Origin of the sequence: Brachyspira hampsonii (assembly GCF_002214805.1) — a bacterium.
Lineage (GTDB): Bacteria > Spirochaetota > Brachyspiria > Brachyspirales > Brachyspiraceae > Brachyspira > Brachyspira hampsonii.
Genome location: NZ_CP019914.1, coordinates 692,056 through 922,741, shown reverse-complemented (window position 1 = coordinate 922,741; position 230,686 = coordinate 692,056). Strand labels below are relative to the sequence as shown.

Genomic DNA, 230,686 nt, shown 5'->3' with positions numbered 1-230,686 from the left:
ATCGTATATATCGATAGACATTTTTGAATTTACTGATATTTTATATTTTTTATTTTCTATATTTATTATTCTCTCACCGTTTTTATCCAATGAAAAATCCGGAATTAATAAACCGCTTAACTCATCTCTATCTATTTTCATTCTGTCAGCTATAACATCAAGTGCAGAATTAGCAGCATTTCTTACACTCTCAATTTTTGATTTTACAGCCATTTCATCTATTAAACTTAATGCATATTTTCCGTCATTTAAAGCTAAAATATAAATATAATATGAACGGGGATAAAATTCTTTGCCTTGAATACTTTTAGCATAATCTTTTATAATATTTCCTTTTCCGTATATACCTACTATTATTCTTGAAGCAATTTTACTCCTATCATTTTCAAATATTTTATAGGCAGCATTTCTGAAACTTTCTATGTCTATTAAGTCTATAATATTGTCTATGATTTTTAATCTCATTACATTGTCTTTAACTTTCAAATAATTTCCGTAAATGAATTTAATGATTTTGATATCAATTTTTTTAGTTTTGTCTCTTGTGAAAATATTGTATTCATCTTTAATAAATTTTAAATTTTTATCAAAATATTCTTCATAATTGTTGTTAACATAATCCTGAACTTCTTCTATAGTATTAAATTTTACTTCATTTTTGGCTTCTATTTTTTCTCTGCATTCTATAAGATTTTTAAGTTCATTATAGTATTCTTTTTCTAATTTTGTTCTAAAAGCTATAATCTTTCTATTTTTAGAAGTTATAATAGTTTTATATATATCTTTTATATCAATATCTTTCATTTTATCAAAATCTTCATAATATAAATTTATTTTTAGATTAATCGGCAGTTTATTTATATCAATATCATTGTTAAATACATCATAAGCCTCTTTTATATTATCAAGATTCCATTTATCAGGATATTTATTGAAATTACATGCATTAAAAAACATAAATGAAATTTTTTTTAATTTAGAAGTATCCCAAGCATTCAAATCTTTATTAAAGTAATGAGCATCTTTGAACATAGCTGTCATATCATGAACATTTGAAGTATCCCAATTTTCTATGCCGTCAAAGTTCTTTCTTTTGCTTTCTCTGAATAAAGCACTCATATCCTTTATTAAAGATGTATCAATATTGTATAAATTTATATTCTCATCATCAGTTAATTTTTTTAATTCTTCTTTATTTTTAGGTTTATATATAATTAAATTTTCCATAAGTAATTTTTTTATGCAAAGATATTGCCTCAGAATCTGTAAGATGAGCAACATAATCTTTTACTAATTCTTCATCGCTGTTATAAGGAATATCTGCTTTTTTGAATAAAGTATCTTCTTCTATTATATCTTTATGCTTTAATAAATATTCAAATATTGTTGATATTATTCTATTTACTCTTTCCACATCTTCAAGTATTGATTTGCTTTCATATACAGTTTTGAACATAAAAGCTCTTAAATCATTAATAGCCTTTAAAACTTTTTCATCAATATCAATTTCCATTTTTTCCATACTAGCTTCTATAACACCCATAATCATAGTGTCAGCTCTCTCACCATAAGTAGTGCCAAGAATTTTAACTATATCTTTAGGTAAATCTTCATATTTAAGAAGTCCGTATCTTATAGCATCATCAACATCATGATTGGCATAAGCTATAGTGTCAGATATCCTGACTATCATACCTTCATTAGTTGAAGGACCTGATGAGTCTGTGAGTAATTTTCCGTTTTTTCCTTTAGTATGCTTTATAATGCCGTCTCGTACTTCAAAACTTAAATTAAGCCCTTTTCCTTTTTCTAAATGTTCTACTACTCTTAAAGAATGCGAAGAATGATGAAAACCTTTAAAATATTTTGATATAGCCTTTTCTCCTGCATGTCCGAATGGTGAATGCCCGAGATCATGTCCGAATGCAATAGCCTCTGTTAAATCTTCATTGAGTCTTAAAGCTCTTGCTATGCTTCTTGCTATCTGCATAACTTCAAGAGTATGAGTGAGTCTGGTTCTGAAATCTCCAACTGAAAGCATTATTACCTGTGCTTTATCTTTAAGGCGTCTGAAATATTCGCTATGTACTATTCTGTCTCTGTCTTGCATATAAATAGTTCTTATATCGTCTTTTTCTCTAGGGTATACTGTTCCTTTGCTGTCAGCTGAAAAAGATGCAGCAGGAGATAAAAAACTTCTTTCTCTGGTTTCTATATCAAGTCTTATAGTTCTCAAAATATTTTCCTTATAATAAAATAATAGTTTTAATACTCGAATAATTATGTTAATAATAAAGCAATTAACAAAAAAATACAATTATTATTTATTTAAAGAAATAATAATTCCTATTTTGATAAAATATATAAATAAGCTTAAGTAAATATTGAACAAAATAAAATATTTTTATTTTATTCAACTGTAACACTTTTTGCCAAATTTCTAGGTTTGTCAACATTGCAGCCTCTTATCACAGATGTATAATAAGCTAATAGCTGTAATGCTACAATGGAAACTATAGGCATAAACATATCCTCAACTTTAGGAAGATATACTATTTTTTTGTAAGTATCTTTATCTATATCAATACCTTCTTTAGCAAAAAGCAAAACATTAGCACCTCTTGATATTACTTCTTTTGTATTGCTTATCATTTTACTAAGAATTTTTTCCTGTATTGCCAATGCTATCACAGGAGTATTATCAGTTATAAGTGATATAGCACCATGTTTGAGTTCTCCTCCTGCATAAGCCTCGCAATGAATATAGCTAATCTCTTTCATTTTTAAAGCCCCTTCCATTACCTGATAATAATCTAAATCTCTGCCTATAAAGAATATGCTGTTAGCCTCTTTATAATCATAGCATAATGATTTTATTTCATCATTCATAGTAAGAACTTTATTCACAGAATCAATAGTGTTAAGTAAATTTTTTATAAGAGTTTTTATATAATTATTATCTTTAATTTTTCTTGCTGATATTATTTTAAAAGTTATCAAATACATTATAGCCATCTGTACGGAATATGCTTTTGTAGAAGCCACAGATATTTCAGGTCCTGCATAAGTATATATAACATAATCAGCATTTCTAGCTATAGAGGAACTATGAACATTTACTATAGCTAAAGTTTTGTATCCTTTTTCTTTAACTAAATTTAAAGCGGCTAAAGTATCAGCAGTTTCTCCTGATTGCGATATAAATATTGATAGAGTTTTTTCTGTAAGTATAGGATTTTTATATCTGAACTCAGAAGCTATTTCGCATTCTACAGGTATTCTGCAATTATCTTCTATGAGTCTTTTTCCTATCATAGCAGCATGCATAGCCGTTCCGCATCCTATTATATAGACCCTGTCAAAGAATGTCCAAAAACTTTCATCTTCAATCCCGTCTCTCTTAAAATCGGGAATACCATGCACTATTCTAGGTTCTATAGTGTCAAGAAGAGCTTTAGGCTGTTCATTAATTTCTTTAAGCATAAAATGTTCATATCCGCATTTTTCAGCTTGTTCTACAGTCCAATTAGCTTCAAGCACTTTATAATCTTTTTCTTTTAAGTTTTCATCATATATTGTTATTTTATTTTTTTCTAAAATAGCTATATCACCATCATCTATCAAAATATATTTATTAGTATATTTTAATATTGCCGGTATATCTGAAGCTAAAAAATTTTCATTTTCACCTAAAGCCGCTATTAAGGGAGCAGATTTTCTAACGGCATATAATTTATTAATATCATCTTTAAAAATGATAGCAAATGCATAAGAGCCTTCTATAATATCCAAAGCCTTTTTTATAGCATTTAAAGGATCTCCTTCATATAATGAATCTATTAAATTGGCAGCAGCTTCTGTATCCGTTTCTGATAAAAATTTATATCCTTTTTTTATCAAGTCATTTTTTATATCTTTATAATTTTCTATAATTCCATTATGCACTAATGTTAGCATTTCTGTGAAATGAGGATGTGCATTAATATCTGAAGGAGCTCCATGCGTAGCCCATCTTGTATGACCTATACCTATATTTGACTCTATATTTTTTTTGGTTTTTAAAATGTTTTTTAAATTTTCAAGTTTTCCTTCGGATTTGAATGTGATAATATTATTTTTAGAATCAACTATAGATATACCTGCAGAATCATATCCTCTATATTCTAAAGAAGTGAGTCCATGCATTAGTATATCTGATGCTTTGTTATTGTATCCTATATATCCTACTATTCCGCACATAATTAAAAAAGTCCTTAAATCAAAATTTTATCAAAAAATGTAATTTTTAAAAAATGAGTTTTTTTGATAATCGAACATGATAAATAAAAAAAATAAAAAGTCAATACTGCTTAAAGTAATACTGTATATAAACAAATACTTTACAAAAAGCCTCATTTATTATAGAATTATGTTAATTAATTTTTCTATTATTACGAAATTATAAGTAATAAATTTCAATTAAGCAGGGCATTATCATGAAAACTATTAATTTAATATTGGGTAACCATAATCATCAGCCGGTAGGAAATTTTGACTTTGTATTTGAGAATACATATAAAAATGCTTATAAGCCTTTTTTAGATATATTAGAAAAATATAAAGATATAAAATTTAATTTTCATTATACAGGCTGTTTATTAGAATGGATTGAAAAGAATCATCCGGAGCATATTAAAGCTTTGAAAAAACTTGCAGAAGAAAAAAGAATAGAAATTCAAAGCGGCGGTTTTTATGAACCTATAATGCCTTCAATACCTGATAAAGATAAAGATATACAAATAAAAAAATTAAATAAGTATATAGAAGATAATTTTAGTATTACTCCCAAAGGTGCTTGGATTGCTGAGAGAGTTTGGGAGCCTACATTAGTTAAAAATTTAGCTATGAATGGAATAAAATATATAATGCTTGATGATTCTCAGTTTTTAACTACAGGCATAGATACTAAAAATATGTTTGGCTACTTTATAACTGATAATGAAAATTATAAATTAAATATATTTCCAATATCACAGGAACTTCGTTATTTAATACCATTCAGAGATGTTGAAAATTCTATTGAGTATTTAAAATCAATAGCTACAGAAGAAGGAGACAGAGTTGTAGTTCTTCATGATGATGGGGAAAAATACGGAGATTGGCCGGGTACTCAGAAATGGGTATATGAAGATAAATGGCTTGAAAAGTTTTTCGATGCTCTTACAAGAGAAAAAGATACAATAATCACTACTACATACAGTGAATATATGGAGCGTCATGCACCTACATCAAGGATTTATATACCTACAGGCTCTTATGAAGAGATGCTTACTTGGGTGCTTCCTGCAAAAGTACAAGATGAGTTTCATTTAAAACAGGAAGAATTAAAAAAATCTGAAGGTAATGAGATTATAAGCAGATTCATGAGGGGCGGTTTCTGGAGAAATTATTTCAGTAAGTATTCTGAAAGCAACAGAATGAATAAAAGAATGATATTAACTTCAAATATGATAGGAGAAATTACAGAATCTAATTATAAAGAAAAAGAGGAGGCTTTAAGTTATTTATTAAAAGGTCAATGTAATTGTCCTTATTGGCATGGTACATTCGGAGGACTTTATTTAAATAATTTAAGACATGCTACTTATGCTAATTTAATTAAGGCAACTTCTATATCTTTAGAAAAAGTTTATGGAAGAAAATATTTTTTGAATCATAGTTTAGATTTTGATATGGACGGCAGAGAGGAGATTATGATTTCATGTGAAAATGCTGGATTGGTTTTCCATACTTTAAGCGGATCTTTAATAGAATGGGATTTGAAAAAAGGAAATCCTATCAATTTAATAGACTGTCTTAAAAGAAGGGAAGAGGCTTATCATATAGCTGCTTTGAGAAATTCTAATAATAATCAAAATAATAATGAGCATGTATCTATACATGAAATAGCAAAAAAAGTTGATGAGAAAATTGCTAAGTATTTGGTATTTGATAAAAATGAAAAAGTATTCGGAGTTGATCATTTCTTAAATAAAATGCCTTCTGCTGAAGAATTCCAATTATTAAAATATGAAGAAAATGCAGATTTTTATAATCTTCATTATGATGTTTTGGAAAATCTTATTAATAAAGACTATGCTACAGTATCTTTTGAAAAGACTTCAAAAGTGAATGGTAAAGATGTACATTTAATAAAAAGATATATAATAAATAATGACGGAAAATTTTCTGTTGAATCTATTATAGAAAATAAATCTAATGAACATATAGAATTTGTATATGCTTTGGAAAATAATATAACCTTGCTTGCAGGACATGAAGCAGACAGATATTATATAGGAGGCGATGAAAAAATTTCTGATAATTTATCAGACTGCGGAGAATATAAAGGCACAGTTTTTGGTATGGCTGATGAATCATATATAAAAATAAAGGTATTAATGGAAGCAGTAGAAGAAACAGTATTTTTATATATGCCTAATTTTACTATATCAGATGCAGTTGATAAACTTGAAATGAATTATCAAAATTCTACTATAGTATGCTGCAGGAATATATCCTTAAAAGCCGGAGAAAAAGTTAAATATAAAATAAAATTAGATGTTCAGTATATTTAATTTTAAAGGTAGTATATATGAAGCTCTTTTGTATTATATCTGATAAAAGCCATGTCGGTAAGACTTATATTTCTTCTCATATAGTGTCATCGTTAAAGATGCTTAATAAAACTATATGCTATTATAAACCTTTTGTGATGGAAATACGGGATAATAAATTATTTGATCCTGAATATATAAAAAATACAACATATCTAAAAGCTTCAGAAATATTTGTATCGTATGCTACTAATGGAAATATTTCTCCTCTTCACAGTATTAATACAAAAATAGATGAAAGAGATATTACGGATCTTATAGATGAAAATAATAATATTTACGATTATATGGTATTTGAATCATTGCCTTTATATTTACCTATAAAAGAAAATTATAATTTTATGGATTTGATACTTGATATAGAAAAAGAAAATGAAATTCATATAATACCTATTATAGAATATGATTACAATGTTATACATTCATCTTTAGAGCAGGTGGAATTATTTTATACTAGGGGATTTAAAATACCTTTTATTATTATCAATGTTAGAAAAGATGTATTTGTGTCAGCTAATGTTATAAAATATATAGCAAGTCAAATAGAGCCTATAAAAGTACATATAACTGAATTTGATAATGAAGCAGGAATATCAAAAATTAACAATATTAAATACCCTGATATGATTAAAGATTTATTTTAATATATTTTATATTCTTAAAGAGCTTTTTCTAGCTACTACCTCAGGAGTATAACTTATTATAGGAGATTTTTCTGTAAAAGATTTTCCATTTCCAAATAAAATATATTCTATAGAATATAAAATCTTTTCATATAATTTCTGATCCATAGAGCTTAATCCTAGAAATTCTGATATTTCTAAATTATCAAATCCTATTATGCCTATATCTTTTCCCATTTCATATCCGTATTCATTTATAGCCTTTATTCCTCCTATAGCCATTTGATCGCAAAAATAAAAAATAGAATCTATTGTTTTGTCATGCAAAATTTTCTTTGTTATATTGTACGATTCTTCCATAGAAAAATTATATGTAGTAAATAGTTTGCATTCTATGTTTAGATTATCGCATGCTGTTTTTACGCCTTCGTATCTTTCCACTATATCTCCGTTTAATTCATAATGCCCAACAAAAGCAGGTTTTTTCCAATCATTTTCATATAAATGTTCTATAGCTAGCTTTCCTCCTAAATAATCATTGACATCTATATTTAATCCGTATTCCTGCTGCGGCATATTTATAAATACTGTGGGTATTAAAAAGTCATTTGTAATTTCTTCAGTTTCAGTTGATAAACTTATTATACCTCTGATATCGCTCCATTTTTTTTTGTTTTTATTAATCAATATATTCAAAGGTATATTTTGACTATTTTCATATAGCCTTATTGAAATATTATATTTTAAAGTTATTTTCTGAAGATATTTAATTATATCAGAAACTATCATTAGATTATGGTCGCTTAATATGAATAGTATATCTCTGTAATCAGATTTTACTATTGTTCTTAAATCCTCAGGATAGTATTGTGCCAAAACAGACATTATTGCTCTGAAAGTATCACTATGCAGTTTTTCCGGACAATAAAAAAATCTTTTTACAGTCGTTTCTGCAATATTCAGAATTTTAGCAATATGCTCGACTTTATCTTTCTGTACCATTAAATTAATCCTGTATTATTTTTTATATTATGTTTTCTTGAAATATATAATATCATAATAATGATATTAAAAATATAATAAATATTGAGAAAAATAGCAATTAATATTTAATAATATAGTATTTTATAGAAAAAATAGATAATTTCAACTAAAAAATGATTTTTTATTTATAAAAAAATGATTTTTTAGTATCATTTTATTGACATTGTATCTTATTGGTGTATAATAGTTATATGTTGATATTATTTATTTGATTGGTATTCAATTTTATAAATAAGAAAGAAGGAGACGGAAATGATTAAATTTGTTTTGGTTGGTGCAGGAAGTGCACAATTCGGATGTGATATGCTTGGAGATATTTTCTCTACTAAATCTTTAGAAGGTTCTCATGTTACATTATTGGATATTAATCCTACTGCTTTAAAAAAAGTATATGATTATGTTAAAGAGTTTATAGAATTAAATAAATTAAATTTTACAGTTGATGCTGCTACAGATAGGAAAGAGGCTTTTAAGAATGCTGATTTTATTATAAGTTCCATAGAGGTGGGAGATAGATTTCAATTATGGGATGAAGATTGGAAAATACCTATGCAGTATGGCATTCATCAGGTTTATGGAGAAAATGGAGGACCTGGAGGAGTATTTCACTCTTTAAGAATTATTCCTCCTATTTTGGATATAGTAAAAGATGCTATGGATATATGTCCTAATGCTTATATATTTAATTTTTCAAATCCTATGACTGCTATATGTACAGCTGTGAAAAGAGTTTATCCTAATGCTAAATTTATAGGTATGTGCCATGAAATAGGCTGGCTTCATAAATGGCTTCCAAAAATTTTAAGAATGAATTATGAGTCATTAGATATAAAAGCAGGAGGACTTAATCATTTCAGCTGCTTATTAGAAATTAAAGATAAAAAAACAGGAAAAGATTTATATCCTGATGTATTAAAAAATGCTCATGGCTATTTTGAGCATGAAGTAGGGTATAGTGATTTATTAAAATACGCTAAAGAAAATAATGCATTTTCAAAAACAGAAAGTTTTGATCACTCTATAGAAGAGAAATTGAAAGGTGAGTTTATATGGGCTGATAGGAGACTTTTGAAAGTAATATTAGAAAAATATAAATTATTACCTATAACAGTAGACAGCCATTTTGGAGAGTATATAGCTTGGGCTTGGGATGTGGTTGATCATAGAGGAATATTAGATTTTTATGAATTATATAGAACTGTACTTTCTAAAACAGAGCCTAAAATAGAATTAAGAGTAAAAGAAAGAGCTTCAAGCATAATAAACGGCATAGTTACAAATGAAAGTTATGTAGAAGAAGCTGTGAATATTTTGAATGACGGATTAATAGAAGATTTGCCTAATTGGATAGCGGTTGAAGTACCTGCTGAAATAAGCAAAGACGGAGTTAAAGGCGTAAAATTAAATAATGTTCCTAAAGGTTATTTATCACTTTTAAGAAATTATGTAAGCGTATACGATTTAACTGCTGAGGCTGCTATACATCATAAAAAAGAGTATGCCATACAGGCTATACTTGCTAACCCTGTTGTTAATGTATGTAAAAATATTGAAGAGATGGTTGATAGAATGATAGATTCTCAGAAGCCATATTTAGATTATTTAAAATAATTTATTTTTTATTTCGTTTGCGTTTGAAAAGGATGATGCAAAATATTTTAGAGATTTATAAAAACTCTAGATTATGATATAAAAATTTGCATAGGGGGATATAAAATGTTTGCGAATATTGATTTAAGGGCTAGTTTCCAAAAGTTTGGGGCGGCTATGTTTGTACCGGTATTACTTTTTTCTTTTTCCGGTTTGGTTGTAGGATTAACCATTATTTTTAAGGATCAGTCTATAGTAGGAAATCTAGCTAATCCTGATGGTGTATTCTACAAATTAATATTTATAATAGAAGAAGGTGCATGGACTATATTCAGAAATATGCCTTTATTTTTCTGTTTGGGTATTCCAATAGGTCTTTCAAAAATGGCACCTGAAAGAGCAATATTAGCAACTTTGATATGTTACTTATCATATAATTATTTTATAGCTGCTATACTTAATTTTTGGGGTCCTCAGTTTGGAGTTGATTTCACTCAGGAAGCAGGCGGCGTAAGCGGTTTAACTTTGATAGCAGGTATTAAAACTTTAGATACAAGCATCATAGGTGCAATATTTATAGGAGTAGTTATTACTATTATTCATAATAGATTTTATGAAACAAAACTTCCTGATTATTTGGGAGTATTTCAAGGAACATCTTTTGTACATATTATAGGTTTCTTTGTTGTATTAGTTTTGGCATTCTTAACTTGCTTGATATGGCCTAAAATACAGTCTTTAATAGCTTCAATGCAGAATTTCTTGGCAAATGCAGGTGGTGCCGGAGTATTTATATATACTTTCTTAGAAAGAATATTAATACCTACAGGACTTCACCATTTCATTTACGGACCTTTCATTTACGGACCTGCAGTTGTACCTGAAGGTATAGAACCATATTGGATAAGCCATGTTTCTGAGTTTTCAAATATGCTGGAGCCTCTTAAACAGTTATTCCCAGAAGGCGGATTTGCTTTGCATGGAAACTCTAAAGTATTCGGTGCTCCAGGACTTGCTTTAGCTATTTATTTCTGTGCTGATAAAGAGAATCGTGAGAAGATGGCTGCTTTGCTTATACCTGTAACATTAACATCAATACTTGTTGGTATTACTGAGCCTTTAGAGTTTACATTCTTGTTTATATCTCCTTTCTTATTCTTGGTGCATTCTATTTTGGCTGCCAGTTTAGCTACAGTATTGTATGTAGTTGGCGGAGTAGTAGGAAACTATGGGGCAGGATTAATAGGTTTTATAACACAAAACTGGATATTTGCTATGAAGAATCATTCATCTATGGTTGTAGCACATATTGTTATAGGACTTATATTCACAGCTATATGGTTCTTTGTATTTAGATTTTTAATATTGAAATTTAATATTCCTACTCCGGGAAGAGGCGAAAGTAAGACTAAGCTATATACTAAAAAAGATTATAAAGAAAGAGAAGCCAAAAAATCAAGTTTTGAAGAGCAGGCTGCAATTTATTTAGAGGCTTTAGGAGGAAGAGGAAATATAGAGCATGTTACTAATTGTGCTACTAGATTGAGAGTAACTGTTAAAGATGTTAATCTTGTAAAAGATGCTGATGATTTCAAGGTTGCCGGTGCTCATGGTCTTGTTAAAAAAGGAAATGCTATACAGATAATAGTAGGTTTATCAGTTCCTCAAGTAAAAGCTAAATTTGAAGAACTTTTAAAAACTAGCGAATAATAATATTAATTTTAATAAATTTTTTAAGGAGTAATAAAATGAAAAAACATTCAGTTGTTATAGCCGGAGGCGGAAGTACTTTTACGCCAGAAATTATTTTAATGCTTTTAAGTGAAGAAGGAAGATTTCCTTTATCAGAATTGAAATTATATGATAATGATGCAGAAAGACAGGCTATAGTTGGAAATGCTTGTGCTATCATTATGAAAGAGAGAGCTCCTCATGTTAAATTTTCTTTCACAACAGATCCTAAAGAGGCTTTCACTGGAGTAGATTTTGTTATGGCTCATATAAGAGTTGGTAAATATGAAATGCGTTCTTTAGATGAAAAAATCCCTCTTAAATACGGATGCGTAGGACAGGAAACTTGCGGAGCCGGCGGTATGGCTTATGGTATGCGTTCTATAGGAGGAGTTTTAGAGCTTATAGATTATATGGAAAAATATTCTCCTAATGCTTGGATGCTTAACTATTCAAACCCTGCTGCTATAGTTGCTGAAGCCTGCAGAAGATTAAAACCTAATTCTAAAGTTTTGAATATCTGCGATATGCCTGTTGGTATAGAAGATTTTATGGCTGTTATATGCGGCTTGAAATCAAGAAAAGAAATGCAGGTAAGATATTTCGGATTAAACCATTTCGGTTGGTGGACTAGTATAATAGAAAAAAGTACAGGAAGAGATTTAATGCCTATATTAAGAGAACATATCTCTAAACATGGATATTTGCATCCTAGTGTTGAAGGACATATGGATGCTGATTGGCATTCTACTTATGAGAAAGCAAGAGATGTTTTTGCAGTTTCTCCGAACTTTATGCCTAATACTTATTTCAAATACTATTTATTCCCTGATTATGTTGTAAGCCATTCTGATATTAATTATACTAGAACTGATATGGTTAGAGACGGCAGAGAAAAAAGAGTATTCGGAGAATGCAAAAGAATAACAGAAGCCGGTACTGCTAAAGATTCCACTTTTGAAGTAGGAGGACATGCTACTTATATAGTAGATCTAGCTTGTGCTATAAGCAATAATACAGGAGAAAGAATGTTATTAATAGTTCCTAATAATGGTTCTATAATAAACTTTGATCCTACAGCTATGGTTGAAATACCTTGTATAGTAGGATGCAATGGTCCTGAACCTTTGGTAATGGGCGAAATTCCTAGATTCAATAAAGGATTAATGGAGCAGCAGGTGGCAGTAGAAAAATTAGTTGTTGATGCTTGGATAGAAGGTTCATATTTGAAAATGTGGCAGGCTATCACTATGTCAAGAACTGTTCCTAGTGTTGAAGTTGCTAAGAAAATATTAGATGAGTTAATAGAAGCTAATAAAAAATATTGGCCTGAATTAAAATAATTATTTTTTAATAATTATTTTATATATAATAGGGAAGGGGAATTATTACTCCTTTCCTATTTTTTTATATATATCATTACTAAAAAAAATTTATTACATATTCAAGATATAATTGTTTTATTAAAAAATTAATTACAGGAATTATAAATGAATATAATAAATATTTTTGATAAAAGCATCATAGAGTTCGCTCATAGTTTACATAATAATTATAATATACTAGATTTGTTTTTTTCATCAATAACATATTTAGGAGAATCAATCCCTTTGATGATATTTACAATCATATTAATATTTGTAAAAAGAACTAGAGTTTGCGGTATTAATATGGCTGTAAGTTTATTTATATCTGTACTTATAGGAGCTATTATATTAAAGCCATTAATAGCAAGGGAAAGACCTTTTACAGAGCCAATTTATCAAGAATATTGGATTGCAGTTGGAAAGCATATTGAAACCTCTTTTTCTTGTCCTTCTTCTCATACTACTGCATCATTTGCTGTGCTTTTTCCTATTTTTCTTTATTTTAATAAAAAATATAGTTTTATAGCAGTATTAATTGCTGTATTAATAGGTTTTTCAAGGGTTTATTTAGTAGTTCATTATCCTAGTGATGTAGTATTTGGGGCATTCATTGGAATAACTGTATCTTGTTTAACATATTTTATTTTTAATAAATTAAATATCGAATACAGATTAAATCAAATTGCAATTATAAATAAATTTGATAATACACAAATATAATAAAAAGCCCAAACTTATTCAGTAAGGGCTTTTTTTCATTATTATCAATATGCCTATTTAAAAATTAAAAAAGTATAAATAATCATCAGAAAGATCTTCCTCTTCTTCTATTTCAGAAACCAGTATAAATTCTACAGTAACATTTTTTTCTTTGGCTGTAGATAAATTCAAATCTAAATCAGATCTTCCTATTACTTTAGCAGGTGCATCTGTAATAACTACTATTAATCTTTTTTGATTTATATACTCAAATGTTTCTAATGCCTCCTGCAAAGCTTCATACATAGGTTCAGCCTTATCTCCGCCTCCTGCTGCATAGAAATAATTAACTTCTCTATTTATAAAATTAAGATTATCACTAAAATCTATTTTTTTTGTAAGATAAGTATCTTTCACATCTCTGTAAAGCAAAAAACCCACTCTTGAATATTTATGATTATCAAATAATTCTGTAACCATACCTCTTATATCTCTTTTTATAGCTTTCAAATAAGGATGCATACTCTCTGTTGTATCTAGTACTACAACTAAGTCCATACTTCCTTTATCCTTATATCTTTCAATAATGCTTTTAAATTTATCACTTAATTCCTCTGCATCTTTTACATAATTATTAGGAGTATTGAATGATTTGCTTGCATTATTTAAGTTATTCATAGCTTCCAAGTTATAATTATATTTTTCATCTGCTGCAGGCTTTTTATCAATTGCAGGCTCTTCATTAATTACAGGACTTTCATTAACTACAGGCTTTTCAACTATATTAGCAGAAGATAAAATTTTTATTTGATTGCTTTCTTTCTTAATAGGAACATCTTTTTTTACTATTATAGTATTAGTAGAAGTTTCTATAATTTTATCTGAAGGTCTTATTTTTACAGGTCCCTCATTTCCTCCGCTAGGCATTGGAGGAGGTATTACTTCTTCTTGTACATTTGTAGTTTCTATAACATAATCTATAGGAAAAGTAAAACTTTGACCTTGAGTATTAAATACATTGAAAGATAAATATCTGTCTTCAGGAAGCTGTTTAAAATATGCTTTTATATAAAGTTTTTTACCTAAAGATCTGTTAAATGTATCCTCTAATATAATGCCGCTTTTATCATAATTAGCAGTATTTCCGTAAGAAGTATCTATCAATTTGTATGCTGTATTTGTTCTTCCTTCTCTTACATAAAATGCATATTCTCCGTTATCGCCTCCGGAGTAGTATAAATAAAATGCATAGAGATCGCCTTCTTTTTCTACATTTCTAAGTGTTATAGTAGGAGTTGAAATATCAGCATTATTTGCCTTTAATATTATTTCATTATTTATTAAGGTATTATTATTGATATCATAAGCCTCTAAAATAAGACTAATATTATCTCTTAAAGTAAATAAAGAATTATTATTTCTATTATCTAAATAGATATTTTGAGGAATAAATATTTTAAATACTTCTCCAAGTTTATAATGATAATCGCTTTCTTTTATTCTAACTATAGAATTAGAATTGCCGCTGTTATCAATATAAAGATAGGAATTAAATCCGTCTTGTCTTTTTAATTGTATTCTATATCCATATACATTCGGCTTTTTCTTTAAATAAAGCTGATAGCCATTTATAAATTTAACTATTTCTATATCGTTAGTACTGATTTCTAAAGAATAAGTATTTACAGCTATCTGACTATATAAATTTTCTAAAGTAGAAATGAATACTACCGATAAAATAACAAATAAATATTTATATCTTATGTTTTTCATGTTGATACCCTCTTACAAGTTATTATCGGTTAAGGATATCATAAATCTGCATTGTTATGTTAATTGATAAAAATTTTTTAATAATGAGTTTACATAATTATTGAAATGTATATTATAAAGTAAGTGATAATTAAATTGTTCTTTATAAAAAATTAAAGGCCGATAATAAATATTATTTATTACCAGCCTTAATAATATATTAATTATATTATTTTTCTAATCTTGCTCTTAAAGTTTTACCCATCTCTTCATAACCTTTTTTACCAAGCATAGCAAACATATTTTTCTTGTATGCTTCAACTCCAGGCTGATCGAATGGATTAACACCAAGCATATAACCTGATATACCGCATGCTTTTTCAAAGAAGTATAAAAGCTCTCCAATAGTGAAAGGAGTAATTTTATCTAAATCTACTATAATATTTGGTACTCCTCCATCAACATGGGCCAACACTGTAGCTTCTAATGCTGATTTATTTATTTCATGTAAAGATTTTCCATCTAAATAATTAAGCCCGTCCAAATCAGAATCCTCTTTTTTGATTTTTAAATCGATGTCTTCTTTATCAACTCTTATAACAGTTTCAAATAATCCTCTTTTACCGTCCTGTATAAACTGACCTAAAGAATGTAAATCAGTAGAGAAATCAACAGAAGCAGGGAATATACCTTTTTTATCTTTACCTTCGCTTTCTCCATATAATTGTTTCCACCATTCTGATACATAATGCATTCTAGGTATATAATTAACCATTATTTCTGTACTGTATCCTTTAGCATAAAGTGCATTTCTAAGCATAGCATATAACATAGAAGGGTTTTTCTTATAATCCATTTCTTTAGTTAATTTAGCCATAGCATCAAAGCCTTTCACAAACTCTTCTATATTTATTCCAGCAGCAGCTATAGGGATTAGTCCTACTGGAGTAAGTACAGAATATCTTCCGCCTACATCATCAGGTATAACAAAAGTTCTGTATTTATTTTCATTGGATAATGTTTTTAAAGCCCCTTTTGCTTTATCTGTAGTAGCTATTATTCTTTTAGCGGCTCCTTCTTTACCGTATCTTTTTTCAGCATATTCTTTAAGCATTCTGAAAGCTATAGCAGGTTCTGTTGTAGTACCGCTTTTGGATATTACATTAATATAAAAATCTTTTCCTTCTAAGTAATCAAGTAAATGTTTGAAATATTCTCCGTTCATGTTATGACCGGCATATACAATCTGAGTATTTCCTTTTTTAGCCTGAGAGAAAGGATTTAAAAATGATTCAATTACTGCTTTTCCGCCTAAATAAGATCCGCCTATACCTACTGATACTAATACTTCAGCATTTTCTCTTATTTCTTTGGATAATTCATCAATTTCTTTAACCATTTTCAAAGCTTCTGTTGGTAAATTAACCCAGCCTAAAAAGTCATTGCCGGCACCTTTTTTGTTTTCAAGAAGTTCATTTGCATATTTAGCATGTTCAGAAAGATATTCTAATTCATGCTCTTGTAAAAATCCTAATACATTTTTATAATTTATAGATAGCATTTAATAACTCCATCATTTTATTTTAGTGTGTAAATTATACTATAATAATACCGAAAAATAAAGAAAAATAATTGATAATTTATTAAATAAAAATATTATAAAATAGGATAGAAATAGATGATTTTGTCTGGGCTTGAAATAGAAAAGAATCTTGGCAGAGATATAATAATAGAACCATTTAATAGAAAACAATTAAATTCTAATAGTTATAATGTGAAACTTCATAATAAACTCTTAGTATACAAAGATAAAATTCTTGATATGAAAAAAGCTAATGATGTAGAGGAAATAATAATACCAAAAAACGGTTATGAATTAAAACCTAATGAATTATATTTAGGAAGAACTTTAGAGTATACAAGCACCAAAAATTTTGTTCCTATGATAGAGGGAAGATCATCTATAGGAAGGCTTGGAATATTTATTCATATCACAGCAGGATTCGGAGATGTCGGCTTTTCTGGTTATTGGACTTTAGAGATATTCTGTATAAAGCCTATAATAATATATCCTGAAGTTGAAATAGCTCAGCTTTATTATCACACCATAGACGGAGAATATGAAGAGTATACGAGCAGTAAATATCAGAATAATACTGATGTTCAGCCTAGTATGCTTTATAAAGATTTCAAATAAAATATTTTCAATAAATAAACTATGTTTAAAAATTCATTTTAACTCCCCACCCTTTAAAGTTTAACACTTTATACTGCAATAAAAACTTTCTTTGTATTTATTACTTCTTTAGTAAAAGCATGCCCGCCCAAGCGTTTATTAAATTTGAAGATTTATTTAACGCACGGTTAACTAAATTTTATATGTAATTGAAGTTGAATTGATGATTTTGTTTATATTTATAATTATATTCTGCGTGCGTTGTTATAGTTAAAAATTTAAATAAAACTAGGGTGGGTGTTATAATAAGAGAATAAAGCTTATATAATAATACTATTTAAAATATAAATATAAAGCAAAATAACCTATAGGGTGGGGAGTGTAATAAGGTTTTAAAATTTAAATTACATACCCCCGCCCTTTATACTTTTTACTTTATTTGACTTTTTAATTCTATTTATATTTGATACTTATATAGAAAAAGCATGCCCGCCCAAGTTTTTTCAATTTGAGGACTTTAACAGCACGCGGTAAATAGATTTTAAACTTATAGTCTGAATTTTGATTATTGATTAGATTTATTTTTTATAGCTAGTTTAACGCGTTGGCTGAAAACTTAATTATATAAATTAGATAATGAAATACTATAAATATTTATTAATTTATACCTTGAAACAAATATACTATATTAAATAACTATAATAATATTGATTTATATGAATACCAAAAGCAAATTCGATATACCATTTTCAGAAATTCCTATCATAGAATGTACAGAATGCGGTCTTACTCTTATAATATCGCCTTCTTCTAAATCCACGATTTCTTCTTCTACTATATATCTTACTTTACCGCTTAATACTATTACCATCTCTTCGGAAGGATGTTCATGATATGGTATTAATTGATTAGATTTTTGTGCAATGGCATAAACAGTATACCCCTTATCAGATAAAGTCTCTATCAATCTTTCATCATCTTTCACACAGTCAAATTCTCTTTCAGTTGTTGATTTGTAATAGTATTGTTCAGTCATTGTACACCTCATTATTATATTATAATTTCGGCTTGCAACCTCTTAAAATTGAATTTATAAAAAAATCAACATGATATTTTTATATCATGTTTTTCCATTTATTAATTAAATTCAAAGCATCAATAGGGGTAATATTATTAATATTTAAATCTTTTATTTCTTTTTCTATTTCGCTTTCTTTTGTTTTTTCTTCTATTATACTATTGGTATTGTCATAAAATGGAAGTATATCTTTTGACTTTTGAGTATTTAATTCTATATTTTCAACCTGTATACTTGCTTCTGTTTCAAGTTTTTTTAGTATTTCACTAGCTCTTTTTATAACTTTATTAGGAGCTCCTGCTATTTTTGCTGCATATATTCCGTAGCTTGACTCTGCTGCTCCTTCTGTAACTTTTTTCATAAATATTATTTCATCTTTGTATTCTTCAACTAATACTTTATAGTTTTTAACACCTTCCAAATCTTCAAGCATAGTAAGTTCATGGTAATGCGTAGCAAATAATGTTTTAGCTTTTTTATTTTCTTCATGAACTAAATATTCCACTATAGCCCAAGCAATAGAAAGTCCGTCATAAGTAGAAGTTCCTCTTCCTATTTCATCCATTATAACAAGGCTTTTATCAGTACAATGATTAAGTATGTATGCTGTTTCATTCATCTCTACTAAGAATGTACTTTCTCCTCTAGCTATATTGTCGCTTGCACCAACACGAGTAAATATGCGGTCAACTATAGATATTTTAGCACTTGATGCAGGCACAAATGATCCAATCTGAGCAAGCAGTACTATTAAAGCCGTTTGTCTTAAATATGTACTTTTACCGCTCATATTAGGTCCTGTAATTATAAGCATATGTTCCTTTTTGCTGTCTAAATATGTGTCGTTTGGAATGAAACTTTCTGTTTTTAGATTAACTTCTACAACAGGGTGTCTTCCTTCTTTTATATCTATTATTCCGTCATCTGTTATTATTGGCTTAACATAATTATCCTCTTTAGCAAGGCATGCAAGAGAAGAATAAACATCTATTATAGAAATTACTTTAGCCATTTTTAATATTGAGTTTAAATATTCATTAGTTTTATTTCTTACATCAATAAATATATCATATTCTAATGCATAACTTTTTTCGTTGGCTTCATTAATAATAGTTTCATACTCCATTAATTTGCTTGTGGTGTATCTTTCGCTTCCTATTAATGTTTGTCTTTTTATAAAATCGCTTGGCACTGATGATGCATTTGCTTTGGTTACTTCTATATAATAGCCTATAACATTATTATAGCGTATTTTTAAATTGTTTATTCCTGTATCTAATTTATAATTATGTTCAAGTTCTGCTATCCAAGAGCGTCCTTCTCTTCTAGCTTCATTATATTTTTTTAATGTTTCATTATAATCATCTTTTATAATATCGCCTTCATTTATAACTATTTTAGGTTCTTCCAGTATGGCACGCTCTATTAAATCAGTAATTATTTTTATATCGTTAACCTCTTCAAAGTTAACATCCTCAAAATTATTCATAGCAAGTTCTGTAATTACTTCTATAGATGACATTAAAAATCTTTTTAATGATACAAGCTCTTTAGGGTTAATCCTTGAAAGTGCTAGTTTTGATGCAAGTCTTTCTATATCTCCAATATCCTGAAGCAAATCTCTTATTTTATACATAAACTTTTGATTTTTATAAAAAAACTCTACATTATCAAGTCGCTTATTTATATCATTAATATTTAATAATGGCTCTACTATTATTCTTTTTAAATATCTTGCTCCCATAGAAGTTTTTGTTCTGTCTATAGTATCAAATAATGTCATTTTATTATTATCATTTCTTATTGTTTCTAATATTTCCAAACTTGCTATTGTAGCATAATCCAAAGTCATTGAATCTCTTCTATTATATAGTGTAATATTAGATATATGTTCAAGTGAAGTTTTTGAAAGCTCCTGAATATAAAATATAGTTGAACCTAAAAGCGATATTAAAAGAGGCTTTTCTTCTATGCCGAAACTTTTTAATGATACTGTTTTGAAATGATTAGTTAAAGTTTTATATGCATAAGAATATTCTGCAGTATAATTTGGAGTTGTGCTATAAAATATATTTGAAAACTTATTTTTTATCTCTTTTATAATTATACTTTCTGAAACGGATTCTATAGTCATAATTTCTTTTGGAGAAAATCTTATAATCTCTTCTGTAAGTTCATCAATAATTTCTTTTAAGGCTTCATTATGATTTTCTAAATTAGAGTTTATTTCTGTTGTATAAAGTTCTCCTGTAGAAATATCGCATATAGATAAAGCAGCATTTTTCTCACTTTTTGACACTATTATAGAAGCTAAATAATTATTGCTTTTTGATTCTAAATATTTATTTTCTGAAATAGTGCCCGGTGTTATAACCTGAGTAACTTCTCTTTTTACAATACCTTTTGCTGTTTTGGGATCTTCCATTTGATCGCATATAGCAATCTTCATTCCAGATTTAACTAATTTTGATAAATAATTGTCTATTGCATGATAAGGAACTCCAGCCATAGGAACATTAGCTCTTTTGGTAAGAGTAAGACCTAATATATCAGATACTACTTTTGCATCATCAAAAAATACCTCGTAAAAATCTCCCATTCTAAAAAGAAGTATACTGTCATTGTATTTATCTTTAATTTCTTTATACTGCCTCATCATAGGGGTAAGCTTTTGATTTTCTTCTTTATTATCGCTTCCAAAAAATGTTTCCTGCATTATATTTATCCGTTTATAATTTTTTTGATTAGTATAATATATTTTTATTCTTTAATCAAATTTGAATTTTACATACTTTATATAATTATATTATTTGACAAAGAATAAAAATTCATTATAATAATTTTATGGAATTGAGACCAAATAATAAAAATTTTAATGTGCTTAATGATTATTTTATGCGTTATATGTTTGCCAAAGAAGGACATGAGCATATATTGAAAAATCTTATTAATTCTGTGAGAATAGACTCTAATCAAGAGCCTTTTGAATATATAGAAGTGCTTAATACATTTAATTTAAAAGAAAATGTTTTTGATAAAGAATCAATAGCAGATGTTAAAGCTAAAACTAAATCAGGCGAAACTATAATTATAGAAATACAAAGAATAGGCAACCATTCATTTATATATAGAAGTTTGTACTATTGGGCTAAAAATTATTTCACAAATTTAAAATCTAAGGATATATATTCAGATTTGACACCTGTAATAAGTATTAATATTTTGGATTTTAATTTGATAAAAGATATAGATAAGCCTCATAGCTGCTATTTTATTAAAGAGTTGGAAACCAATCATATATTAACTAATCATTTGGAAATTCACTTTCTTGAATTGAAAAAATTTAATAGTGATAATAAATTGTATAAAGATTTATCAGATTGGTTTGAGTTTTTAAATTCTAAGGATAAATTGGAGGATACTATGGAAATATTAGTAAAGAAAAATCCTATAATGAAAGAAGTATATGATGAATATAATAAATTTGTTAATAGCAATGATTTATATAATGGGTACAGTAATTATGAGAGAGATTATTTTAATGTTTTAATGCTTAATGAAGAGCGTATAAAGGGTATAGAACAGGGTATAGAACAAGAAAAATATTCTCTAGCTAGAAATATGAAAAATAAAAATATGGATATAAATCTTATAAGCGAATTAACAGGGCTTAGTATAGAAAAAATAGAAAAACTATAATATAAAAAATTTATATTTTGAGTTATGTATAAAAACCATAATTTTTCTATTTGTAGGTACTCTCACTCTAATAATGTTTTAAAGCATCTATTTATAAATATGAATATGCTTTTATATAATGTGCTAATAAAAGAGAAATTATAAATGAGAGTAATATTATTATAGAAATTATAATAAACATTTGTATTTTAAATGTAAAGAAAATGGCTATTACAATAGAAGATATTATTAAAGATAAAATAAAAGATATTATATAGCTAGCATTTACAAATACAAATCTGCTCCAAGGATTCATAAACTTTGATGACATTATATTGAAAATTGATAGTATTGTAGATGACAATAAAGAGTTTGATATACTTAATAAAATAACAATGTATTTAGATCCATAAAATAAATATAATGCTATAAAAACTGATGCATACACAAATGATATTAATAATATATTTGAAATGCATTTCATGTTAAAGAAATGTTTATATTCATTTACAAAAAGTTTTTCTAATATAAAATATACTATATTAGCTAGCATTATAGAAATAACATTCATAATAGGAAGAATAGTATATTTATAATTAAATACTACTGCTTTATTAAAAACATTTTTTGTAATTAAAATATATAAAATTAATGAAGCAGCAAAACCAATAAAAGAAAATAGTGTTTTATTTTTTATTTCTTTCTTGTAATTTTTGAAAATATTAGCATTAACTGTACGGGAATTGATAAACATAAATACTGAAAAGAAGCTCAATAAATATACTGCATTAAATGTTATTAAATTAAAATGATTTATATTTAGTAATGCTGTTAAATTTATTAAAGCTGATATTAAAGAGATTATTAAATTAACTCTTCCTTCGTATTTATATATCGGAGATGCATATTTGTTCATAGTATTATTATATACTTTTTAAAATTAAAAATTTTCAGCATATATAATTTTAAGCTGCATAAAAATCAATTATCTGAAAAATCCAGATAAATTTTCAATAAATCCTGATATTGCATAGAATATAAAAGATGGTATAGCAACTATAATGATAAGTAGAAGCATAAAAATAGGGTATAATATATCATTAAATATTTTACTAAAAATTAATTTTATATTATATATAAATGCTCCGGGATACGCTTTTTTTCCATTATTATTTTTTATATTTTTATCTGCATTATTTTCTATCAAAAGAGATATAACTTTTTTTTCCATATCAATATCTCTATGCCCATTATTTTTTTTATATGAAATCTTATGAAGTGCAGTATCTCCGTCATTATTTTGTAAATTAATATTTACTGCGTTTTTTATAAGCATTTCAATAATATCATATTCTTCTATTCCTATATTATCCCTAGAAAGTATATAGTGAAGTATACCATTTCCATCATTATCTTGTATATTAATATTTGCTCCAAGATTTATCAGTGTTTCAATTTTATATTTACTATCTGGAACTCCTATAATTTCACTTGTGCCGAATTTAGGTTTACGATGTGAATCGTAGGACTTACTTACATCAAGTATAAGGCTTTTTCCAGCATTATTTTTCTCGTTAATATCCATTCCATTATCTAATAAAACTTTTACAAAATTAGAGAAATTATTAGTACTTAAATTAGGTATATAGTCATACCACTCATAGCTACTATTCGTTATGGAGTAGGTTATATATTCTTTATTGTTTTCCATATTTTCAATTACATATTTAAACTCATCAATATTTTCAGAATATACTGATTGTGCTAATGCTGATTCTTTATTTGTTGCCGCTAATTTCTTAAAATCATCACTTACTTGAGCATAAGAAATGTACGAACTAATAATAAATATTATAATGCCTAATACTTTCACCATAAACCTCTTTTTAATATTAGTTTTTTGATTATACAGTATATTAGTATATTTTGTCAATATTGTTTGACAAAGTATAAATATTTCATTATAATAACTTTATGGAATTGAGACCAAATAATAAAAATTTTAATGTGCTTAATGATTATTTTATGCGTTATATGTTTGCCAAGGAAGGACATGAGCATATATTAAAAAATCTTATTAATTCTGTGAGAATAGACTCTAATCAAGAGCCTTTTGAATATATAGAAGTCTTGAATACTTTTAACTTAAAAGAAAATGTTTTTGATAAAGAATCAATAGCAGATGTTAAAGCTAAAACTAAATCAGGCGAAACTATAATTATAGAAATACAAAGAATAGGCAACCATTCATTTATATACAGAAGTTTATACTATTGGGCTAAAAATTATTTTACAAATTTAAAATCTAAGGATATATATTCTGATTTAACACCTGTAATAAGTATTAATATTTTAGATTTTAATTTGATAAAAGATATAGATAAACCTCATAGCTGTTATTTTATTAAAGAGTTAGAAACCAATCATATATTAACTAATCATTTGGAAATTCATTTTCTTGAATTGAAAAAGTTCATTAATAATAGTAATTTATATGAAGGCTTATCAGATTGGTTTGAGTTTTTAAATTCTAAGGATAAATTGGAGGATACTATGGAAATATTAGTAAAGAAAAATCCTATAATGAAAGAAGTATATGATGAATATAATAAATTTGTTAATAGCAATGATTTATATAATGGCTACAGTAATTATGAAAGAGATTATTTTAATGTTCTAATGCTTAATGAAGAGCGTATAAAGGGTATAGAGGAAGGAATGAAAAAGGGTATAGAACAGGGTATAGAACAAGAAAAATATTCTCTAGCTAGAAATATGAAAAATAAAAATATGGATTTAAATCTTATAAGCGAATTAACAGGGCTTAGTATAGAAAAAATAGAAAAATTATGATACAAAAAATTAATATAACCTAATATTATTTTTTATAATAAAACTTTTTAAAATTCTATATTAGTTTTTTGATTATATTTTATATCTGCATATTATCTTAATATATCTTTAATTGATTTTAATAATATAATACTACTTTAGTATAAATTAGTATTTCCTTTACTTTTGTATTTAGTTATGATACTATATGTCAAAAATAGCTATTAAGGAGTAATCTGATGAAAAAAATAATTATAACAGCTTTAATATTAATTAGTATAATAAATATAATAAGCTGTAATTCTAAAAAAACTGATAATACAGAAGTAACCACAAATACCAATGCAGTTAATACCAATAATGCAGAAACCAATACTAAATTAACTTCTGTAATTGATACCAATACACTAGAAACCAATACAAAAGAGTATGAAGGATATGCCACTAATATTTATTATAGTGCTTCATCATCTGAAAAATATGCACAAGCTATTGCAGATTTTAATCTTATAAAAGATAAAGCCTCTTTAGATGAATGGCAGTCTAAATATACAGATGAAACACCTATAATGTTCGCTATTAATTATTATCCTACAGAAGAAAAAGCTATTGAAATTATTAATTATGGTGCTGATGTTAATGAAAGAACAGCAGATTTTGTAAAAATGACTCCTTTAATGTCTGCATCTAGGAGGGGATATTTAAAACTTTTAAAAGAGCTTATAAAAAACAATGCTGATGTTAATGCTAAAGATTATGACGGACTTGATGCTTTATTACATGCTGTTGACTGTGCTACTGATGATAATGAAGTTAGTATTTTAATATTTAAAGAATTAATTAATGCTGGTGCTAAAGTTAATAATATTTATATAGGAGATGAAGGAGAAGACTTTTCTATATTAGATATTTTGATGAATTCAAATAATATTATGGACAGTAAACTTAATTTTGAGATATTTAAATTGCTTACAGAAAATGGAGCTGATATAAAAAGAGTCAATAAAAACGGAACACCAGTAATTGCAAATGTTATTAGAAAAACGTACCGTATTGATATTGTAAAATATTTAGTTTCAAATGGTATTGATCCTAAAATGAAATATACTGAGAATGGCATTTCATATTCTTTATTATCTGATACCGTTTATGATAAAAATACAGAAATAGCTAAATATTTGATAGAACAAGGAGCAGATGCTAATGTACCAGCATATTCTAAAGAAAGAAGTTTAATGATTGAAGCTATAGATAATGATATATCAGTAGAAAATATAGAATTAGTAAAACTCCTTATAGAAAACGGGGCTGATACTTATGCAGTTAATGAAGAAGGTAAAACAGTCTTTGATATAGCTAGAGAAAAAGGTTATGATGATATATTAGCTTTAGAAAAATAGTAAAAATAAAAAAATATAGCAGCTGATAACTGACGAAGGAAGTTATCAGCTCTTTATAAGCGAGATTTTTTAATATGTAAATAAGAAAAAAGGCTATGATGATATATTAGCTTTAGAGAAATAATATAAATAAAAAATTGAGCAATTGTCAGCTGTTTTTTATTAACAACACATTTTTAATTGATTTGTTATATACGATATAGTGGTAATTAATGTTTTCTTTACTTTTATATTTACTTATGATATTATAGTAAATAATAATCATTTATGGAGTATTTTATGAAAAAAATAATTATAATGGCTTTTATATTAATCAGCATAATAAATATAATAAGCTGCGGATCTGGTAAAAGCGAAAAAACAAATAATTCAGAAGTAAGTAATAATGAAAAAATCTATCAGGGATATGCTTCTAATGATATGTGGGATATATATAAAACTACAATGTTAGAAGATGAAGAAAAATTATTTAATGAAATTGATTCTATAAAAGATAAAAAATCTTTCGATGAATGGCAGTCAAAAAATCCGAGTAAATCTTCTTTAGTATTTGCTATTGATAAATTTCCTACAGAAGAAAAGGCTATTGAATTAATATCTTATGGTGCTGATGTAAATATGAAAGATGATAATAGGACTCCTTTAAAATTAGCTTCAGAAAAAGGATATTTGAAACTTGTAAAAGAACTTATCAAACAAGGTGCTGATGTTAATTTTAGAGAAGAATATCAAGCAAATATAGACGCTTTATATTCTGCTGTAGAGTCTGAAAAAAATTATCATTTGGAAGTAGTAAAGGAATTATTAAATGCAGGAGCAGACACTGATATTATTTATGGTACTAAAGAAGAAAATGAAGATAATATATTATATCCTGCTATAAAAAGATGCGATTTAGAAAAGGTTAAACTTCTTACTGAACATGGAGCAGATATAAATTATTCAAATTTTGAGTACGGTCCTGTAATTGCTTATGCTATTTCTCAAGAATGTATTGATATAGTAAAATATTTAGTTTCTCAAGGTGCTGACCCTGCTATGAGATATACCAATGGTTATTCATATTCAGGTAAAAGTTATTCATTACTTAATGCTGCAGTAGGAAATAAAACTACAGAAATAGCAGAATATTTAATAGAACAAGGTGCTGATATTAATACTCAAACTGATAGTGTTTCTGGTTTACCTTTAATATTTATTGCTCTTAGAGCTGAAAATATTGAACTTCTTAAACTTTTGATAGAGAAAGGTGCAGATACTTCTGTTGTTGATAAAGACGGAAAAACAATTTTTGATTTAGCTAAAGAACAAGGCTATGATGAGATTGCAGCTTTAGAAAAATAATATAAGCGAGCCTACTGAATTATATAGCAATAAATAATAAAGTGAGAAAAAGCCGACTCGATAAGTCATTATCGAGGGTCTCATAGGCTTTTTCGAGCATAGCAGCAATAAATAAAAAATCGAGCAGCTGATAACTTTAGTTGTCAGCTATATTGAAATTAGTATTTTATTTACTTTTATATTTAGTTGTGATATTATAATAAAAAATAATGATTAAGGAGTGTTTTATGAAAAAAATAATTATAATGGCTTTAATATTAATCAGTATAATAAGCTGTAATTCTAAAAAAACTGATAATACAGAAGTAACTACAGATACTAATGCCGTTAATACCAATAATACAGAAATATCTAATAATGATGAATATGTTGAATATAATAATACTGGAGAAATTAATACTGATACTGAAGTGCCAGAATGGGATTTGGAGGCTTTTAATGAGCTTAAAAATGTAAAAGATGCACAATCTTTAAAAAGCTGGGAAGAGAAACATGAAGAAAGAAGTTTAATAATGGCATTACAATACGGTGATAAAAAAATGGTTACAGAATTACTTTCTTACGGTGCTAATGTTGATCAGACTTATGTTGATAATGATAGTCCATTAAAAATAGCTTCTGCAAAGGGAGATTTAGAACTTGTAAAAGAGTTTATAAAAAGAGGGGCAAATGTTAATTTTAGAGGAGAAGGAAAGTTTGATGCTTTATTTTCAGCAGTAATGTCTACAAATGAAAATAGTTTAAAAATAATGAAAGAATTATTAGAAGCAGGTGCTGAAGTAGATGTTGGGTATGGCTATGAAGAAATTACTCCTATATTATTTGAAGCAATTGGATATGTTGGAGAATCAAGATGTGATTTAGATAAATTTAAAATGCTTGCTGAATATGGAGCTGATATAAATTATGTTGATAATTATGGATATCCTTTAATTAATTATGCTGTTCAGTCAGGCTGTTTGGATATAGTAAAATATTTAGTTTCAAAAGGCATTGACCCTGCTATGAAATATGAACTTAAAGAATACTATCCAAATGTAAATATTTCATTATTGGCTGGAACTCTTTATAATAGTGATACAGAAATGGCAAAGTATTTAATAGAGCAAGGTGCCGATGTAAATACTCCTATACCTTCAGAAGATGGTTATCCTTTACTGCTTCAGGCTATTGACAATGGAAAAACAGAGCTTGTTAAACTTTTAATAGAGAATGGAGCAGACACTACAGTTGTAAACAAAGAGAAAAAGACTGTATTCGATATAGCTAGAGAAAAAGGCTATGATGATATATTAGAGTTAGAAAATAAATAAAAAGCGAGCCGACCGAATTACATAAAATAAATAATAAAGTGAGAAAAAGCCGCCTCGATAAGTCATTATCGAGGGTCTCATAGGCTTTTTCGAGCATAGCAACAATAAAAGGCTTTAGAAAAATAATAAAAATTAAAAAATCGAGCAGCTGATAACTGACGAAGGAAGTTATTAGCTCTTTATAAGCGAGATTTTTTAATATATAAATAAGAAAAAGCCACCTAGATAAGTCATTATCGATGGGCTTATAGGCTTTTTCGAGCATAGCAACAATAAATAAAAAATAGAGCAGCTGATAACTGACGAAGGAAGTTATTAGCTCTTTATAAGCGAGATTTTTTAATATATAAATAAGAAAAAGCCGCCTAGATAAGTCATTATCAAGGGTCTTATAGGCTTTTTCGAGAATAACAACAATAAATAAAAAATAAATAGCTGATGATTTACTAAATTAATTATCAGCTATTTTTAATAAAATTTATTTCTATAGTTTCGGCGATACATATATATTATTTTGCTTCAATTTAAAAGCAAATACAATTACTACTATAGCCAATATTATAAATATAAATGCTATAATTAATGTATATATACTAGGCTTAGTTACTATAGTGCTGCTTATTCTATCATAAAGTATTTCAGTTTTTGAATTTACAGCAATATCATTGTCTGAATTTTCCAAATATGAATTTGTAAGAATTACTTCTTTTCCTTCATAAATAAAACTATAAATCACATTTGCAAATTTTTGTTTTTTTATAATGCCGTATTCATAATGCTCAATACTCTCTACATTGGCATTTACTTTAATTATATTGTCATCATTAAATCTAAAATTAATATATATTATAATAAATGATGCAAATAAAAATATCAGTCCTATGAAAAATAGTATAGCTTTATATTTTATAATTTTTAATTTATTATTCATATATTAATGATAATATATTTTCTAATATTGTAAAGTAATTACTAGCATTCATTAACTTTATTTAATATATTTTATATTGCATCTAAGTTATACAATCTAAATTAAATTTTATCAGAATACATATTCAGCTATTATCATTTTTTTAATAATAGTATATTCAATAATGTTAATTTTTTATAGAATTTTTTTTGTTTTTAATATATATTTATAGCAATATTTTTCATGTTATTTCATTATAAATAACAAATAATTTAAGAGGGATAATTTAATGTCAGAAAATCAAAATAATTCTGAAAATACACAAAATGAAAAAAGTACTAGTGTAGAAAAAGAAAACAGAAAAGAGAAATTAAACACTTTAAGAAATATGGGAATCAACCCATTTCCAAACAGCTATGATGTAACTTACAAATCAAAGGAAATAGCAGAAAAATTTGATGAATTAGAAAAGAATCAGACAGAAGTTGCTATAGCAGGCAGAATTATGCTATACAGAGTTATGGGCAAATCTTCATTTTTAACTATAAAAGATTCTGAAGGCAGTATTCAGGCTTATATACAAAGAGATAAGGTAGGAGATGAATTTTATAATACAGTATTTAAAAAATTAATAGATATAGGTGATATTGTAGGTGTAAAAGGAACAGTATTTAGAACAAAAACAGGAGAAATTACAATATATGCAAATGAATTAAAATTATTAACAAAATCTTTAAATCCTTTGCCTGAAAAATTCCATGGACTTACAGATACAGAACTTCGCTACAGACAAAGATATGTTGATTTGATAATGAATGATAATGTTAAAGAAGCATTTATTAAAAGATCTAAAATGATTTCAGCTGTAAGAGAAGTAATGTTGGAAAATGGTTTTTTAGAAGTAGAAACTCCTATGATGCATCCTTTAATTGGAGGAGCTAAGGCCAAACCTTTTGTTACGCATCATAATACTTTGGATATGACTCTTTATCTTAGAATAGCACCTGAACTTTATTTGAAAAGATTGGTTGTAGGAGGTTTTGACAGAGTATTTGAACTTAATAGAAATTTCCGCAATGAGGGCATATCTACAAGGCATAATCCTGAGTTTACTATGATGGAAGCGTACATGGCTTATGCTAACTTCTATAAGGTTATGGAATTAGTAGAGGATGTTTTTTCTAAAGTATGCTATAAATTAAACGGAAAATACACTTCAGAGTATAAAGATTATGAGATTAATTTTAAGCCTCCATTTGCAAGAATACCTATGGTAGATTTGGTTAAAGAACATTCCGGGCTTGATTTTAATGCTATACAGTCAGATGATGAGGCATTAGAAAAAGCTAAATCAGTTGGAGTAGAAATAGACACTTCAAAAACTAAGCCTACTAAATGGGAAGTAATGGTTGCAGTGTTTGAAGAAAAAGTTGAAGAAAAATTAATACAGCCTACATTCGTTATTAATTATCCTAAAGCAGTTTCTCCTCTTTCAAAATCATATCCTGATAATCCTGATATTACAGAAAGATATGAACTATTTATAGGAGGAATGGAGCTGTCTAATGGTTTCAGCGAACTTAATGATCCAATAGACCAAAAAGAAAGATTTGAAGAACAGTTAAAAGCAAAAGCACGCGGCGAAGACGAAACTATGGATATGGATTTGGATTATATTAATGCTTTGGAATACGGACTTCCTCCTACAGGCGGACTTGGAATAGGTATTGACAGAATGGCTATATTATTCTTGAATGCTGCTAGTATTAGAGATACAATTCTTTTCCCTCAAATGAGAAAATCAGATTAATTGTTTATTTTATATTATTCTTTTATTAATAGAATTGTAATTTTGATTATAATGCTGATGTATAATTGTTTATATGTCAGCATTTTTTTAATATATAGGTTTGCTTCTAAATATATAATTACTTATCAAAAAATAATATTTACTATTTACAAAAATGTCTATTAAGATATAATCTTCTTTAATATTATTATTTTTATTTGGGATATTTATGAAAAAAATTAATATACTTACTTGTTTAATATCTATAGTAATAACATTTACTGCATTATTTTCTGTGAATTATTTAAGCAAAAATGATTCTGAAACTTCTTTAAGTAATATTAATATAATGAATAGTATTTATAAAGAATCAAGAGATTATATATTAGATGATTATTATATATTTGATTATTCTCAAAAAGAGCAGAAATTAAGAGAAATATTTAAATCAAGTCCTATAGCATCAAGGCTGAAATACAGAGCTAGTTTAATATCTCATTTGGGAGAAGAAGAAATTGTTATAAATGGCATTGATATAAAAAATGATAATGAGGTTTTTGGTATTTTGAATAATCATACATTAGAAAATTTTAATGCTGATAACTCAATCATTATAAGTAAGTCAATATCTTCTGTATTAGATGTTAATACCAATGATACTGTAATATTAAAACTTATTACAAAAACAGGACATTATAATGCTGAAGAATATACTATAATAGAGGTGTCAGATAGTCTAAATTATAATTATGCTTTAATAGATATTAATAATTTAAATAAGTTTGTGGGGTTGGAGAATGCTGCTACTGAAATGTATGTTAAGCAAAATATAAGTGATGATAAATTGATTGATTATGATAATGATATAATGCAAATTTACGGTAATGATTTCAAAGCCTATACTAAAAAAGATATTTTAGGAGATTATTATAAATCTAATGAAAATTATTATAAATTATATATAATATTAGTATATTTATTTGTTTTGCTTTCAGTATTTATATTTATTAATTCATATACTATTTACAGCTATAGAGAATTGCTTAAATCAAAATTATTATTTAGTGCTTTAGGATTTGTAATATCTTTTATAATATATATTGTAATATTATTTTATAAAGGTGAATTTATATTTGATTATATATATCCTTTAATGCTTATTATAAATATATTATCAGTTGTTTTATCTAATGTAAAATATCAGGTTTGGGAGAAAGTATTTTTACAAGGTGAAGAGTATAATAAAAACAAAAATATATTAATTATATTCGGCTTGGTATGTACTTATTCTATAGTATTTTTAATATTGTATTCATCATTTTTTGTATTTGCAAATCAGAATAATCAAAATACAAATAAAGAATCATCTGAAAGAATTGTCAGAATAGTAAAGAATAACACTTCAGAAAATACATTTTTATTTAATGGTTCAATAGATTTTTTTTCTAATAATGTTAATAATAGTATAACTAATTTATTATTTAAAGAAATTAGTTCTTATGATGAGTATTCTGATATAGAAACGGTATTAACTTTTCCTGTAGGAGTTGTTATAAGAACAGGAAGCATATATTCAAGGGTTTATGCTTATGATAAAAATATATTAGAAAATGGAATGAATGTATCAAATGTTATCATAGAAGGCGAGATGTTTGAAAGTCCTAAAAGAGAAGTTATAATAGGTAAGGATTTAGCTAATTACTTGAATTTAAAAATAGGCGATGCTTTATCATTGATAGCAAAGGCATCAAGGGGATGGCTTGAAACAGGATATTTTTATGTAAGCGGTATATATGATTTGAAAGATAAAAATTATGATATTATAGGCGATATGACTGCTATGAATAGTTTTATATATCTTAAAGAAGGTGATAAATCTCCATATAATGAAAGCATAATTGTTTTTTCTAAAAATGATGATATATATTCTCTTTTAAATGCTAGTGATACTATAAATAAAAATGATTTTAAAGTCGTTTCATCTGATAAAGCATATTATATGGAAAATTCTAATTCAATTAGAAATGCTGCTATTTTGCTTATAATAGTATTAGCTTTTTCACTTGCTTTATTATCTTCATCTATTTTATCTATTTTTTATATGAGATTATCAAAGTTTAATAAAAGTTTATTGTTAAATGGTTTTTATGCTTTATCTTTTATTATTTCTGTAATATTATCTATTGTAATAATATTTATTTTTATGATATTTAGTATTAAATTTGTATTATTTAGTTTATGTATAGTATTATTGTCATTTGTACTATCTCTTTTAATATCTAATTATAATTATATATAGAGGTTAAGGATTGTAAATGAATTTTTTAAAGAAAATATCTAAAAGGAATAAAATAATATTTTTAATAGTTATATTATTTATTTTTATATTGCATTTATATATGTACAAAACAGCACATTCTATGAGGGTTAGATATATTGCTTTGGAATTTGAGGATTTGCCTAAAAGTTTTGATAATATAAAATTGGCTTTGGCTTCAGATATGCATGCTGGTCTTTATATACCGGAAAGTCATGTAAGAAAAATGACTGATTTAATAATGAATGAAAAACCGGATATGATATTATTTGGAGGAGATTATATTTACAGTGCTCCTCATAAGTTTAGCCATTATGACAAAAAAAATACAGAGAAATTTTATAACGGCATAAAAGGTTTAGAAGCTAAATATGGAAAATATGCTGTTTTAGGCAATCATGATAATTGGGAAAGTACAGAAGATGTTTCTAATGCTTTATATTCTAATGGATTTAAAGTAATGGATAATAATATTTTATTTATAACAAATGAAATGGGAGAATATATATCTATAGGCGGAGTAGGTGATTTCTTAACAGATGATGTTAGATTTGATATTGCAGTTAGTAATGTCAAAGCGGAGGATTTTCATATACTTTTATCGCATGAACCTAATATACCTTTGAAAAGAGCAAAAGACGGAGGATATAGTGAGTTTATAGATTTCTTTTTCTCAGGACATACTCATGGACTTCAGATAAGTTTTCTTCCTATGTGGGTATGGGAAGGATTAAATAAAAATAGAGAATATCCTATTTTTCCAGCTGTTTACGGACTTATGAATTATGGTAATATGAAAGTTTATGTTACTTCAGGAATAGGTGCTGTGCTTATGCCGTTTAGGTTATTTGCATATCCTGAAGTAGTTATAATAACTTTAAAAAGTAAGTGATAAATAAAAAATAGACTTTAAATAAGAATTTAAAGTCTATGTTATTTTTAATAATCAAATTTCATTAAAATATTTTTGTGTAGAAATGACAATAAGGCATGGATCCTTTTTTAGCATAGTAGTCCTGATGATAATCTTCTGCCTCATAAAAGTTTTTAAATGGTCTTATAGTCGTAGCAACATCATATTTTTTTTCTCTTAACATAGCAACATATTTTTCTGCAATTTCTTTTTCTTCATCATTTTGATAGAAGATTGCCGATAAATACTGAGATCCTATATCAGGTCCTTGTCCATTCTTTTGAGTAAAATCATGAGTTTCAAAGAAAAGTTTTACTAATTCTTCATAAGTAGTTTTTTCAGGATCATAAGCTACTCTGACTGTTTCTAAATGACCTGTAAGACCTGTACATACTTCCTGATAAGTTGGATTTACTTTATGACCTCCAGCATATCCGCTTACAACAGAAAGAACACCTTTTGATTTTTCAAACCAATATTCTGTTCCCCAGAAACATCCTGAAGAAAAATATGCATATTTTACATTTTCAGGCATAGCTGTATTATTGTTCATATTTTTACCTTTATCATTGATATTTTGACTGTTAAGTTTTTCAGAGCATGAAATAATTGATAATAAAGATAAGATTGTTATTATTGTTTTTTTTATCATAAGTATTTAACTCCGCGATTTTTATTTTATTCTTTATTATCTCAATTCAAAACACTATTTATTTTCAGAATTCTCATTTGTAAATTTATTTACGAAATTTAAAGAAACAGAATTAATACAGTATCTAGTTTCTTTTTCTGTAAAACCTTCCCCATAAAATACATGCCCCATATGTCCTCCGCATTTAGCACATACAACCTCCATTCTGTCCCCATCAGGTATTAATTTTATATTTTCTGATATGGCATCATCAAAACTAGGCCAGCCTGTTCCTGAATTAAATTTCGCTTCCGAATGAAATAATGGTGTATTACAGATTTTACATGTATATATTCCGTCTTCTTTCACATTTAAAAGCTCGCCGGTAAAAGGCATTTCAGTACCTTTATTTATTAATACATGATATTCTTTAGCTGAAAGAGCTTTGGTTTCATTACAGACACTATATGCTTCTTTACTATCTGCTGTTTCATCGCATGAAACAGAGATTATCAATATTGAAATTAGTATTAATATATATCTTAACATAATTATTATTATATAATTTTTTTTCAAAAAATCAATAGCTTTTATTATCTATGTATATTGATAGGAAAAGAATATGCGGTTCTATCTCTTAAATCAAATATATTTCCGGTTGTATCTATTAATTTATAATCAAACATATGTGTAAATTTCTTATATTTTATTTTAGCCGGTAATTGTACACTTTCTATATTACCAGAATATGCATCTATTCTATATAAAATCATAGTATCAATTTGATTATTAGACATTTTTTCCTGTATTATAGCAGGAGTATCTAAATATACTTTATTATCTTCTTTTAGATAGAAGAATCCGCCTATATAATGATTGATAAATGAAAGAAATTGAATTTTCCAAATTATTTTTTTATTACTGTATAAAGAAATCGATTGGTCATTATCTAATAAAAGTAAATCTTTATTAGCGGCATCAAAAATTTTAGATACTTTTATTTCAGAATATCCTATTAATTCTTTAGTTTGAGTTAAAGTATTAAAATTCAAATAGTTTATAATTCTATTTTCTGTTATAGAAGGATATGTAAATATAAGTCTTTGTTCATTAAAGCATCCGCTTCTAATAAATATATTTTCTTTTAATGTATACATAGTTTTTTTTGTCTGCACATCATATACAAATACTTTCATTATATTTACTTCTCTTGCTCTAAGAAATATATATCTAGGATTTCCTGTAAAAAAAGCCTCGTATACATATAGATTATTTATTTCTAGCAATACTTTGTTTGTTCCTATTTCTATTATTTTAAATACATTATTTTGCGAATCATTGCCGGTAACAGAAATAGTCATAATTTTAGTTCCATCTAATGACATATCTATTATAGAGTAGGATCTTGCATTTTTATGAAATGTTCTGCATATATCTAATTTGAAATCATATAAAAAACTATTACCGCTTCCTTTATAATATGGGGTAAATATGCCTTTATTAGTTTTTTGATTTATATATATGTAGTAATCATCTTTTTCAATTTCATTATATAAAACATTTTGTTTCGATATCATCAATTGAGCTCCTAGTCTTTTATTTTTACTATCATCATGGGTTCTATTTCTTTATCTGATTTATTTTCTAATATTGCATAATAATCATAGATTTCTACAACTTTAGCTGATGTTATAAAAGTCTCTTCATTTTTGTAGAATCTGTATTTATAAAGCATCTCGCTTGTATACCAAACATCTCCTTTTTCATTACTTCTTACAGATATATATCCTTTTTCAGTATCGTTTGCAGATGCTATTTTCGGTATATTGCTGATATTAGTTGCAGAATTGTTTTGATAACTTGGCAGCTGCAGAACTTTATCTCTTTTATATATATTAAATTCGTCTCCAATTTTAATATTATTATTCTTACCAAGATTTATATATAATTTATTATCTTCTATTCTAGTTACTATACCTGATAAAGGAGGATTTCCTAAATATTCTGTTATACTATCAGCTATTTTACTTAATGCTGCTGCCGATGCTGCTCCCAATGCTGTTTCTGTAAAAAGTGCATCTTCTGCAGAATATACAGGGCTGCTATTAGGTAATGTATAAGTTCCTTTATCTTTAAATGTTTTTACTATTTTTAATGATTTTATATCTATGAGATTAACTTTAAACTCGACATTGGCAGTATCTTTACCGCCCTTTTTTAAGTTAAAATTTAATATTTCACCTGTAATAATATAATCAGAATTAAATGTTTCTTTTATAAAATCAGATGCCAGCTGCAAATTAGTCTGCATACTTTTATATGATGCTACAATATCATAAGAACTGAAATATGATATTAATAAATCATAATCTGTAACATTGAGCATTTTTTTGTTTATAAGAGAATCTTCTAATACTCTTGGAATACCGTCATCTACTTTATACTCTTCTATCCAAGTTTCATCAGCACTTTCAAATGGCAGTATTGTTATAGTTATAGAGTATGCATTAACACTAAAGAATAGTATTATCATTAATAGTATGAGTTTATTTTTAAAAAAAAGCATATAATTAGTAATCTTTGTTTATCTCTTCTTCTTTTTTTGAATGTCTGCATGCCATTAATGCATTTATAGATATTAATGACAGTAATAATCCAAAAATAAAAATAATTTTTCTAAAAAAATTCATTATAAAATCCATTATTTTCATATATAGTATATATATTATATCAAAACTTTAACAATTTCAATAGTTAACATAAACATTTTTATATAGCTTATTTCAAGAAAATATATTTGACAACTTAATTAACATAATATATTATATATAAATGAATAATAAAAATGAAAAAAATATAACTAATAGAGCTTTAAAAACGATTAGTCAGGCTAATCAAAAATCTATTATGCTTATTATCTTTTCTATTATATTTTCATTATTATTTATTGCTGGGGTATTTTATTATTTTTTTATAAGCAAGTTGGATATAGCTAAAAAGAATGATTCTCCTTTATACTTTTCCGTTTTATTTATAGATGATAATAATGATATTTATGGTGCTTATGTAGGCATAATATCCAGCTTGAATAATAGAATAGGTTTGATAGGATTGCCTAAAAATATAGCATTATGGGAGAATAATAATTCTTCTCCTGAAGTTATTGAACAGTTATATAAAAACGGCGGAGAAAATGCTGTTTTCAGAGCAATAGAAAATTCAGTAGATAAGAAAATAACTTATAGAATAGCTATTGATAATAATCAAATATCTGATATTATAGATTTAATGGGCGGAGTAAAAATGTATGTTGAAGAGCCTATTAATTATAAAGATGAGGAGAAAGGATACGAACTATCATTTGATATAGGCGAATGGCTTTTTACAGGAAAAAAAATAATATCATATCTGCATTACTTGAATATGAAAGGATATGAGGATATAGAAACTTTATACAGATTGGAAGATGTTATAGTTAATTCTATGATATCATTGATACAAAGTCCTCAGCTTAGAAATATTATTCATTCTAAAGATATGAGGAAAGCTATATTTGGCAGTATGAAAAGTAATTTAAGACCTCCTGATATGAAGGCTATTATGAATATACTTGCAAACAGTAATGAAAGAACATTGGTTATAGAAAATATTGATGCAAGAGTTGATGATAATGGTATTTTAACTCCTATATTTGATGGAAGTGCTTTTATTAAGCAGATGGATGATTTAACATTATATGTTGAGCTTAAGACGCAGAAAAGCGAATTGAATAATGAGGATGTAAGTTTAACGGTTTTAAATGCTACAACGGTTGTAGGACTTGCTGACAGAATAAATATTAGAATGCGTTACAGAGGTTTTTCTGCCGGAGAATACGGTAATTTTGGTACTAATCTCAATGAAAGTGTTGTTCTCATAAGAGACGGTCAAATTGAGAAAGCATTTATGGTTGCTAATGAAGGCAGGGTAACAAGAGTATATGCTAAAACAGATAGAAGAGTTTTAAATAATGCAGTATTAATTTTGGGGAATGATTACTATGAAATTACACAATGATAAAAATAATGATAATAAAGAATTAAATGATAATGCAAATGAACTTTTAGAAACAAAGCTAAAAAAAAGAAAGAAAAAGTTTATAGATAAAGATAGGGCTAAAGAATTAACATTAAAAGCAGCTAAGGCTTTATATGATAAGAAACTTGAGGATATTGTTATATTAGATTTAGAAGATTTAACAACTCTTTCAGACTTTTTTATATTAGCTACGGCTTCTTCTTCGCCGCAGATGAAAGCAGGTTCCGATGCTGTTTATAAGGATTTAAAAGAAGATGGTGTTCTTCCTTATGCTGAAAATGATAATGATCCGGAAGGCGTTTGGTATTTAAGCGATTATGGTTTTTTAGTTATTCATATATTTACTGAGGAAGGAAGAGAATATTATAATCTGGATAAATTATGGCATGAAGCTAAAAAAATAGATATGCCTGAAGTATAATTTATATTTTTATTATTTTGGAGTATTTTTATGAAGAGAATAACTATTATTTTATCAATTATTTTTATATTTGCTAAGATGTCATTTGCAGCAAGCGGATGGCAATTTGGAGTTATGGTTCCTATAGGAATGAGTTTGGGTTTTTATAATGTTAGTTTTGCCAATATTGCTACTGAAGAATATAAAAATAATTATAAAAAAGACAGCGGTACAGTTGGTTTTGATGCGGGAGTAAACATTTACGGAGGATATGCAGTATCAGACGGAGATATAGGAATCAGTTTGTTATTAGATTTGGGATATGCACATGATTCTTTCGGATTGTCTGGTTCATATAAAGAGGGCGGCATAGATTATAAGAAAAAAGAATATTATACTTTTGAGAATTTATCTATAGGAATACTTCCTAAATTTCATTATCAAAATTTTGCTTTTGGATTGGGAATAGGAGTGAAATTACCTCTATATTTGACACATTCAATGGAGCTTACTTCAGGAAATACTACAACAAAAACAGAAGGTAATTATGATATGAATAATATAAAAAATGTAATGAAAAATTCAGTTATTACTTATGTTAAACTTACATTTGATTATTCTATATATGTACATGACAATGTTGCTTTTTTACTTGGTGCTTATGTTGGAACAGATTTTGGTATAGATTTGCGGGGGGCAGAATTAGTTATGGTTGACAGCAGGAATTTGTCTTCTTTTGATTTAGGCATTCAATTGGGGTTAAAATTTGGAGAGAATCTATTTAATTAAATAATATTTTAGCTATATTTTATATTTGCAAAAAAATATTAACTATGTTATAATTTTCAGACTAAAAACTTATGTGCCTGTAGCTCAATTGGATAGAGCATCAGATTGCGGTTCTGAAGGTTGGAAGTTCAAATCTTCTCAGGCACGTTGCTGTACTAGGAAAGATGTCCGAGTTGGTCGAAGGAGCACGATTGGAAGTCGTGTGTGCTTAACAGCACCGTGGGTTCGAATCCCACTCTTTCCGTATATATGTTTTAATTTTTTATACATCTCTTATAACGGGACTCTACGGCAGTTGATGATGAATCCGCCAGGTTCGGAAGGAAGCAACGGTAAGTCAACCCAACTGGGTGCTAGTTCTCCTGTTATAAGGGGCTTTTTTTATATATCTAAATTTTTTCATTTTTTATCTGCAAATAACTTGACAAAAACAATGTATTTTTATACAATGTATTATTATATTGTTTTTTAGGAGAATTTTTTAATATGGCTACTAAAAAGAAAGAAAATGCTGAAGTAAAAAAAGACGGTAAAAGCGAGGCTATAGAAGCCATTACCGATCAGATAAATAAAAAATATGGTCCGGGTTCTTTTATGAGGCTTGGAAGCAATAAAACTGTTAATGTTGATGTTATATCTACTGGGGCATTAACTCTTGATCATGCTTTGGGAGTGGGGGGAGTTCCTCGCGGAAGAATTATAGAGATTTACGGACATGAGGCATCAGGTAAAACTACACTCACTTTACATATCATAGCCGAAGCCCAAAAAGCTGGGGGATATGCAGCTTTTATAGATGCTGAACATGCTCTTGACCCTGTATATGCTAGTGCTTTAGGAGTAGATATTGATAATTTATATATTTCTCAGCCAAACAGCGGAGAAGAAGCACTTGAGATATTAGAAAAGGTTGTTTCTTCTACTGCTTTTGATATAGTAGTTGTTGACTCTGTGGCAGCACTTGTTTCTAAGGCAGAGCTTGCTGGGGATATAGGGGATGCTCATATTGCTTTACAGGCTAGACTTATGAGCCATGCTTTAAGAAAATTAACAGCTATAATAAGCAATACAAATACTGCAGTAATATTTATTAACCAATTAAGACAAAATATTGCAACTACAGGCTATGGAGCAGGACCTACTGAAACTACTACAGGCGGTAAGGCTTTGAAATTCTATTCATCTGTAAGGCTTGATATTAGAAGAACTGAATGGATTAAAAAAGGCGATGAAACTATAGGTCATAAAGTAAAAATAAAAGTTGTAAAAAACAAATTATCATCTCCATTTAAAGTGGTTAATTTAGAGATAATATTCGGTAAAGGTATATCATCTGAAGGGCTTTTAATAGATTTAGCTATGGAGGCAAAAATCATCACTAGAAGCGGTGCTTGGTTCTATTATAATGGAGAGCAGATTGCTCAGGGTAAAGAGAAGGTAAGAGAACTTTTAGCATCAGACCCTAAAATGCGTATGGAGCTTGAGATACAAATCAGAGAAACATTGAATATGGGAGGAGCTGATAAAGTAAGAGAGAAACTTGCTGAGTATTTAGAAGAGCAGAAAAACGGCGGAAGCAAAGAGGCATTAAAAGAAAATAGTGATGATGAGGAAAGTTCTGAAAGTTCTTCTTCAAAAAAGAAATCCAAAAAACAAGATGAGGATGATTCTAATCTTTTGATGAGTGCTGAAGAGGCTTATTCTGATGATGAAACTTACAGCGATAATGATTTTGAGGATACTATTGTAACGCCTGTAAAAAATTGATTTATTATTTTCATTATATATTTCTATAAAGGGGCTTTTTACAAAATTAGCTCCTTTTTTATTTTTCTTACTTATTAATATTATATAGTATATACATATTTTTATAAAATGTTATAATATTAAAACTATAATTATAATATTGAATGTTTTTAAATGAAGCTAATAAAATTTTTATTTATTTTTACAATTATATATACATTAATAACAATTAAGCCCTTAAATGCTCAAACTAATCTTCAGGATGGGCTTTATATAGGTGCTGATTTAAATGGAAGATTTAGTCCGTATTTAGACGGCGGCGGAAAAATTATGCTGTTTTACAGATTCATTTCTGATGTTTTTCCGGGATATATTTGGGAAGGAATAAAAACTGATGTCGGTATTAGTGATCATATTAGTGCTGAAATGAACAGACTTACATTATATGTTAATAGCTCCATATCTGAATATTTTAATATAGATGTGAAAGTATCTATGCTCAACTATTATCTTTCTTATGCCAAAAGAGGTTTTGTAAATTTTAATAGTCCAAAAGATGATTTTGGAACTAATGCAATAGTAAATGCTCCTAAAACTTCTAATTTATCATTTGAGGCTGAAGCTACACCTACATTTAGAGTAAGTTTTTTTAAATCATTATTTGAAGGTAGAGGATTAACTCTTCAGGCAGGAGTTACTTTTAAATATGCTTATAATAAGTATGGAAAATATTATTTAGACTATGATTTATTATTAATTAGAGATCAAAATGATATATCATATAAACTTGATTCTATGCTTCTTTTTGATTTGATGCCGCTTACTGTCGGAATTAATTATATGCTTGCTTATATGAATAATACCAAGCAATTATGGCATTCAATAGGTGCTTATGCCCATTTTCAGTATGAATTCATAAATAGAATATATACAGAAGTAAATTTAAGAATAGGACAGTATTTAGGACATCCGGAATTTCCGGCAACTCTATATTTTGATATGAATGCCATGATTACATATAGAATAATATGAAATTATTTTCTTGATTTGCAAATTTCTGTAAACATGTCAAATATATTCTGCATTTTTACTATTCTTGAGCTCATTAACTCAGGATGCCATTGCAATCCTAAAATAAAAGAATCTTTTTTCTTATATTCTATAGCTTCTATTATTCCATCTTTGGCAGCAGCAGTTACTTTAAAATCTTTAGCTAATTTATCAACTGCCTGATGATGAAAACTATTTACTTCAGATGCATCATCTAAGATATCATAAATTATACTGTCTTTTACTATTTGAATTTTATGTGTTGCAGTATGATATTCTGCAGTTTGATTATGAAGTATATTAGTATTTCTTTGACTTGGTATATCTTGTATTAATGTTCCTCCGAAATAAACATTTATAACCTGTATTCCTCTGCATATTCCTAGTATTGGTTTATTCATTTCAACTGCATATTTCATTAATGTAAAATCAAATTCATCTCTTTCAGCTAATATAGCACCTATTTTTTCTATAGGCTCTTCATTGAATCTAAATGGGTGAATATCAACTCCTCCCGTCATTATTATTCCATCAACATTTTCTACCATTTTTTTTATAATATCTTTCTCTTCTGTGATTGGCATTAGAAATGGTACTCCTTTGGATCTTATAACAGAATCAACATAAGAACGATTAATAAATGCTTTTGGTATAGAACTATTTTCGTATAAAATATTTCCAGACAAACCTATAACAGACATAAATATATCCTTTATTTAAGTAAAAAATTTGCATATATTTTACAAGTAAAATAACTTTTTTACAAGATATTAGGTGGCGGGTGGGCGGGCTGAATAAATCTTTATTAAATATTAGTATTAACATAATATAGTTGACATAATTAATAAATAATATTATTGTTTTATTGGAGAAATAAAAATGAAAAATGATAAATTAAGCAAAGAAGAAATTAAAATAAGTAAATTTGTTAGTTTGGTATTAAGGCATAAACCTGAAAATATAGGACTCACATTATCAAAAGATGGTTGGGCTAATGTTTATGGGTTAATTGAAAAAATAAAATTAACAGGAAGAAATATAAATAAAGAAATACTTGAAAGAGTAGTATTATACAATGATAAAAAAAGATTTAGTTTTAATGAGGATCATACTTTAATAAGGGCAAGTCAGGGACATAGTATAAATGTAGATTTAGAATTTGAAGAAAGAGAACCGCCAGAAATATTGTTTCATGGGACTTCTGTTGATAATATAGAGAGTATAAAACTTGAAGGCATAAAGAAAATGGGCAGGCTTTATGTGCATTTATCTATTATTGAAGAAACTGCCAAAAAAGTTGGGGAGCGTCATGGAAAGCCTGCAATAATAAAAATTAATTCTAAGCAAATGTATAATGATGGTATTAAATTTTATTTGTCTGAAAATAAAGTGTGGTTATGCGATTATGTTGATCCTAAATATATTTTTGATATAATTAAATAATAATTTTAAAATACTATAAATCTAAATATACAAATAGTAAGCGTATAGCAAATTTACCAAAGGCGGATATACATTTTTAGCGAACAATGTTTATCGGCAATAATCAAAAAATAATAAATTTTATATACATACCCCACCCATTATATTTTATAGCCTAATTTATATAATACGATTTTTATTATTTTTTAATCTTAATTAGAAATTATAGCTCCCTCCCAAGTTTTTATTAAGCTGCAAAAATTTTATACGCACGATTTATTTTTATTAGTTTATGTACTAAATAAGAAAAATAACATATTTATATTTTTTAATTTATTTACCGTGCGTAATTTATATTAATATAATACAGTTGACATAATTATATATTTAGTTATCATATTAAAATATAATAAATACAATAATTAAAAGAATATTAAAGAGAATGAATTATGAAGAGATATGTTTTTATAATAGTATTATTAGTAAATATATTTTTATTATCCTGTTCTAGTAGTAAATTATCTAGTGATGGTATAGTTGTATCAGTTGGAGGAATGCCTAGCAGTTTAGACCCAGCATTTGCTAAGGGGATAAATACAGCAGTTTACATAACACATACTTTTGAAACATTAACTCAAAGAGATGAAGACGGTACAATAATTCCGGCACTCGCTGAAAGCTGGGAGGCTATGAGTAATAATACAGTTTATATATTTCATTTAAGAAAAAATGCTAAATGGTCAGACGGAAAAGATTTAACAGCTAATGATTTTGTATATACTTTAAGAAGATTAATAGACCCTGAAGTAGCTTCTCCATTTTCTTTAGGTTTTGATATAATAAAAAACGCTCAAAGTATAATGAAAGGAGAAAAGAGTTTAGAAGAACTTGGAGTTTATGCTTTAGATGATTATACATTAAAAATTGAGCTTGACATACCGCTTCCATATTTTGAAGAGGCTATGGCTAGTGATATTGCTTCGCCTGTGAGAAGTGATATTATAGAAACTTACGGTGAGGATTGGGCTTTGACCAAAGAGCATTACATTGGAAACGGACCTTATATAATGACAGAATATGATGAGGCAGTAAAAATAGTAATGGAGAAAAATCCTTATTATTGGGATAGAGATAATGTAAAGGCTGAAAAAATAACTTTTGAGTTTTTAGAAGATGTGAATACTGCAGTTGCTGCAATTTACGGAGACAGTATATTATTTTATCCGGAGGCTCCGGAAAATGAGAGGGCTTCTTTAATAGAGCAGGGTATAGGAAGAGAAGTTGACATAACATCTATAGCATACTATATGGTTAATTTGAAAAGAAGTCCTTTTAGTAATCCTTTGGTGAGAAAGGCATTAGCACTTGGAATAGACAGAAATTATATAGTAAATAATGTTTTAGGCGGAGGAAGAGTTGCTGCTGATGGATTTGTTCCTATAAATGTAAAAATTGGCACTAATAATTTTAGAGAACATGCACCAGAATATATTTCATTAGAAGAAGGTGAATATGAGAAAAATATTGAAGAAGCTAAAAAACTTCTAGCCGATGCCGGATATACTGATATAAAAAAATTCCCTATAATAGAATTAATTACAACTACTAATCCTTCATCACTTTTTGTTGCAGAAGCTATTCAGAACATGTATAAAAATAATTTGGGTATAGATTTAAAATTAAGGTATGAAGAACCTACAACATATTTGCAGTCAATAAAAGACGGAAGTTTCCAGATGATTAAGGCAGGAACTAGTGTTGCTTATAATCAGGCAGCTGGTTATTTAAGACTTTTTCAGCTTGACGGACTTGGTAATGATGGCGGATACACTAATGCTGTTTATGATTATTTAGTTGATATTGCCATGACAAATGCAAATGAAGATATAAGAATAAAAGCTGCTTATGATGCAGAGCGTATACTTATACAAGAGGATATGGCTATAATACCTATATATTATGACAAGGCTACTATCATGCAGAGCAAAAAACTTCATGGTGTGAAATATGATATTTTTTCTATATATGATTTTAGGAATGCTTATATAGAGTAATTAAAATAGGATTTTAATTTATGAAAAAATTTTTTGTAGGTTTATTTATTGGAATTGCATTGACTATTTTTAGTTATAATATTATGCCGAAACTTTATTCAGAGTTCAGCAGTAAGGATTCAAGTGCTTTAAATAGTATAGCGTATGAATTAAGGAATATAAGAAATATTTTAAATGATATAAAAATGGAATTAAGAAAATAGACATTTATATTTTTGCCTTAAATTAAAAGTTTAATTTTTTATATGTCATATCTTATGTCATAACTACAGTATAAAATCAAACAATAGACTTGTTTCAAAACTACTTGACAAACAATTTTACAAGTTTATGATTTTATGCTAAATTAAATAATATTAATTACAATTTAATCACATGTTTTATATGTTGTATAAATTATATATTTAAGCTACAAAAATGCAGTTCTTTTGGTTCTTTTATACCAATAAAAGAACTGGGGTTTGGGGCAAAGCCCCAACTATAATTTAAAAATATTAAATAAAAATTTATAAATATTAATAAATTTAGTTTTGAAACAAGTCTAATAAAAAAAGATCTATACTATAGTTAGTTTATCGCTGTTTAATATTTTTTATTTTGGTATTGACTTATCATAAAACTTTGTTAAACTAAATATATAGAGCTAGTACGAATGGCAGAAAAATTGCCGCCCACGCCTGCCGCTTGCTTGACTTTCAAGTACTGCGATGGAGGAACGGGGCGTCCTCCCTACTAGCTCTTATTTTTTTAATTCATCATTATCTCTTTCGTATTTTTTTCTTGTTGTATTTCTTATTACAAAAAAGTGAACTATTTCATAATTATCTTTTTCATTTGATAGTTCAACAGTTACTAAGTCATTATGCTTGTCATCTATTCTTGTTATAAGATTATAATAATCTGGTCTTTTTGATTTTCCTTTTAATACTGCCTCTGTATTATAAAGAGAGTTGCCTAAAATTCTTATTGCTTGTTCTTTAGTTATATCTGGATGTTGTTGCTTGTTTCTATCAATTATATTCTTTTTTAATAAAATAGGCTTATCTTCTAAACCTTGTTTTTTTAAAAAAGATTTTGTAAAGTTAGGCAATGTATTATCTTTATTCCAGTCTATTTTTTCAAGCTGTTCAATTTTATCCTGTATTTCTTTTTCTTCTTTTTGTTTATCTTCTTCGCTTGAATCTTCATTATTAGTTTATTAACGAATATTTTTAATTAATTTTCCTGACTGTCTTCTTGTTCTTTTTCTCTCTTGATTTCTTCTTTTAATTTTTTTATTAACTTCAAGTCTATAACAACATGATCTTCAGGATTTAGCGGTTTTATTAAACCAGCATCTATATTTTTTTGTCTAATTTTATTTATATCTATATTAGGATAAGGATCATCATCAAGCCAATGTTCCCAATATTTTTCATCTGTACTTTTAGCCATTATCTTTGACCTCTTTTATTTTTATAGTTAAATGTTTATAATTATTTTCAGCTTCTTCTTTTATATCTTCTATAATATATTTCCCATGTACTAAATGCTCTTCATCATCTCTCAAATTACTATAAGGTTTCAAATTAATATCCCTATGTTCATTATCGATTATCAAAGTTGCCGTAATATTAGTTTGATTTCTTGATTTATTTTTATAAAATTCTGCTACACTTTCTGTATCTGTAAAACCTCTGGCTGATAAATCAATTTTATCACCGATTTTTCTATTTAAATATTTATCTCCGTTTACAGATCGATATAATACAGTATTATAACTAGGAGCATTATACATTAAAATATCCAATTTTTCCAGATCATCTTCTGTTAATTTTGTATTATTTTCTGTATAATAATAAAAATTCTGCTCTAAAGGTGAAAGGTTTTTTAATTTTTCTTCATCTACTTTTCCGTCAGTTAAAATGTATTCTCCAGCTTCAGCATCATAATCATAAATTCTTTTACCTATTTCTTTTAATTCTTTTGGTAAATTATCAATTTTTTTATTTATTTGTTCTTTAAAATCATTAATTATTTTTTGAACTTTATATGACTTTTCTTCGCTCTTTTTACTTTCTCTACTTCCTTTCGTAAACTTACCGTCTTTATCTCTCGGGTGCTCTTCTTCCTTAAAATCAGGCGACTGCCCGCTATGAGCGTCAGAATCTGCTTTTATACTGCTGTCATTTTTTGTATAATCAAACATTTCCTCATCATCTTCAGTTCCTTCCATTCCTTCTATTTCTTGAGGCGGAGAGTCTAATTCCATTTCATTCTTAAAAATTTCGCTTTCGTTTAGCTCTTCTTGTATGTCTGCTATATTTGCTCCTAATTGCTGAGCTTTAAGCAAATTATCAAGTTTTTTAGCATTATTATCTTGAGTAATACTTTCAGGCTCTGGAAATAAGTTGCCGTATTGATATGTGAAATTATCCGCCCAACTTCTAAATATTTCACTGTCTGTTTTGTCCTGATATTCGCTGTATTTATAACGCATATCATCTATAAAAGCACTATCCCAAGCCTTGAGCATAACATAATAGTCTGTCAAATTATACAAAGGAGTAAGTTTATTTTCTCTAAAACTTTCGATTATTGATATTTCAGTTTCTTTGTCTTTGTCTCCCTCACTAAATCCGTTTGAAAGACTTTTGTCAAATAAAATTGAGGCAGGCGTATCATTCAAGGCTTTTGTTATATCATCTTCAAGTTTATTAATGCTTTCTATAAGTCCGCTTAAATTATTAATTGGAAAATCTTCAATAGTACTGTCTGCTGAAATAGAAATAACTTCTCCGCTTCTTTTCTGCTCCAAAATCTTTTTAGACATTTCTATCGCATCCACTGATACCCCATTAAACTTTAATAATATAGGCTTATCTTCTAAACCTTGTTTTTTTAAAAAAGATTTTGTAAAGTTAGGCAATGTATTATCTTTAGTCTAATCAATATTTTTTAGTTTATCAATTTTTTCATATTTTTTATTATCCTTAAAAAATATATTTTATTATATTTATAAAATAAATAATAAATTTACAAAAATTATTTACTAAAAGTTTATTTTATTGTATAATAGTTGCAACAAATTTTAACAAGGAGTAATATTCATGAAGGTTGAAGATTTAAAACATGAGAAGCTTAAAGCTTGGATTAAAGAAGTAGCAGATATGTGTCAGCCAAAAGATATATATGTATGTGATGGAACTAAAGAAGAATATGATAATTGTATGAATGGCTTAGTAGAATTAGGTTTAGCAAAACCTTTAACTAAAAGACCTCACAGCCATTCTTTTAGAAGCGATCCTTCAGATGTAGCACGTGTTGAAGATAGAACTTTTATTAGTTATCCAGATAAAGAAGATGCAGGTCCCACTAATCACTGGATGGCTCCAGATGAATTAAAAGGCACTATGAAAGAATTATACAAAGGCTGTATGAAAAACAGAACTATGTATGTAATTCCTTTCTCTATGGGTCCTGTAGGTTCTCCTATTGCTAAAATAGGTGTAGAAATTACTGACAGCCCTTATGTTGTTTGTAACATGCATATAATGACTAGAGTAGGTACTAAAGTATTAGAAGTATTAGGTTCAAACGGTGAGTTTATACCTTGCTTACACTCTGTAGGTGCTCCTCTTGCTGACGGTCAAAAAGATACTAAATGGCCTTGTGCTCCAATAGAAAAAAAATATATTTCTCACTTCCCAGATGAAAACTTAATTTGGTCTTATGGATCTGGTTACGGCGGAAACGCTTTGCTTGGTAAAAAATGTTTCGCTCTTCGTATCGCTTCTGCTATGGCTAGAAGAGAAGGCTGGATGGCAGAACACATGCTTATCTTACGCTTAACTAATCCGGAAGGCAAAAGATTCCATATTGCTGCTGCATTCCCAAGTGCTTGCGGTAAAACTAACCTTGCAATGTTACAGCCTACAATCCCTGGTTGGAAATGTGAAACTATAGGTGATGATATTGCTTGGATGAAAATAAATCAAGATGACGGAAGACTTTATGCTATTAACCCAGAAGCTGGTTTCTTTGGAGTAGCTCCTGGTACTTCTTATGATTCTAACCCTATGGCTATGGAATCTATCAAAGAAAATACAATATTTACTAACTGTGTAGAAACAGATGACGGCGATGTATGGTGGGAAGGTATGGGAGAAGCACCTAAACATGGTATAGATTGGAAAGGTAATGATTGGACTCCAGAAAGCGGAGAAAAAGGTGCTCATCCTAATGCCAGATTTACTGCTCCTGCTAGACAATGTCCTGTAATTTGTCCGGATTGGGAAGATCCTAAAGGTGTACCTATAGATATATTCATCTTCGGTGGAAGAAGAGCTTCTGTTATGCCTTTAGTACATGAATCTTATAACTGGGATCATGGTGTATTTATGGGTTCTACTGCTGCTAGTGAAACTACTGCTGCTAATATCGGTGCAGTTGGTGCTTTAAGATTTGACCCATTTGCTATGCTTCCATTTGCAGGATATAACATGGGAGATTACATGAATCACTGGCTTGAAATGGGAGATAAATTAGGAAGTAAAGCTCCTAGAATCTTTTATGTAAACTGGTTCAGAAAAAATGCTGACGGTAAATGGTTATGGCCTGGATTCGGTGATAACTCAAGAGTATTAAAATGGATGTGTGAAAGAGTTGAAGGTAAAATTGATGCTGTTGACACTCCTATAGGTAAAATGCCTAAAGAAGGCGATTTAGACCTTAAAGGTTTGGATATACCAGAAGCTGATTTCAAAGAACTTATGAGAGTTGATGTTGAAGCTTGGAAAGATCAGGCTAATCAAATTGAAGCTCATTATGCTAAATTCGGTTCAAGACTTCCAGCTAGACTTAAAAAACAATTAGAAGAATTAAGAGCTAGATTAAGCAAATAATTTTAGTTAATAGTTTTTCTAAAAAATATAAGCCGATAGTTTAATTTAATATTAAGCTATTGGCTTTTTTATTAATTAACAAATTATCAATAATTATTAAGATTATAGTTATATTATTAAAGTATGTACAAAAGTCTTTATACGAGATTTAGACTTTTATACATACTTTTTTATTTATTATATATCTTTATTTAAGATAAGTTTTAAGGAAGTTATCCATATCCTCTTTAGGAACCATACTTCCTCCTGTAGACCAGCAAATATGATAAGCATTTTCTATATTTTTACCTATTTTTTCATCTATATACTTTTTGCTTTCTTCACATTTAAGTAATTCTACAGGTCCTTGAAAAGATGCACAAGCAGAAGGCTCAATTTGAATATTTTCAGATTCATTTAAACATCTCAAATAATCATATAATCTGTAGTCAGCTATAGTAAACTCTCCGCTTAATATAGGCTCCATAATTCTGCTTACTAGTCCTGATGCCCTAGCTACGGCAAGTCCGTCCGCATGAGTAATACCATTTATACCTATATCTTTTACGCTTATGTTTTCATGCATAGAAGTTTCTAAACTTAATAACATACAAGGAGCTAAAGTAGGTTCTATAAAGAATATATAAACATTATCTTTGTATATTCTTTTTAATCCGTAAGCAACACCTCCCGGAGCTCCTCCCACTCCGCAAGGTATATATACTATTAAAGGATTTTTTTCATTTATATCCATACCTTTTTCTTCAAGCTGCTTTTTTAATCTTCTAGCTGCTACTGTATAGCCTAAAAATAAATCTATAGATTTTTCATCATCTATAAAATAACTTTTCGGATCAGCATCGGAATTTTTTCTTCCTTCTTCTACAGCTTTACCGTAATCATCTGCATATTCAATTACAGTTACACCTTTGGATCTTAGCATATCTTTTTTCCATTGCTTTGCATCAGCAGACATATGCACTATTACTTCAAAACCTAAAGCAGCACTTGTTATTCCTATACTAAGTCCTAAATTTCCTGTGGAGCCTACTTGAATTTTATATTGTGAAAAAAACTTTTTAAACTTCTCATCTGCTAATATAGAATAATCATCATTAATATTTAGCATTCCTGCATCTATTGCCAAATCTTCAGCATGTTTTAATACCTCATAAACACCGCCTCTAGCTTTAATAGAACCTGCCACAGGAAGATGACTGTCTAATTTTAAATATAATTTTCCGGGTATTTTTGTATTATATTTTTCTTCTAATTTGCTTTGCATTTTAAATATAGGCTCTAAAGGAGATTCTATTATTCCATTAGATTTTACAGTTTCAGGAAAAGCCTTCATTATAAAAGGAGCAAATCTTTTTAAACGTTCTTCTGCATCATCCAATTGCTTATCGGATATTGGTAAATTCTTTTCATACTCAGAAAAACTAATTTCTTTTTTATTAATCCATGCAATTTCTTCTAATTTTGATAATTTACTTACTATAATATCATTTGTAAAGTCTTTCATGTTTTAACCTCTTAAAAATATTAGTTTTAATATAAATACACATATTAATGCTGTTAATGCTTGTAGTATGCTTATTAGAGGAAATACTTTATACGCTACTTCCGGCTTCATTTCTGATGTAGAAGTAACAACCCAGAAGAAGTCATCATTTCCATGAAATACCATAAATCCTCCAGCGGCACATGCAAGCATAGCTATTACTAATCCCATAGGTGAATTGAATCCTAATACATCTACCAAAGGAAGAAGCATAGAAGCAGCTGTTATCATTCCAACTGTACCTGAACCTATAGCAGTTCTAAATATAGCACCTATTATAAAAGGAACTATTATTCCCACAGATATACCAGAAAACATACTTGTAACTATATCCTGAAGATTAGATAATTTCAATACTGTAGCAAAAGCTCCTCCTGCTCCTACTATTAAAACTATTTGTCCTGCTGTTTTTAAAGCCTCTCCGAATATACCGTCAAATGTCCATACTTCTTTATCATTTTTATTTACAGATCTATAAGTAAAGAATGATATTATTAATCCTATGAATAGTGCAATTATAGTTTGTCCTAGTACATCCAAAGTATTATATAATACTCCTTTTCCTAAAGGTGCTGATTCTAAAACTGCAACTGTTCTAAGAAGCATTAAAATTATAGGTACTATTATAGGAGAAAAACTCATAATAGGTGAAGGAAGTTTCTTTTTATCTGCATTTTCAGATATACTGTTATCTATATTATTTGGTAAATAATAATATTTTTTACCGAAATATCTTCCTGCTAATACTCCTATTATAGTTACAGGTATAGATACTAACATACCAAGCAATATAACTAAACCTAAATTAGCTTTTAATATACCGGCAACAGCCAACGGTCCCGGTGTAGGCGGTACAAGCATATGAGTTGCATGAAGTCCCATAGCCAAAGCTACTGCCATTGTAGTCATACTGCCTCCTGTATCTTTACTGATTCTTTTTGCTAATGGAGATAGTAATACAAAAGCTGAATCACAAAATACAGGTATTGATACAAAATATCCTGTTACTGCCAAACCTATATCAGCGTTCTTCTTTCCTGTTATCTTTAATATAGTTTCTGCCATTGTCTCAGCGGCACCGCTTTTTTCTAATAAAGCTCCCATAACGGTTCCTATTGCAATTACTATTCCTATGCCGGATATAGTTCCTCCCAAACCGCTTGAATAGGCATCAATTATTGATAACATAGAATGACCTGATATTATGCCGAAAAAAAATGCACTTATTGACAAAGCAAAAAATGGATGCAATTTCACAAATATGGTCAGTGTTATCAAAACTAAAATTGATAATGCTATAGCAAATATAACAAACATTGAACCCATAAAGTACCTCCTAGTATTTATATAATTTTTAATGCTAAGACAATCACATTAATAATAAAAAATATAATATTATCCTATAAATAAAGTGAGTAATTATCATAGTTAAATACTATTATTGTTGTTGCTTAGCACTATAATTTTAGGATAGTAAATTTTTTCTAGAAAGTCAATAAAAAATTTAATAAAATTTAATTATTTTTTTAAAATTTAATATTATTTAACAAATATTTATATAATATTTTATTAGTATTGAAAAACAATAGAAAAAATATATAATAATACTAAATATTATTATAATTTTATAAAACAAATAGATATGTGTAAAGAAGTAGATATGTGTAAAGAAATAGATATTGGTATAAAAATAAAAGATATAAGAACAAAAAAAGGTATTTTACTAAAAGATTTAGCAAAAAAATGCGGAATATCATCATCTATGCTTAGTCAGATAGAAAAGGGAAATGCCAATCCTTCTTTAAATACTATAAAATCAATAGCTAAGGAATTAGGAGTACCTATATTTCAATTTTTTATAGAAGAAGATGAAAAAATAAGCAAGATAAATATTTTAAAAGAAAAAGACAGAAAAGTAATGGCAACTAGAGAAGTTACTTATGAATTACTATCACCTGAAGGCAGCAGCAATATAGAATTCATAAGAATGATATTAAATGAAAAGGGATTAGAATCTTCTATTGAGCCTATGCCGCATAAAGGAGAAGAGGTAGCCTTTTTATTAAGCGGAAAAGCAGAAATTACAATATCTGATCAATCAGCTATTATGTATCCGGGGGATTCTATATATATACCGGCATTAGCACCGCACAAATGGAAAAATTTGTATGATGAAGAGAGTGTTATAATTTTTGCCGTAACACCTCCAGAATTTTAATATTATAGTATTTATTGCATTATCGTTAAGTATTATACATTTTATATGAGTATTATTTATTTATTTACTATATTGATTATATTAATAAACTTATATATTTTATTTTTTATATTAATATAATAATGAAATAATACTCATTTCCTATACCAAATCAGTATTTTATAGTAACTGTATTAGTTGATTTTTTATTTATTTGGATAGATAATCTATAAAAAATAAATAGCAATAAAAAAGATTATGAATAATTTAAAGTTAAAAATATCATCACGAAAAAATATTATAATACCGGCATTAATTTCTATTATGCCTTTTACTATGTATTTTTTATTTTTCAAAGGCATGGATATTGATAATTATAAAATAACTCAAATAACATCTTATTTTTTTGTTTTTAAGATTTTTTATTTATTTTGTTTTAGCTTATTATTTAATTTGAATAATAAAAAAAATACGGTTATAACTTTTTTAATATTTTTATTTGTAGGCATTCTTAGTGTTTTTATACCTTCATCAGAGTTTACATTTAAAGATATTATAGATATAGATAAAAAATTTATTTTCTTTGTTCATACGATTTTAAATAAAAACTTATTTTTAGATATTATATTTTTTATAATGTTTGCTTTATCATTTAATGAATATAAAAGTTATAAAGATATTAATCAGGTATTTACTTTCAGTGCTAATATTATGATATTAACTTCTATTATACCGGCAATTATTTCTGTGATGTTTATAATGTTTTTTGCAGCAGTAATTAACTTATTGAAAGGTATTATTATGAATATATTTGATAATACTCTTATTGTATTTAATGTTTTTATATTATCTGTATTTTATATATTTGCTTTTACTCCTTTTATAATTTATTTTCTTTATAAAAAAGATGTAAAAAATATATCAATATACTTTTCAAGAATAATAATGTATATAAGTTTATATAACATGTTTAAGCATTTATTTTCTATAATAGTGCCAATAATACCATACAGCAGTCCTTATGATATTAGAAGCAATTTTATAATCTATAATGTAGCTCTTGCTATAGGGGCAGTTAATTTATTTTTTGTGCGTATTGATTATAAAGCAAGTATATTTACAAAGATAGTTTATATTATATTCCCTTTAATAGCATTTATTTTTAATATGATAATTTTTAGTTCTCTTATATACAGAATAAAAGAATATGGAATTAGTCCAAATAAATTAACTTTGATTTTTACAAATATAATAATACTTATTCATTTTATTTTAATAATTTTTGATAATATAAAATCATTAAAAAAATTAGGCTCTATGAAAAATATAAAAGACATTATATTAACAAACAATAGAAGCTGTTATGTATATGTTTATGGAATTATAGCTTTTATAGTATGTTTTATAATGCCTTTGTTTTATAATATTTTTTAATTTTTATTTAATTCTCTCATTATCATTTTTGCTGTAGTTTCTGTAGTGAAAGCAACAACATCTTTGCAGGATTTTTTTCTTTCTTCTGAGTTTTGCTCCATTCCTTTTGTTATCACTCGGCAGCAAGTTGATTTGAATTCTTTTTTGAAACTATCATGAAATTCATTACTTAATCTAAGACAATTATCTACTTTCTGATTAGGTTCTCTTCTTCCGAATAAAAAACCCAAACACATAGAGCTGGCAGCAACAGCACCGCATAAGCATCCGCTTCCTCCAACTCCTCTCAAAAATGATGAACTCATAGCTATAGCATCATCACTTAAATTAAATTCAAAATGCTTATTTAAAGCATATATTATAGCTTCTGAACATCCGAAACCTTTACCATACATATTTTTTGCATCATTAATGCATTCTTCGATATTGATATTTGTTTTCATAAATAACTTCCTTAAAAAATATTTGTAATTGTATTAAATTTATAAGAAATTATAATTATTTTTTCTTTTTATAATATTTGCTTACTATATTAATCATTTTTTTATCCTGAATAGCCTCAGCATATTCTAAAACATTGTAGCTTTCTTTTATACTTCTGCCATAGTCATTATCAGGTTTCATTTTTATATTTAAATCAACACCATTTTTAAATAAATATTCAGCAACTTCATAATTATGTTGGTCTATAGCATGAAATATCGCAGTATAGTTTATATCATTAGGATAATAGTTCACATCAGCCCCATTTTCAACCAATGCCTTAACTATTTCTAAATTACCCGCACCTGCAGCAATTGCTATAGGTGGATAATAATCTAAAAATTTTGTATCTAAATCGGCACCATTATCTTTTAAGAGTTTTACCACTTTAGGAGTAGATGCGGCAAGTATACTAGCAGGAGCAACTCCGCCATCATTTGTAGCATTTACATCTGCACCATTTTCTATTAAAAGTTTTGAAGCTTCATAAGGATTTTCTCCTGTAACAGCCCAAAGTAATGGAGTATCCCCGTTATCATCAGCTTTTCCATTAACATCTATTCCATTATCTATTAAATATTGCATTATATTAATATTACCTTTTTCAGAAGCATAAATAAGTGCAGATGCTCCCCATGATGATTTTTCATTTATATCTGCATTATTTTCTACTAATAAATTAAACATTTCTTCATTGCCGTTTTCACATGCAAGTATAATCATATTTTTGCCGTCTTTATTTTTTATATTTATATCAGAGTCATGTTCTATTAATAATTTTGCCATCTCTATATTATCAGTTCTTACAGCTTCCATTAAAGCATTAAATCCATCGTCTGCTCTTAAATTAACTAAAGCCCCATTATCAATCAAAGCTTTTGCTATATCATAATGCCCATATGATGAAGCTATCATTAAAGGGGTAGAATTAGTATAGTGTGTAACATTACCTATAATAAGATCACCTTTTGAAGCAGCATTTATACCGCCCTCATTTATCAATTCAATCATTTCAGCTACGTCTGTTTTATTTTTATTTCTTTCTAATAGTTTTAATAATTCATCGCTTGGCATTATTATTTCATTTGTCATTGATGTGTTTTTTAATTTTTCATTATTACTTTCATTAAATGTACTATCTCTCATTTCTTCTTTTATTTCTTCAGTATATTCATCAGCTTCTTTGTCAGGCTCTATTAATGTATTATCTGTTTCTATATTATTCATGATGCTTTCTTTTACTTTATCATTATTGCTTTCATTATTTGCTGCATATGAAGTTATTACTATAATTAGAGTTGCCATCAGAATGAGAATGATTTTATTTTTCATAATACTATCCTTAATATTAATTGTTTAAATGATATCATATAATATATTTTTAGTAAATATTTTAATAAGTATTAAATTATATTAATTATTAGAGATTAAAATATTTTTTGTTAAATAAAAAAGGCCATTATATTTTTATAACAGCCTTTTATTATTAAAAATTATTTATCTAAATTTTTAATTAGAATCTTTTTTTACCATGTTTTTTTTCTTTTTTTGTATGTTCTTCTTCAACATAGTCAGCAGGTTTTTCAAGCAATGCTTTTCTGCTTAAAGAATATTTGCCGCCCTTAACATCCAATATTTTTACTTTCACTTCATCGCCTATTTTTAGAACTTCTTCTACATTCATAACATGTTTATAAGCAAGTTCAGATATATGACAAAGTCCTTCTACTCCCGGAAGTATTTCAATAAAAGCACCGAAATCTTTTATATCTTTAACTATTCCGTCATAAACTTCGCCAACTTCAGGATCTTTAACATAAGCGTTTATAAGTTTTATAGTTTTATCTAGAGTAGGAGTATCAGGAGCAAATATGTTAACTACACCGCTGTCCTGTATCTCTACATCGCTTCCTGTTTCTTCTATTATAGCTTTTATATTTTTTCCTCCCGGTCCTATTAATACTCTTATTTTTTCAGGATTAACATTCATAGTTTTGTATTTAGGAGCAAAATCAGAAATTTCTCCGGCACTAGTTATAGTAGCATCTATTTTGTCAAGTATAAAGTATCTTGCTTTTTTAGCCTGTTCTAATGCTTCTTTTAATATCTGAGTTGAAATACCTGTAAGTTTAATATCTAATTGGAAAGCAGTTATACCCTTACGAGTTCCTGCAACTTTGAAGTCCATATCACCCAAATGATCTTCTACACCTTGTATATCTGTGAGTATTTTATAGCCGTCTTTGTAAGTAGCAAGTCCCATAGCAATACCTGCAACGCTGGCATTAAGAGGAACACCTGCAGAAAGTAATGACATAGTAGAAGCACATATTGTAGCCATAGAAGAAGAACCGTTACTTTCTAATATTTCAGCAACCACTCTTACTGTGTATGGGAATTTATCTTTAGAAGGAAGTACAGCATTGAAAGATCTTTCAGCCAAATTTCCATGTCCTATTTCTCTTCTTCCCGGAGCACCATACCTTCCAACTTCTCCCACAGAAAATGGAGGGAAATTATAATGAAGCATGAAAGTTTTATTTTCTTTGCCGTATATATCGTCCATTAACTGAGCATCTTTCTCACTTCCCAAAGTAACTATAGATAAACATTGAGTTTGTCCTCTAGTGAAAAGAGCAGAACCATGCACTCTAGGTATTAAATTAATCATAGTACTTATTGGTCTTATTTCATCTAAAGCCCTTCCGTCAGGACGCATAGATTTTTCTACTATAGCCTCTCTTACTATTTCCTCTTCTATAGAATGACAAATACCTTTAACTTGAGATATTAATTTTTCATCTTCAGTTGTAGTTTTGATATATTCTTCTATTTCGTCAAAAGCATTATCCATACTTTCATTTCTTTTAGTTTTATCAGGGTTATAGTTGGCAGCTTCTATTTTTGCTCTTCCGTATTCAGTAACTGTTTTTACCAAATCAGCATCAAATTCAAATAATTCCTGTTCTATTTTTTGTGTTCCGCAAAGAGAAGCCATTTCATTTTGCATATCAATATATTTCTGCATTTCTTTATGTGCTAATTCTATAGCTCCGATAAATACTTCTTCAGAAACTTCTTTTGCTTCTCCTTCAATCATTAAAATAGCATCTTTACTTCCAGCTACAATAATATCCAAATCGCTTGTATGAAGCTCGCTATTTTTAGGATTGATAATATATTCTCCATTTTTATACCCTATTCTTACAGCGGCAACCGGACCCCCGAATGGTATCCAAGAAATGGTAAGTGCTGCAGATGAAGCTATTAAAGCTAAAGCATCTGTAGGCATATCGGTATCTACAGAAAGCACTGTAGGTATTATTTGAACTTCATTTCTAAAACCGTCAGGAAAAAGAGGTCTTAAAGGTCTGTCTATGATGCGGGATATAAGTATCTCTTTATCTCTAGGCTTTGCTTCTCTTTTGAAGAAACCGCCCGGAATTTTACCGCCTGCATAATATTTTTCATTATAATTTACTGTTAAAGGGAAAAAGTCAGATTCTAAATTAGGTTCTTTAGCTGCTACAACAGTTGCTAATATGGTTGTGTTTCCAAGCCTCAAGGTTACAGAACCATGTGCCTGTTTAGCTAAAAGTCCGGTTTCTAAAATTAACTCCTCTCCACAAAATACACTTTTGACTGTTACCATATTCTACTCCTTATATTAAGTACAAAACACCGAGAGGGTATTAAAATAAGTAAATTTGATTGAGCAAATTTATTTTCTTAATTTTAATCTTTGTATAAGATTTTTATAAGCTTCTATATCAGTTTTTCTTAAATAGTTAAGAAGTTTCCTTCTTTTAGCAACCATTTTAAGAAGTCCCATTCTTGAATGATTATCTTTAGTATGAGTTTGGAAATGACCTTTTAAATAAGTTATACGATTAGTTAAAAGTGCTACTTGTACTTCTGTAGAGCCTGTATCATGTTCATTCTTACCAAATTCTTTTATTATTTTTGCTTTTTCGTCTGCTGTGATAGACATTGTTTTGTTCTCCTTTTGAAATATTTTCTTATCTTTTTTCATCATTTTCTAATAATTTTTTAACTTCATCTATAGAGTTTACTTTGATATTATCTCTAATATATTTTAGTAATACTACAGTTATTTTTTTACCGTAGATCATTTTAGAGAAATCTAGTATATGGCTTTCTACTCTTAATTCTTTATTGATATTACTAATACCTATAAAAGTAAGAGCTTTATATATGGTATCAGAATTACCTATTCTTACAGTAGAACTGTATACACCCATTTTAGGTATAAAAATATTTTTAGGTATTTCTAAATTAGCAGTAGGATATCCTATTTTTCTTCCTAAAGCATTTCCATGAACCACTAATCCGCTCATAGAATATTCTCTTCCAAGCATTTTATTTACACTAACTACATCGCCGTTTGAAAGGGCTTCCCGTATATTGGAGCTTGATATTTTATTTTTTTTATAATTAAGAAAATTAATAAAACTTACTCCTATACCGCATTCCTTAGAATATTTCTTTAAAAATTCTTTGTCTCCCATTCTATCTTTACCAAATGCAAAATCATCTCCTACAGCGATATGCTTCATACGATAATACTCTATGAGTTTGTCAAAGAACTCTTTAGCTTCCATTGTATAAAATTCTGGTAAAAAGTCAATAACAATTATGTAATTAATCCCCATAGCTTTTATTAAAGCATTATTATCTTCTGTATTATATATTGATACATTTTTCTTTTTGATAACTATTGCTATTGATATTAAATTATTTTTATTGGCGTATTCGACCGTGTATTTTATTAGTTTTTGATGCCCTCTATGCACACTGTCAAATTTTCCTATTGTTATTATACTATCTTTTTTTATAGGGAGTTTGCAAAAATCATTGATAATTCGATTCATTTTAGTGTTCTTTATCCGTTTCTAAATTATTAACTGCTTTTTTATCGTTATTAAGAATTTTTTTCAAAGCTAATGAGACTACTATTGTCATTAATGATGCTATAAATATATATAAATTCATAGTCCAATAATTTAAATTTCTTATTATTACTTCTAATAAATTATATTGTTCTATAGATATAGCAAATATTATTTTTATTATGCCATATAATATAAGAGCATTAAGTATATTATGATACACATACTGTCTGGAATTTAAAGATAGTCCCAACATATAAAAAGCAAATAGCATAATCCATAAATTAATGAATAATAAAGCTATAGCATAAATCGGCATTTCTGTTAAAGTAATTATTTTTTGAAATGCCACTATTAACGGAAATACTTCAAATCCGAAAATTATATCTGCCGTAAAACTTGATATATAATTTTCTACGGAGTTTCTGTTAAATATACTTGATGTCTTTTCTACTACTGAAGTTCCGCTAATTTCTTTTACTTCATGTAAAGATATTTCTTTATCAGTAATATATATGTAATCTCCAATATATAATTTACCCATAAATGCAGGATCTACTAATATTACATTTTTATAGGTATTATCCAAAAGTTTATATCCTACTTTTATTAAATAATTATCAATTTTGGTAAAATATCTTCCTGTATCATCTATAAATAATGAGGTTTTATCATTAAGTTCATTTCTAAGATAGTCTATATTTTTATTAAATGCTACTGTATAAGCGGGGTATAATGTCATAAAAAAAGCAAGTATACCTATTACTATAATAGTAGGCAAACTTCCTGAAAATTTATTTAAAGCTCCTATTATTATTACAGAAGAAATTCCTGATACTATAAAGATAGCAAGGAAATAATGTTCCATCAAATTTTTTATTAAATCAATGTTCATATTTTGATAAATATTATTGGTATCCATAACTTTAAATAAATATATACCAAAATACATTGCAAAAAACACTATAAAGAAAAGTGCAAGAGAAACAAAATTTCTAATAATCTTCATAACTATATATTATATCTATAGAGAGAAAAATTCAAGTATAAAAATAAAATTAAGCTGATTTAATATCATTTAATATTCCGAAATTATAAAAAGCATTATTTATATTGTTAAAAGATTCCAAATAGTTTGATAATTCCATAATATTATAATCATTTTTAACAACACCATACATATTCGCTAAAACTAAATCTCCTTTTTTATGCGATAGTTTTCTTTTTAGCTCTATAAAATATTCCCATATCTCTTTTTCTATAAATAGACAATCGGACAAATCTAATATAATGCTGTTTATATCTTTTTTAATAAACTCTGAAAATAAATCTTTTATTTGAGGAAGATGCTCATCGTATATATTATTATATAAAGATATAATAATAACAGAATCATCTTTTAAATAATAGCTGCTTTCAAATGAAATATCTATCATACGATTACTTTAACAAATTTTTAATTTTTAGTCAATGAATTTTTTTAATTTTATTTTAATCATTTAGTTTTTTTAATTTATCTCTTGTGCTTCTATATATTATTATAGGTCTGTCTCCCGGTATTAATTTTTCTTCTTTCATACCTAAATAAGATTCTCTTTTGGATTGCGTTTTTACCACATTTTTATCTTGTTTTAATACGATATCTGAATATTTTTTGCCTATAAAGTTTATTATATTTTTTATGAAAGGAATATTCATTATTTTCTGATAGAATCTCATATATATAACGGTATTTTCATCATCAACAGGGGCAAATACTCCGAATATACGCATCTTTTCAAATATATAATTCTGCCAAGTATTTGGAAAATAAAAATATAAAAAATATTTAAAATCTTCTTTTCTCATTTCTGATGAACTTAATGCTTTCTGACCATTATCAATAACATTATTTACATAGAATTTTAATATATTGTTATTTTCATCCAGCTCTGTTAATGGTCCATTAACAATAGTTTTATTTCCTCTTCCTATAGTGTTATGATGTACAAAAGCTATATGCACTACATCAAGCTGATTTTCTATGCATCTTGTATAATGATTATTCCATTCATCTTTAATAGTAGAATATGAGAATTTCTTGTCTTTCAAATCATCTGGAAACATTATTTTATCATTAATTTTATCTTTATCTCCATACCAAAACCAAATAAATCCGTATAAATCTCTTACTTCATATCCTTCAACAAAAAAATTTTTATTAACTTCAGTATTTTTTCCGTTGGCTGGAATCATTACTGTTTTTCCGTTTTTATCAAACTGAAATCCATGAAAAGGGCAGGCTATATTATCTTTGCATACTTTTCCATGAGATAATGAAGCCCCTCTATGACAGCATTTATCATCTATGCAGCATATATTGTTATTAGAATCTCTCCAAAATACCAGATTTTTATTTAATCTTTTAGCAAAAAGAGGTTTATTTTTCTTTACTTCTTTTGAATCTAATACGGCATACCACATATTATATATCATAGCTGTATCCTCAAATTTTTTATATGTTGTTACATATTATATATTGTTATTTTAATAAATAAACACTTTATAGGAGGATTTACAAAAATGATAGCAAAAAAGTTTAATAATTTATAAAATATTTAAACTAAGATTAATTAAATGATTAATAATTTCAAGGTTTCCTACAGATTCAAAGCCGGCATCATACAGCATTAATGATATTTTCCAATATATCTTCATTTCATTCAGTGTCAATTAGATATCGTACAAATAAATCATTAAGTCTGTTAATTTCTTCCATAGTTTTTATTATACTGAAAATTTTCAAGTTTGTCAAAACAGTTTTTCTTTTCTCATTATATAGAATTCATTAATATGCTTTTTAAACATAAAGAAATTATTAATGATAGAATTATAATAAACTGAAATATTTAATTAAATATAAAAAATATATAGAGAAATTATAAATTAATAAAAATTTTTTATTATACTTTTTAATATACTTGTTAATAATATTTTTTAATATATAATATTACTGTAAAAAATAATTTTTTTGTAAAAAACAATTTATATTTTAAGGAAATAATTATGGCTTTATCTATAGGGATAGTAGGACTTCCAAATGTAGGAAAATCAACACTTTTTAATGCTTTAACTAATGCCCACGCAGAGGCGGCTAATTATCCGTTTTGTACTATAGATAAAAATGAGGCCACTGCTATAATAAAAGATGAAAGAGTTGATAAATTAGCAGCACTTTTCAAATCAAAAAAGAAAGTTTATAACACAACAACCTTTGTTGATATTGCCGGACTTGTTAAAGGGGCTTCAAAAGGGGAGGGATTAGGAAACAAATTTCTTTCTCATATTAGAGAAGTTAATGCAGTGCTTCATGTTGTTCGTGTCTTTGAAGACGGCAATATTACTCATATAGGAGATGTTGATCCTTTAAGAGATTTAGATATTATATTAACAGAGCTTATGCTTGCTGATATTGAAACTGTTAATGCCAGAATGGAAAAACAAAAAAAGATAGCAAAAGGTGCCAAAGTAAAAGCAGCTGAAGAGGAAGTGGCATTGCTTGAAAAAATACTTCCAGAATTGAATAATTTTAAGCCTGTATTTAGTCTTGATTTGACAGATACTGAAAAAGAAATATTAAAGCCTTTATTTTTACTTACAGCAAAAAGTATGATGATAGGTGCTAATTTGTCAGAAAATGAACTTGCTAACCCAGAGAAAAATCCTAATTATGTAACATTACAAAAATATGCAAATGAAAGAAATATTGAGTTAATACCTTTCAGTGCTAAGATAGAGGCCGATTTACAAGATTTGGATGAAGAGGAGAGATTAAGCTATTTAGAAGATTTGGGTGTTAAAGAATCAGGTGTTGCAAGACTTACAAAGGCTGGACACAGATTATTAAAACTTTTAACATTCCTAACTTCAGGAGAAGATGAAACAAGGGCTTGGACAGTTAGAGAAGGTGCTTATGCTCCGGAGGCTGCCGGTGTTATACACAGCGACTTTGAGAGAGGATTTATCAGTGCTGAAGTCATAAACTGTGATAAACTTTTAGAGCTTGGAAGTTTTGTTAAAGCCAAAGAGGCTGGTGCTATAAGATTGGAAGGAAAGCAGTATCTTATGCAGGAAGGCGATGTTGTAACTTTTAGATTTAATGTTTAATTTTAAAAATTAAAATAAATAAAAAACATATAAAAAATAAAAACAACGATTAGAATAATGAACTTGAATTTTGAAATTAAATATATAAAACTTTTTGTATTGTCAGCCTGTATAGGTGCAGTAGTAGGATTTATAATTTCTATATATAGAATCATATTATATAAATTAAGTGTCAATGTATTTTATGTTTCAAATTTTATATTTGAAAGATGGTATTATCCTATTCTTCTTTTTGTATTTCTTATAAGTATGGGCTGTCTTATAGGTTATATATTAACTCAGTACCCGCAAATAAGAGGTGCAGGAGTTCCTCAAATAAAATATTATATATCTTTGCATGAACCTAAAAATATATTTTTTGAAATTTTATTCAAACTTTTCGGCAGTATGATATCTTTTGCAAGCGGTATTTCATTAGGAAGAGCAGGTCCTTCTATGCATGTAGGTATGCTTGTAGGGCTTTTCTTTCATAAATACTTTTCTAAATTGGCAAAGTATAGAAGATATTTGCTTGTTTCAGGTGCTTGTGCAGGAATGACTGCTACTTTCAGTGCACCTTTTACTGGTATTGCTTTTTCTTTTGAAGAGCTTGGAGAGCAGAAAAACCATATAGTATTTGTATGCATAGTTTTTTCATCTATAGCTTCAATACTAGTTGTGGAGCATATAGTAGGGCAGGGATTTATACTTAATTTTAATTTGCCTAAAATACTTGAGGTAAGACATTATATATCTTTACTTCCTTTCGGTATAATGTGCGGTGTACTTGCTTCTATATTAAATTATCTTATGAATTTCTTTTCTAAAATGTATCAGAAAATTAATAATGATATAATTCGTCCAGTGCCTGCTTTTTTACTTGCCGGTTTAATGATAATGTTTTTTCCTTATGTTTTAGGAAGCGGCGATTTGCTCATAGGAAGTATTGTTAAAGATAAATTTTCTGTTTCTATGCTTTTTGTACTTATATTTGTTAAACTTTTTTATACTTCTGTATGTGCCACATCAGGAGCTGTCGGCGGAGTATTTTTTCCAACATTTATATTAGGAGCTTCAATAGGTTCTTTATATGATATATTCCTTATTAAATATTTTCCAGATTATGCTGTATACGGAGATTTATTTATACTTCTTGGCATAACATCACTTATGTCGGGTGTTACAAGAACGCCTATAATGGTATGTATATTGATACTAGAGATATCAAATTCCATTTCAAACTTTTCAGCTCTGGTTATAGTCGCCATTATATCGTACATGGTTGCTAAGGTATTGGGAGTAACTTCTATATACGATCATAATGATTGATATTTTATTTGTAATAAATATACGAGGCTATTTATCTATTTAGCATACTTGTTTTAAAAGTACTTTACAAGATTAATTTTAGAATTATGAAATATAATGTTATTGTATATCTTGTTTTTTCAGTATAGAAATATGCAGTCTTTCGCTTGCATAGCGAGACAGACAGCATCACAAAAGAAGCGGGTGGTAAGAAGTAGGCAGTATACTTCCAACTATAATTAAAAAATATTAAATTAAAAAAGTATAAATAATAACGAATTGATTTTTGAAACAAGTATTATATATTTAATTGTTTTATAAATTTATTTGCTAATTTATAAACTTGTTTTATTTCTTTTATTTCTAAATTCCAGCTGTTTAATTCTTCTTCAATTAATTTTGGATATTTCTTGCTTATATCTCTTAAAGCATTACCTACAGATTTTCTAACATATTCGCTATTATCCTGTTTTAGATTTGATAATCTTTTAATCGCCTCACTAGGATTTTCTTTGAAGTATGGTTTGCTCGTCCATATTCTTAAACCTTCAGTTACAGAGCGTCTTGTATTAGGATTAGTATCATTCAGCCATTCATCAATAATTGCTATAGATTTTTCATATCCCAATATTTTACAGTGTTCATCAAAAGACTTTGCCAATATTTCCTGAACTCTCCAATTATTATCTTTAGAAACTATATCCTTCATAAAATTAAGAATTTCTTTGTTTTCGGATAAATAACCAAATAAAAATACTGAGTACATTCTTACTTGATACGAATCTGATTTATAAGCCGAGTATGCTAATTCTTTAATATAAGAATTATTATTAGATTTTAAATCAGATAATGCCTTTTTTTCTATTTCTTTAAATCCGTTTGTTATTGATGAAAATTCTATTTCCAAATTTTTAATGTATTTTTTCAGCTATATTCTCCTGTAATATGACAATTATGATTTGAAGTTTAGATTGAAAAATATATATTTAATTAAATATATATATTTTGTTTTATTTATATTATCCGGCTATATCTCCGTATTCTATATTCCTTTCTCCGTCAATATATATTATCAATGAATGATGTTTAAAATAATCAGGTTCAAAAAGTATATGTAATGTAGTATCAGGTCTTGTTTCATCTTCATCAAAATCTATTAGTATTGTATCTATATATATAGCATTAAAAAAATCTTCTTCTTTTATAGGTATTGTTATTAATTCTCCGGATTGATTTTTATATGTGTTTTCATCTATTTGTTCATTAGTTATTACCCATTCTTGTGCTAATTCCAAACATTGTTTATCTATAAGAAAATCTGTAACATTTTTTTTATGTTCATCAATCCATTTCAATATTTCATTTATTTTATCTATATATTTTATAAGCATTTCGGATTTATTTGCTTCTTCTCCGAAATCTATTAATAATGATATTTTTTCATCATTCCATAAATCGCAGTCAGATTCATAAGAAAAGTAATCATTTTCATAAAAATCTTTTATAATCTTATTCTTCATAAATATCCTCTTGTGTTTATAAATCTTTATTTTTAAATATATTAATATATTGTTAATTTTCAAGTATTTATATTCTTTTTTTAGCAGCTTCTATTATTATATTGCATACATTTTCATCGCTGAAACAACCGCTGTCTATTGTAAGATTATAATTCACCATATCTCCCCATTCCATACCAGTGTAGTATTTGTAATAATTAGATCTGTATTTATCCGTATTTATTAATTGAGTTTCTGCCTCCTCCATTTTTACTCCGTATATTCCATATTCTTTTTTGATTCTTTCTATTCTGCTCTTATTATGTGCATGTACAAATACATTAAAGCATTTATGTTTTGTGTTTTTAAGTATAAAATTAGCACATCTTCCTATTATTACACAATTTCCTTTATTTGCTATATCTTTTACAACTTCGCTCTGTATTTCAAACATTTTATCCAAAGTGGAGTATTTTATATGTCCTGAGAAGGGGCTTGAGAAATGTTCTTTATGAAATGCACTAAAAAAAAGGTTATCATTAGTGAATTTTTCTTCCATATTTTCTAGATATTGTTTGTTCATGCCGGTTCTTTTTGCCACTATTTCTATGAATTCTTTATCATAGAAATTGATATTTAATTTATTCGCTATTAATTTTCCTATATTTCTTCCTCCGCTTCCGTACTGTCTGCTTATAGTTATAATAATATTATTCATAATAATTCCATTTTTAAATTAATGTTTTTTATTATAATACAAAAAAAAATTAAATCCATATTAATGTATAGTAATTTTTCCATATTTTGGAAAAATGGTTTGATTTTTTTTGATTAATTGATATAATGTCTTTGGGAATATAATATTAAAAAATAATTATTCTTTTTAAGATAAATATATAATTTGGAGGAAATAAATATGGCTGCTAAAACATTAGAAGAAGTTTTATATCAAATATTTCAAGGTGAATCAAATGCTGCAAATAGATATAGTTTATTTGGCAAAGCATCTAGCAATAAAGCTATTCAGAAAGTATTCTCAACAACATCATTGGCAGAAAAAATTCATGCCGAAAAAATGAGAAAGTTGGCTTTGAGAAGCGGATTAGATATGAGTAAATTTGTACCTCAACTCAATCCGGTTGAACCTGCAGGAGATAAAGAAAATTTAGAAGCAGGTATAAAAGGAGAGGTTTATGAATCTACTATACTTTATCCTCAATTGGCACAGGTTGCCATAGAGCAGAAAAATAAATTGGCTAGCGATACAGTAAATTCATTGGGTAAAGTTGAAACAGAGCATGCTAAACTTTTCCAAGACATTATAGATAATTTCTTGAATAAAGATGCAGATGTTACTTTTTATCTTTGTCCTAGCTGCGGTAATATTTATAGGGATAAAGCCCCTGAAACTTGTGAAACTTGCGGCGGTTCCGGAAAAATGTTTCAAAAATATTAATAACAGCATTTTTTTTGTTATTTTTATAATTAATATATTATTGACTTTATAATAAATTTATGTTAAATAATATAATATTGTAAAAAATAATTTAAAATTAAAGAGGTGAAGTATGAATCCAGTAATAATAATCACCTCTGTTGTAGTTGCGTTTGTTTTCGGGTATATAACCCGTTTTGTTATAGCTAAAATAAAGCTTAATTCTACGGAGATAATAACACATAAATTGCTCCAAAGTGCAAGAGAGCAAGCAGAAAATGAGAGAAAGACTATACTTTCTGAAGCTAATTCTGAAATACAGAAAGAACGTAATAGGTTAGAAAGCGAAAATAGAGACAGAAAAGCTGAAATTCAGAAATTAGAAAATAGAGTGCTACAACGAGAGGCTAACATTGATAAAAAGTCCCAATATTTGGAAAATAAAGAACATAATATTGAGAATAAAATGAAAAAAATAAAAGAACAGGAGGATAAATTAAGTTTCGTAATACAAGAAGCAGAAAGAGAACTTGAGAGAATATCAGGGCTTACTAAAGAAGAAGCTAAGGCTGATTTGATTAAAAATATAGAGGAAGATGCTAAAAAATCTGCTACTAAAATAGTTGATAATATAGAAAAAAATGCCATAGAAACAGGAGAAAAAAAGGCTAGAGAAATTATAGTGCAAACTATACAAAGGCTTTCCAGTGAAGTGGCTCAGGAAAGTTCTGTAACATCAGTGTCTTTACCTAGTGAGGAAATGAAAGGCAGAATCATAGGAAGAGAAGGAAGAAATATCAGAATGCTTGAGACGCTTACAGGTGTTGATATTATCATAGATGATACTCCGGAAGCTGTTGTAATATCATGCTTTGATCCTGTAAGAAAACATATAGCTAAAGTTTCATTAGAAAAACTTATATTGGATGGAAGAATACACCCTGCCAGAATAGAAGAAGTTGTTGAGAGGACTAAGAGAGAGGTTGAGGATTCTATAATGGAAGCTGGTGAAAATGCTATTGTAGATTTGAATCTTACTACTATGCATCATGAATTAATCAGACATATGGGCCGTCTTCAATATAGAACTAGTTATGGACAAAATATGCTTGCCCATAGTAAAGAGGTTGCTAATATTGCCGCTATGATAGCTGCTGAAATAGGGGCTAATGTTGATTTAGCTAAGAGAAGTGCATTTTTGCATGATATAGGAAAGGCTATAGAAACAGAAGGCGAAGGTTCTCATGCTATGAGCGGTGCTGATTTGGCTAAAAGATGCGGAGAAAAAGAAGAGGTTGTAAACGCTATAAGAGCCCATCATAATGATGTTGATACTCAGACAGTTGAAGCTGTAATAGTAAAGGCTGCTGATGCTATTAGTGCGGCAAGACCTGGTGCAAGACGAGAATCTTTTGAAAGCTATATTAAGCGTTTGGATAATTTAGAGAAGATTGCTGATAGTATAGAGGGGGTTGAAAAATCTTTTGCTATACAGGCAGGACGCGAGCTTAGAGTTATGGCTAAAAGTGATATGGTAGATGATGTTCATGCTAAACAGATAGCAAGAGATATTGCTAAAAGAATAGAAGATGAATTAAAATACCCGGGTATAATTAGAGTTACTGTTATTAGAGAAACTAGAGCAGTTGAAGTTGCAAGGTAAATAAAATGTCTGTGAAAAATATATTATGTCTTGGCGATATTATAGGCGTTACAGGACGTTATGCTATTAGAAGGCATTTAGAAGAGATAAAATTAGAAAATAATATAGATTTTATAATAGCAAATGGTGAAAATGCTGCCAATGGAATAGGCATTACTAGAGATACAGCAGCAGAACTTTTTAATTCCGGTATAGATGTACTTACTTCTGGTAATCATATTTGGAATAATAGAGATGTTTTTGCTTTAATAGGAAATGAGCATCGTCTGCTTCGTCCGTATAATTATCCTAGTGATGCTCCTGGACTTGGCTATTATATATATGATATGTTGGATTGTAAGATTGGCGTGATTAATCTTATGGGAAGGACTTTTATGGATCCTTTAGATTGTCCTTTTAAAAAGGCTAATCTTGCAATTAAACATATAAAAGAAAAAACTAATATTATATTTATAGATTTCCATGCAGAAGCTACAGCGGAAAAAATAGCTTTTTCCTATTATCTTGAAGGACAAGTTTCATGTATATTTGGAACGCATACTCATGTTCAAACTGCAGATGAAAAAATATTATCATCATACACTGCTTATATATCAGATTTGGGTATGTGTGGAAGTTATAATTCTGTTATAGGAATGAAAAAAGAGCCTGCTATTGCTAGATTTGTTACCAAAATGCCTCATAGATTTGAAGTTGAAACTACTAGTCCTATGATTAATGGTATTATAGTTCAGGTTGATAGTTCTACAGGAAAGGCTATTTCTATTAAAAGAGTTAATTTAGTTTATCATAATGATATTGTAGAAAGACAGGAAAAATAAATCAGAGAGAATTTTATGGAAGAAAATGAGAATAATCCTAAAATTTTTTTCAGACATTTTTTTATTTTTTATATAAAAGTTGCCGTCATTCATACTTTAACCTATATAGTTTTCGGCATTTTATTTTCTAATATGTTTGATTACAGCAGTATATATAGCAATGATATAGTTGTCAATTTTATGAGAGGTTTTGAATCTCCTCTTACAGTTATAGGTCCATTTTTGCAGCCTATAAGAGCAATATTCATAGCTATTGCATTATTTCCGCTTAGAAAACTTATAGCCTCCAAATTTGGCTGGTTTATAGTATGGCTTATATTTGTATGTATAGGTATTATTGCAGCCCCTTCATCAGCACCAAGTTCTATAGAAGGTTTAATATATACTCAGCTTCCTATTGAATTTCATCTGCACAATTTACCGGAACTTCTTATTCAAACTTTTTCTTTTTCTATAATACTTTGGGTTGTAGAAATGCTTCCTCATACTGAAAAAGAATTTTCAAGCAGAGTATTTTTTCTTAAATTATTATTTGCAATATTGTATACTATGATAGGTATATTTTTAACTTCTATATGCGGAATAATTATAATGAATTTCTTAGAATTGGATTATAATAATGCTAAATTAGATAGAGGTACTGTTTCATATTTGACTACCATATCTATATTAACGATTATTATATCATATTCATTTGCTGATAAAGTTTATAAAAATAAATTATGGCTTTTTCTTACTATTCCATTAATATTATTATTATATATACTTTTCCCTTATGGTTATAACTATTTATTTAATACAGTATATAATAATAATATGTCTTTGATACCTTACAGTTTATCTGCTGTTTTAATGTCTATTATTTATTATCTTATTTTTGTAATCATTTATGGAAAATTAAAAAATATTGGCAAAAAAACTGATTCTGAAGATAAAAATAATTCTGTATCTGATGATAAAGAGGATATTAAGTTAATAGAAATTAATCCTGATAATAATCAAAACGAAAATAAAGATGATGTAAAATATATAGAACTTAATTCAGATAATGAAAAATAATATATTCTATATAAGAAACTGTTTATAAGACATAAAATAAAAAATGTCCGCTAATTCAGCAACAATAATATTAAAATGTAGTATTTTTTGTGTGAAATGTATGATAAATATATCGAAAAGTTATTTTTTCTTTAATTTATATTAAATTTATATTATATACTGTATTTTTGACATTTACTTAAATATTATTTGGTGTATTATGAATTTATAAAAATTAAATATTTATTGATTTTTGAGTTGATTTATGAAAAAAATACTTTTTTGTTTATTATTTATATTTATAAATAGTTTATTTTTATTTTCTAAAGAAACTATAGAAAGAGATTTATCATATAATCCGAATTTTAGTTCTTCAAAATTTAAAGATTGGCTTTTAGTTGCTACTTTCAGCGGGGATAATGTACCAACATTACGATTTGTAGATAAAACTGAAAATATGTATTGGGAGTCTTCTGATACTAGCATAAAAGAATATTCATATAAGGGTAAAAATTCAAAGGCAGGTATATTTTTCATATCATCTATGACATACTATCAGTACAGGGGATATAATCCTCTATATACAGAGAAAAGAAACAGAGAGAATGCTAATGCTATGAAACGTTTTTATTTTTATAGATTTACAGGAAAGGGCGGCGGAATAATATCTTTGGATAATACATTGGTAGCTGTAGATATATATACAAAATATGTGTATATATATGGTGTTCCTGTAGAAGAAGATAAAGTGTTCGGAGTTGATGTGCCTACAAAATGGGGACCTTCAGATACAGTAAAATATAAAGGTTCTATTATGCCTTTTTATAAGTATGATCCTGTTGGACATGTAATGGATGACGGCACAATTGTTTTATATGATTTTTATCTCGATTCATTTTTAGATAAAGAAAACAGATATCAGCCTCTTTACAATAGTAAATATATCTATAAATAATTTTTATATACGAAAAGTTTTATTAACAAAGAAGCTATTACTTAATAAAGTGATAGCTTATTTTGTTTCTGAAATAGATTTTAAATATACTTTTGATATATGCCAATCGTTAGAATTAATGAATTTTAATTTATATTTCAATTTATCTGTAAATTCTCCGATTTTATTTTTTTGACACATTTGAAAGCCGTCGCCTTTAAAATATTCACCTCTAATCCATTGCTGTTCTTTTTTTGTGTATAAACAGTAAAAAGCATCTTCTCCAAATGGAGGTCTTATTTTTATATTGAATTTAGAATTTTCAGGAGGAATTACATAGTTTTTTCTAGCTTCTATTTTATTTTTATATTTATTTTTTATGAAATTATTAAAGTCATTAGGGAACATTAATATTACATTTCCATCATTTTGAAATGCAAAAATATATAAATAACCTTCAGCATTTGATCTGAAATTTAGAGTGAAAGATTCGCCTTCTATTATTTCCCCTTGATTATTTATTACATTTGTTTTATTTTCTAATGTGATTCTTTCTATCCTAAAATTTAAATATATACCGTTTATTGGAGATTCCATAGATTTAAATAATAGGTTGGATAAATGAAATTCTAAATAAGTGCATATTTCCTGCAGAATTGATACACTTTCAGACTGATTTTTTAATTTATATTCTTTAAGCGTATCACCTGTTGCCATATCTATAACTTTGAAATTATATCTAATCTCATAAAGTTCTTCATCACTTTTTTCTTCTCCGTCTTTATCTATATTTTCTGTTTTCTCTCCTATTCCGTATTCTATTAAATCGCCTAAATCTTTTATCTCATTTGTAAGTACAATATCATTACTAAGCATGGTATTTGTAATATTATAATTGCTTAACATCGTATTGATATCGTTTGAATTAATAGTTATATTATTATTATTATTATTATTATTATTTGTATTTGTTGCTTTTAATACTTTTTCACTATCCATTATTATAACTGCCTGTACTTTTAGATTTGATGCAACTGTTAATCCATCTTCTAAACTAAGTTTATTTGTAGAAAATAGTTTTTTCTTTTCTCTGTCTACAGAAATAGAAGTTTTTTGTTTGAGATAAGCAAATCTATTTATTGTTCTTACAAACTCTTTTCTCATAGGTTCATTGGCTCTTAAACTATGGTCCAAATCTACAGTGGCTATAAGTAAAGTTTCTTTTGAATAAAGATTTAATGTTATTATGGTGATAATTAAAATGTATTTTAATGCCGTTTTCAAAAATTGCTCCTAATATTCAAGAGTGGGTTTTATTCCATTTTCTCTTTCATATACTTTTTCAAGCATGTCCATTATTCTGGATAGATCATCAGAACTATAGTATTCTATAATTATTTTACCTTCTTTTCCATTTTTATCTATGACATTAACTTTAGTAGAGAATATTTTTTCTAAATCATTTTCTAATTTTTTTATATTAGGGTCTTTCTTATTTTCTTTTTTTATTTCACTTTTATTTTCTGTACTTTCTTCATTATTAGAGTTATTTGAAATATTATTTTTTCTTTCTTTTACTATTCTTTCGCATTCCCTTACAGAGTATCCTTTTTCTACTATTTCCTTAGCAAATTCTTCTCTTTCATTTTCATCATTTAATGATAATATAGCTCTTGCATGTCCCTCTGTTATTTTAGATTCTAATATTAAGTTTTGTATATTTTCGCTTAAATCTAATATACGCATTGAATTTGATATTGTACTTCTGCTTTTTCCTACTCTTAAAGCTAATTCTTCCTGTTTGATATTCAAATCATATATTAATTTTTTATAGCTTCTTGCAACTTCTATGGCATTTAAATCGGATCTTTGTATATTTTCAACTAATGTAAGCTCAAGCATTTTGGAGTCGGCTATATTTTGAAGAACTAATGCTGGAACTTTGTTTCTATTTAAAAATTTGAAAGCTCTGAATCTTCTTTCTCCGGATATTATCTGATATTTTCCGTCTTTTTCTCTTAAAGTAATAGGATTTATGAGTCCATTTTCTTTTATGGATTCGGCAAGCCCCTGTATTTCTTCTTCATTAAATACTTTTCTAGGCTGATCCGGATTAACATCTATAAGTGATACATCTATTTCTAATACTCCGTTTTTTTCTGCTTCTTCAGCTGCTGTTCTTATTTCAGTGTCAGTAGATTTTATTAATGCACTTAAACCCTGACCGCCAAGTCCGCCTTTTCTGCTCATATAAACCCTCTTAATTTTATTTAATTAACATAATTATATTATTAATTTACAACTTTTTCAAATTTAAAAAAATCTTCAGGACCGCTATCTATTCCTTCAAGTTTATTATATTGATTATAAAAAGCAACTATATGAAAACCGCATTTATTTACATAAAAATTTATATTGCGTTTCTCAAAATATGGAGTATAACATGTCCAAGTTTTTGTTTTAGGATATTTATTTTCTATAGCCTTCCAAGATAAATATCCTATTTTTTTATTCTGATGCTCTGGATAAAGAAAAAAGAAATGAAGTTCATTATTATTAGTTTCATTATTTATTTCTACTATTGCTCCGCCAACTTTTTCATTATCAAGAACTAAATGATAAGAATATACACTATTCATATTTAAAGATTCATCAATATCTTTTTCTTCAGGAATTTTATCTGTAATATTTTCTCCAAAATATTTTTTAGCTCCAAATATGAATGATTCTTGTAATTTATTTTTAAATATAAAAATATCTTCTTTTTTCACATCTTTTAAAATAATGTTGTTCATACCATAAATATCCTCATATAAAAATTATCATTATTTAGATTTCTCAATAAACTCTTTGGCAAATTCCTTATAGCTTCTAGCCCCAACACAATCTTTATCATAATCTCCTATAGCTTTACCGTAAGAAGGAGCCTCGCTTAATCTTACATTTCTAGGTATCATAGTTTTATAAGTTTTTTCTTTAAAGAAATTGACAACCTCTTTAACTACATCTGAAGCTAATTTAGTTCTGGCATCATACATAGTAAGAAGAACTCCCTCTATTTTTAATTCTTTATTAAGATTTTCTTTTACAAGTGCTATTGTATTATTAAGTTCAGCAACACCGTCTAAAGCATAAAACTCACATTGTATAGGTATAAGAACAGAATCAGCGGCAGTTAATGCATTAAGAGTTAATATGCCCAAAGTTGGGGGACAGTCTATAATAATATATTCATAGTCATTTTTTATAGTTTCTACAGCCTTTTTTAATTTATATTCCCTAGCTATTTCATTTACAAGTTCTATTTGAGCACCTACCAAATCTGAGTCGGCTGGTATTAGAAATAAATTTTCCTGATATGTAGGCATTATTACTTCTTTTGCTTCAGCCTGTCCTATTAATATGTCATATACACTTTTTTGCATCTTATCTCTTGTAACGCCTACCCCTAAACAAGCATTTGCCTGAGGGTCTATATCTATAAGAAGTGTTTTATGACCCATTTTTGCTATACTTGCACTTAGATTGACTGCTGTAGTTGTCTTTCCAACTCCGCCTTTTTGATTGACTATAGCTATAACTTTAGACATAAATATATCCTTAAACTAAAAACTATCATGAAATTATACTATTATATCAAAATCGGGCATTTTATCAAGTTTTTTATTATATAGTTTTATATTCAAAAATGTATAAAATATATAAATTAACTAATTTGAGTATTGTCTAATGAAATATATGTAATTTTATATTTGTATATAGTGATTATTATTATGCAATAGTTTAACTTTAGTAATTAGGACTTTGACAAAAATAACAAAAAAGTTACAGTTTTAATATTATATATTAAAATATTTAAATTTATATATATTTGATTTTATGTTAAAAATTATAATTATATTAGATTATATATTTTTTTTTTTTTGATGTATTGACAAAGTATTATATAATATATATCATAATGGGGTATATTGTATTATTATTACAATATAAATAGGAGGTTTATATGATTAATAAAAAAGAATTGTAAAATTTATATTGTTAATGGTACTTCTTTCATTAACATCTTTATTCTTGACATCATGCTCATCATTATTTAACTCAGCATCAAAATTCAGACCTTATGATTTAAGAGGTACTTGGAGAAATAATGATAATTACAGACAAAGATTTACTATTTCTTATGATGGTATATTAACTTTTTATAATGACGATGGTTCATCCAGCAGTCATTATATTGAAAATTGGAGTAGGGAGAAATATAATGAAAGAAGTTATTATGAGTTAGTTATACCTAATCTTCCGATTTTAGGAAATATTACATTTCATTTTATAAGTGATACTGAATGTGAAATAAGTTATGGAAGTGTATCTGGGATAACTTATTATTTTGAAAAAGTAAGCTAAACAAAATATTTGAGAATAAAAAAACAAGCTGATATATTTGAAATTATCAGCTTGTTTTTTATTATTCTAATGTTTTATTTTATTCTCTTATGCTTAAAACTAGCTCTATGGCTCACATAATATTTTATTATTGCTAATAAAAATTGTTAGTTAAATATCACCTGCCATTCTAACGAATAGCAGGTACTAACAATTTTTATATTTTATTTTATTCTCTTATGCTTGAAACTAGCTCTATGGCTCACATAATCATATACAATCTGATAGCTGCCGAAAATTTTATATTTATATATTGTTAAACCTTCTAAACCTACAGGTCCTCTTGCATGCGTTTTGTTTGTAGATATTCCAACTTCCGCACCGAAACCGTATCTAAATCCGTCAGAAAATCTTGTAGAAGCATTACAGTACACATTAGCAGAATCAACATAAGTCATAAATTTTTCTATATTGTCTTTATTTTCAGATATGATTGAGTCTGTATGATGAGAGCCGTATTTGTTTATATGATTGTATGCTTCTTCTGTGTCTTTTACTATTTTTAATGATACTTCTTTGTCGCCGTATTCTAAATGCCATTCTTTCACTTCACCTATATCTTGAGTATTTAATATTTTTTTCACTTCTTCATCTGAGTTCATCTTTATTTCATTTTCTTTAAACAGCTTATAAAGTTTTGGCAAATATTCTGAAGCAATATTTTTATTTATGAGTATAGTTTCAACAGCATTGCATGCACTTGGATACTGTGCTTTTGAGTCTAAACATATTTTTAATGCCTTTTCCTGATTGGCAGATTCATCTATATATAAATGACATATACCGTCAGCATGACCTAATACAGGAATATTGGTATTTGACTTTATATACTGTACTAAACTGTTTCCGCCTCTTGGTATTATAAGGTCAATATATTTGTCCATTGATAATAATTCTTTTATGTCTTCCCTTGTGAATACTAAATTAACAGAATTCTTTGGAAATTCTTTTATATTGTTTAGAGTTTCTTCTATTATATTAAATATTGCTTTATTGGTATTTTCTCCCTCGCTTCCTCCTTTAAGTATAACGGCATTTGAAGACTTGATGCATAAAGAAGATATTTGTGATATAACATCAGGACGAGCCTCAAATATTACAGCAATTAAACCAATAGGGCAGGATATTTTTTTTAATAATAAATTGTCATCAAGCTCTGTTTCTAATAATACTTTATTAATAGGGTCTTCAAGTTTAACAACATCTCTTATACCAGATACAACATCTATTAATTTATTTTCATCTAGTTTCAATCTGTTAAACATTGATTTAGAAATTTTATTTTCATCAAGAAGTTTTTGAGCGTATTCCAAATCTTTTTTATTAGCTTCGAATATTTTGTCTTTATTTTCTTCTATTTTTTTTGCTATTTCAAGCAATGCTTTATTTTTTATATCAGTATCAAGCGATTGTAATTGATATGTTGCTTCCTTAGCATTTTTTACTAAATCTATTAATTGCATATTATTCTCCTTAATATGTTTATAATTTAATTATTGATTAAGTATTATTGATACCCAATCATTTTTTCTTTTTCTTAAAACTATATTTAGTTTATTTTCTCTTATGGCATTAATCATATAGGATTCTTTTTCTAGTAAAATTCCTGATAATATTAATGTAGAACTAGGTTTTAATAATTCTTTTAAATCCGGCAGAATATTTATTAAAATATCAGTTTCAATATTAGCTATTACTAAATCGAATTTTAAATTCAAATTGATTAAATCTCTTGCATTTCCAAGTATTACATTATCAAGTTTTATACTGTTGTAATCAGCATTATCAAGAGTACAATGAACAGCATCATTATCAATATCTATAGAGGTAATATTTTTTGCTCCTAATTTATAAGCGAATAATGATAATATACCGCTTCCGCATCCAATATCAGCAATACTCTTTGAAGCTATATCGTTATTATTTGCATATTCATAAATCATTTCAAGAGCAAGCGATGTGGTTTCATGAGTTCCTGAACCGAATGCATACTGCTTTGCTATATAAAGCGGATTTTCACATTCTCCATTATAAAAATCTTTTAAATTCGGTACTATAGTAACATCTCCTACATTGAAAGGTTTAAGAAAGTCCATATATGAAGTTAAATATTCTTCAGATTTTAATTTTTCTATATTATAAGTGTATTCTGCTATGCCTTTAATATTTTCTTCTATTATATTTAAATTATTTTTTAATATATCCTCATTTTCATTGTATATATTAACTATAGAAATATTTTCTTCTTTTATAGGGAACTCTGTATTAAACCCCAATATATTTAATTTACCGCTTTCTATAACAGCTTCAATTATATCTTCAAATCCTCTTTCTGTTTTTATAGATAATGAATATATTAACATAATGACTCCAATAATGATTTTCTATATATTACAATATATTAATAATATTGTTAATAGATTCGATCTTATTTTTCATATCTTTTTTATATTTTATTACAAAAGTGTTATCATTAACTCTACCCCTTACCGCCTCAAAATCTTTTTCCATAACAGTTTTGTCATCAATACCGGAACTTACCATTTTTGCTGTATCATACTCTTTTTCAACATCTTTATAAAATATATTATACGCTTCTTCTAATAATATTTTATGCTCATTTAATAATTTTTTTATAGTTTCTTTGTTAATACTTTCTATATTATATCTTGATTTAACTATATTCATTACCCAAGATTTTTCATCTTCAGAATATATATTGTATAATTTTTCAAACTCTTCAATTAATGTTTTAATGTCATTTATTTTGTTATTTTCTAAATTTTTTATTATATTATCAACTCTATCCTTAGCACATATAAGTCCTCCGATATCAGACCACTTCTCAAATACATTATTTTTATCATATTCTAAATTTGATACTATCTCATCTATATTTTTAGAGTCTTTTATATATGAAAGTATTTTGTTATGCAAGTATAAATCTATTGCTATGGAGTATCTTTTTGAATATTTATCTAAAGAAGATATTTTTATAATCATGTTCTTATATGTTAAAAAATCTCCATTATTATTTTTTTCTTTTTTTATTTTTTCTAATATAGCTTCAGACTTAATCATTTTAGATACAGTATACGGACTAAATACATCAAATATTATTAAATCTTTTTTATCTCCTTTTCTTCTATCTCTGTCTCTCCATTTATTTTCATCTCTTGAAAGCCCAACACCGAATAAATTTAAAGCAGGTATAAGTCTTGTCTGATGATATCCATGTTCAGTTATATATGAAAAAGGAAAATCTGAAGTATCAACATTATCATAATGTGCCCCTATAACAGTTGAGAAAGCCCCTATATGAGAAGGCCATAAAATATAAGAGTTGCTTCCTGTTTTGCATCCTCTTTCCATAAAACCATGATGATAAGGTCCTAATTTGTACATATGATTGCTTTGATTAGTACCGCTTCCTGCATTAAAAAATGAAAAATGACTTGCTATTAAAAGAGTAGCCTTATGATGAGTAACTGTATAAGGACCTGCAAATATAGAAAACATTTCTCCATGCTCCCCCTCGCAGTTAGCAAATAAAAGAGAATCCTCGCATGAGAATTGTCTTGCGAGTCTTACTCCTTCACCTATAAAAGCCTTTTTTATTACCGTACTGTCTGTTATGTTTGCACCTTTAAGAAGGATAGAATCTTTTAATATAACAGATGTTCCTATATATGAAGGACATTCTTTTGTGCTGATTACCGTTGTATTGCTGATTTCATCTGCATTTTCTACAGTGGTATAGGGATCTATTAAAGAATTTCTTATAAGTCTTGCATTTATTATTTTAGCATGTTTTTTTATTTTCCCGAATCTTCTTGTTTTTTGTTTGGCATATTCATCTATCATACTATTAATTTTTTCACGCATTAATTTTTCATGTCTGTATATTGCAACTAAATATGCTATATGAGAATTAAGTCTATTAAATATTTTTACGCTTCTTCCGTCTCCTTCCATAATAGGTGAGGTTTCAACTCCGTTGCCAAAACTGCTTTTTCCTTCCATATATATAGAACCTGCATTTTCTATTATGACGCCATTTTCTATTTTATAATTTTCTATAAATCTTCCTACATTATTAATATAAACATTTCCATTTATATATACATTTATTAAAGCAGCTCTGTTTATGGAAGCTAATACTTTAAGTTTTTTATGATATCTAACATTTCCATTAAGAGAGTTAATTTTTACTCTGCCATAAAACTGAACATCCTTTATTCTGCTTAAATCTACATTTTTGATGAGTATTTTATCCCAAGACTGAGAAGAACAGCCCTGAGATTTAAGAAAGTTTATTTCTTCATTTGTGAGATTTCTAAAATCTTTGTCCTGTTTTTTGAAAATATACATAATTAAAAGTTTTCCTTTTTTCCATTATTTATTAGTCATTATGTTAACTTTATGATTTTTTGTAAAATTTTTGTAAAAATCAAAATTCGTTAAAAAATGAAAAATATTACAGATTATATATTAAAAATAAATAATTTGCTATTATGTATATTATTTATTGAAAAAAATTTTATTTGGATGTTGACTTTTTTGAATATAGCTATATGATGAAATAAATTCAATTTTTTATATGGTAGGGATATTTTTTATCATATTCCTACCAACTAAAAATCTTTTTTAATTAGGTTAACTTTATTATTTTTATTAAATCAATTGTTTTCTTAAATAGAGGTGCAAGTACCTTTTATATACTCACACCTTAAAATTCAATTTTTTATATGGCAGGCATGTTTTTTCTTGCCTTATTTATAACATATTATTAATATGCTAATTTTACATATACATCAACATCTTTAGGGTTATATCCTTCTTTAGATACTGTTATTGTAACTTTATAATAATCTGTTTTAGTAGCTTCGAAATTTTCTAAAGTTGTATCTTTAGCCAAAGTTAATTTTGTTCCGTCATATTTAAAAGAAGCAACTTTTCCTTCTAATTGAGTATTAACTTGGTTACTATTATCATCGCTATTAACTTCTCTTTTTACAGCTTTTATATCATATTTAACATCATCAACTTTTGGATCTAATGTTAGAGTTAAAGTAACAGATTTAGTTTCATCAGTAGTTTTTTTAGTTGCTATTGATGCTATAGTAGCAGCTTTTTTAAGTTCTGTACCTGCTGAAGCTGTTATTTTTCCTAAATCTTTCTTTTGAGGGTCAGCAGATGTAGGTGTGGAAGCAGTTGTTGTTCCTGTGTTTGAATCTTTTACAGGATCTGTTGTTTTGTTGTTACAGCTTACTGCAAATATTGCAGAAAATGCAACTACTAAAAATAGTGTTAAAATTTTTTTGTTCATATACGAACTCCTTTATAAAAAATATTATAAACATTATTGCTAATGTCTATTTCAAAATGGATTTAGAAACATTTGATTTTTTATTAGATTTTTATAATGTGATTGATTGTTTTTTGTAAAGTATTTTCTTTACTGTATTAGTAATCTAACTTTACAAACATATTGTTTTATTTTTTTATCAATGTTTCTAACTTAACTATACTAAAATGCTAGACGGCTTTATCTTTTATGTCAATACTTAGAAAATATTTTTTTTGTAAAAATATTATTTTTTATTCGTTTTTTTTTATTTTTTTTTGAATATGAATTATTTGTGCTTATTACATTAAAAATATAATTATTGATTATATGTTTTTAGAAATAAAAATTAAAAAATCACTGTTTTTAATTTGTAAATTGAATTATTACATAAAATGTTCAAGTGTAATATTTATTTGTAAAAGTATAAAAAACATTATCTTTTGTTAAATAATGTTTACTTTCTTTTTTACATAATTTTTTTGAAAAAAACTAAAAATCTTAAAAAAATTTTATTTATTGTATTGATTTTATTATTATATAAGTATATTGTTATATTATAATATACTTATATAAATATGAGGCAATATGAAAAAGAATATAAAAAAATATACTGAAACTTCTGATGAGGAATATTTAAATACTGATGATGATTGCGAGATAAGTACAAAAGATTCAAATATATCATCATTAATACCAAAACTTCCGAATGATGAAGAGTTTTCGCTTTTGGCAGGATTTTTTTCTGTATTTTCTGATTCTACAAGATTAAAGATAATATCAGCATTAAGCGAGAAAGAATTATGCGTACATGAATTATCATCTTTACTCGACATGAAGCAGCCTTCTATATCGCAGCATTTAAAGATGCTTTGGCAGGCTAGGGTGGTAAAGAAAAGAAAGGTAGGACTTCATGTTTTTTACAGGCTTGATGATGAACATATAGAAAAAATTTATACTTGGGGGTATGAACATGTTAAAGAATAAAGAAAGACTTTTATTTTTATCAGAAATTTTTTTAGGACTTGTAGTATTAGTATTACTATACAGCCTGCATAAAAATATACATGGTACTATAGAATATATTATTTTCTTTATACCGTATCTTATTTTGGGCAGAGAAGTTTTTAAAAATGCTGCTTTAGATTTCATTAAAGGTAAGTTCATGCGTGAAAGTTTCCTTATGAGCATTGCTACAGTAGGAGCCATAATACTTCATGAACTTCCTGAGGCTTTAGCTGTACTTATATTTTATAGAGTAGGCGAATATTTTGAGGATATGGCTGTTGATAAATCAAAAAGAACAATAGCGGCATTAATGGCTATAAGACCTGATAGTGCTAACATTATAAGAGAAAATGGAAATGTGCAAAAGGCTGATATATCAGAAGTTCATGTCGGAGATAATATAATAATAAATCCTTTTGAAAAAGTACCTCTTGACTCTGTTATATATGAGGGTGAAAGCTGGATTGATACTAAGGCATTAACAGGAGAGAGTATGCCTAGAAGTGTTAAAGTTAATGATGAAATTCTAGCCGGCACTATAAACGGAGATAACACTATCAAAGCAAAAGTTATAAGAGCCTACGGAGAATCATCTATTGCTAAAATTTTGAAGCTTGTTCAGGATTCTCAAAATAGAAAAGCAAATATTGAGCAGTTTATAAGCAAGTTTGCAGGTGTTTATACCCCTATAGTGGTATTTGGGGCAATTTTTCTTACAGTTATACCTACATTAATATACGGTAGAGAGGTTTTTTCTAATTGGTTTCAAAGATCTTTAACTTTGCTTGTAGTTTCATGTCCTTGTGCTTTTATGGTTGGTATTCCTCTAACATATTTTGCCTCTATAGGAAGGGCTTCTAAATTTGGAATAATGGTTAAAGGCGGGGTATTTTTAGATTTACTTGCTAAGGCTGATAAAGTGATTTTTGATAAAACAGGCACTCTCACTAAAGGTGAATTTTCAATAAGAGAAATATACAATACGGGTGTATACGATAATGAAACTCTTCTCAAATATGCTGCTTATGCTGAAACAGGTTCTTCTCATCCTATAGCGGTGTCAATAGTAGAGCATTATAAAAATCATCATAACGGTATTATAAATGAAAGTTTAATTTCAAATCATAAAGATATAAGCGGAAAAGGTGCTTTAGCTGTGGTTGATAGTAAAAATATATTGATAGGAGGAGTTGATTTATTAAAACAGAATAATATTGAAATATCAGAAATAAAAGAAAATATTAATGTTCATATTGCGGTAGACTATGAACATGCCGGCGGATTTTTTATCGATGACAGCATAAAAGATGATACTAAAGAAGCTATTGATTTATTAAATTCAATGAATATAAAAACTGCATTGATAAGCGGCGATAATGTTAATAGAGTAGAAGCATTTGCAAAAGAGATGAATATACAATCATTCAAAGGAGGATGTTTGCCTGAGGATAAAGTGAATGTATTAGAAGAAATGATGAAAGATTCTAAGGCTTCAATATTTGTAGGCGATGGTATAAATGATGCTCCTTCTCTTGCTCGTGCTGATATAGGTATTGCTATGGGAGGTCTTGGTTCTGATGCTGCTATAGAGAATGCTGATGTTGTTATTATGGACGATAAGCCTTCTAAAGTTGCTTCTGTTATAAAACTTGCAAAAAAGAATTATATTGTAGTTTGGGAGAATATACTTTTAGCATTAGTAATAAAATTTGCAGCTATTATATTAGGAGCTTTAGGACTTGCTAGTATGTGGCTTGCTATTTTTGCTGATACAGGCGTAACTGTAATAGTGGTATTAAATGCTTTAAGACTTCTTTATCCTTTAGGAGAAAAAGATGATACCTTGAATATAGATACTAAATCCTGCAATATAAAAGTTACTGATTGTGATTGCGGATGTGAGCATTAATTTATAGTATTGATAGAAGTATAATAGAGATGTTTATTTTATATATGCATCTCTATTTTTTATTTTTTATTGTTTTTTTTATCATTAATCTATGCATAATATACATCAATATTAAAATTATCATCAAGTATATAGGAAGCAATGATATTGATATATGATTGGCAATATATCCGAATAATGGAGGCATGGCAAGAGTACCTATATAGGCACTAGCCATTTGCACTCCTATTATAGCATGAGAATTTTCTGCCCCAAAATTATATGGAGTTGAATGTATTATAGAAGGATATATCGGAGCACATCCTAAACCTATGATTATAAATCCTATTAAAGATACAATATTTACTGCAGGTATAATCATTAATACTATTCCTATAAAAATTAATAATTCACCTAAAATTATCATTTGATTATCATTTAATTTCATTGTTATAAATCCGGATATTGCTCTTCCAACAGTTATTCCTATATAAAATAAACTTCCGAAAGAAGCTGCAGTTTTTATATCAATATTTTTATATAGATTTAAATAACTGCTTGCCCATAGTCCCGTAGTAGACTCAATAGCACAATAGCAAAAAAAGCATATCATAATTTCTTTAGCACCGGATATTTTTATAATTTCTATTAAGTTTAAAGTTTTTGTATTTATTTTTTCTTTATTTTGTTCATCATTTTTCTTCCATAAGGAAAGACTAAAAAATAAAATAGCGGTTAGAACAATCTGTATTATTGATATGTATCTGTATCCTGCATTCCAATTATTATTAATGAGTGCATATCCCATTATATAAGGTCCTATTGTGGCACCTATCCCCCACATACAATGAAGCCAGCTCATATGTTTGCTTTTGTAATGAAGAGCTACATAATTATTTAAAGAAGCATCTACACTTCCTGCACCTAATCCATAAGGTATAGCCCAAATGCAAAGAAATAAATACGAATGAGTAATAGAAAATCCAAAAAGTGCTACAGCGGTCATTGCAACACTAAATGCAGTTATTTTTCCTGTACCAAATTTTTTAGTAAGCCTATCACTTTGCAAACTAGAAATAATAGTTCCTGCCGAGATAATCATAGAAATTATACCGGCATAAGAAATAGGTACTTTCAATTCTTTATACATAGTAGGCCAAGCTGATCCAAGAATAGAATCTGGAAGTCCTAAACTAATAAAAGATAAATATATAATAGTAAGAAGAAGATTAAACATATTAAATCTCCATAAATTGATTTTTATATTATAATACAAATAATTTTTTTTAATACTTATTATATAAATAATTTTATAATTCTATTATGTTTATATACTTTTTTTGTGTATGTATAATTTTTATTTGACATTAAGCAGAAATTATTATATCATAGTTTTAATCTTAAATTAGGAGAATAAAATGGTGGTAATCGCATCGCATCGCATCGCATCGCATCGCATCGCATCGCATCGCATCGCATCGCATCGCACCTAGCATTATATAGAATAAATAATTTAATATATTCTAATTCATTAACAAAAATATTTTTAAATAAAAAATTTATAATCATGGAGTTATTATGTTATTTAGCTCTATGATTTTTTTGTGGCTTTTTCTGCCTGTAGTTTTTATACTTTATTATGTAATCGATAAAAGATTTAGAAATGTGCTGCTTCTTATAGCGAGCATTATATTTTATGCTTGGGGTGGAGTTAGTTACACTCTTATAATGTTTTCTTCTATAATAATTAATTATTTTTTTGCATTGTTAATTGATAAGGCAATCGAAGAAAATGACAAATCTAAAAAGAAAATATATTTATCCTTATGTGTAATAGTTAATTTATCAATATTAGGTTATTTTAAATATACTGATTTTGCGATATCAATAATTAATTCTATATCAGGTAAAGAAGTAATTTCATTAAAAAACATAGTTCTTCCAATAGGTATATCATTTTACACTTTTCAGGCTTTGTCTTATGTTATAGATGTTTACAGAGAACATAATAAAGCACAGAAAAATATTATTAATTTAGCTTTGTATATATCTTTTTTTCCTCAGCTAATAGCAGGTCCTATAGTAAAATATCATGATATATATACTCAAATAACAAATAGAACGGAGAGTTTAGAAAATATCAGCTACGGAATAAAAAGGTTCATTTACGGACTATCAAAAAAAGTAATACTAGCCAATATGTTTGCTTTATCCTGCGATGAGATATTAAAACAATCTGTAAGTGATTTGGGTACTATTTTAGTATGGCTTTCTGCTGTTCTTTATACGCTTCAAATTTATTATGATTTTTCAGGTTATTCAGATATGGCTATTGGTTTGGGTCATATGTTCGGCTTTAAGTTTTTAGAGAATTTTAATTATCCCTACATATCAAAGTCAGTTCAGGAGTTTTGGAGGAGATGGCATATATCTTTATCAACTTGGTTTAAGGAGTATTTATATATACCATTAGGCGGAAACCGTAAAGGCAAATATTTTACTTATTTAAATCTATTTATTGTTTTTTTTGCTACAGGTTTATGGCATGGAGCTAGTTTTAATTTTATTCTTTGGGGCTTATGGCATGGTTTATTTTTAGTTATAGAGCGTATATTTTTAGGCAAGTTATTAGAGAAAAATAAATTAAAATTCATCAATCATATATATGTAATATTAGCATTCGTACTTGGTTGGGTATTGTTCAGAGCTAACGATTTAAGTCATGCATTAGATTTATATAAATTAATGTTTAGTTATAAAGAGAGTATTTTCACTGTTAGATATTTCTTTTATCCTCAAACCCAAGTATGTTTTATATTTGGTATACTATTTTGCGGTCTATTTCAGAGTTTGTTTCCAAAGATTAAAGAGGCTGTATTTTCAAGCAGAGTTTACATATTAGAAAGTATTATTCAGTTCATACTTCTGTTTATCTGCATTATGTATTTAGTTAATGGTACTTACAATCCATTTATTTATTTCAGATTTTAAGAGGATTATTTATGAAATTAAAAAAAGTATTAATTATTATTTATATATCTTTATTAATTTTATTTGTTATAAGTTTAATAGTTCTTAGTATTTTAGGCAGCAAAGAGAGGGTTGGGTACTTATCTGATATCTTATTAAATATAGAAGAAACATTAAATAATAATTCTATAAATGCTAATAATATTAAAAACATAGAAGAGTATATACTTACAAATAATTCAATGACTAATTATGTTTATAATTTTAGAATAAGTTATTATGATAAAGTATTTAGAAACAGTGATATATATGGAGTTTATTTAAATACAAACAGCTTACCTAATTATATAAAAGATATTAAATTTGTAAATAAAGGAAGTCCGTTTGGCACACTAATATCATCTGACAAAATAGAAGTAAATATAGATAATATTAAATATTCTTTAAAATTAAAGTTTTCTAATTTATTTTTATATTTAATATTATTTTATATATTTGTTATTTTAGTATATATTTTTAGAAAGTCATTATTTAATATTTTACATTATATTGTTTTTATTTCCAAAAAATATAGGAAATTGTTGTTAATATATTTCATAATATACATATTTATTTTATTTTCTTTATTTATATTAGGTAAAGTTAGCAGAGTAGGTTATTTATCTGATATTTCTATCAATACTGATGATACTTTGAGATTAAACAATATAAATATAGAAACTACTAAAAAATTATTTTCTTCAAATGATAAATCAGATTATTCTTCATTAACCAATTATATTTTTACAAATAATTCAATTACTAATTATCTTTATAATTTCAGAATAAGTTATTATGATAAAGTATTTAGAAATAGTGATATATATGGTGTTTATTTAAATACAAACAACTTACCTAATTATATAAAAGATATAAAATTTGTAAATAAAGGAAGTCCTTTTGGTACTCTAATATCATCTGATAAAATAGAAGGAAATATTAATAATATAAAATACAGTTTAAAACTTAAACTTACTTTTTTAATAACTATATTGTTATTTTTTATATTTGCTTTACTTATTAGACCTATTATATTAGAATTTGTAAGTCTTATTAAAATTAGAATTAACTTAAAAAACATATATGTATATATACTTATAATATTTTTATGTTTTTTGATAATGCCTAATATAATATATATTTTATTTGGAAGTTATTTTGACAATACCAATTATGAGAATAGATTAAAAGCTAATAAACCTATTTTATCCATAAATAATTTATCAAAATATCCAAATGAATATGAAAAATATTTTAATGATTATTTACCTTTTAGAAATGAATTGATACAATTAAAGAATATTATAGATTTTTTAATTTTTAATAATATTTTATCACAAAGTGCTATACTTGGAAAAAATAAATGGGTTTTTTTTAAAGAAATTAGGTATGTTATACAAAATTATATTGGAATATATAGATTTTCTGATGAAGAATTAGAAAATGCCGAAAATAATTTACTTCATTTTAGAAATGAATTAAGAAAAAAAAATATAGATTTTGTGTTTATGATATGTCCTGATAAAACATTGATTTATACTGATTATATGCCATACTATGTTAAGAGAAAGACCATGATTAATGCTGCAGAACAATTTGTAAATTATATTAGAAAAAATACAGATATAAAAATAGTTTATCCTAAAGAAGAATTATTGAAATATAAAGATACATATTTATTGTATTATAAATACGATTATCATTGGAATTATTTAGGGGCTTATATAGGATATAGTGAATTTATGAAAACTGTTGGTATTAATGTACCTGAAATATATAATCGTAATATTATATTAACTAATATGCTTCCTTTTTATAAAGATTTGACAGGTTTCATAAATTTATATAGTTTTTTAAAAAAAGATATAGAAAAAATATATACGATATCAGGTTATAATAATTATAATATAATTGAAGGTACAAATGTTTTTAGCCAATATGTATTAGTAAAACCAAAGTTAAATACTAATGTTATTAATAGAAAATTGTTTGTTATACGTGATTCTTTTTCTCAAGCAATGTTCGAATATCTTTCTTCTAGTTTTTCACAAGCAAGTTATAGACATATTGACAGGTATAAAAATTCTGAAATAATAAAAGAATATCCTGATATAGTATTATTCGAAACAGTTGATAGTTTCTTAAAAGAAAGGTTATTTAAAGTTATACCAAATTATAAAATAGAAGAAATTAATAAAGATTTAGAAACTAATTCTGCTACATCCAATAATTAAATTGACAAAACTTTTATATTTAGTATTATATAGCATAGATTTTATTATGGGGTTATAAATATTGAAAATAAAAGATATAGGCTTTGATGAATACTTTGAAAAGTTAGCATTAGAGAGCTTGAATATTAATTCTTTGGAAGAAATTAATAATGAAGAGCTTGTACCTGCAAGGGTAATAAGAATTAATAAAAGATACTACACGCTTTTTTCTGATGACGGAGAGTTTTTAGCAAGAATTAAAGGAAAGATTAGATATAATTCTGAAATACAAAGTGAGCTTCCTGTTGTAGGCGATTGGGTATTAATGAAAAAGTCGGATAATAATGCCTTTATTGATACAATACTTACTAGAAAAAATATTTTATATAGAAAAGCTAATATTAAAAAAAATGATATTCAGGCTATAGTAAGCAATATTGATTATGCCTTTATTATAGTAGGTATTGATAATGAAATGCCGATGTCTGCTATAGCAAGATATTTGTCGGTAGTTCATACTTCTGGTATAAAACCAATAATAGCCATAAGTAAAATTGATTTATATGAAGATGAAGAATACAAAGAATTATTATCAACTATAAAAGACACTTATCCTAATGAAACAGCATTCGCCTATAGTTCAAAAACAGGTAAGAATGCAGATACATTTTTGAAATATATTAAAAAAGATACTTCATCAGTTTTCATAGGAGCATCAGGAGCTGGAAAATCTACTATTATTAATTATCTTTTGAAAGATGAAAAGATGAAAACTCAAGAGGTAAGAGAGTACGATTTTAAGGGAATGCATACAACTACACATAGAGAACTTTTAGTATTGGATAGCGGAGGAGTAGTAATAGATACACCGGGATTAAGGAATTTAGGTTTATGGGAAGATGATAAAGGTATAAAGAAGACTTTTGAAGATTTAGAGGAGTATGCCAAAAGATGTAAGTTCAAAGACTGTACGCATCAGCATGAACCGGACTGCTATATATTAGAACTTCTTGAAAACGATGAGATACCCTATGAGAGATATGATGCTTATATAACCCTTCTTAATGAAAATAGAGAATTACAAAAAAGTTCTATAGAGATAAAGAAAGACAGAAAAGCGGCTTTAAAAAAAATAACAAAACATGGAAATAGGAATAAAAAACTTAATAAGTAGTGTTTGACTAATGCTATAAACGAGCAGCTGATAACTGACAATGGAAGTTATCAGCTATTTTTTAGCGAGTTTATAGCTAGCAATAATAAAAAATGGCATTAAAGAAAATTACTAGACATAAAAATAAATATGACAAAACTAATAAAAGGTAAGTTATCGGCTATTTTTTAGCGAGTTTATGACTATCAATAATAAAAATCTATTAAATAAAAAATTTATAAATTCATATATTATATTTTGTTAATTTACAATATCATAATAAACAATTAGAATTTATAATAAAAGACCTGTTTTATATAAATTTAGTTTACATAAAATAAAAATAATATAAAAAAATGTAAAGTTTAAACAAATTTTATTTACAAAAAATTGACAAAAATCATTATATTTATTATACTATTTTTATAAGTTTAAGTATCATAAAAAAGTGGGAGATTTTTATGGATAATTTGAATTCTAAAATACTAATATTTTCATTTGTTTTATTTTTGATATTTTGTTTAAATGCATTTTCAAAAAGCAACATAGCCATTATTGATGCGGCAGGAAGAGGCGATATAAATGAGGTAAAATCACTTATAAATAATGGTGCTAATATTAATCAGCAGGATAGAGTAGGCGAAAATGCTTTAATAGAAGCAGCAGAAGGCGGGTATATAGAAGTTGTAAAATTGCTTATAGAAAATAAAGTAAATTTGAATCTCAAAAGCAAATGGGGCAGAACTGCATTAATGAGAGCTTCTTCTAAAGGCTACACTGATATAGTAAAACTTCTTGTAAATGCGGGTGCCGACATAAATATTAAAGATAATAGAGGAAGAACTGCATTAACTTATGCAAATCAAAGAGGACATCAAGATATAGTAAAAATTTTAAAAGCATCAGGTGCAAAATAAAATTAAGGAGATATAATTATGAAAAAAATTACAGTTTTAATTTTTATTATTAGTATGAATATTTTTGCTCAAAGGAATATGACACCTTTAATGGAGGCTTTGGAGAAGAAAGATACTAAAAGAGCTATAGAATTAATAAATTCAGGAGTTGATCTTAATACAAGAGATAGACAAGGAGAAACACCGCTGATAGAAGCATCAGAGGAGGGACTTCCTGAAGTTGTAAAATTATTGATAAGTAAGAAAGTTAATTTGAATGATGTTAATAATAATAAGAGAACAGCTTTAATGAGAGCATCAAGCAGAGGACATGTCCAAATAGTTTCTATGCTTATAGAAGCAGGAGCTAATATTAATATGAAAGATAAATACGGAAAAACAGCATTAGGTTATGCTACTCAAAGAGGACATCAGAATATAGTAAAAATATTAAAAGCAGCAGGTGCGAAATAAAATTAAGCTATAATGAAAATTATATTTTTATTGATAATTATTAATACAGTCTCATTAGTACATGTATATATTTTAAAAAATATTAATAGCAATATAACTTATAATTCAGGTGCTAATATATACTAAATACAGAGTTATATAAATTCTGAATGATATGCTAAAATAGTTGTTATGTTTTTAATGCTGTTCTTATATATTAATATCGAATATAAATATGTAGAAACTGATTTAGATTATGTCTTTGAATTATATCATAAATATATTGTTCTTAATATTAAGAAATTAATTTGTCATATATGAATTATTAAATTGTTTTATAAAATTTATTTAATTTTTTAAAAAATATTTTTGTAAAAATAAAAAATGACGATTTTATAATATGAGATTTTCATGTAAATTTTTTAATATAGGAGTTTTTTATGAAATTAAATAAAAAAATATTTTTATTTTTTACTATTCTATCATTATTAATTTGTAACAATGCATTTTCTAAAAGTAATGTAGATTTAGTAAATGCTGCAGAAAATGGTGATATCAAAAAGGTTAGAGAACTGCTTAGAGACGGTGCCAATATCAATGAACAGGACTCTAAAGGGGATAATGCCTTAATGAAAGCATCAGAAAACGGACATATTAATGTTGTAAGACTTTTAATTGATGCTGGTGCCAAAGTTAATTTAAAAGATAGAAAAGATAAAACAGCTTTGACTTATGCTTCAGAAGAAAAGCATAAAAACATAGTTAGTCTTTTAAAAGCAGCAGGCGGTAAATAATTAAAAAGTTTTTAAATAAAATGTAAAAAAATGTTAATTTTATTTGAAATTACTATATATAACATTGATAATAAATTTCAATTATAATATAATATTTCTTAAATTTAAATTTTTATAAAGGGAAAAGAAAATTATGAAAAAAATATTATCTTTATTTATAGTAATGACAGCATTATTTGCTCTATCATGCGGCGGTAATAATTCTAATACTGCTAAGGAAGATACAACTGTTGCTATAGAAGCTCCGGCATCAGATATTGTAGTTGTTACAGTTGAAGATTTATTAGGAAAAGAGTATTCTCTTACTAATATGTATGAAGGTAAAGAAGTTACTATAGCTTTTTCTGATACTAATATGTTAGGCGGAAAATCAGCTGTTAATAGCTATGTTACTGAGTTTTCATTAGACGGTAATAAAATAAAATTAAATGCTTTAGGTTCTACTAAAATGATGGGACCTGAAGAAGATATGGCAGTGGAAACAGAATATTTACAAATATTAAACGGAGCTGATACAATCTCTTTAGATGGAGATGTATTGACTATTACTACAGCCTCAGGTACTAATTTAATCTATACTTTCAAAGGTAATGTAGAAACAGCAAGCGAAAATGCCAATTAATTAACACTATCTATATTTTTAAGCAAGATAAATATTTTTATATTATCTTGCTTTTTTATTTTAAATTTTTTAATAAACTATTGACTTTTATATTCAGTAGTATAATATAAAAGTATATTTTTGTTTTTTAGAAAAATATTTGGAGTGATCATGAAATTGAATAAATATATTTTTATACCGCTATTATTTTGTTTGACTATAGTCATATCATGTTCAGAAAGTATGCCTTTAAAAGAATATAAGGATGCCACTACATTGAGAGATAAAGCTATAAGATATGATTTGCAAAACTATTCTAAAGAACAATTTGATATAGCTGAAGCAAGTTATTCGGAAGCTATTATACTTATAGATGAAAATAAAGATTTGGCAAAGGTAAAAGATCTTCTTACTACTGCATCAAATTCATATCAGACAGTATTAAATGAAGGACTTCCTCAATATGCTGAAGTTTTAAAAAATGAAATAGATTTAGAAAGAGTATATTCTAAAGAAGTAAAAGCATATAGAGTAGATAAAGATAATTATGAGTTTGCTGAACTCAATTATATAAATGCATTATCAGCTTTAAGTACAAATAATTATGAAGAAGCAGTTAATTGTTTTTTAAATGCTAAGAAATATCATCATAAAGCATATTTCACAACTAAAATAAGATACGATGAAAGTACAAGAGGAATAAAAGAGGCAGAAGATAAAATTAAGCAGGTTGATGAATTAGATGTATCATATTCTAAATAATCATTTTTACTATAACTTATAAAATTAATGGAGAAAAATATGAAAAAGGGATTATTTTTATTTATCTTATTAACATTTTCTTGTTTCTTATATGCTCAGGAAACAAATACTTTGGTTTTACCGCCTGAACTGCCTGCAGATTTGCCTGCTAGTATAAAGGAAAGTGATGATTATAAATTGGCACAAAGATATAGAGAAATGGCTATAGATGCCCATAGTGTAGGAGATTATAATCAAAGTATAGAATATTCAAGACAAAGCAAAGAATATTCTGATAAAATTATATTAAGATACGGCGTTTATGAATATGTTTTGAATAGCCAGAGAGATGCAGAAAGAAAACTTACCTTATTTAAAGGAGTTGGAGGCGATACTAATGAATTAACAACTTCTTTATATGAAGAATCCGTTACTGATCTTAATTCTGCACATAGTATGCTTGAAGCATCTACTAACAGCACTGATTATACTAATACTATGCTTGAATATAATAAGTCAGCTGAAAAATCTGAATTAGGATACAATGTTCTTGCTATAGATTTGAGAAGAGAATATTTAATGAGTGAATCAGTATTAACTAATGGTGATAATAATGATACACAAATCACAAATTTGAGAGATGAATCTAAAAATGCATTAAGCAGCGGAGACTATACTAATTCTTTGACAAAATCAAGAGAAGCTATGAATATGCTTGATATGTTGGAAGCTCCATTAGCTTATGCAAAAGCTCAGGATTCTATGGATAAAGCTAAACAAGACGGCTATAATAATAGTAAGCCTAATTTATATACAGAAGCTTTAAAATCATTATCTTCAGCAGGCGAAACTTTGATAGCTAACAATTATACTGACTCGCTAATGCATTCTAAAAATGTTATAAGTTTAGTTAATTCAATGGAAAGTTCTTCCGGAGATATATCTTCTTCTGAAGGAGTACAAATGGTAGTATCAGATGGCTCCTCATTCCCTCAATATTATATAGTTCAATCAAGAAGAGCTAATACAGATTCATTATGGCGTATCGCTTCTTATGACTTCATCTATGGTAATGGTAATTTATGGAAAAAAATATACGATGCTAATAAAGATACTATAAAAGATCCTAATGTTATAAGAGCAGGTCAAAGATTAATTATACCTAGTATTAAAGGAGAAACAAGACAGGGAACTTATGATACTAATCAAACTTATGGTAATATAACTACTTTCTCTACTAATAATCAGGTTTCATCTACAAATAATCAAACTAACCAAATGGAAGGTAATGTAATTATAGAAGATGAAGCTGCTATGGAAGAACAATCAGAACAGACAGAAGAAACTGTTATAGATGAGCAAACTGATACTGCAGAAATGACAGAAGACACAGCAGTTACTGATGAGAATGCAGAAATGGCTGATGATGTAACAGCTGCAGATGAGAATACTGAAGCGGAAGAAATAAATCAATAATAGAAATAAATTTATAGAAAATAATTACGAATATTATTGAAGTTATTATAATATATAAGAGGTACATATTTTGGGTAAAAAATTAAAAATCATTACTATTTCATTGTTGGGGCTGATTATATTCGGAACTGTTCTTATAGCACAAAAGCCGAAAACTTCAAAAGAGCATCTTTTTATAGAAACAAATTTTGGTACTATAGAAATAGCTTTCTTTCCTGAAAAAGCACCAAAACATGTAGAAGCTATAAAAAAACTTGCCAATGAAGGCTTTTATGACGGAACACTTTTTCATAGAGTTATACCGGGTTTTATTATACAAGGAGGAGACCCTCTAAGCAAGCAGCCTAACAGAGCTTTGCATGGTACAGGCGGTCCTAATTTCGTAATACCTGCAGAGTTTAATGATGTTTCCCATAAAAGAGGTATATGCTCTATGGCTAGGGGAACAAGCATTAATAGTGCCGGTTCGCAATTCTTTATCTGTGTAGCTGACAGTCCTTTTTTAGACGGACAATATACAGTATGGGGTGAAGTTGTTAGCGGTATGGATGTTGCTGATAAAATAGTGGCATTAAAAAGAGATGCTAATGATAATCCTTTAGAACCTGCTAAAATGAATAGAGTTTATGTAAAAACAGTTAATTAATAAAGGAAAATGGGAAATTAAAATGAAAGAGCATTTATTTATTGAAACCGATTATGGTACTATAGAAATAGAATTCTATCCTGAAATAGCACCAAAACATGTGGAGGCTATAAAAAAACTTGCCAATGAAGGCTTTTATGATGGAATAAGATTTCATAGAGTAATACCTAACTTTATGATACAAGGCGGAGATCCTGTAAGTAAAGATGCAGCAAAAAGATATTTGCATGGTACAGGCGGTCCGGGATTTAATATTCCTGCTGAGTTTAGCAATAAACCTCATAAAAGAGGAATATGTTCTATGGCTAGAAGTCAGGATCCTGACAGTGCCGGTTCTCAGTTTTTCATTTGTGTAGCTGATTCTCCTCATTTGGACGGACAATATACAGTTTGGGGAAATGTTGTTGATGGTATGGATGCTGTTGATAAAATAGTGGCATTAAAAAGAGATCATAATGACAACCCTATGGAAAATTCTACTATGAATAAAGTTTATATTAAAGAAGTAGAATAATTTTATAAGTAGTAAATAATAAAGACGAAGCTCAGTATATGAGTTTCGTCTTTTTTATATTTAAAAGTTTTAATTTATCATTGCTTTACTGATTTTTTCTGTACAAAGTAAACAGCAAATGCCATAATCAAATAAATAGCCGAAGTTATTAAAGCAGTTATAAGATTATCCCAAGTGGAGCCTACAGCAAGTACAGTATTGAGTATAGGAACTATTAAAAGACCTGTTACAGACATCAAAGAAAAACCTAAAGAGAATTCTGTTAATGCGGGGCTTTTGTATTCAGGATCGCATATTTTTAAAAGAGTCATTCCTGTTATGAGAACTCCTGTTAAAGTGCCCCATGAAATTATAGCTCTTTCAAATGCATAATCATCTTTAAATAGCATATTATGAAATATAAATACTATTAAATAAGTAAATATAAAACCTGCTATGCACATAACTATTATAGGTGCTATATAATGTATTATAGCTTTTATAGGCAGACTTGTTATAGCAGATACTATGGCAAAGTCGCTCAATGTACCTATTATCTTTGCTTTAACCTTTGCATCTACCATCCAAGATAATTTTAATTTTTTTATGATCATATTTAAAGCAAACATTATAATCATAGAATAAGTCCATACAGGAAGAACATCTAATCCCGGTATTTTTAATTTTTTTATAAAATTTAAAACTATAAAAGCTAATCCACATACAGCAAATATTACAGCCAAATGAAAAGTTATAGTTTCTATTGAGCTGCTTAAAAAAGTTTCTCTTCCTAAACTAGCCTGCCTGCTTATATCATTATTGTATCCTAGCTCCATATTTTTATCTATTTTGTTTATATTTTGACTATCTTCATTAGCATCAATAATTTTTTTTATAACATTGGTCTTATTTCTTCTCACTGCAATATTAATGAATATGATTCCAAATATCATTCCTCCGACAAGCCCTATTGTAGCAGTAGTTAAAGCAACTCCTTGTGCTATCTCCCATTGAGGTATTCCAAAACCTTCTAAAAGTTTTCCTGTAGCTGCAGCAAGTCCATGACCTCCGGCAAATCCGGCTGAAAGTTCATAGCCAAAAGTTCTGTACATTCCTATTTCCGGATTTATTTTCGTAAATAATATATTAACAGCATATCCTATAGCAGATTGAAACATACTTGCACATTGAAATATACCGAATGCTATTAAAACTTTTGTAGGATAAAGTGATTTTATGCTTTTTGTTTCGTTTAGAAACATACCCAATGGAATTGCGGCAAATATAGGTATTGATAATATTCCTGGAAGCAATGAATAAGTGCTTATCCATTCTGATGATATAGAATAGTTTGAGAACTTGCCTAATATTTCAGGAGATATTAAAAGCCCTATAAAGCCTCCTATTACAGAAGCTGGCAAATATAATTTTTGAAACAGCTTTATTTTAGCCCTTAAAAAAACTCCTATAAGCAGCAGCACCGATAATAGAGATAATGACTGAAGTAATTCAGTTAATAGTTTAGATGTCATATTTGTTTCCTTAAAAATGAATGTTTTTATTTTTTTAATTATTTAATTTTTTATTTTTATCTATTTTTTTATTGCTTTTATTAGTTTGAGAATCTTCTCTTTCTTCTATTTTAATAACATCCCCATAGAATTTAGGAGGTCTGTTTAATAAAATATCAATAAACATTAAAACCCTTGCCCCTAATTCTCTTGGAAATTGTCTTATTCTATAAAGTTTTCTCACATTATTTGCATTATAGGCTATGGCATTAATATTTTTTTGTCTTGCTATTAGTATTGCTCTTTCATTATGAAAAGGCTGAGATACTATTGTAAAATTAGTAAGTTCAAAAACTTTGTTTGCTCTTATAATAGAATCTCTAGTTCTAAATCCTGCGAAATCCAAAAATATATGATTTTTATTAACTCCCAATTTTATTAAATCAAGACGCATTTGTCTGGGTTCATTATATGATTTATATCTGTTATCTCCGCTTACAAGTATATATTTCACTTTTCCGCTTTTATATAATTCATAAGCTGCTTCCATTCTGAATTTGAAATACATATTTATTTTACCATTGTTCATATACTTGCTTGTGCCCAATACTAACGCAACATCATTATATGGTATTTTTTCTATTGATGAATATATATATCTTTTTGAATATAATGAAACAGATGAATATAATATTATTGAGCATATTAAAGATAAAATAATAATTTCAGGAATAAAACTTAAAATAGAAATGAAAATGAATAGTATATAATTTATAAATTTATATATATAGCTTTTCTTTTCTATTCTATTTTCTATTATTCTTTTATTATTTTTAATATATAATATTTTATTTTTGTATCTATCTTTTAATATCTTTACTATCTTCATAAAACCTGCAATATGATTGTTTTGATAGTATACTTAAAATAATTTATATTGTCAATTCTTATTAACATAAAACTTGATAAAAAAAATTTACTTTAAGTATTGCAATATTACTCAAAAATATTATAATATAAAGCAAATATCAGAAGGAGAATAAAGATGAATGCATCATCTATTAATAGCATGAATGCTGTTTTTTATGATATGAAAAAAAATCCAGCATCTGCATCTAATTTTTATAAACAAAATAAATCTTCAAAAACTATTTTTTTCTTAAACATTCTCCTCTCTATTCTTGTCAATATCCTGTAATATTACAATCTTTTTATTATAAAATACATTATTTAATATAATACATTTAAAAATAAAATTTCTATAAGTAGAAATACTAATAAGAAAAGTAAAATGCTATAAAACATAAGGAGTTATTTAATGAAGTTAAACGGTTCTGATATAATAATGGAAGTTCTAATAGAAGAAGGTGTAGATACAGTATTCGGATATCCGGGCGGTGCTGCTTTATTTATATACGATGCTATTTATAAATATAGAGATAAAATAAAACATATAATGCCTGTAGATGAGGCAGGAGCATGTCATGCTGCTGACGGTTATGCCAGAGCAAGCGGAAAAACCGGAGTTGTAATTGCAACTAGCGGACCGGGGGCAACTAATTTGGTAACACCTTTAGCCACCGCTTATATGGACAGTGTTCCTTTAATTGCAATAACTGCTAATGTTCCGGAAAGTTTAATAGGTAAAGATTCATTTCAGGAAGTTTTTATTGCCGGAATAACAATGCCTATAACTAAACATAATTTTGTTGTAAGGGATATTAATGAACTTGCAAACACCATAAGAAAAGCATTTGTAATAGCTAATACTGGAAGAAAAGGGCCTGTTTTAATAGATATACCAAAAAATTTCACATTTGCAGAAACAGAATTTACTAAAAGAGAAAAATTTATTCCAAAACATATAGAAATAAGTTCAGAAGATGAGAAGACTATAGATTTAGTTGCAAAATTAATAAATGAATCTAAAAGACCTATTATATATTTCGGAGGCGGTGCTAAGGATTCAAGCGATAAATTAAGAGCGTTTATGATTAATTCTAATATACCTTCAGTGCATACATTAATGGGAGCCGGAGTATTAGGATATAATGAAAAATTAAATATAGGTCTTTTGGGAATGCATGGATCTGCCACAGCTAATAAAGTTATGAATGAAGCTGATTTAATACTTGCTGTAGGTACAAGATTCAGCGATAGAGTTGCTTTAAATACTTCTAAATTCGGAGGGGTTGCTAAAAAGGTTCATATAGATATTGATAGAAGCGAAATTAATAAAAATGTTCATGTTGATTATAGTATAATAGGCGATTTAAATGATGTACTAGATAGATTTAATAAGTTAGTAAAAAGAGTAGATGATGATGAGTGGGTAAAATATTTATCAGACTTGAAAGCTAAAGAAATGAAAGAAGATTCTGACAGAAATACTGATAAAGATGGAATTTATCCAAATAAAGTTATGGATATAATAGGGGATAAAACTAAAGATGAAGCTGTTTATGTTACAGATGTAGGTCAGCATCAAATGTGGGCTGTTCAGTATATAAGACATACCAAGCCTAGAAGTTTCATAACAAGCGGCGGATTAGGTACTATGGGATTCGGATACGGTGCCGCTTTAGGATGTCAGGTTGCTAAACCAGATAGAAGAGTAATACATATAACAGGAGACGGTTCTTTTTATATGAATTTAAATGAAGTGGCTACTGCCGTTGAATATGATCTTCCTGTTATAAGTATCATACTTAATAATAGTACATTGGGTATGGTAAGACAATGGCAGACTATATTTTATGGTAAGAGATATTCAAGTACTGATATAAATAAAAAAATGGATTATGTAAAAGTGGCCGAAGGTTTTGGAGCTAAAGGTTTTCGATGTGAAACTATAAAAGAATTTGAGGCGGCTTTTGAAGAGGCATTAAAATGTAAATGTCCTGTATGGATAGAATGTGTTATAGATAAAGATTTAAGAGTTTTGCCTATGATACCAGCCGGCGGAACTATAGATGACATAATAGTAGATTAATAAATAGCAGGAGTAAAAAAATGGATAAGAAAGAAAGAAGAGTTTTAGTTTTATTTGTAGATAATATTACTGGTGTATTAAATAGAATAACTTTATTATTCAGTCAAAAAGGGTTTAATATAGAAACTATTACATGTTCTGCAACTTGTGTTCCTAGTATTTCAAGAATGACTATAGTTACAGAGGGAGATGATTCTCATATAAATCAAGTTATAAAACAAACTTCAAAACTTATAGAAGTTCATTCTGTACATTTGATAGATAGTTCCAACAACATAATAAGAGATTTTCTTTTGGTAAAAATAGAAATTAATGATAGTAATAGACGCAAAGCCTGCGATATAACCAATTCTTATAACGGACTTATACTTTATATTGGAAATAAAAGCATTACAGTAGAAATAACAGCTTCAGCTTCAGTAATAGATGCATATTTAGAAGCATTAAAAGATTTTAATATATTAGAGCTTTCAAGAACAGGGGTAACATCTATACAGCTTGGCGATGATGTTCCAGATATGAATATAATCAATAATTTTGAATTTTAATAAAAAATAATAAATTAAAGGAGAAATTAAAATGATAAAAAAATATTATGATGCTGATTGTAATCTAGGAGTACTAGACGGTAAAACTATAGCTATAATGGGATACGGCAGTCAGGGACATGCACATGCTCAGAACTTAAAAGACAGCGGTATGAATGTTATAGTAGGACTTAGAAAAGACAGTGCTAACTGCAAAAAAGCTGAAGAAGCAGGTTTCAAAGTAATGGAAGTAGAAGAAGCTGCTAAGCTTGCAGATATAGTTATGATGCTTGTACCAGATGAAGTAGCTGCTGATATATATAACAGTCAGGTAGCTCCTCATATGAAAGAAGGAAATGTATTAATGTTTGCACATGGATTTAATATTCATTTCCATTTTGTAATGCCTGCTGATAATATAGATGTTATTATGGTTGCACCAAAAGGACCGGGACATACTGTAAGAAGTCAGTATTTAGAAGGAAGAGGAGTTCCTAGCTTGATAGCGGTTTATCAGGATAAAAGCGGAAGAGCAAAAGATTATGCTTTAGCTTATGCTTCAGGAATAGGTGCGGGCCGTGCTGGTATATTAGAAACTACATTCAGAGAAGAAACAGAAACTGATTTATTCGGAGAACAAGCTGTATTATGCGGCGGTGTTACAGAATTAATGAAAGCTGGTTTTGACACTTTAGTAGAAGCAGGATATGAACCGGAAATGGCTTATTTTGAATGTATACATGAAATGAAATTAATTGTTGATTTAATATATTCAGGCGGTTTTGCTATGATGAGATATTCTATTTCAAATACTGCTGAATATGGTGATTACAGAACAGGCAGAAGAATGATAACTGAAGAAACTAGAAAAGAAATGAAAAAAGTATTAAGAGAAATACAAGACGGTACTTTTGCAAGCGAGTTTATTCAAGAGTTTAGTGCAGGACGCAAAGCTAAATTTAATGCTACTAAAAGATTAGAAAGAGAGCATAAATTAGAAAAAGTCGGTGCAGAATTAAGAAAGTTGATGAGTTGGATTAAAAAATAATATATAGATATTATAATAAATATTTTTTATAATCCAAAGCATCTTTAGTTATAAATGATGTTTTATTATAAGGGTTTTAACAATGAGAAAGATTAAGATTTTTGATACTACTTTAAGAGACGGAGAGCAGTCTCCTGGTTGTACTATGAATTTGGCTGAAAAATTAGAAATGGCAGCCGAATTAGATAAATTAGGCGTTGATGTCATAGAAGCTGGTTTTGCTATATGTTCTGACGATGACTTTAATGCTATAAGAGAAGTAAGTAAAGTTGTAGAAAATGCTAAACTAGCTAGTTTGGCAAGATGCAATAAAAAAGATATAGATAGGGCTTATGAATCACTTGCTGAGGCAAAACATCCGATGCTTCATACATTTATAGCTACTAGCGATATACATTTAAAGCATAAATTAGAGATGACCAGAGAGCAGGTATTGGAAACTATAAAAGAATCTGTTTCTTATGCTAAAACTAAATTTGAGTTTATAGAATTTTCTGCTGAAGATGCTTCAAGAAGTGATAGAGAATTTTTAGCTCAGGCTTATTCTGCTGCTATAGAAAACGGTGCTACTACAATCAATGTTCCTGATACTGTAGGATATACCACTCCTTTAGAAATGGCAGATTTAATAAAGTATTTAAAAGAGAATGTTAAGGGTATAGATAATGTTGATATATCTGTGCATTGTCATGATGATTTAGGACTTGGTACAGCTAATTCTTTATCTGCAGTTTTAGCTGGAGCTACTCAGGTAGAATGCACTATTAATGGTATAGGCGAAAGAGCCGGCAATGCTAGTTTAGAAGAAATTGTAATGGGTATTAAAACTAGAAAAGATTTTTATAATGCTTATACAGATGTTAATACAAAACGCATTTATAAAATTTCAAAATTATTATCTACTATTTCTGGTATGGTAGTTGCTCCTAATAAGGCTATAGTGGGTGCCAATGCTTTTGCTCATGAGGCTGGTATTCATCAGCATGGGGTATTAAAAGAACGTTCTACTTATGAGATTATGAATGTTGAAGATATAGGAATACCTCAGAATAAAATGGTATTAGGAAAACATTCCGGAAAGCATGCTTTCAAAGACAGAATTGAATCTTTAGGTTATGATATTGATGATAAGTCTTTAGAGGAAGCATTTATAAAATTCAAAAATCTAGCTGATAAAAAGAAAATAGTTACTGACTCAGATATAGAAGCATTATTAATAGGTAATAATGATTCAGAAAATCCTATTTATACATTAAACGGATTTGTTGTTAATGACGGTAATTCAATATCTTCTTTGGCTACAGTTTCAATTATGGATAGTAAGAATAATATTGTTGAGGGGATAGGAAAGGGAAACGGACCTATTGATGCGGCTTTCGGGGCTATAGACTCTATTACTTCTAATAAGGCTAAATTGGTTAATTATAGTATTAATGCTATTACAGAGGGTGAAGATGCTTTGGGAGAGGTTATTGTAAGGTTAGCTTCTAATGATAAAACTGTAATAGGAAGAGCGGTAAGTACAGATATTATTGAAGCTAGTTTGAGAGCTTATGTTAATGGATTAAATAAATTATAATAATTTTTATAGGGCTTATACGATTAAGAAATTGTAAAAGCCCTTTTTTAATTTAAGGATACGAATATGACTATTACTCAGAAAATTTTAGCTGCACATGCCGGTGTTGATAAAGTTGAGGCAGGCGAGCTTATTATGGTTAAAACTGATTTGGTTTTAGGTAATGATATAACAAGCCCTGTTGCTATAAATGAATTTGAAAAATACGGTTTTGATAAGGTTTTTGATAAAGAAAAGATCGCTTTGGTTATGGATCACTTTGCTCCGAACAAAGATATTAAAGCTGCAGAGCAATGCAAACAATGCAGAGATTTTGCTAATAAATACGATATTTCAAACTATTATGATGTAGGCGATATGGGAGTTGAGCATGCACTTTTGCCGGAAAAAGGATTAGTTGCTCCCGGTGAAGTTATAATAGGTGCTGATTCTCATACTTGTACTTATGGAGCTTTTGGGGCTTTTTCTACAGGTGTTGGAAGCACTGATATGGCTGCTGCTATGGCTACAGGTCAGGTTTGGTTTAAGGTGCCTTCTGCTATTAAATTTAATCTTAAAGGTAAATTAAAGCCGAATGTATCTGGTAAAGATGTTATACTTCATATTATAGGTATGATAGGTGTTGATGGGGCTTTATATAAATCTATGGAGTTTAGATGTGAGGGTGTTTCTTCTCTTACTATGGACGACAGGGCTTGTATTGCTAATATGGCTATTGAGGCAGGTGCTAAAAACGGAATATTTGAAGTAGATAATCAAACTATAGAATATTTAAAAGATATAGTAAAAAGAGATTATACTATTTTCAAAGCTGATGATGATGCGGTATATGAAAAAGAATATGATATTGATTTATCTTCAATAGAGCCTACAGTAGCATGTCCTCATTTACCAGAAAATACAAAAGATGCTAAAGAATTAAAAGATATAAAAGTTGATCAAGTAGTTATTGGTTCTTGTACTAATGGAAGATTATCTGATATGGCAACTGCTGCCAACATTTTAAAAGGAAAGAAAATAGCTAAAAATGTTAGATGCATAATTATACCAGCTACTCAGAAAGTTTATAAAGAATGCATCAAATTAGGCTATATGGATATATTTATTGATGCGGGCTGTGCGGTATCTACTCCTACATGCGGACCTTGTTTGGGAGGATATATGGGAATACTTGCCCATGATGAGGTTGCTGTTACTACAACTAATAGAAACTTTGTAGGAAGAATGGGAGATAAAACTTCTAAAGTATATTTAGCTAGTCCTGCCACTGCTGCATACAGTGCTTTGACTGGATATATAACAGAGCCTAAATAATGATTATAACAAATGATTATAATAAAATAGGAGAGATTAAATAAATGAAAGCTAGAGGTTTCGTTCATAAATATGGGAATAATGTTGATACTGATGTTATTATTCCAGCAAGATATTTAAATACTGCAAATCATAAAGAGTTAGCAGCTCATTGTATGGAAGATATTGATAAAGATTTTGTAAGCAAGGTAAAGAAAGGCGATATAATGGTAGGAGGAGAGAATTTCGGATGCGGTTCTTCAAGAGAGCATGCTCCTATTGCCATTAAAGAATCTGGTATATCCTGCGTTATAGCTTCTTCTTTTGCCAGAATATTTTACAGAAACTCTATTAATATAGGTCTTGCAATACTTGAATGCGAAGAGGCAAGCAAAAAAATAGACAATGGCGATGAAGTTGAAGTTGATTTTGACAGCGGCGTTATAACAAATATTACTAAAAATGAAAGCTATAAAGCAGAGCCTTTCCCAGAGTTTATTAAAAATATAATTAATTCTAATGGGCTTTTGAACTCTATAAAGAATAAGGGGTAATTATTTATGGAAAAAAATATTGTTGTTATTAAAGGAGACGGAGTAGGTCCTGAAATAGTTGACAAGGCTATTGATGTATTAAATAAAATAGCTGAAAAATATTCTCATAAGTTTAATTTAGAATATGTTGATATGGGGGGCTGTTCTATTGATAAATACGGAGTTCCTCTTACTGATGAAAATTTGGAAAAATGTATTAAGTCTGATTCTGTGCTTTTAGGTTCTGTAGGAGGTCCTAAATGGGATAAAGCAGCTCCGGAAAACAGACCAGAAAGAGGCTTATTAAAACTACGTAAAGAAATGAAGCTTTATGCCAATATAAGACCTATAAAAATATTAAAATCTTTAGAATATGCTTCTCCTCTTAAAGAAAGTATATGTAAAGATGTGGTTGATTTTGTTATTGTAAGAGAGCTTACTGGAGGTGTGTATTTTGGCGAGCATAAATTTGAAGTAGTTAATGGTGTAAGACAGGCGACTGATCTTATGGTTTATAAGGAAGATGAGATATTAAGAATAGGAAAAGTAGCTTTTGATTTGGCTAGAAATCTTAAAAAACCTTTAACTTCTGTAGATAAAGCTAATGTTCTTCATACTTCCAAATTATGGCGTGAAATTATGAATACTCTCTCTAAAGAATACAGTGATGTTCCGTATAATGATATGTATGTTGATAATGCGGCTATGCAGATAACTGCTAATCCTTCTCAGTTTGGCGTTATAGTTACAGAAAATATGTTTGGGGATATACTTTCTGATGAGGCTAGTGTCATAAGCGGTTCTATAGGTATGGCACCTTCTGCCAGTCTTTCTGATGGAGCTATTGGTATGTATGAGCCTATACATGGTTCTGCTCCTGATATTGCAGGTAAGGATTTGGCTAATCCTATAGGTACTATACTTTCTCTTGCTATGATGTTTAAGTATTCTTTTAAAATGGAAAAGGAAGCTGAAGATATAGAAAAGGCTGTTTACAGAGCTATAGATGATGGTTATAGAACATTAGATATAATGCCTAAACATAACATGATGACTTATTTATATAAACAGGTAAAATGTTCTGAAATGGGTGATATAATAGTATCTAATATATAATTTTGTAATTGTTATTAACAAGGGGTAAATACCTCTTGTTAATCACTTCATAATATTGTTCAATTTATACTTGACAATTCATTTATAATGTACATAATAGATATTATATATTAAATAAATAGAGGGTTTTTAGAAGTGGAATATAATGATAAAGAGATCATTTTGGAATTGCAGGAAGATAATAAACTGCTTTCTTCTAAAATAGATATCTACAAAGAAGAGATAAATGAATTGAAACAGAAATTAGAGTATGCAAAGAAATTTTTTACTTTATACGAAAATATAATGGAACAGTCCAGAAATGAAACTAAAGAATTAAATAATAAAGTAAAAGAATTAGAAGCTGAAATTAAAAGATTAAAAAATGCTTAATGTTATTTATCCTGAACAAAATGATAATAATAAAATATATATAGCTGTACTTCCTAAAGGCGACTATATTGAAGCTAAAGATGTAACTATCGAATATAGAAGAAAAAGAGAAGATGACTTTTTTCAATATCTTAATCTTGATATAAATAAATCCATTTTCATGCATCAGATTCATCAGGTAAATATAGTAAAAATAGATGAAAATAATATTAATATGTATGGCGGAAGAGAAAAAGTTGTGGAAGATACTGATGCTTTGATAACAAATCTTAAAAATGTCCCTCTAGTTATACAAACTGCAGATTGTGCTCCTGTTATTATATATTGTAATGCAACCAAATCAATGGCGGCAATTCATTCCAGCTGGAAAGGAACAAGAGATAAAATAGTGCCTAAAACAATTGAGTTAATGATAAAAGAGTATAATGCCGAACCCTCAAAAATGTATGTTTATATTGCTCCTTATATAGCTTTAAAGAATTATGAAGTCGGAGAAGAAGTTGCGGTTCTTTTTAAAAATAAGACTATAATTAATAATAGATGGCATTTTGATAATGGACTTGAGATAAGGGAGCAGATGATTAATTTAGGTGTTTTAAAAGATAATATAGAAATTTCTTCACTTAATACTTATGATAAAGGATTTTACTCATATAGAAGGGATGGTGTTCAGATTGGAAGAATGCTTACTCTTGGTGTTATACTTTGACATTACGCACGGTTAAACAATTTAACAAAAAAATAAAAACTATTTTTCTTTGAATTCTATTATTTATGATAATATTAATCGTGCGGTAAGTTTATCATTTAATATAATAAAAACTTGGGTGGGAGTGCTTTTTCTTTTTAAACTAATAAAGATAAATATAATTATAAAATATAGAATAAAATTATAAATCTAATGGGCGGGGTATGTAAATTGGTTTAAAATTTATCTTTACGCTGCATTTTTAATATTTAATACTTTATAAATAATCATGTAATTGTTATGTAAAGTAATTACTTTGACAATTATATTTTTAGTATTATAATAATTCAAAAAATTATAATAAAAGGTTATTGTATATGTATGAAATGAAAACTGTTGTAGGTACAAGTCAAATTGATAAAGACGGACTTCTCAAAGCTTCATCTATATTTGATATGATGCAGGATTGTTCTTTTTTTCAATTAGATTCTGATATAGAACTTACTAAATATTTCAATGAAAATAATATAAGTATGTTTTTGGTTTCAAGGCAAGTTGATATATATAAACTTCCTAAATACAGCGATAAAGTAACTGTACGAACTTATGTATATGAATGTAATGAGGCTTATGGGTATAGGAACACTTTTATATATGATGAGAATGATAATGAACTTGCTGTTTGCTATGCTATTGGAGGATTTGTAGATTTATCAAGCGGGGCTTTAATTAGAGTACCTTCATCATTTATAGAAAATTATAAATTTGATAAAAAACAAGAAATGAATTATCTTCCTAGAAAGATAAAAGTTGATAATTCTTTATTAAAAGAAATTGACAGATTTAAAGTTAAAAAATATTGTATAGATGATAATAATCATGTCAATAATGCAAGATATATAGATATGGCAATAGATTATGTTGATGATTATTATAAAAGAATAAGAATAGAATACAGAGTACCGGCTGCATTGGGGCATATTATAGTTGTAAAGAAAGCTGTAATTGATGATAAAGTTTTATTAAAGTTTGATAGTGAAGATAATAAAACTTATGCTATATTAGAGTTTTCTTATAGCTTGTAATTAATGCTTATATATATTTTAATAAAGAAAAAACATATAAAAAGGAAATAAAAACTATGAAAATTGCTATAGGATGTGATCATTCAGCTATTGAACTTAAAAAAGAGATTATTAAATATTTAGAGGAATTAGGACATGATGTAAAGGACTTCGGAACTTATACTTCGGAAAGTGTAGATTATCCTATATATGGAAAAAAAGTTGCTGAAGAAGTTGCAAGTGGAAGATATGAGGGAGGAGTTTTGATATGTGGCACAGGTATAGGTATATCATTAGCAGCAAATAAAGTTAAAGGTATAAGGGCAGCTGTTTGCAGTGAACCTTATTCTGCAAAATTATCTAAACAGCATAACAATTCTAATATAATAGCATTTGGTGCTAGAGTTGTAGGAGTTGATTTAGCTAAGATGATAGTTAAAGAATGGCTTGATGCTGAGTTTGAGGGAGGAAGACATGCTAGGAGAGTTGAGTTACTTACAAAAATAGAGAACGGAGAGGAAATTTAATTTTTTATTAAGTAACATAATATTAAGGGCTTTAAGTTAACTAAAAAACTAAAGCCCTTTATTATTTTTATTTATTATATTCTTCTATTAAATTATTAAAGAAACCTCTTTCTAAATCAATAGCTTTTATTCTGCTAGTATGATTAAATTTACTAGCATCTCTCTTATAATTATAATAATGCTCTTCTTCTTTTTTGTTATTGTCTGATCTATTATACTTTTCCATAGAAAATTTATCTAAATAAAAATCATTATTTTCTATTATAAATGTATAATAATATACTCCATCATCTATTGATTCTATTGTAATATAATTTCCTGATGAGGCAATATCATAAATTTGTGAGTAGTCATCATTTTGTATTGGATAAAAGCCTGTTACAAACTCTGCTTTATTTTCATCGTTTTTATCTCTTTTCCATATAGTTACATAATTAAAATATTTATCGTTTACTTCAAAATCATATACATATTTTTCCATTAATATAAGATTTTCTACATATTCTTCATTTAATATATGGCTTTGTATTAAAATATATTTTTCATTATTGTTTGTAAATTCAGTTTGTGAGGCAGGAGAATAAATATAGCTAGTATCTGCAAATTTAAAAGTTTGAGATATTTTATTTAATATTCTTATCATTAAATCTTCATTATTATTTCCAGTGATAACAGTATTAATTAAATTTGTAGGATTTAAAACAGGAAAATTTTCCATCAATACAAAAGATATATGAGGACCATCAGTATGAATACTTTCTAATTCTTCTGTATCTTGAAAGCAGTGAATAGTAATATCCGCATTTTTCTCTTTTAAATAATCCATAATATCATACTTTTCATAATAGGCACTATACATTAAAGGAGTTCCCACATAACCATCGCGCATTCTGTTTATTGAGTTAATATCAGAACCAAGTTTTAAAAATAATATTACTAAATCCAAATTATCAGCTAAAATGGACTGAAATAATAAATCGCTTTGTAATTGATAATCTATATCAGAAAAATAATAACCTGAAGATTCTAACTTTTTAATCAATTTTGATATTAAATTATAATTATTATTTTTTAAGTCAATTTTATTATATACTGTTTTATAATCAAAATTAACTCCTGATTCTAATAAATAATCTATTACCTCATCAGTATAATTATAATCTAATATTCTAGTATCATCTAAACTAATGCCATGTTCAACAAGCCATTTCACTAAATCATTATAAGCATAATTTTTATAGTCAAGTTTCTGCATTAGCATTAATATACTGTTTCCATCTTCATCTTCGCTATTTATCCCTTCCAAAAGTAAATCTTTAATATTCTGCATTCTTTGTTTTTCTTCTTCTCTTCTTTCTTTTTTGGAATTATCAGATATTCCATAATTTGCCAATTCTGTGTCAATGGTTTTGTATAATATCTCATCAATTTCTTCTTCTGTATATGGTTTAATAGGATATATATTTTTAAATTCTATTTTTTTCTTTCTTGTTTCAGTTGTTTGCTGATTTATAATTTGATTTGTATTTTGATTAGTATTATTATTTATTGTTATGTTTGTATTGTTATTAACTGTTGTATTTGTTTGTGTGTTATTAGATTTGTTACTACAGCTTATTAAAATGCTTAAAGCTGTCATTAAAATAATTTTTTTCATAAAAATTCCTTAATTTATTTTTTATATTAAAAGTATTTTAGGTATTATACTAATATTTTTTTAATTGTCAATTTTTATAAATCAGATTATAAAACTATGATAAAAATATTTACAAAATTTATTTATTAATTATTTTCTCTAAATCTTCTTTTATACTCAAAGCCATTTCATCATCAAAACTTGAAAATGAATTCTTTGTGTATAATATTTTTTTGTTGATGTCAATAACTATTATCCAAGGAAGCCATTTAACATTATACTCATCAGAAATATTTTTGTATTTATCCACATCTACTTCAGTGAAAATCAAATTATCATCTATAAACTTTTTAAGCTCATCATGAACAAATACTTTTTCTTTAAGCTCATAACAATTAGCACACCAAACAGCAGAGAAATCTATTAGTATTGGTTTGTTATTTTTTTTTGAAAGCTCTAATGCTTCACTGTATGATATAGTATTTGAAACTTCGCTTTTTTGTTTTATAAATCCGTAAGTGCATCCTAATGCTATTGATATAATGACTACAGAAAAAAATATTTTTAATTCTAAAGCACTTAACATAGCAGATTTATTTTTTATTATATAAACTAATACTGCAAATACTAATATTGTAACAGATGATAATATATAACTTATTTTATTAAAGCCCAAAACACCAAAAAGTATATTAGCATAATAGAAACTTATTATCATCATTAGGAAAGTGAAAATATATTTTACATATACCATCCAAGTTCCAGCTTTAGGCATTTTGGTGAGTATTGAAGCGAATGTACCAAGAACAAATAATACAGAAGCGAAACCCAAAGCATAAACTGCCATATAAAGAGTAGCAAATACAGGATTAAGAAAACCAATTTCTAAAATAACAGCTATTATAGGAGCAGCACAAGGTGTAGCAACTATTCCAGCAAGAAGCCCCATTATATATTTATGAAATAATGACTGATTTTTTTTGCTGTATGCATTTGTTTTTGCTGACTGTAAAAAGCTAGGAGCTTTAATCTCGTAAAAACCAGCCATTGAAAAAGTAAAATACAAAAATAGTAATACTAAAATAGTCAGTACAATAGGATTATATCCAATGCTTCCAAATAGAATAGTTTTATGAAAAGCAAATCCAGCAACAGAAACCACAGCACCCAAAAGAGTATATGTTGTTATTACTCCTAATGCAAATAAGAGCGAAGCTAATACACTTGATTTTTTATTGTTTTTATCATCAGTTGTTGTTCCTAAAATAGACACTGTTATTGAGAGTAATGGATAAGTACAAGGCAAAAGTACAGATGCAAGCCCTGCTGCAAATATTAAAATTAATGTTATAAATATATTATTGCTTCCTTTTATGTAATTTTCTATAGAGCTTGCATTTTCTGGCTTTTCATCTGCTATATTATTGTTTTGTATATCAATTTCTTCTCCATATATAATTTTACTTTGAGGCTGCAAACATACATTGTCTTTTGCTGAGCATAATTGATAAGTAGATTTTATAAAGTTAATTTTATTTATATCAATACCTTCTAAAATAAACTCTTGTTCACCTTTTATTATAATGTCATCATGATATTTTTCACCTTTTGGGTATATTGTATTAATTTGTTTATTGTCTGCAAAAAATAATATTTTATTTGCTATGCTCGATTCTAAATATGCATAATAATTGTTTGGTATATTTGCCTTTACTTTTAATTTATTATTATTATTTGTAATTATTGTAAAAGATATTTCTGCATTTTTATTCAAGCTGTCAAATGCATTCAAATTCATGAGATTATTATTTTGAGCTAAAGAAGTATATGCAGTAATAAAAATTAGAATTATAATATATTTTAAGAATTTTAACTGATTTATATTCATTATTGTTTTCCCATTTTTTATCATATATTTTGTTTGTATATTATAACATTTATATTATTATTTTGTTAAAAAAATTGTAATTTTTTAATAACTGTCTTTATATATAGAGATTATAAAAAATTAATAAATATTATTGTCCCATTTTTTATTTTCATTATTATATATTTGATACAATTATAATATTACATAATAAGAGTTCTGTAGGATAGAACAATAATTTATACAATATATCAAATATTATAATTTTAAAATTAGAAAATTACATCATATCTAGTTATTATTTACTTTATGCTTAATATAATGTCTGAAATACAAAGTAAGAGTTATTGCTATAATCATTATTATTGCTGCATACATAGACAAATCTTTATACTGCACTCCAAATGAAATCAATATTCCTCCATATTTAGCCCCTATAGCATTTCCCAAATTAAAAGAACTTTGATTAAATGTAGAAGCCAAATTCGGTGCCCCTTTAGCCTGCTCTACAACTAAAGACTGCAGCATAGGGCATATTGCAAATCCTCCTATACTCCAAGCTATCAAATCTATTATCATAGGTATAAGTTTTGTATTTACATATAACATTATAATTTGAATAATTATCATTAAAATCATTATTGATATTAAAGATTTCATTAGACTCTTATCTCCAAGTTTTCCTCCTAAAAATGTTCCTATAGTAAGACCAGCACCTATATAAAATAGTATCTTTATAACAGTTTCTTTATTAACCATAGTAACTTTTTGAAGTATAGGATCTATATAAGTAAATATTGTAAATAAACTAGCTGATGTTAATACTGATAGTAATAGAGGTATAAAAACTCTTCTATGTCTTAATATCTTAAATTCACTGATAACATCTCCGCTAGGCATAGGTAATTTTGAAGGAATTGATATAATTAATGCTAATATTGCAAGTACACCTATTGCACTAACAAGATAAAAAGTAGCCCTCCAGCCAAACTGCTCTCCTATATGAGTACCTATAGGAACCCCCAAAATATTTGCTAAACTTACTCCCATAAATACTATTGCGATAGCCTGAGATCTTTTATTTTCTCCAGCCATATCAGAAGCAACAACAGAGGCTATTCCAAAGAAAGTACCATGACACAATGCAGCAAGTACTCTGGCCGCCATTAAAAAATTATAACTTGGTGATAAAGCACATAAAATATTTCCAACTATAAACATAATCATCAAAAAAATTAAAGTAATTTTTCTTGACATCTTCATTGTTAGTATAGCAAGCAGAGGAGCACCAACAACAACTCCCATAGCATACATTGAAACTAAAGTTCCTGCTTTGGGTATGCTTATATTTAAATCTCTGGCAACTTCAGAGAGAAGCCCCATTATAACATATTCACTTGTACCAATACCAAATGCAGAAAAAGTTAACATAAATATAGCAAAAGGCATTTTTAATAATCTCCTATTTACTTATTAATTAGCTGTAAATTTTATGTTTATTTTTTTATCTGTCAATTGCTGTTTTGTAATTTTAAATATTTTTTAAAAAATTTATTAATAGCCTTTTTTAAAATTAATTTTATTTATGATTGTTGAGAATAAATCTGCTGCTCTGTATATTTTGTATGGAGAACCACCGAGTATATCTCAGAGTGGAATGTAAAAGAAGTGGGATTTGGCACGGCTCTGTGCTTCGCAGCAAAGTTCGAACTATAATTAAAAAATATTGTTATTTTTGATTTATTTTAAATCCCCGCCCTTTAGGCTTTTTAAATTTATATGTTATTTTTGTATTATATTTCTTTTTTGTTTACAATTGAAATTACAGCACCCACCCTAAATTTTATTAAAATTTAGGGTGTATTAACCGCACGCAGAACAGTATTATAAATATAAATGAACTAGTAATAAGAATTTAAATTATGTAATAAATTTTGCTTACCGTGCGTTGAATTATTTTTTAGTATGTATATAGCATCGAAAATATATTAATTTATTATGCATTGATTTTTGATTTACTTTTTCTAAAGTTAATTCTTGATTATAAGAATAATAAAACTTTTTTGTGTTATTTATTTGCATTAATTTATGAAGAATGCATTTTTTAAACTAAAAAATTTGTTGTATCTATAGTACTTAAACACAAAATTTGCTTTATTTAAAGTTTGACAAAAGTTAATTTTTATTAGATAATATAATGTCAATAAAAATTTGTCAAAAAATTAATTAAAGGTATTGTTTATGTTTTCTTATGTTGTTAGAAGATTATTAGTATCACTTTTAACCCTTTTTGTTATAGTAACTATAACATTCTTTTTGATGCACACAGTACCGGGGGGACCTTTTGTAGGAGAAAAGCCTCTTAGTAAGGTTGCTCTTGAAAACTTAAATAGAAAATACGGACTAGATAAACCATTAATAGTACAGTATGGTAATTATCTAAATAATGCTTTAAAAGGTGATTTAGGTACTTCTCTTACTAAAATAGGGCAGTCAGTTTCCGGAACTATTATAAGAGCATTCCCTGTATCATTTAGACTTGGAATATTCAGCATGTTTATTTCTACTACTATAGGGGTTTTGTTTGGCATAGTTGCGGCATTGAGGCATGGTAAATTTGTAGATAGGGCAGTAATGGTTGCTGCTACTTTAGGCATAGCAGTACCTAGCTTTGTAGTAGCTACAGTTTCTATTATTATATTTTCTGTAAAATTAAGAGTGCTTCCAGCTTATGGTTTTGATTCTTTTTCTCAGTATATAATGCCGGGATTTGCTTTATCTTTTAGTTCTCTTAGTTTTATGGCTAGGCTTATGAGAAGCTCTATGCTTGATGTCATACATCAGGATTATATAAAAACAGCAAGGGCTAAGGGTATATCAAGAAGCATAATAATATTTAAGCATGCCTTAAGAAATGCTATTATACCAATAGTTACTTATATAGGACCTCTTGCAGCAGGAATACTTACAGGTTCATTTGTAGTAGAGAAGATATTTAATATACCGGGACTTGGAAGATATTTTGTTGAAAGCATAACTCAAAGAGATTATCCTACAATATTGGGGGTAACAATATTTTACGGAGCTTTTTTAATAGCTATGAATTTCTTGGTTGACTTATCTTATGGTATTATAGACCCTAGAATAAAAATACAGGAATAATTTTTATAAAAGGCGGATATTAAATGGAAAATAGTTTAGATAATTTAGATAAATCATTATTTGTAAAAGCAACGGAGGAAGAAAAATCCTCAGCTGAAGTAAAAAGAGAGAGCGTAACATATTGGCAGGATGCATATAGAAGATTTAAGAAAAATAGAGTTGCTTTGGTTTCTATTATAGTTATTGCCATTATAGCAGTTCTTTCTATTATTATACCTATAGTTTCAGAATACGGATATGCCCAGATAAACAGAGGAGTAGAAAATAGCCTTCCTACTTTTGAACACCCATTCGGTACTGATACTTTAGGAAGAGATTTGCTTGTAAGATGTATGATAGGAGCTAGAATTTCACTTTTAATAGGTATTGTATCGGCTACTTTAGTTGTAATAATAGGTATAGTTTACGGTTCAATTTCAGGTTATTTCGGCGGGCTTACTGACAATATTATGATGCGTATAGTTGATATAATAAGTGCCGTTCCTACGCTTTTGGTAGTTGTATTATTATCAGTTGTACTTAAAGCCCCTATGGATAAATTATTTTTACAAAATGAATCATTAAGGGGAATAGGGCTTTTAGGACCCGGACTTTTTAGTATATTTATAGTTATATCTCTGCTTTATTGGACTAATATGGCAAGAATGACAAGGGGACAGATTTTGGCATTAAAAGGTCAGGAGTTTGTAACTGCTGCCAGAGCCTTGGGTACTCCTCATAGCAGAATAATTTTTAAGCATTTAATACCTAATGCTATGGGGGCTATAATAGTTTCTGCTATGGTTCAAATACCTAATGCTATATTCGTTGAGGCTTTTTTAAGTTTCTTAGGTTTAGGAGTTAGTGCTCCTATGGTTTCGCTTGGTTCTCTTACTTCTAATGCTGTAAGCGGTGTTTATTCTTATCCTTATCAGCTTCTTTTTCCTGCTGCTTTGATAAGTATTATAATACTTTGCTTTAATTTGGTAGGAGACGGATTGAGAGATGCATTAGACCCTAGAATGAAAAACAGATAAGGAAGTTTATAAAGGCGGTATACAAAATGGAGAATAATCATTTACTAGAAATTAAAAATTTAAGCGTATCTTTCTTTACACCGCTTGGTGAGGTTAAGGCTGTTAATAATATTTCTTATAATTTGGATAAATCTAAAGTTTTGGGAATAGTAGGAGAGTCCGGAAGCGGTAAAAGTGTATCAGCTTATTCTATTATGGGACTTATTGATGAACCGGGTAAAATTATGAATGGGGAGATACTTTTTGAAGGTACTGATTTAATAAAACTTTCAGAACATGAAAAGAAAAAAATCAGAGGCGACTCAATCTCTATGATTTTCCAAGACCCAATGACTTGTCTTAATCCTGTATATACTATAGGCAATCAATTAATGGAAGCATTGACTACACATCAGAAAATAAGCAAGACTGATGCAATAGAAAAAATAGTTGAACTTCTTACATTAGTTGGTATTAATGAGCCTAGAAGAAGAATAAAACAATATCCTCATGAGCTTTCAGGAGGTATGCGTCAGCGTATAATGATAGCGATGGCACTTGCAGGAAGTCCTAAAATACTTATAGCCGATGAGCCTACTACTGCACTTGATGTTACAATACAGGCTCAGATACTAGAGCTTATAAAAGATATACAGAAAAAAATACAAATGGCTGTTATACTTATTACGCATGACTTTGGTATTGTAGCTGATATGGCAGATGATATTATAGTAATGTACGGCGGCGGCATAGTAGAGAGAGGAACTGTTTTTGATATATTTGAGCGTCCTAAACACCCTTATACATTGGGACTTTTGAAATCGCTTCCTCGTATTGACATAAAGCAGGATAGGCTTATTCCTATAGAAGGAACTCCTATTGACCTTTTAAATATGAAAGCAGGCTGTCCTTTTAGTACCAGATGCGAAGAATGCATGAAAGTATGTATTGATAATAAGCCTCCTATAACAGAGTTTGAGAAAGGACATTTTTCAGCCTGTTGGCTTCATCAAATGCCTAAATAATTTTTAATTATAGTAAATAAGTAATATAAGAGAGTTTTTATGAAACCTTTAATAGAAATACAAGATTTGAAACAACATTTTAAGATAAAAGGCGGATTCTTTGGAAGAAGTATACAAACGGTAAAGGCCGTTGACGGAGTATCTTTTACCATAAATAAAGGAGAAACTTTCGGGCTTGTTGGAGAGTCTGGAAGCGGAAAAACTACTTTGGGAAGAACTTTACTTCATCTATATAAACCTACAAGCGGAAAAATATTTTTTAATGGTGAAGAAGTTAATAATGAAAACTACCGCAATTATGCTAAAAAGATGCAGATAATCTTCCAAGATCCTTATGCTTCCCTTAATCCTCGTATGACTGTTGAAGATATAATAGGGGAGGCTCTCGATGTACATAAACTTTATTCTACTAAAGATGAAAGAAGAGAAAAAGTTATTAATCTTCTTAAACTTGTAGGGCTTAATGCCGAGCAGGCACAGAGATATCCTCATGAGTTTTCAGGCGGACAGAGACAGCGTATAGGAATAGCCAGAGCTTTAGCAGTTAATCCGGAGTTTATAGTTTGCGATGAGCCTGTATCAGCTTTAGATGTATCAATTCAGGCACAGATTATAAATATGCTTTATGACATGCAGCAGGATATGGGGCTTACTTATCTTTTTATAGCTCATGATTTGGCGGTTGTTCGTCAGATATCAAAAAGAATAGGTGTTATGTATTTGGGCAATATTGTAGAGCTTACAGACAGCGAATCATTATATACAAAATCACTTCACCCTTACACACAGTCATTGATTTCGGCAATACCAATATCTGAACCTTCAGTTGCAAAGACGAAAAAACGTATAATACTTTCTGGTGAAATACCTTCTCCAATCAATCCTCCTTCAGGATGCAAATTTAGAACAAGATGTCCTAAAGCTGATGCTGTTTGTGCTGAAAAAGTGCCTGAGTTTAGGGAAATAGAAAGCGGTCATTACTGTGCTTGTCATTTAGTATAACTAGGATTATAGATGAAGTTTAGTAAAGTTATCATAATTCCCTTATTGCTTATTTTATTTGCAATTATAACTAATATACTGATTTCTTTTTATATGATTCCAAATAGATATATAGGGATAGATCAAACTCAGCATTTTTATGATATGAAAAAATGGTATGATTCTGGTAAATTACCAACTACTGGAGCAAGATTTATAGCAAGTGAAGTTGTTGATGAAGAGTTTACAACCCCAAGGGTTCCTGGCGGAGCTTATTATATTTTTTATACTTTATTTTATAAATTATCAGGAGAAAATTTTTTAGGAACTAAAATAATTAATTATATATTTAATTTAATTATTATTTTTATCTTTTTATTTTGGTTCTATAAAAAATTTGGTCTTTTTATACTTGGTTTTATTACACCGTTAATTTTATGTAATGGTTATTTTGTTATTGCCGTTACGGATTTTTGGAATCCTAATCTTGCTTTAATATTTAGTTTTTTATTATTTATATTTTTATTTGAATATATTGATAATACAGAAGAAGAATGTAAAAGAAAAAATATAGTAAAACTTTCTGCTGTCCTAATTTTTCCAGTACTTGCTGTCATGGCACAAGGGCATTTTTTTACATTTTATTCAATGATACCTTCTGTTATAGTTTATTTAATAGTAAAATATAAACGAACATTAAAATATATAATTTATTGGATTTTAGGAGTATTTATTTCTTTTTTAGAATATTTGCCGTATTTGATTTCTGAGTTTAATAATGATTTTTTAAATTTAAAAATGGCTTTAAATTTAAGTTCTAAATTTGGCCGTTTTTCATTTCCACAAATATATGCTTTATTGCTGTTTCCTACTAATGAGATATCTAATTTTTTTGGAACTACGATACATGCTATAATATTTTTTTGGGAAAACAATAATTTTAGAGTTTTAGGTATATTATTTTTGTTTATTACAATTTTATTTTCAATATTCTGTTTTATAAGGGCTATTTATTTATTATTTATTAAAAGAAATATGAATACTCATAAAAATGAATTTGTAATTATAGAAATGTTTAAATTGTATTTGATTTTTATTTTTGTTACTATTTTTTTCAGCTTAATATTAAAATCTAAAACCGCATTATTTCATTATCAGTATAGTATATATTCCATATCTTTTATACCAATAATTTTATTGTTTACACAGTGGAAATCAAAATTAGAAAATAATAATAAGCTGCTGTATGCATTTTTTTTGCTTATTTTTTTGAATATAATTGCTGTATCTACGGAACTTTATTCATATATAAAAATTTTTCATGTTCCAAGAAACATAAAAAATATAGAGTTAGTTATAGATGATATTTATAAGTATTCAAATGGAAATGAAATAAATTTGATAGAATCTGCTGTGGATAATAATATATATAGAGATATGGCTGTAACATTCTTTCCAGAAAAAATATTGAAACAAAATGATAATTCTACTAATATTTATTTTTTATTAGATAAATTATCAATGGTTTCTAAACCTAAAGCATATATTTCTAATTATATAAATTATATAAATAATAATTCAATTCTATTAAATAATTATATGCATAAAAATGTATTGTATTTATATAAATATAATGGAACAGAACCTTTAAGGAAGCCTTAATAGTATTGGATTTATAATTTGGAGTTTTTATGAAATCTGTTTTTAATATCAAAAATTTACCTTTTTTCGTATTATTAATAATAGCAATAATATTTTCTTTTTATATTCAATTTTATACTTTTCCTAAGAGACTAATTCATAATGATCAGGTAATAGCATATTATGATATGTTAAAACATTATGAGAGCGGAAATATTCCTGTTACAGGTCCTAGATTCATAGGTACTACAGCAATAGCAGGTTATGATAATACGGCAAGACTACCCGGCGGTGCATTTTATACTATAATGGTATTTTTTTATAAATTAGGAAATTTAAATTTAGATACGGCAAGAGCCATAAATATGGCTTTTTCTATATTTATACTACTCATATTTATATTTTGGGTTTATAAAAGATTTGGATTTTTGGTTTCAGTTGCTGCTTATATTTTTATATTTCTTAATGGGTATACTTTAAAAGCCACTACTGATTTTTGGAATCCTAGCTTAGTGTTGATTTTAAGTTTTATTGTATACATTCTATTTTATGAATACATAGGAAATAAAAATGAGAATATTAAAAAAATTTCTGCAGTGTTATTATTTCCTTTTCTTGCTGTAATGGGACAATCTCATTTTGCAACATTTTTTTCTTTTACTTCAACTTTGATAGTTTATTTAGCAGTTAGATTTAAATATACGAAAAAATATATATTATTTTGGGGTATTGGAGTATTTATATCTTTTTTATTATACCTTCCATATTTAATATCAGAAATACAAAATGGTTTTCATAATACTATGATGATTTTAAATACTAGAGAAGGTTTAAGAAACTTTCCTTTTCCTCAAATATGGGCTGTTTTATTATATCCAACTAATGAGATGTCAACATATTTTGGTACTAGATTAAATTCTATAATTCATTTTTGGTTTAGCAAGCCTCCTTATATATATGGATTTATATTTTTAGTTTTATCTATATTATTTTCAGCTTTTTGTTTTATTAGAGAGATAGTATTTTTAATTAAGAAAAATTATAGTGATGATACAGAAAAAAGATTAGGTGAAGTGTTTTTTATTTTATTATTATCTATACCTGTAACTATAATTTCATTTATTGTATTTAAATCTAAATCTGGAACTTTTTGGTATCTTTATTCTTTATTTTCTTTTTCATTTACTCCAATATTTCTATTCTTTTATAGAATAAGAGATAAGATTTATAATATTAAATATTTATCAGTAATATCTTTGTTATTATTATTAAATATTTTTGCTATGTCTGGTGAATTAATAAGATATGTTAATTTATATGAACATAGCAGAGATTATAATGTATTGAAAGATGTGGCAGAATTTATTGAACAAGATTCTCAGGGTAAAAAAGTAAAAGTTACATATTTATATAATCCAAAAGATACATATAATGATATATTTAGAATTTATTTTCCTCAATGTAACATACAAATTTCTGAAAATCCTGATATTAACTATATTATAAAAGATAAGACTTGGGAATATAATTGGGATAAAGAGAGAAATGAAAGAGACATGCAGTATATTTATGATAATAATGGAAAGGAAATAACTAATATAGGGGCTGTTGTATTATATAGATGTGATAAACAGTAATAATATGGAGAATAGAGTATGAAAAAAATTATTGTTATTTCAATTTTTCTTTCTATTATATCTTCAATATTCATACATTTTTATGCTTTTAATAGAACCGCTATTTATATAGATCCTATATACCATCTATATGATATGAAGCAGTATTATGAAAATAAAACTATTCCTGTTGTGGGAAATAGACTTATGAATCCGGAGTATGTTACTGATAATACTAGTTATGCGAGAATACCCGGAGGTTTTTATTATATACTTTATTTACTATGTTATACTTTGGGAGGGGCATCTATTACCGGTGCTAGAATTATTTATATAATACTTTGCTCTTTAATACTTATTCTATTTTTGTTTTGGATATATAAAAGATTTTCTCTGTATTTATGTGCTGTTTTGTCAGCATTAATTCTTACTAACGGCTATGTTGTGTTTTCATCGAATGATTTTTGGAATCCTAATATACCATTAATGCTTTCTTTTATACTGTTTATAATGTTTTCTGAATATGTATCAAATGATGATGATAAATTAGCTTTTACATCTGCAATGCTTATTTTTCCAATAGAGGCATTAATGGCTCAGGGGCATATTGCCGTATTTTTCTCTGTTGTTCCTACTACTATTATTTATCTTATAATTAGATATAAAAGAACTTTAAAATATATTAAAGCTCATTTACTTGGAGTATTTATAGCTTTTTTAACTTATTTACCATATTTGGTTTCAGAGATAAAGAATGGTTTTTTTAATACTAATTTAATGCTTAATATGCAAAGCACTTCTAATTTTAAAGGGCTTCCACAAGTTTATTCCATACTTATTTTTCCTACTAATGAAATGTCTGTTTTATATGGTACTAATTCTACACCTACAAATTATTTTTGGTTTAATGAAAATACATTCTTTATAGGTATGATATTTTTAGCAGTTACTGCTGTTGTTTCTTTATCAGCATTTATATACTCTATAATATTTTTGTTAAAGTCAAGGAAAATTGAATTGAAAACTTCTGTTAATATTATAGAAAAAGAGGCATTTATATTTTATTTATTATTTATACCAGCTACTTGTTTTACATTTTTTATATTTAAATCAGTTCCCGGTACATTCAGATATTTATATGGAATATTTGCTTTTTCTTTTATAACTATAATTATATTATTTAATGAATTTTTAAAAAATAAAAATAAGCTGCTTATGATTTCTATAATACTTCTTACATTAAATAGTATAAATATGGGATTTTTACATCTTACAAGATATTATAATTTATTTGAATCTCCATATACAGAGAAGAATTTTAGAAATATATTAACCGCTATATCTAAAGATGCACAAGGAAAGCCTTTTAAAATAATACCTTATGATGAGCATTATTTTGATAATATGCAGCTAGCTTATTTTCCGAATTTAGATTGGAATAGAGATGATAATTCAAAATTAGTATATTTTATTTATTATGAAATTGAAAATATTAGATTAAAGACAACAGGTAAATCAAAACCTTATGATGATATATTAAATAATTTACCTAGTGATGCAGAAATGATTGCTGGTGATGATAAATTAAAAGTGTACAGATATATAGAAAGATAATTATAATATTTTAACTTTGCATAGAAAAAATTATTGACAATACTTAATAATAAAATATAATTTCATAAATAAAAACCATACTAAGGGTAGGTACGATGAAAAAAATTTATTTAATTTTAATTTCTTTAATAGTTTTTACTTCCTGTTCAAGTAAAAAAGCTAATGATGATAATACTGTACATGTGAATTTGGGTTCAGAACCAAAAACCATAGACCCTGCTTTGAATATAACATTGCAAGGCTCTACCTATGTAACTCATTTATTTGAATGTTTAACTACAAAATATAAAGATATTGCTATTCAGCCCGGAGCTGCGGAAAGTTGGGAAATATCCGAAGACGGACTTACATATATATTTCATTTAAGAACTAACGGAAAATGGTCTGACGGAAAACCTTTAACTGCTCATGATTTTGAATATTCATGGAAAAGGGTAGTTGATCCTGATACTGCAAGCGAACCTAGTTATTTGTTTGAGCCTATACTTAACTTTTCTAATGTTAATGGCGGATATATGCCGGTTGATGAATTTGGAATAAAGGCTATAGATGATTATACTTTAGAGGTGAAATTAGAGTATCCTACAGCTTATTTTTTAGAGCTTGTAAATTTACCTGTATTTTCACCGGTAAGAAAGGATATGGTGGAAAAAGATCCTGATAATTGGACTAGAGACCCTAAAACTTGTATAGGAAACGGAGCTTTTACTTTATATGAAAGAAAACCGGATGAAAGCATCACAGTTGTAAAGAATACTAATTATTGGGCAGCCGATACAATAGTTGCTGAAAAAATTAAATTTGTTCTTATGGATAATCCTAATTCCGCAGTTGCCGGAGTAAAAGAAGGTTCTTTACATTTTTCAGATCAATTTCCTTATCAGGATATAGATACTTTGAGAGAAGAAGGCTATATTGATACTGCAACAAGAATAGGTACTCAGTATTATGCTTTGAATACAACTAATGAAACTTTAAAAGACAAGAGAGTAAGAAAGGCTTTATCTCTTGCAATAGACAGAAACTATATAGTAGATAATGTATTAAAATCAGGCAGACCTGCGGGAGCATTAGTGCCTTGGGGAGTTACAGATGTTGAAGGATATTTCAGAGATAATGCCGGTGAATATATAAGCACTAATAAAGAAGATTATAAAAAGAATGTAGAAGAAGCTCAGAGATTAATGGCTGAAGCAGGCTATCCTAATGGAGAAGGATTTCCTGTATTAGAGTTTTTTGTTACTTTTAGTAATGATATACCTATGTTTGAAGCAGTTCAGAATATGTGGAAAGTTAATCTTGGAATAGATGTTAAACTTACCCAAATGGAATTTGCACCGTTTGTACATGCAGTTAGAACAGAAAGAAATTATACTATGGCTTCATCAAGTTGGACCGGAAGTTATAATGATCCTACTACTTTTTTAAGTATGTTTGTGAGCTATTCATATAAAAACCATTCTCTATTTACAAATAAGGCTTTTGATGATGCCATAATCACGGCTTCAAGAACTATAGATCAGAATATTAGAATGCGTGAACTTCATAAAGCTGAAAAAATACTTATAGAAGATGAAGCTGTTATAATACCTATAGCATATTTTGAACCAGCTGTATTAAAAAGTCCGAATTTAAAAGATGTATTTTATATACCTTTTGCTCAATATAAATTTTCATATTCTTATTTAGAAAAATAAATATTGATTTATGTGAAAAAATGTATATCATGTAGTATATGCGTAAATTTGATTGCTGAGGAAAATTATTATGGAAGACATTTTTATAGGGAAATTGATTAAAGAACTGCATACTGCTTTAGATAATAGGTTTAATAGATTTTTAGACAAACATAAACTTACTTCTTCCCAAATGGATATATTGATGTTTCTTTACCATAATGAAGAAAAAGTTATAAATCAGAGGGATATAGAAAATTTTTTAGGTTTAAGTAATCCTACAATAGCAGGTACTTTATATCGTCTTGAAAAAAAGGGTTTTATAAAAAGAAAAGTAAGCTTAGAAGATAAGAGGTATAAAGAAATATATCTTACCCAAAAAAGTAAAAAATTGAAAGAAATTGTATTTGAAGACATTAGAAAAAATAATGAAGTTATGTTTTCTAATATGACTGATGAGGAAAAAGAAACTTTAGTATTTATAATAAAAAAACTGCTTAGCAATATACAGTATAAAGATAATCCTTTTAATTAGATATAAAAAATTAAATATAGATTATGTATTCAATAGAAGCTGATAAAAAAGCAAAAAAAATATTATTTAATTATTTCTGGAAAAATGGTTGGATAGATGATTATAAAATGCATATAAATGAGAAAGATTTTTTATATGCAAAAGAAAAAGGATTGATGTTTGATTTTTCAAATGAAATTATTAAATATGATGAGCTTATAAAAAATATATCTAGTATAATAAAAGAAATAGATTTTAATAATACAGTAAAAGCATTTTTATGCAGTTTATCGTATAGGGCTATTCATTTAAGAAGTTTTGTATCTAGTTATTATTTAGCTAATAAAATGATGTCTTATGATTTTTCAAACAATGAAAATATAGAAAATGAGTTTTATAAAAAATATAATATCATTGCAGATAACTTTAATTTAGAATATCAGAATGTTTATAATTTTGAGAAGTATAAATGGGGCGGAGTAAGACTTGAACATTTATCATATATTTATTTTGATTTAAGAGAGTTCAGTAAAATTGATTTTGAGTTTAATCCTACAAAAGAAGACATAAATATTTTTAATGCCATATTAGAAAAGATAGATTCTTATAATATGAAAAATGATTCTGCAAATAAAATGCAGAAAGTATTAAAAGATATATTTAAATCATCAAAATATGAAAGAATTATTCTTTTGGAAATACTTGCATATTTGGATATTTTAGAAGCCAAAGAAAAAAGAGAGTACAGGGATACAGAATTATCAGAAAAGCTAATGAATTGGAGGGGAGGAGACTCCTATAATAAAATTAATGCTAAAAATATATTTGGTAATTATTTATCAATTTAATTTATATACATTATCGGCATTACAAAACATACAAATACAGAAAATACCAAATATACATATATAAACATTAAATGCTTATTATCTATGATTATATTTAATGTATTATTATACTCTCTGTTTTGAAATGAGTTTATAAAAGATTTTATAGTATTTAAAGAAATTAATATTAAATGTATTAGAAATAGTATATTTAAAATGAGCAATGTTAATTTATTGGGAGTAAGTCCGTAATTTACTATTCTGTATATAGTTGCGGTTATGGTTAATATATCAAAGAGTAATGCAAATATTGGCACTATAAGATACATTGCTTTTATGAATATATTTGATTTTTTATCCATTCTTGCAAACATCAAATTAATTATAGTTAATGATAAAATTATATTATATAATACATATACAAATCTATTATTATATGGTCTTGCTTCATAAGGCAGCATAAAAAACATCATTATAAATATAGAAAATAGGTTTATTACTAAAAAGAACCTTGAAAGATAAATTGATATTACAGATTTGGTATTATTATATATATAATATGATATAAATGGTATGAATCCGTATAAAAATATTATAGAACATATAACAAGTTTTGCTATTGTAAATCCGATTCCTGTTGATGCTGAAAATAATTCCATTATAGAAAATCCAACTATAAAAAGAAGAGAAAATAATATACTTAAAATGGTGCTGCTTCCTGTATTAATTATTAAGAACCATATAAAAGTATCTGCAAATAAAGTAAAAAAGTCAGATATGGAATCAGTATTTGTTACATTAAATGAATTGTATGAAAGCATCATTATTACAAAGAATATTATATTAAAAAATATGAGTCTATTTATTAATATTTGAAAGTCTGGAGTATTTGCAGGAGGCATATAAACATAATTAAAAGATATATTAGAGAAAATTGCAATTAAAGATATAAATAAAAATGATAAAAATGTAATGAAAATAAGTTTTTTATTTAAATTATTTATATGAAAAATTACAGTAAAACAAAATAAATAAAGACTAATAAAAAAATGAATATTTAAAAATATTGGAAATATATAGCCTCTGTCTATATTTTTTAATGTAAGTATATAAATACATATAGGAATAGTTGATATTGCTGGTATTAATATTTTTAAATAATTAAATTTTTTTATATTATTTTTAACAGTTAAATTATTATTCATTTCATAATCTCCGTATTTTGCTTAAATAATATATATCATAAATAAAAAAAATCAATTATAAATATATAATGCTTTTTGTTGAAAAAAGTGTTTTTTTATATTAAACTTGTATAATCATAAATCATATAGGATTTTGGATTATGTATAATAATATAGAAAATTATTTTTCTGAGTTTTATAAAAAGTTGGAAAAAGATTCCGTATTAATGGCATTAGATTTTAATACAGAGAATGCATTATCAGAAAACTTATATACTATAGATAAAAATTATAAAATAATAAAAAATGATATAACAAATATTATATCAGGATATTCATTCAATAATAATTTATTAATTCATAATGAAAAATTATATAATAAACCTGAAATCTATGATAATAAAGAATATATAAATAAATTGATATACGAAGCATTCAATAAAAATATATTATACGGCATACCTTCATATTTTGCAGATGATACTAAAAAAATTAATAAGGCATTATTTTTAGATAGGGACGGAGTTTTGATTGAAGATGTTGGTTATATAGGAACTACTGACAGAGTAAAAATAAAAAAAGAGTTTATTGATGCGGTAAAATACGCAAAGGATAAAGGCTATATAACAATAGTAACAACTAATCAGGCAGGAGTATCATATAATTATTATACTAATGAAGATGTTAATAATGTTCATAAATATATATACGATGAATACAAAAAAGGCGGTGCTGTTATAGATGATTTTTATTATTGCCCTTATCATATTAAAGGTCATGTAGAACCTTATAATATAGTTTCTATGCTTAGAAAACCTGAAGCAGGAATGCATTTGCTTGCTTCAAAAAAATATAATATAGATTTATTTAATTCTTTTATGATAGGAGATAGAGACAGCGATATTATAAAAATACCTTATCTTAAAACTTTATTAATACAAACTGATGCTTATGAAATAGAAAATAAAAAAAATATAGTAAAAATAGATGATATATATAATATTATAAAATAGAAATAATTTATTCTATATCATAAAATTTAATAAAATAAATTTTTATTTAAGAAGAAATCATAAAAATATTATTATCTATTTTAAGCTATTTATTGCGGTATTTCAGGTATTTCATTATTTTTCAATCTTTCAATAAAGCTTCTTAAATCATTTTTGCTGCCTTGATTATTATTAACTTTTCCTCTTTCAATGATTCTCTTAGTACCAAGACTTACTATTGTCTGTATGTCCAAAATGAAGCTTACAGTACCATCACCCAAAACAGTAGCACCAGCTAAACCTTCGCTTTTTGTAATATTATCTTTAAGCGTTTTTATAACTATATCCTGTTCGCCTATTAGGTTATTAACAAGCAATGCCACTTTTTTACCTTCAGAAGAAAGTATAACAGCGTAGTAAGATTTTATATTACTGTATCTTGAAGGAAGTCTGAATAATTCTTTGATGCTTAGTACATTAATAACATCATCTCTAACTTTAATAACTTCTATTCCTTCTAATTCCTGAATATCTTTAACATCTATTTTAACAGTTTCTAATATACTATTAATAGGAACTGCATAATATTCTTTTTCTGCATCAACTATAAGAGCCTGAATAATGGCAACAGTAAGAGGAATTCTCAAGAAGAATGTAGAGCCTTTTCCCCATTCTGTTTCTATACCCACAGTACCGTTAATTTTTTCAAGGCTTTTCTTAACAACATCCATACCAACACCGCGTCCTGATACATTTGTAATTTTAGTAGCGGTAGAAAAACCCGGAGCAAATATATATTCAAGCATTTGTTTTTCAGAAAGTTTAGCATCAGCAGATACTAATCCTTTTTTAACCGCACTTTCAAATATTTTCTGCGGTATCATTCCTTTACCATCATCAGATATTTTAATAATTATTAAATTGCCTTCATGTGAAGCACCTAAAACAACTGTTCCTGTTCTAGGCTTACCGGCTTTTTCTCTGTCTTCCGGATGTTCTATACCATGGTCCATTGCATTTCTGATAATGTGTACTAATGGATCTACCAATACCTCAATAACAGATTTATCTAATTCTGTTTCTTCTCCGTACATTTCTAGTTTTACTTCTTTGCCTAAATCTCTTGATAAATCTCTTATAAGACGAGGGAATCTGTTGAAAGTTTGAGCTATAGGAAGCATTCTTATTTTCATTACAGTTTCCTGAAGTTCATTTGTTACCCTAGTAAGAAGCTGATAAGAGTTTCTAAATTTATCTAAAGTGTTTTTAAACTCTTCTTCCATTTTTACAATTTCATTTAATCTATTATTGAATCCGTCAATGTAAGTGTTTCTAATTTCTTTAGCTTCTTTTTTCTGTAAATGTTCCTCAAACTTTCTAAGTATCTGAACAATACTGTCTCTATAGTATCTTTTTACTTCATTTATGCCATTACCTATTATTTTCTGATATGAGGTAAGATCATCATCATATTGTACATAAGAACTTTTGTTTGTTACAAGCTCCCCAACCTGATTCATCATAGCATCAATTCTATCGCTTTCTACCCTTAAGAATGAGCTTTGTCTTTCAACCTTATGATCTTTTCCGCCTTTGGCAGCATCAGGTTTTTTGGAAGCATTTGAAGCAGCGGCGGCAGATTCTTTAGTTTTTTCTGCTGCTTCTTTTTGTTTTTTCTCCTGAAGAAATTTTTCATACTCTTCTAATACAATGTCTTCAATAGTTATTTCTTTAGTAGCATCAGGCAATGTAATAGCATCTATTATAGTTTTATCTTCATTAATGGTAGCGAGTATATATGTAACATGTTCATAAAACTCATCGCCTTCCAAAGATTCGATAGGAGGTATACTTCCCATTATTTCACCTACATCTTTTAAGGCTACAAATACCTGAACCCCTCCTACAGTTCTCATAGGGCTTTCAGGATCAAAACTTACATGAACTAATTTGGTTTTTACACCCTCTTCAACATTATCTCTTATTATACCTAATAAATCACCGTCATTTGGAAGAAGTTCATATTTATTGACTTTTTTTTCGGCTTCAGGAGATGCTGCCTGAGTAGCAGAAGATGCAGCAGGCGAATCATTTTCAGAGGCAGAAGGAGCAGCACCTAATTTCATATTTTTAAAATCTTCTAATTTTTTAATTTCAGCTTCTATATCTCCAGAATACTCACTTTCTTCGCTTGCAGTATTGATAAGGTCTTTTAATATATCTATACCTTTTAAAAGTACATCTATAGTGGCATCATCTACTTCTATTTTATTATTTCTTATTAAATCTAGTAAATCTTCAAATCTGTGGGCATATTTTTGAGTTTCAACTAGTTCTACAGCACCGGCACTTCCTTTTAAAGTATGAACCGCTCTGAATATTTCCTGTATGGCATCAACATTATTTCTTTCATTATCTAAAATAAGAATATTTTGTTCCAGTCTGTCAAGCATTTCGAATGCTTCTTCAAAGAAATCTTTAAGCAGACTTTTTATATAATCATCCATTTATACGCCCCGTAAAAATTTAAAATCTTACTATATATTATCGTAAAAAGTTAAAAATATCTATAGTAAATAATATTTTGCTTGAAAATATAATAATTTATTATATGATAAAAACAATTAAATGTCTATATTTTTTATTTTAAGGAGTATGAAAATGAAAATATGTATAATAGGTACAGGTTATGTAGGACTTATTACAGGTGCATGTTTAGCTGAGATGGGAAATTATGTTATATGTGTTGATAATGACGAAGAAAAATTAAAAAAACTTAAAAATGGCATTACTCCTTTATATGAACCCGGTTTGGAAGAACTTATTCTTGCAAATGTCTCTGAAGGAAGATTAGAATTTACTAATGATTTAGATTATGCTGTAAAAAACTCTATAGCTTGTTTCATTGCCGTTGGAACTCCTTCGGGTGATGACGGAAGCTGTGATTTGAGTTTTGTACTTTCTGTAGCTAATGAGATTGGAAAGTCTATGAATGGATATAAAGTTATAGTAGATAAATCAACCGTGCCTGTTGGAACTCATAAATTAGTAGAAGATGAAATAAAAAAACATTACAGCGGAGAGTTTGATGTTGTTTCAAATCCGGAATTTTTAAAGCAAGGTGCTGCTGTTGATGACTTTTTAAAACCTGACAGGGTGGTTATAGGTTCAAATTCTGAAAAAGCTATAGATATAATGAGAGACATTTATAATCCTTTTACAAGGACAGGAAATCCTATAATAATAATGGATGTTCGTTCTGCTGAAATGACTAAATATGCTGCTAATGCTTTTTTGGCTACTAAAATATCATTTGCTAATGAAATTGCCAATATATGTGAAAAAGTAGGTGCTAATGCTGATTTAGTTAGAATTGGTATGTCAAGTGATAAGAGAATAGGAAATCAATTCTTATTTCATGGTTTAGGATACGGCGGAAGCTGTTTTCCAAAAGATGTACAGGCTTTGATAAAAACAGCATCTGATTATGGTATAGATTCTGATTTACTTAAAGCAGCATACCAAGTTAATGTTAATCAAAGGAAAATTTTTGTAAATAAGATTTTAAAATATTATAATAATAATATTAAAGGTAAAACATTTGCTTTATGGGGATTAGCATTTAAGCCTAGAACTAATGATATGAGAGAAGCCCCTGCTATTACTATAATAAATATGCTTTTAGATGCAGGTTCTAGTATTAGAGCTTATGATCCTAAAGCTTTTGATAATGCTAAGGCTATATTTGGAGATAAAATATATTATGCTGAAAATTCTTATGATGCTTTGAAAGATTCTGATGCTTTGATTTTAGTTACAGAATGGAATGAGTTTAGAAGACCTAATTTTGACAAAATAAAAGAGCTTCTAAAAGAACCTATTATATTTGATGGAAGAAATCAGTATGATAAAAAAAGAATGGAGGAAAGAGGTATTAAATACATATCATTAGGTATTGCAGATAATTAATATATGATATATTTTATTTCAGATACTCACTTTTTTTATATGCCGTCAGGCAGAAAAAATGTATTTGATGATTATGAAACTATGCATAATTATTTAATAAATAAATGGAATGAAAAAATAAGTGAAGAAGACGATGTATATATAGTAGGCGATTTTTCTAATGATAGAGGATATTTAAAAACTACTGAATTATTAAAATTATTAAATGGTAATAAATACCTTATAAAAGGTAATAATGATAAGTTTTTAAATAATAATAAATTTGATAGAAAGTTATTTAAATTTATTAAAGACTATTATATTTTAGATATAAAAAATTACAGCGGTATTATTAAAAAAATAGTTTTATTCCATTATCCTATATTGGAATGGGAAGGCTATTATGATAATACCATGCTGATACATGGACATTGGCATAAAGATAAAAAATATCATAATTTAGCATTTAATATTGCATGTGATATTCATAATTTTAGCCCATTGTCTATTAATGAAATATTAAAAATGGTGCTAAATGAATAATCATAAAGATATACTATTAAATAGGCTTCATACTACTATAAATCATAAAAATGAAATAGAAAATGACTGTATTAAATTTCTAAGTTATGATATTACTATTGAGCCTAAAATAGTGCAGCTTGAAAAGAAAAAAAGTATATTATGCACAATATATTTTTATGTTAAAGCACCTCTTTTTGATAATGTTTTTTTTGAATCTTCCTCAAGCATAGCTTCTGATGAATATAAAGCCATAGAATTATCTTCTGATAATTTTGTGTATTGTGCTTTGCAGGGTATATTGGATTTTCTTTCAGGCATACATCATCATGATATAGAAACTTCAATATTAGGTAATAAAAAGATTTTTACAGTATGCGAAAGTCCTATATTAGGTCTTGGAAATATAGATGATAAAGAAGATTTTTATAATGATTATATTGGCTTTGATGATAAAAACGGATATTCTAGTTTTTTATGGAATTGTATATATAAGGAAGTTCCTTTTATACTTTCAAATAATAGGGTAAGTTTTATAAAGACTTATGCTGCCAAAATGCCTAATGATGATATTATAGTAGAATGCACAATAAATAATATTCAGAATAAGACATTAGAAAACTGTGTTCAAAATGAGATTATTAAATGGGATAATAATGGAGAGTTCTTTTCTATAAAGCAATTTTTCTTCATACTGCAGTCGGATACTACTTATATAAAATATCCATATACAAAGGAAGAAATTGAGTATTTTGTTATGGAATATGTATTAGAATTTGAAAAATGCGGTTTTAATTATGATAACTTTATTAAAAATATAAAAAATTTAATATCTGATAATAACATAATAGAAGAAATGATAAATTTTGTACCTGAAATATGTGCAGAATACGCTTTTAAAGATGCCGTTTTTAATGATAGGGCAGATGTTAATATAGGAAATAATCATTATAATGTATTGAAAACACAATTTACTAGCTATAAATATATTGAAGATTCTTTAATAGATGGTTTTTCAAATAAAATTTTTAAAAAGGAAAGTTTTAATGAATTAGTTCATATCAGTAATTCTTATCATATAATATATGATGCTATGCAAAATGATAATAATATACAAATGAATGATATATTTGTTTCTATTACTTTTAATTTTTCCAATGAATATAAATTTATATAAAATTATAATATATTATCTATATTGTTTTTGATTGAATCGTTAATAGAATTTATACTGTCGAAGCAATTTTCTAATCTGTAAAATATATATGAATCTGTTTTTATAATATTTCTCTTTTTTTCTTCGCTGTTATAATCACTAATTTCATTTTTAAATAATTTAGCAGTGTTTTCTAAGGTATTTGAAATATTTTCAATGAATATTAATATATTATGTTTATCTTCAGGTCTGTTATATTTTTTCATAAGATGTATTAATTGTTCTGCCTCAACTATAAATTTTCTATTGCTTTCTATTAAAGAGTCTGTTATAGGAGTACCTTTGTATCTTGTCTGATTTTTTTCATGTATTATAATATTGTTTTTTATCATGTATGCTTTTAATAGTATTTCATATAGATACTGAGATGTAGTTTCATTATTTATAGCCTTTCTCATTTGATTTATTATTATAGTATCTATTTCTATAAGTTCGCTTATTTTATCTACCATACCTTTATGACTTTCAGTTCTTATAATAAAATGGTCAAATACCCATACAATAGAAAGGGCCATTATTATAAATCCTAGTCTTGATGAAGCTGACATTAATTTGGGCATATATGGAAATGATGATATTAATGCAGAAATTGTACCGTATATTTTTTTTAAAAAGTCATTAATAGAGGCAAGTGATAATATAAAGCATACTCCTATAGCAGGAATAATCATATCATAAGGTATATACCTGAAAAAAACTGAGAATATAAATACTCCTATAAAGTTTCCCAATACATTTATTTTTAAATTATGTTTTTGTTCTTCATAAAATGGATAGAGCATTATATATGATAAAATAGGAAGCCAATAACCTCTTATTGCTATTTCTTCTGGTAAAAAATATCTAATAGTAAATGATATGCACATTATGATGCCCATTTTGAGAGAGAATCTGAAATGGCATTTATTGATATTGAATTCTTTTTTTAATCTTATAAATTTTAAATTGAATAATTTTGTTATTTCAAATTCATCTTTTTTATTTTCAAACATATTAGATAGAATATTCTTCAATTTTGATATAGTATATATCCATTCATAATTACTTTTTTCATCACTTAAAAAATAATTATCATTAAAATAATTTACATCACTCATTATACTATTGTATTCTTCTTCATGCTTTGATATATCTTTTTTTAGTAAATTGGATATTCTCTCCAAAATTTTTGAAAGCATCATAAAATATTCTGAATCTTTATCCGTAAAATTGGCAATGTTCTGATGTTCTTTATCTATTAATATATTTATTTCTTCTAAAAATAAAACAAGCTGAAAATGATTAATATTTCTATTATTCATGGTATTATGTCTTTTTAATGTGTCTACATATATTGCTGTAGTGTATCCGTTTATAATAGGAAATAAATCATCTTTTTTATTTAATGAGCATGTTTTATTATATAATGATGATATTTTTTTATTTATAGATTCTATTGCTCGGCACGCCAAATTATTAGATAATCTATGTTTAGTTAAAAATTTATTTATTACTAAGAATATAAATATTATAAGTAAAGCAGTTAATATAGCTTCCATTCTTAAATGTATATATGATATAGGTATGTTATACGCCTGCAAAAGAACATAAGCAAAACCATATATAAAGTAATTTCTAGGAACAAAATCATCTGAAAGCAAATACACTATAGAAAACGGAACTATAAAATTAAGCGATATAGTAAGGAATAAATTTTGTTCTGCTATAGTAGCCAAAAGTCCTAATAAAAGTATTCTAAAAGATACAGCAGGGAAACTTTCTATTGTAAAACTTTGACGCATTAAAGCACATATAAATATAGAAATTACACCTATTGTAGCATTCTCTCTCCCAAATAGATTAGTGGATAATACCATTATAAAAAGTCCTACTAGTACGCTAGGCAGAAAATCTATGACTCTTTTTAGAAATGCGATTAATATTTCTTTTTGTTTTTGATAAAATTGTTTATTTTTAAAAAACATTGGGACTAATTTGTATTTTTTTATTATATTTATATAATAAGACTATATTACAAATAAAAAATAGTCAATAAAAATTATATAATTTTTTATTATTGCCGATATTTTAAAAATTAGATATATTAATTTTAGGGGGATTAAATTATGCCGCCGGTAATCATAGAACATGAAGAATATCCTTCTGTAGTAGTTATAGAATATAACAGTATATACAGAAATGAATTACAAAATTTTATACACAATATAAAAATAAAAGACAATAAAGAAGAAGTTTTTGTTGAACCTTATTTCAATAAAATCCTGCATACAAACAATACTAATATAGGACTTTTAACTATAGACGGCAGGATTAATGGATATTATTATATAAATAAAGAAGGTGTATTGAAATATATATATATGAATTATCCATATAGAAGAAATGGTTTTGCTAAGCTGCTTTTAACACATGCAATCAAAGCTAATCCTAATATACAATTTGAGAAGAATGCTAATCAAGCCTATACTAGACTTATAAGTTCTCCTATATTTGAAGATATACTTAAAGGCAACTCTTCAGGGGCATTCGATAATAATTCCGGCTCAATGGATACATTTGAAGATCTTAGCGGCGGCGGAAGTAAAGAAGGGGAGCTTACTTTATTTTAATTTTGAAAAGATTTTTATATTTAAATATTATATTAGTCATATTCTTATTGATGTCATGTGCCCATAATACAGTTTCTATAACTGAAGAACCTGTGATTGAAGAAAAAATTAAGGTTTATCGTCTTATAAGTATGCATACTGCTATGAATATTACTATTAGTATAGATGATAATAAAATATATGGTAAGTCTGCTATAAATGATTATTGGGCTAATTGCAAAATAGATGGAGAAGGAATATCAATAGACATGATAAGAACTACTAGAAAAACAGATAATGCAGAAAAGAGAAGGGCAGAAGGTGATTATTTATCAATACTTCAGACTGCATACTCATTCAAAATAGAAAGAAATAAACTTATAATATATACAAGATTTATAGATGAACCGCTTGTTTATGAAGAAATAGAAGATTAAATTAATAAAAATTAAAAAGGCTATGCTTAAAAATATTAATAAGCACAGCCTTTTCTATTTAACGATATATTAAACTAGCAATATACCTTATAAACTCAGCTACTAAAAATATCATTACTATAAAACCTAGGAATATCCAAGATTTCAAAGTTCTTTTTTTAGTTTCCTTTTTATTAAATTCTCTCTTAAAAGGATCATTATTATCATATTCCATAATAAAACCCTATCATACTTTTTTCAAATATTTTTGCGTATCAACTGCAACAGCTGCAATTATGATGGCACCCTTAATTATGTATTGCATATATGGAGAAATACCAACGAATGTCATACCATAGTTAATAACTTGGAATATTAATACACCAGATACAATACCTAATATAGAACCAATACCGCCAGAGAATGAAACTCCTCCTACAACGCATGCAGCAATAGCATCAAGCTCATAACCGTTACCCAAGTTATTAGTAGCAGAACCAACACGAGCAACTTCTAATGAACCGGCTATACCATATAAAGCACCAGCCATAGTATATACTATCATAAGAGTAAGAGGAATGTTTACACCAGAAACAGCAGCAGCTTCAGGGTTGCCTCCCACAGCAAATATGTTCTTACCTAATTTAGTTTTATTCCAAATTATCCACATTATGGCAGTTATTATGACAGCAAATATAATTAGGTATGAAATAGTATAGTTTCCTATTTTTATACCTCCCAAAGCAAGATTAGTAAATCTAGGATCAAGTCCTCCGATAGGCTGAGCACCATAAGGAGGTCTGTCAAAATAAGTACTAGTTACACCATAAAGTATAAGCTGCATACCTAAAGTGGCAATAAATGGAGTTACATAAAGTTTAGAAATGATAAAACCATTTATAAGTCCGAATACCATAAGTATAAGCATAACTAAAAGTATAGGAAGTATAACCGGAAGCATAGGCAAATCTGGATACATTCTAGTAGGGTTAGAAGGAGATTGTAAAAGCGAAGCACTTACAACCGCAGCAAGTCCTACAGCTCTACCAGCACCTAAGTCGTTACCTTGAGTTACAAGAAGTGTGCCTACTCCTACAGCTATTATCATACGAGTAGAAGCCTGAGCAAATATATTTAAAAAATTACTCAATTTGAAGAAACTAGGGTCTTTAATGATAATACCTATAAGTATTAAGAGTAATGCTGCAAATATAGCATTGTTTAATATAAATGATTTAATAGTTTTAATGTTTATTTTATTAGTGTCCATAATCCGTCCTTTCGATTAAAATTATAAATATTTAGCAGACAATGCCATAATTTCTTCCTGATTAGTATTTTTAGTTTCAACTATACCAGCAACTCTTCCATTACTCATAACCATAATTCTGTCAGTTATTCCAAGCAATTCCGGCATTTCTGAACTTACAACTATTACAGCTTTTCCAACAGTAGCTAAATCAATAATAAGTCTGTATATATCATATTTAGCACCCACATCAATACCTCTTGTAGGTTCATCAAGCATTAATATATCAGGCTTGCTTAAAAGCCATCTTCCTAATATAACTTTTTGCTGATTTCCTCCTGATAATGACTGTATAGCTGTTTTTTCAGAAGGGGTCTTTACCTGCATACTGTCTATAACCCATTTAGTATCTTCATGCATTTTTTTATTGTCCAAAAATCCAAATTTATTTTTGTAACTGTCTATATTTGCTATAGTAGAATTAAAATTGATGGACAGCATACCGAATATGCCTGTTTGCCTTCTTTCTTCAGTAACTAAAGCGAATCCATTTTTTATAGCTTTTCTTGTAGAAGAATTATTAACTTCATGGTTCATTTTTACAACTTGTCCTGAAGACAAAGTACGCATACCGAATATACTTTCTAATACTTCAGTCCTTTTTGCTCCTACAAGTCCTGCAATACCAAATACTTCGCCTTTTCTTACATTGAAATTAACTTCTTTAAGGGAAGGCTGATAAAATGCAGTAAAATCTTTTATTTCTAATATATCTTCTCCCGGAACATTTGTTTTTTCAGGGAAACGATTAGTTAAATCCCTTCCTACCATCTGCTTAATAATCATGTCTGTAGTTAATTCTTTGGAAGGGGTAGTGGCAACATATTTACCATCTCTCATTATAGTAACTTCATCAGATATTTGCAGTATTTCTTCCATTTTGTGTGATATATAGATCATACCTACGCCTCTGCTTTGAAGTTTTCTAATGATTTTAAATAATTTAGCAACTTCTTTTTCTGTAAGAGAACTTGTAGGTTCATCTAATACCAATATTTTGGAATTATATGAAACTGCTTTTGCTATCTCTACCATCTGCATTTCAGATACAGATAATGCAGATACTTTTGTTCTGGGATCCAGAGGTATTTCCAAATCATCAAAAATAGCCTTAGTATCATTATACATCTTTTTTTCGTCAATAATAACACCATATTTGGTAGGATATTTTCCAAGCCATATATTATCCTGTATATTTCTTTGCCTAACTTGGTTAAGTTCTTGGTGTACCATAGCGACACCATTATTTAAAGCTTGTTTAGGTGATATGAAGTTAACTTCCTTACCATCTAAGAATATATGTCCTTCATCTTTACGATAAATACCAAATAAACATTTCATCAAAGTAGATTTTCCGGCTCCATTTTCTCCCATAAGGGCAACTACTTCGCCTTCTCTTACGGTGAGCTGTACATCATCTAATGCTTTGACACCCGGAAAAGACTTTGAAATACCTTTCATTTCAAGAACAATTTTTTTATTATCCATATTTATAAAACCTTTCTTTTCAAACTCTGCTAACATAATAGTAAATAGATATTATATAGATAATTAGCAAACAGGGATATTAAAATATTAATATCCCTGTTTTATTGCAAATTAATTATTATTTATAAGCTTCTTCAGCAACATTTATATTATCTTTAGTTATAGGTACATAAGGAACGCGAACTGCTTTAACTTCGTCTAAAGTCCAAGTATTACCATCTAATGGATCTTTTCCAGCAGCAACATTTAAAGTAATGTCAACTAAAGCCTGAGATTGTCCAACTGGGTCATTAAGAACAGAACCTACTACAGTTCCTTTTTTGATTTCATTTATCATATCAGGTATAGCATCAACACCAACTATAGGTATATATTTAGTATTATCGCCTTCTTTGTTGTATCCTAGAGCTTGTATAGACTGTAAAGCACCTAAAGCCATAGCATCGTTATTACAGAAAATATATTCAAGTTTATCGCCATATTTTTGTATCCAAGCATCAACTATATCTTTAGCTTTTGCAGTATCCCACATAGCTGTTTGTTCTTCTAATCTTTCTACTTTAAGACCATTGTTAGTAACATATAAAGTAACATGGCTAGTTCTAGCTTCAGCATCTGGGTGGCCTGGTTCGCCTTTTAATAAAGCATATTGTATGATTCCATCACCATTTTTGTCCCAAGTAGGATTAGCTTTCCAAGTATCTACAACGATTTTTCCTTGCATATCGCCTGATTCTTCTGGAGTAGTTCCTACATACCATGTTTTATCATAACTAGCCATAGCTTCAGCACTAGGCTGTTTGTTAAAGAATACTACAGGTATATTTTTAGTTTTAGCTTTGTCTATAATAGTTTGAGCTGCCTGAGGGTCTACCAAGTTAATAGCTAATGCTTTTGAATCTTTTTGAATCATAACATCAACTTGGTCATTTTGCTGAGCTTGGTTATTTTGTGAGTCATTGATTATTAAATTAGCTTTTCCGCTGATTCTGCTTTCAATGTTTCTTCTGTAGAAAGACATGAAGTTATCATCATAACGATAAATTGTTACTCCGATAGTTGGTCCGTCAGTAGTTGTTGTGGATGAAGAAGATCCGCCTCCGCAAGATACAACAAAAAGTGTGGACATTATAAATAATGCCGCCATAACGATAAATGACTTTTTCATATTAGAAAACTCCTTAAATTAATTAATATTCTCTATTTAATTAGTATATAAATTTATTTTCTTAAATCAAGTAAAATCAGATCTTTTGATTTTTTGATATTCTTATAAAAAGTAATTTATATTTTATTCTCTAATTTAGTTTTATAATAATTTAAAATTTTTGATTTTTATTTGTAAATATGCTTTGTATATAAAAAACAAAAGGTAAGATATTAAATAATTAATATCTTACCTTATATCATTAATAATTATTAAAAATTATTTATAGGCTTCAGCAGATTCATCTATATTTTCTAATGTAATAGCTCTATAAGGCACTCTTACCGCTTTTACATCATCTAGTTTATATTCCGTACCGCTTAATACATCTTTTCCATTGGCAGCATTGATAACCATATCAACTACGGCTTTAGCCTGATCTTTAGGGCTTTGTAAAACAGTACCTACTACGGTTCCTTTTTTAATTTCTTCTATGATTTCAGGAATAGCATCAACTCCTACTATAGGTATAAATTTATTGCTGTCTCCTATATTATAACCTTGTTTTTGAATGGATTTTAATGCTCCCAAAGCCATAGCATCATTATTTGAGAATATAAACTCTATACTGTTTCCGTATTTTTCTATCCATGCATCAGCAGCTGTCTGTGCCTGAAGTATATCCCAATTAGCTGTCTGTTCATCTAATTGCTCTATAGTTATTCCATTATCATTTAATACTGCTTTAATTCTTTCTGTTCTTGCTTCAGCATCTGGGTGTCCTGCCTCTCCTTTTAATAAAACATACTGAATTTTGCCGTCTCCATTTTTATCCCAAGAAGGATTTGCCTGCCAAGACTTAACTACTATATCCCCCTGTATATTTCCGGATTCTTCGCTTAAAGTACCTACATACCATGCCTTATCATAAAGCATCATATCTTCTTTGCTAGGTTCTTTATTGAAAAATATTACAGGTATTCCTGTAGGTTTTATTTTATTAATCATAAAACTAGCTGATGTAGAATCTACTAAATTAATTGCTAATGCATCAACATTTCTCTGAATAGCAGCATCTACCTGATCATTTTGCTTTACCTGATCGTTTTCTGAATCATTCATTACAAATTTAGCTTTTCCATTTAGCATAGTTTCAATATTTCTTCTCATAAATGAAATAAAGGCATCATCATATCTGTAAATAGTAATACCTATTTCTATTTCATTATTATCAGATTTTGAAGAATTGCCGCAGCTGATTAATGATACAAACAATAAAATTGATGAAATAATAACTATTGCTTTATTCATAAAAAACTCCAATTTTTTATATAATAATATCCTAGTTTATTAAAAAAAAATATATAAGTCAAATTAAATTATGAAAAAATATAATTTATTTGTATATTTTTATTGCAGTATCTATATTGTATTTAGTTACAGGTATATATGGTATAACAATGTATCTATTATTGTAAAAATTGAAATGCAATCCTTCCAAAGGGGATTTTCCATTTATAATATTGCTCGAAACAGAGCATAAAGCCTGAGCCTGTATCAAAGGGTTCTGCATAACTGTTGCAAATATTCCATAATTATTTATTTCTTCTAAGCATTCAGATATTCCGTCTATACCTACTATAGGTATATAATCTAGCATTCGGCTGCTTTTGTTATATCCCAATCCTTTTAATGTATCTAATGCTCCTAATGCCATATTATCATTATTGCATATAATATATTCTATCTTATCACCGTATTTGTATATTAAAGTTTGCATCACTTTTGCTGCTTCATCTCTTTTTCCATTAGCTGAAACTTCTGCTAAAATATTTAATTTTATATTGTTAGAAGCTATGTATTTTTTCATGTATTCTGTTTTATTTATTGTATCATTGTCATTTAAATCACCTTTTAATATTATGCATTGTATTTTACCGTCCTGATTTTTGTCCCAATTCATTCTATCTTTCCAGCTTTCTGCTATTACTCTGCCCTGAGCATTTCCCGCTTCTTCGCTTATTCCTCCTATATACCAAACTTTATCATAAGTTCTTAGAACTTCTAAGCCGGGATCTCTATTGAAAAATATTAAAGGTTTATTATTTATACTTATTTTATCCAATACTTTCTGAGCCTGCGTTTTATCTACCAAATTTATAGCTAATAGACTGACATTTTTTTGTAAGAACATATCTATTTGACCATTTTGAGTTGATTGGCTATTGTAAGAGTCTGCCATAATCAGAGAAGTATTTTTATTTATATTTTTTTCTATGTATTGCTTTAAATATTTCATATAACTGTCATCATATCTATAAAGTGCCACACCAATAGAATTTGTTTTTCTTTGTGTATACAATAATACAGAAGATGATAATAATATTAATAATAAAATAATAAATCTTTTCATTTTATATATGCTCCTAATAATGACTTTTAAATTATAGTAAAATAGTTTTTATTGTCAAGTTTATAAATATTCAAATATGATTTTTATATTATGAAAGTTTGTTTTTTATATTAATTTTATATAAAAATATATGAAACTTTTTTATTTATTATAAAATATAATTTAATGTTTTTTTATTTTTGAAAATGATTTATAATAGATAAAATATAAAAAATAATGGATTTTAATGCTATGAATAAAAAAGTAGAAGTAAAAATAAAAAATGATGTAAATATTAATTATGATATTTTAGTTCAAAAGGGATTAATAAAAGAAACAGGCAAATTAGTAAAAAATATATTAAGAGGAAAAAGAGCTTTAATAGTTACAGATGATATAGTAGATAAACTTTATACTGACACTGTAAAAGAAAGTTTGGAAAAAGAAAATATTATAACTTCTGTATGCGTTCTTAAAAATGGAGAACCTAATAAAAATATAGAAAGTATAATTGATATTTTCTCTTCTCTTGCCAAAAACGAATTAAGCCGTAAAGATATAATAATAGCATTAGGCGGAGGAGTAATAGGGGATATGGCTGGATATGCTGCTGCTTCTTGGATGAGGGGTATTGATTTTGTGCAGATTCCTACTACATTGCTTGCATGTGTAGATTCTTCTGTTGGCGGTAAAACTGGTATTAATATAAAAGAAGGAAAAAACCTAGTAGGAGCTTTTCACAGCCCTAAACTCGTTATAATAGACAGCAATACTTTATTAAGCCTTCCTAAAAGGGAGTTCAATGAAGGAATGGCTGAAGTGATAAAGCATGCATTTTTATTTGATGAAAAACTTTTAGAGCTTATAGAGGATCACTGTTATAATAATGCTGAATTGGATATGGATTATATACTTAAAAGAAACTGTGAATTAAAGGCTCATATTGTAGAAATAGATTATAAAGAGCAGAGAGAGAGAATGTTTTTAAACTTCGGTCATACTATAGGACATAGTGTGGAAAATGCTGCAGGTTATGGTGTGCTGCTTCATGGAGAGGCTGTTGCTATAGGTATGATTTTTGCTATAGAGTACGGCATTAAAAAATCTATAACAAAAGATAAAAATATATTAGAAAGAGCTAAAAATATATTAAAAGCATTTTCTTTGCCTATAGCTATACCTGATAATATAGATTTGAAAGAGGCTATTAAACTTGACAAAAAAAGAAGTGATGATAAAATCAATTTTGTATTTTTAGAATCTATTGGAAAACCTTGTGTTGAAAAAGTAAGTATTGATGATATTCTAAATGAATAAATTTACTTTGGTAATTATGTTTTCTATTGTTATTAATATTATGATTAATGATATTGGTAAATATTATGAGTATTACAATTTTAATTAAAAAGAATAAAAACTAAATTTGATTAATGAAAACAAAAAATTACAAACTTAAAAATTTTTAGTATTTTTTACAAAAAATGAGTATGGAGGATATTCTAAATGAATAAATTTATTTTGGCACTTATGCTTTCTATTGTCATGCTTGTATTATGTGCCGCTAATACAAAATCTGATAAAAAAACAAAATACGAAAATACAAAAACAGAAGTAATAGGTTCTGCTTCTATTGATATAAAAAATAATAGTTACACTAATATAGATAAATATGTTATAAAAACTTTAGATGCTTATAAAGTATATACAAATAAATATAATGATATAATTAACATAAATGGAAATAAATATTATATTTCTAGTGTATATACTTTTAATATTGATGATGAAAGTTTTTATGAAAAACAAGATTCGGAGGATTATGTTTATATAAGTATATGGAAACTAAATAATAATAAGGCAGATTTTGTTTCTGCTTTTTATCCCATTAGTGCATCTTCAGAAATAGATTATATATCTTCTAATATTACTAATAATATGCTTGAATTTGAAATAGCTCGTTATTCTACTAGCTATCAATATGTTAATTATTATAAATTTAATATAGTTGAAAATAATAATACAATTAATTTTTATCTTACTAACTTTTCAGAAAAAACTCCTGAGCGGGATTATAATACAGGAGAAATATCAGATGTTGAATATATATTTGAGCATGATAATGTTAATATGAATGATCTTGGTAAATTAGGTTACGGATATTATAATCTTAATTAATAAATAATTAAGAGACATTAACTTTTTTATAAGCTAATGCCTCTTTTTTGTTTTAGGATTTATTTTTATTTATGCTTTCACCAATGCCTCGCCTAAACTCACACATTCACTTACAGCATTATCATCTGGAGTGAGATTTGCGATAAGTCCGTCTTTAACTAAAGAAGCACCTGCCGAACTTACATCCTCCTGCCAATTTCTCATCCATTCGCCATCGCCCCAATCATAAGATCCAAATAAAACAACTTTTTTGCCTGATAAACTTCCTCTTATGGAATCATAAAAAGGCTGAAATTCTGACTCCTCTAAAACTTCAGAACCCATTGCTGGGCAGCCCAATGCTATTTTTGAATAATTGTTTATATTTGCCGCATCGAAACTTGATACACTAAAAATATCAGCTTCTCCTCCAGCATTTTCCACACCTTTTTTTACATTTTGAGCCATTAATTCAGTATTACCTGTGCCGCTCCAATATATTATTCCTATTTTATTACTCATATTATTACCTCCTTACGTAATAAATAATAATTTTTAAATATTTATAAAGCTAAATATAAAAATTGTGAGCATATAGCAGACAGCGTCATTTGCTATACATTTTTAGCGAACAATTTTTATTATTATAAAGAATGAAGTTTGTAATCATCCATTATCTCCAAAATGCCCTTTCCTCTTAAAAATGTATTTATATAAAAAGTTCTGCATCTATTATAATTATCAAAAATTTCAATAGCTTCTTTTTTATTATGATACACTTTCCAATATCCTGTATATAAACTATTTTTTCCATAGTTATTTATAAAGCCGTTTATGTCTATAAGCGGATATCCCAAAAATATACCTATTTCATGAGGAAATGTTTTAGAATACTGCATTCTTCTTTTTAAAATTCCTATGCTTTCATATATATTTTTTGACCTATATCCGTAATTTTTCAAAAACTTAAAAATATTATCATCTGATAAATAATTTTCTAACGCTTTTTTGTTATAAACATAAACTACAGCCTTATTATTATAATATTTTATAACAGCTACATTTATACCTCTTTTGTTTAGAATATTGTTGTATAAAGAAATTTTTTTATTAAGTTCTTCTTTAAACTTATATTCATAAGTAAATATATTAGCTATTTTTATACCCGATAGAGTGGGGGCACAATGGTCAATAATTAATTTATCAAACATTCAATCTCCTATTGTTAGACTATTCTAACATATAGATTAAAAATTGTCAACAGTTTTGTTAGTATATTCTAACTTTTTTATGAAAAATTTAAAAAAAATTATTATTTATATAAAATTAATTGGATAATTATTTATGATTAAAATAAAATATTTGCTTTTTTTTAAATTTTTATTATAATTGTAAAATATTCATAAACTTTTTACTTTTTTGATTTTTAGCTTTTTTATATTTAGACTTTATATATTCCAACTTTACTTTATTATATTTTATCTTTAACCTATAAAGAATTTTTTATAAATGAAGGAGTTTATATTATGGCAGAAAAACAAATACTAAATTTTGAAGCCGAAACTAAACAAATATTAAATTTAATGGTGCATTCTATATACACTCATAAAGAAATATTTTTAAGAGAGCTTATATCAAATGCAAGCGATGCATTAGACAAAGCGAGATTTGAATCTATAACAAACAGCGATAAATATAAAGATATAGATAATTTAAGAATAAAAATAGAAGTAGATGAGCAAAACAGAGTATTAACTATAAAAGATAACGGTATCGGTATGACTAGAGAGGATGTTATCAATAATATAGGCTCTATTGCAAGAAGCGGTACTAAGGCATTTTTAGAGAAAATACAAAAGGATAAAGAGGCATCAAAAGAAAGCGGAATTGATTTAATAGGGCAGTTCGGAGTTGGTTTTTATTCTGCTTTTATGGTTGCTGATAACATTGTAATAGAAACAAAACATGTTGATAGCGAAAAAGGCGTACGCTGGGAAAGTAATGGAGATGGTTCATACTCTATAGAAGATATTGATAAACAGGATAGAGGAACTACTATAATTTTAAAATTAAAAGGAAAAGATGAAAAATTAGAAGAAGACGGTTTTATTGATGATGATTATTGTAATAGATATACTTTAGAAAGTTTAATACATAAATATTCTAATTATGTTCATTATCCTATAGTTATGGATATGCCTATATCTAAAAAGGACGAAAAAGAAGTTCAGCAGTATGAAGAGAAAACTATTAACTCTATGATAAGTATTTGGCAGAAATCAAAAAGCGATGTTAAGCCAGAAGAATATAATGAGTTTTATAAAGAACATTTTCATGATTATGCTGATCCTTTCGAGGTTATACATACTAAAGCAGAAGGTACTATAGAATATACTGCACTTTTATTTATACCTTCAAAAGCTCCTTTCAATTTCTTACACCCTGATTTTGAAAGAGGACTTGAACTTTATTCTAGAAATGTATTTATAATGAGTAAATGCAAAGACTTACTTCCTGAATATTTAAAATTTGTAAGAGGATTAGTTGATTCTCCAGACTTTTCACTTAATATTTCAAGAGAGATTTTGCAGCATAGCACTCAATTAAAAAGAATAGCTTCTAATATTGAAAAGAAAATTTTAGATGCTTTAGAAAATATACTTAAAAACGATAGAAAAAGATATGAGAAATTCTTTAAAGAGTTCGGTGAATCTATCAAAATAGGAATATACTCTGATTTCAGCAAAAAAGATAAACTTGCAAATCTTTTGTTATTTGAATCCTCTAATACAGCAGAAGGAGATTATACAACATTAGCAGAATACAAATCAAGAATGAAAGAAGGTCAGGAGTTTATATATTATGCCGCTGCTAAGGATAAAGCCGCTATAGAAAAACTTCCTCACATGGAAGGAATGAAAGAGAAAGGCTATGAAGTGTTATACTTTACTGATAGAGTAGATGAGTTTATGATTAACATGATGAGAGAGTTTGACGGTACTAAACTTCATTCTATACTTCAGGCTGATAATTCTGAAAATAAAGATGAAAATAAAGACAGTGCTAATAAAGAAGTTCTTAATGCTATAAAAGATGTATTAGGTTCTGATAAAGTTGCAGAAGTAAGAGAGACTAACAGACTTAAAGAAAGTGTTGTATGTTTATCAAATAAAGAGGATTCTATCAGCTTTAATATGGCTAAAGTTTTGGCTGAAACAGGAAATAATATGTTTGGTATGAAGCCGGAAAGAGTATTAGAAATTAACACTTCTCATGATGTATTCAAAGCTATAGAAAAAGAATACAATGCTAATAAAGTTTCAGATACATTTAAAGAGTATAGTGAGCTTTTATACGATGAAGCATGCATACTTGAAGGACTTCCTCTTGAAGATCCAAAACTATTTGCAAGCAGAATGAGCAAATTAATGCTTAAATTATAAATCATTAAAAATAAATAATTTATAAAAAAATAATAAAAGGCTTGAGTTTTTAATACTTGAGCCTTTTTCAATTTTAAATCAAATTTTTTTTATTTTATTGGGAACTTTTTATATAAAAATTCGTCTAATAAGTTAAATAAATTTAAGGAGTTCATATTATGAATATGAAAAAGAATATTATTATGACTATTGCATTGATTTTCGTTTTGCAAATCACTGCATTCTCTCAGTATTATGGTCAGTATGATAATAACATATCACAAAAAACTATGTCTTTTATCAAATCTGCCTACCCTAATACCCAAGTTTTTAAATTAAAAGGAAGCAAAGAAGGCGGATACAAAGTAACATTATCAAATGGGGCAAAAATAGATTTTTCATATTCTGGAGAATGGGTTAATGTAGATGGAAAATATAATGGAGTTCCTGAAAATATTATACCAAGAAGTGTTTTAAGCACTATAAAAAATACATACCCTCAATCTATAGTAGTGAAAATAAAAAGAGAATGGGGCAATTATAAAGTAAAATTAAATAATGGTATGGAATTATTAATATCCGAAAACGGACAATTATTCGGACAAAGATATAAATAAAATAAATAATTTATAATAGGCTGTAATTTTCATATATTGCAGCCTTTTTATTTTTTGTAATTTATTTCTCGCCCATTTTTATTTATAGCTATATATGCATCAGAAATTTTATTTATATTTAAACTCATACCCGCACAAGCGTTTTTTAATTGATTGGCTTTAACATCACGCGGTAAAAAATATTAAAATTTATAGTTTACATTATGATTATTGTGTATCTATATTTTTAGAACTAGTTTAACGCGTGGTTTAAAATTTATTATTTTCTACCTAAAGAAAGATGCATATCTATAAGCTATTTGTAATCCTAAATCTAAATTTCCGTACGCTTCGCCTTTTGTAATTTCTGGTATATCTGTATTTATAAGCCTAAATCCCCAATCATATCCTAAATATAATCCAATAGCTATAGCCATGTCTTCTCTGAAAAATATATTATAATCGGCTACAAACTTTAAATATGTTCTAGGTTTTAGGTTACCTCCTAAATTATAATCTTTTCCTTTATATCGTAATGTTATACCAGGACCTAAAGAAAGTCTTATTCCTATATCCAAACCTAAAGAGAAATTTCCTATATAAACCTTAGGCATTCCTCCAAAAGTAAGTGAATTAGCCTCATAAATATAATTAATGTTTATATTATTTTTATGAATGCTTGTTTTATTATATGAATAAGAAAAAGTACCTAAAAAACTCATGCTCACTAAATCACTTATCCCTAAATAATATCCTAATCCTATACCAACGCCACCTTGAAAATTTACTTCATTGCCTGCAGGCTCATATTGAGGAATACTGCCATGAGGAATCATTATTCCCATTCCTATAGGCACATTAACATTAAAATCAAGTCCATGCCTTATAGCATAAACATTATTAGAAATAGTTAATATTATAATTAATAAATATATTATGATATAATGTTTTTTTATCATGATTTCTCCAATTTTTATTTTTAATCATCAAATTTCTGTCCTAAAAGCTGTCCGCTGCTAGCATCTATATAAAGCTCCATCATATTATTGAGTTTTACTTCGTATATATTCCATTTCTTTTTGATTTTAGTTATTACTGTATTTGGATAAGTTTTAGCTACTGTATTTGCTACAGATTGAGGAAGTATATTTGAAGGCAAAGCAGTATAATTTCCATCTATCTCTTTTAATTCACCATTTCTGAAGAACTCTATTTCAACTCCGTTGTCTAAAGCTATTTCATAAGTCTTTCTATCCATTTCAACATATATAATTGCTGTATTTTGGAAATGTGTTTTTATAAATTGAAGTATATTGCTCGGCAGCTGATTTGGAGCAATATACATTCCGTCAGCGTATGCGAAAATAGACACTGTTAAAAATAATAATATTATTTTCTTATTCATGTTTCCTCTTGTTTTTATTTTCTAATTAGCATCATAAGTCTTTTCTGCAATTAGCATTCCTGCAAAATCTATAATTATCTAAACTTATTACATACATATTCCATATTTTTTATATTTATAATTGCAGCATTAGGATTCGTTACAGTATTTAATACTTTTTTATCTATGAAGTTTATGTGTGTAAGTGATGAATTACCATTTAGTTTCTGACAATATTCGTCTAAATCAAAATGTACTGCTATATCATCATTGAGCATCACTTCATAAAATTCAGATGTTTTATATATACTTATTATATTATTATAATTAATATAGTCATTTATAAAATAAACCGATTTTTTAGGAATCAAATTATCGTATGGAAATAAGACCATGTTAATAAGAATAAATAATAATATTACTGTTTTTTTCATTTTTTTAACGCTATACCATAAATATAACAAAAATTGTATAAATATCAACATAAATAATTATTTAAAAAAATAAAAATAAACTAGTAATTAATGTAAAATGATATAAAATATTAGCAAGTATAATTTGTTAATGGAATAGCTATATGATAGTAGATTTAAAAAAATATTCTTTAATAGATTTGCCGCAAATAAAGAGTAATATCGACAGCATAAAAGATATGCATCTGGATATTATCATTATTAGTGAAGATGGTATATTAAGTGTAGTACCTTGCGAACAAATAGAAGATGTTTTATCCCAATTAGATGAATCACAATATATTAAGAGAGTTTCAATTTATGTGGATAAATCATTAATTTCAATAATCGGCAAGCAATTAGCTATAGATTTAAATAAACAGCATGCTGATATACATGATATTAATATATTTTATTCATTGTATAAGAACTGCAAATTTGAAACTGATAAAGAATACTATGATACGCATTTTAATGAATTAATATCAATAAGAAATATAGAAAGAATAGATTATCTAAAAGAATTATTTAATAAATTAAAATTATTTATAACACAGAATAAAATAGATTTGGAATTAGCGAAATTAATAGGAAATATTTTAACAGATATAGGTATCATAGAAAGATTAAATTTGATATACCATTTAAATTATATAAAACAGAATAATATATCGGATTTAAAAAACTATCAAAATGTTAAGAAAGATGATCTTCTTTTTGCAGATATTATAGGTACTATAGTTAATATATTAGATAAAGAGCATAGTGATAAGGTTATATTCAATAATATTTCATCATTTAAAGATGATAATGTAATATGCCATAGCAACAGAGTATTTATTATGATGGTAGAGTTTTTATATTATTATAATGATGAGATATCAAGAGGCGTAGCTTCTAAATTAAGAGTAGATTATAAAAAGAAATATTATTCATATTATAATGAAATAGGTAAAAAATATAATTTACTTACTAAAGCGGATAGAATAGAAGATATATCTAAAGTAGGTTTTAGAAAAATAGAGCAAAATGAGATAAAGTATTATGCCAGAGCTGCTTTTTGGCATGATATAGCACTTGTAGATATACTTCCTAATATTCCTATAGTGAGCAGTAATGAAGGAGATAATCATGCTGTATTAGGATTCAATTTGCTTAAATATTGTATGGCACAGAATGAATATACATATACTACAGTAGGACTTCATCATGAATATTATGGAAATGGATATGGTATATTTACAAATATGTATAATAAACAGTTTTCAAATAAAAGTTATAATAATAATATAGAAAACATATTAACTTATGATGCTAATGATATTGATAATTTAACGGCATTATCATATTTTCCTGCTAAAGCTTTGGAGATAGTAGATTCTTATGATAGTTTATATACTAGAATATCCAAGGATAGTTCGGGAAATATAGCGAATGAAGTAATATCTTATATGTATGAAAATTTTTTAGGATATGATGTAAGGATTGACCCTATCATTTTTTATATATTTATTAGATATTTAGAAAATGTTAGGAATGCTCATATATTTGACTGCCCTTTATAATTAAATATTTATTATATACTTGACAATTTACAAAAATCTTATATCCTAATAGTAATGTTTTTTTGTTTTAGGGAAAGTAATTGTTAAAAAAAGATATTAATCAAGAGTATAAGGGACCTGTTAGCGTATATTTAAAGCAAATAGGTGAAATAAGAAGACTCACTAAAGAAGAAGAACTTGATTTATGGCAGCGTCTTGAAGTTTGCCGGGATAATAGAGCAGCATTAGAAAATAATGATGATGCAGAATCTTTAAAAAAAATAGAAGAGATAGATAAAGAAATAGATTCTATACAGCATAAACTTGTAAAATCTAATTTGAGACTCGTAATAAGCATAGCAAAGAGATATTATAACAGCGGAGTACCTTTTATTGATATAATAGATGAGGGTAATATCGGTCTTATAGAGGCGGTTAAAAGATTTGAATATAAAAAAGGATTTAAATTTTCTACTTACGGTGTTTGGTGGATAAAGCAGAGCATAGTTAAAGAAATATCAAGCAAAAGGCATATTATAAGATTTCCTATGCATATAGCAAGGCTGATAAAAAAGAGCATACAAACTTCAAAAATACTTACTCAAAAATTGGGCAGAGAGCCTACTATAGATGAAATAGCTAAAGAAATGAAAATAGATAGAAAAACTCTCTCGTATATAATGATATTTACTCAGGATACTGCTAGTGTTGATTCTTTTTTCAGAAATTCGGATAATAATGATATGACTTCTATTATAGAAGATAAAAATTTCCCTTCACCGCATCAGAAAGCATTTATGGATAGTTTGAGAGATACTTTAACAGAGGCACTTAAATGCTTAGATGAAAAAGAAAGAACTGTAATTATATCAAGATACGGATTATACGGAAAAGAGGCTAAAACTCTTGAAGATACAGGAAAAGAATTAAATATTACAAGAGAAAGAGTAAGACAGATTCAAATAAAGGCTATAAAGAAACTTGCGGGGCTTAATTTATCTAAAGAATTAAAAAGTTTCTTATGGGATTAAATAATTTTCATCTTATAATTATATTTTTTTATTAAACAATTTATATTTTTACCGAAAAATTAATATAATAATTTATAATCATGGATGGGAATTTATGTCTAACGAAATGAAAGCAAAATTAAAACCTATAATTATAATAGTAATATTACTTGTAGTTTTAGCTGCGGGTTTTTTTATTACTAAAAGTATATTGAGCAGCAATAATATACCTGTTCTAGATTTTGGGTCTTCTGATACTAATGATATGCCTGAAGATACTTTAACAACAGATGATATATTCGGTGAGGATATAACCCCTGAAGAAAAAGATTTCTTAGCTACAAATAATACTATATTATCAGATAATAATACTAATACTAAGTCAACAAATAAAGATTCTTCTATAAATCTTACAGACAGCGGATTATATGAAGCTGGAAATAATCTTGATATACCAGATATAAAACCTTCTGAAGTTAAGCCAAATAATAGCGGTTCAGCTTATACTTATAATACTGAAAATACAGTTTTAGTAACAAGTTCTAATACTCTTAGACCTAATAATAATAATATGATGATGGATGCAGCAGTTTCTGCTGAAACAAATGTGAGAATAAGTTCGTTTATCATTAATTATAATGACAGATTTGTTGCTACTAGAAATAATCCTGTTTTAATAACTTTAGCAGTAAAATCTCCTGCTGAAGGAAAATATGCTAAAATAAGAGTATATGCTAGAAGAGTAGATAATAATTATAATATATTAAGCAGAGATTTAGTATTCTATTTGCCTAAAATATATGTATTGGACGGACAGGCTCAGACACAATTCTACTTTGCAGGAAGAACTTCTGCAAGCGGAAATTATTTGCCTAAAGGAAGATACTTATTATATGCCGAAGCAGAAATTACAGATGCTAACGGCAGATCAATTGGAAAAACAGGAAGATATCCTGTTCCTCAATGGAATTATGTTGTAACATTACAATAAAAAATATTTTGTTGTGATGCATAAAACTCCTCAGTATTAAAAAAATATTGGGGAGTTTTTGTTATATGATAATTATTTTTATATAATTTTAACTCATTCTTTTTGTTTATTATAATATCTGAAACTTATTTTATTGATGTTTTTGTTATAATACTATTAACTTTCTGATAATTAAGTTTAGTATATAAATATTCCTAAGTTTTTAATATGTTTATAAAAACTAATAAAGAACCTATAAAAAATCTATGCAGCTTAATTTAATAAAAAATTAAACCGCATAGATTAAACACTTTTTAATTTAATTTATGTAAAATTATTGAAAGTTCTTTTCTATTAATTTTTCATAAGTACCATTTGTCATTATTTGAGAAAGTCCTGCATTTATTTTTTCTAAAAGTGCTGTATCATCTTTTCTTACAGCAATAGCATAATCTTCTTTTACTGCATCGCTTTCTATTAATTTTATATCTTCATTATATTTAGCAAAATTTTTACAAGGCTCTTTATCAAATACTACAGCTGATATTTTCTTTTCTTTCAAAGCAAGTACAGCAGCAGCACCTGTATCAAATTTTTCATTATTTACACCTGCTTTTTCAGTCATTATAGTATCTCCTGTAGTGCCTATAACAACCCCGATATTTTTTCCAACTAAATCATCAAATGTTTTTATTGTATCATCATCTTTATGAACTAGCATAACCTGACTTGAAACATAATAAGGCTCTGAGAAATTAACAGATAATTTTCTTTCCTCAGTAACAGTCATAGCAGCTATTATAGCATCTATTTTTTTTCTCTGAAGTGCAGGAAGAAGTCCGTTAAACTGCATATGAGTAAACTCCACATTCAATCCTGATAATTTTGCAATCTCGCTCATTATATCATAATCGAATCCGCCTATTTGTCCATCACTATTCAAATAACCGAAAGGAGGAAAATCAACATCTATTCCAACATATATTTGTTTGTTTTCCGTTTCTGATGTTTTTGAACCGCCGCATGACATAATGATTATTGAAGAAATAACCATTAATAAGATTAGTATTTTTTTCATTTTTTACCTCTTTTTATATAAATAGTTGTATATCAGATAAATAACTATTTATAGTATTTTTAATAAAAATAATACTATAAATAGTATAAATGTCAAGTATAAAATATCGTAAAACTCAGTTTTTTATAAGTATTATTATATATTGAGAAAAATATATTTATTGCAATATTGATATAATGTTTATTTAATATATAATAAAAATATGAAAGTTAACATATTTACAGAAAATTTAAATACTAAAATATACGGACAGAATACTTTATTATTTGAATCATTAGAAAGTACAAATAAAAAAATGATAGAAGATTTAAATAATGGCATGAAGTTAGAAGAGGGCAGTGTATATATAGCATTAGTACAGACATCCGGAAAGGGCAGCTATGGTAATAAATGGGAATCAAATAATGATTTAGGATTATGGTTTAGTATTTTAGTTTATTCTCCTTATAGAAAAGAGGCTTTAAGTTTTTTGCCGGGTATAGCATTGAGTAAATGTTTAAGAGAGAAATATAATGTTGATGCTCATGTTAAATGGCCTAATGATGTTTTGGTAGATAATAAAAAAATATCAGGAACCCTTATACAAGTTGCACCTTATGAAAATATAAATGCATGTGTCATAGGAACAGGAGTTAATTTATATCAAAGCAGGGAAGATTTTGATTTGAGTATAAGAAATAAAGCTACTTCATTGTATATAGAAACTAATAAAAAGGTTAAATTAGAAAGTTTTTATAAAGATTTGATTTATTATTTTGAAGATATTTATACAGGAAGTAAAAAATTATCAGAATATTTTAAAGAGTATAGTAAAATGATAGGTAAAACCATAAAGGCTCTAAAAGATAATTCTGAAATATACGCTTATGTAAAAGGAATAACCGAAGAAGGATATTTACAAGTTGAAGTTAATGGGAAAGATGAAACTTGGATATCCAGAGCTTCTCTAGATATAGATACAAATTATTAAAAATTAATAAATGGAAGGTAATTATGAGAAAACCAATACCATACAAAAAACCTGAAGAGAAAAAACATATAAATAAAAAGAGATTATTTCTTCTTATCATATTTGAAATAATTATTATAATACTTTCAATAGTTACTACAGCTATAATATCATTATTATTCGGCATTAATCCGTATATAAGTGCGGGAATAAGTGCTGCGATACTTGTGATATTTAGTATATTTGTTGCTAGGGAGTTTTTACTTAGTATTAATAAATGATATAAGAATAAAAAATACCTACCATATAATAAATGGGGTTTATTATGGTAGGCTTTTTAAGAAAACATATGATAAAAAATAAAAACAATCTACAATGTATAGTATACTATATATGGTTTTTGTCAAGATAAATTTTTAAAATATTAAAAAAATAAATGATATAAATTTAATAAATATTTATTTTTATATTACATATAATACAAATAAATAGCATGTTATATTATTATAATGTAATTTCTTTTTTACTGCTGATTTTAAAAAATATAATAAGCGATATAATAGTTGTTAGAGTAAGTATTGTAGAAAGTGCGGCTGCAGTTCCGTAACTAGCCCTTATAACTTCCTGATAAATTGCTACGGACATAGTTCTTGATTTAGTTGTATAAAGAATAACAGATGAGCTTAATTCATTAATAACTGTTATCCAGCTAAGTATTGCTCCTGATAATACGCCTGAGAGCATTAATTTTGCTGTTATATTAAAAAAAGTTTTTATTTCTGAAGCCCCCAAACTTATAGAAGCTTCATCAACATTTTTATCTATTTGATAAAGTATGGCAGAGCTAGATCTTAAAGTATAAGGAAGTCTTCTTATTACTAATGATATTATAATAATTATGGAGCTGCCTGTTAATATTATTGGAGGTTTATTGAATGCTGTTAAAAATGTTATTCCGAGTACAGAGCCGGGTATTATATATGGGAACATTGATACTATATCTATTATGTTAGTAAATATATTTTTTCTTCTGATTGTTATGTATGCTGTGAGCATTCCTATAACTATTATTATTAATATTGTTATTATTCCATATATGTATGTATTCTTTATTGAAGAAGCTAGGGAATGAAATATTGTTGCATAGCTTTCAAAAGAAAATTGATTTGTAAAAACGGATCTGTTTGTTTTTAAGAATGAAGTATATATTACTGTAATTTGAGGAAGTATAGAAACTAAAACTAAAATATATATTATGCTATGAATTAATATAGATTTTATACCTTTTATATTTTTTGATTTTATGCTGTTCATAGAATTCATAGAATATGATCTTTTATTTACAATATATTTTTGAAATATAAACATCATAGTTGTGATTATTACCATTATAACCGACATAGATGCTGAAAAATTAGCATTACTTCCTACTTCGCTTATGAATTCTGAATATATCATAGTAGGCATAGTTCTATATCCCTCTCCTATAAGCATAGGTGTTCCAAAATCAGCCAATGCATTCATAAATACAATTAGACCAGCTGAAACTATAGTTGGTTTTATTAATGGTATAGTTACAGTCATATTTCGCACAAAACTAGAAGCTCCCAAGTTTTCAGAAGCTTCTAAAAGTACATTATCTATTTTACCCAAAGCCCCGTAAATATACATAAATATAAATGGATATAATTTCAGAGAAAAAACTAAAAGTATTCCGTCAAAACCATATATATTTGGTATATTAATACCTATATATGAGAAAAATCTTGTAATAACTCCATTTCTTCCAAGAAGAAGTATCCAAGAATAAGCCCCTATAAATGCAGGAGACATCATAGATATAATTATGAGAATTTCTATGATTCGCTTGCCTTTTAAATTATACATCTTCATACAGTATGCTAAAGGTGTACCTATTAGTACAGCAAGTATCGTTACAGAAGTTGTTACTGCAAAACTATTTATTAATGTACTGTAATAATATTTTTTGGTGAAAAATCTTATAAAATTATTTAATGTCCAAGCATCAGTTTTTACATCTTTAAAACTGCTTAAAAATAATGAAAACAATGGATAGACTAAAAATAAAGCAAAAATAAATGTTATTATTATAGTAATATATGTCCAAAAGTCCATTTTTTTTAATATAGTTTTAATTTTGTTTTTCATAATAATTTTCTCTTTATTATGTTAAAATATATAAAATATACTTTTTCTATTTTTAATATTATATATTTTGAAAAGAAAAATATACTTAATGAAAAATTATTAACTATAAACATTTTTCATGCTTTGCAGTAACTTAGAAATGTATATAAATATTTTAGATGCCTGTAACTATATTTTTAAATTTTTCAAGCCAAGCATCTTTGTTTTTATCAACCATTTCTTCGTCTTCTTTTATATCATTTATATTTTCAAGAGGCATAAGTATTTGAGAACCTTCTAAATTTTTTATTATTGCCCTTGTGAATAATTCATCATTAATGATTTTTTGTGCATCATAGCTTGTTACATAATCTACAAACTTTTTGGCATTTTCTAAATTTTTAGCATTTTTTATTATAGCCATAGAATGTGCTTTAGTTAGTACACCTTCTTTCATGTATATAACATCTATAGGAGAGCCTGTATGTATATAGTTGGCAGCTGCACTTTCAAATGTAAGTCCTACAGCATATTCTCCGTCAGCAACGCCTTTATATACGGCAGAAGAACTGCTTAAAAGTTTGCCGTCTAAATTGGCATATAATTTTTCTACATAATCCCATCCATTTTCAGGATTGCCATTACCCATAGCATAAAGCATATTAACTAACTGTTCAAAAGATGATGATGAAGTAGTAGGATCATTAAATGCTATTTGTCCTTTCAAAGATGGATTAAGCAAATCAGCATAGCCTTCTATTTTTATGTCTTTTATTAAATTTGTATTTATTATCAATACGCTTGGACTAAGCATAAAGCCTGTTATGTATTTTTCTTTGCTTCTGTAATCCTCATATATATTGTCATAATTTGTTGTAACATAATCTTCAAAAAGCTCTGAATTATATTTCAATATATTTTCATTAGCAGCAAAAAATATATCGCCTAAAGGATCATTTTTTTCGGCTTCTATTCTTTTTATTATTTCAGCGGTACCTGCTATAATAATTTCTACATTTATGTCAGGATTTTTTTTATTAAATTCTTCTACAAGTCTGTCAATAAAAAATCTAGTGGCAGGAGTATATATTACTAGACTATTCATGTTTTCCTCTTTTTTACTGGAACATGAGGAAATTAATATTACTGCAATCAAAGATACTAAAAATAATTTAATGATGTTTTTCATATTTTTACCCTCGTTTTTATTTTTTATAATTTATCTGTAATTATATTTTTAAATTTTTCAAGCCAGCTCTCCTGATTCTCTTTTACAAAATTATCTATATATTCTAATTCCTCATTTGAAGTGATAGCGTTGATATTTTTTATATCAACTAATATAGGAGAACTTCCCAAATCTTTTCTCACAGCTCTTGCATTAAGCTCATCATTCATTTTTTTTTGAGTATCAAAGCTAGTCATATAATCCAAAAACTTTTTAGCGTTTTCCATATTTTTAGCATTCTTTATTATATATATGCCTGCCGGCTCCATTATAACACCCTCTTTCATATATACCAATTTTACAGGCGAACCAGAAGCAGCATAATTGGCAGCAGCATTTTCAAATGTAAGTCCTACAGTATATTCCCCATCAGCAACACCTTTATATACTGCAGAAGAACCTGTAAGTAATTTTCCATCCAAATTATCGCATAATTTATTAACATAATCCCAACCTTTATTAATATCATCTTTTCCCATTGTATATAACATAGTAACTAAATGTTTAAAAGATGATGATGAAGATGAAGGATCATTAAAGGCTATTTTACCTTTTAATTGTTCATTAGTTAAATCAGAATAACCTTCTATATTGATATTTCCTACGAGATTAGTATTTACTATTAAAACGCTTGGGCTAATCATAAATCTTGTCATAGAGCCTTCTGCATTTTTATAGCTGTCTAGTATTTCATTTTCATTTGTTGATGTGTAATTTTCAAATAAATCCTGATTATTCTTTACCAAATTAATATTAGCTGCCATTAAGACATCACATAATGGATCATTTTTTTCGGTTTCTATTCTTTTTATTAATTCGCCTGTTCCGGCTATTATTACTTCTACTTCTATATTTGGATTTTTACTTTTGAAATCTTCTATTAATGGATCTATGAAATCCCTTGATGAAGGTGAATATATTACTAAAGATGATTTTTTTGATGTGTTCTCATTGCCGCCGCATGACAATATCATTATAGAAATTATCAAAATTATCATTATTCTATTAGCAAAAAGTTTCATGGTTTTATCCGCAATTAATTTTGCAATAAAATATATTATATTATCTTTTTGTCAACAAAAAAATAAACTTTTATCACTATAAATTAACAAATTATAGCAAAAAAGTTTACATAATAAAAAAATGCTAATAAAAGTTATCATAATATCGATAATTATGTTAACACTTTAATTTTAGGATTATAATATATCTATGAAAAGCAAAATAGCTGACAGAGCATATACTCTTATAAAAAAAAGGAAATATAAAAAAGCAAAGAATTTACTTCTTAGTAATAAAGTTAAAATTTCTCATGATGCAGATGCCCTTGCTATGCTTTCATTTGCTGATATATTTTTAAAAGATTTTTACGGTGCTGAGGAACTTTCAAGAAAGGCACTTAGAGAAGATAATTTTTGTTTTAATGCTATGCTTGCCAAGGCTTATGTGAGTTTACATAACGGACACAGAGAAAATGCATTGAGAGAATATTTCAGAATATTAGATTTAGATCCCGAAAATAGAATTGCAAAAGACAATATAGAGAGAATAAGATTTTTAACTAATAATGCAAAAGGCGATGAGATAAATCCAAGAGCATATTTACTCGGCAAAAAAAAGTTATCAATGTCAAGATTTTTAGTTCTCATACCTATAGCATTTGTACTTACCTTTTTATCATACATTACAATAGACAGAGTATATCCTAAAATAAGATATGTACTTCTTGATAAAGATCAAAAAGAGTTAAGAGAAAAACTTGAGAATGTTTACTTATTCGAGGGACTTGAAGACGGAAAGATTCCAGATAGTGCCAAAAGTCCTACATACTCTCCGCGTGAAGTAGCCGAGATGTTTGATAAGGCTAAAAACAATATGAGAAGTGCATCTGTTAATGAAGCTGTTATGATAATAAACGGGGCATTAAAAAGCGACATTAACGAATATTTAAAAGAAAGGTTCAGAGTGCTTAAAGAATTTGTAATAGCACCAGATTATAATATATTCAGAGAGAGTCCTAGTTATCTTACAGTAGCTGAAAATTATGACCTATACAATGGCGGATATGTGAAATGGAAAGCCGATGTAAACAGAGTAACTCAGACTAATATTGACGGCATACCAAAAAAGAAAGCAAGAATATTAATTTACGACACTAATGACAAAGACATTGCAGGTGTCGCTGATTTAATCGTGAATGTAACTGTAACATTAGAGCCTAAAAACTATATAGAAGTTTACGGCAAGATTTTGGGTTATGATGCCAAACAAAAATCAATACAGCTTGAAGGTCAGATTATAAAGCATTTGCCTAAGAAGAAGTAAAAAATAAATCTCTAAATATGTTATGTAAACTTTACGATATATTAAAATACTTTATTAATAAAGGTATTTAAATGTTATCTAATATGTTGCAAAATGTTATACAATCTGAGATAGGCAGAAAAACTATTGAAAAAATTGAAATACCTATTTCTATTACTAAAAATATAAAAAATACTTTAAGACCATATCAAATAAATAGTTTACAGTATTTTATAGCATATTTAAATGAATATGATAATAATAAAAATAAACATTTAATGTTTAATATGGCTACAGGAAGCGGTAAAACATTAATAATGGCTTCTTTGATACTTTATTTATATGAAAAAGGCTATAGAAATTTTTTATTCTTTGTAAATTCTGTAAATATTATAGATAAAACAAGAGAAAATTTTTTTAATATATCAAGTAATAAATATCTTTTTAATAGTGAAATAATAATTAATAATAAAAATATTGAAATAAAAGAAGTTAATAATTTTGATTATTCAGATGATTATAATATAAATATATTTGTAACTTCTATACAATATTTACATAATTTATTAAAAGAAAATAAAGAAAATGCTTTTGATATAACAAATTTACAAGATAAAAAGATTGTTATATTAGCAGATGAAGCACATCATTTTAATGCAGAAACATCTAAAAATAAAATTCCACAGAAAGAACTTTTTGAAGAAGAAAAATCAAATGAAAATTGGGAAAGTACTGTACAAACTATATTTCAATCTAACAAAGACAATTTTTTACTTGAATTTACAGCTACTATAGATTATGAAAACAAATCTATAGTTGATAAATATTTAGATAAAACAATATTTAAATATGATTTATTGAAATTCAGACAAGATTTATATTCTAAAGAAATTGATATAATACAAAATGATGTTGATAAAAAGTATTTAATGCTTGGTGCTGTTATACTTAGTGAATATAGGAGAGAAATTGCTTCAAATAATGGTATAGAGTTAAAACCAATAATTTTATTTAAAGCACATAAACTTATAAAAGAATCCCAAGCAAATCAGGAAATATTTAACGATTTAATAGACAATTTAAAAGAAAAAGATATTGATAAATTATACAAATCTAATCTTAAAGAAAATGATAAAAAGAATATTATATATAAATCTATAGAGTATTTTAAAGATAAATATAAATATTTTGATATATTTATAAGCCGTATAAAAGAGGCTTTTAAAAGAGAATATCAATTAATAACTAATGAAAAAACTAAACCATCAGAAGAAAAAAATGATAAAGACAGTAAGGAAATTTCAAAACAAAATAAATTATTAAATACTCTTGAAAATAAAGATAATCCTATAAGAGTTATTTTTAGTGTAAATAAATTAAATGAAGGCTGGGACGTTTTAAATTTATTTGATATAGTTAGATTATATGAAACAAGAGATGCAGATACAAAAAAGAAAAAGGCAGGTAAAACTACAATAAGCGAAGCTCAGTTAATAGGAAGAGGGGCAAGATATTATCCTTTAAGATTGGATTATTATAATGATGATGAAATATATAAAAGGAAATACGATAAAGATTTAGATAATGATAAAAGAATATTAGAAACATTATATTATCATAGTATAAAAGACAGCAGATATATATCAGAATTGAGAACTGTATTAAGAGAACATGGACTTTTAGATGATGTATACTGCAGAGAAGAAGATTTTAAACTAAAAGAAATTGTAGCAAAATATGCTGATACAAATTTTATATTTTCTAATAGAAAAGAAGAAAAAGCTAGGTTGTATAAAGAGGATAAAACATTAATAGGAAATAAAAAATCTTTTGAAGATATTAAATCTTATTTTAAAAATATAACATTAGAATATATTTGTAAAACAGGTTCAATAAAAGTAGAACATGCCATTAATGAAGAAGATAAAAATTTAACAGAAAGTGAAAAACTTAGAAATCTTAAAATAGAATCTTTAGGAAAGCCTAAGCATAAAAGTTTTGGAGATATTAAAGATTATATAAAAATTAATGCTTGGTATAAAATGAATTATGGATTTGATAAACTTAAACCTAAATTTCAAGATTTAAAAAATTTATATGAATTATTTTACCATTTAAGAGATATAAAATTTATTTTCTTCAATTTGAATGATAAATACATAAATATAAATGAAGAGTATATTAACTTTCTTACAAATGTATTTTATCCTAAATTAATTAAAATAATTGATGAAAATTATAGCGAATATATAGGAACAAAAGAGTTTTACCCTCAATTAATAAAAGATGTGTTCAGAGAAAAAAAGAAAAAGATATACAATGAAAAATTATGTGCTGATATGGGTAATATAGAATATTATGCACAAAATATTTTATATGCTGATAGCGATTTAGAAATATATTTCTCTACAAAACATATTTATGAGGTTATAGAATATTTAAAAGAAAAAGGCTATAACAATATATATTTATTTAGAAATGATCAAGATTTAGCTATATATAATTTTGATAATGGAACTGCTTTTTATCCTGATTTTATTTTAATATGCGAATATAAAAAAGAACAGATTCATTATCAAGTATTTTTAGAACCTAAAGGAAAACATTTAGAATCTTCACCAGAAGAAAAAGCAAAACAGGATTTTTTACTCTCTATAAAAAATAATAGTACTTTAAATAAAGATATTTTTGAACTTGATACAGATAAATACATTTTATTTGGTATGAGATTTTTTACAGATGATAATAGTAATTCTCAAAAATGGAATGATGAATTGAAAAATGAATTTAAAGGATAATTGAATGGAATATATACATAATTATTTAAAAAAGTTATTTAAGAAAAATAATAACTACATAGGAGAAGATGGAGATTTATTAATATCAAAAATATCTGAAGATGCAAGACTTTATAATTCAGAATTAATAAAATTTTTACTTAATGATAAAAGATGCAAAGATTATTTTTTTGAAAAATTAGAAGACATTACTATTTTTAAATCAGAAGATTTCAGAATGTGTATAAATGATGCAAGATTTTTGGGAAATAGTTTTACAAAATACGGAAACAAAATAGGCTTAATAACTGATAAAAGTGTTGTTAAAATAATGAATGAAGATTATGTTGTATTAAGTTATCCTTATAAAGACTGCACTCTTGACGGCGGAATGACAAAAACAGAGGCAAAAAGAGTAAACAGAAAAGAAACAATGATTAATAATATTCTTTTTAAAGAGGACATACATAAATTAAAAAGCCCTAAAGCATTTAAAAATTTTAATAAATATAGTTTTGAAAATGGAAAAGTAAAAGAAGAAACACCTACAGCTATAAAAGGCAATGAAAACATAATTATCAATGGCAATAACTTTGCAGCTTTATGCAGTTTGAAAGCAAAATTTGCTGGTAAAATAAAATTAATATATATAGACCCTCCATACAATACAGGAAGCGATACATTTTCTTATAATGATAATTTTAATCATAGTACATGGCTTGTATTTATGAAAGATAGGCTGCAATTAGCTAGAGAATTATTAAGAGATGACGGTAGTATATATGTAAATATAGATTATAATGAAGTACATTATTTGAAAGTATTAATGGATGAAATTTTCGGAAAAGATAATTTTCAAAGAGAAATAATTTGGAGAATAGGCTGGATTTCAGGTTATAAAACTTCTGTAAATAATTATATAAGAAATCATGATACAATTTTATTTTATAGTAAAACAAATAATTATACATTTAATAAATATTATAACACAATGAATAATTTTGTTAATAGATTTAATGAAAAATCTTTAGATGAAATAAAAAATAGACTTTTACAATATGATATACCAGATAATGAAGTAAAAGAATTTATTGAATTTATAAAATATGTTGGATTACCTGAAAAATATCCATTAGAAGATACTTGGAATTCCAGCATATATGATAAATTGAATAGTATAGCTGTTGTATCTTTTTCTGGTGAAAAGATATCAAAATTATTAAATACTGAAGAATTTAGATCACAAAAATCAGAGGCTTTACTAAAAAGAATTATTGAAGTTTCTAGTAACGAAAATGATATTGTTCTTGATTTCTTTGCTGGTTCTGGTACTACTTTAGCTGTTGCTCATAAAATGAATAGGCGATATATAGGAGTTGAGCAGATACAGGAGCATTTTGATATTTGTGTGGAAAGGATTAAAAAAGTTATTGAAGGTGAGAATTCTGGTATTTCAAAAAATGTTAATTGGCAGGGCGGAGGAGAATTTATTACTTTTGATATTGCTTCATATAATGCTGATTGGGCTAAAAAAATTGAAAAAGCAAAAGATGATAAAGAGTTAAAAGAAATATTTGAATATATGAAAGATAAATCTTTAATTAATCATAGGCTTCAAATAGATTATTTTGAAAATAAAAGACTTGAAGATGATAAAGAATTTCTGTCTTTAGTTTTGGATAGAAAAAAGAATATTTTAATAGATTTACTTGATAAAAATATGTTTTATGTACCTTTTTCTGAAATGAAAGATAAAACTTTTAAACTATCTGATGAAGATATTAAATTATCTGAACAATTTTATAAAAATTGATTATGAAATTACTCAAAAAAAGATAATTTTCTATTTGTGAATTTTTTATTATATAGTATAATATAGCAAGGACAAAGCTATATTTAAAAAGGAGTTTACAAATATGGTTACAGCTATTACAACCACTGACACAACTAATACTTATGTTACGTCAATAGGCGGGGTAAATATCACTGTTAGAAACAATTTTTCTGACAATACAGCTACGGTTGAAGTAGAGCCGAAGATCACGGGGGGTGCTTTAAATGTGCAAGGGTGATTTCCCCCTTATCGCATTTAATTATCGGTTCTTTAATTTAATACTTTAGTAAAGTAGTCTTTTGTTCACTTATTAAAAGTAATGGAGTTGTTCGTGGGTGGCAGCTCCATTTTTTATGCTTGAATTATTGATATTTTTGTTTATGACTTTATTTATACAGAAAAATAAATAGGTGAAATATCTTATTATGGAATATGGAAATTGTATGATTTAGTAATATATACTTATATATGTTTAGTAAACTGAATAAATACAAATGATATAGATGCTTTAAGTTTCGCTTTATAAATTTAAGCTAATAAAAAGTTTATGATTTTATATAAAAATATAAACCAATATATTTGCATTTATATATTTTTTATGATGCATCTTATTTTAATGATAAATTACAATTGTATATATAGTCTGTAAAGTAGTTTTGAAACAAGTATATTGACTTACATAATTCTTTGTTTAAATAAAAATTTTATTAAAATTATTTTTTACGATTGAAATATATATGTAAATTATGTATAATATATCAGGAAATATTAGGGTTTTTTTGTTAGAAAGTCAAAATTAATTTAAAATATAGTAAAGCCATTATTAGTGAATTATATGGTTAAATATTTAAAAATCCTTATCAATATATAGTTTTTATTTTAGTATAATTATTATAAAAAAATTAATCTTATATAAAGGTTTCATTTATGTTTAAAAGAGTAAGTCTTCAGGTAAAAATTAGTTTAATTATATTAATACCATTATTGATAATGATAGCAATATCAAATGTAGTAAACATTATTTATGTACAGAATGCAAGCAGTAAATTATCATATAAGATATTGGAAGAAGTGGCAAAAGGAGAGGGCAATAAATTAACTGCTGTGGTTAAAGAAGATCTTTATCAAATAACCGGTCTTAAATACACATTAGAAAATATGTACAATTCAGGTATTACAGATAGAAATGCTTATGAAAATGTGGTTGGGAACTTTTTTGGAATTCTTCCTGAAACTGTAGTAGGCGTTATGTTAGCTTTTGAACCAAATATAGTAGGTAATGATGCAGCATATAGTAATGTTTATCCTTTAACAAAGGGTCAGCAGACTTATTATATATCAAGAACATCAGGAAATAATATACAGGAAAGAGCATTATCTGCCGGCGATATAAGTGCTGATTATTATAAAGAACCTATATCAAAAGCTAAAGACTATTTATCAGGAATATATGATTTTGATCTTGGAAACAATGATGTAGTAAAAATGTATACTTGGTCTATACCTATAATGTATAGAAATAAACCTATAGGTGTTATAAGTGCCGACATAAAAATAGAAACATTAAATCCTACTATGGAAGATATAAGACCTTTTGAAAATTCAGAAGGATTGTTGTATGATCATTATGGTAAAATATTGTATGATGCAGGAGAAACAGCTAATTTAGGTAAAAACATGTATGATTTATATTCCCGTTATAAAAACTATAATGTATTTGAGAAATTATCTAGAGGTGAAACAGTTTCTTTTGAAAATTATACGGATTATTATAAAGGAAAAGCTACATATTATTTTGTGCCTTTGGAAGTATCAGAAGGACAGTATTGGATACTTGAAATAATGGCCTCAAGCAAAGATATTTTTAAAGACAGTAATGTTATACGAAATGTTATGATAATTATATCTCTAATTATTATCATAATAGCATCAATAATGATTCCTCTTATAATTAGAAATAAAGTTGTCAATGTAATAGTATTTTTATCTAAAGATATGCATAAAATTTCTAATGGGGATATATCATTTAGAATATCAAAAAAATTTCTTAATATGAATGATGAGTGGGGCGATATAGCAAACAGTTTGGATAATATACTTAATAATTTAAATAAAGTTGTTAAGACGGTAAAAAATGCTGCTGAAAGAGTTTCTGCCGAAGCAAATCAAGTTTTGGAAGGCAATAATGATTTAGCTCAAAGAACAGAGTCTCAGGCTTCGAGCTTAGAAGAAACGGCAGCATCTATGAATGAAATGGCTAGTACTATAAAAGAATCTGCAGAAAGTGTTGCACAAAGTACTTCTATGGTTTCAGATGCTAAGGAATCTTTGAATAAGGCCGGAGCTATAGTAGCAGACAGTGTGAATAAAATGAATGATGTATATGAAGCTAGTGCCAAAATAATGGATATTACTAAACTTATAGAAGGAATAGCCTTTCAAACTAATATACTTGCACTTAATGCTTCTGTAGAGGCTGCTAGGGCTGGTGAACAGGGACGAGGATTTGCGGTTGTAGCCAGCGAGGTAAGGAATTTGGCACAAAATACTCAGGAATCCGTAAAGAGTATTACTGCTTTAATATCTGACAGTAATGAAAAAACTAATTTAGCTTCTGAAAGTGTAAGAGAGTCTAAAGAAATGTTTGAAGATATATCTGTCAAAATGGATAGTGCTTCTAATATTATGGATAAAATTAATGTGGCTTCTCAGGAGCAGCAGAAAGGAATAGAACAGGTTGATTCTGCTATTACAAATATGGATTCTTCTGTACAAAAAAATGCTGCTTTGGTAGAAGAGGCTACGGCTGCATCTGAGGCTTTACTTAATGAGGCTAATGAACTTATAGAAGTTATAGGATATTTTAAATTACAGCAATAAAAGAATATAAAAGAGTATAAAAGAATATATTATGAAGAATAAAGTAAGTTTAAATTTCAAAATAAGTTTATTTATTTTAATACCTATTGTAACAATAGTATTAATGTTTGGTATTATAAATACAATATATACATATAAAATTACAGAGGAAATGACTTTATTTATAATATCTCAAATGTCTGAAAAAGAAATATATGAAATAGAAAATATAATCAATGTTGAATTAAATTATCTTGATAATATAAAATATTCTGTAGAAAATTTATATAACTATAATGTTAGAAAAAGAGAAGTATATGAAGATTTAATGAATAGATTTGCTCATGAAATGAGTACTAATGCTGTATCTGTATCTTTAATGTTTTTTACCAATATAATTGATAATGACAGTATGTATATTAATAATCCTCTCTATCAAGATATTAAAGGCAGATTTGTAGTTACTTTAGTTAAAGATGCTGAAAATAATATATCTAGAATTAACCTAAGAGAGTCTGATTTAGAATATACTTATTTGAATACTACTATAACAAGCAGAAAACCTTATATTACAACTTTGAATTATTATCCTATACAAGGTAAATACAAACCTATGTATACATATTCAATACCAATATTTTCCAAAGATAATGAATTAATTGGGGTATCTTCTTTGAATTTATCTTTAGACAATATAATGTTTTATGAAGATACGAACGGATTTACAATATCTCTATTTAATGAAAAAGGTAATATCATGTACTGTACCACAGATATATACAGTATAGGAGAAAATATCACTAATTTATCGGATGTATATGGAAGCAGTGATTTAGAAAATACAATATATTCTAATACTGCTATTTGGAAAGAATCATATAATGAAAAAACTTCAAGTAAATATTTCAATATTTTTACTCCTATTCATATTTTTGATGATTTATATTGGGGAATAGAATTAGCCGTTGATAGTAAGGCAGATTTTTTTAATCATTATAGAATTATAATAATGATATGGATTATTATTACGGTGGTGATCATTATTTTAATGTTTATTATTGTACCATTCGTTATTAATAAAAAAATATTGTCAGTAATGAATAATTTAAATGATAATATTATGAAAATAAGGGAAGGTGATATATCTTGGAAAATTCCTGACAAATATTTAAATATGAATGATGAAATGGGGAATATGAGCAGAGAAATTGATAAAACACTAATATACTTAAATAACTTGGTTAGAACTGTAAAAATAAAAACTAATAAAATTTCGGAAAACTCGAATAATATATCTGAGTTAGCATATAAAATTAATGACTGCATCAATAACGATGAAATAAAAGAAAATCATAATTCTAAGCTTGTAAATAATGTAAATGAAAATTCAAAATCTCTTTTAAAAGAATCAAATGATTTACAAAAAATAATAAAATATTTTAGATTAAGAGAATAAAAGTGTAAAAATTATGAACAGCAAAAATAATTTGAATATAAAAATAAGTCTATTTATTATCATACCTATAATAGTGATAATAATGATATGCAGTATTATAACTATTATTTATACATATAATATTTCTAAGGATATGTCATTAGAAACAATAGATCAAATATCTGAAGTTCAATTATTAAATATGAGATATGTAATCAATAATGAATTAGATTTTATGAATGGTATAAAATTTATTGCAGAAGAATTATACAGCAGTAATATAAGAAATAGAAAAATATATGAAAATTTAATGGATAAATTCTCTAAAAAGATAAGTGAAAATGCTGAGGCGGTTTTTTTGCTTTTTCTTCCAAATGCAATTGATAATGACAATATATATAAAAATGATAGTTTGTATAAAAATATTAACGGACAATTCGCAATATATATGGCTAAAGATAAAGATGGTAATATATCAAGACTTGATGTTCAAAATTTAGAATTAAAATCATCCTTTATAGAAAATACAATAGAAAAGAATGAAATGTATATAACACCAATATATACTATTCAGATGCAAAACAAGTATAAGCAGGTGCAAACTTGTCTGATGCCTATATGTTCTAATGACGGTCAAATTATAGGAATAATTGGTTTGGATATGAGTTCAGATAGTATGAATTTTTATAAAGGAAATGATATATCTATTACTTTATTCAATGAAAATGGGAATATTGTTTATTGTAATACGGACATTGAAATTATAGGTGAAAATTTTACTAATTTATATCATCCATATAATAATTATAATGTAATAGATATGATAAATTCTAATAAAAGTTTAATGATAGAAAAATACAATTTTAAAAATTTAAATAGATATTTTTATATTTTAAAACCTATAAATTTATTTGACAATGTGTATTGGGGTATAGAGGTGGCAGTACCATCAGCTATGGTATTAAAAAATAATAATAAAATGCTGATAATGATAGGAATTATGATTTCTGTAATGATTATTTTAATAATTATTATAGTACCTAATATCATAAATAGGAAAGTAATACCTGTCATAAATTTTGTTAATAACAATAAATCTAAAATAAAATCATATAATATAAAATCAGATGATATAGTTACAGATATGAATGCGGATAATAATAATAACACTATAGAGTATTTAAATAATATTATTGATGTATTGAAAGATAAGCAATATAAAATATCTGAAAACTCCAAATCATCAGTTTCCAATGATGATAAATCGAATAATAATTATAAATTTGTAAATGGTATTTCTGACAACTATAAATCCATTACAGATGAATCTGAAGAGTTAAAGAATATAATAGAATATTTCAAACTAATAAAATAATATTATTTGACATTAAATGTTATAGAATATATACTTAATTGAAGTAAAATACATTTGGATAATAAAATGTTAAAAAAATATTATATCTTTATAATTATTTTGATCTCTTTAATTATATCATGTACAAAAATAGAAGAAAGCATTACGGATAGTCCTCCCGCCGGAAAGTATTTTTCATTGCTGATAAATATAGGTCAGGAGCCATATACTATGGATCCTAGTAAAAATGTAACATCGGATACTTTAATATATTTAAATCATATATTTGAAGGTTTAGTGAGTAAGGATAAAGATGGTAAAGTAATACCTGCTGCTGCTGAAAGTTGGAATATAAGTGCTGACGGACTTGTATATACATTTAATTTAAGAAAAGATGCTTATTGGTCTGACGGCAATCCTGTTTTAGCAAAAGATTTTGTTTATTCTTTTAGGAGACTATTTGATCCTAATACTGAAAGCAAATTTGCATATCAGTATAGTTTTATAAATAATTCTAAAGATATACTTAACGGCAAAATAGAAACAAAATATTTGGGTGTTGAAGCTATAGATGATTATACATTAGAGATAATATTAGATATGCCTTTAGCTTATTTTATTGAAGTTTTATCATATCCTACATTTTATCCTTTAAGGGAGGATATAATAAAACTGCATGGAGATAATTGGACAGAAAAACCTGAAACTTTTATAGGAAATGGGGCATTTAAAGTTGTAGAGAGAAAAATAGGTAATATTATTGTAATGGAAAAGAATGAATTCTATTGGAATAATAAAGAAGTTATACCAAGCAGATTAGAGTTCATATTAAAAAATGATCCTATGTACTCTTTAAACTCAGTAAAAAACGGTTTGATTAATTTTTCAAGAAACTTTCCAATAGAGCATATAGTTTCATTGCAAAGATCCGGATATATACACAATGTGCCTAGAATAGGAACATATTTTTATTTTTTAAATACTACAAATAAAGTATTATCTGATGTAAATGTGAGAAAAGCATTATCTCTTGCAATTGATAGAAATTATATAGTTGAAAATATCACTAGAAATGGAGAAAAACCAGCAGCTGCTTTTGTACCTTATGGTATACCGGGATTTTTTGGGGATTTTAGAGAAAATGGTGGCGATTATATAGATATAAGCAAGGGAAGTTATGATGATAATATTAAAGAAGCAAAAAGACTTATGATCCTTGCTGGATATCCTAATGGTAATGATTTTCCTGTTATGACTTTAAAAACTACTTACGGAATAAATAGAGATATATTTGAAGCTATACAAAAAATGTGGAGTGAAAATTTAGGTATTGATGTAAATATAGAAGAATTAGAGTTATCTGATTTATTTACTCAAAGATTTGATAAAAATTTTGAAATAGCAAGCGGATCTTGGAATGGAGATTTTAATGATCCTATAAATTTTCTTTCCGTATTTTTAAGTACATCGCCTAACAATAATAGTCTTTACACAAATAAAAGGTATGATGATTTGATAAAAACAGCTGCATTAATTACGGATTCATCTCATAGGATGATGACTATGCATAAAGCTGAAGAATTATTAATTAATGATATGGCAATAATACCTATATATTTTTCTAATGAACCAATATTGGTGTCGCCGAAATTAAAAGGCGTTTTGTATGATTCTATGGGGCAGCATAGTTTTATGAGAGCATATTTGGAAGATTAATTTTAATTTAAATAAAATGTTTGGAGTCAATATCAATGAAAAAAGTATTTATTTTATTTATGATGATTTTTATATCATTTATTATATCCTGTTCTAATGATAATAAATCAGAAGACGGCATATCTATATTTATTAACACAGGACCTGAGCCTAATACTATAGATCCTAGTATTAATGTAACTTCAGATGCAGTATTTTATTTGATGCATACATTTGAGGGATTAATAGAAAAAGATATGAATGGTAAATTAGTTCCTGGAGTAGCAGAGAGCTGGGAAATAAGCGATGACGGACTTACTTATACATTCAAACTTAGAACCAATTCTAAATGGACAGACGGTAAATCAGTTGTTGCTGATGATTTTGTTTATTCTTGGCAAAGGGTTGTTGATCCTGCTACAGGAAGTCAGTACGGATATCAGCATGAACCTGTAAAAAATGCCAAAGCTATAACAGCTGGCGAGATGCCTAAAGAAAGTTTGGGTATAAAAGCAATAGATGATTATACTTTAGAGGTGCAGTTAGAAGCTCCTACAGCTTATTTCTTAGAGCTTTTAACTTTTCCTACATTTTATCCGCTTAGAAAAGATATTATAGAACAGTACGGAGATGAATGGACTTTAAATGCTAATACTTATATAGGAAATGGTGCTTTCAAACTTGTAGAAAGAAACAGAGATGAGAGCCTTGTAATGGTAAAAAATACTAATTATTGGAATATAAAAGATATAGTTCCTGATAAAATAACATTTGTTCTTATGGAAAATGAAACCGCTTCTGTTGCCGGCGTTAAAGCAGGTTCTTTGCATTTTGCAAGATCTTTCCCTAGACAGGATATACAGACACTTCAAAATGAAGGACTTATAGTAATAGAGCCTAGAATATCATCATATTATTATTGTTTAAATTTAACTAATAATATATTAAAAGATGTAAGAGTAAGAAGGGCATTATCTCTTGCCATTGACAGAAATTATATAGTAGAACAAATTACAAGAGGAGGGGAGAAGCCTGCCGGTGCTTTAGTGCCTTTTGGAATATCTGATTATGAAGGAGATTTCAGAGAAAACGGCGGAGAATATATTGATGTGACTAAAGAAGGATATGCTAAAAATGTTGAGGAAGCTAAAAAATTAATGGCTGAAGCAGGATATCCTAATGGGGCAGGTTTTCCTGTTATGGAGTTTAAAACAGATCCGGGAATACATGTAAAAATATTTGAAGCTGTTCAGCAGATGTGGAAAGAAAATCTTGGTATTGATGTAACTTTAACTCAGGAAGAATGGGCAGTATTTTTACAGACAAGATATGACAGAAACATAACTATGGCTAGAGGAGCATGGAATGGTGATTTTGATGATCCTGTAAACTTTATGAGTTTATGCTTAAGTTATTCGCCTAATAATTACAGTGTTTATAGTAATAAGGCTTATGATGATATAATAAGTCAGGTTATGCTTTCAGGAGATCAGAAATTCAGAATGGAGACTATGCATAAAGCAGAAGAAATGCTTATGAAAGAAGAGGCTATAATACCTATATATTATTATACAGAACCTTTGCTTGTATCTCCTAAACTTAAAGGTGTTTATTATGATCCTCTAGGATTTCATAAATTCCATCATTGTTATTTAGAATAGTTTGAAATTTTATTGGCTGTATCTTTATTGGATAAGGATACAGCCTTTTTTAGAAGATATATGTTAATTTTCTGCCGGTTTCTTAATAAATCCTAGTATTGCTGCAGTTATTACAGAACCTATCACTATAGCAAGTAAATACATTACAGGATTATTCACTATAGGAAGAACAAATATTCCTCCATGAGGAGCTCTAAGTTCTATACGAAAAGCCATAGTCAAAGCTCCGGCAATAGCAGCACCAATCATACAAGAAGGTATTACTCTTATAGGATCTGATGCGGCAAATGGTATAGCTCCTTCGGTGATGAATGAAAGCCCCATAACATAGCATGTTTTTCCTGCATCTTTTTCATCAGCAGTGAATTTGTTTCTAAATATTGTTGTAGCTAATGCTATACCCAAAGGAGGAACCATACCACCAGCCATAACAGCAGCATGAGGAGCATAATCACCTGAAGCTATCATTGCTATTCCAAATGTAAAGGCCGCTTTATTTATAGGTCCTCCCATGTCAGTGGACATCATAGCACCAAGCACAGCACCTAATAATATTAAGTTTCCTGTACCCATATTCTTTAAGAAATTAGAAAGTCCTGAGTTTATTGCAGCTATTGGATCAACTATGAATAAATACATTATAGCACCTGTAAAAAATATTCCAAATAATGGATATAGTAAAACAGGTTTAATTCCGTCCAAACTTTCAGGCAATTTAGAAAATACTTTTTTTAGTAGAAGTGTAATATAGCCGCCCAAAAAACCGCCTATAAGTCCGCCTAAAAATCCGCCGCCGCTGTTTAATGATATAAGTCCTCCAACCATAGCAGGAGCAAATCCCGGTCTGTCAGCAATACTCATACCAATAAATGCTGCCATTACAGGCACCATTAAGAAGAATGCATTTCCTCCTCCTATATCATTTAAAAGTTTCGCAAATGCATTATATGAAGGATCATTAGGATTGCTGGCATTTATACCAAACATAAATGAAAATGCTATAAGTATACCTCCGCCTACAACAAAAGGAAGCATATTTGATACGCCTGACATTAAATGCTTGTATACTCCTGTTTTAGGCTTTTTAGCAAATTTGTTTGAAGATCCTCCTTCAGAATTAATTTGATATATAGGTGCTGTTTGATTTAATGCATTTTTTATTAACTGCTCAGGATTTTTTATAGCCTCTTTAACGCCTACTATATCAACATTCTTTCCTGCAAATCTATCCATAGCAACATTTTTATCAGCTGCTACTATTATACCTTTGGCATTTTTTATTTCATCTTTTGTAAGCTCATTTTTTACACCGCTTGATCCATTAGTTTCTACTTTTATAGTAATTCCAAGTTCTTTACCTTTTTTAAGCAAAGCATCAGCAGCCATATAAGTATGTGCTATCCCTGTAGGACATGCTGTTACTGCTAATACCTGATATGAATCATTATTATTACTGCTTTCCTGATTTAAAGATGAGTTTTCATTATCTTTTTCAGCATTTTTCATTAATATATCAAGTACTTCTTCTTTAGTTTTTGCATTTAATAATGCCTCTCTAATATCATCTTCAAGAAGAAGAGTAGTTATTTTAGATAATAACTCTATATGAGAGTCATTAGAGTTTTCAGGAGCTGCTATCATAAAAAATAAATGCGAAGGCTCACCGTCTAATGATTCATAGTCAACACCTTTTTTGGAAATACCTATAGCAACAGTAGGAATCTTTACAGCTTTAGTTTTACCATGCGGTATTGCTATTCCTTCTTCCATACCTGTAGAGCTTTGAGCTTCTCTTTTTAGTATTTCCTGCTTATACTCTTCTCTGTCATTTAATCTGCCGTTATTATAGAGAATATCAACCATTTCATCTATAATTTCTGATTTTGTTGTTCCCTTTAGATCTACATCAATACAATCTAAAGTTATAACATCTTTTAGCATTGTGTGCCTCCATTTAAAAAATTAATTAACTTTTTTTATTTCTGCATTTTCTAAAAATTTCTTCATATTATCAAATGTAGTTAAACCTTCAGAACAAGCAGTAGAACTTCCGCTTGCTATAGCATATTTATAAGAATCAATTATATTTAAACTATTGCTTAAGCCATAAACTATACCAGCAACCATAGAATCCCCAGCTCCAACAGAACTTATCAATTTTCCGTCAGGGGCATTTCCTAAATAAGCCTCATCTTTTGTTACAAGTATAGAACCATCTTTTCCTAAGGATACTATTACATTCCCGCTTCCTTCTTTTATTAATTCTCTTGCATACTTTATAATATCTTCTGTGTTTTCTATTTGTTTATTAAAATATTCGCTTAATTCTTTTTTATTTGGTTTTGTAAGAAATACTCCTGCTTTTAATCCGAATTTGAATGCCTTATCTCTTGCATCTAGTATTACTTTTATATTTTTATTTGCTATTGATATAATATCTTTATATATACTGCTTTCTATTGAGTTCGGAACGCTTCCGGATAATACTAGTATGTCATTTTCTCTTATATTGTTTTTTATAAAATCTAAAAGCTCATTAACTTTTTCTTTTGAAATATTAGGTGATTTTCCTGCTATTTCACTTTCTGTTTTTAAAGTTTTTAATTTTATATTGATTCTTGTATTTTCTTCTAAATCAATAAAATTTTCTTTGATGCCGTATTCTTTAAGATGCTTTTTTATATAATCTCCGGTAAATCCTCCGCAAAATCCTAAAGCAATAGAATCAATATTGAAATTTTTTAAAACTTTGGAAACATTAATTCCCTTTCCTCCGGCTAATGTATAGGCATTATTAACTTTGTTTAATTCTCCCTCTTCAAAGTTATCCATGCCTATATAATAATCTACAGCCGGATTTAATGTTAAAGTATATATCATAAATAATCCCTCACTTTTTTATTGATTAACAATAAATAATCCTTTTAATTTATCTTTTATATTATTATCTATTTCTTTTGCATTTGTTATCAAATATGAATCTTCTAAGTTATAAAAATTAATAAAACTTTTCTTTTTTAATTTTGATTCATCGCATAAAAAATAAGTTTTATTTGCTTTTGAAGCAGCTTCATTTTTTATTAATGCCTCCTCACTGTCAGGTGTAGAATATCCGTTAATATCTATTGCATTTGCTCCCATAAATGCTAAATCAAAATTGAAATTCTTTACAGACATTGCAGCAGTTCCTCCAACCAATGCTCCTGTAAGTGTTTTTATCTTTCCTCCTATCAAATAAGTTTCTATTCTTTTATTATTAAGCTCATCTATATGGCTTACACCGTTTGTTACAACTTTTATATTCTCAATCCCCGACAAATATTTAATCATAGCAAAAACACTTGTTCCTGCATCTAAATATATTGTATTACCGCTTTCAACTAATGAAGCAGCAAACTTTCCTATTTTTTCTTTTTCTTCTGAATATATTTCCTTTTTGTATATCAAACTTTCTTCCTGAGTATCAACTAATATAGCACCGCCATGAACTCTTCTTATTTTTCCTGCTTTTTCAAGAAATGTTAAATCTCTCCTAATAGTTGCCTCTGAAACATTAAGTCTTTCAATTAATTCTTCTATTTTAATATTCTTTTTCTCTTTTATAACTTCAAAAATTAATTCATATCTGCTTACTTTCAGCACTTTTATTCTTACCTCATTCAATCTTTATATTAATAATTATAGCAAAAAAACTATAAAAATCAATCAAAATCAATCAAAAATAATCAATTTCAATCAAAAAATATAAAAAAAACTACATTAAGTATAATTTGTAGTATATTATTATACTTAATGTAGTTTAAATAAATTAAAATTATATTATTTTTTATTTACTTTTATCAATTTAGGCGATCTTCTTGATATAATTCTTTTTTTATTATTTTTGTTATTTTTTATATTAGCTTCTACAATGCTCATTTTGGAATGTTCTTCTTTTTTATTATCTTCTTTATTTTCAGTGTTTTCATTACTTTTATTTTGTGAATTAGTATCCTCTGTATAATTTTCGCTTTCTATTGCCAATATTACATTTTTTATTTTTTCTAATTTCCATTCAATATCATTTTCTTTTTCATTTACAACAGGTATTATTAATTGATTAAGATTATCCTTATCAAAATAAACTCCGGAATTTTTTGTATTGATTAATTTTACAAGTTTATCAGTATCTATTTTTGAAAGTTTATCAAGTTTAAGATATATATTATACTGTCCTTCTATAACAGATAATATTCTAATTCTTTTCAATATGATTTTAAGTTTTGCTATATTAAAAATATCTTCTAATTCTTTAGGAAGTTTTCCGTATTTATCTGTCATAAACTCTTTAGAATATTCTATATCTTCATCGCTTTGAGAACGCATTATTAATTTGTATGCGGATATTTTCTCTTTTGAATCTGCTATATAAGAGTCAGGAATAAATAAATTATGCTTCAAATCAATAACTGTATCGAATGTTACTTCTTTTATTTCTCCTTTATATTCATTGGCAGCTTCTTCAAGCATTTGAGTATAAAGTTCATAACCTACCTGATATATCATACCGGATTGCTCTTTACCTAAAATATTTCCTGCTCCTCTTATTTCTAAATCACGCATAGCTATTTTAAATCCTGCACCTAAATCTGTATGTTCAGATATAGCTTCAAGTCTTTTATAAGCAACTTCTGTAAGAGCTAAATCGCTTGGATAGAACATATAAGCATAAGCCTCTCTGTCGCTTCTTCCAACTCTTCCTCTTAATTGATAAAGTTCGGATAATCCTAATTTATTTGCATTATCTATTAGTATAGTATTAGCATTAGGTATATCTATACCGTTTTCTATTATAGTAGTTGATACTAGTATGTCATATTTATGATTAATAAAATCTTCCATTATTTTTTCTAACTGATGCCCTGTCATTCTTCCATGTGCTACGCATATTCTTGCCTTAGGACAAAGTTTTTTTATCATAAGTGCAAATGATTCTATAGTGTCTATTCTGTTATAAAGGTAAAATACTTGTCCTTCTCTTTTAAGTTCTCTTTCTATTGCATTTACAACTGCTTCTTCGCTGAACTCTGTAACAAAAGTTTTTACAGGTATTCTATTTAATGGAGGGGTTTCTATTATACTTATATCTCTTATTCCTGTTAAAGCCATATTTAAAGTTCTAGGTATAGGCGTAGCTGAAAGGGTGAGAACATCTGTTTCTAATCTTAATTTTTTTAATGCCTCTTTATGCTTAACACCAAATCTCTGCTCTTCATCTATAACTATAAGTCCGAGATTTTTAAACTCAATATCTTTTGATAAAAGCATATGAGTTCCTACTATTAAATCGCAGGAGCCTGTTTTTAATAATTCTTTATTTCTTTTTGCCTGCCTGCTTGTAACGAATCTATTTAAAACTTCTATTCTAATAGGAAAATCTTCAAATCTTTTTTTGGCATTATTATAATGCTGCTGTGATAATATAGTGGTAGGGCAGAGTATAGCACATTGTTTTCCTGCCATTATAGCTTTAAATACAGCTCTGAATGCCACTTCTGTTTTTCCAAATCCTACATCTCCGCATACAAGTCTGTCCATCATTTTGCCGCTTTCCATATCCTCTTTTATATCATTAATGGCTCTTAACTGATCAACTGTTTCCTCATAACGAAATGAAGCTTCAAAATCGTCCTGCCATTGAGTATCAGCCCCATAAACATTTCCTCTGATATTGGATCTTATAGCATAAAGTTTTATTAATTCTCTGGCAGTAGCTAATGCATCTTCTCTTGCCTTGCTCTTTATTTTATCCCAAGCACTTCCGCCTAATAATGTTAATTTAGGGGCTTCGCCATGTCCGGATATGTATTTCTGTACGAAGTTCATTTGCTCTACAGGTATATAAAGTTTATCGCCTTTAGCATATTCTAATGTTATATAGTCTTTTTCTTTTCCATTTGACATTTTTCTTGTAAGACCTAAATACTTTCCTATACCATAATTGACATGTACAGCATAATCTCCTACATTCAAGTCTACAAATGTTTCTATTAAGTTTTTATTAACTTTAGGTATTTTTCTTACCTTTTTTCTCTTTCTTCCAAATACTTCCCAATCTGCCATGAATATTGTTTTTATATCATCTTTTATAAAACCTGATGATGATTGGGTAGTTATTATATAAAAATTATTTTCATTTTTTGAATAATCTTTTTTTGTTTCTTCTTTTTTATTATTATCTTCAAGAATTATTTCTTTATTATCTTCATTATTATTCTCAGTATTTTCTATGCTGTTATTTATTATTTCTTTATTATCATTATTTTCTTTATCTTCAGATACTTTTTCTTCATCTTCTTGTATTTCATTTTCAGTTATAATGATTGGAGATAAATCCTGCATTATCTTATAAAATCTTAATGCCTGATCATGATGACCTGTAGAGAGAATAATTAAATAATCTTTTTCCCTATATTCTTTAACATAATCAAGAAAATCTGTTAATCTTGATTTAAAAGAAACACCTTCCAAAAAGTTAAATTTATATATATCTGCATCTGTTATGAACGGAGATATATTTATTGATTTTTTTACTATCTCAGATAAGTAATTATTATCAATATAAAGTTTATAAATATCTTCTATTATATTGAATATATTATCTATGTCATTAAAATTTTCTTTTATAGTATCTATAATAGTAATAAATTTATTTTTTAATTTTAAAGCATCATCAATAAATACATAACCATAATCAAAATAATCAAATATAGTTTCTAAATTTGTATAAAAAATAGGCAGTAAATTTTCACTTCCGGCGAAATATTTTCTTTTTATTATATTGTCTTTAATTTCATCATTAATATCATTACTGTTTAAAAATTCATTTACCGCCGAATCACTATATACAGCTTCTCTTACAGGATAAATAATAATATTTTCTGCGGTTTTGAAAGATCTTCCGTCTTCTATATTAAATAATCTTATACTCTCTATTTCATCATCAAATAATTCTATTCTAATAGGATTGTCATATTCCACAGAAAATACATCTACTATACTTCCTCTTACAGAAGCAGTACCTTTTTCTGCAACTTCTCTTTCTATAACATATCCTAAATCATACAATGTTAATCTTAAATTATCCAAATCTAATTTATCCCCTACATTTAAATATATAGGCAGCTTTTTCAAATCATTTCTATTTGGTAATTTTCTAGTTACAGCATTTATCGTTGTTATTATTATACATTTTTCTTTGTTTATTAATTTATATAATATATTTATTCTTTCCTGTGCTATATCAGTAATGGGGGACATTTTAGTAAAAGGAACAGTATCATAATCAGGAAAATAATAATTAGGTATATTGTAAAAATTTAAAGATTGGCTTAGAAGCATAGCATCGCTTTCATTTTCTTTGATTATTAAAATGCTTTCTGTATTAAAAATAGAAGCGAAAAATAAAGAATCACTTCCTCCTTTAAGTCCTGTTATGCTTTTTGTTTTTTTTATATCGAAATTTACAAATTCTTCGCTTTTTGAAAATTTTTCTATTAATTCGCTATATATTGATTCATTATTATACATATTACTTTTACCATTTATATAAGGTATTAAAAATGTCAATATATAATAAATATTATTTTATTAAATAGCAATAGTTCATAATGAAAAGACTATGAAAAAATTACATAAATATAATTTTATATTATAATTAGTTTTTATGCCGAAAATATAAAAAATATTTTTAAATAAGGTCTCTTATGTTGAAATTGTATAGTATATTCATCTTATTGTTTATTATAAGCTCTTGTGCCTCTAATGTTAAGGTATCTGATAGTGAATATAATAATGTATGGGTAAAATCGGTTAAGGGGAAAAGTGTGCTTGCTCCTAACGGATATTTATATACATTTAAAGAAAATGGAGATGTGGAATATAAAATAAATGGTATGAAAGGCGGTACAGGAATATTTCTGTATGCGGAAAGCTCTACTAATGCTTATTATTATGAAAAGATGCCTTTAAATTATGTTGCTTATGATGTAAGAGATTCTATTCCAAATAGCAATGTAAATATGCTAGTAGGCTTTATTCTGAATAACGGCAGATTAGAAATGACTTCAGGGTATACAAAAGAATACAAAAAAAGATTATCCGATTGGAAAAAAAATAATTTAACAATATACAATACCTTAAGAGAAGGAAAAGATATGTCTGAATATCCTATCCCGCTAATAGAAGAAGTAGATAATTTTAATACAATAGAATTCGGAACATTAAGATAATTACTTATATACAGTAAAAATAATTTGCTTAAGTAATCATAGATAATATCGATATTGAATTTTAGAGCTATTTTACAAAGATACGGCTAATAGGTTAAAAAAAATAAAAGGTTTTTTATTGTGTATAATTCAACTATAGGATATGCTTCAAAACTCATTAAAGGAAGTATTGTATTTTCAATAATAATATTTATTTCATTATCTCAGCTTATGACTGTAACTTCTATATTTAGTTTGGTATGGAAATATGAAATATTATTAAATGAAAATATACCTTTCTTCAGAGAGTTTTCTATATACGCTTTATTTATAGGAATATTAATAATAGGAGTATTATATTCGGCAATATCCAGCTCTTATATATTTTCAAAGAACAGCAGAATGTTTTCTACTTTGCGTATATTCGGAGCTACTAAATTAGCTATAAGAAAATTAGCTATATTAATAAGCCTTTTATATCCTTTAGGATCATTTTTGATTTGTATTATAGAAATGTTAATCTTGTATATAAGATATAGTTCATATATATTAACTTTGGTAGAAATTTCTGATGTAATTAACGGAGCTTATGTAGTATTACTATCAAATGCTGTACTAATAGTAGGCTTTATGATAGGAGCCTTTATTTCTAATTCTATACTTTTACGAAAAGATCCTTATGATGATTTGAGGGGAACACTATGAATATAAAAATAATCAATGTATCAAAGGTTTTCCCTTTAGGAGTTAATCAATTCAATGCCTGCGAAGATATTAGTTTGGATATCAATCAAGGTGATTTTATAAGTTTTGTAGGACATACAGGTAGCGGAAAAAGTACATTGCTAAGTATAATAGGCGGAATACTTAAACCTACTAGCGGAACTATATATTATGATTCTTTCAAATTGAATGGAGCCAGCGAAGATGTTCTTGCAAGTTTTAGACGAGAATATTTTTCTTATATATTTCAATATCCTGTTATTATACCAACTATAAGCGTTATTGATAATATATTAATGCCTTTATCTTTTAAACATAAAATTACAGAAGAAAAAATAAATCAGACTAAGGAAAATATAGAATTATTTGCTCTTAAAGATAAAACATATTCTAAAGCATCTAATCTGTCAGGCGGTGAAATGAAAAAGGTTGCTATATTAAGAGCATTGGCTTACGGCTGTAAATGCTTAATAGCCGATGAGCCTACAAGCGATCTTGATCCTGCAAGTACAAAAACTTTGATGGAAATATTAACAACTATTAATAAACAAGGAACTAGTATTATTATGGTTACACATGCCCATAATATAGCAGCTTATGCTAACAATGTTTATGAGATGTCTAATGGTAAAATAGTTCGCTGTTTGAAATGATTTAATTACTGTATATATGCATTTCCAAATAATGATCTAATATTACTCTATATGAATTAATGATTTTCCTTATTTCATTAATATCTAAATTCTCATATTTATATTTTGTTTCAAATCTTTTTAATTTATTTATTTTCTTTTGAACTATATCAGGAATAACATCTTCAGGAAGCCTTTTCTCACTATTAATGGAAATCCAATTACCATTTTCATCAAATGTGATAAATACTTCATTATCAAGTTCTACTTTAAAAATATTATCTGTTTTTTCGATTTCTACTATTTGTGCTTTAAGAAATTTACTCTTTATAAATATTTCGGCATCATAAGGCAGCTTTATTGTAGTATTCATAATGTAACCTCAAAATAACATATTAATATTATCTATATTTTTATATTTTTAATAAGTAAATTTTTTCTTTAACAGTTAACAGAAAAAATTGTATATAATTAAAATTAAAGATTTAAGAAATAAAATAACAATTATTTCAAATATTTATAAATACTCATTTTGTTATATTATCAATATAATAAAATTTCATAAAAATGCAATTTTTTTTAATTAAAAAAGCCTATATTAAAAAATATAGGCTTTATAAATATTAAATTATTTTTTCTCTTCACTATCAGCAGGTACAACAGCTAAATCACTAACCCTAGCACCATCAGAAATATTAACGATTTTTACACCCTTAGCATTTCTTCCAAGTTCAGGTATAGAATCAGCTTTAATCTTTATAGTCATGTCATCAGTAGTAACAACCATTATTTCATCTTTATCACCTACAGTTTTTACGCTGACAACATTTCCTGTTTTATTGTCCGGTTTAATATAAATCTGTCCTTTTCCTCCTCTTCCTTTAACATTAAACTGTTTTGAAGAAAGTCTCTTACCTATACCATTTTCTGTAATAACAATTAATGATTCACCCTTATGTATAGCATTTCCTGATACGCAAACATCATCATCATCTAATGCAATACCTTTAACACCAGCTGCTGCTCTTCCCATTTTTCTAATCTTCTCTTCAGTGATTCTTAAAGCAAGTCCTGAAGCAGTAGTCATAATGAAATCATCTCCTGTTTGTACAGGTGAAACTGCAACTAATTCATCATTATTTTCTAATGTTAAAGCAAGTATTCCTCTTTTTTTGGCATTCTCAAGATGTTTTAATTCCATTTTCTTTATAGTACCCATTTTTGTAACCATAATAATAGACTGTTTAGGTTCGAATTCGGATACTGTGAAGTAGCTTGTAATTTTCTCTTCAGGTGCTAAATTAAGTATAAATTTAATACTTTTACCCTGAGATATTTTACTTAAAGCAGGTATTTCATGCACCTTCATCCAGAAAGCCTTACCTCTGTCTGTAAATATAAATAAATAGTCTTTAGTAGAAGCAACGAATAAATGTTCTATATAATGTTCGCCTTGAGATTTTCCGCCCTGAACACCTACGCCGCCTCTGCCTTGTGTACGATAGCTTGAAGCAGGTACTCTTTTAATGAATCCCTGAGTAGTAATAGATACCGCTACATCTTCATCATGTATTAAATCTTCTTCATCTATTTCGGTGTCATTAGTTTTTCCGATTATTTCGCTTCTTCTGTCATCACCGTATTTTTCTGCTATTTTTTTAAGCTCATCTTTAATAACTGCAAGTATTTTTTCTGGGTGTGCAAGCAAATCTTCGCAGTAAGCTATAAACTCTCTTAATTGCTGTAATTCCTGTTCTATTTTTAATTTTTCTAAAGCAGTTAAGCGTTTGAGAGGCATGTCAAGTATAGCCTGAGCCTGTTTTTCTGAAAGTTTAAATCTGTTCATAAGAGTAGTTCTTGCAGCATCAGTATTTTCGCTTTCTCTTATTATTCTTATAACCTCTTCAATATTAGCCTGAGCTATGAGTAAGCCTTCTAATATATGAGCTTTAGCCCTAGCTTGATTCAAATCATATTCTGTTCTTTTTGTGATAACCTCAACTCTATGGTCAACAAAATATTTTATAAGCTCTTTTAAATTTAAAACTTTAGGTTCGCCATTAACTAAGGCAAGATTTATTATACCGAAAGTAGTTTCCAAATCAGTATGCTTCCATAACTGATTAAGCACTATTTGTGTGGCAACCCCTTTTTTGAGTTCTATTATAAGACGAATACCTGCTCTATTGCTGGATTCATCTCTAATATCAGCAACGCCTTCAATTTTTCCCTGTTTAACTAATTCAGCTATTTTTTCATGCAAATTAGTTTTTACAACGCCGTAAGGAAGCTCTTTAACTATTATAGCTTCTCTGTCTTTTTTTGTTTCTTCTACTTCAAGTCTAGCTCTTAGCTTTATTCGTCCTTTTCCTGTAGTATAAGCCTCTTTTATTCCTTCTTTACCGTATATAATTCCAGCAGTAGGGAAGTCAGGACCTTGTACATAACGCATCAAATCCTTAATTTCTGCATCCTGATGATCTATATAATAAACTATAGCATTTACAACCTCTTTTAAGTTATGAGGCGGCATATTAGTAGCCATACCAATAGCAATACCCATACTTCCATTAACTAAAAGCTGAGGGACTGTAGCAGGAAGTACAGAAGGCTCAGTTCTGGAATCATCGAAGTTCGGTACGAATTTAACAGTTTCTTTTTCTATATCATTAAGCATCTCTTCAGCAAAACGAGTCATTCTTGCTTCAGTATAACGCATTGCTGCAGGAGGGTCATCATCTATAGAACCGAAGTTACCCTGTCCGTCTACAAGCAAATAACGCATAGAGAAATCCTGTGCCATTCTTACCATAGTTCCGTAAACTGCAGCATCTCCGTGCGGGTGATAGCGGGCTAAAACTTCACCGACTGTGGCTGCTGATTTCTTATATGGTTTATCATGTGTAAGATTAGCATCATACATAGCATATAAGATTCTTCTATGAACAGGTTTTAAACCGTCTCTTACATCAGGCAATGCCCTAGACACGATAACGCTCATAGCATAAGTTAAATAAGATTCTCTTAATTCATTTTCTATTGAAATATGATCTACTCTTTTCAAGATATCTTTTGTCAGTGTGGAATATTGTCTTTCTTCTGAATTATCTTCTTTATTCTTTTTTACTGCCATATATTTATATCCTTAAAAAATATTCATACAATTATAACATTTTATGATAAAATTATCAATATATAAAATGATACTATAATATAGAAGAAAATATATAATTCAATCTATACTATTGTAATAATATATTTTATTTCTGAAAATATAGTTTCAGACATTATAAATTAAAATGCTTAAGATTAAATTTATTTTAAATAATCTTCTCTTCCTATTATCCTAGCTAAATGATATATCATAGTCTGACGATTAACAGGCTTTACAATATATCCGTCTACTTTTAATTTTAAGAACTCCATTAATACGCCTTTGTTGGCATAAGAAGTAACAACTATTATCTTGGAGTCTATATTCAATGCTCTAATCCTTTTAAGCAAATCGATTCCATTCATCTGCGGCATTTCAAAATCCGTCATTATTATATCCGGTTTATCTGTTGCTTCTCTAAGTTTTGTTAAAGCATCCATAGCACCGTCAGCTTCCAATATTACATCAAAGCTTTCAGATAATAATATCTTTCTTTCAGCTATCCTTATAGTACTAGAATCATCTATAACCATTACTTTATATGGTTTTCCTGTTTTAGTATTATATCCTAATGGTGAAGTTGACATAAAAATACCTCATAAAAGTTATATCTTTATAATTTATAATAATTATGGATATTGTCAATTATTTTTTATTATATATTGTGCTATATATTTGATTTTTATATTTTTTTTGTTATTATAAATAGATGAATATATCAGTAAAACTGCATAATTTATTAAAAGAAGAAAAAAGCGAACTTGACGCTTCATACAAAATAGAAAAAAATAAAGATAATATCATAATAATTTCCAAAAATGGCAGAGCTTTACATAGCAAATATAATATTAATAATGAATGTAAAAGAGCTTTAGAAAATATAAATAAAAATAAAAATCTTCTCATAATATATGGTTATGGATTAGGATACACTTTAAAATACCTGATTGAAAATATTGATAATTATTTTAATAAAGAAATCATAAAAACTCTTAAAATAATAGTTGTTATAGAAGATGCTGCAGTTTTCAAATATTCTTATTATAATATATACAATACGGATAATAAGAATATATTTTTTGTATATAAAGATGACAGTATTGATTATATAAATAAAATCATTGATTATAAAAGTATAAATGGTATTAATTTAGTTCTTCTTCCATCGCTTACCAAAGAAGAAAAGGATAATGCTAATATATTTTATACTCAGATATTAAATATAATGGAAAAAGAAATATCCAATATATTTACTAATATGTATTTTGAGAATATATGGACTAAGAATATAATATTTAATAGTGAGTATATAAAAAAATCATCGGATATAATTCCTTTTAAAGATGCATTTAAAGGATTAAAGGCATTGCTTATATGTCCGGGTCCTACTTTGAAGCATAGTATAGATACAATAAAAAAAGAAAGAGAAAATTTCTTTATTATATGCGTTGATACAAGTTACAGTGTGTTATGTAAACATGGTATAATTCCTGATTTTGTAATTACTGTAGACGGGGGATTTTTTAATTCTTTAGATTTTGTATATGAAAATAGAGAATTTCCTTATTTGGTTATGGATATAGCGGCAAATAAAATAATACCTAGAAATATAAATGCTGATATTATAAGGTTTACTTCTTCTGAAAATTTAGGAATAATAAAATATATACAGGATTTCACCAAATTATCATGCCTTACTACTTCAAGCACCGTAGCAACAACTATGATAGATTTTGCTCATTATATTGGTTTAGATGAAGTATTATTAATAGGTTTTGACAATAGCTATCCTTTTTATGAGAGGCATATCAAACATGCTCTTTCTTATGAATATATGGTGAATAAAACTAATAAATTAAAAACTTATGAATCATATTATTTTAATGCTATAAGAAATAATACAAATATAGACAATTATCCGCCTACAGAATTTGTATTTGAAAGTCAGATGGAATATTTTAATGAATTTAAAGATAAATATTCAAATATGAAAATAAGGAGAATTACTAAAGAAGCTGTGAAGATAGATTCTATAGAAGAGGGCTTCATAGAAAATTTTTCTATTGATAATATAAGAAGTAAAGCATTAAATATAGCTAATAGCATATATAAAAAAGATAATGACACCGATATAAAAAAAGCCTATATAGAATTAAAAAATATATTAGAAGAATTTAGAAATGTTTTGTCAAATACATATAACAATATAAATAATAATTTAAATAATATAGATAATTTATATTATGAAACAATGAATCTTGTAAAAGAATATCAAAAAAAAGCAAGCATACTGCAAACTATTTTATCAGCAACTATACTTATGTGCGAAAGGGGAGAAAGAGATACAAGAGAAAAATTAATATTTCTTATTGCTGAAAGTTTGAGAAATGTGAATTACTTTTTTACTAGAATATCTTTAATTATAGAAAAATTATAATAATTATAAAGTGAATATAAAATGAAAATTATTTATGAAGATGATTATTTCATTGCTATTGATAAAGAAGCAGGTATTGAGGCGGATAATAATTTAATAGATACAATAAAAAAAGAATATAATCATATTGATAGTTTATATTTAGTTCATAGAATAGATAAATTTACTTCAGGAATACTTATTCTTGCTAGAGATGAGAAAACTAAAAAATATTTTGAAGAATCTTTTAAAAATAAAACCATTAATAAAGTGTATCATGCCATAGTTCAGGGAAAAGTAAAAAAAGATAATGGTACAATAGATGTGTCAATAGGAATAGACAAAAAAAATCCTAATAGGAGAATACCATTGCTTGTAAAAGACGGAGGCGAATCAGCAGTAACTCATTATAAAGTTCTAAAAATATTAAATGAACATACTTTACTTGAATTAAAACCTTTAACAGGAAGAACGCATCAGATAAGAGTGCATCTTTCATATATAGGACATCCAATAATAGGAGACAAAATATATTCAAAAAATGCTGATATTTATAAAATGAAAGGTTTTGCTTTAATAGCAAAAGAGATTAATTTTGTTCATCCTATCACAAAAAAAAATATAAAGATAGATATAAAATACAATAAAGAGTTTTTAATTAGACTTAAGCTCCTTGAAAGAGTTAAAAAATAAAATTATTCATTTTTTTTATTGACTTTTTTCCTAATAATTTATATATTTTCTTAAATAATAAAAGATTATATTTAATTTTTATTAAAATTAATAAATAATAGAAGGAGTAAAAAATGACAGTTACATTTCAAGGTGCAACACAAACTTTAGAAGGTGCTCAATTAACAGTTGGAGCTAAAGCTTTAGATTTTACAGTAGTAAAAACAGATTTAAGTCCATGGTCTTTAAAAGATGCAGGTGATACAGTAAAAATCATATCTTCTGTACCATCTTTAGATACACCTGTATGCGATGTACAAACTAAAAGATTCAATAAAGAAGCTGCTTCTTTAAAAGGAGTAACAGTAGTAACAGTATCTGTTGACTTACCATTCGCTCAAGCTAGATGGTGTGCTGCTGCTAATGCTTCTTCACATATAGTAGCTTCTGACTACAATCAAAAAGATTTCGGAAGAAAATTCGGTACTTTATTAAAAGAATTACAACTTTTAACTCGTGCTGTATTTGTTCTTGACAAAGACAATACTGTTAAATATGTACAATATGTTCCAGAAATCACTAATGAACCAGATTATGATGCTGCTTTAAATGCTGCTAAAGCTCTTTTATAATTTATAATTGGAGTAATTTCAAGGCATATTCTATTATTATAGAGTATGCCTTTTTTATTTGCATATATAGAAAAATTAATTTATAATTTTACAATAAATAATTAATACTTATAAAAAATTATGGAGGAATTATGAGTATATATAATTACACAGTAAAAGATGCTGAAGGCAAGGATGTTAAATTAAAAAAATATGAAGGTAAAGTTTTATTAATAGTAAATACTGCCACAAAATGCGGATTTACAAAACAGTATCCAGCATTGCAAGACTTGTATAAAAAATATAAAAAAGAAGGCTTTGAAATATTAGATTTCCCTTGTAATCAATTCGGAGGTCAGGCAAAAGAACCTATTGAAGAGATTGCCGAGTTTAGAAAAGAAAAGTTTGGTATTACTTTCAAACTATTTGATAAAGTAAAAGTTAATAGTAAAAATGCGGATCCTTTATTTGTTTATTTGAAAGCAGAAAAACCTACAGAAGAAGGCGTTGAAAAAATAAGATGGAATTTCGGTAAGTTCTTGATAGACAGACAGGGAAATATAGTAGGACGCTATGATCCTAGAGTAAAACCTGAAGAGCTTGATGAGATAGTAGGAGAACTTCTTAAAAAGTAATAAATAAAAATTAAGAGCTTTTATATATTGCTGTATATAGAAGCTCTTTTTATTTTTAATAGTTAAAAATTTTTGATTTATAAAAAATTATTTATTTAATTATAAAAAACTTGTTTTTTAAAGACACTGACATTCTTACAAATATCAAGCACTAACAATTTTTATTATTATAATTTTTCTATTTCTTTGTTTATATATAAAAAATTTGTTCACTAAAAGTGTCTGACAAGTAAACTTGCCAGATGTTCACAAATTTTTTATTATTATTTAGACATAAAAAACTTGCTCGCTATTTGTGTCTAGTAAATAAATTTACTAGATGCTCACAATTTTTTTATTTCTTCTATACTTAATCCTGTGTTTTCACTTATAATTTTTATATCTATGCCTGCATTTTTGAAGCTTTTAGCTATAGATATTTTCTGTTCTTTTTTACCTTGTTCTATACCTTCTTTTATACCTTCTTCTCTTCCTAATCTTCTTTCTTCTTCAAGCATTATTTGATTACCATATAAATATGCCTGCCTTTTATCATATTCGTTCATCATCAGTCTGTCTTTAATAAAGTTATTGTATCTTTTTTGTACTTCTTCCATTATAGGTTTTTCTTTTACTAATTCTGACATAATAACCTCCTTATTATCTTTTTCTTTCATTGTAAAAAATTTAAGCCAACAGTTTAAATCTGATTGTAATAAATTATATTTAAATTTTTTGAGTTCAATTATATGAATTTGCAAATGATCAGTGAGTAATCTTTTATTATTGGTATCATAAATCATATAGCATGAATGAATATTATTTGAATCATCTAAATTAAAATTGAGTAAATTGATACTAATTACTGGAGTTAAAGCATCATACTTTTCTCCATGTTTTAATAATTTGCTATAATTAGAAGCCCAATAATATAATATTCGTTCTGGAAATCTTGAATTACCTTGAATTTGAATTTCTATTATAACTACAGTTCCATTTTGTGTAATACATTTTACATCTGCTATTGTTTCCTTATCTTCATAATTTTCCTTATAATTAAATGGAGTAAGTATCTCTACTGATCTAAAAGTTTTCATATTAGAGTCAAGCATTATTGAATTGATAAAATCAAGCAGTATAGGATTACTGTCTGGTGATGAAAATAAATACCTCACAAAATAATCATTTAAAACATTAATATCTCTTCTGCTCATAATACTATTATACAAAAAATAAATATAAAAGTAAAGTTTTGATTATTTATCATTAAAATATAGCAATAATAATCAATAAATATTCTTTTTTAAATAAGGCTTTAATTTTTCAAAAGATATTTCAAAATCATCAAGTGCTCTAACAACATGAGGAAGCTCAAACCTTATATGCAAACTAATACTGTCAGAATATCTGTTAATTGAAACATTTCTTGACAGCATAATAACTATCAGATTTATTTATTACATCAATGGTAAAATCATCTTCTCTAATTTCTTTATAATATTTATCAATTTCTCTTTGAAAAGTTTTTCTAAATTTATCACTGTCATTTACAAAATCTGATAAAGTTAATATTTTTGTTTTTAATTTATTAATATCTAATGTCAAAAGTGATATTGCAGTATCAGGATATGCTCCTCTTTTTTATCAGAATTATCATAATCAAAGGCAGTAAATTTAATAGTATTCTTATCCATTTCTCCGCTTTATAGGTATTTGAGTATTAATACTATTATATTTATAATATCCGTCTATATAATATTTTTTATTTTCTGTAATATTATCAGGATTTTGAATATGTATGTTTATTGTAATAGGGTATTTATCAATGCTTCCTTTAAGAGTAAAGAATAAATACTTTTTTATATTAGCAGTATATGCAAAATAAGATATGTATGATATATTTTGACAATTAGCAAATTTCTAGTATAATTTACACATTTTAATAATTTTATAAAAGGCATTATTATGAATACCAAAATAGAAATATGCGTTGATTCTGCAGAGTCTTGTATAAATGCTGAAAAAGGCGGAGCTGACAGACTTGAGCTTTGCGGTAATATGTTTGAGGGAGGCACAACTGCAAGTTTCGGTGTTTTAGAATTAGCAAGAGAAAAAGTAAATATACCAATATATGCAATGGTGCGTCCTAGGGGCGGAGATTTCTGCTATGATGATATAGAGTTTGAAATAATGAAAAGAGAAATAAAACTCATGAAAGAATTAAAAATTGACGGTATAGTATTCGGCATACTTACAAAAGAAGGAAAAGTTGATAAAGAAAGATGCTCTAAATTATTAGAGTTATGGGGAAGCAGTAAAGCTACATTTCATAGGGCAATAGATGTAAGCTGTGATTTAAATAAAGCATGCGAAGATATAATATCCATTGGTTTTGAGAGAATACTCACTTCAGGAGGAGAGGCTAATGTTATGAGCGGTATAATCAAATTAAAAGAATTAGTTTCAAAATATAATGATAAAATAATAATAATGCCCGGAAGCGGAATAAATGAAAGAAATATTGAATATATAAAAGACACTGTAAAAGCTAATGAATATCATATGACTGCAAATAAAACAGTTGAAAGTATTATGCAGTATAGGAATGAAAATGTATTTATGGGGGCAGCTTTAAGAGCTTCAGAGTTTAATGTAAAATATACTGATGAGAACAAAGTTAAGAATATCAAATCAAAGTTATAAATAATATGAATACTAAAAAACATGATTTAATTTCGGCATTAAAATATGCATTTCCTTTTACTGTAGCTGTTCTTGTAGGGTATATATTTTTGGGTATGGCTTATGGTGTACTTATGAAAGCTAAAGGACTTGATACTTGGCTTGCTGTTTTTTTAAGTTTATTTGCCTATTGCGGAAGTATGCAGTATACGGCTATTAATTATTTATTTTTAGCACCTTTTAATCCTTTATACGCTTTTATGCTTACATTAATAGTTAATTCAAGGGTCGGTTTTTATGGAATATCTCTTGCATCAAAATTTCAAAATACAGGAATTATAAAACCTTATTTGATATATACTTTAAGTGATGAAACTTTTTCTATACTATGCTCTGCAGATATACCGGAAAATATTAATAAAAATGCATTTCTTTTCTTTGTGTCATTTATGAATCATCTTTATTGGAATATAGGTACATTGCTTGGATGTTTAATAGGCTCTTTTATCACTTTCAATACCAAAGGGCTTGATTTTGTTTTAACTGCTTTATTTGTTGTGATATTTACAGAACAATGGCTTGAAAGTAAAGATCATAGAGGTGCTTTGATTGGTATTATATGCTCTATACCTATTTTAATATTTAAAACTAATATATTTATAATACTTGCTATGGTATTGATATTCATATCTATAAGCGTAATTTATAAATATAATGAATATGGAAAAATATATGAATAATACAGAAATATTTATAACAGCTTTGATGATTGTGATTGGAACTGCTTTTTTAAGGTTTCTTCCTTTTATTATAATAAATAAATCATTATCTGAAAATAGATATGTGCAGTTTTTAGGGAAAGTGCTTCCTTATTCTATGATAGCACTTCTTGTAATATATTGTTTGAAAGACATAAATATTATAAAATTTCCTTATGCCTTGCCGGAATTAATATCTATAGCAATTATAATAATTTTGCATATAATAAAAAGAAATGTACTTATAGGCATAGGAGCAGGAACTATAATTTATATGTTTTTGGTGCAGGTGATATTTGTATAATAATTTATTCTGAAATATTATTATGATGAAAAATATTATTAAATAGCTGAAATCTTTTTTTAGGGCTGAATATTAGTATAACCTGTCCTTTTATATCTTTTTCATCTACAAGCCCAAAATATCTGCTGTCTTCACTTACCTTTATATTATCTCCCAAAACGAAATACTGATTATTTCCTAAAATATATAGTCCGTCATCTTCGCTTGAAAATATATAATATTCATGTTCTATAAGATTGTCATTTAAATAAAGTCCGCCGTCTTTTATTTCTACTTTATCGCCCTCTATTCCTATAACTCTTTTTACAAGATTTGTATCATTATAATTGAATACGACAACATCAAAATTTTTAATTCTATTAAATACAAAATTCTTTTTTAAAAGCAGTATCTGATCTCCCTCAAAAAAAGTAGGCTCCATAGATTTATTAGTAACAATATATGTATCAAAGAAGAATATTCTAATAAATCCGGCTATCAAAACAGCACTTAATGAAGCTAATATTATCTCTAAAATTTGTTTTTTATTCGTCATATAAAAAAATTAAAAATTGTTAATATAATAAGAAAAAGCCTCTTTGGCAGATTCAAAAGCTATTTTTTCAAAATTAATATCTTCTCTTTTTATAAAAATAACTTTTGAAGCATCATCATTCGCAGCAGCATCTGGGATATAATCTAATTTTGAATAAAAGAATATATCTGCTGTAACATACATAATACCATCATATATATATTCATTAGCCCCGCTCATAAAAAAATGTATATCATTTAATTTTATATTTGTTTCTTCAAAAACTTCCCTAACAGCAGTCTCTTCAACCATTTCATAAGGCTCGCAAAAACCTCCCGGCATATCTATATAACCTTTTCTAGGTTCAAATTTCCTTTCAACGAATACTATTCCATTTGGAGTTTCTATTACAACTCCTACAGCTGATGCCGGATTAGTAAAATATGTTCTTTTACATTTTGAGCATTGAAAAATTTTTATATCATTAAAAATAAAGGAATCTTTTTCTCCGCAATAAGGACAATATTTAAATTGATATTTAATATGTTCTTTTATTTTTAAAGCATTTGTAAAATTATCATTAGTATATTCTTGCATAATTCTTATTAATATAATATGAAGCTATATTTTTAGCTTTGCATATAAATACATCAGATTGTCCCCATATACCAAAAGGTGCTCTTTCAAAAGATACATTATGAATATCAGCAACATTTACATTTTCATAGTTATAATTATTAGGATCTACATTATAAAAATCATATATATAATAATAATCCACTTTCATATCATTCATTTTTTCATCTATTAAAGTTTCCATTTCTTCTATTGTATTTGCCACTATATAATATGTAGACATAAAGGTTCTCTTCTGGCATTTCCCTAATCCCTTGACTGTAACATTCCACCATTTCGGAGTTTTGATAATATTATCCGTATCATTTAAATTAATAGTTGTAAATCCGTAATCTGATTTTAGATTATTTATAATATCATAATAATCAAAAACATATTCATCTTCTTCTGAGCAGCCTTCATCTGCTGCTATAGATGATAAAGAATAATGTACATGTTCATAGTCGCTGATAAAAGAAACTTCATCATTAAAAAGTTTATATGAATTTAATATACGGTTAATTTTTTTTATATTTTTATATGATGTGTTAATTTCTATTTCTTTATTTAAATTGATAAATATTTCAAATTCAGTAAGCTCATCTATAACGCCAAATCCGACAAATCCGCATTCAATCCATAATTCATTATATCTTTTAAATACTTTTCTTATTTCATTTAATGAGATATCAGGATCGCTCATAAGAACATCGAAATCTCTATTAACATCTTCACTGATTCTTTCTATAACTATAGTTCCGTAAGACGGAAATAGTTTTAATAGTTTCATATACAATGAAAATATTTTTTCTGCTGAAACGGATATTTTATATGAATATATATCTCCGTTATCAGTATTTTTTAATTCTATTTTTGTACCTTCTATTGGGTAAACATATTCACTAGGTACTATACCTAATGGCATATTAAATTTATCTATAATAATCCTTCTTGATTTTATTTTGTTTAAGATCCTTCTTCTTCTATGACTCTTTTCAAAATAACTAGGCACGATAAGTCTCCGCAAAATATATTCATACTATAATAATAAAAAACAAAATTTTGTCAAGTAATAAATGTCTAAAATAAGTTTATTTTGAATACTATAATTTTTATTAATAATTATTAAAAATACTTGACTTTTTTTAAAATATTTTTATATTTATGGATATTTATTTATGGGGATAATATATAATTTTTAATATTTCTATATCCGATTAATATATAAATATTAAAGTTTGAGTTTATTTATTGTGGATAATTTATTTATTGAAAAATTAAATAATCTATTGTCTAAGGTATCTTTAATTGACATATTAAGTGATAGATATAAAGTAATACATAGAGGCGGAAGTCAATATACTGTACAATGCCCTTTTCATAAAGACGGACAGGAAACTAATCCTTCTATGTCGGTTGATGATTCTAAAGGCGTGTATCAATGTTTTACATGCGGGGCTAAAGGTAATGTTATTACATACCTTAAAGAAAAAGAGAATAAATCATTCAAAGAGGCTGTGCAGTATTTAGGCAATAGATTTTCAGTTGATGTAAGCGGATTTTTCTCTGCTAAAACTACGCAAAAAGATAAAATATATTTAGAAAGCAGAAGAATTAACAGAATAGCATGCAACTTTTTTGGCAAAAGCCTGTTTTTAAAAGATAAGAATGGTGATTATTTCTATAAAGATGCTGAAAAATACTTGAAATCAAGAAAAATACCATTTTCTATTATAAAAGAGTTTAGAATAGGGTATGCACCTCCTAGTTGGAATGCTTTAATGAATGCATTAATAGAGAATAAAATTACAGTAAATAATATGAATATATTGGGTTTGGTTAGCGTAAGCAGGAATAACCCTAATCATTATTACGACACATTTGTTAATAGAATAATGTTTCCAATAATAAATGAACGCGAGGAGATAGTAGGTTTCGGGGGAAGAAGTATAGATGGTAAAGAGCCTAAATATCTAAATTCTAAAGAAAGCCTGATATTTAAAAAGAAATCTTCATTATATGGAATAAATATTGCTAAATCATACATAATGAAGCAGGATGAAGTAATATTAGTTGAAGGCTATATGGATACTATAGCATGCCATAAAATGGGGATAAAAAATGTTGTTGGTACTTTGGGTACGGCAATTACAGAGGAGCATGCAAGAGAAATAAAAAAATACACTAAAAATGTGGTGCTTGCTTTAGATAGCGATGAAGCTGGTATAAAAGCTGCTAAATCTGCTGTAATTACATTGTTAAAGTCTGATTTAAAATTGACTATTTTATGTATAAAAGAAACTAAAGATTTAGATGAATTTTTTACGGTTTATAGCAGAAGCCGGTTTGATATATTACATAATAATAAACTAAATTGGTATGATTTTGTTATAGATAGTGAGCTAAAAAAAGATATTTTTTCCTTATCTATAACAGAAAAATTAGATATTATTAATGGTTTTTATAAATATTTAGATGCTGTAAAAAGTGAAACAGAGAAACAAATGATAATTTCATATATAGCTTCTAAACTTAATGTTGATAGAGAAGCTTTTAACAAGGACTATTTAAATACATATAATGCAAATCAGCATTCTTCCTTTATAAAAAATGATAAAAAATTAAAAAACATAGATAATAAATTTTATTACGAAAATAGTTTAATATATTTACTTGCTCTGAATCCTTCTTTAATTAAAGAGGCTGAAAGAGAAATTAGTGTAGATCTTATTAAAAAAGATATAACAAGGGAATTTTATATAAGACTCTTAACTCTTAATAAATATGCAAGTGTTGAAGATGCTCTTAATGTATTAGGAAATGAGCATATAGCCAAGCAGATTTTGAGCAAGCAAAAATTATATAGTGAAAATATATATGAAAAACTGGAGGAGCTTATTATTAAAATTAAAAGCGGCTGCATAGATACCGAAAAAAAAGAACTGCTTGAAAATAATTCAAAAGGCATTCTTAAAAGTGATAATGATGAGGCTATGTATGAGACAGTTCGCAGAATAAATTTACTTAATAAGCAAAAAGAAAAATTACATCAAGGAAGTGATTTATGATGACAGAAGAAGATTGCGATCTTTTGATTAAAAATAATGAAAAGATTAGAAAATTACTTGAAAAAGGAAATGCAAATAAATATCTTACATTTAAGGAGATTAACGGTGCCATTGATAATATGGATACTGATGTAATGGATATACTTTTTCAATTATTAGCTGCAAGAAAAATTGTTATCGTTGAAGACAAAAGAGAGTTTGAAAGCCTTTCTAAAAATCAAAATAAAATTGATGATGCTGCTAAATTCATACATGTTGAGGATAAGGTTGGAAATAATGATGATCCTATAAGGCTATATCTTAAAGAAATTGGAAAGGTTAGTCTGCTTACTCATGATGATGAGGTAGATTATTCAAAGAAGATTGAATCTGGAGAATCTGAAATTGAAAGTATAATCTTAAATACTCATCTTGTAGTAGGGGAAGTATTAAATACTATTAAAAATGTACAGATAGGAAAAGTTTCTATACATGAAATATTAGAACCTCCTAGGATATATAATGTTTCTACTCAAGAAAAGAGAAAATTAGAGAGAAAGTATAAAAACTTTGAAAAAGAGTATGTAGTATTGGCTGAGAAATACATTGCTTTAGATAAAAGAATAAAGAAAATTACAACTCAAAAGACTATTAAAGCTCTCACTAAGGAACAGCAGGAAGTTAAAGATAGTATAGTAAAGCTTTTAACTAAAGTAAGATTAAACAGAATGGAAATAGACAGAATAGCTGAAAAATTAAAGTTCTATTTGCATAGAATAAATCAGATAGAAGAGTATTTTGAAAAACTTAAAAAAAGATACTATAAAGAAATATCTGATTTTGAAAATTATTACAAAGAGATAGAATCCGGTAATAAAGATATATATATAAGACTTGTAGATGACTTTAATATTACTCCTGAAGCTATAGAGGCTGTTATAACTAGCTTTCATAAGGCACAGGTTCGTATGGCTGATATTTATGATGAAGTTCGTATTGATAAAGAGACTTTGGTTGAATGGGTTCGTAAAATAGATTCATCAAGAAGAAAGATTGCTCAGGCTAAAGATCATATTGTTAAGGCTAATTTAAGACTTGTTATTGCTATTGCCAAAAAGTATGTTAATAGAGGGCTTCATTTCTTTGATTTAGTTCAGGAAGGTAATATCGGACTTATCAAGGCTGTAGATAAATTTGAATACAAAAAAGGATATAAATTTTCTACTTATGCTACTTGGTGGATTCGTCAGGCTATTACCCGTTCTATAAGTGATCAGGCTAGAACTATAAGAGTACCTGTTCATATGATAGAACAAATCAACAAAGTTCAAAGGGTCTTAAGACAGTATATGCAGCAGCATGGCAGAGAGCCTTCTATTCAGGAAATAGCAAAGGCTTTAAGCTGGCCTGAAAGCAGAGTTAAAAGTGTAAGAAATGTTGCGAAAGATCCTGTTTCTCTAAACGCTCCAATAGGTGATGAAGAAGATACCATTTTGGGTGAGTTAATAGAGGATAAGGAATTTGAAAGTCCTCAGAACATTACAACTTTCAAAATATTGAGAAAACAGATTGATTCAATACTTGACAGTCTCCCTGACAGAGAACAAAAGGTTATAAGAATGCGTTTCGGTCTTGTTGATGGTTATTCTCATACTCTTGAAGAAGTTGGATATGTATTCAAAGTTACTAGAGAGCGTATAAGACAGATAGAAGCTAAGGCTATAAGAAGATTAAGGGCTCAGTCAAAGAAAAAAGAATTAAAAGATTTTCTTGATTCTTAATATCTAAACTAAAAATTTCAAAGGAGGCATTTTTTAAGCCTCCTTTTTTCATGCATAAATTCATAAATTAAATAAAACTTGGGCGGGTATGCTTTTTTTGTTTAAGTATCTAGTATAAATAAAGCTAAAAAATTCAAATTAATACAATAAGTATAAAGGGTGGGGTATGTAAATAATTTTTTAAACCTATTTTTAATTGTGTTTTTTAGTTATATAAATAATATTTAAAATTGACTTATTGAAAAAATTCTTTATAAAATTAAATATAAGATTTATTTAATAGAAATTTTAAGTTATATGTATTAAATGTAATGTGTAATCATATTATTATATAATAAATTTAAATATAATATATAAAAATATAATATATATGGTTGTAATAAATTGATATTTAATATATAGTATTCTTATACAGTATAGAAAAATACTGTAATAGGAGTATGACATGAAAACTTTTCAAAAAAACATCTATTACAAAAAACTCATCAAAAACATATTAGACAATATTAAGGAGGACGATTTTTTTTACAACAAAAAAGCTAATTGGGAGGAATGGGTAATAATGCGTGTTGATGTAAATAATGCCATTAGACAGTTAGAAGATATTGATATAGAAAATTATAAGCCTGAAATTCTTGATAAAATATTATGTATTTTAAAGGAGTATTAATATAATGTGTAACTTATGTTCTAAATATGACACCTGTAAAAAACTTTGTAATGATGTGTTAAAAGAGATTAATAAGAGTTTAGGTACTAGGAAAGTTAATTTAGATAGAACGGACAGCAGGGAAAGCATATTAACGAATGATGATCTGGATAATATACTTTATACAAATGCTTTAACAGACAGTGAATACAGCAGGGTTTCAAATTTAATAATAGCTATACTTACGCCAAAACAAAAAAGAATAATGAAATTATTTGCAGAGGGAATGAGTCAGGAGGAGCTTGCAAAATCACTTAATGTAACTCAGTCGGCAGTATCTCAATACTTAAGTGCTATAAAAAGAGAGATATCAAAACAGTTTAATATGGTAATAAATATATAATTTTAGAAACTTTGATAATTAGCTAAAAAATAAAAAGGGGGCATTCGATTAAGAATGTCCCCTATATGGTTAATATTACAAAACTAATTGAAAATATTAATTATTGTAATAATCTAAGAGCACCTTGTGGTAACTGATTGGCTTGAGCAAGCATAGACAAGTTAGCTTGGTTAAGAATTTGGTCTTTAGCAAGTTTAACTGATGCTTCAGCCATATCTGTATCACGAATTCTGCTTTCAGAAGCCTGCATGTTTTCGTATCCAACCATTAAGCCTTGAGCTGTCATTTCTAATCTGTTTTGATAAGCACCTAAGTCAGATCTTTGTTTTAATACTTTAAGAAGAGCTTCGTCTACCATACCAATTACAGAGTTAGCTTTAGCTGGGCTAGAAACGCTGATGAATGTAGCTGTAACAGCAGGTCCTACTGGGTTTTTAAGTCCAAGAGCTTGGCTGTTCATAGTACCGATATAAACGCGTTTTCTTTCGTCCATATTAGCACCGATGTGCAACCACATAGAAGCTGTAGGAGTGTTTTCACCTGTAGATCTAGCGAATCTTCCAGTTAACATGTTAAGCTTGTTGAATTGAGCTTGAGAAGCAACTCTGTCGATTTCGTCTACTAACTGAGAAACTTCGATTTGTACATAAAGTCTGTCTTCGTCAGTATAGATACCATTAGCAGCTTGTATAGCTAATTCACGAATTCTTTGAAGAATGTTAGTAGTTTCTTCTAAGTATCCTTCAGTAGTTTGAATGAAAGATATACCGTCTTGAGTATTTCTTTCAGCCATACGCAAACCGCGGATCTGAGTTCTCATTTTTTCAGATACTGCTAATCCGCTAGCATCGTCTCCAGCTTGGTTGATTCTCATACCGCTAGAAATTTGAGCTGCATCTTTTTTAAGATCTACTTGGCGGAATTTTAAAGTGCGTTGTGCGTTTATAGCACTTATATTATTGTTGATAACCATATGGTTCCTCCATGAATTATTTATATGTGTTCTTCCCTGAACACATACTTATTATCGGTTATAGCTTTTTAATTATTAATTTTTTTAGTTAAATAAAAATTTTTTTCTTCAGTTTTATTCAAAAATATACATTAATATTATGTTAATATAATTATGTTAATATTTTTATGTATTAAAATTAAGCTTATTACATATAATTATATAACGCACGCAGAGTATAATCATATAATTAAATGCATTTTACTTCTTAGTTTATCATTTAAATACTATTCATTCATCGTGCGGTTAATAAAATTCTCATATTTAATAAAATCTTGGGTGGGTGCTATAATTTCTAATGAAGCTAAGAAATATATGAAAGCTATTATTACAAATTGCAGTATTAAGTATAAAAGGGTGGTGTGTGTAAATAGGTTTTAAATCTATTCTAATTCCCCGCCCATTATACTTTTTATCTAATTTGAAATTTTTGTTTCAAAGTTCTTAAATGTTTTATTAAGAAATTATAGATGCCCGCCCTAGATTTTTTTAATTTTATAATCTGCTCTACGCACGGTTAGCGAAATTTAAAATATAATAGAAATTAGAATTCATAATTAACATATATTTATAACTTTTCTTTGCGTGCGGTGAGGAAATTATTAATTTAATTAAAACTTGGTTTGGTGTGCTTAATAACATATCTTAATTTTAGATTGATTAACCTTATAGTTTTTGATATACTGCACTAAAAATATATTAGAGGTTTATGATGTTTACAAATAAAGAAAAAATTGAATTTTTCAATGCTATAGAAGACGGCAATATTCAGCATATAAAATATTTATTAAACAAAAATAATTATATAAATATAAATATTTTTGGAATAGCAAAAATATTAATTGAACATAAAAATAATAAAAATGTTGCTTCAGAAAAAGATGCTGAAATTGATTTTAAGAATAAAGAGGGATATACTCCCTTAATGATTGCTTCTTACAAAGGAAATGCTGATATAGTAAAACTTTTATTAGAGTATAATGCTTCTGTAGATATGACTAACAATTATAATTATACTGCTTTGATATATGCATGTATTTATGGCAAAGCAGATGTGGTAAAAATTCTTCTTGAACATAAAGCTAATATGTATATAGAGACTACATTAGAAAATAATTATTTAACTGCATTGATGATGGCCTGCAGTGAAAATCATACTGAAATAGTGAGAATATTACTTGAAAATGGATATGACCCTAATTATAAAAATCAAAAAGGAGAAACAGCATTAATATATTATGCCTTAATGAAAAATAATAAACCTAGTAGAGAAACAATAAAAATATTATTAGAGTATGGAGCAGATATAAACGCAAAGGACAATAGAGGCTTTACAGCATTAATATGGGCTTCTTATGCTGGAAAAACTGATTTTGTAAGAGCTTTATTAGAGAATAATGCTGATACAGAAATAAAAAATAATGATGAAGAAAGTACCGCATTAATATATGCATGTGAAAGTATAAATATTGATATGGTTAAAGCTTTACTTGAATATAATGCAAGTCCTAATGTACAAGATAAATGGGGCAGAACTCCTTTGATAATTGCATGTGATTATCGTTCTTATGATATAGCAAAAATATTGTTAGAGCATAATGCTGATATTAATTTATCAGATAATAGAAAAGAAACCCCTCTGATGTATAGTGTAAATGGACATAATATAGAGATTGCTGAGCTTCTTTTGAAATATAATCCTGATTTGACATTAAAAAATAACTATGAAGAAACTGCATTAGATATAGCACATAATAAAAATATTTATCAAGAGAAAATGGTAAAATTAATATTAGATGCTTCATCCAAAGAAATAAAATTTTTATATGCAGTTATTGAAAATAAAATAGATGATGTTTTGAAATATATTTCTGAAGGAGTTGATATTAATAATGCTGTATACGGGAAATATGGATTTAATGCATTACTTTTAGCTTCACGCAGTCATTATGAAGAAATAATAAAAATATTATTAGAACATAATGCTGATGTTAATTTTAGAAGTTATTTAAATAATACAGCTTTAGAATATATTTCTAATAATGACAATAATTTTGATATAGCAGAGGAGTTTATAAAAAGAGGAGCAGATGTAAATGCTATGGATAATGATGGTATTACTCCTTTAATGTGTGCTGCTTCTTATAATGCTGAAAAAATATTAAACTTATTAATAGAAAATAATGCTGATATTAATATTCAAACTAAATTAGGTTCTAGTGCTTTAATTCTTGCTGCTATGCATAATCATATTAATATAGTAAAAATTTTAATAGAAAATAAAGCTGATGTATTTGCAAGAGATGCTTATGGAAGAAGAGCATTATATTATGCTGGCAGAAATGAAAATTGTGATATGTTTAACATTTTTAAAAGTTATCATGATAAAGAATATAAGAGAAACTCCAAATTTCTTAATAGCGTTTCATACGGAGAAATTGAAAAAGTATTAAAATACATATCAAAAGGAATAGATGTTAACTTTCAAGATGATTTTGGAGATACGCCTTTAACTCTTGTTGAAAAGAGAAAAATTGCAAAAATATTATTAGATAATAATGCAGATATTAATAAAAGAGGAAAAAACGGATATACCCCTCTAATGGCTGCTGTTAAGAAAGAACATGTAAAACTTGCAGAGTTTTTTATAAAAAATAATGCTGATATTAATATGACAGACCCTGAAGGAAATACGGCATTAGTTATAGCAGCTCAAAAGAAAAATGCTTACATATTTGAACTTTTACTAAAAAATGGAGCGGATCTATCTATAAATAAAGATATAGAGTTGATGATAGTTTGCAATGATGAAATGGAAAGCATATTTGAAAAATACAGCAAGTGATTTTTTACTTTTTATAATTGCCCGCCCTAGATTTTTTAAATTTAAAAATTTCCTACACGCACGGTTAGCAAAATTTCAAATATAATAAAAATTAGGATTTGCATATAACATATATTTATAGCTTTACTCTGCGTGCGTTGCGGAAGTTATAAATTTAAATAAAACTTGGGTGGGTATTCTGTTTACAAATTGATTTTTAAAAAATAATATTCTATTAAAATCATAAAAAAGCTTTAAATTTATGGGGTGGGGTGTGTAAATAAATTTTTAATCTATTTTCATTCCCCGCCCTTTAGATTTTTTGCTTATTTTTAATATTTTATGTAAAATTTTCTTAATGCTCTATTAATAAATTATAGAAGCCCACCCTAGTTTTATATATATTTACATCGTTTTTGTAAATTATATGTTTAAGTAATGAAATTTTATTATTTATATTAAATGAATGTATGTATTATTGTTATAATTAAATTATTTAGGAATTTGATTTTTTTATATTTTTTGACTATATTATATCTTATAAAAAATAATTAGTTTTTTAAAAAATATCTAAATTTTTTTTAGTTTATTTTTTATGTGGTTTATGTATTATGAAAATAAATAATCTTTCCTTTAGAATACCTTTTATAATTTCAATTACTTTTATATTATGCATGTTTATTATAGTTCTTATAATTACAATAGTAAGTTCTAATTCTATAGAAGATACGGCGATAAAAGGACTTAGAGTTGCGGCTAAATCGTATTCTGATATGATTGATTTATATTTTTCAGAAAAACGCTTGGTTATGGATTTATATTCTAAAGACCCAAATCTTTCAAGATATTTAGTCAATCCAACAGAAGAAAATAAATTGGCAGCGGAAGAATCATTAAAGGAATTTACTAGAGAGGTTTCAGATACACAGGTTTTTTATAATTATTCTCTTGTAAATTTTGATGCTAATATAATACTCGATTCTATAGGCGGAAAACTGCTTCATATAAACTATGGAAAAAATTCATCTGATTGGACTAGATTTAGAGATACAGGATATGATTTTGCCGGAAGAGATTTAATTCAGCCTTCTTCAGCCAATCCTCTTAATGCTATATGTGTTATATGGAAAGGTGTTAAAGATGAAAATGGAAAGGTTGTAGGGGTTTTGAATAGTTCTATTAATTGGATGAAGTTTATATCAGATTATATTACCCCAAGTCAATTAGGACGAACAGGCTCTATAACTATTATAGATAAGAATAAAAACATAATAGCACATAATGATACAAATAAACTATACATATATGAAAGTAATATAATAGGTACATCAGCTTATGAGAGAAAGCCTGAAACTATAAGAGAAAGAGAGGATAAATTTTTTCAGTATGTTTTGGATAATAAAGAAGGTATTTTGGAATATGTAGATGATAATAATGTGTCAGAAATATCTTTATTCAATCCTATAAATAATACTCCTTGGTATCTTATAGTAAGCTACAGTCAAGATGAAATTTACGGAGATAAGAATAAACTAACAAAAATAGTTATAATTATAGCCATTGTTATGTCTGTTATAATTTGTTTTATTGGTAAATTGATAGCGAGATCTATAATTTTGCCTTTAAATATGGTTGTAGATGAAGCTGATAATATATCTAATGGTCATATAGCTAATAATAATAATATTTCATGCAGTACTAGAAAAGATGAAATAGGGGTACTTATGTGCAGCTTTTATAATATGAAATTAGCATTAATGAATGCTGTTAATACTGCCAATAGTATTGCAGCAGATACAAAAAATAAAGCCGGAGAGATATCATCAAAGAATAATAAGCTGCATGCTGAAACAGAAAATAATTCTTATAAAATGCAGGAAACTTCAAACATAACTAATAATATAGGGGATTCTGTATTAGAAACTACTAATTATGCTAATGAACTTATTAATATAATGAAAGATGCTAATAATTCCATAGATATGGCTGACAACAGTATTTCTGAAGCTGCAGATAATGCTAATTCAGTAAGTGAAGCTAGTAATAAAATAAAAGATATTACAAAGGTAATAGAAAATATTGCTTTTCAAACAAATATATTAGCTTTAAATGCATCTGTAGAAGCAGCAAGGGCTGGTGAAAATGGAAGAGGTTTTTCTGTTGTAGCAAATGAAGTTAGAAATTTAGCACAAAGCACATCAGGTTCAGTTAAAGATATATCCTCTCTTATAGAGGAGAGTCAGAAGCGTATAGAATTAGCGGCTAAGTCTACGAATCAATCTAAGGAATTATTCAATGATATGAAAGGAAAGCTAGAAAAAGCCTATTCTTTACTTTCCAATTTCAGCAGTGCCTTAAAACTGCAGAAAGATGGTATAGATTCCATTAGTTCTCATATACTAAATATGGAAGATATTTCAAGAAATAATACTGAATTGGCAGAAGATGTAAGTGAAATTTCTGAAGAATTAGAGGAATTATCTATAAAGTTGGAAGAAGCTATGTCATTTTTCAAAATCAAAGATGATGTTAAGTGATAAAATATATAAAAATATAGTTGTTAATATAAAATTTTGTTGAAATTTAGATATAATTAATGACTTGTAAATCATAATTTTACTTGAAAAAATTATGATTTATGATACAATGTAGTAGTGTAATCTTAATTAAATCAAGGTTAAATTATTATGAAAAATTCTCAGGTATTTATGGAAGGTGTTTGGAAAAATAATCCTACCTTCGTTCAGGTTCTTGGTATGTGTCCTAGTTTGGCAGTTACAAGCAGCGTAATGAATGCTATAGGTATGTCTGTAGCTACTATATTCGTTTTGGTTTGTTCTTCTGCCTTAATCTCTCTTATTAAGAAGATTTATGCTAATGAAGTTAGAATCATGGGATACATAGTGGTTATAGCAGCTTTCGTTACTTTGACAGATATTGTTATGAAAGCTAAGTTTTATACATTATCTTTGGCATTAGGTCCGTATATTCCGCTTATAGTTGTAAACTGTATAATATTAGGAAGGGCAGAGGCTTTTGCTAATAAAAACGGAATTATACCTAGTATTTTTGATGCTTTAGGTAATGGTGTAGGTTTCTTTATTGCTTTAACATTACTTGCTTCTATCAGAGAGATTTTAGGTAATGGTACTTGGCTCGGATTTGATATAGTAGGTACTTTAAGAGGTTTCTTTGAGTCTGCTATGCCTTTTGCTTTGAATGCATATAATGAAATTACTACTCCTTGGGTTGTTATGATTATGGCTCCTGGTGCTTTCTTCACTTTAGGAACTTTAATTGCTATTAAAAGAGCTATAGATGCTAGAGGAGGAAAAGCTAATGGTTAATTTAATTTTATTATTTGTAGCAACTGTTTTAGTTAATAATTTCGTTTTAACTAAATTTTTAGGTATATGTCCGTTTTTAGGCGTATCCAACAAATTAGATTCAGCAATAAGTATGGGTATTGCCGTTACTTTCGTATTGGTTTTGACTGCTGCTGTTAGCTGGATGATACAATACTATATATTAGTACCTTTTAAAATAGAATTTTTACAAACTATACTTTTCATTATAGTAATTGCGGCTTTGGTACAATTTGTTGAAATGGTTGTAAGAAAAACAAGCGAAAGTTTATATTTGGCTTTAGGTATATTCCTTCCTCTTATTACTACTAACTGCTGTGTATTAGGATTAGCTTTATTTGGAGTTTTATATAAATATAACTTTATACAAAATATAGTATTCGCTTTAGGTGCAGGAGTTGGCTTTACATTAGCTTTAGTTATAATGGCTAGTATAAGAGAGCGTTTAATGACTGCAGATATACCGGAAGCTTTCAAAGGTCCTGCTATGCCTTTCATCACAGCAGGTATACTTGCACTTATTTTCTATGGTTTTTCCGGAATAATAAAAATATGATTTTGAGTGTTAGAAGTATTTTATAAGGATAATAAAAATGATGACATCTGTTTTAGTAGCTTCAATATCTTCAGGCTTAATTGCTTTGATATTGGCTGTTTTATTAATATTTTCTTCAAAAATTTTCAGAGTTGAAGTAGATGAAAGAGTTACAACACTTACTGAAATGCTTCCCGGTGCTAACTGCGGCGGATGCGGTTTTCCGGGCTGTGCACAGTTTGCTAAGGCTTTAGTTGATGATAAAGCTCCTGTAGACGGCTGTTCTGTAGGCGGTGCTGATACTGCTTCTAAAGTTGCTGATTTCTTGGGTAAGGCAGCTCCTGAGCAAAAAGAGAAAACAAGAGCATATATTTTCTGTCATGGACATAATGGTATAGCTAAATCTAATAAAGTTTATACTGGTGCTGAAACTTGCGTATCTGCTGTTATGGCAGGAGGAAATAAAGAATGTTCTTATGGATGTGTTGGCTTTTATGATTGTATGAACGCTTGCGAATTTGGAGCAATTATCAGAGATGAAGAAACAGGAATGCCTGTTATAGTTGAAGATAAATGTGTTTCATGCAGTGCTTGTGTTAAAGCTTGCCCTCAGAAACTTATTGAGATTCACCCAGTTTCTCAAGATATACATGTTTATTGTAAATCTAAAGATAAAGGTCCTATAGCTAAAAAGGCTTGCGACAGAGCTTGTATAGGATGTAATATATGCGTTAAAAATACTAAAGAAGGCGGTATGAAAGTTGACAATTATCTTGCTATAGTGAATTATGCAGATTATGTTGTTACAAATGAGAGTATAGCTAAATGTCCTACTAAAGCTATTACTGATGAGAAAGTAAATTCAGTAAAAAGCCTTCCTGTACCTTTAAAAAAAGCATAAAAATTAATTAATTAAAAATTATAAAACAAGGAATATAATTAATAATTATCTTCCTTGTTTTTTATATTTATAAATCTATATAATAAAGTACAATATCTTCATACTCATTATTTTTATTCATATATCCTTTCTCAACAACGCCTATTTTATTGAATCCTATTTTTTCATATAATTTATGTGCATTAATATTTGATATTACAACAGCATTAAATTGAAGTATCTTATATCCTAATTTTTTACCTTGTTTCATAGAATCTCTTACTAATGCTTCTCCTATTCCTTTTCCTCTTGAGTCCTTACTTACAGAATAAGAGGCATTGGATATATGTCCGCATCTTCCTATATTATTCGGATGAAGTATATACACACCGAAAACTTTATCATTATCCACTGCTATACCTGTATAGTCTTGAGAGCTAAAATATTTATTAGCTTCTTCTTCATTAGATAATATTTCTATTTGAGGAAAATATATGCCTTCTTTTATAGTTTCATTCCATATATTCAAAACTTCTTTAATATATTTTATATCGTATTTTATTATCTGCATTTTTATTCCTTTTAGTAATATTAAATTATTATACATTATTATATATTAATTAAAATATTATTATTTAATATTAACTCGTAATATTGACATAAAATAATAATTGACTATAATATATTTAGTCAAAAAACATACTATTAATAATTTATTTTTTATATCTTAATCATTTTCTTTAGTATATGTTTTCTTTTTATTTTAAAGGAATAATAAATGGAACTTAATAATAGAACTTTAATAGAAAGCAGCAGCATAAATTTATTTTCAAAATTTGCAATACCTAGTATATTGGGCATGATAATGGGAAGTACTGCTGTATTTGTGGACGGTTTTTTTGTAGCACATTTTATATCGGCAGAGGCTTTTACTGCAATCAATATAGTATGGCCTATAACTGCTTTGTCTTTCGGTATTTATGTAATGCTTACTATAGGTTCTATTGCTCTTGCAGGAAAATGTATAGGTGAAAATAATATAAGACGGGCCAATTTAATATTTACTCAAACTTTAATCGTAGTTCTTACTATAGCAAGTTTTCCGTTAGTTATAGCATATATATTTAGAGAGAGTCTTCTTCCTTTTTTTGGTGCACATGGAGTAGTTTATGAATTATCATTGGATTATGTGGAGGGTGTACTTTTTGCTACATTTTTTTGGGGAATGGCTTATGTTTTAAGTCAGTTTGTAAGATTAAATGGTTCTCCGAAATTTGCTTCTTCAATGTTTATAATATCATCTTTAGTGAATATGATTTTAGATCCTATTTTTATTATAGTATTTGATTTCGGTATTTCCGGAGCTGCTTGGGCTACTGCAATCTCACAGATAATAGCTTTTTTAATGGGATTATTATATTTCTTTAAACCAAATTGCAGATTGAAGATAATAAAAGTTTATGGAGGATGGATATATATACTGAAAGCAGCATTTAATGGATTTTCTGAGTTTTTAAGCAATTTTTCATCAGGACTCATTCCTTGGCTTTTCAATATAACAGCATACAATATTTCAGGAAATAGAGGCATACTAGTATATTCTGTTGCTAATTATGCAATAATGTTTTTTATAATGCTTGCATATTCTATAGGCGAGGCATTAGAACCTTTGGTAAGTGTTTCTTATGGGGCTAGAAATAAAAATAGAATGAAAGATTTTTTAAAGATATCTGTATTTTTAATTACTTTTATATCGGTATTAAGTTCTATTATACTTTTGATTAATCCTAGTCTGCTTGTTAATACTCTTTTAAAAGATGTTGATAATCAGACTTTTGACGATGCTTTATTTTTTGTAAGAACTTCTATACCTACATTTATAGGAGTTGGAATAAATATTATAATGAGTGCATATTATACTTCTGTTCAAAAGGCAGGAGTTTCTGCAATTGTTGCTGCTTTAAGAAGTATGATTTTACCTGTTGTATTGGTATTAACACTTCCAAATATTTTTGGGTTTATAGGTTTGGTTTTGGTTCTGCCTATAAGCGAAGTATTTACTTTGATAGTTTCTTTGGCATTATATAAAAATAGAAGTGCTGATATTTTAATTGTAGAGTGATTATTTTATAAAAATATTATAATATTGTATTGTAATGAAAAAATAAGATATTAATATATGAGAGTATTGCTATGAATATAAATAAAGAGTTTGATTGTGATGTGTTAATTGTAGGCGGAGGAATAGCCGGACTTATTGCTGCTGAGAGAGCATTAAAAAGTTTTAAGAGAGTATTCCTTGCTGATTCTTTCAAGATTTGTTCAGGGGCTTCTTATTTTCCTCTAAAAGCCACATTAGGCATACAAGCATCAAAAGATAAAAATGATTATAATAAATATTATGAAGATATAACTAATATGGGAAAAGGTGTTGAAAATCCTGAACTTATAAAGACCTATATAAAAAATATTAAAAAAGATGTTTATCTTCTAAAAAGAATTGGTTTTAAACCTTGGCTTAGAAAGGATTCAAGACCTGCTTGTTTTGCTAGATATTCAAGAAATATTTTTTGATTAATGATTGGAATGAAGCTAGAAAAAGAGCAAATAAAATTTTTAGAAAAAATAAAAGATTGAAAATATTTGAATGAAGTTCTTTAATAAGAATCATAAAGAATAATGATAGAGTTTATGGTGCTATATTTCAAAATAAAGATAAATTTTTCTTTATAAAATCTAAAGTAATAATTTTGGCTGCTGGGGGAGTTGCTGGAAATTATAAAAATAGTTTATATCCTAAAAAAATTAATGGTACATGTCATATTGCTGCATTGGATGCAGGAGCTTATGCACAAAATATGGAGTTTATTCAATTTATACCTGCTTATTTAAAGCCTAGATATAATGTTTTATTTGGAGAGCATACTCTTAAATATTGTATTGGTATGTATGATGAGAATAATAAATTAATTTTTGACGGAATAAGCAATGATAAAAATAAAAGATTATGGATTGAAAGAAGCAGTTATGCTCCTTTCAGTACAGATTTTGAAAGCAGTGAAATAGATTTAAAAATACCTTACGGCGGTGTAAGACTAAAATATTCTGAAGATTTATATAAAGATAAAGAAGAGTTTTATACTGTTTATTTAGATTGGCTTAAAAATGAAATGAATATTGATTTATTTAAAGATGAGACTTTAATAACTCATTTTGCCCATAGCTGTAATGGCGGTATTAAAATAGACAGCAATGGATTTACAGGTGTTGCTGGGCTTTATGCGGTTGGTGAATTATCATCTGCTATAGAGGGAGCTAATAGGCTTGGGGGTAATTCTGTAGGAGGTGCTTTAGTATTTGGAAATAATGCTGTAAAGGATGCTTATAAATATATTAAAAATAATAAATTTGATAATAATGATAAAAAATTAAATATTATAGAAAAAGAATTTAATAATTGGATTAATGATATTTCAAAAGATGATAAGAGAAATACTTTGAAAAAAAATGAAGTTCTTAAAAAAATAAGAGAATTAGTAAGTGAAAATTTATCTGTTGCAAGAAGCAGAGAAAAAATAGAAAATTTCTTAACTAAGATAGATGAGATTAGAGGCAATTATAGTATAAAAGAAAATATTAAAGATTGTTCTATAGAAATTTATTTGATTATAGAAAGTGTTAAGATGATTGCTTTGAGTATGCTTGAGAGAGATGAAAGCAGAGGGGCTCATTACAGAGAAGATTTTAAAGATTCCTCATATAAAATTTATAAACTTCAGGTAAAGAGGGAAAATAATAAAACTATAATAAACAGACTTTATATATGATATTAGTCTTACAGATATATAATTAAATTTCATATATCTGTAAGTACTTAAATATTTTATAGATTAAATTTTTATTACTGTTTTTACTATATTCTCTTTATCATTTAGGCTATTATCCAACGCATTTTGCAAATCACTAAATTCATAAATATTGCTTACTATATTTTTTATGTTAATAGCTCCGCTTGATACAGCTTCTATTGATAATGGGAATATATGTCTGTATCTGAATACTGTTTTGAAAGTTAATTCTTTATCCAATGCCAAACCTAAATTCATATTTACCATTCCTGTTTTGCTGTATCCGACTAATACTATAGTAGAACCTTTTTTAGCAAATTCTATAGCCTGATTTGTTACAGATTCGGCACCTGATGTCTCTATAGTTAAATCACTTCCTTTTCCATTTGTTAATTCATAAACTCTTTTAACCACATCTTCTTTGGAAGCATCTATAACTCCGGAAGCCCCCAATTCTAATGCTTTGTCTAAACGCTTTTTTATTATATCTATTACATAAACTTTTGATATTCCGCATGCTTTTAATGACAGCATAGAGCATAAACCTATACATCCTGTACCTGTAACAAATGCAGTTTGTCCTAATTTGGCATCTCCCTGCATAGCCGCATGCATTCCTACAGATAAAGGTTCTATTAAAGAGCCTTCCATAGTAGTTAAATTATCAGGAAGTTTGAAAGATAAATGTTCAGGGTGAGTTACATATTCCTGAAATACTCCATCTATAGGAGGTGTTGCAAAAAATATTACATCAGGACATAGATTGTATTTACCGCTTCGGCAAAACTCGCATTCTCCGCATGTTTTACCCGGTTCTAATGCTACTTTATCTCCTACTTTTAAATGTTTAACCTTATCTCCTATTTCTACCACTGTACCGCTGCATTCATGTCCCAAAACAAATGGAGGCTTTACAATATACTTTCCTATAGCTCCATGTTCATAGTAATGCAAATCAGAACCGCAAACTCCTACATATTCTAATTTTACTAAAACTTCATCATTCTTGGGTTTTGGTATATCTCTTTCTATGAAATCAATTTTTTGTAAATCTGTCATAACAGCTACTTTCATTTTAGAATTCATTTTTTATTCTCCATTAGAAATATATTAAATACTTTTATAAAATATAAAACTAAAACAACTATTGTCAAGTGGTAGTTTAGATTTATTTAATGAAATTTTATATGAAATGCTATATATGAAGCAAAGCTGATTATAATATTCACTCTAATGGAATATATTTTGAAAAGTTACTTCATTATTATTCTGTATTTTTAATACTAAGCGTATAATAAGTTATATATTATTCTGATTTATCTATTATTCCAAGTATTAGACTTAAATTAATTATTTCAGTATGTAAATATGCAGTCCTTTCCTATGCAAATATAGAGGCTGGCTACTACCAACAAATAAATAAAATTTTTAAATACATTTTTGACAAACTTAAAAATTTTTAGTATGTAATCATTAATAATATATAATTTTTAGCTTTTGCAAAGTCATACTTAGTCGTACGAAATAAAAATTTAAACAAATATAGAAAAACTAGTATTTTTCATTATATACTTATTCACAGAGCATAATACCGCCTTCATATTTCAATGCCTTTGCAATTGTAAGTTCTTTTTTGTTTAGAGAGGATTCACTGTGAAGTTTGCATTTTAAGTATTCGGCACTTGTTCCTATATAGTTATTGTCTGATAAAGTTTTTTCTATTATTATTTTTAGATTTCTTCCTTCGGCATTTTTGTAGTATAAATCTTTTAATTTGCCGTTTAGAGTATTTAATATTTTAGCTCTTTTTAATTTTGTTCTGTATCCAACTTGAGAGTCCATTTTTGAAGAAGGAGTATTTTCTCTGTTAGAATATCTAAATATGTGAATCTTTATGAACTTTGACTTTTCGCATAAATCATAAGTATCATTAAAATCATTATTTTCTTCATGAGGAAAACCAACCATTACATCGCTGCTTATTGCCATATTTGAATTAGTTTTGTATAGTTTTTCTGTAACTGATAAATAATCTTCTCTTGTGTATCTTCTGTTCATAAGTTTAAGTATTTTATTGCTTCCAGATTGAAGCGGTATATGTGCATGAGGACAAAGTACATCATCATTTTTAAATAGGTTTATAAGGTTGTCATCAAAATAAAGCGGTTCTACAGATGAAAGCCTTATTCTTATGCCGTATTTTGAAGAATGTTCTAATATTTGAGTGAGTATATTATAGAAGCTAATTTCATTATTGTAATTGTATGAACCTAAATTAAGTCCTGTTAATACTATTTCTTTATAACCGTAATCATTAGCCATTTTTACAGCATCAAATATTTTTTGAGGCTCTACACTTCTATGAGTACCTCTTACCCTTGAAACTATGCAGTAAGTACAGAATACTTCGCATCCGTCCTGTATTTTTAAATATGCTCTGCTTTGCTCCTGAGGAAAAAATATTGGATTATTTATTTTGTTTTCTAAGTTATTATGCATCGTATTAAATATTATTTCAGAAGCCTCTTCTTTTTTTTCATTTGGTATGAGTATAATATTATCCTGTATGATAGAGGAGTCTTTATCTTTTTTTGAAACATAACATCCTATTAGAAATACTTTTTTTTGGGATATGTCTCCAAGTTTTTCTAAATAGGCAATGAGTTTTTTATCGCTGTCATTAGTAACAGTGCATGTATTTATAGCTATTGCATCGGCATTATTTAATTCTGTGATGTTTGCCCCCATATTTCTTAATTCATAAGATATTTTCTCACTTTCATATTGATTTAGCCGGCATCCAAAAGTATGTAAATGTATGTTCATAAATATTCTCTTGCTTGTAAATAGTATTAATTCTTTATTAGTATATATTAAAATCTATAATAACTCAAATATTTTAAAAAGATTTAATTAACATAATATTTTTTGTAATTAAAAAATAAAAGAATCCGATTAACATAATAACATATTTTTTTTATTTTTACTACTTGCGGAATTTGACAATTATGTTAATATAATTATGTTTATTGAAATATGTTTATTATAAATTTATTTTTAATTAAAGGAATTTTAATTAAAAATTCTATTATATAGCAAGGGGAGTTGCAATGAATCCTAACTATCGCATAGAATTGGCAGACAATATGAAAGGGAGCGAAAAAATGGCATTTAATAATGATTCTTCATCATTAGATACTGTAATAAAAGTAATAGGTATCGGAAACGGCGGCTGCAATGCTGTAAACAGAATGATAGAAGAAGGCTTAAAAGATGTAGAGTTTATTGCTATGAATACAGATGCTCAAGCATTATCCCGTTCTAATGCTCCTACAAGAATAGTTTTAGGAGACAGAGTAACTCAGGGACTAGGGGCAGGTACAGATCCTGAAAAAGGTGCTGAGGCTGCCAGAGAGGATATTGCCAATATAGAAGAAGTTGTAAACGGAGCTAATTTGGTATTTATTGCAAGCAGTTTCGGAGGCGGTACAGGAACGGGAGCAAGCCCTGTAGTTGCTGAAGCAGCCAAAAAAGCAGGGGCTTTAACTATAGGAGTTGTAACTAAGCCTTTTGAATATGAAGGTAAATTGAAAATGAGCCGTGCTGAGTCTGGAATTGATAAAATGCTTACTGTAGTAGACTCTCTTATAATAATACCTAATGAAAACCTTTATGATATGGTTGATATGGATAATTACAGTTATGAAGAGGCATTATCAGTTGTAGATGATGTGCTTCGTCAGGGCGTACAAGGAATATCCGATATAATAACTCAAACAGGATTCATTAATGTTGACTTTGCAGATGTTAAGACTATGATTTCCCTATCTAATGGAAGAGCTCATTTAGGTATAGGTGTAGGTAAGGGAGATGAAAGACTTCAAAAAGCTATAACTAATGCATTTGAAAATCCTCTTTTAGATGTTTCAAGCATAAAAAATGCAAGAGGTATACTTGCAAATATAGTTTGTCCTAAAGATTTTGCTATGAAAGAGTATAGAGAGGCTAGTAAAATCATTAATAATTATGCTAATGATAATGCTAATATAAAAATAGGGGTTTGTCCTAAAGAAGAGCTTAAAGATGAAATTATCGTTACAATAGTTGCTACAGGATTTGATGCTAATTCTAAGAATAATTCTGAAAATAAAGATATAGATTCAAATGCTAATGATATAATAAATAAATCTGCATCATCAAATAAAAGTGAAATTATAAATAATAATAATAATTCTAATAGTTCTAATGATGTATCTGCTAATAATTCATATTCTCCTGCTGTTGATACTAATAATAAAAAAGAAGAGGATATAAGCAGCAGTAAAAATGAAATTAATAAAGCAGAAGTAAGTGAAAAGATAATATCTGAGAGTAAAATATCATCAAAAAATATAGCTGAAAATATAGTTGATATAGATAATATAAATACAATAGTCAAAGAACCTCAGGAAGGACATGAAGTAGAACTTGAAACTTTGAATATTAATTCAGAAATTAATATAGAAAAAGATGAATCAGTAGAAGCAGTAATAGAAAAAAATGAAGCAGTAATAGAAGAAGAGAAAGAGGAAATTAAAGAAAATGTATTAATTTCAAATAATAATGATAAAGTTCAAGAAACCAAAGAATATAAATTTGAAAATTATATTAGAAATCTTAAAAAACCTCTAATAACTAAAGCAAATAGATTTAATAATCTCAATGATAGTATCACTGTAAATAATAATGAAGAAGAAAATGATAATAAAAAAGATATTAAAGAAACATTTAATAGAACTATAGTTAATAATAATTCAGAGTATGCTCATAGATATGAAACAAAAGAAAGAATATCAGAAGAGATGCGTTTTGAAGAAGAGGAGAAACATAATAATCCCCATTCTGATTATCACAAAAATCCATTTGATATAGTATCAGATGATTATATGGATAAGCATAATAAAATGGGTTCAAAAATGTCTATATTTGGCGAAACTTCTACTATTGATAATGATTTGGAAAAACCGGCATTTTTAAGAAGACAAATACAGGCAAGAAATACTATGAGATAAGGTGTTATTTTAAATATGAAGAAAAATATTTTTAAAAAAAGATTATTGTTAAGTCTTTTTATTTTTCAAATATTGGCTTTTCATGCTTTTTCTCAAAATACTGCAGAAAATGCTTTGAAACTGTATAATGAAAGAAATTATGAAAGTTCCATAAGAATATTAGAGTCTCTTAATGTTAAGCCTAGCGATTTAGATTTATATCTGTTATTGATAGATAATTATATAAAACTAAATAATTTTGCTATGGTTGAAACTTTAATAGCAGATGCTGAACGATATCATTCAAGAAATTACAGATTGCTTGAAAGAAAGTTAATTATGGAGCTTTTAAATAATAGAAATTCAGAAGCGAGAACAACTGTTAATACTATAAAGCAATTGGATAATAAAAATTATATAGCTAATTATGCAGAAGGTGTTCTCAGTGAGAGATCCGGATATTATCAAACAGCTATGAATATGTATGAAAGGGCTAGGGTTATCAATAGGGTAAGACCTGAGGCTACTGTTTCATTGGCATATTTGTATCTTGCTAATGGCGACAGTAATGCTGCTTTAAGATTATTTAATGAAAATATGACAAATAATCCTAGAATGGCTGAATCTTATTATCATTTAGCTAATTATTATTATTTGAATAAAGAATATAATAAATCTTTAGATGAAATTAATAATGCTTTATTTTACTATACCAATTATAATGATGCTAATATATTGAAAGCTAATGTATTTATTTCTTTAAATAGATATGATGAGGCAATAGCTATATTAGAATATATGCCTGATACAGGATTTAAAAATGATTCTAAATATTATTATATAGGTAATGTTTATGAGGGAGCTAATAATTATTTACGTGCTAAAAATGCATATATAAATTACCTTAGAACTAAGCCTGAAGATGAACTTGGAAGACTTGCTTATGAGAGAGTTCTGCTTCATACTAATCCTACTCCTGATTATGAGAGAGATAGGGCTGCTTTATACTATGGAAATTTAGCCTCTTATTATACTAGACTTGCTGACAATGTTAGAGCTCAGGCATATTTAAAACACATGTTAAAATTAAATCCTGCTAACACTTATGCAAGATTAATGCTTTCAGATGTTTATAGAAGAATGGGGTTGGAAGAAAAATCTTTAGAAGAATTAGAGATAGCAAAAAATGTTAATCCTGAAGAGAAATCAATTATATATAAATATGACAGTTATAAAAGAAAATTAGATAAAAATATAGTTTCAAAATCTTGGGGAATAGAACAATACAATATAGAAACTCCGGGATTCACAGTGGCAATAACAGATACTATTACGGCACAAAAAGACAGTCCTTTATTTTTGAATACATCTTTATATCAGACATTGGCTTATGTACTTCCTCAATTTGGAAGATTTAAAGTATTAGAGATGTATACAAATTATTATGATACAATAGATTTATATAGAGAACTCAATAGAAGAAATGTTGATTATTTTTTAAGGGGTTCTGCTTTTCAAAATAATGATACTTTTACTATCATGCTTGATTTAGTAGATGTTAAGAGTGAAAAAGTTGTTACTAATTTTACTGTTATGACCAGAGGCAGAGAAAAGGTAATGGGTGCTGCTGTTATGGCAGGAAGGGTTATAAATAATAGTATTCCTTTCTATTCAAAAGTTATAAAGATTCATAATGATAATATATATATAAATGCTGGAAGAATGCAGGGCGTAACCAATAATATGAATTTGATTCTTTATGATACATCGATACCTAGAACTGATTTATCTACTAGAGGTTACAATAGTGCTGTAGGTATGATAAAGGTTATAACAGCAGATGAAAATGTTTCTTTGGTTAAACTTATAGACGGAAGACTTTTAAATAAAGTTAATTTAAATCAAATAGTAATGCCTTATATAACAAATACAGTTCAAAGCACTAATACCAATGCTAATGCTGTTAATTAATTTAAAATAGTAAATAGTTATGGAAAGAAATATTGTAGGAGTATATGGACTTATATGCTCCGGAAAAAGTTCATTTTCTAAGATGCTTGCTAAGGAAATGAATGCATTATATATTGATGCCGATTTGATAGGGCATAGGGCTTTGATTGATAATAAAGATAATATAGTAAAAGAGTTTTCAGAATCTATATTAGATGAAAATAATAATATAGACAGAAAAAAACTTGGCGATATAGTGTTTGGCAATGCTAAAAGATTAAAAAGACTTCAGGAACTTAATTATCCGTATATAGAAAATAAAGTAAAAGAGATGGTAGAAAGCACAGATAAAGATGTTGTTATAGAAGCGGCACTTATTATGCGAAGCAAAATTACTTCTATATGCAGCAGCCTAATATATGTCAATGCAAAAACTTCTGATATTATTAAAAGAATGAAAAAAACTAGAAATATTTCAGAAACTGAAGCAAGAAAAAGATTAAAAATGCAAAGAGATGTTAAAAATAATAGATTCGATGCCGATATTCTAATAAACAACATGAAAGATTATAATAATTTAATTATAATCTCTAAAAAATTAGGAAGGTATTATGGAGTTAAATCAAAATCCAAACATAGAAGAAAAAGGCGCTTCTATTAATCGCAATATTGGCAGAAAAAAAACTCTTTATATAGTTAATTTTACCCCTATAAGATTATTGATATTTTCTATCAGTTCTGTTGCTTTAATTTTATTTATATTTGTATTAGGTTTTCATTTAGGCGGTTCAAAACCTGTTCATGCAAATAATACTGATGATTCTATTGCAGCTTTAATGAGAAATGCTCAGGACAGTGAAGACATGGCATCAACAGAAACAAGTACAGCTGATATGCCTAATGATGATATTACCGCATTAAGTGAATATGATGCTGAAGTTAACAACAATAGCATTATCAGAGAAGGAAATACTTCTGCAGACAGATACAATGAATATACTCAGAATTTAGCTTCTGAATTAGATGCTATCAATGAAAATATTAAAGAAAAAGATACAGCCGGATTGGCTCCTAACACAACATATACTCCCCCTCAGCAAATGGCTAGTATAGCTCCTGTTAAGACAACAACTCCTGCAAAAAGTACTGTGCCTTATACTAGAAGTTCTTCATCTGATTCTATATACTTTATACAGGTTGCTGTAGGTTATGACAAAGATAATACTTATTCTGCTAGAGATAGTTTAAAAGCTAAATTCCCAAAAGCATTTATAAAAGAAGAAACTATGTCTGACGGAAAAATGATGTATAAATTAAAAGTAGGCAGATATGAAACCAGAGAAGAAGCTCAAAAAGCTTTAGCTGAAATAAAAAAGATACCAGCATATAAAGATAGTTATATTTATTCCGATAAGAAAGTAAGTTAAATAAAAATATCCTAAAAGTTATAGTGATGCCCTTTTGAATGAATAATTTGAAAGGGTATTATTATTTTAAACTATCTGCTCAAATTTAGTATTTTTAGATTCTTTATTATTTATTTGTATTACTTCATTCTTATATTCTTTACAATCATTATAGTATGATGCTGTTATTGACAGAGTTTCATTTTCCTCTTTTGAAAAATATCCCATTATCATAGCTGATTTATATATTATATCCTTATCAATATTTTCTGCATTATCATCATATATTTCTAAATATCCTAAAGGTCCTCTATTATAATTAGGTTTTAATATTATACAGTTTACTCTTTTTCTT

200 protein-coding genes, 2 tRNA genes, 1 other RNA gene and 1 pseudogene (2 of these 204 running past the window's edge) are annotated in these 230,686 nt (G+C 27.3%); 121 read left to right on the top strand and 83 right to left on the bottom strand.

Translation table 11 applies throughout. From position 1 onward, the window contains the following. From BHAMNSH16_RS03765 to glmS, 3 genes are all read right to left on the bottom strand, one after another. Positions 1-1,227 carry the 5' portion of a BspA family leucine-rich repeat surface protein gene (locus BHAMNSH16_RS03765; protein ID WP_069731811.1) on the bottom strand. The gene continues 750 nt to the left of window position 1, outside the view, so 1,227 of the gene's 1,977 nt are visible here — the first part of the coding sequence; the start codon lies at positions 1,225-1,227; the stop codon falls past the left edge of the window. Beyond that, complete coding sequence (locus BHAMNSH16_RS03760) at positions 1,205-2,236, bottom strand: deoxyguanosinetriphosphate triphosphohydrolase (protein WP_069731810.1); 1,032 nt, start codon at positions 2,234-2,236, stop codon at positions 1,205-1,207. The genes BHAMNSH16_RS03765 and BHAMNSH16_RS03760 overlap by 23 nt, the downstream gene beginning before the upstream one ends. 173 nt (positions 2,237-2,409) lie before the next feature. Then, positions 2,410-4,239 carry a glutamine--fructose-6-phosphate transaminase (isomerizing) gene (gene glmS / locus BHAMNSH16_RS03755; RefSeq protein WP_069731809.1) on the bottom strand — a complete coding sequence of 610 codons (1,830 nt, stop codon included), beginning with the start codon at positions 4,237-4,239 and terminating at the stop codon, positions 2,410-2,412. Positions 4,240-4,475: 236 nt separating this feature from the next. On the opposite strand from glmS, the gene BHAMNSH16_RS03750 reads away from it, so the two are divergent. Next, the gene (locus BHAMNSH16_RS03750) at positions 4,476-6,596 is read left to right on the top strand and encodes an alpha-amylase/4-alpha-glucanotransferase domain-containing protein (RefSeq protein WP_008729081.1); all 2,121 of its coding nucleotides are present in this window, start codon (positions 4,476-4,478) and stop codon (positions 6,594-6,596) included. A gap of 17 nt (positions 6,597-6,613) precedes the next feature. Then, a complete protein-coding gene (locus BHAMNSH16_RS03745; protein WP_069731808.1) occupies positions 6,614-7,279 on the top strand; it encodes an AAA family ATPase in 666 nt (221 codons plus the stop codon). 6 nt (positions 7,280-7,285) lie between these two features. Here BHAMNSH16_RS03745 and BHAMNSH16_RS03740 read toward each other — a convergent pair whose 3' ends face one another. Further along, positions 7,286-8,260, bottom strand: a complete 975-nt coding sequence (locus tag BHAMNSH16_RS03740) for a substrate-binding domain-containing protein (RefSeq protein WP_008729055.1) — start codon at positions 8,258-8,260, stop codon at positions 7,286-7,288. A gap of 294 nt (positions 8,261-8,554) precedes the next feature. Between BHAMNSH16_RS03740 and BHAMNSH16_RS03735 the strand changes: the two genes are divergently transcribed. The 4 genes from BHAMNSH16_RS03735 (at position 8,555) to BHAMNSH16_RS03720 (ending at position 13,710) form a co-directional block, all read left to right on the top strand. After that, on the top strand, positions 8,555-9,913 hold the full coding sequence (locus BHAMNSH16_RS03735; protein ID WP_008729058.1) for a family 4 glycosyl hydrolase: 1,359 nt from the start codon (positions 8,555-8,557) through the stop codon (positions 9,911-9,913). A gap of 105 nt (positions 9,914-10,018) precedes the next feature. Next, positions 10,019-11,602 carry an alpha-glucoside-specific PTS transporter subunit IIBC gene (locus tag BHAMNSH16_RS03730; protein WP_008729060.1) on the top strand — a complete coding sequence of 528 codons (1,584 nt, stop codon included), beginning with the start codon at positions 10,019-10,021 and terminating at the stop codon, positions 11,600-11,602. Between the two features lie 38 nt (positions 11,603-11,640). Continuing rightward, positions 11,641-12,966 carry a 6-phospho-alpha-glucosidase gene (locus tag BHAMNSH16_RS03725; RefSeq protein ID WP_008729062.1) on the top strand — a complete coding sequence of 442 codons (1,326 nt, stop codon included), beginning with the start codon at positions 11,641-11,643 and terminating at the stop codon, positions 12,964-12,966. A gap of 147 nt (positions 12,967-13,113) precedes the next feature. Then, entirely contained in the window at positions 13,114-13,710 is a 597-nt protein-coding gene (locus tag BHAMNSH16_RS03720; RefSeq protein WP_008729064.1) for a phosphatase PAP2 family protein, read from the top strand. Positions 13,711-13,767: 57 nt separating this feature from the next. On the opposite strand, the gene BHAMNSH16_RS03715 is transcribed toward BHAMNSH16_RS03720, so the two are convergent. Further along, the gene (locus tag BHAMNSH16_RS03715; protein WP_008729066.1) at positions 13,768-15,462 is read right to left on the bottom strand and encodes a vWA domain-containing protein; all 1,695 of its coding nucleotides are present in this window, start codon (positions 15,460-15,462) and stop codon (positions 13,768-13,770) included. 208 nt (positions 15,463-15,670) lie between these two features. Next, entirely contained in the window at positions 15,671-17,002 is a 1,332-nt protein-coding gene (locus BHAMNSH16_RS03710; RefSeq protein WP_008729067.1) for a glucose-6-phosphate isomerase, read from the bottom strand. A 117-nt stretch (positions 17,003-17,119) separates the two neighbouring features. Between BHAMNSH16_RS03710 and dcd the strand changes: the two genes are divergently transcribed. Further along, positions 17,120-17,638 carry a dCTP deaminase gene (gene dcd, locus BHAMNSH16_RS03705; protein WP_008729069.1) on the top strand — a complete coding sequence of 173 codons (519 nt, stop codon included), beginning with the start codon at positions 17,120-17,122 and terminating at the stop codon, positions 17,636-17,638. Positions 17,639-18,329: 691 nt separating this feature from the next. Here dcd and BHAMNSH16_RS03700 read toward each other — a convergent pair. Both BHAMNSH16_RS03700 and mutS read right to left on the bottom strand, forming a co-directional pair. Next, entirely contained in the window at positions 18,330-18,653 is a 324-nt protein-coding gene (locus BHAMNSH16_RS03700; RefSeq protein ID WP_008723089.1) for a cupin domain-containing protein, read from the bottom strand. 79 nt (positions 18,654-18,732) lie between these two features. Further along, complete coding sequence (mutS, locus tag BHAMNSH16_RS03695) at positions 18,733-21,411, bottom strand: DNA mismatch repair protein MutS (protein ID WP_069731807.1); 2,679 nt, start codon at positions 21,409-21,411, stop codon at positions 18,733-18,735. 128 nt (positions 21,412-21,539) lie between these two features. On the opposite strand from mutS, the gene BHAMNSH16_RS03690 reads away from it, so the two are divergent. Continuing rightward, complete coding sequence (locus BHAMNSH16_RS03690) at positions 21,540-22,394, top strand: Rpn family recombination-promoting nuclease/putative transposase (RefSeq protein WP_069731806.1); 855 nt, start codon at positions 21,540-21,542, stop codon at positions 22,392-22,394. Positions 22,395-22,485: 91 nt separating this feature from the next. On the opposite strand, the gene BHAMNSH16_RS03685 is transcribed toward BHAMNSH16_RS03690, so the two are convergent. Further along, positions 22,486-23,289 carry a hypothetical protein gene (locus BHAMNSH16_RS03685; RefSeq protein ID WP_069731805.1) on the bottom strand — a complete coding sequence of 268 codons (804 nt, stop codon included), beginning with the start codon at positions 23,287-23,289 and terminating at the stop codon, positions 22,486-22,488. Positions 23,290-23,358: 69 nt separating this feature from the next. Continuing rightward, on the bottom strand, positions 23,359-24,246 hold the full coding sequence (locus BHAMNSH16_RS03680; RefSeq protein ID WP_069731816.1) for an ankyrin repeat domain-containing protein: 888 nt from the start codon (positions 24,244-24,246) through the stop codon (positions 23,359-23,361). 101 nt (positions 24,247-24,347) lie between these two features. Here BHAMNSH16_RS03680 and BHAMNSH16_RS03675 point away from each other — a divergent pair, with 101 nt between their 5' ends. From BHAMNSH16_RS03675 to BHAMNSH16_RS03660, 4 genes are all read left to right on the top strand, one after another. Then, a complete protein-coding gene (locus BHAMNSH16_RS03675; RefSeq protein ID WP_088859732.1) occupies positions 24,348-25,226 on the top strand; it encodes an Rpn family recombination-promoting nuclease/putative transposase in 879 nt (292 codons plus the stop codon). Between the two features lie 218 nt (positions 25,227-25,444). Beyond that, on the top strand, positions 25,445-26,605 hold the full coding sequence (locus tag BHAMNSH16_RS03670; protein WP_069732246.1) for an ankyrin repeat domain-containing protein: 1,161 nt from the start codon (positions 25,445-25,447) through the stop codon (positions 26,603-26,605). Between the two features lie 279 nt (positions 26,606-26,884). Beyond that, on the top strand, positions 26,885-27,949 hold the full coding sequence (locus BHAMNSH16_RS03665; protein WP_069732245.1) for an ankyrin repeat domain-containing protein: 1,065 nt from the start codon (positions 26,885-26,887) through the stop codon (positions 27,947-27,949). A 227-nt stretch (positions 27,950-28,176) separates the two neighbouring features. Next, positions 28,177-29,262: an ankyrin repeat domain-containing protein gene (locus BHAMNSH16_RS03660; RefSeq protein WP_069732244.1), complete on the top strand. Its 1,086-nt coding sequence runs from the start codon at positions 28,177-28,179 to the stop codon at positions 29,260-29,262. 484 nt (positions 29,263-29,746) lie between these two features. Here the strand turns inward: BHAMNSH16_RS03660 and BHAMNSH16_RS03655 are convergent, their stop codons facing one another. Continuing rightward, positions 29,747-30,193, bottom strand: coding sequence for a hypothetical protein (locus BHAMNSH16_RS03655; RefSeq protein WP_069732243.1), 447 nt, complete (start codon positions 30,191-30,193; stop codon positions 29,747-29,749). A 268-nt stretch (positions 30,194-30,461) separates the two neighbouring features. Here BHAMNSH16_RS03655 and lysS point away from each other — a divergent pair, with 268 nt between their 5' ends. From lysS to BHAMNSH16_RS03640, 3 genes are all read left to right on the top strand, one after another. Continuing rightward, positions 30,462-31,982, top strand: a complete 1,521-nt coding sequence (gene lysS, locus BHAMNSH16_RS03650; RefSeq protein ID WP_008730654.1) for a lysine--tRNA ligase — start codon at positions 30,462-30,464, stop codon at positions 31,980-31,982. A 208-nt stretch (positions 31,983-32,190) separates the two neighbouring features. Beyond that, entirely contained in the window at positions 32,191-34,260 is a 2,070-nt protein-coding gene (locus BHAMNSH16_RS03645; RefSeq protein ID WP_069732242.1) for an ABC transporter permease family protein, read from the top strand. A gap of 16 nt (positions 34,261-34,276) precedes the next feature. After that, positions 34,277-35,170, top strand: a complete 894-nt coding sequence (locus BHAMNSH16_RS03640) for a metallophosphoesterase (RefSeq protein WP_008727164.1) — start codon at positions 34,277-34,279, stop codon at positions 35,168-35,170. Positions 35,171-35,234: 64 nt separating this feature from the next. Here the strand turns inward: BHAMNSH16_RS03640 and msrA are convergent, their stop codons facing one another. The 4 genes from msrA to BHAMNSH16_RS03620 are packed head-to-tail and all read right to left on the bottom strand — an operon-like array spanning position 35,235 to position 38,388. After that, positions 35,235-35,843 (bottom strand): peptide-methionine (S)-S-oxide reductase MsrA, encoded by a 609-nt coding sequence (gene msrA / locus BHAMNSH16_RS03635; RefSeq protein ID WP_008727166.1) that lies wholly within the window; start codon positions 35,841-35,843, stop codon positions 35,235-35,237. A gap of 54 nt (positions 35,844-35,897) precedes the next feature. Beyond that, a complete protein-coding gene (msrB, locus tag BHAMNSH16_RS03630) occupies positions 35,898-36,371 on the bottom strand; it encodes a peptide-methionine (R)-S-oxide reductase MsrB (RefSeq protein ID WP_039953871.1) in 474 nt (157 codons plus the stop codon). A 44-nt stretch (positions 36,372-36,415) separates the two neighbouring features. After that, positions 36,416-37,399 (bottom strand): hypothetical protein, encoded by a 984-nt coding sequence (locus tag BHAMNSH16_RS03625; RefSeq protein ID WP_069732241.1) that lies wholly within the window; start codon positions 37,397-37,399, stop codon positions 36,416-36,418. Positions 37,400-37,410: 11 nt separating this feature from the next. Further along, the gene (locus BHAMNSH16_RS03620) at positions 37,411-38,388 is read right to left on the bottom strand and encodes a hypothetical protein (RefSeq protein WP_069732240.1); all 978 of its coding nucleotides are present in this window, start codon (positions 38,386-38,388) and stop codon (positions 37,411-37,413) included. 266 nt (positions 38,389-38,654) lie between these two features. On the opposite strand from BHAMNSH16_RS03620, the gene BHAMNSH16_RS03615 reads away from it, so the two are divergent. From BHAMNSH16_RS03615 to BHAMNSH16_RS03580, 8 genes are all read left to right on the top strand, one after another. Next, entirely contained in the window at positions 38,655-39,878 is a 1,224-nt protein-coding gene (locus tag BHAMNSH16_RS03615; protein WP_069732239.1) for an LCP family protein, read from the top strand. Continuing rightward, the gene (gene rsfS / locus BHAMNSH16_RS03610) at positions 39,862-40,320 is read left to right on the top strand and encodes a ribosome silencing factor (RefSeq protein ID WP_069732238.1); all 459 of its coding nucleotides are present in this window, start codon (positions 39,862-39,864) and stop codon (positions 40,318-40,320) included. Before BHAMNSH16_RS03615 ends, rsfS begins: the two co-directional genes overlap by 17 nt. A gap of 30 nt (positions 40,321-40,350) precedes the next feature. Next, positions 40,351-41,088 carry a hypothetical protein gene (locus BHAMNSH16_RS03605; protein ID WP_008727246.1) on the top strand — a complete coding sequence of 246 codons (738 nt, stop codon included), beginning with the start codon at positions 40,351-40,353 and terminating at the stop codon, positions 41,086-41,088. A gap of 73 nt (positions 41,089-41,161) precedes the next feature. Next, positions 41,162-41,235 (top strand) — tRNA-Arg (locus BHAMNSH16_RS03600). Between the two features lie 11 nt (positions 41,236-41,246). Then, positions 41,247-41,332 (top strand) — tRNA-Ser (locus BHAMNSH16_RS03595). A 32-nt stretch (positions 41,333-41,364) separates the two neighbouring features. Continuing rightward, positions 41,365-41,459: signal recognition particle sRNA small type (gene ffs / locus BHAMNSH16_RS03590), an RNA gene on the top strand. Between the two features lie 115 nt (positions 41,460-41,574). Continuing rightward, positions 41,575-42,855, top strand: coding sequence for a recombinase RecA (recA, locus tag BHAMNSH16_RS03585; RefSeq protein ID WP_069732237.1), 1,281 nt, complete (start codon positions 41,575-41,577; stop codon positions 42,853-42,855). 153 nt (positions 42,856-43,008) lie between these two features. Further along, a complete protein-coding gene (locus tag BHAMNSH16_RS03580; RefSeq protein WP_008727245.1) occupies positions 43,009-43,866 on the top strand; it encodes a hypothetical protein in 858 nt (285 codons plus the stop codon). Between the two features lie 2 nt (positions 43,867-43,868). Here BHAMNSH16_RS03580 and BHAMNSH16_RS03575 read toward each other — a convergent pair whose 3' ends face one another. After that, the gene (locus BHAMNSH16_RS03575; protein WP_069732236.1) at positions 43,869-44,585 is read right to left on the bottom strand and encodes a gamma-glutamyl-gamma-aminobutyrate hydrolase family protein; all 717 of its coding nucleotides are present in this window, start codon (positions 44,583-44,585) and stop codon (positions 43,869-43,871) included. Between the two features lie 178 nt (positions 44,586-44,763). Here BHAMNSH16_RS03575 and BHAMNSH16_RS03570 point away from each other — a divergent pair, with 178 nt between their 5' ends. The 3 genes from BHAMNSH16_RS03570 (at position 44,764) to BHAMNSH16_RS03560 (ending at position 47,563) form a co-directional block, all read left to right on the top strand. Continuing rightward, positions 44,764-45,327, top strand: coding sequence for an RNA 2'-phosphotransferase (locus BHAMNSH16_RS03570; protein ID WP_008728144.1), 564 nt, complete (start codon positions 44,764-44,766; stop codon positions 45,325-45,327). Positions 45,328-45,755: 428 nt separating this feature from the next. Beyond that, positions 45,756-47,360, top strand: coding sequence for a peptide ABC transporter substrate-binding protein (locus tag BHAMNSH16_RS03565; RefSeq protein WP_008728145.1), 1,605 nt, complete (start codon positions 45,756-45,758; stop codon positions 47,358-47,360). Positions 47,361-47,380: 20 nt separating this feature from the next. Then, positions 47,381-47,563, top strand: coding sequence for a hypothetical protein (locus BHAMNSH16_RS03560; protein WP_008728146.1), 183 nt, complete (start codon positions 47,381-47,383; stop codon positions 47,561-47,563). 536 nt (positions 47,564-48,099) lie between these two features. Here the strand turns inward: BHAMNSH16_RS03560 and BHAMNSH16_RS03555 are convergent. The 3 genes from BHAMNSH16_RS03555 to BHAMNSH16_RS03545 form a co-directional block, all read right to left on the bottom strand. Continuing rightward, positions 48,100-48,450, bottom strand: coding sequence for a hypothetical protein (locus tag BHAMNSH16_RS03555; protein WP_069732235.1), 351 nt, complete (start codon positions 48,448-48,450; stop codon positions 48,100-48,102). Positions 48,451-48,575: 125 nt separating this feature from the next. Beyond that, a complete protein-coding gene (locus BHAMNSH16_RS03550) occupies positions 48,576-48,794 on the bottom strand; it encodes a hypothetical protein (protein WP_008728148.1) in 219 nt (72 codons plus the stop codon). Next, entirely contained in the window at positions 48,787-50,268 is a 1,482-nt protein-coding gene (locus BHAMNSH16_RS03545; RefSeq protein WP_008728149.1) for a hypothetical protein, read from the bottom strand. The genes BHAMNSH16_RS03550 and BHAMNSH16_RS03545 overlap by 8 nt, the downstream gene beginning before the upstream one ends. A gap of 181 nt (positions 50,269-50,449) precedes the next feature. Here BHAMNSH16_RS03545 and BHAMNSH16_RS03540 point away from each other — a divergent pair, with 181 nt between their 5' ends. Further along, on the top strand, positions 50,450-52,243 hold the full coding sequence (locus BHAMNSH16_RS03540) for a phosphoenolpyruvate carboxykinase (GTP) (protein ID WP_008728151.1): 1,794 nt from the start codon (positions 50,450-50,452) through the stop codon (positions 52,241-52,243). A gap of 187 nt (positions 52,244-52,430) precedes the next feature. Here BHAMNSH16_RS03540 and dsdA read toward each other — a convergent pair whose 3' ends face one another. Then, a complete protein-coding gene (gene dsdA, locus BHAMNSH16_RS03535; RefSeq protein WP_008728153.1) occupies positions 52,431-53,747 on the bottom strand; it encodes a D-serine ammonia-lyase in 1,317 nt (438 codons plus the stop codon). A 3-nt stretch (positions 53,748-53,750) separates the two neighbouring features. Then, positions 53,751-55,112: a GntP family permease gene (locus BHAMNSH16_RS03530; RefSeq protein WP_008728155.1), complete on the bottom strand. Its 1,362-nt coding sequence runs from the start codon at positions 55,110-55,112 to the stop codon at positions 53,751-53,753. 334 nt (positions 55,113-55,446) lie between these two features. On the opposite strand from BHAMNSH16_RS03530, the gene BHAMNSH16_RS03525 reads away from it, so the two are divergent. Both BHAMNSH16_RS03525 and BHAMNSH16_RS03520 read left to right on the top strand, forming a co-directional pair. Next, the gene (locus BHAMNSH16_RS03525; protein ID WP_069732234.1) at positions 55,447-56,004 is read left to right on the top strand and encodes a helix-turn-helix domain-containing protein; all 558 of its coding nucleotides are present in this window, start codon (positions 55,447-55,449) and stop codon (positions 56,002-56,004) included. A 432-nt stretch (positions 56,005-56,436) separates the two neighbouring features. Next, positions 56,437-57,417 carry a hypothetical protein gene (locus BHAMNSH16_RS03520; RefSeq protein ID WP_241033646.1) on the top strand — a complete coding sequence of 327 codons (981 nt, stop codon included), beginning with the start codon at positions 56,437-56,439 and terminating at the stop codon, positions 57,415-57,417. On the opposite strand, the gene BHAMNSH16_RS03515 is transcribed toward BHAMNSH16_RS03520, so the two are convergent. From BHAMNSH16_RS03515 to BHAMNSH16_RS14220, 9 genes and pseudogenes are all read right to left on the bottom strand, one after another. Next, positions 57,414-57,860, bottom strand: coding sequence for a C-GCAxxG-C-C family (seleno)protein (locus BHAMNSH16_RS03515; RefSeq protein WP_008730149.1), 447 nt, complete (start codon positions 57,858-57,860; stop codon positions 57,414-57,416). The genes BHAMNSH16_RS03520 and BHAMNSH16_RS03515 overlap by 4 nt on opposite strands. Before the next feature lie 55 nt (positions 57,861-57,915). Beyond that, on the bottom strand, positions 57,916-59,232 hold the full coding sequence (locus BHAMNSH16_RS03510; RefSeq protein WP_008730151.1) for an ankyrin repeat domain-containing protein: 1,317 nt from the start codon (positions 59,230-59,232) through the stop codon (positions 57,916-57,918). Between the two features lie 181 nt (positions 59,233-59,413). After that, positions 59,414-61,552 (bottom strand): polyribonucleotide nucleotidyltransferase, encoded by a 2,139-nt coding sequence (gene pnp, locus BHAMNSH16_RS03505; RefSeq protein ID WP_069732232.1) that lies wholly within the window; start codon positions 61,550-61,552, stop codon positions 59,414-59,416. 69 nt (positions 61,553-61,621) lie between these two features. Continuing rightward, positions 61,622-61,891, bottom strand: coding sequence for a 30S ribosomal protein S15 (gene rpsO, locus BHAMNSH16_RS03500; RefSeq protein ID WP_008730155.1), 270 nt, complete (start codon positions 61,889-61,891; stop codon positions 61,622-61,624). Between the two features lie 28 nt (positions 61,892-61,919). Then, entirely contained in the window at positions 61,920-62,792 is an 873-nt protein-coding gene (locus BHAMNSH16_RS03495) for a bifunctional riboflavin kinase/FAD synthetase (RefSeq protein ID WP_241033645.1), read from the bottom strand. Position 62,793: 1 nt separating this feature from the next. Beyond that, on the bottom strand, positions 62,794-63,819 hold the full coding sequence (locus BHAMNSH16_RS03490; protein ID WP_164071385.1) for a hypothetical protein: 1,026 nt from the start codon (positions 63,817-63,819) through the stop codon (positions 62,794-62,796). Positions 63,820-63,868: 49 nt separating this feature from the next. Continuing rightward, positions 63,869-64,246, bottom strand: a complete 378-nt coding sequence (locus BHAMNSH16_RS03485; RefSeq protein ID WP_008727610.1) for an STAS domain-containing protein — start codon at positions 64,244-64,246, stop codon at positions 63,869-63,871. A gap of 55 nt (positions 64,247-64,301) precedes the next feature. Next, entirely contained in the window at positions 64,302-65,285 is a 984-nt protein-coding gene (locus BHAMNSH16_RS03480) for an aromatic ring-hydroxylating oxygenase subunit alpha (protein ID WP_069732230.1), read from the bottom strand. 144 nt (positions 65,286-65,429) lie between these two features. Next, positions 65,430-65,568 (bottom strand): annotated as a pseudogene (locus BHAMNSH16_RS14220) (Rpn family recombination-promoting nuclease/putative transposase); the annotation flags it as partial. 287 nt (positions 65,569-65,855) lie between these two features. On the opposite strand from BHAMNSH16_RS14220, the gene ychF reads away from it, so the two are divergent. Continuing rightward, positions 65,856-66,956, top strand: a complete 1,101-nt coding sequence (gene ychF, locus BHAMNSH16_RS03475; protein ID WP_008727608.1) for a redox-regulated ATPase YchF — start codon at positions 65,856-65,858, stop codon at positions 66,954-66,956. A 57-nt stretch (positions 66,957-67,013) separates the two neighbouring features. Continuing rightward, positions 67,014-68,264 carry a chloride channel protein gene (locus BHAMNSH16_RS03470; RefSeq protein ID WP_039954035.1) on the top strand — a complete coding sequence of 417 codons (1,251 nt, stop codon included), beginning with the start codon at positions 67,014-67,016 and terminating at the stop codon, positions 68,262-68,264. A gap of 277 nt (positions 68,265-68,541) precedes the next feature. Here the strand turns inward: BHAMNSH16_RS03470 and BHAMNSH16_RS03465 are convergent, their stop codons facing one another. From BHAMNSH16_RS03465 to BHAMNSH16_RS03455, 3 genes are all read right to left on the bottom strand, one after another. Next, positions 68,542-69,150 (bottom strand): DNA alkylation repair protein, encoded by a 609-nt coding sequence (locus BHAMNSH16_RS03465; RefSeq protein ID WP_008727605.1) that lies wholly within the window; start codon positions 69,148-69,150, stop codon positions 68,542-68,544. Between the two features lie 112 nt (positions 69,151-69,262). After that, a complete protein-coding gene (locus tag BHAMNSH16_RS03460) occupies positions 69,263-69,763 on the bottom strand; it encodes a DUF2262 domain-containing protein (protein WP_008726340.1) in 501 nt (166 codons plus the stop codon). A gap of 67 nt (positions 69,764-69,830) precedes the next feature. Beyond that, complete coding sequence (locus tag BHAMNSH16_RS03455; RefSeq protein WP_008727603.1) at positions 69,831-70,460, bottom strand: cytidylate kinase-like family protein; 630 nt, start codon at positions 70,458-70,460, stop codon at positions 69,831-69,833. A 198-nt stretch (positions 70,461-70,658) separates the two neighbouring features. Here BHAMNSH16_RS03455 and BHAMNSH16_RS03450 point away from each other — a divergent pair, with 198 nt between their 5' ends. The 5 genes from BHAMNSH16_RS03450 to BHAMNSH16_RS03430 all read left to right on the top strand — a co-directional run bounded on the left by BHAMNSH16_RS03450 (position 70,659) and on the right by BHAMNSH16_RS03430 (position 75,654). Then, positions 70,659-71,198: a rubrerythrin family protein gene (locus BHAMNSH16_RS03450; protein ID WP_008727601.1), complete on the top strand. Its 540-nt coding sequence runs from the start codon at positions 70,659-70,661 to the stop codon at positions 71,196-71,198. Positions 71,199-71,310: 112 nt separating this feature from the next. Then, positions 71,311-72,840: a ribonuclease Y gene (rny, locus tag BHAMNSH16_RS03445; protein ID WP_008727600.1), complete on the top strand. Its 1,530-nt coding sequence runs from the start codon at positions 71,311-71,313 to the stop codon at positions 72,838-72,840. A 5-nt stretch (positions 72,841-72,845) separates the two neighbouring features. Continuing rightward, positions 72,846-73,661, top strand: coding sequence for a TIGR00282 family metallophosphoesterase (locus tag BHAMNSH16_RS03440; RefSeq protein WP_008727598.1), 816 nt, complete (start codon positions 72,846-72,848; stop codon positions 73,659-73,661). Positions 73,662-73,676: 15 nt separating this feature from the next. Beyond that, positions 73,677-74,720 (top strand): hypothetical protein, encoded by a 1,044-nt coding sequence (locus BHAMNSH16_RS03435; protein WP_069732229.1) that lies wholly within the window; start codon positions 73,677-73,679, stop codon positions 74,718-74,720. A gap of 244 nt (positions 74,721-74,964) precedes the next feature. Then, positions 74,965-75,654, top strand: a complete 690-nt coding sequence (locus BHAMNSH16_RS03430) for a hypothetical protein (protein ID WP_008732607.1) — start codon at positions 74,965-74,967, stop codon at positions 75,652-75,654. 57 nt (positions 75,655-75,711) lie between these two features. Here the strand turns inward: BHAMNSH16_RS03430 and BHAMNSH16_RS03425 are convergent, their stop codons facing one another. The 4 genes from BHAMNSH16_RS03425 to BHAMNSH16_RS03410 are packed head-to-tail and all read right to left on the bottom strand — an operon-like array spanning position 75,712 to position 79,223. Further along, positions 75,712-76,917, bottom strand: coding sequence for a DUF4384 domain-containing protein (locus tag BHAMNSH16_RS03425; RefSeq protein WP_069732228.1), 1,206 nt, complete (start codon positions 76,915-76,917; stop codon positions 75,712-75,714). 9 nt (positions 76,918-76,926) lie between these two features. Beyond that, on the bottom strand, positions 76,927-77,883 hold the full coding sequence (locus tag BHAMNSH16_RS03420) for a ParB/RepB/Spo0J family partition protein (protein WP_069732227.1): 957 nt from the start codon (positions 77,881-77,883) through the stop codon (positions 76,927-76,929). Between the two features lie 41 nt (positions 77,884-77,924). Then, complete coding sequence (locus tag BHAMNSH16_RS03415; protein ID WP_008727186.1) at positions 77,925-78,428, bottom strand: GNAT family N-acetyltransferase; 504 nt, start codon at positions 78,426-78,428, stop codon at positions 77,925-77,927. A 30-nt stretch (positions 78,429-78,458) separates the two neighbouring features. Continuing rightward, the gene (locus BHAMNSH16_RS03410; protein WP_008727187.1) at positions 78,459-79,223 is read right to left on the bottom strand and encodes a ParA family protein; all 765 of its coding nucleotides are present in this window, start codon (positions 79,221-79,223) and stop codon (positions 78,459-78,461) included. A 454-nt stretch (positions 79,224-79,677) separates the two neighbouring features. Between BHAMNSH16_RS03410 and BHAMNSH16_RS03405 the strand changes: the two genes are divergently transcribed. Continuing rightward, complete coding sequence (locus tag BHAMNSH16_RS03405; protein ID WP_008730049.1) at positions 79,678-80,040, top strand: hypothetical protein; 363 nt, start codon at positions 79,678-79,680, stop codon at positions 80,038-80,040. A 203-nt stretch (positions 80,041-80,243) separates the two neighbouring features. On the opposite strand, the gene BHAMNSH16_RS03400 is transcribed toward BHAMNSH16_RS03405, so the two are convergent. The 4 genes from BHAMNSH16_RS03400 to BHAMNSH16_RS03385 form a co-directional block, all read right to left on the bottom strand. Next, entirely contained in the window at positions 80,244-81,542 is a 1,299-nt protein-coding gene (locus BHAMNSH16_RS03400; protein WP_008730051.1) for a glutamate-5-semialdehyde dehydrogenase, read from the bottom strand. Positions 81,543-81,572: 30 nt separating this feature from the next. Then, positions 81,573-82,442, bottom strand: a complete 870-nt coding sequence (locus tag BHAMNSH16_RS03395; protein ID WP_008730053.1) for a 50S ribosomal protein L11 methyltransferase — start codon at positions 82,440-82,442, stop codon at positions 81,573-81,575. A 28-nt stretch (positions 82,443-82,470) separates the two neighbouring features. Beyond that, positions 82,471-84,450: a DUF4954 family protein gene (locus BHAMNSH16_RS03390; RefSeq protein ID WP_069732226.1), complete on the bottom strand. Its 1,980-nt coding sequence runs from the start codon at positions 84,448-84,450 to the stop codon at positions 82,471-82,473. A gap of 418 nt (positions 84,451-84,868) precedes the next feature. Continuing rightward, complete coding sequence (locus BHAMNSH16_RS03385; RefSeq protein WP_008726865.1) at positions 84,869-85,408, bottom strand: hypothetical protein; 540 nt, start codon at positions 85,406-85,408, stop codon at positions 84,869-84,871. 606 nt (positions 85,409-86,014) lie between these two features. Here BHAMNSH16_RS03385 and BHAMNSH16_RS03380 point away from each other — a divergent pair. Together BHAMNSH16_RS03380 and BHAMNSH16_RS03375 are read left to right on the top strand one after the other, a co-directional pair. Further along, positions 86,015-86,413, top strand: coding sequence for an ArsR/SmtB family transcription factor (locus tag BHAMNSH16_RS03380; RefSeq protein WP_069732225.1), 399 nt, complete (start codon positions 86,015-86,017; stop codon positions 86,411-86,413). Then, positions 86,400-88,343 (top strand): heavy metal translocating P-type ATPase, encoded by a 1,944-nt coding sequence (locus BHAMNSH16_RS03375; protein ID WP_008728497.1) that lies wholly within the window; start codon positions 86,400-86,402, stop codon positions 88,341-88,343. Before BHAMNSH16_RS03380 ends, BHAMNSH16_RS03375 begins: the two co-directional genes overlap by 14 nt. A 52-nt stretch (positions 88,344-88,395) precedes the next feature. On the opposite strand, the gene BHAMNSH16_RS03370 is transcribed toward BHAMNSH16_RS03375, so the two are convergent. Further along, a complete protein-coding gene (locus BHAMNSH16_RS03370) occupies positions 88,396-89,559 on the bottom strand; it encodes an MFS transporter (protein ID WP_008728498.1) in 1,164 nt (387 codons plus the stop codon). A gap of 341 nt (positions 89,560-89,900) precedes the next feature. Between BHAMNSH16_RS03370 and BHAMNSH16_RS03365 the strand changes: the two genes are divergently transcribed. The 11 genes from BHAMNSH16_RS03365 (at position 89,901) to BHAMNSH16_RS03315 (ending at position 100,818) form a co-directional block, all read left to right on the top strand. Next, a complete protein-coding gene (locus BHAMNSH16_RS03365) occupies positions 89,901-91,313 on the top strand; it encodes an MBOAT family O-acyltransferase (protein ID WP_069731766.1) in 1,413 nt (470 codons plus the stop codon). 11 nt (positions 91,314-91,324) lie between these two features. Continuing rightward, positions 91,325-93,565 carry an alginate O-acetyltransferase AlgX-related protein gene (locus BHAMNSH16_RS03360; RefSeq protein ID WP_083250057.1) on the top strand — a complete coding sequence of 747 codons (2,241 nt, stop codon included), beginning with the start codon at positions 91,325-91,327 and terminating at the stop codon, positions 93,563-93,565. Positions 93,566-93,626: 61 nt separating this feature from the next. Beyond that, a complete protein-coding gene (gene rsgA / locus BHAMNSH16_RS03355; protein WP_008727486.1) occupies positions 93,627-94,718 on the top strand; it encodes a ribosome small subunit-dependent GTPase A in 1,092 nt (363 codons plus the stop codon). A gap of 440 nt (positions 94,719-95,158) precedes the next feature. Continuing rightward, positions 95,159-95,614 (top strand): ankyrin repeat domain-containing protein, encoded by a 456-nt coding sequence (locus BHAMNSH16_RS03350; RefSeq protein ID WP_008727487.1) that lies wholly within the window; start codon positions 95,159-95,161, stop codon positions 95,612-95,614. Between the two features lie 18 nt (positions 95,615-95,632). Next, the gene (locus tag BHAMNSH16_RS03345; protein ID WP_008727488.1) at positions 95,633-96,067 is read left to right on the top strand and encodes an ankyrin repeat domain-containing protein; all 435 of its coding nucleotides are present in this window, start codon (positions 95,633-95,635) and stop codon (positions 96,065-96,067) included. Positions 96,068-96,486: 419 nt separating this feature from the next. Next, positions 96,487-96,840: an ankyrin repeat domain-containing protein gene (locus tag BHAMNSH16_RS03340; protein ID WP_069731767.1), complete on the top strand. Its 354-nt coding sequence runs from the start codon at positions 96,487-96,489 to the stop codon at positions 96,838-96,840. Between the two features lie 133 nt (positions 96,841-96,973). Continuing rightward, the gene (locus BHAMNSH16_RS03335; RefSeq protein ID WP_008727490.1) at positions 96,974-97,462 is read left to right on the top strand and encodes an META domain-containing protein; all 489 of its coding nucleotides are present in this window, start codon (positions 96,974-96,976) and stop codon (positions 97,460-97,462) included. Between the two features lie 150 nt (positions 97,463-97,612). Further along, complete coding sequence (locus tag BHAMNSH16_RS03330; protein ID WP_008727491.1) at positions 97,613-98,203, top strand: hypothetical protein; 591 nt, start codon at positions 97,613-97,615, stop codon at positions 98,201-98,203. A 39-nt stretch (positions 98,204-98,242) separates the two neighbouring features. Beyond that, positions 98,243-99,658, top strand: a complete 1,416-nt coding sequence (locus BHAMNSH16_RS03325) for a LysM peptidoglycan-binding domain-containing protein (RefSeq protein ID WP_008727493.1) — start codon at positions 98,243-98,245, stop codon at positions 99,656-99,658. Between the two features lie 70 nt (positions 99,659-99,728). Further along, a complete protein-coding gene (locus tag BHAMNSH16_RS03320; protein WP_008727494.1) occupies positions 99,729-100,304 on the top strand; it encodes a peptidylprolyl isomerase in 576 nt (191 codons plus the stop codon). Between the two features lie 22 nt (positions 100,305-100,326). Beyond that, on the top strand, positions 100,327-100,818 hold the full coding sequence (locus tag BHAMNSH16_RS03315; RefSeq protein WP_008727495.1) for a peptidylprolyl isomerase: 492 nt from the start codon (positions 100,327-100,329) through the stop codon (positions 100,816-100,818). 77 nt (positions 100,819-100,895) lie between these two features. Here the strand turns inward: BHAMNSH16_RS03315 and BHAMNSH16_RS03310 are convergent, their stop codons facing one another. Both BHAMNSH16_RS03310 and BHAMNSH16_RS03305 read right to left on the bottom strand, forming a co-directional pair. Further along, on the bottom strand, positions 100,896-102,329 hold the full coding sequence (locus tag BHAMNSH16_RS03310; RefSeq protein ID WP_069731768.1) for a sodium/glutamate symporter: 1,434 nt from the start codon (positions 102,327-102,329) through the stop codon (positions 100,896-100,898). Between the two features lie 34 nt (positions 102,330-102,363). After that, positions 102,364-103,197, bottom strand: a complete 834-nt coding sequence (locus tag BHAMNSH16_RS03305; RefSeq protein ID WP_083250058.1) for a SanA/YdcF family protein — start codon at positions 103,195-103,197, stop codon at positions 102,364-102,366. A 156-nt stretch (positions 103,198-103,353) separates the two neighbouring features. Here BHAMNSH16_RS03305 and BHAMNSH16_RS14280 point away from each other — a divergent pair, with 156 nt between their 5' ends. The 12 genes from BHAMNSH16_RS14280 (at position 103,354) to rpiB (ending at position 114,047) form a co-directional block, all read left to right on the top strand. Then, the gene (locus BHAMNSH16_RS14280; RefSeq protein WP_164071384.1) at positions 103,354-103,506 is read left to right on the top strand and encodes a hypothetical protein; all 153 of its coding nucleotides are present in this window, start codon (positions 103,354-103,356) and stop codon (positions 103,504-103,506) included. 120 nt (positions 103,507-103,626) lie between these two features. Beyond that, complete coding sequence (gene ilvB / locus BHAMNSH16_RS03300) at positions 103,627-105,300, top strand: biosynthetic-type acetolactate synthase large subunit (protein WP_008727496.1); 1,674 nt, start codon at positions 103,627-103,629, stop codon at positions 105,298-105,300. 20 nt (positions 105,301-105,320) lie between these two features. Then, positions 105,321-105,848 carry an acetolactate synthase small subunit gene (gene ilvN / locus BHAMNSH16_RS03295; RefSeq protein WP_008727497.1) on the top strand — a complete coding sequence of 176 codons (528 nt, stop codon included), beginning with the start codon at positions 105,321-105,323 and terminating at the stop codon, positions 105,846-105,848. A 31-nt stretch (positions 105,849-105,879) separates the two neighbouring features. Further along, on the top strand, positions 105,880-106,875 hold the full coding sequence (ilvC, locus tag BHAMNSH16_RS03290; protein ID WP_008727498.1) for a ketol-acid reductoisomerase: 996 nt from the start codon (positions 105,880-105,882) through the stop codon (positions 106,873-106,875). Positions 106,876-106,957: 82 nt separating this feature from the next. Continuing rightward, the gene (locus tag BHAMNSH16_RS03285; protein WP_008727501.1) at positions 106,958-108,454 is read left to right on the top strand and encodes a 2-isopropylmalate synthase; all 1,497 of its coding nucleotides are present in this window, start codon (positions 106,958-106,960) and stop codon (positions 108,452-108,454) included. Between the two features lie 66 nt (positions 108,455-108,520). Beyond that, complete coding sequence (gene leuC, locus BHAMNSH16_RS03280) at positions 108,521-109,768, top strand: 3-isopropylmalate dehydratase large subunit (RefSeq protein WP_008727502.1); 1,248 nt, start codon at positions 108,521-108,523, stop codon at positions 109,766-109,768. A 44-nt stretch (positions 109,769-109,812) separates the two neighbouring features. Next, positions 109,813-110,301, top strand: a complete 489-nt coding sequence (gene leuD, locus BHAMNSH16_RS03275; RefSeq protein WP_008727503.1) for a 3-isopropylmalate dehydratase small subunit — start codon at positions 109,813-109,815, stop codon at positions 110,299-110,301. A gap of 6 nt (positions 110,302-110,307) precedes the next feature. Then, on the top strand, positions 110,308-111,396 hold the full coding sequence (gene leuB / locus BHAMNSH16_RS03270) for a 3-isopropylmalate dehydrogenase (RefSeq protein ID WP_008727504.1): 1,089 nt from the start codon (positions 110,308-110,310) through the stop codon (positions 111,394-111,396). A gap of 135 nt (positions 111,397-111,531) precedes the next feature. Further along, positions 111,532-111,768, top strand: a complete 237-nt coding sequence (locus BHAMNSH16_RS03265; RefSeq protein WP_008727505.1) for a hypothetical protein — start codon at positions 111,532-111,534, stop codon at positions 111,766-111,768. Then, positions 111,761-112,477, top strand: a complete 717-nt coding sequence (locus BHAMNSH16_RS03260; RefSeq protein ID WP_008727506.1) for a purine nucleoside phosphorylase YfiH/LACC1 family protein — start codon at positions 111,761-111,763, stop codon at positions 112,475-112,477. The genes BHAMNSH16_RS03265 and BHAMNSH16_RS03260 overlap by 8 nt, the downstream gene beginning before the upstream one ends. A 356-nt stretch (positions 112,478-112,833) precedes the next feature. After that, positions 112,834-113,541 (top strand): acyl-[acyl-carrier-protein] thioesterase, encoded by a 708-nt coding sequence (locus tag BHAMNSH16_RS03255; RefSeq protein WP_069731769.1) that lies wholly within the window; start codon positions 112,834-112,836, stop codon positions 113,539-113,541. A gap of 56 nt (positions 113,542-113,597) precedes the next feature. Further along, positions 113,598-114,047 (top strand): ribose 5-phosphate isomerase B, encoded by a 450-nt coding sequence (gene rpiB / locus BHAMNSH16_RS03250; protein ID WP_008727507.1) that lies wholly within the window; start codon positions 113,598-113,600, stop codon positions 114,045-114,047. A 67-nt stretch (positions 114,048-114,114) separates the two neighbouring features. On the opposite strand, the gene BHAMNSH16_RS03245 is transcribed toward rpiB, so the two are convergent. The 3 genes from BHAMNSH16_RS03245 to BHAMNSH16_RS03235 form a co-directional block, all read right to left on the bottom strand. After that, a complete protein-coding gene (locus BHAMNSH16_RS03245; protein WP_069731770.1) occupies positions 114,115-115,704 on the bottom strand; it encodes an ankyrin repeat domain-containing protein in 1,590 nt (529 codons plus the stop codon). A 118-nt stretch (positions 115,705-115,822) separates the two neighbouring features. Further along, complete coding sequence (locus BHAMNSH16_RS03240) at positions 115,823-117,571, bottom strand: protein-disulfide reductase DsbD family protein (protein ID WP_069731771.1); 1,749 nt, start codon at positions 117,569-117,571, stop codon at positions 115,823-115,825. A gap of 270 nt (positions 117,572-117,841) precedes the next feature. Next, a complete protein-coding gene (locus tag BHAMNSH16_RS03235; protein ID WP_008728043.1) occupies positions 117,842-118,999 on the bottom strand; it encodes an MFS transporter in 1,158 nt (385 codons plus the stop codon). 792 nt (positions 119,000-119,791) lie between these two features. On the opposite strand from BHAMNSH16_RS03235, the gene BHAMNSH16_RS03230 reads away from it, so the two are divergent. The 10 genes from BHAMNSH16_RS03230 (at position 119,792) to BHAMNSH16_RS03185 (ending at position 131,622) form a co-directional block, all read left to right on the top strand. Then, positions 119,792-120,712: an ABC transporter permease gene (locus tag BHAMNSH16_RS03230; RefSeq protein ID WP_008728044.1), complete on the top strand. Its 921-nt coding sequence runs from the start codon at positions 119,792-119,794 to the stop codon at positions 120,710-120,712. Between the two features lie 23 nt (positions 120,713-120,735). Beyond that, complete coding sequence (locus BHAMNSH16_RS03225; protein ID WP_008728045.1) at positions 120,736-121,728, top strand: ABC transporter permease; 993 nt, start codon at positions 120,736-120,738, stop codon at positions 121,726-121,728. Between the two features lie 26 nt (positions 121,729-121,754). Next, the gene (locus tag BHAMNSH16_RS03220; RefSeq protein ID WP_008728046.1) at positions 121,755-122,732 is read left to right on the top strand and encodes an ABC transporter ATP-binding protein; all 978 of its coding nucleotides are present in this window, start codon (positions 121,755-121,757) and stop codon (positions 122,730-122,732) included. Positions 122,733-122,771: 39 nt separating this feature from the next. After that, positions 122,772-123,734, top strand: a complete 963-nt coding sequence (locus BHAMNSH16_RS03215) for an ABC transporter ATP-binding protein (protein WP_008728047.1) — start codon at positions 122,772-122,774, stop codon at positions 123,732-123,734. Positions 123,735-123,827: 93 nt separating this feature from the next. Continuing rightward, positions 123,828-125,375, top strand: a complete 1,548-nt coding sequence (locus BHAMNSH16_RS03210; protein ID WP_241033644.1) for a hypothetical protein — start codon at positions 123,828-123,830, stop codon at positions 125,373-125,375. A 29-nt stretch (positions 125,376-125,404) separates the two neighbouring features. Then, on the top strand, positions 125,405-126,991 hold the full coding sequence (locus BHAMNSH16_RS03205) for a hypothetical protein (RefSeq protein ID WP_069731773.1): 1,587 nt from the start codon (positions 125,405-125,407) through the stop codon (positions 126,989-126,991). Positions 126,992-127,009: 18 nt separating this feature from the next. Beyond that, positions 127,010-128,584: a hypothetical protein gene (locus BHAMNSH16_RS03200; protein WP_069731774.1), complete on the top strand. Its 1,575-nt coding sequence runs from the start codon at positions 127,010-127,012 to the stop codon at positions 128,582-128,584. Between the two features lie 95 nt (positions 128,585-128,679). Continuing rightward, positions 128,680-130,281, top strand: a complete 1,602-nt coding sequence (locus BHAMNSH16_RS03195) for a peptide ABC transporter substrate-binding protein (RefSeq protein ID WP_008730807.1) — start codon at positions 128,680-128,682, stop codon at positions 130,279-130,281. A 70-nt stretch (positions 130,282-130,351) separates the two neighbouring features. Next, positions 130,352-130,795 carry a MarR family winged helix-turn-helix transcriptional regulator gene (locus tag BHAMNSH16_RS03190; protein ID WP_069731775.1) on the top strand — a complete coding sequence of 148 codons (444 nt, stop codon included), beginning with the start codon at positions 130,352-130,354 and terminating at the stop codon, positions 130,793-130,795. 23 nt (positions 130,796-130,818) lie between these two features. Continuing rightward, on the top strand, positions 130,819-131,622 hold the full coding sequence (locus tag BHAMNSH16_RS03185; RefSeq protein WP_069731776.1) for a hypothetical protein: 804 nt from the start codon (positions 130,819-130,821) through the stop codon (positions 131,620-131,622). Here BHAMNSH16_RS03185 and BHAMNSH16_RS03180 read toward each other — a convergent pair. Next, the gene (locus BHAMNSH16_RS03180; RefSeq protein WP_069731777.1) at positions 131,619-132,806 is read right to left on the bottom strand and encodes a hypothetical protein; all 1,188 of its coding nucleotides are present in this window, start codon (positions 132,804-132,806) and stop codon (positions 131,619-131,621) included. The genes BHAMNSH16_RS03185 and BHAMNSH16_RS03180 overlap by 4 nt on opposite strands. Before the next feature lie 140 nt (positions 132,807-132,946). Here BHAMNSH16_RS03180 and BHAMNSH16_RS03175 point away from each other — a divergent pair, with 140 nt between their 5' ends. After that, positions 132,947-133,798: a D-glycero-alpha-D-manno-heptose-1,7-bisphosphate 7-phosphatase gene (locus BHAMNSH16_RS03175; protein ID WP_069731778.1), complete on the top strand. Its 852-nt coding sequence runs from the start codon at positions 132,947-132,949 to the stop codon at positions 133,796-133,798. An 89-nt stretch (positions 133,799-133,887) separates the two neighbouring features. Here BHAMNSH16_RS03175 and BHAMNSH16_RS03170 read toward each other — a convergent pair whose 3' ends face one another. Further along, the gene (locus BHAMNSH16_RS03170; protein ID WP_008726932.1) at positions 133,888-136,284 is read right to left on the bottom strand and encodes a chemotaxis protein CheA; all 2,397 of its coding nucleotides are present in this window, start codon (positions 136,282-136,284) and stop codon (positions 133,888-133,890) included. A gap of 154 nt (positions 136,285-136,438) precedes the next feature. Here BHAMNSH16_RS03170 and BHAMNSH16_RS03165 point away from each other — a divergent pair, with 154 nt between their 5' ends. Genes BHAMNSH16_RS03165 through BHAMNSH16_RS03155 form a run of 3 tightly spaced genes read left to right on the top strand, consistent with a single transcriptional unit; the run spans position 136,439 to position 139,424 of the window. Further along, positions 136,439-137,746 (top strand): UDP-glucose dehydrogenase family protein, encoded by a 1,308-nt coding sequence (locus BHAMNSH16_RS03165; RefSeq protein ID WP_008726933.1) that lies wholly within the window; start codon positions 136,439-136,441, stop codon positions 137,744-137,746. Positions 137,747-137,749: 3 nt separating this feature from the next. Then, entirely contained in the window at positions 137,750-138,268 is a 519-nt protein-coding gene (locus BHAMNSH16_RS03160) for a metallophosphoesterase family protein (protein ID WP_069731779.1), read from the top strand. Then, positions 138,261-139,424: a DUF6348 family protein gene (locus tag BHAMNSH16_RS03155; RefSeq protein ID WP_069731780.1), complete on the top strand. Its 1,164-nt coding sequence runs from the start codon at positions 138,261-138,263 to the stop codon at positions 139,422-139,424. Before BHAMNSH16_RS03160 ends, BHAMNSH16_RS03155 begins: the two co-directional genes overlap by 8 nt. A 2-nt stretch (positions 139,425-139,426) precedes the next feature. Here the strand turns inward: BHAMNSH16_RS03155 and BHAMNSH16_RS03150 are convergent, their stop codons facing one another. Continuing rightward, positions 139,427-141,427 (bottom strand): FUSC family protein, encoded by a 2,001-nt coding sequence (locus BHAMNSH16_RS03150; protein ID WP_069731781.1) that lies wholly within the window; start codon positions 141,425-141,427, stop codon positions 139,427-139,429. A 141-nt stretch (positions 141,428-141,568) separates the two neighbouring features. On the opposite strand from BHAMNSH16_RS03150, the gene BHAMNSH16_RS03145 reads away from it, so the two are divergent. Then, positions 141,569-142,072, top strand: coding sequence for a hypothetical protein (locus BHAMNSH16_RS03145; RefSeq protein ID WP_008731866.1), 504 nt, complete (start codon positions 141,569-141,571; stop codon positions 142,070-142,072). 2 nt (positions 142,073-142,074) lie between these two features. Continuing rightward, a complete protein-coding gene (locus BHAMNSH16_RS03140; protein WP_008731867.1) occupies positions 142,075-142,488 on the top strand; it encodes an META domain-containing protein in 414 nt (137 codons plus the stop codon). 58 nt (positions 142,489-142,546) lie between these two features. On the opposite strand, the gene BHAMNSH16_RS14275 is transcribed toward BHAMNSH16_RS03140, so the two are convergent. The 6 genes from BHAMNSH16_RS14275 to BHAMNSH16_RS03115 all read right to left on the bottom strand — a co-directional run bounded on the left by BHAMNSH16_RS14275 (position 142,547) and on the right by BHAMNSH16_RS03115 (position 148,824). After that, the gene (locus tag BHAMNSH16_RS14275; protein WP_008731868.1) at positions 142,547-142,702 is read right to left on the bottom strand and encodes a hypothetical protein; all 156 of its coding nucleotides are present in this window, start codon (positions 142,700-142,702) and stop codon (positions 142,547-142,549) included. 12 nt (positions 142,703-142,714) lie between these two features. Continuing rightward, complete coding sequence (gene mglC, locus BHAMNSH16_RS03135) at positions 142,715-143,737, bottom strand: galactose/methyl galactoside ABC transporter permease MglC (protein ID WP_008731869.1); 1,023 nt, start codon at positions 143,735-143,737, stop codon at positions 142,715-142,717. A gap of 21 nt (positions 143,738-143,758) precedes the next feature. After that, a complete protein-coding gene (gene mglA, locus BHAMNSH16_RS03130) occupies positions 143,759-145,264 on the bottom strand; it encodes a galactose/methyl galactoside ABC transporter ATP-binding protein MglA (RefSeq protein ID WP_008731870.1) in 1,506 nt (501 codons plus the stop codon). Positions 145,265-145,382: 118 nt separating this feature from the next. Further along, positions 145,383-146,432, bottom strand: a complete 1,050-nt coding sequence (locus BHAMNSH16_RS03125) for a galactose ABC transporter substrate-binding protein (RefSeq protein ID WP_008731871.1) — start codon at positions 146,430-146,432, stop codon at positions 145,383-145,385. Positions 146,433-146,690: 258 nt separating this feature from the next. Next, on the bottom strand, positions 146,691-147,722 hold the full coding sequence (locus BHAMNSH16_RS03120) for a galactose ABC transporter substrate-binding protein (protein ID WP_008731872.1): 1,032 nt from the start codon (positions 147,720-147,722) through the stop codon (positions 146,691-146,693). Between the two features lie 85 nt (positions 147,723-147,807). Then, complete coding sequence (locus BHAMNSH16_RS03115; protein ID WP_069731782.1) at positions 147,808-148,824, bottom strand: galactose ABC transporter substrate-binding protein; 1,017 nt, start codon at positions 148,822-148,824, stop codon at positions 147,808-147,810. A 216-nt stretch (positions 148,825-149,040) separates the two neighbouring features. On the opposite strand from BHAMNSH16_RS03115, the gene aroB reads away from it, so the two are divergent. Further along, positions 149,041-150,120: a 3-dehydroquinate synthase gene (aroB, locus tag BHAMNSH16_RS03110; RefSeq protein WP_008731874.1), complete on the top strand. Its 1,080-nt coding sequence runs from the start codon at positions 149,041-149,043 to the stop codon at positions 150,118-150,120. Between the two features lie 186 nt (positions 150,121-150,306). Beyond that, positions 150,307-150,978 carry a hypothetical protein gene (locus tag BHAMNSH16_RS03105; RefSeq protein ID WP_013114745.1) on the top strand — a complete coding sequence of 224 codons (672 nt, stop codon included), beginning with the start codon at positions 150,307-150,309 and terminating at the stop codon, positions 150,976-150,978. A 69-nt stretch (positions 150,979-151,047) separates the two neighbouring features. Here the strand turns inward: BHAMNSH16_RS03105 and BHAMNSH16_RS03100 are convergent, their stop codons facing one another. Both BHAMNSH16_RS03100 and BHAMNSH16_RS03095 read right to left on the bottom strand, forming a co-directional pair. After that, complete coding sequence (locus tag BHAMNSH16_RS03100; protein WP_008727730.1) at positions 151,048-151,479, bottom strand: flavodoxin; 432 nt, start codon at positions 151,477-151,479, stop codon at positions 151,048-151,050. Positions 151,480-151,601: 122 nt separating this feature from the next. Beyond that, on the bottom strand, positions 151,602-152,168 hold the full coding sequence (locus tag BHAMNSH16_RS03095) for a DUF3793 family protein (protein WP_069731783.1): 567 nt from the start codon (positions 152,166-152,168) through the stop codon (positions 151,602-151,604). A gap of 315 nt (positions 152,169-152,483) precedes the next feature. Between BHAMNSH16_RS03095 and htpG the strand changes: the two genes are divergently transcribed. Together htpG and BHAMNSH16_RS03085 are read left to right on the top strand one after the other, a co-directional pair. After that, positions 152,484-154,400 (top strand): molecular chaperone HtpG, encoded by a 1,917-nt coding sequence (htpG, locus tag BHAMNSH16_RS03090; RefSeq protein ID WP_039953882.1) that lies wholly within the window; start codon positions 152,484-152,486, stop codon positions 154,398-154,400. A gap of 158 nt (positions 154,401-154,558) precedes the next feature. Beyond that, positions 154,559-154,996, top strand: a complete 438-nt coding sequence (locus BHAMNSH16_RS03085) for a PepSY-like domain-containing protein (RefSeq protein WP_241033643.1) — start codon at positions 154,559-154,561, stop codon at positions 154,994-154,996. A gap of 266 nt (positions 154,997-155,262) precedes the next feature. Here the strand turns inward: BHAMNSH16_RS03085 and BHAMNSH16_RS03080 are convergent, their stop codons facing one another. From BHAMNSH16_RS03080 to BHAMNSH16_RS03070, 3 genes are all read right to left on the bottom strand, one after another. Further along, positions 155,263-155,934: a hypothetical protein gene (locus BHAMNSH16_RS03080; RefSeq protein ID WP_008728384.1), complete on the bottom strand. Its 672-nt coding sequence runs from the start codon at positions 155,932-155,934 to the stop codon at positions 155,263-155,265. Between the two features lie 20 nt (positions 155,935-155,954). After that, positions 155,955-156,380: a PepSY-like domain-containing protein gene (locus tag BHAMNSH16_RS03075; RefSeq protein ID WP_008728386.1), complete on the bottom strand. Its 426-nt coding sequence runs from the start codon at positions 156,378-156,380 to the stop codon at positions 155,955-155,957. 74 nt (positions 156,381-156,454) lie between these two features. Then, entirely contained in the window at positions 156,455-156,793 is a 339-nt protein-coding gene (locus tag BHAMNSH16_RS03070) for a hypothetical protein (RefSeq protein ID WP_008728387.1), read from the bottom strand. 143 nt (positions 156,794-156,936) lie between these two features. Between BHAMNSH16_RS03070 and BHAMNSH16_RS03065 the strand changes: the two genes are divergently transcribed. From BHAMNSH16_RS03065 to BHAMNSH16_RS03055, 3 genes are all read left to right on the top strand, one after another. After that, positions 156,937-158,376, top strand: a complete 1,440-nt coding sequence (locus BHAMNSH16_RS03065) for a hypothetical protein (RefSeq protein WP_069731784.1) — start codon at positions 156,937-156,939, stop codon at positions 158,374-158,376. 80 nt (positions 158,377-158,456) lie between these two features. Further along, positions 158,457-159,386 carry a sigma-70 family RNA polymerase sigma factor gene (locus BHAMNSH16_RS03060; RefSeq protein WP_008726939.1) on the top strand — a complete coding sequence of 310 codons (930 nt, stop codon included), beginning with the start codon at positions 158,457-158,459 and terminating at the stop codon, positions 159,384-159,386. Between the two features lie 94 nt (positions 159,387-159,480). Further along, the gene (locus BHAMNSH16_RS03055; protein WP_008726938.1) at positions 159,481-160,356 is read left to right on the top strand and encodes a hypothetical protein; all 876 of its coding nucleotides are present in this window, start codon (positions 159,481-159,483) and stop codon (positions 160,354-160,356) included. A 313-nt stretch (positions 160,357-160,669) separates the two neighbouring features. Here the strand turns inward: BHAMNSH16_RS03055 and BHAMNSH16_RS03050 are convergent, their stop codons facing one another. After that, positions 160,670-161,413 carry a basic amino acid ABC transporter substrate-binding protein gene (locus BHAMNSH16_RS03050; protein WP_069731785.1) on the bottom strand — a complete coding sequence of 248 codons (744 nt, stop codon included), beginning with the start codon at positions 161,411-161,413 and terminating at the stop codon, positions 160,670-160,672. A 202-nt stretch (positions 161,414-161,615) separates the two neighbouring features. Here BHAMNSH16_RS03050 and BHAMNSH16_RS03045 point away from each other — a divergent pair, with 202 nt between their 5' ends. Both BHAMNSH16_RS03045 and BHAMNSH16_RS03040 read left to right on the top strand, forming a co-directional pair. Next, on the top strand, positions 161,616-162,383 hold the full coding sequence (locus tag BHAMNSH16_RS03045) for a biotin--[acetyl-CoA-carboxylase] ligase (protein ID WP_008726936.1): 768 nt from the start codon (positions 161,616-161,618) through the stop codon (positions 162,381-162,383). 23 nt (positions 162,384-162,406) lie between these two features. Then, the gene (locus tag BHAMNSH16_RS03040) at positions 162,407-162,643 is read left to right on the top strand and encodes a hypothetical protein (RefSeq protein WP_008726935.1); all 237 of its coding nucleotides are present in this window, start codon (positions 162,407-162,409) and stop codon (positions 162,641-162,643) included. Positions 162,644-162,866: 223 nt separating this feature from the next. On the opposite strand, the gene BHAMNSH16_RS03035 is transcribed toward BHAMNSH16_RS03040, so the two are convergent. The 3 genes from BHAMNSH16_RS03035 to BHAMNSH16_RS03025 form a co-directional block, all read right to left on the bottom strand. After that, positions 162,867-164,531 carry an ABC transporter permease gene (locus BHAMNSH16_RS03035; protein ID WP_069731786.1) on the bottom strand — a complete coding sequence of 555 codons (1,665 nt, stop codon included), beginning with the start codon at positions 164,529-164,531 and terminating at the stop codon, positions 162,867-162,869. A gap of 154 nt (positions 164,532-164,685) precedes the next feature. Next, on the bottom strand, positions 164,686-165,699 hold the full coding sequence (locus BHAMNSH16_RS03030) for an ABC transporter substrate-binding protein (protein ID WP_039954998.1): 1,014 nt from the start codon (positions 165,697-165,699) through the stop codon (positions 164,686-164,688). 23 nt (positions 165,700-165,722) lie between these two features. Beyond that, entirely contained in the window at positions 165,723-166,760 is a 1,038-nt protein-coding gene (locus BHAMNSH16_RS03025) for an ABC transporter substrate-binding protein (RefSeq protein WP_008731828.1), read from the bottom strand. A 190-nt stretch (positions 166,761-166,950) separates the two neighbouring features. On the opposite strand from BHAMNSH16_RS03025, the gene BHAMNSH16_RS03020 reads away from it, so the two are divergent. The 8 genes from BHAMNSH16_RS03020 (at position 166,951) to BHAMNSH16_RS02985 (ending at position 181,657) form a co-directional block, all read left to right on the top strand. Continuing rightward, the gene (locus tag BHAMNSH16_RS03020) at positions 166,951-168,063 is read left to right on the top strand and encodes a hypothetical protein (RefSeq protein WP_008731827.1); all 1,113 of its coding nucleotides are present in this window, start codon (positions 166,951-166,953) and stop codon (positions 168,061-168,063) included. Between the two features lie 71 nt (positions 168,064-168,134). Further along, the gene (locus BHAMNSH16_RS03015) at positions 168,135-170,840 is read left to right on the top strand and encodes a DEAD/DEAH box helicase family protein (protein WP_088859731.1); all 2,706 of its coding nucleotides are present in this window, start codon (positions 168,135-168,137) and stop codon (positions 170,838-170,840) included. Positions 170,841-170,844: 4 nt separating this feature from the next. Continuing rightward, positions 170,845-172,632, top strand: coding sequence for a DNA methyltransferase (locus BHAMNSH16_RS03010; RefSeq protein ID WP_083250056.1), 1,788 nt, complete (start codon positions 170,845-170,847; stop codon positions 172,630-172,632). A gap of 948 nt (positions 172,633-173,580) precedes the next feature. Further along, a complete protein-coding gene (locus BHAMNSH16_RS03005; RefSeq protein WP_069731747.1) occupies positions 173,581-175,533 on the top strand; it encodes a methyl-accepting chemotaxis protein in 1,953 nt (650 codons plus the stop codon). A 31-nt stretch (positions 175,534-175,564) separates the two neighbouring features. Then, positions 175,565-176,968, top strand: coding sequence for a PDC sensor domain-containing protein (locus tag BHAMNSH16_RS03000; protein ID WP_069731746.1), 1,404 nt, complete (start codon positions 175,565-175,567; stop codon positions 176,966-176,968). 13 nt (positions 176,969-176,981) lie between these two features. Beyond that, entirely contained in the window at positions 176,982-178,322 is a 1,341-nt protein-coding gene (locus BHAMNSH16_RS02995) for a PDC sensor domain-containing protein (RefSeq protein WP_069731745.1), read from the top strand. Between the two features lie 66 nt (positions 178,323-178,388). Then, positions 178,389-180,017: a peptide ABC transporter substrate-binding protein gene (locus BHAMNSH16_RS02990; protein WP_069731744.1), complete on the top strand. Its 1,629-nt coding sequence runs from the start codon at positions 178,389-178,391 to the stop codon at positions 180,015-180,017. A gap of 35 nt (positions 180,018-180,052) precedes the next feature. Then, positions 180,053-181,657 carry a peptide ABC transporter substrate-binding protein gene (locus BHAMNSH16_RS02985; protein WP_008732025.1) on the top strand — a complete coding sequence of 535 codons (1,605 nt, stop codon included), beginning with the start codon at positions 180,053-180,055 and terminating at the stop codon, positions 181,655-181,657. 63 nt (positions 181,658-181,720) lie between these two features. On the opposite strand, the gene BHAMNSH16_RS02980 is transcribed toward BHAMNSH16_RS02985, so the two are convergent. The 4 genes from BHAMNSH16_RS02980 to mfd all read right to left on the bottom strand — a co-directional run bounded on the left by BHAMNSH16_RS02980 (position 181,721) and on the right by mfd (position 189,226). Next, positions 181,721-183,598, bottom strand: a complete 1,878-nt coding sequence (locus BHAMNSH16_RS02980; protein ID WP_008732024.1) for a PTS fructose transporter subunit IIABC — start codon at positions 183,596-183,598, stop codon at positions 181,721-181,723. A gap of 21 nt (positions 183,599-183,619) precedes the next feature. Continuing rightward, entirely contained in the window at positions 183,620-184,537 is a 918-nt protein-coding gene (gene pfkB, locus BHAMNSH16_RS02975) for a 1-phosphofructokinase (RefSeq protein ID WP_008732023.1), read from the bottom strand. An 18-nt stretch (positions 184,538-184,555) separates the two neighbouring features. Continuing rightward, positions 184,556-185,299, bottom strand: coding sequence for a DeoR/GlpR family DNA-binding transcription regulator (locus BHAMNSH16_RS02970; protein ID WP_008732022.1), 744 nt, complete (start codon positions 185,297-185,299; stop codon positions 184,556-184,558). A 177-nt stretch (positions 185,300-185,476) separates the two neighbouring features. After that, complete coding sequence (gene mfd, locus BHAMNSH16_RS02965) at positions 185,477-189,226, bottom strand: transcription-repair coupling factor (protein ID WP_069731743.1); 3,750 nt, start codon at positions 189,224-189,226, stop codon at positions 185,477-185,479. 176 nt (positions 189,227-189,402) lie between these two features. Between mfd and BHAMNSH16_RS02960 the strand changes: the two genes are divergently transcribed. The 3 genes from BHAMNSH16_RS02960 to BHAMNSH16_RS02950 all read left to right on the top strand — a co-directional run bounded on the left by BHAMNSH16_RS02960 (position 189,403) and on the right by BHAMNSH16_RS02950 (position 191,282). Beyond that, the gene (locus BHAMNSH16_RS02960) at positions 189,403-189,927 is read left to right on the top strand and encodes a hypothetical protein (protein WP_039954372.1); all 525 of its coding nucleotides are present in this window, start codon (positions 189,403-189,405) and stop codon (positions 189,925-189,927) included. A gap of 120 nt (positions 189,928-190,047) precedes the next feature. Next, the gene (locus BHAMNSH16_RS02955) at positions 190,048-190,611 is read left to right on the top strand and encodes a hypothetical protein (RefSeq protein ID WP_069731742.1); all 564 of its coding nucleotides are present in this window, start codon (positions 190,048-190,050) and stop codon (positions 190,609-190,611) included. Further along, entirely contained in the window at positions 190,608-191,282 is a 675-nt protein-coding gene (locus BHAMNSH16_RS02950) for an ABC transporter ATP-binding protein (protein ID WP_008724423.1), read from the top strand. Before BHAMNSH16_RS02955 ends, BHAMNSH16_RS02950 begins: the two co-directional genes overlap by 4 nt. A gap of 1 nt (position 191,283) precedes the next feature. Here the strand turns inward: BHAMNSH16_RS02950 and BHAMNSH16_RS02945 are convergent, their stop codons facing one another. The 3 genes from BHAMNSH16_RS02945 to BHAMNSH16_RS02935 form a co-directional block, all read right to left on the bottom strand. Beyond that, positions 191,284-191,634 (bottom strand): PepSY-like domain-containing protein, encoded by a 351-nt coding sequence (locus BHAMNSH16_RS02945; RefSeq protein ID WP_008726697.1) that lies wholly within the window; start codon positions 191,632-191,634, stop codon positions 191,284-191,286. A 255-nt stretch (positions 191,635-191,889) separates the two neighbouring features. Beyond that, entirely contained in the window at positions 191,890-194,394 is a 2,505-nt protein-coding gene (gene gyrA, locus BHAMNSH16_RS02940) for a DNA gyrase subunit A (RefSeq protein WP_008726695.1), read from the bottom strand. 182 nt (positions 194,395-194,576) lie between these two features. After that, positions 194,577-195,002 carry a response regulator transcription factor gene (locus tag BHAMNSH16_RS02935; protein ID WP_008726693.1) on the bottom strand — a complete coding sequence of 142 codons (426 nt, stop codon included), beginning with the start codon at positions 195,000-195,002 and terminating at the stop codon, positions 194,577-194,579. A gap of 122 nt (positions 195,003-195,124) precedes the next feature. Between BHAMNSH16_RS02935 and BHAMNSH16_RS02930 the strand changes: the two genes are divergently transcribed. The 4 genes from BHAMNSH16_RS02930 to BHAMNSH16_RS02915 all read left to right on the top strand — a co-directional run bounded on the left by BHAMNSH16_RS02930 (position 195,125) and on the right by BHAMNSH16_RS02915 (position 198,749). Continuing rightward, on the top strand, positions 195,125-196,852 hold the full coding sequence (locus BHAMNSH16_RS02930) for a motility associated factor glycosyltransferase family protein (protein WP_069731741.1): 1,728 nt from the start codon (positions 195,125-195,127) through the stop codon (positions 196,850-196,852). Between the two features lie 21 nt (positions 196,853-196,873). After that, on the top strand, positions 196,874-197,524 hold the full coding sequence (locus tag BHAMNSH16_RS02925) for an RluA family pseudouridine synthase (protein WP_069731740.1): 651 nt from the start codon (positions 196,874-196,876) through the stop codon (positions 197,522-197,524). Between the two features lie 113 nt (positions 197,525-197,637). After that, entirely contained in the window at positions 197,638-198,135 is a 498-nt protein-coding gene (tpx, locus tag BHAMNSH16_RS02920) for a thiol peroxidase (RefSeq protein ID WP_008727233.1), read from the top strand. 131 nt (positions 198,136-198,266) lie between these two features. After that, entirely contained in the window at positions 198,267-198,749 is a 483-nt protein-coding gene (locus BHAMNSH16_RS02915) for a glutathione peroxidase (RefSeq protein ID WP_008727232.1), read from the top strand. Positions 198,750-199,072: 323 nt separating this feature from the next. On the opposite strand, the gene BHAMNSH16_RS02910 is transcribed toward BHAMNSH16_RS02915, so the two are convergent. The 3 genes from BHAMNSH16_RS02910 to BHAMNSH16_RS14460 all read right to left on the bottom strand — a co-directional run bounded on the left by BHAMNSH16_RS02910 (position 199,073) and on the right by BHAMNSH16_RS14460 (position 200,333). After that, positions 199,073-199,942, bottom strand: coding sequence for an Rpn family recombination-promoting nuclease/putative transposase (locus tag BHAMNSH16_RS02910; protein WP_069731739.1), 870 nt, complete (start codon positions 199,940-199,942; stop codon positions 199,073-199,075). A gap of 72 nt (positions 199,943-200,014) precedes the next feature. Further along, complete coding sequence (locus BHAMNSH16_RS14465) at positions 200,015-200,164, bottom strand: hypothetical protein (protein WP_241033642.1); 150 nt, start codon at positions 200,162-200,164, stop codon at positions 200,015-200,017. After that, positions 200,139-200,333, bottom strand: coding sequence for a hypothetical protein (locus tag BHAMNSH16_RS14460; protein WP_241033641.1), 195 nt, complete (start codon positions 200,331-200,333; stop codon positions 200,139-200,141). The genes BHAMNSH16_RS14465 and BHAMNSH16_RS14460 overlap by 26 nt, the downstream gene beginning before the upstream one ends. Positions 200,334-200,693: 360 nt before the next feature. On the opposite strand from BHAMNSH16_RS14460, the gene BHAMNSH16_RS02900 reads away from it, so the two are divergent. The 3 genes from BHAMNSH16_RS02900 to BHAMNSH16_RS02890 are packed head-to-tail and all read left to right on the top strand — an operon-like array spanning position 200,694 to position 202,472. After that, on the top strand, positions 200,694-201,431 hold the full coding sequence (locus BHAMNSH16_RS02900) for a copper homeostasis protein CutC (protein WP_008728491.1): 738 nt from the start codon (positions 200,694-200,696) through the stop codon (positions 201,429-201,431). Between the two features lie 5 nt (positions 201,432-201,436). Beyond that, a complete protein-coding gene (locus BHAMNSH16_RS02895) occupies positions 201,437-202,150 on the top strand; it encodes an AzlC family ABC transporter permease (RefSeq protein ID WP_008728489.1) in 714 nt (237 codons plus the stop codon). Continuing rightward, on the top strand, positions 202,143-202,472 hold the full coding sequence (locus tag BHAMNSH16_RS02890) for a branched-chain amino acid transporter permease (RefSeq protein ID WP_039954391.1): 330 nt from the start codon (positions 202,143-202,145) through the stop codon (positions 202,470-202,472). Before BHAMNSH16_RS02895 ends, BHAMNSH16_RS02890 begins: the two co-directional genes overlap by 8 nt. Before the next feature lie 4 nt (positions 202,473-202,476). Here the strand turns inward: BHAMNSH16_RS02890 and lepB are convergent, their stop codons facing one another. From lepB to BHAMNSH16_RS02875, 3 genes are read right to left on the bottom strand one after another with little or no spacing between them, the layout of a single operon-like run. Next, the gene (gene lepB, locus BHAMNSH16_RS02885) at positions 202,477-203,007 is read right to left on the bottom strand and encodes a signal peptidase I (RefSeq protein ID WP_069731738.1); all 531 of its coding nucleotides are present in this window, start codon (positions 203,005-203,007) and stop codon (positions 202,477-202,479) included. Between the two features lie 9 nt (positions 203,008-203,016). Next, positions 203,017-203,583: an NUDIX domain-containing protein gene (locus tag BHAMNSH16_RS02880; protein ID WP_008728487.1), complete on the bottom strand. Its 567-nt coding sequence runs from the start codon at positions 203,581-203,583 to the stop codon at positions 203,017-203,019. After that, the gene (locus BHAMNSH16_RS02875; RefSeq protein WP_069731737.1) at positions 203,567-204,613 is read right to left on the bottom strand and encodes a hypothetical protein; all 1,047 of its coding nucleotides are present in this window, start codon (positions 204,611-204,613) and stop codon (positions 203,567-203,569) included. The genes BHAMNSH16_RS02880 and BHAMNSH16_RS02875 overlap by 17 nt, the downstream gene beginning before the upstream one ends. A gap of 241 nt (positions 204,614-204,854) precedes the next feature. Here BHAMNSH16_RS02875 and dnaG point away from each other — a divergent pair, with 241 nt between their 5' ends. From dnaG to BHAMNSH16_RS02855, 4 genes are all read left to right on the top strand, one after another. After that, the gene (dnaG, locus tag BHAMNSH16_RS02870; RefSeq protein ID WP_069731736.1) at positions 204,855-206,669 is read left to right on the top strand and encodes a DNA primase; all 1,815 of its coding nucleotides are present in this window, start codon (positions 204,855-204,857) and stop codon (positions 206,667-206,669) included. After that, positions 206,666-208,429 carry an RNA polymerase sigma factor RpoD gene (rpoD, locus tag BHAMNSH16_RS02865; RefSeq protein WP_008726663.1) on the top strand — a complete coding sequence of 588 codons (1,764 nt, stop codon included), beginning with the start codon at positions 206,666-206,668 and terminating at the stop codon, positions 208,427-208,429. The genes dnaG and rpoD overlap by 4 nt, the downstream gene beginning before the upstream one ends. Before the next feature lie 445 nt (positions 208,430-208,874). After that, complete coding sequence (locus BHAMNSH16_RS02860) at positions 208,875-209,099, top strand: hypothetical protein (RefSeq protein WP_069731735.1); 225 nt, start codon at positions 208,875-208,877, stop codon at positions 209,097-209,099. Between the two features lie 4 nt (positions 209,100-209,103). Continuing rightward, positions 209,104-209,481 (top strand): sigma-70 family RNA polymerase sigma factor, encoded by a 378-nt coding sequence (locus BHAMNSH16_RS02855; protein WP_008730934.1) that lies wholly within the window; start codon positions 209,104-209,106, stop codon positions 209,479-209,481. A gap of 100 nt (positions 209,482-209,581) precedes the next feature. On the opposite strand, the gene BHAMNSH16_RS02850 is transcribed toward BHAMNSH16_RS02855, so the two are convergent. Then, positions 209,582-210,454 (bottom strand): flagellin N-terminal helical domain-containing protein, encoded by an 873-nt coding sequence (locus tag BHAMNSH16_RS02850; RefSeq protein ID WP_008730936.1) that lies wholly within the window; start codon positions 210,452-210,454, stop codon positions 209,582-209,584. Positions 210,455-211,205: 751 nt separating this feature from the next. Between BHAMNSH16_RS02850 and BHAMNSH16_RS02845 the strand changes: the two genes are divergently transcribed. The 5 genes from BHAMNSH16_RS02845 to BHAMNSH16_RS02825 all read left to right on the top strand — a co-directional run bounded on the left by BHAMNSH16_RS02845 (position 211,206) and on the right by BHAMNSH16_RS02825 (position 218,118). Further along, positions 211,206-213,338, top strand: coding sequence for an ankyrin repeat domain-containing protein (locus BHAMNSH16_RS02845; RefSeq protein WP_069731734.1), 2,133 nt, complete (start codon positions 211,206-211,208; stop codon positions 213,336-213,338). 590 nt (positions 213,339-213,928) lie between these two features. Then, entirely contained in the window at positions 213,929-215,854 is a 1,926-nt protein-coding gene (locus tag BHAMNSH16_RS02840) for a methyl-accepting chemotaxis protein (RefSeq protein ID WP_008727191.1), read from the top strand. Positions 215,855-216,004: 150 nt separating this feature from the next. After that, positions 216,005-216,664 carry an electron transport complex subunit RsxE gene (gene rsxE, locus BHAMNSH16_RS02835; protein ID WP_008727193.1) on the top strand — a complete coding sequence of 220 codons (660 nt, stop codon included), beginning with the start codon at positions 216,005-216,007 and terminating at the stop codon, positions 216,662-216,664. After that, the gene (gene rsxA / locus BHAMNSH16_RS02830) at positions 216,657-217,238 is read left to right on the top strand and encodes an electron transport complex subunit RsxA (RefSeq protein ID WP_008727194.1); all 582 of its coding nucleotides are present in this window, start codon (positions 216,657-216,659) and stop codon (positions 217,236-217,238) included. The genes rsxE and rsxA overlap by 8 nt, the downstream gene beginning before the upstream one ends. A 37-nt stretch (positions 217,239-217,275) precedes the next feature. Continuing rightward, a complete protein-coding gene (locus tag BHAMNSH16_RS02825; RefSeq protein ID WP_008727195.1) occupies positions 217,276-218,118 on the top strand; it encodes an RnfABCDGE type electron transport complex subunit B in 843 nt (280 codons plus the stop codon). A 67-nt stretch (positions 218,119-218,185) separates the two neighbouring features. Here the strand turns inward: BHAMNSH16_RS02825 and BHAMNSH16_RS02820 are convergent, their stop codons facing one another. Continuing rightward, positions 218,186-218,668, bottom strand: a complete 483-nt coding sequence (locus BHAMNSH16_RS02820; RefSeq protein ID WP_039953876.1) for a GNAT family N-acetyltransferase — start codon at positions 218,666-218,668, stop codon at positions 218,186-218,188. Between the two features lie 207 nt (positions 218,669-218,875). Here BHAMNSH16_RS02820 and BHAMNSH16_RS02815 point away from each other — a divergent pair, with 207 nt between their 5' ends. The 3 genes from BHAMNSH16_RS02815 (at position 218,876) to BHAMNSH16_RS02810 (ending at position 221,924) form a co-directional block, all read left to right on the top strand. Beyond that, positions 218,876-220,219 (top strand): MATE family efflux transporter, encoded by a 1,344-nt coding sequence (locus tag BHAMNSH16_RS02815; RefSeq protein ID WP_008727197.1) that lies wholly within the window; start codon positions 218,876-218,878, stop codon positions 220,217-220,219. Positions 220,220-220,290: 71 nt separating this feature from the next. After that, the gene (locus tag BHAMNSH16_RS14455) at positions 220,291-220,671 is read left to right on the top strand and encodes an FAD-binding protein (RefSeq protein WP_241033640.1); all 381 of its coding nucleotides are present in this window, start codon (positions 220,291-220,293) and stop codon (positions 220,669-220,671) included. 86 nt (positions 220,672-220,757) lie between these two features. Next, a complete protein-coding gene (locus tag BHAMNSH16_RS02810) occupies positions 220,758-221,924 on the top strand; it encodes an FAD-binding protein (protein WP_308461618.1) in 1,167 nt (388 codons plus the stop codon). 63 nt (positions 221,925-221,987) lie between these two features. Here BHAMNSH16_RS02810 and BHAMNSH16_RS02805 read toward each other — a convergent pair whose 3' ends face one another. Then, positions 221,988-223,031 (bottom strand): NAD(P)-dependent alcohol dehydrogenase, encoded by a 1,044-nt coding sequence (locus BHAMNSH16_RS02805; protein WP_008727198.1) that lies wholly within the window; start codon positions 223,029-223,031, stop codon positions 221,988-221,990. 486 nt (positions 223,032-223,517) lie between these two features. Beyond that, on the bottom strand, positions 223,518-224,771 hold the full coding sequence (locus BHAMNSH16_RS02800; RefSeq protein ID WP_008727199.1) for a MiaB/RimO family radical SAM methylthiotransferase: 1,254 nt from the start codon (positions 224,769-224,771) through the stop codon (positions 223,518-223,520). Positions 224,772-225,055: 284 nt separating this feature from the next. On the opposite strand from BHAMNSH16_RS02800, the gene ftsZ reads away from it, so the two are divergent. Genes ftsZ through BHAMNSH16_RS02780 form a run of 4 tightly spaced genes read left to right on the top strand, consistent with a single transcriptional unit; the run spans position 225,056 to position 230,352 of the window. After that, positions 225,056-226,996, top strand: a complete 1,941-nt coding sequence (gene ftsZ / locus BHAMNSH16_RS02795) for a cell division protein FtsZ (RefSeq protein WP_069731733.1) — start codon at positions 225,056-225,058, stop codon at positions 226,994-226,996. A 15-nt stretch (positions 226,997-227,011) separates the two neighbouring features. Beyond that, positions 227,012-228,946 (top strand): tetratricopeptide repeat protein, encoded by a 1,935-nt coding sequence (locus BHAMNSH16_RS02790; protein ID WP_008730815.1) that lies wholly within the window; start codon positions 227,012-227,014, stop codon positions 228,944-228,946. A 19-nt stretch (positions 228,947-228,965) separates the two neighbouring features. Then, complete coding sequence (gene coaE / locus BHAMNSH16_RS02785) at positions 228,966-229,586, top strand: dephospho-CoA kinase (RefSeq protein WP_008730817.1); 621 nt, start codon at positions 228,966-228,968, stop codon at positions 229,584-229,586. Further along, positions 229,537-230,352, top strand: coding sequence for an SPOR domain-containing protein (locus tag BHAMNSH16_RS02780; protein ID WP_008730819.1), 816 nt, complete (start codon positions 229,537-229,539; stop codon positions 230,350-230,352). Before coaE ends, BHAMNSH16_RS02780 begins: the two co-directional genes overlap by 50 nt. A 66-nt stretch (positions 230,353-230,418) precedes the next feature. On the opposite strand, the gene BHAMNSH16_RS02775 is transcribed toward BHAMNSH16_RS02780, so the two are convergent. Next, positions 230,419-230,686: the 3' end of a thiamine biosynthesis protein gene (locus tag BHAMNSH16_RS02775; RefSeq protein WP_008730821.1), read on the bottom strand. 797 nt of this gene lie beyond the right edge of the window; 268 of the gene's 1,065 nt are visible here — the last part of the coding sequence; its start codon lies off the right edge, out of view; the stop codon is at positions 230,419-230,421.

What these genes read in the sequence shown, in the direction of transcription:
- glmS (WP_069731809.1), bottom strand. Translation starts at nt 4,239, where the DNA reads ATGTGCGGAATAGTAGGATATATAGGATACAATAACAAAGCATCAGAT.
- BHAMNSH16_RS03750 (WP_008729081.1), top strand. Translation starts at nt 4,476, where the DNA reads ATGAAAACTATTAATTTAATATTGGGTAACCATAATCATCAGCCGGTA.
- BHAMNSH16_RS03745 (WP_069731808.1), top strand. Translation starts at nt 6,614, where the DNA reads ATGAAGCTCTTTTGTATTATATCTGATAAAAGCCATGTCGGTAAGACT.
- BHAMNSH16_RS03740 (WP_008729055.1), bottom strand. Translation starts at nt 8,260, where the DNA reads ATGGTACAGAAAGATAAAGTCGAGCATATTGCTAAAATTCTGAATATT.
- BHAMNSH16_RS03735 (WP_008729058.1), top strand. Translation starts at nt 8,555, where the DNA reads ATGATTAAATTTGTTTTGGTTGGTGCAGGAAGTGCACAATTCGGATGT.
- BHAMNSH16_RS03730 (WP_008729060.1), top strand. Translation starts at nt 10,019, where the DNA reads ATGTTTGCGAATATTGATTTAAGGGCTAGTTTCCAAAAGTTTGGGGCG.
- BHAMNSH16_RS03725 (WP_008729062.1), top strand. Translation starts at nt 11,641, where the DNA reads ATGAAAAAACATTCAGTTGTTATAGCCGGAGGCGGAAGTACTTTTACG.
- BHAMNSH16_RS03720 (WP_008729064.1), top strand. Translation starts at nt 13,114, where the DNA reads ATGAATATAATAAATATTTTTGATAAAAGCATCATAGAGTTCGCTCAT.
- BHAMNSH16_RS03715 (WP_008729066.1), bottom strand. Translation starts at nt 15,462, where the DNA reads ATGAAAAACATAAGATATAAATATTTATTTGTTATTTTATCGGTAGTA.
- BHAMNSH16_RS03710 (WP_008729067.1), bottom strand. Translation starts at nt 17,002, where the DNA reads ATGCTATCTATAAATTATAAAAATGTATTAGGATTTTTACAAGAGCAT.
- dcd (WP_008729069.1), top strand. Translation starts at nt 17,120, where the DNA reads ATGATTTTGTCTGGGCTTGAAATAGAAAAGAATCTTGGCAGAGATATA.
- BHAMNSH16_RS03700 (WP_008723089.1), bottom strand. Translation starts at nt 18,653, where the DNA reads ATGACTGAACAATACTATTACAAATCAACAACTGAAAGAGAATTTGAC.
- mutS (WP_069731807.1), bottom strand. Translation starts at nt 21,411, where the DNA reads ATGCAGGAAACATTTTTTGGAAGCGATAATAAAGAAGAAAATCAAAAG.
- BHAMNSH16_RS03690 (WP_069731806.1), top strand. Translation starts at nt 21,540, where the DNA reads ATGGAATTGAGACCAAATAATAAAAATTTTAATGTGCTTAATGATTAT.
- BHAMNSH16_RS03685 (WP_069731805.1), bottom strand. Translation starts at nt 23,289, where the DNA reads ATGAACAAATATGCATCTCCGATATATAAATACGAAGGAAGAGTTAAT.
- BHAMNSH16_RS03675 (WP_088859732.1), top strand. Translation starts at nt 24,348, where the DNA reads ATGGAATTGAGACCAAATAATAAAAATTTTAATGTGCTTAATGATTAT.
- BHAMNSH16_RS03670 (WP_069732246.1), top strand. Translation starts at nt 25,445, where the DNA reads ATGAAAAAAATAATTATAACAGCTTTAATATTAATTAGTATAATAAAT.
- BHAMNSH16_RS03665 (WP_069732245.1), top strand. Translation starts at nt 26,885, where the DNA reads ATGAAAAAAATAATTATAATGGCTTTTATATTAATCAGCATAATAAAT.
- BHAMNSH16_RS03660 (WP_069732244.1), top strand. Translation starts at nt 28,177, where the DNA reads ATGAAAAAAATAATTATAATGGCTTTAATATTAATCAGTATAATAAGC.
- BHAMNSH16_RS03655 (WP_069732243.1), bottom strand. Translation starts at nt 30,193, where the DNA reads ATGAATAATAAATTAAAAATTATAAAATATAAAGCTATACTATTTTTC.
- lysS (WP_008730654.1), top strand. Translation starts at nt 30,462, where the DNA reads ATGTCAGAAAATCAAAATAATTCTGAAAATACACAAAATGAAAAAAGT.
- BHAMNSH16_RS03645 (WP_069732242.1), top strand. Translation starts at nt 32,191, where the DNA reads ATGAAAAAAATTAATATACTTACTTGTTTAATATCTATAGTAATAACA.
- BHAMNSH16_RS03640 (WP_008727164.1), top strand. Translation starts at nt 34,277, where the DNA reads ATGAATTTTTTAAAGAAAATATCTAAAAGGAATAAAATAATATTTTTA.
- msrA (WP_008727166.1), bottom strand. Translation starts at nt 35,843, where the DNA reads ATGATAAAAAAAACAATAATAACAATCTTATCTTTATTATCAATTATT.
- msrB (WP_039953871.1), bottom strand. Translation starts at nt 36,371, where the DNA reads ATGTTAAGATATATATTAATACTAATTTCAATATTGATAATCTCTGTT.
- BHAMNSH16_RS03625 (WP_069732241.1), bottom strand. Translation starts at nt 37,399, where the DNA reads ATGATATCGAAACAAAATGTTTTATATAATGAAATTGAAAAAGATGAT.
- BHAMNSH16_RS03620 (WP_069732240.1), bottom strand. Translation starts at nt 38,388, where the DNA reads ATGCTTTTTTTTAAAAATAAACTCATACTATTAATGATAATACTATTC.
- BHAMNSH16_RS03615 (WP_069732239.1), top strand. Translation starts at nt 38,655, where the DNA reads ATGAATAATAAAAATGAAAAAAATATAACTAATAGAGCTTTAAAAACG.
- rsfS (WP_069732238.1), top strand. Translation starts at nt 39,862, where the DNA reads ATGAAATTACACAATGATAAAAATAATGATAATAAAGAATTAAATGAT.
- BHAMNSH16_RS03605 (WP_008727246.1), top strand. Translation starts at nt 40,351, where the DNA reads ATGAAGAGAATAACTATTATTTTATCAATTATTTTTATATTTGCTAAG.
- recA (WP_069732237.1), top strand. Translation starts at nt 41,575, where the DNA reads ATGGCTACTAAAAAGAAAGAAAATGCTGAAGTAAAAAAAGACGGTAAA.
- BHAMNSH16_RS03580 (WP_008727245.1), top strand. Translation starts at nt 43,009, where the DNA reads ATGAAGCTAATAAAATTTTTATTTATTTTTACAATTATATATACATTA.
- BHAMNSH16_RS03575 (WP_069732236.1), bottom strand. Translation starts at nt 44,585, where the DNA reads ATGTCTGTTATAGGTTTGTCTGGAAATATTTTATACGAAAATAGTTCT.
- BHAMNSH16_RS03570 (WP_008728144.1), top strand. Translation starts at nt 44,764, where the DNA reads ATGAAAAATGATAAATTAAGCAAAGAAGAAATTAAAATAAGTAAATTT.
- BHAMNSH16_RS03565 (WP_008728145.1), top strand. Translation starts at nt 45,756, where the DNA reads ATGAAGAGATATGTTTTTATAATAGTATTATTAGTAAATATATTTTTA.
- BHAMNSH16_RS03560 (WP_008728146.1), top strand. Translation starts at nt 47,381, where the DNA reads ATGAAAAAATTTTTTGTAGGTTTATTTATTGGAATTGCATTGACTATT.
- BHAMNSH16_RS03550 (WP_008728148.1), bottom strand. Translation starts at nt 48,794, where the DNA reads ATGGCTAAAAGTACAGATGAAAAATATTGGGAACATTGGCTTGATGAT.
- BHAMNSH16_RS03540 (WP_008728151.1), top strand. Translation starts at nt 50,450, where the DNA reads ATGAAGGTTGAAGATTTAAAACATGAGAAGCTTAAAGCTTGGATTAAA.
- dsdA (WP_008728153.1), bottom strand. Translation starts at nt 53,747, where the DNA reads ATGAAAGACTTTACAAATGATATTATAGTAAGTAAATTATCAAAATTA.
- BHAMNSH16_RS03530 (WP_008728155.1), bottom strand. Translation starts at nt 55,112, where the DNA reads ATGGGTTCAATGTTTGTTATATTTGCTATAGCATTATCAATTTTAGTT.
- BHAMNSH16_RS03525 (WP_069732234.1), top strand. Translation starts at nt 55,447, where the DNA reads ATGTGTAAAGAAATAGATATTGGTATAAAAATAAAAGATATAAGAACA.
- BHAMNSH16_RS03515 (WP_008730149.1), bottom strand. Translation starts at nt 57,860, where the DNA reads ATGAAAACAAATATCAATATCGAAGAATGCATTAATGATGCAAAAAAT.
- BHAMNSH16_RS03510 (WP_008730151.1), bottom strand. Translation starts at nt 59,232, where the DNA reads ATGAAAAATAAAATCATTCTCATTCTGATGGCAACTCTAATTATAGTA.
- pnp (WP_069732232.1), bottom strand. Translation starts at nt 61,552, where the DNA reads ATGGTAACAGTCAAAAGTGTATTTTGTGGAGAGGAGTTAATTTTAGAA.
- rpsO (WP_008730155.1), bottom strand. Translation starts at nt 61,891, where the DNA reads ATGTCTATCACAGCAGACGAAAAAGCAAAAATAATAAAAGAATTTGGT.
- BHAMNSH16_RS03495 (WP_241033645.1), bottom strand. Translation starts at nt 62,792, where the DNA reads ATGAATCGAATTATCAATGATTTTTGCAAACTCCCTATAAAAAAAGAT.
- BHAMNSH16_RS03490 (WP_164071385.1), bottom strand. Translation starts at nt 63,819, where the DNA reads ATGAAGATTATTAGAAATTTTGTTTCTCTTGCACTTTTCTTTATAGTG.
- BHAMNSH16_RS03485 (WP_008727610.1), bottom strand. Translation starts at nt 64,246, where the DNA reads ATGATAGATATTTCATTTGAAAGCAGCTATTATTTAAAAGATGATTCT.
- BHAMNSH16_RS03480 (WP_069732230.1), bottom strand. Translation starts at nt 65,285, where the DNA reads ATGATATATAATATGTGGTATGCCGTATTAGATTCAAAAGAAGTAAAG.
- ychF (WP_008727608.1), top strand. Translation starts at nt 65,856, where the DNA reads ATGGCTTTATCTATAGGGATAGTAGGACTTCCAAATGTAGGAAAATCA.
- BHAMNSH16_RS03470 (WP_039954035.1), top strand. Translation starts at nt 67,014, where the DNA reads ATGAACTTGAATTTTGAAATTAAATATATAAAACTTTTTGTATTGTCA.
- BHAMNSH16_RS03460 (WP_008726340.1), bottom strand. Translation starts at nt 69,763, where the DNA reads ATGAAGAATAAGATTATAAAAGATTTTTATGAAAATGATTACTTTTCT.
- BHAMNSH16_RS03455 (WP_008727603.1), bottom strand. Translation starts at nt 70,460, where the DNA reads ATGAATAATATTATTATAACTATAAGCAGACAGTACGGAAGCGGAGGA.
- BHAMNSH16_RS03450 (WP_008727601.1), top strand. Translation starts at nt 70,659, where the DNA reads ATGGCTGCTAAAACATTAGAAGAAGTTTTATATCAAATATTTCAAGGT.
- rny (WP_008727600.1), top strand. Translation starts at nt 71,311, where the DNA reads ATGAATCCAGTAATAATAATCACCTCTGTTGTAGTTGCGTTTGTTTTC.
- BHAMNSH16_RS03440 (WP_008727598.1), top strand. Translation starts at nt 72,846, where the DNA reads ATGTCTGTGAAAAATATATTATGTCTTGGCGATATTATAGGCGTTACA.
- BHAMNSH16_RS03435 (WP_069732229.1), top strand. Translation starts at nt 73,677, where the DNA reads ATGGAAGAAAATGAGAATAATCCTAAAATTTTTTTCAGACATTTTTTT.
- BHAMNSH16_RS03430 (WP_008732607.1), top strand. Translation starts at nt 74,965, where the DNA reads ATGAAAAAAATACTTTTTTGTTTATTATTTATATTTATAAATAGTTTA.
- BHAMNSH16_RS03420 (WP_069732227.1), bottom strand. Translation starts at nt 77,883, where the DNA reads ATGAGCAGAAAAGGCGGACTTGGCGGTCAGGGTTTAAGTGCATTAATA.
- BHAMNSH16_RS03415 (WP_008727186.1), bottom strand. Translation starts at nt 78,428, where the DNA reads ATGAACAACATTATTTTAAAAGATGTGAAAAAAGAAGATATTTTTATA.
- BHAMNSH16_RS03410 (WP_008727187.1), bottom strand. Translation starts at nt 79,223, where the DNA reads ATGTCTAAAGTTATAGCTATAGTCAATCAAAAAGGCGGAGTTGGAAAG.
- BHAMNSH16_RS03405 (WP_008730049.1), top strand. Translation starts at nt 79,678, where the DNA reads ATGGTACTTCTTTCATTAACATCTTTATTCTTGACATCATGCTCATCA.
- BHAMNSH16_RS03400 (WP_008730051.1), bottom strand. Translation starts at nt 81,542, where the DNA reads ATGCAATTAATAGATTTAGTAAAAAATGCTAAGGAAGCAACATATCAA.
- BHAMNSH16_RS03395 (WP_008730053.1), bottom strand. Translation starts at nt 82,442, where the DNA reads ATGTTAATATATTCATTATCTATAAAAACAGAAAGAGGATTTGAAGAT.
- BHAMNSH16_RS03390 (WP_069732226.1), bottom strand. Translation starts at nt 84,450, where the DNA reads ATGTATATTTTCAAAAAACAGGACAAAGATTTTAGAAATCTCACAAAT.
- BHAMNSH16_RS03385 (WP_008726865.1), bottom strand. Translation starts at nt 85,408, where the DNA reads ATGAACAAAAAAATTTTAACACTATTTTTAGTAGTTGCATTTTCTGCA.
- BHAMNSH16_RS03380 (WP_069732225.1), top strand. Translation starts at nt 86,015, where the DNA reads ATGAAAAAGAATATAAAAAAATATACTGAAACTTCTGATGAGGAATAT.
- BHAMNSH16_RS03375 (WP_008728497.1), top strand. Translation starts at nt 86,400, where the DNA reads ATGTTAAAGAATAAAGAAAGACTTTTATTTTTATCAGAAATTTTTTTA.
- BHAMNSH16_RS03370 (WP_008728498.1), bottom strand. Translation starts at nt 89,559, where the DNA reads ATGTTTAATCTTCTTCTTACTATTATATATTTATCTTTTATTAGTTTA.
- BHAMNSH16_RS03365 (WP_069731766.1), top strand. Translation starts at nt 89,901, where the DNA reads ATGTTATTTAGCTCTATGATTTTTTTGTGGCTTTTTCTGCCTGTAGTT.
- BHAMNSH16_RS03360 (WP_083250057.1), top strand. Translation starts at nt 91,325, where the DNA reads ATGAAATTAAAAAAAGTATTAATTATTATTTATATATCTTTATTAATT.
- BHAMNSH16_RS03350 (WP_008727487.1), top strand. Translation starts at nt 95,159, where the DNA reads ATGGATAATTTGAATTCTAAAATACTAATATTTTCATTTGTTTTATTT.
- BHAMNSH16_RS03345 (WP_008727488.1), top strand. Translation starts at nt 95,633, where the DNA reads ATGAAAAAAATTACAGTTTTAATTTTTATTATTAGTATGAATATTTTT.
- BHAMNSH16_RS03340 (WP_069731767.1), top strand. Translation starts at nt 96,487, where the DNA reads ATGAAATTAAATAAAAAAATATTTTTATTTTTTACTATTCTATCATTA.
- BHAMNSH16_RS03335 (WP_008727490.1), top strand. Translation starts at nt 96,974, where the DNA reads ATGAAAAAAATATTATCTTTATTTATAGTAATGACAGCATTATTTGCT.
- BHAMNSH16_RS03330 (WP_008727491.1), top strand. Translation starts at nt 97,613, where the DNA reads ATGAAATTGAATAAATATATTTTTATACCGCTATTATTTTGTTTGACT.
- BHAMNSH16_RS03325 (WP_008727493.1), top strand. Translation starts at nt 98,243, where the DNA reads ATGAAAAAGGGATTATTTTTATTTATCTTATTAACATTTTCTTGTTTC.
- BHAMNSH16_RS03315 (WP_008727495.1), top strand. Translation starts at nt 100,327, where the DNA reads ATGAAAGAGCATTTATTTATTGAAACCGATTATGGTACTATAGAAATA.
- BHAMNSH16_RS03310 (WP_069731768.1), bottom strand. Translation starts at nt 102,329, where the DNA reads ATGACATCTAAACTATTAACTGAATTACTTCAGTCATTATCTCTATTA.
- BHAMNSH16_RS03305 (WP_083250058.1), bottom strand. Translation starts at nt 103,197, where the DNA reads ATGAAGATAGTAAAGATATTAAAAGATAGATACAAAAATAAAATATTA.
- BHAMNSH16_RS14280 (WP_164071384.1), top strand. Translation starts at nt 103,354, where the DNA reads ATGAATGCATCATCTATTAATAGCATGAATGCTGTTTTTTATGATATG.
- ilvB (WP_008727496.1), top strand. Translation starts at nt 103,627, where the DNA reads ATGAAGTTAAACGGTTCTGATATAATAATGGAAGTTCTAATAGAAGAA.
- ilvN (WP_008727497.1), top strand. Translation starts at nt 105,321, where the DNA reads ATGGATAAGAAAGAAAGAAGAGTTTTAGTTTTATTTGTAGATAATATT.
- ilvC (WP_008727498.1), top strand. Translation starts at nt 105,880, where the DNA reads ATGATAAAAAAATATTATGATGCTGATTGTAATCTAGGAGTACTAGAC.
- BHAMNSH16_RS03285 (WP_008727501.1), top strand. Translation starts at nt 106,958, where the DNA reads ATGAGAAAGATTAAGATTTTTGATACTACTTTAAGAGACGGAGAGCAG.
- leuC (WP_008727502.1), top strand. Translation starts at nt 108,521, where the DNA reads ATGACTATTACTCAGAAAATTTTAGCTGCACATGCCGGTGTTGATAAA.
- leuD (WP_008727503.1), top strand. Translation starts at nt 109,813, where the DNA reads ATGAAAGCTAGAGGTTTCGTTCATAAATATGGGAATAATGTTGATACT.
- leuB (WP_008727504.1), top strand. Translation starts at nt 110,308, where the DNA reads ATGGAAAAAAATATTGTTGTTATTAAAGGAGACGGAGTAGGTCCTGAA.
- BHAMNSH16_RS03260 (WP_008727506.1), top strand. Translation starts at nt 111,761, where the DNA reads ATGCTTAATGTTATTTATCCTGAACAAAATGATAATAATAAAATATAT.
- BHAMNSH16_RS03255 (WP_069731769.1), top strand. Translation starts at nt 112,834, where the DNA reads ATGTATGAAATGAAAACTGTTGTAGGTACAAGTCAAATTGATAAAGAC.
- rpiB (WP_008727507.1), top strand. Translation starts at nt 113,598, where the DNA reads ATGAAAATTGCTATAGGATGTGATCATTCAGCTATTGAACTTAAAAAA.
- BHAMNSH16_RS03245 (WP_069731770.1), bottom strand. Translation starts at nt 115,704, where the DNA reads ATGAAAAAAATTATTTTAATGACAGCTTTAAGCATTTTAATAAGCTGT.
- BHAMNSH16_RS03240 (WP_069731771.1), bottom strand. Translation starts at nt 117,571, where the DNA reads ATGAATATAAATCAGTTAAAATTCTTAAAATATATTATAATTCTAATT.
- BHAMNSH16_RS03235 (WP_008728043.1), bottom strand. Translation starts at nt 118,999, where the DNA reads ATGCCTTTTGCTATATTTATGTTAACTTTTTCTGCATTTGGTATTGGT.
- BHAMNSH16_RS03230 (WP_008728044.1), top strand. Translation starts at nt 119,792, where the DNA reads ATGTTTTCTTATGTTGTTAGAAGATTATTAGTATCACTTTTAACCCTT.
- BHAMNSH16_RS03225 (WP_008728045.1), top strand. Translation starts at nt 120,736, where the DNA reads ATGGAAAATAGTTTAGATAATTTAGATAAATCATTATTTGTAAAAGCA.
- BHAMNSH16_RS03220 (WP_008728046.1), top strand. Translation starts at nt 121,755, where the DNA reads ATGGAGAATAATCATTTACTAGAAATTAAAAATTTAAGCGTATCTTTC.
- BHAMNSH16_RS03215 (WP_008728047.1), top strand. Translation starts at nt 122,772, where the DNA reads ATGAAACCTTTAATAGAAATACAAGATTTGAAACAACATTTTAAGATA.
- BHAMNSH16_RS03210 (WP_241033644.1), top strand. Translation starts at nt 123,828, where the DNA reads ATGATTCCAAATAGATATATAGGGATAGATCAAACTCAGCATTTTTAT.
- BHAMNSH16_RS03205 (WP_069731773.1), top strand. Translation starts at nt 125,405, where the DNA reads ATGAAATCTGTTTTTAATATCAAAAATTTACCTTTTTTCGTATTATTA.
- BHAMNSH16_RS03200 (WP_069731774.1), top strand. Translation starts at nt 127,010, where the DNA reads ATGAAAAAAATTATTGTTATTTCAATTTTTCTTTCTATTATATCTTCA.
- BHAMNSH16_RS03195 (WP_008730807.1), top strand. Translation starts at nt 128,680, where the DNA reads ATGAAAAAAATTTATTTAATTTTAATTTCTTTAATAGTTTTTACTTCC.
- BHAMNSH16_RS03190 (WP_069731775.1), top strand. Translation starts at nt 130,352, where the DNA reads ATGGAAGACATTTTTATAGGGAAATTGATTAAAGAACTGCATACTGCT.
- BHAMNSH16_RS03185 (WP_069731776.1), top strand. Translation starts at nt 130,819, where the DNA reads ATGTATTCAATAGAAGCTGATAAAAAAGCAAAAAAAATATTATTTAAT.
- BHAMNSH16_RS03180 (WP_069731777.1), bottom strand. Translation starts at nt 132,806, where the DNA reads ATGAATAATAATTTAACTGTTAAAAATAATATAAAAAAATTTAATTAT.
- BHAMNSH16_RS03175 (WP_069731778.1), top strand. Translation starts at nt 132,947, where the DNA reads ATGTATAATAATATAGAAAATTATTTTTCTGAGTTTTATAAAAAGTTG.
- BHAMNSH16_RS03170 (WP_008726932.1), bottom strand. Translation starts at nt 136,284, where the DNA reads ATGGATGATTATATAAAAAGTCTGCTTAAAGATTTCTTTGAAGAAGCA.
- BHAMNSH16_RS03165 (WP_008726933.1), top strand. Translation starts at nt 136,439, where the DNA reads ATGAAAATATGTATAATAGGTACAGGTTATGTAGGACTTATTACAGGT.
- BHAMNSH16_RS03160 (WP_069731779.1), top strand. Translation starts at nt 137,750, where the DNA reads ATGATATATTTTATTTCAGATACTCACTTTTTTTATATGCCGTCAGGC.
- BHAMNSH16_RS03155 (WP_069731780.1), top strand. Translation starts at nt 138,261, where the DNA reads ATGAATAATCATAAAGATATACTATTAAATAGGCTTCATACTACTATA.
- BHAMNSH16_RS03150 (WP_069731781.1), bottom strand. Translation starts at nt 141,427, where the DNA reads ATGTTTTTTAAAAATAAACAATTTTATCAAAAACAAAAAGAAATATTA.
- BHAMNSH16_RS03145 (WP_008731866.1), top strand. Translation starts at nt 141,569, where the DNA reads ATGCCGCCGGTAATCATAGAACATGAAGAATATCCTTCTGTAGTAGTT.
- BHAMNSH16_RS14275 (WP_008731868.1), bottom strand. Translation starts at nt 142,702, where the DNA reads ATGGAATATGATAATAATGATCCTTTTAAGAGAGAATTTAATAAAAAG.
- mglC (WP_008731869.1), bottom strand. Translation starts at nt 143,737, where the DNA reads ATGGACACTAATAAAATAAACATTAAAACTATTAAATCATTTATATTA.
- mglA (WP_008731870.1), bottom strand. Translation starts at nt 145,264, where the DNA reads ATGGATAATAAAAAAATTGTTCTTGAAATGAAAGGTATTTCAAAGTCT.
- BHAMNSH16_RS03125 (WP_008731871.1), bottom strand. Translation starts at nt 146,432, where the DNA reads ATGAAAAAGTCATTTATCGTTATGGCGGCATTATTTATAATGTCCACA.
- BHAMNSH16_RS03120 (WP_008731872.1), bottom strand. Translation starts at nt 147,722, where the DNA reads ATGAATAAAGCAATAGTTATTATTTCATCAATTTTATTGTTTGTATCA.
- BHAMNSH16_RS03115 (WP_069731782.1), bottom strand. Translation starts at nt 148,824, where the DNA reads ATGAAAAGATTTATTATTTTATTATTAATATTATTATCATCTTCTGTA.
- aroB (WP_008731874.1), top strand. Translation starts at nt 149,041, where the DNA reads ATGGATTTTAATGCTATGAATAAAAAAGTAGAAGTAAAAATAAAAAAT.
- BHAMNSH16_RS03105 (WP_013114745.1), top strand. Translation starts at nt 150,307, where the DNA reads ATGAATAAATTTATTTTGGCACTTATGCTTTCTATTGTCATGCTTGTA.
- BHAMNSH16_RS03100 (WP_008727730.1), bottom strand. Translation starts at nt 151,479, where the DNA reads ATGAGTAATAAAATAGGAATAATATATTGGAGCGGCACAGGTAATACT.
- BHAMNSH16_RS03095 (WP_069731783.1), bottom strand. Translation starts at nt 152,168, where the DNA reads ATGTTTGATAAATTAATTATTGACCATTGTGCCCCCACTCTATCGGGT.
- htpG (WP_039953882.1), top strand. Translation starts at nt 152,484, where the DNA reads ATGGCAGAAAAACAAATACTAAATTTTGAAGCCGAAACTAAACAAATA.
- BHAMNSH16_RS03085 (WP_241033643.1), top strand. Translation starts at nt 154,559, where the DNA reads ATGAATATGAAAAAGAATATTATTATGACTATTGCATTGATTTTCGTT.
- BHAMNSH16_RS03080 (WP_008728384.1), bottom strand. Translation starts at nt 155,934, where the DNA reads ATGATAAAAAAACATTATATCATAATATATTTATTAATTATAATATTA.
- BHAMNSH16_RS03075 (WP_008728386.1), bottom strand. Translation starts at nt 156,380, where the DNA reads ATGAATAAGAAAATAATATTATTATTTTTAACAGTGTCTATTTTCGCA.
- BHAMNSH16_RS03070 (WP_008728387.1), bottom strand. Translation starts at nt 156,793, where the DNA reads ATGAAAAAAACAGTAATATTATTATTTATTCTTATTAACATGGTCTTA.
- BHAMNSH16_RS03065 (WP_069731784.1), top strand. Translation starts at nt 156,937, where the DNA reads ATGATAGTAGATTTAAAAAAATATTCTTTAATAGATTTGCCGCAAATA.
- BHAMNSH16_RS03055 (WP_008726938.1), top strand. Translation starts at nt 159,481, where the DNA reads ATGTCTAACGAAATGAAAGCAAAATTAAAACCTATAATTATAATAGTA.
- BHAMNSH16_RS03050 (WP_069731785.1), bottom strand. Translation starts at nt 161,413, where the DNA reads ATGAAAAAAATACTAATCTTATTAATGGTTATTTCTTCAATAATCATT.
- BHAMNSH16_RS03045 (WP_008726936.1), top strand. Translation starts at nt 161,616, where the DNA reads ATGAAAGTTAACATATTTACAGAAAATTTAAATACTAAAATATACGGA.
- BHAMNSH16_RS03040 (WP_008726935.1), top strand. Translation starts at nt 162,407, where the DNA reads ATGAGAAAACCAATACCATACAAAAAACCTGAAGAGAAAAAACATATA.
- BHAMNSH16_RS03035 (WP_069731786.1), bottom strand. Translation starts at nt 164,531, where the DNA reads ATGAAAAACAAAATTAAAACTATATTAAAAAAAATGGACTTTTGGACA.
- BHAMNSH16_RS03030 (WP_039954998.1), bottom strand. Translation starts at nt 165,699, where the DNA reads ATGAAAAACATCATTAAATTATTTTTAGTATCTTTGATTGCAGTAATA.
- BHAMNSH16_RS03025 (WP_008731828.1), bottom strand. Translation starts at nt 166,760, where the DNA reads ATGAAACTTTTTGCTAATAGAATAATGATAATTTTGATAATTTCTATA.
- BHAMNSH16_RS03020 (WP_008731827.1), top strand. Translation starts at nt 166,951, where the DNA reads ATGAAAAGCAAAATAGCTGACAGAGCATATACTCTTATAAAAAAAAGG.
- BHAMNSH16_RS03015 (WP_088859731.1), top strand. Translation starts at nt 168,135, where the DNA reads ATGTTATCTAATATGTTGCAAAATGTTATACAATCTGAGATAGGCAGA.
- BHAMNSH16_RS03010 (WP_083250056.1), top strand. Translation starts at nt 170,845, where the DNA reads ATGGAATATATACATAATTATTTAAAAAAGTTATTTAAGAAAAATAAT.
- BHAMNSH16_RS03005 (WP_069731747.1), top strand. Translation starts at nt 173,581, where the DNA reads ATGTTTAAAAGAGTAAGTCTTCAGGTAAAAATTAGTTTAATTATATTA.
- BHAMNSH16_RS03000 (WP_069731746.1), top strand. Translation starts at nt 175,565, where the DNA reads ATGAAGAATAAAGTAAGTTTAAATTTCAAAATAAGTTTATTTATTTTA.
- BHAMNSH16_RS02995 (WP_069731745.1), top strand. Translation starts at nt 176,982, where the DNA reads ATGAACAGCAAAAATAATTTGAATATAAAAATAAGTCTATTTATTATC.
- BHAMNSH16_RS02990 (WP_069731744.1), top strand. Translation starts at nt 178,389, where the DNA reads ATGTTAAAAAAATATTATATCTTTATAATTATTTTGATCTCTTTAATT.
- BHAMNSH16_RS02985 (WP_008732025.1), top strand. Translation starts at nt 180,053, where the DNA reads ATGAAAAAAGTATTTATTTTATTTATGATGATTTTTATATCATTTATT.
- BHAMNSH16_RS02980 (WP_008732024.1), bottom strand. Translation starts at nt 183,598, where the DNA reads ATGCTAAAAGATGTTATAACTTTAGATTGTATTGATGTAGATCTAAAG.
- pfkB (WP_008732023.1), bottom strand. Translation starts at nt 184,537, where the DNA reads ATGATATATACTTTAACATTAAATCCGGCTGTAGATTATTATATAGGC.
- mfd (WP_069731743.1), bottom strand. Translation starts at nt 189,226, where the DNA reads ATGTATAATAATGAATCAATATATAGCGAATTAATAGAAAAATTTTCA.
- BHAMNSH16_RS02960 (WP_039954372.1), top strand. Translation starts at nt 189,403, where the DNA reads ATGTTGAAATTGTATAGTATATTCATCTTATTGTTTATTATAAGCTCT.
- BHAMNSH16_RS02950 (WP_008724423.1), top strand. Translation starts at nt 190,608, where the DNA reads ATGAATATAAAAATAATCAATGTATCAAAGGTTTTCCCTTTAGGAGTT.
- BHAMNSH16_RS02945 (WP_008726697.1), bottom strand. Translation starts at nt 191,634, where the DNA reads ATGAATACTACAATAAAGCTGCCTTATGATGCCGAAATATTTATAAAG.
- gyrA (WP_008726695.1), bottom strand. Translation starts at nt 194,394, where the DNA reads ATGGCAGTAAAAAAGAATAAAGAAGATAATTCAGAAGAAAGACAATAT.
- BHAMNSH16_RS02935 (WP_008726693.1), bottom strand. Translation starts at nt 195,002, where the DNA reads ATGTCAACTTCACCATTAGGATATAATACTAAAACAGGAAAACCATAT.
- BHAMNSH16_RS02930 (WP_069731741.1), top strand. Translation starts at nt 195,125, where the DNA reads ATGAATATATCAGTAAAACTGCATAATTTATTAAAAGAAGAAAAAAGC.
- BHAMNSH16_RS02925 (WP_069731740.1), top strand. Translation starts at nt 196,874, where the DNA reads ATGAAAATTATTTATGAAGATGATTATTTCATTGCTATTGATAAAGAA.
- tpx (WP_008727233.1), top strand. Translation starts at nt 197,638, where the DNA reads ATGACAGTTACATTTCAAGGTGCAACACAAACTTTAGAAGGTGCTCAA.
- BHAMNSH16_RS02915 (WP_008727232.1), top strand. Translation starts at nt 198,267, where the DNA reads ATGAGTATATATAATTACACAGTAAAAGATGCTGAAGGCAAGGATGTT.
- BHAMNSH16_RS02910 (WP_069731739.1), bottom strand. Translation starts at nt 199,942, where the DNA reads ATGAGCAGAAGAGATATTAATGTTTTAAATGATTATTTTGTGAGGTAT.
- BHAMNSH16_RS14465 (WP_241033642.1), bottom strand. Translation starts at nt 200,164, where the DNA reads ATGCTGTCAAGAAATGTTTCAATTAACAGATATTCTGACAGTATTAGT.
- BHAMNSH16_RS02900 (WP_008728491.1), top strand. Translation starts at nt 200,694, where the DNA reads ATGAATACCAAAATAGAAATATGCGTTGATTCTGCAGAGTCTTGTATA.
- BHAMNSH16_RS02895 (WP_008728489.1), top strand. Translation starts at nt 201,437, where the DNA reads ATGAATACTAAAAAACATGATTTAATTTCGGCATTAAAATATGCATTT.
- BHAMNSH16_RS02890 (WP_039954391.1), top strand. Translation starts at nt 202,143, where the DNA reads ATGAATAATACAGAAATATTTATAACAGCTTTGATGATTGTGATTGGA.
- lepB (WP_069731738.1), bottom strand. Translation starts at nt 203,007, where the DNA reads ATGACGAATAAAAAACAAATTTTAGAGATAATATTAGCTTCATTAAGT.
- BHAMNSH16_RS02880 (WP_008728487.1), bottom strand. Translation starts at nt 203,583, where the DNA reads ATGCAAGAATATACTAATGATAATTTTACAAATGCTTTAAAAATAAAA.
- rpoD (WP_008726663.1), top strand. Translation starts at nt 206,666, where the DNA reads ATGATGACAGAAGAAGATTGCGATCTTTTGATTAAAAATAATGAAAAG.
- BHAMNSH16_RS02860 (WP_069731735.1), top strand. Translation starts at nt 208,875, where the DNA reads ATGAAAACTTTTCAAAAAAACATCTATTACAAAAAACTCATCAAAAAC.
- BHAMNSH16_RS02855 (WP_008730934.1), top strand. Translation starts at nt 209,104, where the DNA reads ATGTGTAACTTATGTTCTAAATATGACACCTGTAAAAAACTTTGTAAT.
- BHAMNSH16_RS02850 (WP_008730936.1), bottom strand. Translation starts at nt 210,454, where the DNA reads ATGGTTATCAACAATAATATAAGTGCTATAAACGCACAACGCACTTTA.
- BHAMNSH16_RS02845 (WP_069731734.1), top strand. Translation starts at nt 211,206, where the DNA reads ATGTTTACAAATAAAGAAAAAATTGAATTTTTCAATGCTATAGAAGAC.
- BHAMNSH16_RS02840 (WP_008727191.1), top strand. Translation starts at nt 213,929, where the DNA reads ATGAAAATAAATAATCTTTCCTTTAGAATACCTTTTATAATTTCAATT.
- rsxE (WP_008727193.1), top strand. Translation starts at nt 216,005, where the DNA reads ATGAAAAATTCTCAGGTATTTATGGAAGGTGTTTGGAAAAATAATCCT.
- rsxA (WP_008727194.1), top strand. Translation starts at nt 216,657, where the DNA reads ATGGTTAATTTAATTTTATTATTTGTAGCAACTGTTTTAGTTAATAAT.
- BHAMNSH16_RS02825 (WP_008727195.1), top strand. Translation starts at nt 217,276, where the DNA reads ATGATGACATCTGTTTTAGTAGCTTCAATATCTTCAGGCTTAATTGCT.
- BHAMNSH16_RS02820 (WP_039953876.1), bottom strand. Translation starts at nt 218,668, where the DNA reads ATGCAGATAATAAAATACGATATAAAATATATTAAAGAAGTTTTGAAT.
- BHAMNSH16_RS02815 (WP_008727197.1), top strand. Translation starts at nt 218,876, where the DNA reads ATGGAACTTAATAATAGAACTTTAATAGAAAGCAGCAGCATAAATTTA.
- BHAMNSH16_RS14455 (WP_241033640.1), top strand. Translation starts at nt 220,291, where the DNA reads ATGAATATAAATAAAGAGTTTGATTGTGATGTGTTAATTGTAGGCGGA.
- BHAMNSH16_RS02805 (WP_008727198.1), bottom strand. Translation starts at nt 223,031, where the DNA reads ATGAATTCTAAAATGAAAGTAGCTGTTATGACAGATTTACAAAAAATT.
- BHAMNSH16_RS02800 (WP_008727199.1), bottom strand. Translation starts at nt 224,771, where the DNA reads ATGAACATACATTTACATACTTTTGGATGCCGGCTAAATCAATATGAA.
- ftsZ (WP_069731733.1), top strand. Translation starts at nt 225,056, where the DNA reads ATGAATCCTAACTATCGCATAGAATTGGCAGACAATATGAAAGGGAGC.
- BHAMNSH16_RS02790 (WP_008730815.1), top strand. Translation starts at nt 227,012, where the DNA reads ATGAAGAAAAATATTTTTAAAAAAAGATTATTGTTAAGTCTTTTTATT.
- coaE (WP_008730817.1), top strand. Translation starts at nt 228,966, where the DNA reads ATGGAAAGAAATATTGTAGGAGTATATGGACTTATATGCTCCGGAAAA.
- BHAMNSH16_RS02780 (WP_008730819.1), top strand. Translation starts at nt 229,537, where the DNA reads ATGGAGTTAAATCAAAATCCAAACATAGAAGAAAAAGGCGCTTCTATT.